The sequence below is a fragment of the Brevundimonas sp. 1080 genome, from assembly GCF_040545985.1.
GTDB lineage: Bacteria > Pseudomonadota > Alphaproteobacteria > Caulobacterales > Caulobacteraceae > Brevundimonas.
Genome location: NZ_JBEPMW010000003.1, coordinates 1 through 222,577 on the forward strand (window position 1 = coordinate 1; position 222,577 = coordinate 222,577).

Annotated in this window: 224 protein-coding genes, 2 tRNA genes and 1 other RNA gene (1 of these 227 cut by a window edge); 155 read left to right on the plus strand and 72 right to left on the minus strand. The window is 66.0% G+C overall.

Translation table 11 applies throughout. The features are described from left to right. Window positions 1-93 (plus strand): EF-Tu C-terminal domain-related protein (locus ABIC32_RS10440; protein ID WP_354038969.1); only part of this gene is annotated, 93 nt, incomplete at its 5' end. 179 nt (window positions 94-272) lie between these two features. Beyond that, window positions 273-1,868: a carboxylesterase/lipase family protein gene (locus tag ABIC32_RS10445; RefSeq protein ID WP_354074134.1), complete on the plus strand. Its 1,596-nt coding sequence runs from the start codon at window positions 273-275 to the stop codon at window positions 1,866-1,868. Here the strand turns inward: ABIC32_RS10445 and ABIC32_RS10450 are convergent. Together ABIC32_RS10450 and ABIC32_RS10455 are read right to left on the minus strand one after the other, a co-directional pair. Beyond that, window positions 1,865-2,932, minus strand: a complete 1,068-nt coding sequence (locus tag ABIC32_RS10450; protein WP_354074135.1) for a L,D-transpeptidase family protein — start codon at window positions 2,930-2,932, stop codon at window positions 1,865-1,867. The two genes, ABIC32_RS10445 and ABIC32_RS10450, sit on opposite strands and share 4 nt — an antisense overlap. A gap of 38 nt (window positions 2,933-2,970) precedes the next feature. Further along, the gene (locus ABIC32_RS10455; RefSeq protein ID WP_165117191.1) at window positions 2,971-3,132 is read right to left on the minus strand and encodes a hypothetical protein; all 162 of its coding nucleotides are present in this window, start codon (window positions 3,130-3,132) and stop codon (window positions 2,971-2,973) included. A gap of 149 nt (window positions 3,133-3,281) precedes the next feature. Here ABIC32_RS10455 and ABIC32_RS10460 point away from each other — a divergent pair, with 149 nt between their 5' ends. The 3 genes from ABIC32_RS10460 (at window position 3,282) to ABIC32_RS10470 (ending at window position 6,367) form a co-directional block, all read left to right on the plus strand. Then, a complete protein-coding gene (locus ABIC32_RS10460; RefSeq protein WP_354074136.1) occupies window positions 3,282-4,442 on the plus strand; it encodes a GNAT family N-acetyltransferase in 1,161 nt (386 codons plus the stop codon). Between the two features lie 10 nt (window positions 4,443-4,452). Next, window positions 4,453-5,367: a transcriptional regulator gene (locus ABIC32_RS10465; RefSeq protein ID WP_354074137.1), complete on the plus strand. Its 915-nt coding sequence runs from the start codon at window positions 4,453-4,455 to the stop codon at window positions 5,365-5,367. Between the two features lie 112 nt (window positions 5,368-5,479). After that, the gene (locus tag ABIC32_RS10470; protein ID WP_354074138.1) at window positions 5,480-6,367 is read left to right on the plus strand and encodes a GIN domain-containing protein; all 888 of its coding nucleotides are present in this window, start codon (window positions 5,480-5,482) and stop codon (window positions 6,365-6,367) included. A gap of 117 nt (window positions 6,368-6,484) precedes the next feature. On the opposite strand, the gene ABIC32_RS10475 is transcribed toward ABIC32_RS10470, so the two are convergent. Next, on the minus strand, window positions 6,485-7,237 hold the full coding sequence (locus ABIC32_RS10475) for a porin (protein WP_066551211.1): 753 nt from the start codon (window positions 7,235-7,237) through the stop codon (window positions 6,485-6,487). 589 nt (window positions 7,238-7,826) lie between these two features. Here ABIC32_RS10475 and rpsJ point away from each other — a divergent pair. The 29 genes from rpsJ to ABIC32_RS10620 all read left to right on the plus strand — a co-directional run bounded on the left by rpsJ (window position 7,827) and on the right by ABIC32_RS10620 (window position 23,415). Beyond that, window positions 7,827-8,132, plus strand: a complete 306-nt coding sequence (rpsJ, locus tag ABIC32_RS10480) for a 30S ribosomal protein S10 (protein ID WP_003164367.1) — start codon at window positions 7,827-7,829, stop codon at window positions 8,130-8,132. 21 nt (window positions 8,133-8,153) lie between these two features. Continuing rightward, window positions 8,154-8,903: a 50S ribosomal protein L3 gene (gene rplC, locus ABIC32_RS10485; RefSeq protein ID WP_055753390.1), complete on the plus strand. Its 750-nt coding sequence runs from the start codon at window positions 8,154-8,156 to the stop codon at window positions 8,901-8,903. Further along, window positions 8,903-9,541, plus strand: coding sequence for a 50S ribosomal protein L4 (gene rplD, locus ABIC32_RS10490; protein ID WP_017506058.1), 639 nt, complete (start codon window positions 8,903-8,905; stop codon window positions 9,539-9,541). Before rplC ends, rplD begins: the two co-directional genes overlap by 1 nt. Beyond that, window positions 9,541-9,843 carry a 50S ribosomal protein L23 gene (locus tag ABIC32_RS10495; protein WP_008260292.1) on the plus strand — a complete coding sequence of 101 codons (303 nt, stop codon included), beginning with the start codon at window positions 9,541-9,543 and terminating at the stop codon, window positions 9,841-9,843. The genes rplD and ABIC32_RS10495 overlap by 1 nt, the downstream gene beginning before the upstream one ends. Window positions 9,844-9,847: 4 nt before the next feature. Next, on the plus strand, window positions 9,848-10,684 hold the full coding sequence (gene rplB, locus ABIC32_RS10500) for a 50S ribosomal protein L2 (RefSeq protein WP_055753391.1): 837 nt from the start codon (window positions 9,848-9,850) through the stop codon (window positions 10,682-10,684). Between the two features lie 2 nt (window positions 10,685-10,686). Beyond that, complete coding sequence (rpsS, locus tag ABIC32_RS10505) at window positions 10,687-10,965, plus strand: 30S ribosomal protein S19 (protein WP_017506055.1); 279 nt, start codon at window positions 10,687-10,689, stop codon at window positions 10,963-10,965. Between the two features lie 3 nt (window positions 10,966-10,968). Continuing rightward, window positions 10,969-11,349 (plus strand): 50S ribosomal protein L22, encoded by a 381-nt coding sequence (rplV, locus tag ABIC32_RS10510; RefSeq protein WP_017506054.1) that lies wholly within the window; start codon window positions 10,969-10,971, stop codon window positions 11,347-11,349. Further along, window positions 11,349-12,104, plus strand: a complete 756-nt coding sequence (gene rpsC / locus ABIC32_RS10515; RefSeq protein WP_017506053.1) for a 30S ribosomal protein S3 — start codon at window positions 11,349-11,351, stop codon at window positions 12,102-12,104. Before rplV ends, rpsC begins: the two co-directional genes overlap by 1 nt. Before the next feature lie 3 nt (window positions 12,105-12,107). Then, window positions 12,108-12,548 (plus strand): 50S ribosomal protein L16, encoded by a 441-nt coding sequence (gene rplP / locus ABIC32_RS10520; RefSeq protein WP_017506052.1) that lies wholly within the window; start codon window positions 12,108-12,110, stop codon window positions 12,546-12,548. Continuing rightward, window positions 12,548-12,745: a 50S ribosomal protein L29 gene (gene rpmC / locus ABIC32_RS10525; protein ID WP_008263673.1), complete on the plus strand. Its 198-nt coding sequence runs from the start codon at window positions 12,548-12,550 to the stop codon at window positions 12,743-12,745. Before rplP ends, rpmC begins: the two co-directional genes overlap by 1 nt. A gap of 10 nt (window positions 12,746-12,755) precedes the next feature. Continuing rightward, on the plus strand, window positions 12,756-12,998 hold the full coding sequence (gene rpsQ / locus ABIC32_RS10530) for a 30S ribosomal protein S17 (protein WP_017506051.1): 243 nt from the start codon (window positions 12,756-12,758) through the stop codon (window positions 12,996-12,998). A gap of 18 nt (window positions 12,999-13,016) precedes the next feature. After that, entirely contained in the window at window positions 13,017-13,385 is a 369-nt protein-coding gene (gene rplN, locus ABIC32_RS10535; protein ID WP_003164378.1) for a 50S ribosomal protein L14, read from the plus strand. A 1-nt stretch (window position 13,386) separates the two neighbouring features. Beyond that, a complete protein-coding gene (gene rplX / locus ABIC32_RS10540) occupies window positions 13,387-13,695 on the plus strand; it encodes a 50S ribosomal protein L24 (RefSeq protein ID WP_354074139.1) in 309 nt (102 codons plus the stop codon). Next, the gene (rplE, locus tag ABIC32_RS10545) at window positions 13,695-14,255 is read left to right on the plus strand and encodes a 50S ribosomal protein L5 (protein WP_017506049.1); all 561 of its coding nucleotides are present in this window, start codon (window positions 13,695-13,697) and stop codon (window positions 14,253-14,255) included. Before rplX ends, rplE begins: the two co-directional genes overlap by 1 nt. Window positions 14,256-14,274: 19 nt before the next feature. Further along, complete coding sequence (gene rpsN / locus ABIC32_RS10550; protein WP_055753393.1) at window positions 14,275-14,580, plus strand: 30S ribosomal protein S14; 306 nt, start codon at window positions 14,275-14,277, stop codon at window positions 14,578-14,580. 15 nt (window positions 14,581-14,595) lie between these two features. After that, on the plus strand, window positions 14,596-14,994 hold the full coding sequence (gene rpsH, locus ABIC32_RS10555) for a 30S ribosomal protein S8 (RefSeq protein WP_008262310.1): 399 nt from the start codon (window positions 14,596-14,598) through the stop codon (window positions 14,992-14,994). A gap of 1 nt (window position 14,995) precedes the next feature. Next, window positions 14,996-15,529, plus strand: a complete 534-nt coding sequence (gene rplF, locus ABIC32_RS10560) for a 50S ribosomal protein L6 (protein WP_055753394.1) — start codon at window positions 14,996-14,998, stop codon at window positions 15,527-15,529. Window positions 15,530-15,532: 3 nt separating this feature from the next. Continuing rightward, complete coding sequence (rplR, locus tag ABIC32_RS10565) at window positions 15,533-15,889, plus strand: 50S ribosomal protein L18 (RefSeq protein WP_008259637.1); 357 nt, start codon at window positions 15,533-15,535, stop codon at window positions 15,887-15,889. A 12-nt stretch (window positions 15,890-15,901) separates the two neighbouring features. After that, window positions 15,902-16,510 (plus strand): 30S ribosomal protein S5, encoded by a 609-nt coding sequence (gene rpsE / locus ABIC32_RS10570; protein WP_055753395.1) that lies wholly within the window; start codon window positions 15,902-15,904, stop codon window positions 16,508-16,510. A gap of 3 nt (window positions 16,511-16,513) precedes the next feature. Then, on the plus strand, window positions 16,514-16,702 hold the full coding sequence (gene rpmD, locus ABIC32_RS10575) for a 50S ribosomal protein L30 (RefSeq protein ID WP_055753396.1): 189 nt from the start codon (window positions 16,514-16,516) through the stop codon (window positions 16,700-16,702). A gap of 142 nt (window positions 16,703-16,844) precedes the next feature. Continuing rightward, a complete protein-coding gene (gene rplO / locus ABIC32_RS10580; RefSeq protein WP_055804617.1) occupies window positions 16,845-17,438 on the plus strand; it encodes a 50S ribosomal protein L15 in 594 nt (197 codons plus the stop codon). Between the two features lie 128 nt (window positions 17,439-17,566). Next, window positions 17,567-18,946 (plus strand): preprotein translocase subunit SecY, encoded by a 1,380-nt coding sequence (secY, locus tag ABIC32_RS10585; protein ID WP_017506043.1) that lies wholly within the window; start codon window positions 17,567-17,569, stop codon window positions 18,944-18,946. Between the two features lie 37 nt (window positions 18,947-18,983). Beyond that, on the plus strand, window positions 18,984-19,544 hold the full coding sequence (locus ABIC32_RS10590) for an adenylate kinase (protein WP_017506042.1): 561 nt from the start codon (window positions 18,984-18,986) through the stop codon (window positions 19,542-19,544). 27 nt (window positions 19,545-19,571) lie between these two features. Next, a complete protein-coding gene (locus ABIC32_RS10595) occupies window positions 19,572-20,303 on the plus strand; it encodes an energy transducer TonB (RefSeq protein WP_354074140.1) in 732 nt (243 codons plus the stop codon). A gap of 138 nt (window positions 20,304-20,441) precedes the next feature. After that, window positions 20,442-20,810: a 30S ribosomal protein S13 gene (gene rpsM, locus ABIC32_RS10600; RefSeq protein ID WP_026108555.1), complete on the plus strand. Its 369-nt coding sequence runs from the start codon at window positions 20,442-20,444 to the stop codon at window positions 20,808-20,810. Window positions 20,811-20,819: 9 nt separating this feature from the next. Next, entirely contained in the window at window positions 20,820-21,209 is a 390-nt protein-coding gene (rpsK, locus tag ABIC32_RS10605) for a 30S ribosomal protein S11 (RefSeq protein WP_013268944.1), read from the plus strand. A 93-nt stretch (window positions 21,210-21,302) separates the two neighbouring features. Continuing rightward, a complete protein-coding gene (locus tag ABIC32_RS10610) occupies window positions 21,303-22,322 on the plus strand; it encodes a DNA-directed RNA polymerase subunit alpha (protein WP_039248576.1) in 1,020 nt (339 codons plus the stop codon). A 104-nt stretch (window positions 22,323-22,426) separates the two neighbouring features. Then, window positions 22,427-22,846, plus strand: a complete 420-nt coding sequence (gene rplQ / locus ABIC32_RS10615; RefSeq protein ID WP_354074141.1) for a 50S ribosomal protein L17 — start codon at window positions 22,427-22,429, stop codon at window positions 22,844-22,846. Window positions 22,847-22,935: 89 nt separating this feature from the next. Beyond that, window positions 22,936-23,415: a GNAT family N-acetyltransferase gene (locus ABIC32_RS10620; RefSeq protein ID WP_354074142.1), complete on the plus strand. Its 480-nt coding sequence runs from the start codon at window positions 22,936-22,938 to the stop codon at window positions 23,413-23,415. A 51-nt stretch (window positions 23,416-23,466) separates the two neighbouring features. On the opposite strand, the gene ABIC32_RS10625 is transcribed toward ABIC32_RS10620, so the two are convergent. Next, window positions 23,467-24,324: an ABC transporter permease subunit gene (locus ABIC32_RS10625; RefSeq protein WP_354074143.1), complete on the minus strand. Its 858-nt coding sequence runs from the start codon at window positions 24,322-24,324 to the stop codon at window positions 23,467-23,469. Next, window positions 24,314-25,225 carry an ABC transporter ATP-binding protein gene (locus tag ABIC32_RS10630; protein ID WP_354074144.1) on the minus strand — a complete coding sequence of 304 codons (912 nt, stop codon included), beginning with the start codon at window positions 25,223-25,225 and terminating at the stop codon, window positions 24,314-24,316. Before ABIC32_RS10630 ends, ABIC32_RS10625 begins: the two co-directional genes overlap by 11 nt. A gap of 99 nt (window positions 25,226-25,324) precedes the next feature. Here ABIC32_RS10630 and ABIC32_RS10635 point away from each other — a divergent pair, with 99 nt between their 5' ends. Together ABIC32_RS10635 and ABIC32_RS10640 are read left to right on the plus strand one after the other, a co-directional pair. Then, entirely contained in the window at window positions 25,325-26,569 is a 1,245-nt protein-coding gene (locus tag ABIC32_RS10635) for an alkaline phosphatase family protein (RefSeq protein WP_354074145.1), read from the plus strand. Window positions 26,570-26,631: 62 nt separating this feature from the next. Continuing rightward, entirely contained in the window at window positions 26,632-28,353 is a 1,722-nt protein-coding gene (locus ABIC32_RS10640) for a hypothetical protein (protein ID WP_354074146.1), read from the plus strand. A gap of 19 nt (window positions 28,354-28,372) precedes the next feature. On the opposite strand, the gene ABIC32_RS10645 is transcribed toward ABIC32_RS10640, so the two are convergent. The 3 genes from ABIC32_RS10645 to ABIC32_RS10655 are packed head-to-tail and all read right to left on the minus strand — an operon-like array spanning window position 28,373 to window position 33,352. Beyond that, a complete protein-coding gene (locus ABIC32_RS10645) occupies window positions 28,373-29,152 on the minus strand; it encodes a DsbA family protein (RefSeq protein WP_354074147.1) in 780 nt (259 codons plus the stop codon). Window positions 29,153-29,177: 25 nt separating this feature from the next. Further along, on the minus strand, window positions 29,178-30,578 hold the full coding sequence (locus ABIC32_RS10650) for a M48 family metalloprotease (protein ID WP_354074148.1): 1,401 nt from the start codon (window positions 30,576-30,578) through the stop codon (window positions 29,178-29,180). A gap of 59 nt (window positions 30,579-30,637) precedes the next feature. Further along, the gene (locus tag ABIC32_RS10655; protein WP_354074149.1) at window positions 30,638-33,352 is read right to left on the minus strand and encodes an Rne/Rng family ribonuclease; all 2,715 of its coding nucleotides are present in this window, start codon (window positions 33,350-33,352) and stop codon (window positions 30,638-30,640) included. A gap of 508 nt (window positions 33,353-33,860) precedes the next feature. Between ABIC32_RS10655 and ABIC32_RS10660 the strand changes: the two genes are divergently transcribed. Both ABIC32_RS10660 and ABIC32_RS10665 read left to right on the plus strand, forming a co-directional pair. Continuing rightward, window positions 33,861-35,036, plus strand: coding sequence for an N-acetylmuramoyl-L-alanine amidase family protein (locus tag ABIC32_RS10660; RefSeq protein ID WP_354074150.1), 1,176 nt, complete (start codon window positions 33,861-33,863; stop codon window positions 35,034-35,036). Between the two features lie 39 nt (window positions 35,037-35,075). Then, window positions 35,076-35,753, plus strand: a complete 678-nt coding sequence (locus ABIC32_RS10665) for an SDR family oxidoreductase (protein WP_354074151.1) — start codon at window positions 35,076-35,078, stop codon at window positions 35,751-35,753. Window positions 35,754-35,757: 4 nt separating this feature from the next. Here ABIC32_RS10665 and ABIC32_RS10670 read toward each other — a convergent pair whose 3' ends face one another. Beyond that, window positions 35,758-36,426, minus strand: a complete 669-nt coding sequence (locus ABIC32_RS10670; RefSeq protein ID WP_017506027.1) for a J domain-containing protein — start codon at window positions 36,424-36,426, stop codon at window positions 35,758-35,760. A 45-nt stretch (window positions 36,427-36,471) separates the two neighbouring features. On the opposite strand from ABIC32_RS10670, the gene ABIC32_RS10675 reads away from it, so the two are divergent. The 7 genes from ABIC32_RS10675 to ABIC32_RS10705 all read left to right on the plus strand — a co-directional run bounded on the left by ABIC32_RS10675 (window position 36,472) and on the right by ABIC32_RS10705 (window position 45,054). Beyond that, window positions 36,472-36,768 (plus strand): BolA family protein, encoded by a 297-nt coding sequence (locus ABIC32_RS10675; RefSeq protein ID WP_055753801.1) that lies wholly within the window; start codon window positions 36,472-36,474, stop codon window positions 36,766-36,768. Between the two features lie 80 nt (window positions 36,769-36,848). Continuing rightward, window positions 36,849-38,666 carry a response regulator gene (locus tag ABIC32_RS10680; protein ID WP_354074152.1) on the plus strand — a complete coding sequence of 606 codons (1,818 nt, stop codon included), beginning with the start codon at window positions 36,849-36,851 and terminating at the stop codon, window positions 38,664-38,666. Window positions 38,667-38,790: 124 nt separating this feature from the next. Continuing rightward, window positions 38,791-39,285, plus strand: a complete 495-nt coding sequence (locus tag ABIC32_RS10685) for an RcnB family protein (RefSeq protein ID WP_199061338.1) — start codon at window positions 38,791-38,793, stop codon at window positions 39,283-39,285. 98 nt (window positions 39,286-39,383) lie between these two features. Next, window positions 39,384-41,072 carry a cisplatin damage response ATP-dependent DNA ligase gene (locus ABIC32_RS10690; protein ID WP_199061330.1) on the plus strand — a complete coding sequence of 563 codons (1,689 nt, stop codon included), beginning with the start codon at window positions 39,384-39,386 and terminating at the stop codon, window positions 41,070-41,072. Window positions 41,073-41,123: 51 nt separating this feature from the next. Next, window positions 41,124-42,077, plus strand: a complete 954-nt coding sequence (locus ABIC32_RS10695; protein ID WP_199061328.1) for a mechanosensitive ion channel family protein — start codon at window positions 41,124-41,126, stop codon at window positions 42,075-42,077. Further along, window positions 42,077-43,093: a threonine aldolase family protein gene (locus ABIC32_RS10700; protein WP_354074153.1), complete on the plus strand. Its 1,017-nt coding sequence runs from the start codon at window positions 42,077-42,079 to the stop codon at window positions 43,091-43,093. The genes ABIC32_RS10695 and ABIC32_RS10700 overlap by 1 nt, the downstream gene beginning before the upstream one ends. 110 nt (window positions 43,094-43,203) lie before the next feature. Then, on the plus strand, window positions 43,204-45,054 hold the full coding sequence (locus ABIC32_RS10705; protein WP_354074578.1) for an ABCB family ABC transporter ATP-binding protein/permease: 1,851 nt from the start codon (window positions 43,204-43,206) through the stop codon (window positions 45,052-45,054). Here ABIC32_RS10705 and ABIC32_RS10710 read toward each other — a convergent pair. From ABIC32_RS10710 to ABIC32_RS10725, 4 genes are all read right to left on the minus strand, one after another. Then, a complete protein-coding gene (locus tag ABIC32_RS10710; protein WP_354074154.1) occupies window positions 45,039-45,518 on the minus strand; it encodes a chemotaxis protein CheE in 480 nt (159 codons plus the stop codon). The genes ABIC32_RS10705 and ABIC32_RS10710 overlap by 16 nt on opposite strands. After that, entirely contained in the window at window positions 45,515-46,066 is a 552-nt protein-coding gene (locus ABIC32_RS10715) for a response regulator (RefSeq protein WP_039247653.1), read from the minus strand. The genes ABIC32_RS10710 and ABIC32_RS10715 overlap by 4 nt, the downstream gene beginning before the upstream one ends. Before the next feature lie 135 nt (window positions 46,067-46,201). Further along, window positions 46,202-47,149 carry an acetyl-CoA carboxylase carboxyltransferase subunit alpha gene (locus ABIC32_RS10720; RefSeq protein ID WP_199061890.1) on the minus strand — a complete coding sequence of 316 codons (948 nt, stop codon included), beginning with the start codon at window positions 47,147-47,149 and terminating at the stop codon, window positions 46,202-46,204. A 90-nt stretch (window positions 47,150-47,239) separates the two neighbouring features. Continuing rightward, the gene (locus ABIC32_RS10725) at window positions 47,240-48,142 is read right to left on the minus strand and encodes a site-specific tyrosine recombinase XerD (protein WP_307511665.1); all 903 of its coding nucleotides are present in this window, start codon (window positions 48,140-48,142) and stop codon (window positions 47,240-47,242) included. Window positions 48,143-48,267: 125 nt separating this feature from the next. Between ABIC32_RS10725 and ABIC32_RS10730 the strand changes: the two genes are divergently transcribed. Genes ABIC32_RS10730 through ABIC32_RS10740 form a run of 3 tightly spaced genes read left to right on the plus strand, consistent with a single transcriptional unit; the run spans window position 48,268 to window position 50,524 of the window. After that, window positions 48,268-48,834 (plus strand): shikimate kinase, encoded by a 567-nt coding sequence (locus ABIC32_RS10730; protein ID WP_165117140.1) that lies wholly within the window; start codon window positions 48,268-48,270, stop codon window positions 48,832-48,834. After that, window positions 48,831-49,937 (plus strand): 3-dehydroquinate synthase, encoded by a 1,107-nt coding sequence (aroB, locus tag ABIC32_RS10735; protein ID WP_295195977.1) that lies wholly within the window; start codon window positions 48,831-48,833, stop codon window positions 49,935-49,937. The genes ABIC32_RS10730 and aroB overlap by 4 nt, the downstream gene beginning before the upstream one ends. Beyond that, window positions 49,937-50,524: a GNAT family N-acetyltransferase gene (locus ABIC32_RS10740; protein ID WP_295195984.1), complete on the plus strand. Its 588-nt coding sequence runs from the start codon at window positions 49,937-49,939 to the stop codon at window positions 50,522-50,524. The genes aroB and ABIC32_RS10740 overlap by 1 nt, the downstream gene beginning before the upstream one ends. On the opposite strand, the gene ABIC32_RS10745 is transcribed toward ABIC32_RS10740, so the two are convergent. Together ABIC32_RS10745 and tadA are read right to left on the minus strand one after the other, a co-directional pair. Beyond that, window positions 50,521-50,946, minus strand: coding sequence for an MliC family protein (locus ABIC32_RS10745; protein WP_082464998.1), 426 nt, complete (start codon window positions 50,944-50,946; stop codon window positions 50,521-50,523). The genes ABIC32_RS10740 and ABIC32_RS10745 overlap by 4 nt on opposite strands. Window positions 50,947-50,995: 49 nt before the next feature. Continuing rightward, entirely contained in the window at window positions 50,996-51,454 is a 459-nt protein-coding gene (tadA, locus tag ABIC32_RS10750) for a tRNA adenosine(34) deaminase TadA (RefSeq protein WP_199061619.1), read from the minus strand. A 12-nt stretch (window positions 51,455-51,466) separates the two neighbouring features. On the opposite strand from tadA, the gene ABIC32_RS10755 reads away from it, so the two are divergent. From ABIC32_RS10755 to rsmD, 4 genes are read left to right on the plus strand one after another with little or no spacing between them, the layout of a single operon-like run. Continuing rightward, complete coding sequence (locus ABIC32_RS10755) at window positions 51,467-53,023, plus strand: pseudouridine synthase (RefSeq protein ID WP_354074155.1); 1,557 nt, start codon at window positions 51,467-51,469, stop codon at window positions 53,021-53,023. Between the two features lie 23 nt (window positions 53,024-53,046). After that, window positions 53,047-53,457: a GFA family protein gene (locus tag ABIC32_RS10760; RefSeq protein WP_354074156.1), complete on the plus strand. Its 411-nt coding sequence runs from the start codon at window positions 53,047-53,049 to the stop codon at window positions 53,455-53,457. 29 nt (window positions 53,458-53,486) lie between these two features. Beyond that, window positions 53,487-54,128 carry a TMEM175 family protein gene (locus tag ABIC32_RS10765; protein ID WP_354074157.1) on the plus strand — a complete coding sequence of 214 codons (642 nt, stop codon included), beginning with the start codon at window positions 53,487-53,489 and terminating at the stop codon, window positions 54,126-54,128. Further along, on the plus strand, window positions 54,128-54,703 hold the full coding sequence (rsmD, locus tag ABIC32_RS10770; protein ID WP_354074158.1) for a 16S rRNA (guanine(966)-N(2))-methyltransferase RsmD: 576 nt from the start codon (window positions 54,128-54,130) through the stop codon (window positions 54,701-54,703). Before ABIC32_RS10765 ends, rsmD begins: the two co-directional genes overlap by 1 nt. A 37-nt stretch (window positions 54,704-54,740) precedes the next feature. Here the strand turns inward: rsmD and ABIC32_RS10775 are convergent, their stop codons facing one another. Further along, window positions 54,741-55,193, minus strand: a complete 453-nt coding sequence (locus tag ABIC32_RS10775; protein ID WP_354074159.1) for a low molecular weight protein-tyrosine-phosphatase — start codon at window positions 55,191-55,193, stop codon at window positions 54,741-54,743. Between the two features lie 83 nt (window positions 55,194-55,276). Here ABIC32_RS10775 and ABIC32_RS10780 point away from each other — a divergent pair, with 83 nt between their 5' ends. Beyond that, window positions 55,277-56,848, plus strand: coding sequence for a TIGR04141 family sporadically distributed protein (locus ABIC32_RS10780; RefSeq protein ID WP_354074160.1), 1,572 nt, complete (start codon window positions 55,277-55,279; stop codon window positions 56,846-56,848). Between the two features lie 18 nt (window positions 56,849-56,866). On the opposite strand, the gene mutL is transcribed toward ABIC32_RS10780, so the two are convergent. Continuing rightward, window positions 56,867-58,771 (minus strand): DNA mismatch repair endonuclease MutL, encoded by a 1,905-nt coding sequence (gene mutL / locus ABIC32_RS10785; protein ID WP_354074579.1) that lies wholly within the window; start codon window positions 58,769-58,771, stop codon window positions 56,867-56,869. Between the two features lie 84 nt (window positions 58,772-58,855). Continuing rightward, entirely contained in the window at window positions 58,856-61,480 is a 2,625-nt protein-coding gene (topA, locus tag ABIC32_RS10790; protein WP_354074161.1) for a type I DNA topoisomerase, read from the minus strand. A gap of 138 nt (window positions 61,481-61,618) precedes the next feature. On the opposite strand from topA, the gene ABIC32_RS10795 reads away from it, so the two are divergent. After that, window positions 61,619-61,813 carry a hypothetical protein gene (locus ABIC32_RS10795; RefSeq protein WP_313446990.1) on the plus strand — a complete coding sequence of 65 codons (195 nt, stop codon included), beginning with the start codon at window positions 61,619-61,621 and terminating at the stop codon, window positions 61,811-61,813. Here the strand turns inward: ABIC32_RS10795 and dprA are convergent. Further along, window positions 61,810-62,883: a DNA-processing protein DprA gene (dprA, locus tag ABIC32_RS10800; RefSeq protein ID WP_354074162.1), complete on the minus strand. Its 1,074-nt coding sequence runs from the start codon at window positions 62,881-62,883 to the stop codon at window positions 61,810-61,812. The genes ABIC32_RS10795 and dprA overlap by 4 nt on opposite strands. Continuing rightward, window positions 62,880-63,518 (minus strand): glycerol-3-phosphate 1-O-acyltransferase PlsY, encoded by a 639-nt coding sequence (gene plsY / locus ABIC32_RS10805; RefSeq protein ID WP_354074163.1) that lies wholly within the window; start codon window positions 63,516-63,518, stop codon window positions 62,880-62,882. Before plsY ends, dprA begins: the two co-directional genes overlap by 4 nt. 128 nt (window positions 63,519-63,646) lie before the next feature. Between plsY and ABIC32_RS10810 the strand changes: the two genes are divergently transcribed. Further along, on the plus strand, window positions 63,647-64,579 hold the full coding sequence (locus ABIC32_RS10810) for a glycerophosphodiester phosphodiesterase family protein (RefSeq protein WP_354074164.1): 933 nt from the start codon (window positions 63,647-63,649) through the stop codon (window positions 64,577-64,579). An 8-nt stretch (window positions 64,580-64,587) separates the two neighbouring features. Here the strand turns inward: ABIC32_RS10810 and pyrC are convergent, their stop codons facing one another. The 4 genes from pyrC to ruvX are packed head-to-tail and all read right to left on the minus strand — an operon-like array spanning window position 64,588 to window position 68,294. Further along, on the minus strand, window positions 64,588-65,862 hold the full coding sequence (pyrC, locus tag ABIC32_RS10815) for a dihydroorotase (RefSeq protein ID WP_354074165.1): 1,275 nt from the start codon (window positions 65,860-65,862) through the stop codon (window positions 64,588-64,590). Continuing rightward, window positions 65,859-66,842, minus strand: a complete 984-nt coding sequence (locus tag ABIC32_RS10820; RefSeq protein ID WP_295193010.1) for an aspartate carbamoyltransferase catalytic subunit — start codon at window positions 66,840-66,842, stop codon at window positions 65,859-65,861. Before ABIC32_RS10820 ends, pyrC begins: the two co-directional genes overlap by 4 nt. Window positions 66,843-66,894: 52 nt before the next feature. Beyond that, window positions 66,895-67,818 carry an AEC family transporter gene (locus ABIC32_RS10825; protein WP_354074166.1) on the minus strand — a complete coding sequence of 308 codons (924 nt, stop codon included), beginning with the start codon at window positions 67,816-67,818 and terminating at the stop codon, window positions 66,895-66,897. Next, window positions 67,815-68,294, minus strand: a complete 480-nt coding sequence (gene ruvX, locus ABIC32_RS10830; protein ID WP_295216840.1) for a Holliday junction resolvase RuvX — start codon at window positions 68,292-68,294, stop codon at window positions 67,815-67,817. Before ruvX ends, ABIC32_RS10825 begins: the two co-directional genes overlap by 4 nt. Before the next feature lie 73 nt (window positions 68,295-68,367). Here ruvX and ABIC32_RS10835 point away from each other — a divergent pair, with 73 nt between their 5' ends. From ABIC32_RS10835 to gatB, 4 genes are all read left to right on the plus strand, one after another. Next, window positions 68,368-68,913 (plus strand): hypothetical protein, encoded by a 546-nt coding sequence (locus ABIC32_RS10835; RefSeq protein WP_354074167.1) that lies wholly within the window; start codon window positions 68,368-68,370, stop codon window positions 68,911-68,913. A gap of 95 nt (window positions 68,914-69,008) precedes the next feature. Beyond that, window positions 69,009-69,296, plus strand: a complete 288-nt coding sequence (gatC, locus tag ABIC32_RS10840; RefSeq protein WP_039247681.1) for an Asp-tRNA(Asn)/Glu-tRNA(Gln) amidotransferase subunit GatC — start codon at window positions 69,009-69,011, stop codon at window positions 69,294-69,296. A gap of 2 nt (window positions 69,297-69,298) precedes the next feature. Then, the gene (gene gatA, locus ABIC32_RS10845; RefSeq protein WP_354074168.1) at window positions 69,299-70,777 is read left to right on the plus strand and encodes an Asp-tRNA(Asn)/Glu-tRNA(Gln) amidotransferase subunit GatA; all 1,479 of its coding nucleotides are present in this window, start codon (window positions 69,299-69,301) and stop codon (window positions 70,775-70,777) included. A gap of 2 nt (window positions 70,778-70,779) precedes the next feature. Further along, window positions 70,780-72,273, plus strand: a complete 1,494-nt coding sequence (gatB, locus tag ABIC32_RS10850) for an Asp-tRNA(Asn)/Glu-tRNA(Gln) amidotransferase subunit GatB (protein ID WP_354074169.1) — start codon at window positions 70,780-70,782, stop codon at window positions 72,271-72,273. A 67-nt stretch (window positions 72,274-72,340) separates the two neighbouring features. Here the strand turns inward: gatB and ABIC32_RS10855 are convergent, their stop codons facing one another. From ABIC32_RS10855 to ABIC32_RS10865, 3 genes are all read right to left on the minus strand, one after another. Then, window positions 72,341-72,664, minus strand: coding sequence for a hypothetical protein (locus ABIC32_RS10855; RefSeq protein WP_354074170.1), 324 nt, complete (start codon window positions 72,662-72,664; stop codon window positions 72,341-72,343). Between the two features lie 335 nt (window positions 72,665-72,999). Continuing rightward, the gene (locus ABIC32_RS10860) at window positions 73,000-74,094 is read right to left on the minus strand and encodes an RcnB family protein (protein ID WP_354074171.1); all 1,095 of its coding nucleotides are present in this window, start codon (window positions 74,092-74,094) and stop codon (window positions 73,000-73,002) included. Between the two features lie 162 nt (window positions 74,095-74,256). After that, the gene (locus ABIC32_RS10865; RefSeq protein WP_174084953.1) at window positions 74,257-74,841 is read right to left on the minus strand and encodes an RcnB family protein; all 585 of its coding nucleotides are present in this window, start codon (window positions 74,839-74,841) and stop codon (window positions 74,257-74,259) included. Between the two features lie 316 nt (window positions 74,842-75,157). Here ABIC32_RS10865 and ABIC32_RS10870 point away from each other — a divergent pair, with 316 nt between their 5' ends. Next, window positions 75,158-75,463: a sel1 repeat family protein gene (locus ABIC32_RS10870; RefSeq protein WP_354074172.1), complete on the plus strand. Its 306-nt coding sequence runs from the start codon at window positions 75,158-75,160 to the stop codon at window positions 75,461-75,463. A gap of 8 nt (window positions 75,464-75,471) precedes the next feature. On the opposite strand, the gene ABIC32_RS10875 is transcribed toward ABIC32_RS10870, so the two are convergent. After that, a complete protein-coding gene (locus ABIC32_RS10875) occupies window positions 75,472-76,221 on the minus strand; it encodes a polysaccharide biosynthesis/export family protein (RefSeq protein WP_354074173.1) in 750 nt (249 codons plus the stop codon). Between the two features lie 121 nt (window positions 76,222-76,342). On the opposite strand from ABIC32_RS10875, the gene ABIC32_RS10880 reads away from it, so the two are divergent. The 4 genes from ABIC32_RS10880 to ABIC32_RS10895 all read left to right on the plus strand — a co-directional run bounded on the left by ABIC32_RS10880 (window position 76,343) and on the right by ABIC32_RS10895 (window position 80,832). Continuing rightward, complete coding sequence (locus tag ABIC32_RS10880; RefSeq protein WP_354074174.1) at window positions 76,343-77,782, plus strand: GumC family protein; 1,440 nt, start codon at window positions 76,343-76,345, stop codon at window positions 77,780-77,782. Between the two features lie 47 nt (window positions 77,783-77,829). Continuing rightward, on the plus strand, window positions 77,830-78,531 hold the full coding sequence (locus tag ABIC32_RS10885) for a P-loop NTPase family protein (RefSeq protein WP_354074175.1): 702 nt from the start codon (window positions 77,830-77,832) through the stop codon (window positions 78,529-78,531). A gap of 121 nt (window positions 78,532-78,652) precedes the next feature. Further along, complete coding sequence (locus ABIC32_RS10890) at window positions 78,653-80,317, plus strand: FAD/NAD(P)-binding protein (RefSeq protein WP_354074176.1); 1,665 nt, start codon at window positions 78,653-78,655, stop codon at window positions 80,315-80,317. Window positions 80,318-80,328: 11 nt separating this feature from the next. Next, window positions 80,329-80,832, plus strand: a complete 504-nt coding sequence (locus ABIC32_RS10895) for a DUF1543 domain-containing protein (protein ID WP_307511624.1) — start codon at window positions 80,329-80,331, stop codon at window positions 80,830-80,832. Here ABIC32_RS10895 and ABIC32_RS10900 read toward each other — a convergent pair whose 3' ends face one another. The 4 genes from ABIC32_RS10900 to ABIC32_RS10915 are packed head-to-tail and all read right to left on the minus strand — an operon-like array spanning window position 80,833 to window position 85,638. Further along, entirely contained in the window at window positions 80,833-81,765 is a 933-nt protein-coding gene (locus ABIC32_RS10900; RefSeq protein ID WP_307511622.1) for a glycosyltransferase family 2 protein, read from the minus strand. A 2-nt stretch (window positions 81,766-81,767) separates the two neighbouring features. Beyond that, on the minus strand, window positions 81,768-82,700 hold the full coding sequence (locus ABIC32_RS10905; RefSeq protein WP_307511620.1) for a glycosyltransferase family 2 protein: 933 nt from the start codon (window positions 82,698-82,700) through the stop codon (window positions 81,768-81,770). After that, the gene (locus ABIC32_RS10910; protein WP_502909341.1) at window positions 82,697-84,142 is read right to left on the minus strand and encodes a lipopolysaccharide biosynthesis protein; all 1,446 of its coding nucleotides are present in this window, start codon (window positions 84,140-84,142) and stop codon (window positions 82,697-82,699) included. The genes ABIC32_RS10905 and ABIC32_RS10910 overlap by 4 nt, the downstream gene beginning before the upstream one ends. A gap of 11 nt (window positions 84,143-84,153) precedes the next feature. Further along, entirely contained in the window at window positions 84,154-85,638 is a 1,485-nt protein-coding gene (locus ABIC32_RS10915; protein ID WP_354074178.1) for an exopolysaccharide biosynthesis polyprenyl glycosylphosphotransferase, read from the minus strand. A gap of 138 nt (window positions 85,639-85,776) precedes the next feature. On the opposite strand from ABIC32_RS10915, the gene ABIC32_RS10920 reads away from it, so the two are divergent. Continuing rightward, window positions 85,777-85,868: transfer RNA gene (locus ABIC32_RS10920), tRNA-Ser, on the plus strand. Window positions 85,869-85,872: 4 nt separating this feature from the next. Here the strand turns inward: ABIC32_RS10920 and ABIC32_RS10925 are convergent. Then, entirely contained in the window at window positions 85,873-87,219 is a 1,347-nt protein-coding gene (locus tag ABIC32_RS10925; protein ID WP_354074179.1) for a sigma-54-dependent transcriptional regulator, read from the minus strand. Next, complete coding sequence (locus ABIC32_RS10930; protein ID WP_502909336.1) at window positions 87,219-88,877, minus strand: sensor histidine kinase; 1,659 nt, start codon at window positions 88,875-88,877, stop codon at window positions 87,219-87,221. Before ABIC32_RS10930 ends, ABIC32_RS10925 begins: the two co-directional genes overlap by 1 nt. A 414-nt stretch (window positions 88,878-89,291) precedes the next feature. Between ABIC32_RS10930 and ABIC32_RS10935 the strand changes: the two genes are divergently transcribed. The 3 genes from ABIC32_RS10935 to ABIC32_RS10945 all read left to right on the plus strand — a co-directional run bounded on the left by ABIC32_RS10935 (window position 89,292) and on the right by ABIC32_RS10945 (window position 95,145). Further along, a complete protein-coding gene (locus tag ABIC32_RS10935) occupies window positions 89,292-90,644 on the plus strand; it encodes a dicarboxylate/amino acid:cation symporter (protein WP_502909342.1) in 1,353 nt (450 codons plus the stop codon). A 62-nt stretch (window positions 90,645-90,706) separates the two neighbouring features. Continuing rightward, a complete protein-coding gene (locus ABIC32_RS10940; protein WP_354074181.1) occupies window positions 90,707-93,778 on the plus strand; it encodes a TonB-dependent receptor domain-containing protein in 3,072 nt (1,023 codons plus the stop codon). A gap of 14 nt (window positions 93,779-93,792) precedes the next feature. Further along, window positions 93,793-95,145: a hypothetical protein gene (locus ABIC32_RS10945; RefSeq protein WP_354074182.1), complete on the plus strand. Its 1,353-nt coding sequence runs from the start codon at window positions 93,793-93,795 to the stop codon at window positions 95,143-95,145. 92 nt (window positions 95,146-95,237) lie between these two features. Here the strand turns inward: ABIC32_RS10945 and ABIC32_RS10950 are convergent, their stop codons facing one another. Further along, a complete protein-coding gene (locus ABIC32_RS10950; protein WP_017504041.1) occupies window positions 95,238-96,590 on the minus strand; it encodes an MFS transporter in 1,353 nt (450 codons plus the stop codon). Window positions 96,591-96,800: 210 nt separating this feature from the next. Between ABIC32_RS10950 and cyoA the strand changes: the two genes are divergently transcribed. From cyoA to ABIC32_RS10985, 7 genes are all read left to right on the plus strand, one after another. Then, on the plus strand, window positions 96,801-98,030 hold the full coding sequence (gene cyoA, locus ABIC32_RS10955) for a ubiquinol oxidase subunit II (protein ID WP_354074183.1): 1,230 nt from the start codon (window positions 96,801-96,803) through the stop codon (window positions 98,028-98,030). A gap of 13 nt (window positions 98,031-98,043) precedes the next feature. Beyond that, window positions 98,044-100,047 (plus strand): cytochrome o ubiquinol oxidase subunit I, encoded by a 2,004-nt coding sequence (gene cyoB, locus ABIC32_RS10960; RefSeq protein WP_242076691.1) that lies wholly within the window; start codon window positions 98,044-98,046, stop codon window positions 100,045-100,047. Between the two features lie 2 nt (window positions 100,048-100,049). Then, window positions 100,050-100,673: a cytochrome o ubiquinol oxidase subunit III gene (gene cyoC / locus ABIC32_RS10965; RefSeq protein ID WP_039248366.1), complete on the plus strand. Its 624-nt coding sequence runs from the start codon at window positions 100,050-100,052 to the stop codon at window positions 100,671-100,673. Further along, on the plus strand, window positions 100,670-101,065 hold the full coding sequence (gene cyoD / locus ABIC32_RS10970) for a cytochrome o ubiquinol oxidase subunit IV (RefSeq protein ID WP_045811653.1): 396 nt from the start codon (window positions 100,670-100,672) through the stop codon (window positions 101,063-101,065). The genes cyoC and cyoD overlap by 4 nt, the downstream gene beginning before the upstream one ends. A 67-nt stretch (window positions 101,066-101,132) precedes the next feature. After that, window positions 101,133-101,831 carry an SURF1 family protein gene (locus ABIC32_RS10975; RefSeq protein ID WP_307511600.1) on the plus strand — a complete coding sequence of 233 codons (699 nt, stop codon included), beginning with the start codon at window positions 101,133-101,135 and terminating at the stop codon, window positions 101,829-101,831. Then, a complete protein-coding gene (locus tag ABIC32_RS10980) occupies window positions 101,828-103,159 on the plus strand; it encodes an ATP-binding protein (RefSeq protein ID WP_354074184.1) in 1,332 nt (443 codons plus the stop codon). The genes ABIC32_RS10975 and ABIC32_RS10980 overlap by 4 nt, the downstream gene beginning before the upstream one ends. Beyond that, complete coding sequence (locus ABIC32_RS10985; RefSeq protein WP_354074185.1) at window positions 103,149-103,685, plus strand: response regulator transcription factor; 537 nt, start codon at window positions 103,149-103,151, stop codon at window positions 103,683-103,685. Before ABIC32_RS10980 ends, ABIC32_RS10985 begins: the two co-directional genes overlap by 11 nt. Here ABIC32_RS10985 and ABIC32_RS10990 read toward each other — a convergent pair. Further along, entirely contained in the window at window positions 103,682-104,119 is a 438-nt protein-coding gene (locus tag ABIC32_RS10990; RefSeq protein ID WP_354074186.1) for an HIT family protein, read from the minus strand. The two genes, ABIC32_RS10985 and ABIC32_RS10990, sit on opposite strands and share 4 nt — an antisense overlap. A 108-nt stretch (window positions 104,120-104,227) precedes the next feature. Here ABIC32_RS10990 and ABIC32_RS10995 point away from each other — a divergent pair, with 108 nt between their 5' ends. Then, complete coding sequence (locus ABIC32_RS10995) at window positions 104,228-104,587, plus strand: phage holin family protein (protein WP_185224014.1); 360 nt, start codon at window positions 104,228-104,230, stop codon at window positions 104,585-104,587. A 617-nt stretch (window positions 104,588-105,204) separates the two neighbouring features. Here ABIC32_RS10995 and cobS read toward each other — a convergent pair. Further along, window positions 105,205-106,209, minus strand: a complete 1,005-nt coding sequence (gene cobS / locus ABIC32_RS11000) for a cobaltochelatase subunit CobS (RefSeq protein WP_017504030.1) — start codon at window positions 106,207-106,209, stop codon at window positions 105,205-105,207. Window positions 106,210-106,268: 59 nt separating this feature from the next. Next, entirely contained in the window at window positions 106,269-106,697 is a 429-nt protein-coding gene (locus tag ABIC32_RS11005) for an organic hydroperoxide resistance protein (protein ID WP_039247361.1), read from the minus strand. 136 nt (window positions 106,698-106,833) lie between these two features. Between ABIC32_RS11005 and ABIC32_RS11010 the strand changes: the two genes are divergently transcribed. Beyond that, window positions 106,834-109,248: a penicillin-binding protein 1A gene (locus ABIC32_RS11010; protein WP_165117043.1), complete on the plus strand. Its 2,415-nt coding sequence runs from the start codon at window positions 106,834-106,836 to the stop codon at window positions 109,246-109,248. A gap of 119 nt (window positions 109,249-109,367) precedes the next feature. Further along, a protein-coding gene (gene prfB, locus ABIC32_RS11015) for a peptide chain release factor 2 (protein ID WP_354074187.1) occupies window positions 109,368-110,490 on the plus strand; the annotation gives its coding sequence in 2 pieces (ribosomal slippage) (window positions 109,368-109,436 and window positions 109,438-110,490; 1,122 coding nt in all). Between the two features lie 86 nt (window positions 110,491-110,576). Here prfB and ABIC32_RS11020 read toward each other — a convergent pair. From ABIC32_RS11020 to tyrS, 3 genes are all read right to left on the minus strand, one after another. Next, window positions 110,577-111,122, minus strand: coding sequence for a bactofilin family protein (locus ABIC32_RS11020; RefSeq protein ID WP_354074188.1), 546 nt, complete (start codon window positions 111,120-111,122; stop codon window positions 110,577-110,579). A 114-nt stretch (window positions 111,123-111,236) separates the two neighbouring features. Continuing rightward, window positions 111,237-111,701 (minus strand): peroxiredoxin, encoded by a 465-nt coding sequence (locus tag ABIC32_RS11025; RefSeq protein ID WP_354074189.1) that lies wholly within the window; start codon window positions 111,699-111,701, stop codon window positions 111,237-111,239. Continuing rightward, window positions 111,701-112,954 (minus strand): tyrosine--tRNA ligase, encoded by a 1,254-nt coding sequence (tyrS, locus tag ABIC32_RS11030; protein ID WP_354074190.1) that lies wholly within the window; start codon window positions 112,952-112,954, stop codon window positions 111,701-111,703. The genes ABIC32_RS11025 and tyrS overlap by 1 nt, the downstream gene beginning before the upstream one ends. 946 nt (window positions 112,955-113,900) lie before the next feature. On the opposite strand from tyrS, the gene ABIC32_RS11035 reads away from it, so the two are divergent. The 4 genes from ABIC32_RS11035 (at window position 113,901) to ahpF (ending at window position 118,010) form a co-directional block, all read left to right on the plus strand. Next, a complete protein-coding gene (locus ABIC32_RS11035; RefSeq protein ID WP_354074191.1) occupies window positions 113,901-114,407 on the plus strand; it encodes a DOMON-like domain-containing protein in 507 nt (168 codons plus the stop codon). After that, the gene (locus tag ABIC32_RS11040; RefSeq protein ID WP_354074192.1) at window positions 114,404-115,606 is read left to right on the plus strand and encodes an exo-beta-N-acetylmuramidase NamZ family protein; all 1,203 of its coding nucleotides are present in this window, start codon (window positions 114,404-114,406) and stop codon (window positions 115,604-115,606) included. Before ABIC32_RS11035 ends, ABIC32_RS11040 begins: the two co-directional genes overlap by 4 nt. Before the next feature lie 108 nt (window positions 115,607-115,714). Further along, on the plus strand, window positions 115,715-116,278 hold the full coding sequence (gene ahpC / locus ABIC32_RS11045) for an alkyl hydroperoxide reductase subunit C (protein ID WP_017504020.1): 564 nt from the start codon (window positions 115,715-115,717) through the stop codon (window positions 116,276-116,278). 142 nt (window positions 116,279-116,420) lie between these two features. Next, on the plus strand, window positions 116,421-118,010 hold the full coding sequence (ahpF, locus tag ABIC32_RS11050; protein ID WP_354074193.1) for an alkyl hydroperoxide reductase subunit F: 1,590 nt from the start codon (window positions 116,421-116,423) through the stop codon (window positions 118,008-118,010). Between the two features lie 4 nt (window positions 118,011-118,014). On the opposite strand, the gene ABIC32_RS11055 is transcribed toward ahpF, so the two are convergent. The 3 genes from ABIC32_RS11055 to ABIC32_RS11065 all read right to left on the minus strand — a co-directional run bounded on the left by ABIC32_RS11055 (window position 118,015) and on the right by ABIC32_RS11065 (window position 119,865). Further along, on the minus strand, window positions 118,015-118,269 hold the full coding sequence (locus ABIC32_RS11055) for a YdeI/OmpD-associated family protein (RefSeq protein ID WP_354074194.1): 255 nt from the start codon (window positions 118,267-118,269) through the stop codon (window positions 118,015-118,017). Between the two features lie 41 nt (window positions 118,270-118,310). Continuing rightward, the gene (locus ABIC32_RS11060) at window positions 118,311-119,129 is read right to left on the minus strand and encodes a transporter (protein ID WP_354074195.1); all 819 of its coding nucleotides are present in this window, start codon (window positions 119,127-119,129) and stop codon (window positions 118,311-118,313) included. Window positions 119,130-119,214: 85 nt separating this feature from the next. Next, window positions 119,215-119,865 (minus strand): alpha/beta hydrolase, encoded by a 651-nt coding sequence (locus ABIC32_RS11065; RefSeq protein WP_017504016.1) that lies wholly within the window; start codon window positions 119,863-119,865, stop codon window positions 119,215-119,217. Between the two features lie 158 nt (window positions 119,866-120,023). Here ABIC32_RS11065 and ABIC32_RS11070 point away from each other — a divergent pair, with 158 nt between their 5' ends. Genes ABIC32_RS11070 through ABIC32_RS11105 form a run of 8 tightly spaced genes read left to right on the plus strand, consistent with a single transcriptional unit; the run spans window position 120,024 to window position 126,913 of the window. Then, window positions 120,024-120,503, plus strand: a complete 480-nt coding sequence (locus ABIC32_RS11070) for an Rrf2 family transcriptional regulator (RefSeq protein ID WP_055753471.1) — start codon at window positions 120,024-120,026, stop codon at window positions 120,501-120,503. After that, window positions 120,500-121,639: a cysteine desulfurase family protein gene (locus ABIC32_RS11075; RefSeq protein ID WP_354074196.1), complete on the plus strand. Its 1,140-nt coding sequence runs from the start codon at window positions 120,500-120,502 to the stop codon at window positions 121,637-121,639. The genes ABIC32_RS11070 and ABIC32_RS11075 overlap by 4 nt, the downstream gene beginning before the upstream one ends. Beyond that, on the plus strand, window positions 121,639-123,105 hold the full coding sequence (gene sufB / locus ABIC32_RS11080) for a Fe-S cluster assembly protein SufB (protein ID WP_354074197.1): 1,467 nt from the start codon (window positions 121,639-121,641) through the stop codon (window positions 123,103-123,105). Before ABIC32_RS11075 ends, sufB begins: the two co-directional genes overlap by 1 nt. A 13-nt stretch (window positions 123,106-123,118) precedes the next feature. Then, window positions 123,119-123,880 carry a Fe-S cluster assembly ATPase SufC gene (gene sufC / locus ABIC32_RS11085; protein WP_354074198.1) on the plus strand — a complete coding sequence of 254 codons (762 nt, stop codon included), beginning with the start codon at window positions 123,119-123,121 and terminating at the stop codon, window positions 123,878-123,880. Further along, window positions 123,877-124,899 carry a Fe-S cluster assembly protein SufD gene (gene sufD, locus ABIC32_RS11090; protein ID WP_165117019.1) on the plus strand — a complete coding sequence of 341 codons (1,023 nt, stop codon included), beginning with the start codon at window positions 123,877-123,879 and terminating at the stop codon, window positions 124,897-124,899. The genes sufC and sufD overlap by 4 nt, the downstream gene beginning before the upstream one ends. Next, window positions 124,878-126,116 carry an aminotransferase class V-fold PLP-dependent enzyme gene (locus ABIC32_RS11095; protein WP_354074199.1) on the plus strand — a complete coding sequence of 413 codons (1,239 nt, stop codon included), beginning with the start codon at window positions 124,878-124,880 and terminating at the stop codon, window positions 126,114-126,116. The genes sufD and ABIC32_RS11095 overlap by 22 nt, the downstream gene beginning before the upstream one ends. Window positions 126,117-126,120: 4 nt before the next feature. Beyond that, the gene (locus ABIC32_RS11100; RefSeq protein WP_017504008.1) at window positions 126,121-126,510 is read left to right on the plus strand and encodes an SUF system Fe-S cluster assembly protein; all 390 of its coding nucleotides are present in this window, start codon (window positions 126,121-126,123) and stop codon (window positions 126,508-126,510) included. 13 nt (window positions 126,511-126,523) lie between these two features. Beyond that, complete coding sequence (locus ABIC32_RS11105) at window positions 126,524-126,913, plus strand: HesB/IscA family protein (protein ID WP_165117015.1); 390 nt, start codon at window positions 126,524-126,526, stop codon at window positions 126,911-126,913. 122 nt (window positions 126,914-127,035) lie between these two features. Here ABIC32_RS11105 and ABIC32_RS11110 read toward each other — a convergent pair whose 3' ends face one another. From ABIC32_RS11110 to ABIC32_RS11120, 3 genes are all read right to left on the minus strand, one after another. Then, complete coding sequence (locus tag ABIC32_RS11110; RefSeq protein WP_354074200.1) at window positions 127,036-127,788, minus strand: lysophospholipid acyltransferase family protein; 753 nt, start codon at window positions 127,786-127,788, stop codon at window positions 127,036-127,038. Between the two features lie 37 nt (window positions 127,789-127,825). Continuing rightward, on the minus strand, window positions 127,826-128,875 hold the full coding sequence (locus ABIC32_RS11115) for a GGDEF domain-containing protein (protein ID WP_306003844.1): 1,050 nt from the start codon (window positions 128,873-128,875) through the stop codon (window positions 127,826-127,828). Window positions 128,876-128,985: 110 nt separating this feature from the next. Then, window positions 128,986-130,551 (minus strand): DEAD/DEAH box helicase, encoded by a 1,566-nt coding sequence (locus ABIC32_RS11120; RefSeq protein ID WP_354074201.1) that lies wholly within the window; start codon window positions 130,549-130,551, stop codon window positions 128,986-128,988. Between the two features lie 251 nt (window positions 130,552-130,802). Between ABIC32_RS11120 and ABIC32_RS11125 the strand changes: the two genes are divergently transcribed. Genes ABIC32_RS11125 through ABIC32_RS11135 form a run of 3 tightly spaced genes read left to right on the plus strand, consistent with a single transcriptional unit; the run spans window position 130,803 to window position 136,430 of the window. Further along, window positions 130,803-131,621 carry an ImuA family protein gene (locus tag ABIC32_RS11125; RefSeq protein ID WP_354074202.1) on the plus strand — a complete coding sequence of 273 codons (819 nt, stop codon included), beginning with the start codon at window positions 130,803-130,805 and terminating at the stop codon, window positions 131,619-131,621. Then, entirely contained in the window at window positions 131,512-133,077 is a 1,566-nt protein-coding gene (locus ABIC32_RS11130; RefSeq protein WP_354074203.1) for a Y-family DNA polymerase, read from the plus strand. The genes ABIC32_RS11125 and ABIC32_RS11130 overlap by 110 nt, the downstream gene beginning before the upstream one ends. Then, complete coding sequence (locus ABIC32_RS11135) at window positions 133,074-136,430, plus strand: error-prone DNA polymerase (RefSeq protein WP_354074204.1); 3,357 nt, start codon at window positions 133,074-133,076, stop codon at window positions 136,428-136,430. The genes ABIC32_RS11130 and ABIC32_RS11135 overlap by 4 nt, the downstream gene beginning before the upstream one ends. A gap of 70 nt (window positions 136,431-136,500) precedes the next feature. On the opposite strand, the gene ABIC32_RS11140 is transcribed toward ABIC32_RS11135, so the two are convergent. Beyond that, window positions 136,501-137,094 (minus strand): hypothetical protein, encoded by a 594-nt coding sequence (locus tag ABIC32_RS11140; RefSeq protein WP_354074205.1) that lies wholly within the window; start codon window positions 137,092-137,094, stop codon window positions 136,501-136,503. Window positions 137,095-137,278: 184 nt separating this feature from the next. Between ABIC32_RS11140 and ABIC32_RS11145 the strand changes: the two genes are divergently transcribed. Beyond that, on the plus strand, window positions 137,279-138,142 hold the full coding sequence (locus ABIC32_RS11145) for a 50S ribosomal protein L11 methyltransferase (protein WP_354074206.1): 864 nt from the start codon (window positions 137,279-137,281) through the stop codon (window positions 138,140-138,142). A gap of 9 nt (window positions 138,143-138,151) precedes the next feature. After that, on the plus strand, window positions 138,152-139,957 hold the full coding sequence (locus tag ABIC32_RS11150) for an aminopeptidase P family protein (protein ID WP_354074207.1): 1,806 nt from the start codon (window positions 138,152-138,154) through the stop codon (window positions 139,955-139,957). On the opposite strand, the gene ABIC32_RS11155 is transcribed toward ABIC32_RS11150, so the two are convergent. Next, window positions 139,954-141,705, minus strand: coding sequence for a patatin-like phospholipase family protein (locus tag ABIC32_RS11155; RefSeq protein ID WP_354074208.1), 1,752 nt, complete (start codon window positions 141,703-141,705; stop codon window positions 139,954-139,956). The genes ABIC32_RS11150 and ABIC32_RS11155 overlap by 4 nt on opposite strands. A 773-nt stretch (window positions 141,706-142,478) precedes the next feature. Between ABIC32_RS11155 and serS the strand changes: the two genes are divergently transcribed. The 9 genes from serS to ABIC32_RS11200 all read left to right on the plus strand — a co-directional run bounded on the left by serS (window position 142,479) and on the right by ABIC32_RS11200 (window position 150,324). Next, a complete protein-coding gene (serS, locus tag ABIC32_RS11160; RefSeq protein WP_354074209.1) occupies window positions 142,479-143,837 on the plus strand; it encodes a serine--tRNA ligase in 1,359 nt (452 codons plus the stop codon). Window positions 143,838-143,839: 2 nt separating this feature from the next. After that, window positions 143,840-144,232 (plus strand): hypothetical protein, encoded by a 393-nt coding sequence (locus ABIC32_RS11165; protein ID WP_199060474.1) that lies wholly within the window; start codon window positions 143,840-143,842, stop codon window positions 144,230-144,232. Window positions 144,233-144,234: 2 nt separating this feature from the next. Beyond that, window positions 144,235-145,029: a 5'/3'-nucleotidase SurE gene (gene surE, locus ABIC32_RS11170; RefSeq protein WP_354074210.1), complete on the plus strand. Its 795-nt coding sequence runs from the start codon at window positions 144,235-144,237 to the stop codon at window positions 145,027-145,029. Continuing rightward, window positions 145,026-145,670, plus strand: coding sequence for a protein-L-isoaspartate(D-aspartate) O-methyltransferase (locus ABIC32_RS11175; protein ID WP_045810751.1), 645 nt, complete (start codon window positions 145,026-145,028; stop codon window positions 145,668-145,670). Before surE ends, ABIC32_RS11175 begins: the two co-directional genes overlap by 4 nt. Before the next feature lie 181 nt (window positions 145,671-145,851). After that, window positions 145,852-146,928 carry a peptidoglycan DD-metalloendopeptidase family protein gene (locus tag ABIC32_RS11180; protein ID WP_354074581.1) on the plus strand — a complete coding sequence of 359 codons (1,077 nt, stop codon included), beginning with the start codon at window positions 145,852-145,854 and terminating at the stop codon, window positions 146,926-146,928. A 103-nt stretch (window positions 146,929-147,031) separates the two neighbouring features. Further along, window positions 147,032-147,343: a preprotein translocase subunit YajC gene (yajC, locus tag ABIC32_RS11185; protein WP_017504795.1), complete on the plus strand. Its 312-nt coding sequence runs from the start codon at window positions 147,032-147,034 to the stop codon at window positions 147,341-147,343. A 36-nt stretch (window positions 147,344-147,379) separates the two neighbouring features. Continuing rightward, window positions 147,380-148,972, plus strand: a complete 1,593-nt coding sequence (secD, locus tag ABIC32_RS11190; protein ID WP_055804957.1) for a protein translocase subunit SecD — start codon at window positions 147,380-147,382, stop codon at window positions 148,970-148,972. Then, window positions 148,972-149,961 carry a protein translocase subunit SecF gene (gene secF / locus ABIC32_RS11195; RefSeq protein ID WP_039243629.1) on the plus strand — a complete coding sequence of 330 codons (990 nt, stop codon included), beginning with the start codon at window positions 148,972-148,974 and terminating at the stop codon, window positions 149,959-149,961. Before secD ends, secF begins: the two co-directional genes overlap by 1 nt. A gap of 21 nt (window positions 149,962-149,982) precedes the next feature. Continuing rightward, window positions 149,983-150,324: a hypothetical protein gene (locus tag ABIC32_RS11200; RefSeq protein WP_354074211.1), complete on the plus strand. Its 342-nt coding sequence runs from the start codon at window positions 149,983-149,985 to the stop codon at window positions 150,322-150,324. A 43-nt stretch (window positions 150,325-150,367) separates the two neighbouring features. Here the strand turns inward: ABIC32_RS11200 and ABIC32_RS11205 are convergent, their stop codons facing one another. After that, window positions 150,368-151,573, minus strand: a complete 1,206-nt coding sequence (locus tag ABIC32_RS11205; protein WP_354074212.1) for a pyridoxal phosphate-dependent aminotransferase — start codon at window positions 151,571-151,573, stop codon at window positions 150,368-150,370. Between the two features lie 99 nt (window positions 151,574-151,672). Between ABIC32_RS11205 and ABIC32_RS11210 the strand changes: the two genes are divergently transcribed. From ABIC32_RS11210 to ABIC32_RS11255, 10 genes are all read left to right on the plus strand, one after another. Continuing rightward, window positions 151,673-152,707, plus strand: a complete 1,035-nt coding sequence (locus ABIC32_RS11210; RefSeq protein ID WP_354074213.1) for a hypothetical protein — start codon at window positions 151,673-151,675, stop codon at window positions 152,705-152,707. Window positions 152,708-152,711: 4 nt separating this feature from the next. Next, complete coding sequence (locus ABIC32_RS11215; RefSeq protein WP_354074214.1) at window positions 152,712-153,425, plus strand: TVP38/TMEM64 family protein; 714 nt, start codon at window positions 152,712-152,714, stop codon at window positions 153,423-153,425. 73 nt (window positions 153,426-153,498) lie between these two features. Then, complete coding sequence (locus tag ABIC32_RS11220) at window positions 153,499-153,954, plus strand: hemerythrin domain-containing protein (protein ID WP_354074215.1); 456 nt, start codon at window positions 153,499-153,501, stop codon at window positions 153,952-153,954. A gap of 220 nt (window positions 153,955-154,174) precedes the next feature. Beyond that, window positions 154,175-155,215 (plus strand): rod shape-determining protein, encoded by a 1,041-nt coding sequence (locus ABIC32_RS11225; RefSeq protein WP_017504801.1) that lies wholly within the window; start codon window positions 154,175-154,177, stop codon window positions 155,213-155,215. A 150-nt stretch (window positions 155,216-155,365) separates the two neighbouring features. After that, window positions 155,366-156,511, plus strand: a complete 1,146-nt coding sequence (gene mreC / locus ABIC32_RS11230) for a rod shape-determining protein MreC (RefSeq protein ID WP_354074216.1) — start codon at window positions 155,366-155,368, stop codon at window positions 156,509-156,511. Further along, complete coding sequence (locus ABIC32_RS11235; RefSeq protein ID WP_295205111.1) at window positions 156,508-157,026, plus strand: hypothetical protein; 519 nt, start codon at window positions 156,508-156,510, stop codon at window positions 157,024-157,026. The genes mreC and ABIC32_RS11235 overlap by 4 nt, the downstream gene beginning before the upstream one ends. After that, complete coding sequence (gene mrdA / locus ABIC32_RS11240; protein WP_354074217.1) at window positions 157,023-159,053, plus strand: penicillin-binding protein 2; 2,031 nt, start codon at window positions 157,023-157,025, stop codon at window positions 159,051-159,053. The genes ABIC32_RS11235 and mrdA overlap by 4 nt, the downstream gene beginning before the upstream one ends. Further along, window positions 159,050-160,204, plus strand: coding sequence for a rod shape-determining protein RodA (gene rodA, locus ABIC32_RS11245; RefSeq protein WP_066551392.1), 1,155 nt, complete (start codon window positions 159,050-159,052; stop codon window positions 160,202-160,204). The genes mrdA and rodA overlap by 4 nt, the downstream gene beginning before the upstream one ends. A 131-nt stretch (window positions 160,205-160,335) precedes the next feature. Continuing rightward, window positions 160,336-161,517, plus strand: coding sequence for an acyl-CoA dehydrogenase family protein (locus tag ABIC32_RS11250; RefSeq protein WP_354074218.1), 1,182 nt, complete (start codon window positions 160,336-160,338; stop codon window positions 161,515-161,517). Between the two features lie 4 nt (window positions 161,518-161,521). After that, a complete protein-coding gene (locus ABIC32_RS11255; RefSeq protein WP_354074219.1) occupies window positions 161,522-162,640 on the plus strand; it encodes an acyl-CoA dehydrogenase family protein in 1,119 nt (372 codons plus the stop codon). Between the two features lie 10 nt (window positions 162,641-162,650). Here ABIC32_RS11255 and ABIC32_RS11260 read toward each other — a convergent pair whose 3' ends face one another. After that, window positions 162,651-163,970 (minus strand): Hsp70 family protein, encoded by a 1,320-nt coding sequence (locus tag ABIC32_RS11260; protein WP_354074220.1) that lies wholly within the window; start codon window positions 163,968-163,970, stop codon window positions 162,651-162,653. A 171-nt stretch (window positions 163,971-164,141) separates the two neighbouring features. Between ABIC32_RS11260 and ABIC32_RS11265 the strand changes: the two genes are divergently transcribed. Continuing rightward, a complete protein-coding gene (locus ABIC32_RS11265; RefSeq protein WP_354074221.1) occupies window positions 164,142-164,693 on the plus strand; it encodes a DUF2939 domain-containing protein in 552 nt (183 codons plus the stop codon). Window positions 164,694-164,723: 30 nt separating this feature from the next. Continuing rightward, on the plus strand, window positions 164,724-165,302 hold the full coding sequence (locus ABIC32_RS11270) for a hypothetical protein (RefSeq protein ID WP_354074222.1): 579 nt from the start codon (window positions 164,724-164,726) through the stop codon (window positions 165,300-165,302). A 40-nt stretch (window positions 165,303-165,342) separates the two neighbouring features. Here the strand turns inward: ABIC32_RS11270 and ABIC32_RS11275 are convergent. Beyond that, window positions 165,343-165,432 (minus strand) — tRNA-Ser (locus ABIC32_RS11275). Window positions 165,433-165,537: 105 nt separating this feature from the next. Here ABIC32_RS11275 and ABIC32_RS11280 point away from each other — a divergent pair. The 5 genes from ABIC32_RS11280 to ABIC32_RS11300 are packed head-to-tail and all read left to right on the plus strand — an operon-like array spanning window position 165,538 to window position 169,627. Next, a complete protein-coding gene (locus tag ABIC32_RS11280; RefSeq protein WP_354074223.1) occupies window positions 165,538-166,386 on the plus strand; it encodes a septal ring lytic transglycosylase RlpA family protein in 849 nt (282 codons plus the stop codon). Between the two features lie 49 nt (window positions 166,387-166,435). Next, a complete protein-coding gene (gene tmk / locus ABIC32_RS11285) occupies window positions 166,436-167,068 on the plus strand; it encodes a dTMP kinase (RefSeq protein WP_112861909.1) in 633 nt (210 codons plus the stop codon). Further along, complete coding sequence (locus ABIC32_RS11290; protein WP_354074224.1) at window positions 167,065-168,054, plus strand: DNA polymerase III subunit delta'; 990 nt, start codon at window positions 167,065-167,067, stop codon at window positions 168,052-168,054. The genes tmk and ABIC32_RS11290 overlap by 4 nt, the downstream gene beginning before the upstream one ends. Next, window positions 168,054-168,836, plus strand: a complete 783-nt coding sequence (locus ABIC32_RS11295; protein ID WP_354074225.1) for a TatD family hydrolase — start codon at window positions 168,054-168,056, stop codon at window positions 168,834-168,836. Before ABIC32_RS11290 ends, ABIC32_RS11295 begins: the two co-directional genes overlap by 1 nt. Beyond that, entirely contained in the window at window positions 168,833-169,627 is a 795-nt protein-coding gene (locus tag ABIC32_RS11300) for an MBL fold metallo-hydrolase (RefSeq protein ID WP_354074226.1), read from the plus strand. The genes ABIC32_RS11295 and ABIC32_RS11300 overlap by 4 nt, the downstream gene beginning before the upstream one ends. Here the strand turns inward: ABIC32_RS11300 and recG are convergent. Then, window positions 169,624-171,711, minus strand: coding sequence for an ATP-dependent DNA helicase RecG (recG, locus tag ABIC32_RS11305; protein WP_354074227.1), 2,088 nt, complete (start codon window positions 171,709-171,711; stop codon window positions 169,624-169,626). The genes ABIC32_RS11300 and recG overlap by 4 nt on opposite strands. A 144-nt stretch (window positions 171,712-171,855) precedes the next feature. Between recG and ABIC32_RS11310 the strand changes: the two genes are divergently transcribed. Both ABIC32_RS11310 and mfd read left to right on the plus strand, forming a co-directional pair. Next, window positions 171,856-172,212, plus strand: coding sequence for a succinate dehydrogenase assembly factor 2 (locus tag ABIC32_RS11310; protein WP_354074228.1), 357 nt, complete (start codon window positions 171,856-171,858; stop codon window positions 172,210-172,212). Continuing rightward, window positions 172,212-175,661: a transcription-repair coupling factor gene (gene mfd, locus ABIC32_RS11315; protein ID WP_354074229.1), complete on the plus strand. Its 3,450-nt coding sequence runs from the start codon at window positions 172,212-172,214 to the stop codon at window positions 175,659-175,661. Before ABIC32_RS11310 ends, mfd begins: the two co-directional genes overlap by 1 nt. 6 nt (window positions 175,662-175,667) lie before the next feature. Here the strand turns inward: mfd and ABIC32_RS11320 are convergent, their stop codons facing one another. Further along, window positions 175,668-176,975 carry a diguanylate cyclase domain-containing protein gene (locus ABIC32_RS11320; protein WP_354074230.1) on the minus strand — a complete coding sequence of 436 codons (1,308 nt, stop codon included), beginning with the start codon at window positions 176,973-176,975 and terminating at the stop codon, window positions 175,668-175,670. 261 nt (window positions 176,976-177,236) lie between these two features. Between ABIC32_RS11320 and ABIC32_RS11325 the strand changes: the two genes are divergently transcribed. Beyond that, window positions 177,237-178,121: a YihY/virulence factor BrkB family protein gene (locus ABIC32_RS11325; RefSeq protein ID WP_354074231.1), complete on the plus strand. Its 885-nt coding sequence runs from the start codon at window positions 177,237-177,239 to the stop codon at window positions 178,119-178,121. On the opposite strand, the gene ABIC32_RS11330 is transcribed toward ABIC32_RS11325, so the two are convergent. Beyond that, window positions 178,078-178,329 (minus strand): sulfurtransferase TusA family protein, encoded by a 252-nt coding sequence (locus ABIC32_RS11330; protein ID WP_354074232.1) that lies wholly within the window; start codon window positions 178,327-178,329, stop codon window positions 178,078-178,080. The genes ABIC32_RS11325 and ABIC32_RS11330 overlap by 44 nt on opposite strands. Then, the gene (locus ABIC32_RS11335; protein WP_354074233.1) at window positions 178,326-178,814 is read right to left on the minus strand and encodes a CinA family protein; all 489 of its coding nucleotides are present in this window, start codon (window positions 178,812-178,814) and stop codon (window positions 178,326-178,328) included. The genes ABIC32_RS11330 and ABIC32_RS11335 overlap by 4 nt, the downstream gene beginning before the upstream one ends. Window positions 178,815-178,854: 40 nt before the next feature. Here ABIC32_RS11335 and ABIC32_RS11340 point away from each other — a divergent pair, with 40 nt between their 5' ends. Then, complete coding sequence (locus tag ABIC32_RS11340) at window positions 178,855-181,143, plus strand: spermidine synthase (RefSeq protein ID WP_354074234.1); 2,289 nt, start codon at window positions 178,855-178,857, stop codon at window positions 181,141-181,143. Here the strand turns inward: ABIC32_RS11340 and ABIC32_RS11345 are convergent. Beyond that, window positions 181,140-182,291 carry a bifunctional 2-C-methyl-D-erythritol 4-phosphate cytidylyltransferase/2-C-methyl-D-erythritol 2,4-cyclodiphosphate synthase gene (locus ABIC32_RS11345; RefSeq protein ID WP_354074235.1) on the minus strand — a complete coding sequence of 384 codons (1,152 nt, stop codon included), beginning with the start codon at window positions 182,289-182,291 and terminating at the stop codon, window positions 181,140-181,142. The genes ABIC32_RS11340 and ABIC32_RS11345 overlap by 4 nt on opposite strands. A 95-nt stretch (window positions 182,292-182,386) precedes the next feature. Between ABIC32_RS11345 and dusB the strand changes: the two genes are divergently transcribed. The 7 genes from dusB (at window position 182,387) to ABIC32_RS11380 (ending at window position 191,290) form a co-directional block, all read left to right on the plus strand. Further along, window positions 182,387-183,442, plus strand: a complete 1,056-nt coding sequence (gene dusB, locus ABIC32_RS11350; protein ID WP_354074582.1) for a tRNA dihydrouridine synthase DusB — start codon at window positions 182,387-182,389, stop codon at window positions 183,440-183,442. Continuing rightward, window positions 183,439-185,709: a sensor histidine kinase NtrY-like gene (locus ABIC32_RS11355; RefSeq protein ID WP_354074236.1), complete on the plus strand. Its 2,271-nt coding sequence runs from the start codon at window positions 183,439-183,441 to the stop codon at window positions 185,707-185,709. Before dusB ends, ABIC32_RS11355 begins: the two co-directional genes overlap by 4 nt. A gap of 9 nt (window positions 185,710-185,718) precedes the next feature. Next, complete coding sequence (ntrX, locus tag ABIC32_RS11360) at window positions 185,719-187,125, plus strand: nitrogen assimilation response regulator NtrX (RefSeq protein ID WP_284877410.1); 1,407 nt, start codon at window positions 185,719-185,721, stop codon at window positions 187,123-187,125. Then, window positions 187,125-187,985, plus strand: a complete 861-nt coding sequence (locus tag ABIC32_RS11365; protein WP_354074237.1) for a D-amino-acid transaminase — start codon at window positions 187,125-187,127, stop codon at window positions 187,983-187,985. Before ntrX ends, ABIC32_RS11365 begins: the two co-directional genes overlap by 1 nt. A gap of 101 nt (window positions 187,986-188,086) precedes the next feature. Further along, entirely contained in the window at window positions 188,087-188,332 is a 246-nt protein-coding gene (gene hfq / locus ABIC32_RS11370) for an RNA chaperone Hfq (RefSeq protein ID WP_003164861.1), read from the plus strand. After that, the gene (gene hflX / locus ABIC32_RS11375; RefSeq protein ID WP_354074238.1) at window positions 188,333-189,646 is read left to right on the plus strand and encodes a GTPase HflX; all 1,314 of its coding nucleotides are present in this window, start codon (window positions 188,333-188,335) and stop codon (window positions 189,644-189,646) included. It begins immediately after the preceding gene. Between the two features lie 6 nt (window positions 189,647-189,652). Continuing rightward, a complete protein-coding gene (locus ABIC32_RS11380; protein ID WP_354074239.1) occupies window positions 189,653-191,290 on the plus strand; it encodes a Na+/H+ antiporter in 1,638 nt (545 codons plus the stop codon). 3 nt (window positions 191,291-191,293) lie between these two features. Here ABIC32_RS11380 and ABIC32_RS11385 read toward each other — a convergent pair whose 3' ends face one another. Genes ABIC32_RS11385 through ABIC32_RS11395 form a run of 3 tightly spaced genes read right to left on the minus strand, consistent with a single transcriptional unit; the run spans window position 191,294 to window position 194,113 of the window. Then, entirely contained in the window at window positions 191,294-191,950 is a 657-nt protein-coding gene (locus ABIC32_RS11385) for an HAD family hydrolase (RefSeq protein WP_354074240.1), read from the minus strand. A 10-nt stretch (window positions 191,951-191,960) separates the two neighbouring features. After that, window positions 191,961-192,755, minus strand: coding sequence for a nucleoside triphosphate pyrophosphohydrolase (mazG, locus tag ABIC32_RS11390; RefSeq protein WP_292080237.1), 795 nt, complete (start codon window positions 192,753-192,755; stop codon window positions 191,961-191,963). Then, the gene (locus ABIC32_RS11395; protein ID WP_307511464.1) at window positions 192,752-194,113 is read right to left on the minus strand and encodes an MFS transporter; all 1,362 of its coding nucleotides are present in this window, start codon (window positions 194,111-194,113) and stop codon (window positions 192,752-192,754) included. Before ABIC32_RS11395 ends, mazG begins: the two co-directional genes overlap by 4 nt. A 105-nt stretch (window positions 194,114-194,218) precedes the next feature. On the opposite strand from ABIC32_RS11395, the gene ABIC32_RS11400 reads away from it, so the two are divergent. The 4 genes from ABIC32_RS11400 to ygiD all read left to right on the plus strand — a co-directional run bounded on the left by ABIC32_RS11400 (window position 194,219) and on the right by ygiD (window position 196,974). Continuing rightward, window positions 194,219-195,076, plus strand: a complete 858-nt coding sequence (locus ABIC32_RS11400) for a D-alanyl-D-alanine carboxypeptidase family protein (RefSeq protein WP_354074241.1) — start codon at window positions 194,219-194,221, stop codon at window positions 195,074-195,076. Then, entirely contained in the window at window positions 195,052-195,510 is a 459-nt protein-coding gene (locus ABIC32_RS11405) for a hypothetical protein (RefSeq protein WP_354074242.1), read from the plus strand. Before ABIC32_RS11400 ends, ABIC32_RS11405 begins: the two co-directional genes overlap by 25 nt. Before the next feature lie 98 nt (window positions 195,511-195,608). Beyond that, window positions 195,609-196,211, plus strand: coding sequence for an NAD(P)H:quinone oxidoreductase (gene wrbA, locus ABIC32_RS11410; RefSeq protein WP_055805062.1), 603 nt, complete (start codon window positions 195,609-195,611; stop codon window positions 196,209-196,211). 4 nt (window positions 196,212-196,215) lie between these two features. Further along, on the plus strand, window positions 196,216-196,974 hold the full coding sequence (ygiD, locus tag ABIC32_RS11415) for a 4,5-DOPA-extradiol-dioxygenase (protein ID WP_354074243.1): 759 nt from the start codon (window positions 196,216-196,218) through the stop codon (window positions 196,972-196,974). Here the strand turns inward: ygiD and ABIC32_RS11420 are convergent, their stop codons facing one another. Beyond that, on the minus strand, window positions 196,975-198,528 hold the full coding sequence (locus ABIC32_RS11420; protein WP_354074244.1) for an AMP-binding protein: 1,554 nt from the start codon (window positions 198,526-198,528) through the stop codon (window positions 196,975-196,977). A 183-nt stretch (window positions 198,529-198,711) separates the two neighbouring features. On the opposite strand from ABIC32_RS11420, the gene lipA reads away from it, so the two are divergent. The 13 genes from lipA to lpdA all read left to right on the plus strand — a co-directional run bounded on the left by lipA (window position 198,712) and on the right by lpdA (window position 210,378). Beyond that, the gene (gene lipA / locus ABIC32_RS11425) at window positions 198,712-199,674 is read left to right on the plus strand and encodes a lipoyl synthase (RefSeq protein WP_354074245.1); all 963 of its coding nucleotides are present in this window, start codon (window positions 198,712-198,714) and stop codon (window positions 199,672-199,674) included. 7 nt (window positions 199,675-199,681) lie between these two features. After that, entirely contained in the window at window positions 199,682-200,134 is a 453-nt protein-coding gene (locus ABIC32_RS11430; RefSeq protein ID WP_354074246.1) for a type II toxin-antitoxin system RatA family toxin, read from the plus strand. Further along, on the plus strand, window positions 200,131-201,246 hold the full coding sequence (locus ABIC32_RS11435) for an NAD(P)/FAD-dependent oxidoreductase (protein ID WP_354074247.1): 1,116 nt from the start codon (window positions 200,131-200,133) through the stop codon (window positions 201,244-201,246). Before ABIC32_RS11430 ends, ABIC32_RS11435 begins: the two co-directional genes overlap by 4 nt. Continuing rightward, window positions 201,243-201,794 carry a sugar O-acetyltransferase gene (locus tag ABIC32_RS11440; RefSeq protein WP_354074248.1) on the plus strand — a complete coding sequence of 184 codons (552 nt, stop codon included), beginning with the start codon at window positions 201,243-201,245 and terminating at the stop codon, window positions 201,792-201,794. The genes ABIC32_RS11435 and ABIC32_RS11440 overlap by 4 nt, the downstream gene beginning before the upstream one ends. Window positions 201,795-201,927: 133 nt before the next feature. Further along, window positions 201,928-202,110, plus strand: coding sequence for a 50S ribosomal protein L32 (rpmF, locus tag ABIC32_RS11445; protein WP_026108365.1), 183 nt, complete (start codon window positions 201,928-201,930; stop codon window positions 202,108-202,110). Between the two features lie 109 nt (window positions 202,111-202,219). Then, a complete protein-coding gene (locus tag ABIC32_RS11450) occupies window positions 202,220-202,840 on the plus strand; it encodes a hypothetical protein (protein ID WP_354074249.1) in 621 nt (206 codons plus the stop codon). 89 nt (window positions 202,841-202,929) lie between these two features. Continuing rightward, a complete protein-coding gene (gene eno, locus ABIC32_RS11455) occupies window positions 202,930-204,207 on the plus strand; it encodes a phosphopyruvate hydratase (RefSeq protein ID WP_199059742.1) in 1,278 nt (425 codons plus the stop codon). Window positions 204,208-204,345: 138 nt separating this feature from the next. Beyond that, window positions 204,346-204,645, plus strand: a complete 300-nt coding sequence (locus ABIC32_RS11460; protein ID WP_017504845.1) for an FtsB family cell division protein — start codon at window positions 204,346-204,348, stop codon at window positions 204,643-204,645. A gap of 134 nt (window positions 204,646-204,779) precedes the next feature. Continuing rightward, window positions 204,780-205,808, plus strand: a complete 1,029-nt coding sequence (gene pdhA / locus ABIC32_RS11465; protein WP_354074250.1) for a pyruvate dehydrogenase (acetyl-transferring) E1 component subunit alpha — start codon at window positions 204,780-204,782, stop codon at window positions 205,806-205,808. Between the two features lie 3 nt (window positions 205,809-205,811). Further along, complete coding sequence (locus ABIC32_RS11470; protein WP_354074251.1) at window positions 205,812-207,179, plus strand: pyruvate dehydrogenase complex E1 component subunit beta; 1,368 nt, start codon at window positions 205,812-205,814, stop codon at window positions 207,177-207,179. After that, window positions 207,176-208,477: a pyruvate dehydrogenase complex dihydrolipoamide acetyltransferase gene (locus ABIC32_RS11475; protein ID WP_354074253.1), complete on the plus strand. Its 1,302-nt coding sequence runs from the start codon at window positions 207,176-207,178 to the stop codon at window positions 208,475-208,477. Before ABIC32_RS11470 ends, ABIC32_RS11475 begins: the two co-directional genes overlap by 4 nt. A gap of 15 nt (window positions 208,478-208,492) precedes the next feature. After that, a complete protein-coding gene (locus ABIC32_RS11480; RefSeq protein ID WP_354074254.1) occupies window positions 208,493-208,972 on the plus strand; it encodes a glutathione peroxidase in 480 nt (159 codons plus the stop codon). Continuing rightward, window positions 208,972-210,378 carry a dihydrolipoyl dehydrogenase gene (gene lpdA / locus ABIC32_RS11485; RefSeq protein ID WP_354074255.1) on the plus strand — a complete coding sequence of 469 codons (1,407 nt, stop codon included), beginning with the start codon at window positions 208,972-208,974 and terminating at the stop codon, window positions 210,376-210,378. Before ABIC32_RS11480 ends, lpdA begins: the two co-directional genes overlap by 1 nt. A gap of 61 nt (window positions 210,379-210,439) precedes the next feature. On the opposite strand, the gene ABIC32_RS11490 is transcribed toward lpdA, so the two are convergent. Both ABIC32_RS11490 and ABIC32_RS11495 read right to left on the minus strand, forming a co-directional pair. Next, a complete protein-coding gene (locus ABIC32_RS11490; protein ID WP_055753752.1) occupies window positions 210,440-210,622 on the minus strand; it encodes a DUF3606 domain-containing protein in 183 nt (60 codons plus the stop codon). Window positions 210,623-210,656: 34 nt separating this feature from the next. Then, entirely contained in the window at window positions 210,657-213,011 is a 2,355-nt protein-coding gene (locus tag ABIC32_RS11495) for an ATP-dependent helicase (RefSeq protein WP_354074257.1), read from the minus strand. 125 nt (window positions 213,012-213,136) lie between these two features. On the opposite strand from ABIC32_RS11495, the gene ABIC32_RS11500 reads away from it, so the two are divergent. Next, a complete protein-coding gene (locus ABIC32_RS11500) occupies window positions 213,137-213,364 on the plus strand; it encodes a hypothetical protein (RefSeq protein ID WP_354074258.1) in 228 nt (75 codons plus the stop codon). On the opposite strand, the gene ABIC32_RS11505 is transcribed toward ABIC32_RS11500, so the two are convergent. The 3 genes from ABIC32_RS11505 to ABIC32_RS11515 are packed head-to-tail and all read right to left on the minus strand — an operon-like array spanning window position 213,345 to window position 214,717. Next, window positions 213,345-214,064 carry an SIMPL domain-containing protein gene (locus ABIC32_RS11505; protein ID WP_295186203.1) on the minus strand — a complete coding sequence of 240 codons (720 nt, stop codon included), beginning with the start codon at window positions 214,062-214,064 and terminating at the stop codon, window positions 213,345-213,347. The genes ABIC32_RS11500 and ABIC32_RS11505 overlap by 20 nt on opposite strands. Before the next feature lie 24 nt (window positions 214,065-214,088). Beyond that, a complete protein-coding gene (locus tag ABIC32_RS11510) occupies window positions 214,089-214,313 on the minus strand; it encodes a ribbon-helix-helix domain-containing protein (RefSeq protein ID WP_354074259.1) in 225 nt (74 codons plus the stop codon). Then, on the minus strand, window positions 214,310-214,717 hold the full coding sequence (locus ABIC32_RS11515; RefSeq protein WP_354074260.1) for a YbaY family lipoprotein: 408 nt from the start codon (window positions 214,715-214,717) through the stop codon (window positions 214,310-214,312). The genes ABIC32_RS11510 and ABIC32_RS11515 overlap by 4 nt, the downstream gene beginning before the upstream one ends. Window positions 214,718-214,823: 106 nt before the next feature. Between ABIC32_RS11515 and ABIC32_RS11520 the strand changes: the two genes are divergently transcribed. Next, window positions 214,824-215,708, plus strand: coding sequence for a DMT family transporter (locus ABIC32_RS11520; protein ID WP_354074261.1), 885 nt, complete (start codon window positions 214,824-214,826; stop codon window positions 215,706-215,708). Window positions 215,709-215,712: 4 nt separating this feature from the next. Here ABIC32_RS11520 and ABIC32_RS11525 read toward each other — a convergent pair whose 3' ends face one another. Next, a complete protein-coding gene (locus ABIC32_RS11525; protein ID WP_354074262.1) occupies window positions 215,713-215,901 on the minus strand; it encodes a DUF4169 family protein in 189 nt (62 codons plus the stop codon). 2 nt (window positions 215,902-215,903) lie between these two features. Then, window positions 215,904-217,163 (minus strand): patatin-like phospholipase family protein, encoded by a 1,260-nt coding sequence (locus ABIC32_RS11530; protein ID WP_354074263.1) that lies wholly within the window; start codon window positions 217,161-217,163, stop codon window positions 215,904-215,906. Window positions 217,164-217,313: 150 nt separating this feature from the next. Here ABIC32_RS11530 and ABIC32_RS11535 point away from each other — a divergent pair, with 150 nt between their 5' ends. After that, complete coding sequence (locus tag ABIC32_RS11535; protein WP_039243689.1) at window positions 217,314-217,553, plus strand: DUF2171 domain-containing protein; 240 nt, start codon at window positions 217,314-217,316, stop codon at window positions 217,551-217,553. 96 nt (window positions 217,554-217,649) lie between these two features. Next, window positions 217,650-218,036: a YccF domain-containing protein gene (locus tag ABIC32_RS11540; protein WP_307511418.1), complete on the plus strand. Its 387-nt coding sequence runs from the start codon at window positions 217,650-217,652 to the stop codon at window positions 218,034-218,036. A 62-nt stretch (window positions 218,037-218,098) separates the two neighbouring features. Here ABIC32_RS11540 and fumC read toward each other — a convergent pair whose 3' ends face one another. Continuing rightward, window positions 218,099-219,490, minus strand: coding sequence for a class II fumarate hydratase (gene fumC, locus ABIC32_RS11545; protein WP_354074264.1), 1,392 nt, complete (start codon window positions 219,488-219,490; stop codon window positions 218,099-218,101). Between the two features lie 61 nt (window positions 219,491-219,551). Between fumC and ABIC32_RS11550 the strand changes: the two genes are divergently transcribed. Continuing rightward, the gene (locus ABIC32_RS11550; RefSeq protein WP_354074265.1) at window positions 219,552-219,923 is read left to right on the plus strand and encodes a RusA family crossover junction endodeoxyribonuclease; all 372 of its coding nucleotides are present in this window, start codon (window positions 219,552-219,554) and stop codon (window positions 219,921-219,923) included. 6 nt (window positions 219,924-219,929) lie between these two features. Here ABIC32_RS11550 and ABIC32_RS11555 read toward each other — a convergent pair whose 3' ends face one another. From ABIC32_RS11555 to miaA, 3 genes are all read right to left on the minus strand, one after another. Further along, window positions 219,930-220,403 carry an SspB family protein gene (locus tag ABIC32_RS11555; RefSeq protein WP_295241906.1) on the minus strand — a complete coding sequence of 158 codons (474 nt, stop codon included), beginning with the start codon at window positions 220,401-220,403 and terminating at the stop codon, window positions 219,930-219,932. Window positions 220,404-220,514: 111 nt separating this feature from the next. Continuing rightward, window positions 220,515-220,883: a transfer-messenger RNA gene (ssrA, locus tag ABIC32_RS11560) on the minus strand. Between the two features lie 354 nt (window positions 220,884-221,237). Then, the gene (miaA, locus tag ABIC32_RS11565) at window positions 221,238-222,140 is read right to left on the minus strand and encodes a tRNA (adenosine(37)-N6)-dimethylallyltransferase MiaA (protein WP_354074266.1); all 903 of its coding nucleotides are present in this window, start codon (window positions 222,138-222,140) and stop codon (window positions 221,238-221,240) included. Between the two features lie 74 nt (window positions 222,141-222,214). Between miaA and ABIC32_RS11570 the strand changes: the two genes are divergently transcribed. Beyond that, window positions 222,215-222,577, plus strand: partial view of an Mrp/NBP35 family ATP-binding protein gene (locus tag ABIC32_RS11570; RefSeq protein ID WP_354074267.1) — the 5' end (the start) only. The gene runs 705 nt beyond the window's last position; the window shows 363 of its 1,068 coding nt (coding positions 1-363); the start codon lies at window positions 222,215-222,217; the stop codon falls past the right edge of the window.

The window sequence follows — 222,577 nt, forward strand, 5'->3', positions numbered from 1 at the left end:
ACCCCGATCGCGATGGACCAGGGCCTGCGCTTCGCCATCCGTGAAGGCGGCCGCACCGTCGGCGCCGGCGTCGTGGCCAAGATCATCGCCTAAGCTAAGCGGCCTCAAGCCGCGCGCCTCCGCGAGGCGCGCATAGGCCAAAGACAAAGTAGCGTAACAGAACGGCCTCCGGAGCAATCCGGGGGTCGTTTTGCTGTTTGGGCGACTGCCGGGTCCGCAACGGGCCGGACGCTCAGGCGTTGAGATCGTCTGCCCAACAGCCAAGGTTCACGATGCGTCTGATTTCGTTGCTTGCGTGCCTTGTCGCCCTGTCGGCCTGCGCCACGCATCCCGGCAAGGTCGATCAAGTCCGGTTCGCCAAGGACGCCGAGCCGATATTGGCGACGACTGAAGCCGGGATGGTGCGCGGCGTCGAGGGGACGGGGACGCGAGCGTTCCTAGGCGTGCCGTTCGCGGCGCCGCCCGTCGGCGAACGGCGCTGGCGCGCGCCGCAGCCGGTTCAGGCCTGGCAGGGCGTTCGGGATGCGACGCGGATTGGATCGGACTGCACCCAGGCGATCGGGCGACGCTCGATCCTGGGCGGGGGCGGCGGGATCGTCGTCGGGTCCGAGGATTGTCTGTATCTGAACATCTATGCGCCGGGCGGAGACGCGGCCAAGGCGCGGCCGGTGATGGTCTATATTCCGGGCGGCGCCTTCACCGTGGGGGCGGGCGCCAACTACGACCCGTCAAAACTGGCGCGCGAGCAGGGGCGGGTGGTCGTGACGATGAATTATCGGCTCGGCGCGCTGGGCTGGCTGGCGCATCCCGGATTTGAGGCGACCGGCGAAGGCTTCGGCGGCAACTTCGGACTGATGGATCAGCAGGCGGCGCTGAAGTGGGTGCATCGGAATATCGCGGCCTTCGGCGGCGACCCGGGCGACGTCACCCTGTTCGCCGAAAGCGCCGGGGCCTGGACGGCTTGTTACCTGATGGCGTCGCCGCAGTCGGAAGGGCTGTATCAGCGGGTTATCATGCAGAGCGGCGGATGTCTTGAGCCGTCGTCCCTGGTCAGGGCGCAGGACGCGGCCCAGTCGGGGCCGATGTTCGCCGAAAGGCTGGGCTGCACGGGCGAGGATCAGATCGCGTGCCTGAAGGCGCTTCCGGCTTGGCGGCTGTCGCGGGCAGCGTCATTGAGGGCGGGCATCAACGGGCCGGGGTCGTGGGGACCGGTGCACACGGACGCCACTGTGCCGGAAAGCCCGGCGGTCGCGATCCGGGAAGGGCGGTTCACGCGCGTGCCCGTCCTCGTCGGGACGAACCTCGATGAGGGGCGGCTGTTCGCCAACGAGGTGCAGGACATGGATCGCTATCAGAAGGAGACGATCTGGATGTACGGCGATCAGGGCGAGCGGGTGCTGGCGCGCTATCCGGTGGGTGAAGACGGCCCGGCCTACGCCATTGCGACCAACTTCACCGATCAAAGGTTCGCCTGTCCGTCACAGGCCTTGCGACGCCTTTTGGCTCAGCATGTGCCGGTGTGGGGCTATGAGTTCGCGGATCGCGGGGCGCCGTTCGTGCTGCCCGACTGGATCGTCGGTCTGGACCTGGGCGCCTATCACGCCAGCGAGCTGGCCTATGTGTTCGGAACGCGCTGGGTGTTCGCTGATCCCAAGCGGTTCACGCCGGAGCAGAAGGCGCTGTCTGAGAGGATGCAAAGGTTGTGGGCGACGTTCGGCCGTTCGGCCTTTGCCGCCGAATGGCCCCGCGTCGAGGGTGCGGGGCCGGTGCGGGTGTTCAAGCCACAAGGCGATGTCATGGATGACGCCTTCTTCGAGCGTCACCACTGCGACTTCTGGGATGGGACGCCGTTCGGTGCCGTTCACTAGATAAAGCGGACGGTGACGCCCGGCTTGACCTTGTCAGCCAGCAGCCAGGCGTCCCAGTTGGTCAGGCGCACACAGCCGTGCGAGGCCGTCTTTCCGACCAGATGCGGGTCCGGCGTGCCGTGGATTCCGTAGCTGGGCTTGTTCAGATCGATCCAGACGACGCCCACTGGGTTGTTCGGACCGGGTTTGACGACGACCTTCTTCTTGCCGTCGCCATAGCTGAGTTTCGACGGGTCGTAGGTGTAGTCCGGGTTCCGCGCCACGCCGTTGACCTTGACCGTGCCGGTCGGGGTGGGATTGTCGCCGCTGCCGATGGTGGCCGGGAAGTAGGCGATCAGCTTGCCGTCGGCGTCGAACGCCTTGACCGAGCCTTCGCTCTTGTCGACGTCGATGTGGTCCACGTCGGCGGGCAGGGGGGCGGTGTTGACGGCGGGGACAAGCAGGCCCTGGCCCACGCGATTGAAGTCGGCGCCGGGGTTCATGGCGCGCAGCAAGGCCTCGGTGACGTGGAAGCGCTCGGCCAAGGCCTCGACGATATTGGCGTAGCCCATGTGGGCCGCCTGACCCTGAGCTTCCAACTCCGTGGGAACGACGCCGAGGTAGGGTCCGGCGATGTCCTGCTGAGTGATGGTGTAGGTGGTGGTCACTGCGCCCGGTCCGGCGGCGGCGCGCAGTCTTCCCATCACGTCGGCGTTCAACTCGCCGTTCACCGTCATGCCGTTCGCTTCCTGAAACGCCGAGATCGCCTGGCGCATGTTCGACCCCGCCAGGCCGTCGATCGCGCCGGGCGAGAAGCGGGCGCGTTCCAGAAGAACCTGGGCGCGGATCAGGGCGGGCTGCGGCTGCTGCTGGGCGGCATTCGCGGCTGCCGGCTGCCCCTCTTGCGCGGCGGGCGGCGGCGCATAAGCGGTGTTTTCGATGGCGTCTCGAGAGAGCGGGCCGGTTTGGCCCACTTGCGCGGTCTCGGCCGTCTGCGCCGCTGGGGCGGATGTGTTCTCTTCCTTCGGCGAGCAGGCGCCCAGAGAGAGAACAGCGAGTGCGGCGAGGTAGGCAGGACGGTTCATAAGAGACTTTCGAGACGGTGAGTGCAGTCGGTCGGTGTTCAGTTGGGTTCGCCGGTCGCGGGGTCGGTTTCGGTTTCGCCGGAGTTGGACGAGTCCTTCGAACCCTTGGGCTCGGTCGCAGGGCGCGGCGGCTGGCCGTCGGCGTCCGGCCGCAGGTTCTCGTTCTCGACGGCTTTGCTGTCAGGGCGTTGATCGGTCATGGTCTTCTCCTTGGGTCACTCAAACGCGCCAGGGCGACCGCGGCTCCTTCAACGTGCATTCACCATGACGGTGAACCCTGATGAAACGCGCATAGGGCAGGATGCGATGTGGAATGGACCTTGCTGCACAGGGTCCTAAGAGGATGCGTATGGCCGGAATGCTGCAGGTCGAGATCATGGACGCGGCGGCGATGGATGCCGCCGCCGTCGCCCTGTGGCGTGCGTGGACGGCTGGCAATCCCGATCTGGCCAGCCCCTATTTCCGCTGGGATTATGCCGAGATCGCCTCGCGGGTCTGCCCCGGTGCGGCGATCGCCGTGTTCCGGCGAGATGACGAGATCGTCGGCTTCTTCCCGCATCAGCGACGCGGCGGAGCGGTGCAGCCGCTGGGTGCCCCCATGAACGACTATCACGGCGTGATCGCCCCGGCGGACGAGATGATCACGCTGGAAGACGTGGCACGGCTGTTGAAAGCCAAGCGGCTGAACGTGCCTGGGTGGATCGGCGCGGGCGAAACAGGCCAGGCGCGTGAGACGGTGCAGGTGGCCATGCCCGAGGCGGGCTATGACGACTGGTACGCCGAGCGTCGCAAGACCTTCGGCAAATACTTCAAGGACAAGGAGCGGGCGCGCCGCAGCCTGGAGGCCGAACTGGGGCCGATCCGGGTGGAGCGGGGTCTCAGAGATCCGGCGCTGCTGGATCATCTGATCGCGCTGAAGGCGGCGCAGTATCGGCGCTCGGGCCTGCATGACATCTTCGCCTGCGGATGGACGCGGGATCTGCTGCACGCTCTGATGAGCGAGGCGCGAGAAGGCTTCGGCGCTTCGATGGCGGCTATGCATGCAGGCGACAAGCTGGTGGCGATCGAGTTCTCGCTGCACGCCGGGCGGCATTACCATTTCTGGTTCCCGGCCTATGAGCCAACGCTTGCGCGGTGCTCGCCGGGCATCCTGCTGAGCATGGACACGATGCGGCTGGCGGCGGCCGAGGGCTTCCGGGTGTTCGACTTCGGCTTCGAGGGCGAGACCTACAAGAAGTATTTCGTCAACGCGCGCCAGACGGTGCGCGAAGCCGTGGTGATGCAGCCGGGCGTGACCCAGGCGCTGGGCGACATCACGGTCGCGGCGCTGAACAGGGCGGGCGGACGCGGCGAGGCGGTGCGGGCGTCCCTGCGTCGGCGCTGGGCCACCATCGAAGCCTGTGAGGCGACGCCCGTCGGGCGGCTGAGGGGCGCGGCGGTCGCCGCACGGTCGGCTGTCCAGAAGGCGGCCGCCAAGAAGAAGACGCCAGCGCGCGTCGCCCACGTTTGAGGACATCGACATGACCCAACGTCGCACCCGCTATCCAGGCCCGATCGCCGAGGCGAAGACCCACGCCCACACCCTGATCGAGCAAGGATTCGCCGAGGACGCGGCGCTGGCCGCCGTGCTGGATCGCTATCCGGCCGAGCTGTTCGACATCAACCTGTATGACTACGACGAGGAGGGGCAGGTGTCCTTGCGCACCGGCGCGCGCGGGCGGCTGTCAGGTGAGGAGCTGCTGGAGGCGATCAAACAGGGTCGGCTGTGGGTCAATCTGCGCGGGGTCGAAACGGGCTGGCCCGAACTGTGGGCGGCGGCGATGAAGGATTTCGCCGCGATCCAAGCGACCTATCCGGGGATGCGGGCGGTGCGAAACGCGGGGCAGCTGATCCTGTCGTCGCCCAAGGCGCGCGTGCCTTATCATTTCGACGCGGCGGGCGTGGTGCTGTTCCATCTTCGTGGGCGCAAGCGACTGTTCGTCTATCCCGGCGACGAGGGGCATCTGCCCGAGCGAAACATGGAACAGGTGGTCGCGCGCCAGACGACCGAAGAGCTGCCTTACACGCTGGCGTTCGAACAGGATGCGCAGGTCATGGATCTGGAGCCAGGCCGCGCCCTGACCTGGCCGCTGTATGCGCCGCACCGGGTGGAGAATCTGGACCGCTTCTGCGTCAGCCTGTCGATGGATTTCCAGACCTGGCCGTCGCGGTTCCGCAACGGCGCGCTGTTCACCAATGCGGTGATCCGCAGCCGGGGCGGGCGGCCGCGCTTCACCGACGGCATGACGACGCCGGAGCTGGCGGCGCGCTGGGCCGCGTCGCTGGTGCTGAAGAAGGCGGGCGCGATGAAAAGCAAGATCGCCAACTTCGAGCGCGACTTCGAGCCGGAGATCGGCGCGGCTGACGGCGCGGGCGCGCTGAACGCGACGTCATAAGCTTGGGGCGTTAATTCGAGTTCATGACCTCGAGTTAAAATGACTTGGGCGCGGGCGGCGCGCACCTTCTCTTCAGAACCGGGCTCCTCACATCCGGGAAGGGAAAACGCTCATGAAAACCGCACTGATCGCCGCCGCGGCCGTCGCCACCCTGACCGGGTTTGTCGTGGCGCCCGCTTCGGCCGCCGAGGTCGAGATCCGCAACGCCGTCGCCCGTGTGGTGGTCATCGTCGAGGATCGTCAGGATATCGGCGTCGAGGTCACGCAAGGCCAAACGCGTCTGCCGGCCATCCAGGTTCGCCGCGACGACAATGACGTGAAGATCGACGGCGGCCTGCGCCGCAACGGCATGTGGGGCGGCAGCAGCGCCATTCGCGGCTGCAACTCCGGCCGCAGCGATGCGGGCCAGCCGGGGCAGGGCGCGACCGTTGAGGTGCGCGACCTGGGGCGGATCCGCCTGGAAGACGCGCCGCTGATCGTCGTGCGCACGCCGCGCGCCGTTGACGTCAGCGCCAGCGGCGCGGTCTTCGGCTCGGTCGGACGCGGCGCGAGATCGGTCGAGTTGGACAACGGCGGCTGCGGCAACTGGAACGTGGCCAATGTGGACGGCGATCTGGAACTGGGACTCGGCGGCTCGGGCGCGATCCGCGCGGGCACGTCTCGATCGCTGAACGCCAGCGTCGGCGGGTCTGGCTCCATCTCGGCCGGAGCGACCGGAGCCCTGAAGGCGGCTGTCGGCGGATCGGGCAATGTCGAGGTGGCCAGCGCCGGCGGACGCAGTGAACTGTCCATCGGCGGCTCGGGCGGTGTGAATGTGCGGCAGGGCCGAATGGACAAGCTGTCGGTCGCCATCGGCGGCTCGGGCGATGTTCGCTACGGCGGCGCAACGCGCGACCTTGACGTGGCGATCGCCGGATCGGGCAGCGTCCGAGTCGCCTCAGCCACGGGATCGGTTTCTCGCTCCGTCGTCGGATCGGGAACCCTGCAGATCGGGCAGTAAGACCCGAGCGACGAGAAGGTCCCGGGTCGTGGAACCCCGGGGGCCTTTTCCGGCCAAACAAAAAGCCCCGGCGGATCGCTCCGCCGGGGCTCTTCGCATGGATCAGGTCCGAGACGCTTAGAAGACGTTCAGGACGCTGGAGATGGCCGAGACGCCCAGGTTGGCGCCGGCGCGGTCACGCGCTTGCAGACCGCCGCCGAACGAATAGCGCAGGCCGACCGACCAGGTGTCGACGTCCAGCGAATCGATGTCAGCGCGGGTGTAGGCGGCGCCCAGCGAGAACGGGGTGTTCTCGAACTCGTATTCGGCGCCCACGCCGTAGGTCCAGGCGTCGGTGTCGCCGCCCGAGAAGTCGACGTTGTTGTAGGCGACGCCGGCGTTCAGGCGCAGGTTCGGCATGACGTAGAAGGCGGCGTCGGCGCCGACGGTCCAGATGTCGGCGTCCACGTTGTCAGCGGTCGTGTAGGCGACTTGGCCGGTCAGGGTGGCGTTCGACAGATACTTCTGCGCTTCGGCGCCCACGGTCCAGATCGGCTCGTTGCCGCTGCCGATGCCGTTGGCGGCGACGAAGGCGCCGGCGCGCACGTCGGAGGACCACATCTTGGTCAGGTGAGCAGCGGCGGCGCCGGTGACGTCTTCTTCGCCAAAGGCTTTGGTGTAGTCGATCGCGCCGTTCAGGGTCACGGTCCAGTCCTGGGCCGGCAGGGCGACCGAGCCGTCAACGGTCCAGACGTCGGCGTCGACGTCGTCGCCGGCGACTTCGATCGACGGGTTGGAATAGGTCACGCCGACCGAACCGATGGCGTCTTGGGCGAAGGCCGGGGCGGCGAACAGGGCGGCGGCGGCCGTGGCGAGGAGGATCGTCTTCATTTTTCTTTTGTCCTTAGCAGTCTGCACCCGGATGGGGGTCCGGGGAGGGGCGCTGCTATCAGCCTAAGACCAAGCGGAGCAATAAACCGACGTTCGATTGGCTTCGAGTGGCAAGGTTGTTGCGCAACAGCCACGCGTTGCGGCGAGAATGTGTCACGACTTGGCGATCTGTGGGGCAAGTCGTTAAACGCGCGTCGCAGTCGCGCTCATGCACTATAAAGAGGGCGTCCAACGCGCCGACGTCGCCGCCGAATGTGTCGTCGCGCCGTGCGCAGCCCTCGGGGAAGACCCCGTCGAAATCCTGTGTCAGCCCGGGTTTGCGCGCTTGACGAAATCAGAATCGATAGGCATAAGCCACCACTCTTGTTGGACCGGCTGTGCAGTTCGCTGCAAACGCGGTTCGCAAGAACGACCTAAGTCACTGTTCTTTGCAGCTTCTTGGGATATCAACGGCCTTCGCGGGCGACTGCGTGGGCCGATCGTTTTTGCGGATTTGCGTTCCCTGAGGGCTTTTTGCCCGAAGGCCTTCGGTCTTTGAAATGGTTCACAGGGACGCGGTCCTCCGACCGCATTGGAAGTAAGCACCGATATGGATCAAAGCATCCGCATCAGGCTCAAGGCCTTTGATCACCGCGTCCTCGATTTTTCGACGCGCGAGATCGTTAATACCGCCAAGCGCACCGGCGCGACCGTTCGCGGTCCGATTCCGCTGCCGACCCTGATCGAGAAGTTCACCGTGAACCGCTCTCCGCACGTCGATAAGAAGTCGCGTGAGCAGTTTGAAATCCGCACGCACAAACGCGTGCTCGACATCGTCGACCCCACCCCGCAGACCGTGGACGCGCTCATGAAGCTCGACCTGTCCGCCGGCGTGGACGTCGAGATCAAGATTTAAAGTAGAAAGAGGCGGGATCCGATGCGCACGGGCGTGATCGCCAAGAAGCTGGGCATGACCCGCGTGTTCGCCGATGACGGCGCGCACGTACCGGTCACTGTGCTGCAGCTCGACGGCTGCCAAGTCGTCGGCCAACGTACCCAGGAGCGTGACGGCTACGTCGCTCTCCAGCTGGGCGCTGGCACGAAGAAGGCTAAGAACACCAACAAGGCTCAACGCGAGACCTTCGCCAAGGCGGAAGTCGAACCGAAAGCCTATGTGACCGAGTTCCGCGTCGATGCGGACGGTCTGCTGGACGTGGGCGCCGAACTGTCGGCCGAACACTTCCTGGTGGGCCAGAAGGTCGACATCCAGGGCGAGACCATCGGTAAGGGTTTCGCCGGCGCCATGAAGCGCTGGAACTTCGGCGGCCTTCGCGCCACCCACGGCGTTTCGGTCTCTCACCGTTCGCACGGTTCGACGGGTAACCGTCAGGACCCGGGTCGCACGTTCCCCGGCAAGAAGATGGCCGGCCACTACGGCACCGAGACCGTCACCACCCAGAACCTGACCGTCGTCCGCGTGGACGCCGAGCGTGGCCTGATCCTGATCAAGGGCGCTGTCCCCGGTCACGACGGCAGCTACGTCAAGGTTCGCGACGCCATCAAGAAGGCTCGCCCGGCCGACGCTCCGTTCCCCGGCGCGCTGAAGTCGAGCAAGTCTGCTGCTCAACCCGCCTCGACCCCGGCTGAAGAAGCCCCCGTCGAAGCGACCGAAGGCGGTGAAGCGTAATGAAACTCTCTGTCATCCAACTCGACGGCAAGGCTGCTGGCGACGTGGAACTGTCGGACGCCGTCTTCGGCATCTCCGACATCCGCGGCGACATCCTGGCCCGCACCGTCAACTGGCAACTGGCCAAGCGCCGCGCCGGTACGCACAAGGTTCAAACCCGCAACGAGAACTCTCGTACGGGTAAGAAGATGTACAAGCAAAAGGGCACCGGCGGCGCTCGTCACGGTTCGCGCCGTGCACCGCAGTTCGTCGGCGGTTCGCGCGCCTTCGGCCCGATCGTTCGCGATCACGGCTTCTCGCTGCCGAAGAAGATCCGCGCGCTGGCTCTGCGTCACGCCCTGTCCTCCAAGGCCAAGTCGGGCGACCTGATCGTGGTCGACACCGTCTCGGTCAAGGAAGCCAAGACCGCTTCGCTGCGCGAAACGCTCGGCAAGCTGGGCTGGACCAAGGCGCTCATCATCGCGGGTCCGGAAGTCGATACGAACTTCGGCCTGGCCGCACGCAACATCCCGCACATCGACGTGCTGCCGAACGCCGGCCTGAACGTCTATGACATCCTGCGGGCTGACAAGCTGGTGCTGACGAAGGCCGCCATCGAGGCCATCGAAGCCCGCTTCAGCGATAAGGAAGCCGCGTAATGGCCGCTCAACCTACCGCCAAGCACTACGACACCATCCTGGCCCCGGTGATCACCGAAAAGGCCACGATCCTGTCCGAGCAGAACAAGGTCGTCTTCCGCGTCGCTGACACGGCGACCAAGGACGAGATCGCCGCGGCGGTCGAAAGCCTGTTCAAAGTTAACGTCCTGAAGGTCAACACCCTGGTTCAAAAGGGCAAGACCAAGCGCTTCCGGGGTATCCTGGGTCGCCGGGTCGACATCAAAAAAGCGATCGTGACGCTGGCTGACGGCCAGTCGATCGACGTCACCACGGGGCTCTGATCAGATGGCCTTGAAACATTACAATCCGACCTCGCCGGGCCGTCGCGCCCTCGTGCTGGTTGACCGTTCGGAACTCCACAAGGGCCGTCCGGAAAAGTCGCTGACCGAAGGCCTGACCAAGTCGGGCGGACGCGGGCAGGGCGGTCGCATCGCGGTCCGCTTCCGTGGCGGCGGCGCCAAGACCCTGTACCGCAAGATCGACTTCAAGCGTCGCAAGTGGGACATGGTCGGCACGGTCGAGCGTCTGGAATACGATCCGAACCGCACGGCTTTCATCGCGCTCGTGACCTACGAGGACGGCGAGAAGACCTACATCATCGCGCCGCAACGCCTTAAGGCTGGCGACACGATCGTGGCGGGCGAAAAGACCGACGTGAAGCCGGGCAACGCCATGCCGCTTCGTTCGATGCCGGTGGGTACGATCATCCACAACATCGAAATGAAGCCGGGCAAGGGCGCCCAGCTGGCCCGTTCGGCCGGCGCCTACGCCCAGCTGGTCGGTCGCGATCAGGGCTACGCCCAGATCCGTCTCGGCTCGGGCGAACTGCGCATGGTTCTGGACGGCTGCATCGCCACGGTGGGCGCGGTTTCGAACCCCGACCACATGAACCAGAACCTGGGCAAGGCCGGTCGCAAGCGTCACATGGGCTGGCGTCCGCACGTTCGCGGCGTCGCCATGAACCCGATCGACCACCCGCATGGTGGTGGTGAAGGCCGGACCTCTGGTGGTCGTACCCCCGTCACGCCGTGGGGTAAGGACACCAAGGGCACTCGTACCCGCAAGAACAAGGCTACGGACAAGTACATCATCCGTACCCGCCACGTTAAGAAGGCTCGCTAAGAATGGCCCGCTCCTCCTGGAAAGGCCCGTTTGTCGACGGGTATCTGCTCAAGAAGGCCGACGCCGTTCAATCGTCGGGCCGCAAGGACGTGATCAAGACCTGGTCGCGCCGCTCCACCATCCTGCCGCAGTTCGTCGGTCTGACGTTCGGCGTCCATAACGGTCAGAAGCACGTGCCCGTGTCGGTCTCGGAAGAGATGGTCGGCATGAAGCTCGGCGAGTTCGCCCCGACCCGGAACTTCCCGGGTCACGCGGCGGACAAGAAGGCCAAAAGGAAGTAACCGATGGCCCAGACAAAAAACGAGCGTCGGGTCGCCCCGACCGAGGCCCGCGCCAAGCTGGTCAACGTGCGCATCAGCCCGCAAAAGCTGAACCTGGTCGCCGCTTCGATCCGCGGCATGCCGGTCCAGAAGGCGCTGAACGAGCTGGAATTCAGCCGTAAGCGCATCGCCGGCGACGTCCGCAAGGTCCTGTATTCGGCGATCTCGAACGCCGAGAACAACCACAACCTCGACATCGACAATCTGGTCGTCGCCGAGGCCTTCGTGGGCAAGAACCTGGTGATGAAGCGTTTCGCGAGCCGTGCTCGCGGTCGTTCGTCGCGCATCCTGAAACCGTTCAGCGAGATCACCATCGTGGTCCGTGAAGCCGGCGAGGCCGCCTGATGGGACAGAAAATCAATCCGGTCGGTCTGCGCCTCGGCGTGAACCGCACGTGGGACAGCCGCTGGTTCGCCGCCGGCGCCGACTACTCCCGCCTGCTGCACCAAGACCTGAAGCTGCGCGAGTGGCTGCGGGAACGCCTGGCCGCCGCCGGCGTGTCGCGCATCATCATCGAGCGCCCGCACAAGAAGTGCCGCATCACCATCTACGCCGCCCGTCCGGGCGTCGTGATCGGCAAGAAGGGCGCTGACATCGAGAAGCTCCGCAAGGACATCTCGGCGCGCACCGAGGGTGAAGTTCACCTGAACATCATCGAAGTCCGCAAGCCGGAAACCGATGCGCAGCTGATCGCCGAGAACATCGCGCAGCAGTTGGAGCGCCGCGTGGCCTTCCGTCGCGCCATGAAGCGTTCGATGCAGTCGGCCATGCGTTTGGGCGCCAAGGGCATTCGTATGAATGTCTCGGGTCGTCTGGGCGGCGCCGAAATCGCACGTATGGAATGGTACCGCGAAGGTCGCGTGCCGCTTCACACGCTGCGCGCCGACATCGACTATGGTTTCTACGAAGCCAAGACGACCTACGGCATCATCGGCGTGAAGGTCTGGGTCTTTAAGGGTGAAGTGCTGGAGCACGATCCCATGGCGCAGGACAAGCGTTGGGCCCAGGAAGCGTCGGGTCCGTCCTCGAACGAAGGCCGCGAACGCGGCGGCCCCCGTGGCGACCGCGGTCCGCGTCGCGACCGGGGACGTGAGAACTAAGTCATGTTGCAACCGAAGAAGACCAAATACCGCAAGGCCTTCAAGGGCCGGATCCATGGCTCGGCCAAGGGCGGTTTCTCGCTGAACTTCGGGTCGTATGGCCTGAAGACGCTGGAGCCGGAACGCATCACCGCGCGTCAGATCGAAGCGGCTCGCCGCGCGATCACTCGCCAGATGAAGCGTCAGGGCCGCGTCTGGATCCGCGTCTTCCCCGACCTACCCGTCACGGGCAAGCCGGCCGAAGTCCGGATGGGTAAGGGCAAGGGCGCCGTGGACCACTGGGCCGCGCGTTGCCACCCGGGCCGTATCCTGTTTGAAATCGACGGCGTGCCGGACGATGTCGCCCGCGAAGCACTCCGTCTCGGCGCCGCCAAGCTGCCGGTCCGCACCAAGGTCGTGACCCGTATCGACGCCGGCGTCGCGCATGTGGAGGCTGCCGCCTAATGACCAAGATCGCCGATCTGCGGTCGCAAACGACCGACCAACTGTCCGACGAGTTGCTGAAGCTCAAGAAGGAACAGTTCAACCTGCGCTTCCAGGCGGCCACCGGCCAAATGGAAAAGACTCACCGCGTTGGTGAAGTCCGCAAAGACATCGCTCGCATCTCGACGCTTCTGCGCGAGAAGCGTGCGGCCTCGTAAGGAAACGAATATGCCCAAGCGAATTCTTGAAGGCGTGGTCGTGTCCGACAAGGGCGAGAAGACTGTCGTTGTGAAGGTGGAGCGCACCCTGCTTCACCCGCTTCTGAAGAAGACCGTCCGGTCGTCCAAGAAGTACCATGCGCACGACGAAGCCAACGCGCTCAAGGTCGGCGACATCGCTCGCATCGTCGAGTGCGCCCCCAAGTCCAAACTGAAGCGCTGGGAAGTCCTTTCCAACGCCTCCGCCTCGTAATCAGAAGGATCTGATCTTATGATCCAGATGCAAACTAACCTGGAAGTGGCCGATAATTCGGGCGCCCGCCGGGTCATGTGCATCAAGGTGTTGGGCGGCTCCAAGCGCCGCTACGCCTCGATCGGCGACACAATCGTCGCCTCCGTGAAGGAAGCCATCCCGCGCGGGCGTGTGAAGAAGGGCGACGTCGTTCGCGCCATCGTCGTGCGCACCGCCAAGGACATCCAACGCAAGGACGGCTCGGTCATCCGCTTTGACAAGTCGGCCGCCGTCATCGTCAACAAGCAGAACGAGCCTGTCGGCACGCGGATCTTCGGCCCGGTTCCTCGCGAACTGCGCGCCAAGAACCACATGAAGATCATCTCGCTGGCTCCGGAGGTCCTGTAACATGGCCGCCAAGATCAAGAAGGGCGACCGAGTCGTCGTCCTCACCGGCAAGGACAAGGGCCGCACGGGTAACGTGCTGAAGGTCCTGCCCACCGAAAACCGCGTCCTTGTCGAAGGCGTCAACATGGTTCAGCGCCACACGCGCCCGAGCCAGGCTGACCCGCAGGGCGGCATCAAGAACAAGGAAGCCTCGCTTCACCTGTCGAACGTCGCGATCGCCGACGCCAACGGCAAGGCGACCCGCGTCGGCTTCAAGATCGATGGGGACAAGAAGATCCGCATCGCCAAGACGACGGGAGACGTCATCTGATGGCTACCGAAAAGTACACCCCGCGCCTCAAGGACGAGTATCACGCTCGGATCCGCCAGGTGATGAAAGAAAAGTTCGGCTACACGAACGAAATGCAGGTGCCCAAGCTGGACAAGATCGTCCTGAACATGGGTATCGGCGAAGCCGTCGCAGACTCCAAGAAGGCGAACACCGCCCTCAAGGATCTGACCGCCATCGCCGGTCAGAAGGCCGTCGCCACCAAGGCCCGTAACTCAATCGCCGGCTTCAAGCTGCGCGAAGGCATGGTCATCGGCGGCAAGGTCACCCTGCGTGGCGACCAGATGTACGAGTTCCTGGACCGGTTCATCACGATCGCGCTGCCGCGCGTGAAGGATTTCCGTGGTCTGAAGGGCACGTCCTTCGATGGTCGCGGCAACTACGCCACGGGTCTGAAGGAGCACATCGTGTTCCCGGAGATCAACTACGACCAGATCGATCAGATGTGGGGCATGGACATTGTCGTCTGCACCACGGCCAAGACCGATGAGGAAGCCAAGGCTCTCCTCACCGAGTTCAAGTTCCCGTTCGTGAAGAACTGAGCGGGAAGGGAAGAGCACAATGGCTAAGAAAAGCGCCGTAAACCGCAATGAAGCCGTCAAGGCCCTGGTTGCGAAGTATGCCGCGAAGCGGGCCGCCCTCAAGGCGACCGCCAACGACGAAAACCTGCCGCTGGAGGAGCGCTTCGACGCGCGCCTGAAGCTGGCCGAACTGCCGCGCAACTCCGCGCCGAGCCGCATTCGCAACCGCTGCGAAGTGACGGGTCGTCCGCGGGCGTTCTACCGCAAGCTCAAGATGAGCCGGATTGCGCTGCGTGAACTGGGCAACCTGGGCCAGATTCCCGGCCTGACGAAGTCCAGCTGGTAAGGGGAGCGAACAGACATGATGATCAACGATCCCCTGAGCGACATGATCGCTCGCATCAAGAACGCGGCGACCCGCAAGCGTTCCAAGGTGCTGACCCCGGCTTCCCGTCTGCGCCAGCGCGTCCTCGACGTGCTGCAGGACGAAGGCTACATCCGCGGCTACAACCTGGTTCAGAACCCGGGTGAGTTTCCGCAGTTCGAGATCGAGCTGAAGTACTTCGACGGTCAGCCCGTCATCGCCGAGATCGCGCGCGTGTCCAAGCCGGGCCGCCGCGTCTATTCGGCGATCGGCGATCTGAAGCCCGTCAAGAACGGCCTCGGCATCTCGATCCTCTCGACTTCGAAGGGCGTCATGTCCGACGCTTCCGCCCGCGACGCTAACGTCGGCGGCGAAGTCCTCTGCAGGGTCTACTGATATGTCCCGTATTGGCAAGAAAACCATCGCCGTGCCGAAGGGCGTGACTGTCACGCTCGACGGCCAGAACGTCACCGTCAAGGGACCCAAGGGCGAGAGCGCCTGGACCGTCGCCGACGAGATCGAAGTCAAGCAGGAAGGCGACGAACTGTCGCTGACGCCGCGTTCGGACACGCCTCGCGCTCGCGCGATGTGGGGTCTGTCGCGCACCTTGGTCGACAACATGGTCGTCGGCGTCACCACGGGCTTCGAAAAGTCGCTGGAGCTGGTCGGCGTGGGTTACCGCGCCGCGATGAAGGGCGACGCCCTTTCGCTGCAACTCGGCTTCTCGCACGAAGTCGATATCGCTCCGCCGGCCGGCGTCAGCTTCGCTGTGCCGAAGCAGACCGAGATCAAGATCTCGGGCGCTGACAAGCAAGCCGTCGGTCAGATCGCCTCGGTCATCCGCAAGCTGCGTCCGCCGGAGCCCTACAAGGGCAAGGGCGTCCGTTACGCGGGCGAGAAGGTCCGTCGCAAGGAAGGCAAGAAGAAGTAAGTCATGGCTCTTTCTCTTCGACAACAAGCCAAGCGTCGCTCGGAGCGCACGCGTCGCCGCCTGAAGGCTGTCGCCAACGGTCGTCTGCGTCTGTCGGTCTACCGTTCGGACAAGAACATCTCGGCCCAGATCATCGACGACGCCCAGGGCGTGACCGTCGTGGCTGCCTCGTCGCTGGAAGGCGGCAAGGGCAAGCGCGGTTCGGACACGGCTGCGGCCGCCGCGATCGGCAAGCTGATCGCCGAACGCGCCATCGAGAAGGGCGTCAAGGACGTCGTCTTCGACCGTGGCGAGTACATCTATCATGGACGGGTGAAGGCGCTGGCGGAAGCCGCGCGTGAAGCCGGCCTGAACTTCTAAGGGACGCGACAGATGGCGCAACAACCCCAACGCGGCGGCGGCGGCAACGATCGCAACCGTCGTGACAACCGCAACGGTCCCGCTGCTGATGGTCCGGATTCCGACATCGTCGAGAAGCTGGTGCACATCAACCGCGTCGCCGCCACCGTCAAAGGCGGCCGTCGCTTCAGCTTCGCAGCCCTGATGGTCGTCGGCGACGGCAAGGGTCGCGTCGGCTTCGGTCACGGCAAGGCGCGCGAAGTGCCGGAAGCCATCCGCAAGGCGACTGAAGAAGCCAAGAAGACGATGATCCGCGTTCCGCTGCGCGAGAACCGCACCCTGCACCACGACGGCAACGGCCGTTGGGGCGCCGGCAAGATCATGATGCGCGCCGCCCCTCCCGGGACCGGCGTCATCGCGGGCGGTCCGATGCGCGCCGTGCTCGAAACCCTCGGCGTCCAGGACGTCGTGGGCAAGTCGACCGGTTCGTCGAACCCCTACAACATGATCCGCGCGACGTTCGAAGCGCTGAAGGTCCAATCCTCGCCCCGTCAAGTCGCGTCCAAGCGCGGCAAGAAGGTCGCGGATCTGATGGGCCGCCGCAACGACGGCGCCTCGGCGCCCGAAGCCGTGGAGTCCTAAGTCATGGCTGAGAAGAAAACCCTCACCGTCAAGCAGACCGGTTCGCCGATCCGCCGCAAGAACGACCAGCGCGCCACGCTGGTGGGCCTGGGTCTGAACCGCCTGGGTCGTGAATCGACCTTGGAAGACACGCCTTCGGTTCGCGGGATGATCGCCAAGGTCGCCCACCTGACCGAGATCGTCGAAAAGTAAGCCGTTTCGCCCTCTCCCGCACCCGGGGGAGGGCGTTTCTGCACTTGCGAATACCCAGAGGGTCGCCTATCAGCGGCCCTTCATTTTTTCCAAGCCGAGTCCGGACGATGTCCGGGCGCTAGCACCCGAAAGGATCAGGCACATGAAACTGAACGAAATCCGCGACAACGAAGGCGCCCACAAGAAGCGCATGCGCGTCGGCCGTGGCCCCGGTTCGGGCAAGGGCAAGACCGCTGGCCGTGGCGTCAAGGGTCAGAAGTCGCGTTCGGGCGTCGCCATCGGCGGCTTCGAAGGCGGCCAAATGCCGCTGTACATGCGTATGCCCAAGCGCGGCTTCAACAACGCCAATGCTCTGAAGCTGGCTGAAGTGAACCTGTGGCGCCTGCAAGACGCCGTCGACGCCGGCAAGCTGGACGCCAAGTCCGAACTGAAGGGCGACGCCCTGGTCGCCGCCGGCGTGATCCGTCGCGTCAAGGACGGCGTGCGTCTGCTGGGCACCGGCGAGCTGAAGCAAGCGCTGAACCTGGTCGTCTGGTCGGCCACCGCCGGCGCCAAGAAGGCCATCGAGGCCGCTGGCGGCTCGGTCGTCGAGCAACGCATCGAAGCCGAAGCCAAGGCCGCCGCGCGCGTCGAGAAGCGCAACGCCGCCAAGGGCAAGGCTCCGGCTCCCAAGGCGCCGCGCGGCGACGAGAACAAGATCTCGGCCCGTACCAAGCGCACCGCCGCCAAAGCCTAAGTCACGCGTCGTCGCGGCGATTAGGTCGTGACCTGATTACATCTGCGACGACGAAAGAACGGAAGCGGCCCTCGCATGAGGGCCGCTTTCCGCCTATCTGACGACTCAATCAGTCGTGGGGACGCATAATGGCTTCGGCCGCAGAACAACTCGCCGCCAATATGAATATGGGCTCGTTCGCGAAAGCGACCGAGCTGCATAAACGCCTGCTGTTCACGCTGGGCGCGCTTCTGGTCTATCGCATCGGCACCTATGTGCCGATCCCGGGCATCAACTCGCAGGCCTTCCTGCAGTTCTTCCAGAACCCGGATGGTCAGCGCGGCATCCTGGACATGTTCAACATGTTCTCGGGCGGCGCGGTCGAGCGTATGGCCATCTTCGCCCTGAACGTGATGCCCTACATCTCGGCCTCGATCATCGTGCAGCTGATGGGCACGGTGTATCCGCCCTGGGAGAAGCTGAAGAAGGAAGGCGGCGAAAGCGGCCGCAAGCAGCTGAACCAATACACGCGTTATCTGACGGTGTTCCTGGCGCTGGCGCAGTCCTTCGGTATCGCGGCGGGTCTGAACAGCACGGCCGGCCTGGTCGACAACCCCGGCATCTTCTTCATCATTTCGACGGTCGTGACCCTGACCGGCGGCACCATGTTCCTAATGTGGCTGGGTGAGCAGGTGACCGCGCGCGGTGTCGGCAACGGCATCTCGCTGATCATCTTCGCCGGTATCGTGGCGGTCCTGCCGTCCACCATCGCCCGCCTGCTGGGCCTGGCCCAACAAGGCCAGATGTCGGCCTTCGCCCTGCTGTTCATCGCCATTCTGGCCGTGGCTACCGTGGTCTTCATCGTCTTCATGGAACGCGCCCAGCGCCGTCTTCTGATCCAGTATCCGAAGCGCCAGGAAGGCAACCGAATGGCCGGCGGCGAGCGTTCGTTCCTGCCGCTGAAGGTCAACACCGCAGGCGTTATCCCGCCGATCTTCGCCTCGTCACTGCTGATGCTGCCGACGACGGTCGCGACCATGACGGCTAACGCCGACCTGCCCAGCTGGATGAGCTGGCTCCCGCTGGTGACGGCTCAGCTGACGCACGGCCAGCCGCTGTTCATGGCGCTGTATGCCGCCCTCATCGTCTTCTTCTGTTTCTTCTACACCTCGATCACCTTCAATCCCGAAGACACGGCCGAGAACCTGCGTAAATACGGCGGCTTCCTGCCGGGCATTCGTCCCGGCAAGCGGACTGCGGAATATCTGGACTATGTCCTGACCCGCCTGACCGTGATCGGCGCCGCATACATCACCGCAGTCTGCCTGCTGCCCGAGTTCATCGTCAGCCAGTTCGGCAACAGCCTGTACTTTGGCGGAACGTCTATCTTGATCGTCGTCTCGGTCACCATGGACACTGTGGCCCAGATCCAGTCCCAACTGCTGGCGCACCAGTACGAAGGCCTGATCAAGAAGGCCAAGCTGCGTGGTCGTGGCGGTCGCGGCGCTCCCACGCCCGTCCGCCGCTAAGTCTTAGGTTGTCAGACGCCCAGGGGAGGGCTGAAGCATGAACTTGATCCTGTTCGGACCGCCGGCGGCGGGCAAGGGCACCCAGGCCAAGCGGCTGGTGGAAGAGAAGGGCATGGTCCAGCTCTCCACCGGCGACATGCTGCGCGCGGCCATCGCCTCGGGCTCGGAACTGGGGCTCAAGGTCAAGGATGTGCTGGCGCGCGGCGATCTGGTCACCGACGAGATCGTCATCGCCCTGATCGAAGATCGCCTGACGGAGGCCGAGGCCGCCGGCGGCGCGATCTTTGACGGCTTCCCTCGCACCGTGGCCCAAGCCGAGGCGCTGGACGAGATGCTGGCCAAGCGCGGTGTTCAGATCGACGCCGTCGTGCGCCTGAAGGTCGATGACGCCGCCCTGACCGAACGGATCGCGAAGCGCTTCGCCGAACAGGGCCGTCCAGACGACAATCCGGAATCCTTCAAGGTCCGGCTCGAGGCCTACAACCGCAACACCGCGCCTCTGCTTCCCTACTATGAAGCCCAAGGCAAGCTCACAGAGGCTGACGGCATGGGCTCGATCGAGTCCGTCGCCAAGGCGATCGACGAGGCCCTGGCCTGATTTGCGGTTTCGGGCGTTGATCGCCTGATGACCCAGTTGGACGATCCTAAACCCGAGAAGACCCGCCTGCGTCGCTGGCGTATGGCGGGCATATTCGTCGCCGTTGCTGTCGCGGAAATCGGCTTGTTCCTGTGGCTAGGACAGGTGAGGGGGCCGGCGCCGACGCCAGTGGTTGAGCCGCCGCCGTTCGAGGTCGTTCTCTACGACCCGCCGCCGCCGATTTCCGCCGAACCCCCGGCGCCCGAGACGGGCGGCGGCGCCCCCGCTGCGCCATCCGTCATTCACACGCCGCCGCCTCCGCCCAAGGAACGCCCCCGCGAAGTTCCCGCCCCGCCTGTCAAGGCGCCGGAGCCTGCGCCCGTCGTCGGGATCGCACCGTCGCCGTCGCCGCAACCCGGCTTCGGCCAGGGCGGGCAGGGGACAGGCAGCGGATCCGGCGTCGGCTCTGGGTCCGGCCCGGGCAGCGGCTCGACCGGACCGCGTCTGGTCACCGGCCCCACCATCGGCCAGATTCGCGCCAACCACCCGCCGGGCGCCCGCAGCCGTTACGGTCGGGTCGAACTGTCCTGCGTCATTCGTTTAGACAGCCGGCTGGACGGTTGCCGCGTCGTTCAAGAGACGCCTCCCGGCCTGGGCTTCGGCGCGGCCGGCTTGCAGGTGTCCGGCTATTTCCGCTTCCAGCCGCCGACCGAAGACGGTCGACCGGTCGAGGGCCAGCGGGTCACCGTCGGCGTCGATTTCGGCCGCCCGCCACGCTGAAGCGGCGCCGCGCGGGAGCGGATGTTGACGCCCGGTGAATCATCTGTATAAGGGCGCCTTCCCGCGAAGGGCGCCACGCTCCTGGTTTGTTAACCGGAGCGTTTGTTGCGTCTGACTAACGCGTATCTGGAGAATTTCGTGGCCCGTATTGCTGGCGTCAACATCCCGACCAACAAGCGCGTAGAGATCGCGCTTCAGTATATCCATGGCATCGGCCCGGCCGCCGCCAAGGACATCACCGAAAAGGTGGGCATCGAGCCCGCCCGCCGGGTGAACCAGCTGACGGACGCCGAAGTCCTGTCGATCCGCGAAACGATCGACAAGGATCACACCGTCGAGGGCGACCTGCGCCGCGAGACGTCGATGAACATCAAGCGTCTGATGGACCTAGCCTGCTATCGCGGCCTTCGTCACCGCAAGGGCCTGCCGGTCCGCGGCCAGCGCACCCACACAAACGCCCGCACCCGCAAGGGTCCCGCCAAGCCGATCGCCGGCAAGAAGAAGTAAGGCAGACACATGGCCAAGGAACCGGGTCGCGTAAAGAAGCGCGAGCGCAAGAACATCACCTCGGGCGTCGCCCACGTGAATGCTTCGTTCAACAACACCATGATCACGATCACCGATGCCCAAGGCAACGCGATCTCGTGGTCTTCGGCGGGTCACATGGGCTTCAAGGGTTCGCGTAAGTCGACGCCTTACGCCGCTCAGATGGCTGCGGAAGACGCTGGCAAGAAGGCCCAGGAACACGGCGTGAAGACGCTGGAAGTGAACGTTTCGGGTCCGGGCTCTGGCCGTGAATCGGCCCTGCGCGCGCTGCAGTCTGTCGGTCTGACGATCACGACCATCCGCGACGTCACTCCGATGCCGCACAACGGTTGCCGTCCGCCCAAGCGTCGTCGCGTCTAAGCGATAGCGTTCTAAGGCACCCCCAATCTCCGTCCGCTCCATCATGGCCTCGTCGACAAGGCCGGAGCAGGCGAAACCCGTTCGAGGGACAAAATGATCGAAAGAAACTGGCAAGAGCTGATCCGTCCCGAGAAGCCCCAGATCGAGACCGGTTCCGATGCCCAGCGCAAGGCGCGCCTGGTGGCCGAACCCCTCGAGCGTGGCTTCGGCGTGACGCTCGGCAACGCGCTCCGTCGCGTTCTGCTGTCCTCGCTGCAAGGCGCGGCCGTCACGGCCATCCAGATCGACGGCGTCGTTCATGAATTCTCGTCGCTGGAAGGCGTGCGCGAAGACGTGGTCGATATCGTCTTAAACATCAAGCAACTGGCGCTGCGCATGCACGCCGAAGGCCCCAAGCGCATGACCCTGCGCGCCACGGGCCCCGGCCCGGTGACGGCCGGCCAGATCGACGTGCCGGCGGACATCGAGGTTTTGAACCCCGACCACGTCATCTGCACGCTGGACGACGGCGCATCGGTGCGCATGGAACTGACCGTCCAGAACGGCAAGGGCTATGTCGCCGCCGAGCTGAACCGTCCGGAAGATGCGCCGATCGGCCTGATCGCCGTCGACGCCCTGTATTCGCCGGTCAAGAAGGTGGCTTACCGCGTCGAGCCGACCCGTCAGGGTCAGTCACTGGACTACGACAAGCTGTTGCTGGAAGTCGAAACCAACGGTGCGGTCACGCCGGTTGACGCCGTGGCCTACGCCGCGCGCATCCTGCAGGACCAGCTCCAGATCTTCATCACCTTCGAAGAGCCCAAGAAGGCTGTCGAGCAGTCGGACGGCAAGCCCGACCTGCCCTTCAACCCGGCGCTGCTGAAGAAGGTGGACGAGCTGGAACTGTCGGTTCGTTCGGCCAACTGCCTGAAGAACGACAACATCGTCTACATCGGCGACCTGATCCAGAAGACCGAGGGCGAAATGCTTCGCACCCCGAACTTTGGCCGCAAGTCGTTGAACGAGATCAAGGAAGTTCTCACGACGATGGGCCTCAGCCTCGGCATGGACGTGCCGAACTGGCCGCCCGAAAACATCGAAGATCTGGCCAAGAAGTTCGACGACCAGATCTAAGTTCAACCCTCCGCCCGTCTCCTTCGGGAGAATGTCGGGGCGGTTAGAAGATTACGGTTCCAGGTCCGCTTGAGGATACCGGTTCCGGAGTAGGAGAGACCCAGATGCGCCACGGCGCCGCCCATCGTAAACTCGGTCGCACGAGCAGCCACCGTACCGCCATGTTCGCCAACATGGCCGCCTCGCTGATCAAGCACGAGCAGATCACCACGACCCTGCCCAAGGCGAAGGAACTGCGTCCCTTCGTCGAGAAGCTGGTCACCCTCGCCAAGAAGGGCGACCTGCACGCGCGTCGTCAGGCCATCAGCCAAGTTCGCGACGTGCCGCAAGTTGGCAAGTTGTTCGAAACGCTTGGCCCGCGCTACAGCGAGCGTAACGGCGGCTATATCCGCATCATGAAGGCCGGCTTCCGCCACGGCGACAACGCCCCGATGGCCGTCATCGAGTTCGTCGACCGCGACGTCGAAGCCAAGGGCAAGGACTCCGGTCCGGTCCTGGCCTTCGAAGGCAACGAAGAAGACTGAGATTTGGTCGTTTGACCAAACGCCGGAAGGGCGGTCGGAGCGATCCGACCGCCCTTTTGCTTTGCGTGCAAACCGGTCATGACGGTTGAATGACCGTCGCCATCGTCGATTTCCGTCCCGATCACGCCGCCGCCTGGGCGCAGTTGAACACCACCTGGCTGATCGAGGGCGGGTTCGCCATCGAGGCCAAGGATCGGGTCGCGATCGATGATCCGCAGGGCGTGTTCCTGGACAAGGGCGGGCGCATCTTCATCGCTGAGAAGGATGGCGAGGCGGTGGGCTGCTGCGCCATGGTCCCGACCGATGACGGGGTGGAGGTCTGCAAGATGACGGTCACGCCCGCCGCGCGCGGCCTGGGTCTGGCGCGACGCCTGCTTGAGGCCTGCGAAGCGGCGGCTCGGCAAGCTGGCGCTGTCCGGCTCTATCTTGAAACCAACAGCGCCCTGAAACCCGCGATCGCTTTGTATGAAAGCGCCGGCTTCGTGCATCTGCCGCCACGGCCCACGCCCTACGAGCGCGCTGATGTCTTCATGGAGAAGCGGCTTCAGCCGTCCAGGACGCGGCTGTAGACGCCTTCCGCCACTGGCTGGTTGCGGAAGGCGCGCGTAGTCCGTCGCCGCCTATTCCTTGGACAAATCCTGGCGGTTGAACCAGGCGACGGCGGCGGCGAAGGGAACGCCGATCCAGAGGGCCAGGCTGAGGACGCCCTTGAGTACGGCGTGATCCGGCAGTTCGGTCGCCGCCATGCCGCCCTCGATGGTGGCCTTCAGCAGGTCGGTGGCCATGCCCGGCGACAGCAGGGGCAGAAGCCAGCCGTCTGGCGTCACGCCCATCGGTAGCAGCAGTTGGGGCAGGAAGAACTGGGCTACGCCGATCACCAACGGCGCGAACAGTGCCGCCAGCAATGAGCGCGTCACTACGGCCGCCAGAAGGCCGAGCATGGTGAACTGCAGAATGCGCGCCCAGGACGTCAGGGTCAGCAGGCCGAAGTCCGCCGCCCCTGCGCCAGTCATCGAGAAGGTGAGGGGGCGGCCGAACACCGCCGCCTGGATTACACTGGCGATCACGTCGGAGATCAGGGCGGCGATGGTCGCCAGCACGATCACCAGACCCACGACCGCGACCTTGCCGGTCAGCAGATTCGGTCGGGTGTTGCGCGCGCTGATCAGCCGCCAGGTCTCCCAGCGATAGTCGCCGGCATAGATGGTAGTTGCACCGATCAGGACGAACATCAGGATAGCCGGATTGGCGAAGTCGCCCGCGCTCTTGACCAGGGCCATCCCCAGATCGAGCGGGCCGCCCTTCATCATGTCGGGCGGCAGCTTGCCGGCCAGTTTCGCCTCATTGGCCTTGGCGACCACGAAGCCCAGGGTGGCCAGGATTACGCCCATGATCGGGATGAACAGCACGCTCCAGAACAGGGCGGTGCGGTTCTTGGACAGGCGGTAGGTTTCGGAACGGATCGCGTCAGCCAGCACGGTTTTGCTCCTGCACGCCGGTCCAGCCGGTTTCGCTCATGAAGACGTCTTCCAGGTCGGCGCCGATCCAGCGGGCTTCTTCGATATCGACTCCGCCCTCGACCAGAGCCTTGATGGCGGCGGCGGCTTCGGCGCGAGGCACGGCGGCCACCACCGCATCGCCCTCCAGCACCGCGCGGTCGCCCAGCAGCGACAGGGCCTTTGCCAAAGGCGTTACGGACAGGCGCAGACGCTCGCCCGAGGCGGTCAGATCGGAGACGCGGCCCTCGGTGATCACCTTGCCCTTGTTGAAGATGGCGACACGGTCGCAGACGCGCTGGACCTCCTGAAGCTGGTGGCTGGCCAGGATGACCGTCACGCCGTCGTGGTCGGCCAGGCTGCGGATCAGGGCGCGCATCTCCTGGATCCCGGGCGGATCCATGCCGCTTGTCGGTTCATCCAGGATGACCAGATCCGGCTTGGTCATCAGGGCGGCGGCGACGCCCAGGCGTTGCAGCATACCGACCGAAAAGCCCTTCACGCGCCGATTGGCCGCCTCGGTCAGTCCGACGCGTTGCAGCCAGTTGTCGATCTCGGCCGAGGACACGCCGCCATGGGCGCGGGCCAGCCATTCCAGCACTTGGCGGGCGGTCATGAACGGCGGAAAGCGCGGCGTCTCGATCATCGAGCCCATGCGCCGCGTCGAGGCCGGATCGCCGATCCGACCGCCCATCACCGTGGCCACGCCCTCGGTCGGACGAATCAGACCCAACAGGGTGCGAAACAGCGTCGATTTGCCCGCACCATTGGGCCCCAGAATGCCGTAAACCCCGCCGCGCGGGATCGACAAGGTCAGGCCGTCCAAGGCCTTCACCGTCCCGTAGGTCTTGGTCAGGCCGCGAATGTCGATGACGGTTTCCATACGCCAAGCTTGGCGAGTGAACGCCGGTCGCACAAGCCGTCGCGTGGCTGTCGTCCATTAAGTTTAGGCAATGGTTCAGTGTCGCCTTGGAGTAAGTTCATGTCTCGTTTCGTCGCCGCCAGCCTGGCCGTGGCCGCCGCCTTCGCCGTCGCGTCCTGCGCCGGGGCTCCGCAACCCGCCCTTACATCTCCGATTGTCGAGCAGGCCGCGCAGACGACCCGTCCCGATCTGGTCATCCTGGTGTCGATCGACGGCTTCTCGCCGGCCTATCTGGGCAAGGGGCAGACGCCGGTGCTGGATGGACTGGTCGCCGGCGGCGCGTTCGGGTCGATGCGGCCGTCGTTCCCCAGCGTGACCTTCCCCAACCACTATACGCTGGTGACGGGCCTGCACCCGGACCATCACGGCGTGGTCGGCAACCGGTTCAACGACGCGCAGCTGGGCGCCTTCACCATGGCCAGCAAGGAAAGCGGCTTTTGGGATCAGGGCGAGCCGATCTGGGTCACGGCCGAAAAGGCGGGCGTGCGCACCGGCACCATGTTCTGGCCGGGATCGGAGGTCGAGATCCACGGCGTACGGCCCAGCCAGTGGGCGCCGTTCGACCAGGGAATGCCGGGCGATGCGCGCGTGGATCGTCTGCTGTCGTGGCTGGACCTGCCGGTGGATCAGCGACCGAAGCTGGAGACGCTGTATTTCGACATCGTCGACACGGCCGGTCACCGCAACGGCCCCGATGCGCCCGAGACGCGCGCCGCCGCCGCATCGGTCGACGCCTCGATGGGACGGTTGATCGAGGGGCTGAAGGCGAGGGGGCTTTATGATCGCACGATGCTGGTCGTGGTGTCGGATCACGGCATGGCCGCGACCTCGCCGGACCGGGTCGTGTGGATCGACGACATCATCGATCCGGCTGCGCTGAAGATCGGCTATGGCGGAGCGGTCCTAACCGCCGATCCGGCGCCGGGCCGCGAGGCCGAGGTGCAACAGAAGCTGGTCGGGCGCCATCCGCATATGGAATGCTGGAACAAGGCCGATGTGCCGGCGCGGCTGGTCTATGGATCCAACCCGCGCGTGGCGCAGATCGTCTGTCTGGTCGAGACTGGCTGGTTGACGGCGACGCGGGATCGGCCGGTGACGCGGGCGGGCGGCGCCCACGGTTATGACAATCAGGCGCCGGAGATGGCGGCGATCTTCATCGCCCATGGGCCGGGCGTGGTCGCCGGGCGTCGGCTGACCGATCTGGACAGCGTCGATGTGCAGCCCTTCCTGGCGCGGATGCTTGGGATCGCGGCGCCGGCTGGCGACGGGCGGGCGCAAGACACCTTGCCCGTCACCATGCCCTGATGGGGTGATTGGCGAGCCGACGATTTGAGCGCACACTGGTCGCCAGAGGTAGAGGGGCGAAGATGCGCAAAAGTCTGTGGGTCGCGACGGTTTCGGTCGCCTGTCTGATTGCACCCGTGGCGGTCGCAGACGCCACTGCAACGGCGGCGACCCTGGCCCTGATCACCAATCCGCAGGTCTGCGGCCGGGTCGGCGCCGTCGGCGATGTCCAGCCGACACGCGACATGGTCATGGCCCCAGGCTTCGGCGACGAGGGTTTCGCGGTCGATACGCAGAACCCCGAGGCCCAGGCCTGGTTCGACCACGGCGTGCGACTGCGCTGGGCGTTCGAGCATTCGGAATCGGTGCGGGCGTTCAGGAAGGCGAGGCAGTTGGACCCGTCGTGCGGCATGTGCGCCTGGGGCGAGGCCTGGGCGATCGGGCCGAACCTGAATGGCGGCGGCGGCGATCCCGAATCGATCGCTACAGGCCTGCGCGTTGCACGTGACGCAAGGCGTCTGGCCCGAGACGCCAGGCCGATGCAGCGGCAGATGATCGACGCCCTGATCCAGCGCTATTCCGGCAAGGAGAAGACCCGCGCCCTGCGTTACGCCCGCGCCATGGACCGGATCGCAAAGCGTCATGCCGACGACGTATCGGTCGCCTCGATCACCGCCGACGCCTGGATGCTCCAGCCCGAGGGCGAATGGTGGGACAAGGACGGCAAGGCGACAGACCCCGCCGTCACCCGCGCCATGACGATCCTGGAGCACGCCCTGACGGTCAAGGCGAACGATCCGGGCGCCATTCACCTGTACATCCACCTGACCGAATGGTCGGACGATCCACACAGGGCGCTGGCCTATGGCGAGCGGCTGGCCCTGCTGGCGCCGGGCGCCAGCCATCTGGTGCATATGCCGTCGCACACCTTCTATCGTGTCGGGCGCTACAAGGACGCGATGATGTCCAACGTCAACGCCGTGGCGCTGGACAAGAGTTACGACCAACTGGTCGGCCCGCCCGGCGGCATTCGCGGGATGCGGCTGCATGCCCACAACATCCATTTCGGCATGGGCGGCGCCCTGATGGCGGGCGGAGCCGAGCGGGGGCTGGAGCTGGCCGACTGGTATATGGCGACCTATCCGCAGTTGGCGGGGCCGCCCGAGGCGGGCGAGGACGGCTATGTCGTCTATCGTCAGGTGATGGCGGCGGACGCCTATGCGCTTTACGGCCGGTTCGGATCGGACGCCCAGGTCGCGGCGCTGGTCGAGCCGGACGCGGGACGGCCGCTGATGCGGGTCGGCTGGCGCTATGCGCGGGGTGAGGCGGCGGCGCGGCGCGGTGATGCGGCTGCGGTTCGGGTCGAGGCCCAGGCCATCGCCGCCCTGCTGGCGGACAAGGCGTTCAAGGGCCCGATGGCGGATCGTCAGACCGGTTTCGCCGAACTGTTCCAGAAGGTGCTAGAGGGACGGGCGGCCATGATCGACCGCGATTATCCCGCCGCCATCGCCGCCTATGGCCGGGCGGCGGCGATCCAGGCCATGGCGCCCGAGGGCGGCGATCCGCCGATGATCTGGTATCCGACACGTCGCAGCCTGGCCGCCGCCATGCTGGCGTCCGGCGATGCGGCGGGCGCCAAGGCCAAGATCGGCGAAATGCTGAAGGATTGGCCGAACGATCCCTACAGCTACTACGTCCTCTACCGCGCCGAACAGGCGCTGGGCGACGAGACCGCGGCCAATGACGCCCTGCGCCACGCCGGCGTCGAATGGATCGGCGGACAGATGAGTTTGGCCGAGGCCTGACGCCTCGGCCGCAGGTTGGTCAGCGCTTCGCCGCTTCGATCAGTTTGCCGATCTCGGCCGGGTCGATGCCGGGGCTGGCCTTGCCGTTGACGAAGAAGGTCGGCGTGCCGCGCAGGCGCAGGGCGGCGGCCGTGGTGTGAATGTCGGCGATGTGGCGGGTGGTGTCGGGCGCGGCGATCGCGGCCTTGGCGCGGGCCATGTCCACGCCATGCGCCGCCAGGATGGCGTCGACCGCTTCGATCGAAAGCGCCCGCTCGGTCATCAGGGCGTCGTAGACCTCCAGATATTTGCCCTGCTGGTGCGCGGCCAGGGCGGCGCGGGCGGCGTATTGCGAGGTGATGTCGTCGCCGCGGTCCAGGATGGGCCAGTCCTTGAAGACGAAGCGGACCTCCGGATGGGCAGCCATCAGGGCGCGATAGTCGTGGGCCACGGCCTTGCAGCCCGGGCAGCGGAAGTCAAAGAATTCGATCACCGTGACCTTGGCGTTCGCTGGACCGAAGGCTGGATCGCGGGCGTCGGGCGCCAGGAGGCCAGCGTTGGCGGCGGCGGCCTGGTTCGTCTCCTCGACGGCGGCCTCGGCGTCCTTGGTCTGAAGCGCCATCTGCGCCTCCTGCAAGACCTCGGGATGCTCCAGCAGATACGCACGCACGTTCGATCCGCCGGTCAGATAGGGCGCCGCTGAAAAGCCCAGCGCGATGACCGATAGGCCCAGGGCCAGATAGCCGGCGCGGCCGCCGCTGAGCCATCCTGGCTTGGCGGTCTTGGGTTCGGGCGCAGGCGTGGGGGGGGCGTCGGTCATTTAGGCTCGCAGTCGGCGTAAGGGGTCAGTTGAGGGTCGCGGGCCGGCGCGCGGCGTCACGGCGGTCCAGGTCGTTGAGATCGTCGGGCGTGGCGCCCGAGGCCAGGACGATATCGACGGCGCGGCGCCATTCGATCGAACCGGGATTCAGCATGGAGCGGGCGCGCAGGGCGAACTGGGTGGCCTGCTTCTCATCCCCGCCGGCGAAATAGTATTCCGCCGAGGCCAGTCGCGCCTCGCCCTCCTTGCCCTGGGAGGCATAGGCCTGGGCCAGCAGTCGCCAGGCCATGGTGTTGTCCTTCTCGGCGACGACGGCGTGTTTCAGCTGATCGATGGCCTCGTCCAGATTGGCCTTGTCGTTGGTCTCAATCAGGGCGTGGGCCAGGTTGACGCGGAGCAGGGGGGCGTCGGGCTTCAGGCGGACCGCCTCGCGGTGGGCGGCGACGGCCTCGGACGGGCGGCCTTCCTCGAACAGGATCTGGCCCTTCAGTTCCTGGAAATACGGGTTGTTCACGTCGCCGGCGATCAGTGCGTCTACCGCCGTCAGCGCCTTGTCCGTCTGGCCGTCGCGATACCAGGCGATGGCCCGCGCATAGCGGCCGGGCAGGGACGCATCCGTCGACGGATAGTCGCGCAGGGTGGCGTTCGGCGGATCCATGAAGGCGTGAATCTTGGCCAGGATCAGCGCGTGCTGCGCCATACGTTCGGGACTGTCGCGATGGTCGTAGTGCGGCTGTTCCTGCACATAGCGGCGCAGGCTTTCGATCCGGTTCGATGACAGGGGGTGGCTGCGGAAATAGGGATAGCGGCGGGCGTCGGAGAAGACCTCCTGCGAGCGGAAGTTCTCGAAGAAGGACACCAGCCCGGCGCCCGATTCGCCGGCGGCCTCCAGCGCCCGCGCCCCCGAGATGTCGGCCTCGCCTTCCTGGCTCTGCATGTAATGCAGCGCGCCCAGAGCGCCGAAATACTGGCTGGAGCCGAGCAGGGCCACGCCTGCGTCCGGCGCACCGGCGGCGATGGCCAGGGCGCCCAGCGCCATGGTCATGAACATCGGCTGTTTGCCGGCGTTCTCGGCCCCGTCGCGCAGGGTGTGGCGGTTTTTAATGTGGCCCGCCTCGTGCGCCATCACGCCCAGCAGTTCGCCGGGCGTCTTGGTGCGCAAGATCAGGCCGGTGTTGACGCCCATGATCCGCCCACGGGTCGCAAAGGCGTTCAGGTCGTTGTCGTTGACCAGCAGGACTTCGATGTCGTTCGGGTTCAGCCCCATGGCCACGAAGACCGGGTCGGCCCATTCGCGCACGATGCCCTCGACCTCGGTGTCGCGGATCAGGCTTTGCGCGGAGGCCTGGCCGGCGACGGAAACAGCCATCAAGGCCGTCGCCGCCGCCGCCAGAACGCGGGATGCAGATCGGGGAAGCCATCTCATGGCTCTACTCCAACAACGACCGGCCCCCGCCTGTATCCAGACAGTCTAATCGTGACCGATCAGCGGCGCCACCACCCGCGCTTGGGCTTTTCGGGCGGTGCGACGATCTGGTTCGGGTCTTCGGCGATGATGGCCTGAACGTCGATCTCCGGCGTGGGAGCGACGAACGGCTCGGCCAGGACGGCCTCGGTCACTGGAACCGCCGTCGGCGCGGCGACTGGGGCGACCTCGGCCGGTTCGGCGGCCAGCGCCTCGTGCGGGGTCACGTCCAGCTCGGCCGGTGCGCCTTGGACCGTAGCCTCGTTCGGCTCGATGGCGGTGTCGGGATGCGGTTCGGTCGCGATCTCGACATTGGCGCTGGCCGACTTGCGGCGCACGCGACGACGCTGAGGCTCGGACGCGATGGCCGGCGCGGCTGGCTCGACGGCCTCGGTCGGCTCGACCATGACGGCCATCGGCGTCTCGGGCGAGCCGTCGGGCGGCATGCCTTCGTTGGTGGCGCGGTTCTCGACCTTGATCTCGTGGCTGACGGGACCGTCGCCACGACCGCGACCCCGACGACGGCGACGACGCGAACGGCCGCCTTCCTCGCCGGAGCCTTCGCCAGCCCCGTTATTGGCGACGACATCCAGGCCTTCGACTTCGGACTGAGCAACGGCGGGGCGTTCAGCTCGCTCGGGGCGCTCGCCGCGTTCCGGACGACCTTCCGAGCGGCCGGGGTTCAGCGGGTCGAACCAGACATAGGGGTCGTCCAGCGACGGCGTGCGGCCGCGAACCCAGGTGTAGACGTCGCGCTCGCCATCCTCGCGGACGCGGCGACCGCCACGGCGGCCACGGCGACGGCGGCGGCCGTTTTCGTCTTCCTCATCGTCCGAGGCGTCGTCGGCGCTGACCGTATCGACGGTCTCGACGTCGGAGGTTTCCTCGTCGCGACGACCGCCGCGACGGCGACGGTTGCGCCCACGACCGCGATCGCGACCGCCTTCATGACGTTCCGAACGTTCGCGCGGTTCGTCGTCGTCGCTGTCTTCGCGGTCCAGGGATTCGACGGTGTCGTCATCGTCGTCGGCGATGATCTCCTCGTCGTCGTCCTCATCTTCGTCTTCGTACAGCGAGGCGTCGAAGTCGTCGTCGAGGTTGGGCATCTCGATCTCAGGCGCGACGAAGTCCTCGTTCGTCTCGGTGCGCTCGATATTGTGTTCGCCCTGACCCAGGCTGTCGTCGATCTGGACGATGACGTTCAGGCCGCGACGTTCCAAGAGCGACTGCAGATAGGCGCGCTTGTGGTTCAGGATGTACAGGCCGACGGCGGTGCAAACCTTCAGCACCACGACGCCCGCGCCGTTCTTGCCGGCCTCGATGTCGACCGCGCGCAGGGTCATCAGGGCGGCGGATTCGGCCGAGCGGATGCGGCCCGTGCCCTGGCAGTGCGGGCAGGCTTCGGTGGCGCCCTCGATCACGCCCAGGCGGCGACGCTGACGGCTGATCTCCATCAGGCCGAAGGGCGAGATACGGCCCATCTGGATGCGGGCGCGGTCGGAGGACAGGGCCTCCTTCAGCACGCGCTCGACGGCGCGGTTGTTCTTGCCCTCATCCATGTCGATGAAGTCAATGACGACCAGGCCGGCGAGATCGCGCAGGCGCAGCTGGCGGGCGGCTTCCTCGGCCGCTTCCATATTGGTCTTGAACGCCGTCTGCTCGACGTTGCGTTCCTTGGTGGCGCGGCCCGAGTTGACGTCGATGGCCACCAGGGCCTCGGTCTGGTTGATCACCAGATAGCCGCCGGACTTCAGCGGCACGACCGGCTGATGGATCTGCGTCAGCAGTTCCTCAATGCCGTTGGCCGCGAACAGGGGGCGCGAGCCGCGATACAGGTGAACCTTCTTGGCCTGGGCCGGCATCAGCACGCGCATGAAGTCGCGCGCTTCCTTGAAGCCGTCGACGCCCTCGACCTGGATGCCGTCGAAATCCTTGTCGAACATGTCGCGCACGGCGCGGCGGACCAGGTTCTCTTCCTCGTAGATCACCGAGGGGGCGTGAGACGAGAGCGTGGTCTCGCGGATCGTCTCCCACAGGCGCATCAGATATTGATAGTCGCGCTTGATCTCGGCCTTGGTGCGCTTGGCGCCCGCCGTGCGGATGATCAGGCCCATACCCTTGGGCACTTCCAGGGCCGAGACAGCGCTCTTCAGGCGACGACGGTCCGAAGTGTTGGTGATCTTGCGCGAAATGCCGCCGCCCTTGCCGGTGTTGGGCATCAGCACGCAGTAGCGGCCGGCCAGCGACAGCCAGGTGGTCAGGGCCGCGCCCTTGGCGCCGCGCTCGTCCTTGACGACCTGGACCAGCAGGATCTGGCGGCGCTTGATGACGTCCTGGATCTTGTAGCGACGCATCAGGCGGCGCTTCAGCCGCTCTTCGTCGGCCAACGCCGATTCGGGGTCGACGTCATCGCCGGTCGATTCGCGGTCGAGATCGTCCTCGTCCTCGTCGTCGTGCGCCTCGGCCATGATGGCTTCGCGGTCGGCGACGGGGATCTGGTAGTAGTCGGGGTGGATTTCGTTGAAGGCGAGGAAGCCGTGGCGATTGCCGCCGTATTCAATGAAGGCGGCCTGCAGGCTGGGCTCTACGCGGGTGACCTTGGCGAGGTAGATGTTGCCGCGAAGCTGGCGCTTCGCACGGGATTCGAAATCGAATTCCTCAATCTTGCGCCCGTCCACGATGGCGACCCGGGTCTCCTCGGGATGCGCCGCATCGATCAGCATTGTCTTTGACATGGAAAGTCTCTCTCTGGCGCGCGCAGGCCGACCGTCCCGGATCTCCGGACAGGGTCATGGCGGCTCGCCGAATGAAGGTGAGGGCCGGCGCGCGCGACATCCCCTCGCCGAGAACGGCGAAGAAGGCTTGATCAAGCCGTTGGGGAACGCAGGCGGAAAGGCCCATTAAGTCGTCGGTCCTGAACCGGGCGCGCCAATCCCTTGGGAAGGCCGCGTCCCTGGTCCGCTCTTCGAACCATCGGCCAGGCCGGGGCGGTTCTAGGATTGGTGAAAGTCAACGCCGCGAGGAGGGCGCGCCAAGATTCGCAGAGGCGAAATCGGCGCGATCGGTTCGCGAGCGGTCACAGCATAGTCATGCAACGGGAGAATTAAAAGGCGCTCGCCTTAACCCCCTGAATACGAGCCTCTGTCATGATGGGGTTCAAGTAGGCTTAAACCGGGTTCGCCGACGCAGATGAGCGGTCGCGTTTTGACAGGTCTGATGCGCTGGGGCGCGAAGGAGTGGGCGATGACCGCCCTGGCCTTCGTGGTCATCTGCATGGTCGGTCTGTCCGCAACGCGCGGTTTCGCCTGGGGCGCGCAGGGCGATGTGCTGGCGGTGCGCTTCGGTGCCGACGGCGATCGGACCCGAGTCGTCATCGATCTGGACAAGACGGCGCAGGGTCGCGTCATCGACGCGGGCGGCGAAGGCCGGGTGGTGCTGGCCCTCAGCGGTGTTGCGCCAGGACGCGGGCTGAACGGCGGCGGTTCGGGTTTGGTGCGCTCTTATGAGGTCACGTCGTCCGGCGGTTCGTCACGTGTTCAGCTGGAACTGGCGCGCGGCAGCGAGATCGAACGGCGCTTCCTTCTGCCGCCCGGCGACGGCGTCAGCCATTATCGTTATGTCGTGGACCTGAAGGCGACGGGAGCCGCCGTGCGGGCCTCGACCACGCCGGCGCCGCGCGTCAGCGCGCCGCCGCGCCGCGCTGAACGCCCCCTGATTGTCATCGACGCCGGCCATGGCGGCAATGATCCGGGCGCCAGCGGCGCAAGCGCCCAGGAAAAGCAGGTCACGTTGGCCGCCGCCCTGGCGTTGAAGGCCGAGCTCGAGAAGAACGGTCGTTATCGCGTGCGCCTGACACGGACCGACGACCGCTATGTCGACCTTTATCGCCGTGTCTCCATCGCGCGTCAGGCCGACGCCGATCTGTTCATTTCCTTGCATGCCGACGCCGGCGCCGATCCGGCGCTGCGCGGGGCCAGCGTCTATACCTTGTCGGAGCAGGGCGCCGGACGGGCCGTGCGCGAGTTCACACGTGGCGACAACTGGCACCGCGAGCTGCATCTGCCGGGGCGCGATCCGTCGGTTGATCGCATCCTGCTCGACATGACCCAGCGCGCGACCCAGAACCGCTCGGCCCAGTTCGCGCGGGTCTTGCTGACCCATTTGGAGGGGTCGGACCATCCTCTGCTTCGCCGCAGCCATCGCGATGCGGGCCTGGCTGTCCTGTTGGCGCCCGACGTGCCGGCCGTGCTGCTGGAAATGGGCTTCATCACCAATCCCGAGGACGAGCGGCTTCTGACCGACGAGCGCGCGCGCCGTCGCCTGATGAAGTCGGTGGCGGACGGGATTGATCGCTATTTCCGCGAACCGTCGAGCCCGATGATGGCCGCCACGAACAGCCAGGCCGCTGGTCAGTCCTGATCCGGCGCAACCAAGCCGGCCGTCGCCGGTTTCCCGACCATGAAAAAAGCGATTGTCACGGGCGGATCAGGCCTGATCGGAACGGGCGTCTGTAAGGCCTTGCTGGCCAACGGATGGGAAGTCGCCTCCTTCGACCTGAAGTCGGGAGAGGGCGAAGCGCGTCATATCGACTGCGATTTGGGTGATGAGGACTCGGTCAAACAAGCGTTTGAGACGCTGGGCTGGTCGTCGCTGGAGCTGCTGGTCAACAACGGGGGCATCGCCGACCCGGTGAACGGCCCGCTGGCTAAGCTGTCGCTAGCGGACTGGCGCAAGACCATCGACAGCCATCTGACCGGCGCCTTTTTGATGAGCCGCGCCGCCATTCCGATGCTGAACGAGGGCGGCGCCATCGTGAACATGATCTCGACGCGCGCCTTCATGTCCGAGCCGCACACCGAGGCCTATGCGGCGTCCAAGGGTGCGCTGTTCGCCCTGACACACGCCCTGGCGATTAGCGAAGGCCCTCGAATCCGCGTGAATGCCATTGCGCCCGGCTGGATTTCGGATGGCGAGGATCTGCGTTCTGTCGATCACGAACAGCACCCGGTCGGCCGCGTCGGCCGCGCCGAGGATATCGCCGGTGCTGTGCTCTATCTCGCCGAAGCGAGTTTCGTGACGGGCCAGGTGCTGACCGTGGACGGCGGCCTGACACGCAAGATGATCTACGCCGACTAGGCCGTCAGGCCAGACCGGCCTTTTTCAGCGTCTTCCACGCCTTGATCACGCGTTGCAGCTTGGCCTCGGCGCTGCGGTCGCCGCTGTTGGTGTCGGGGTGAAACCGCTTCAGCAGCTCGTGATACTGAGCCTTGATCTTCGCCTTGTCGGCGCCCGGATCCAGATCGAGGTCGGCCAAGGCGGCGCGTTCCAGCTTGCCGATGCGGCGGTCCTCGGTCGCGGACTGCGGTGCCTGATCGCCCTTGCGACCGAAAAGGCCGAAGCTGTCGCGCCATGAGCCGGCGCCGGTGGTGTTCGAGGTGCCCATCTTGGCGGCGAAGGCGGCGGCCTCGCGCGTGAACTTGCCGGCCTGCATCTCCCAGGTCGGGCGCCCGCCAGTCATGGCCTCGTTTTCCTGGGCGGCGCGGATCTGGCCTTCGCTCATGCCGGCGTAGAAGTTCCAGCCTTTGTTGTACTCGCCGGCGTGCGGCTGGCAGAATTCGTAGAAGTCGTTCAGCCGCTCGCGCGACTTGGGCGCCTTGGCCGCAGCAGCCCGGCGACAGTCGGGCCACTGGCACGGCTTTTCGCCGGGCTTGAGGTGAAGGACGTCGGCTTTCGCCGCCTCTTCCTCTGGCTTGGGCGGCTTCACCCGAATGTCGGTGAAGCGCGGCTTGTATTGAAAGGAGGCGGACATCAGCCGAAGTGTAAGCCCGATTGGGACAGCATCAAGGAATCGATCATGTCTGAAGGCCCGGTGGCGACGATTATTCGTGCAAAACTGACGGCAGGGCTGTCGCCCGAGCGTCTGGAGGTCGAGGACGACAGCTGGCGCCACGCCGGACATCATCATGAAGGCGGAATGGATGCCGAGCCTGGCGGAGAAAGCCACTTCAATCTGGTGATCGTGTCCGCCGCTTTCCAGGGGCAATCGCGGCTGGCGCGACAGCGCGCGGTCAACGCGCTGTTGAAGGACGAGATGGCCGGACCGGTCCACGCCCTTTCGATCAAGGCGTTGACGCCGGAGGAGGCAGGCTGAGCGAAAGAACTGCGTTCACATCGTCTTAGAACCTTCGTCTTAGCGTCATCCGACCAAACAGAACGTGGGGATCTGGGCTTATGGTGGAATCAGACGGCGTCGTGAAGGCGCTCGAAGGCGAACAACGCGCCGGAGACGCGGCCCAAGCGCTGACCGCCATCCTGCAGACGCAGTATCTCCGCTACATGATCATCGCCTCGTGGGCCGTGGGTCTGCTGGGCACGGTGGGCTTGTGGCCGGCGCTTCTGTGGTTCGGCGGCACGCTGGCGGCCGGGTCGCTGCGGGGACTTGTCGAACATCGTCTGAGCCATCGCGTCGGCACCAACTGGGGCGTGATCTTCCCGATCGTGGCCACGGTGACGACCGGCGCCTGGGCCATTGCGCCTCTGATGGCCTGGTTCTCGCCCACCGAGTTCGGACGGCCCCTGGCCCTCGCCCTGCTGATTTCCGGCTATGTGCTGGTCTTCGCCCAGCTTCGCAGCTCGCCGCGTCAGGCCCTGATCATCTCTTCGCCCTACGGTGCGGCCGCGACGATCATTCTGTTCAGCCTGTGGGGCACCAACGCCTTCTGGTCGATGCTGGCTGTCCTGCCGTTCACGGCGGCGGGTCTATTCGTGCTGGTGACCATGACCTTGCTGCGCGAAGACCGCATCCGGGCCTTCCAGTCGCACCAAGCGCATCTGATCGAGGAACTGGAAGCGGCCCGCGACAAGGCCAATGCCGCCAATGACGCCAAGTCGAACTTCCTGGGCGTGATCTCGCACGAGCTGCGCACCCCGATGAACGGCGTGCTGGGCGCGGCCCAACTGCTCAGCGCGACGCGACTGGAGACGACGCAGCGCGAATATCTGTCGATCATCCGCAACTCCGGCGACAATCTGTTGTCGCTACTGAACGACATCCTCGACATGACCAAGATCGAGGCGGGCAAGATGAACTTCGAGGTCGTCGATATCGTCATCGACGGTTTGAACAAGCGCATCACCGGCCCGTTCGAGGCCCAGGCCGAAGCCAAGGGCCTGACGTTCGTCACGACCGTGGAGGGCGAGATTCCGACGGTGGTGCGCGGCGATCCGCTGCGCGTCTGCCAGGTGGTGCAGAACCTACTGTCCAATGCGGTCAAGTTCACCGAGGCCGGCGAGATCCACTATCTCGTGCGCGGACACCGTGTATCGGATCAGCGCGTACGGTTCGAATTCGTCGTCCAGGACAGCGGCGCAGGGATTGCGGCGGCCGATCTGGAGCGGTTGTTCATGCCCTTCACCCAGGTCGACACCTCGTCGACGCGGCGCTTTGGCGGGACGGGTCTCGGCCTGACCATCGCGCGGCGCATGGCCAACATCATGGGCGGCGACATCACCGTGACGTCCAAGCTCGCCGAGGGCTCGTGCTTCACCCTGGAAATCGAGGCCGAGGTCGTGGAATGGGCCAAGCCCGTTGCGGCGGCCGAGGTTCATGCCGAGATCGAAGGTGGCGAATCGCTGCGTGTCCTTGTGGTCGAGGACCACCCGGTGAACCGCATGATCCTGGAGGCCTGGATGAGCTCGGCCAGCCACGTCACCTCGACGGCCGAGAACGGTCAGGTCGCGGTCGATATCGCCAAGGATCAGCCGTTCGACCTGATCATCATGGATGTGAACATGCCGGTCATGGACGGACTGACCGCGACCCGCATGATCCGCCAGGGCGACCAGAACGCCGGCACTCCGATCGTGGTCCTGTCGGCCTCGGCGCGTCATGAGGATCACGAAGCCGGTCTTCAGGCGGGCGCCGACGCCTATCTGAACAAGCCGATCGATTTCGGCGCCTTGGCCGCCCTGATGGGTCGCGTGAGCGGCGGTCGCGACGCGGTCGCGCAGATGGCGCTGCCGTCGTCTGAGACCTCCGTCGCCGCCTGATTGCGGCAATCCTGTGTTCCCGACATGAACCTAGCCCGAGGACGTCGGTTCAGGCGCGCCTCAGTCGCCGTGCTCCATAACTGCACCCAAGCCGATAGTCTTCGGCGCAGATGGAGACACGATCATGAAAAAGATCCTGACCACCGCAATCGCTTCGGTCATGGCCGCCGGCGCGCTGGGCGCTGCGGGCGCAGCCTCGGCTCAGCCCGTACCGCCCCATGGTCCGCATGGTCCAGCTGCACGCCACGGTCCGGGTCCTGACCACTACGATCGTCGGGACTATCGCCAGGATCGCCGCGACTATCGCCGCGAGCTGCGCGAGGATCGTCGCGACTATCGCCAGCAGCAACGCGCCTATGAACGCTGGCAGCGTGCGGAACGTCGTTACAACGCCCCGCGCTATGTCCCGCCGCGCGGCTACGCGGTCCGGACTTGGAGCTATGGCCAGCGGATGCCGTCCTACTACCGCACCAACGCCTATGTGGTGAACGACTATAACCGCTATGGCCTGCGCGCGCCGCCCCGTGGCTACCAATATGTCCGCAGCGGCAATGACGTGGTGCTCGCCGCCGTCGCCGGCGGCCTGATCACCGCCGTGATCGCAGGACTGTTCAACTGATCCTTCAAGGATTTGAGATGCGCCCCGGAGGGAAACCTCCGGGGCGTTTTTCGTTCTGAAGAGGACGGCGACGCTTCCGGCGCCCAAGATGGATGACGATGCGCGCCTTCGCCGAGCTACTGGACCGCCTGTCCCTGACGGCTTCGCGCAATGCGAAGCTGGTGCTGGTGCGCGACTATCTGAGGGCGACGCCTGATCCCGACAGGGGATGGGCGCTGGCGGCCCTGACCGGCGATCTGACGTTCGACGCGGCCAAGCCGGCCATGATCCGAAAGGCGGTCGAGGGCCGGGTCGACAGCGTGCTGTTCGGCTGGTCCTACGACTATGTGGGCGATCTGGCGGAGACGGTGGCCCTGATCTGGCCCGTGACGCCGGACCATCGGCCGAACCGCGAGCCCGAGTTGGCCGAGGTCGTGGAGACGCTGCGGACGGCGACGCGGACCGAGGTGCGCGGCCTTCTGGAAGGCTGGCTGGATGCGTTGGAGCCGAAAGGGCGCTGGGCGCTGCTGAAGCTGATGACCGGGGCCTTGCGCGTGGGCCTGTCGGCGAGGCTGGCCAAGACGGCGGCGGCGATGATGCGCCCGGATGCGGTGATGGCGCCGCCTTCGCCGGACGGCGACGAGGCGCAGACGACGCTGGAGGCGTTGGATGCCGCTGCCATCGAGGAGGTCTGGCACGCGGTCGAGCCGCCCTACGCCGACCTGTTCGCCTGGCTAGAGGGCAGGGCGGAGCGGCCCAGCCCGGATGCGCCCGGCCGGTTCCGACCCGTCATGCTGGCCGTCGCCATCGATGAAGCGGTCGATCTGCCCAAACTGTCGCCGGCCGACTATGCGGCTGAATGGAAGTGGGACGGCATCCGGGTTCAGGCGGTGCTGGAGGGCGAGGTCCGCAAACTCTATTCCCGCACCGGCGACGAGATTTCGGGCTCCTTTCCCGATGTGATGGACGCCCTGGCGTTCGAAGGCGCGATCGATGGCGAGCTGATCGTGTGGCGCGACGGGGCGGTCGCGCCGTTCGGGGACCTTCAGCAGCGGCTGAATCGCAAGTCGGTGGACGCCAAAGCGATGCAGGCCTTTCCGGCGGCCGTGGTCGCCTATGACCTGCTGGCCCAGGACGGCGAGGACCTGCGCAGCCTGCCGCTGCGCGAGCGTCGGGCGCGCCTGGAGGCCCTGGTCAATGGTCATACCGGCGAGCGACTGCATCTGTCGCCGGTGGTCGATTATGCGGATTGGGATCAGTTGGCGCGGTTGCGAGCCGATCCACCGGTCGGGGCGGCGGCAGAGGGGCTGATGCTGAAACGCTGGGACAGCCCCTATCTGGCGGGGCGACCCAAGGGGCCGTGGTTCAAATGGAAGCGTGACCCGCACGTCATCGACGCCGTCCTGATGTACGCTCAGCGCGGGCACGGCAAACGCTCGAGCTTCTATTCCGATTACACCTTCGGCGTCTGGACGCCGGAAGGCGCGCTGACGCCGGTCGGCAAGGCCTATTTCGGCTTCACCGACGAAGAGTTGAAGCAGCTCGACAAGTTCGTGCGCGATCACACCATCGACCGGTTCGGGCCCGTGCGGTCGGTGCGGGCCGAGCGGGATTTCGGCTTGGTGCTGGAGATCGCCTTCGAGGGGCTGAATCGTTCGACCCGGCACAAGTCCGGCGTAGCCATGCGCTTCCCGCGCGTCAGCCGCATTCGCTGGGACAAGCCGGCGCGAGAGGCCAACACCATCGACGATGTGATGGACCTGCTGGACGCCATCGAAAGCGGCGGCGGGCGGATCGCAAAGGCCTGAATCGGGCTTTCGGGGGTTCCAATCGTCGCGTCAGGCGTTAGACCCGACCTCATGTCTCTGCCTCTTTCCAACGAAGTCGCCGACGCGGTGGCCGCGAGCCGTAAGGCCGTTTCGATTGACGCCGCCATGATCGCCAAGCTGACCGACATGGCGGGCGATTTCGCGATCAACCTGACCATCGCTATCCTGATCTTCGTCGCCACCGTGTTTATGGCGAAGTGGGCGGCGGGCGCAGCGCGCAGAACCCTGTCGCGGGTGCGCGGCTTCCGACATGACCCGACCGTCCTGAGTTTCGCGGTGCAGGTGGTGCGTGTTGTGGTGATCATCATCGGCATGATCGCCGTGCTGCAGCGGCTGGGCGTTCAAACGACCTCGATAATCGCGGTGCTGGGCGCCGCGTCCTTGGCGGTGGGCCTGGCGTTGCAGGGCACACTGTCGAACGTGGCGTCGGGGATCATGCTGCTGGTGCTGCGGCCCTACCGGGTCGGCGACGTCGTCGATGTCGGCGGGATGAGCGGCACGGTGCAGCGACTGGACCTGTTCACGACCCAACTTTCCAACGCCAACAACCACAAGATCGTCATTCCGAACTCAAAGGTCCTGAGCGACCCGCTGACCAATCTGACCGGCCAGCAGACGCGCCGGATCGAGATCAACTTCACGGTCGGCTATGGCGACGATCTGAACCAGGCGCGTTGCGTGCTGGCGGATATGGCCGCCGCGCACGACAAGGTGCTGCACGATCCCCATCCCTGGACCGGCGTGACGGGCCTGCTGGATAGCTCGGTTCAGGTGACGCTGCACGCCTGGGTCAAGGTCGGCGACTGGTGGCAGACCCAGGCCGATCTGATGCAGGGCGGCAAGGAGGCGCTGGACGCCGCCGGGATCGAGATTCCGTTCCCGCATCAGGTCGCCGTGCCCTATGGCGATGAGGATGTGGTGCCGGTCGTGCGCGTCCGCACGGTCGAAGACGATACGGCCGATCTGAAGGCGACGAACCGTTGATGCGTTACGATTTCGGCTCCGACAACACCGCCGGCATGGCGCTGAGCGCCCTCGAAGGCCTGGTGCGCGCCAACAAGGGATTCGCCCGCGCCTATGGCGCAGACGAGGTCACCGCCCGCGCCGCCGACCAGATTCGCCAGCGTCTGGATGCGGACGCCGACGTGCGTTTTGTATTCAGTGGGACGGCGGCCAACGCCATTGCCCTGTCGATGTTGGCCCAACCCTATGAGGCGGTGCTGGCTCACCATGCGGCGCATATCTGCACCGACGAGACGGGCGCGCCGGGCTTCTTCGGTCACGGCGTCGGCCTGATCGGGCTGCCGGGGTTCTCGGGCAAGATCGATCCATTGGCGCTGCAGGCGCAGTTGGGCGAACCCGAAGTCGGGCATCGTCAGCCGCCCGCCGCCCTCTCGCTGACACAGGCCACCGAATATGGCTCGGTCTATACCGAGGAAGAACTGCGTCATCTGATCGAACCGGCCAAGGCGCTGGGCTACGGCGTTCACATGGACGGCGCGCGCCTGACCAATGCGGTCGCCGCCGGTTTCGACCTGAAGGACATTCCGCGTCTGGGCGTGGACGTGCTGGTGTTCGGCGGGGCCAAGGCAGGCGCCAACTGCGCCGAGGCGATCGTGCTGTTCGATAAGAGCCTGGCGCGGCGACTGGACAACCGTCTGAAACAGGCGGGCCAGACATCGTCCAAGACGCGGCTACTGTCGGGTCCGATGCTGGGACTGCTGGAAAGCGGCGATTGGGAGTCGGGCGGCGCCCACGCCAATCTGATGGCGCAGCGCTTGGCGGCCGGCATCGCGGGGCGGTCGCCCTTCGTCCTGGCCCATCCGGTGGAGGCGAGCGCCGTCTTCGTGCGGATGCCGCCAGAGGCGCACGCCCGCCTGAACGAAATGGGCTGGGCCTGCTACGCCTTCGATGACGGTTCGGTACGCTTTGTCTGTTCGTGGGCGACGCAGGAAGCGGCCGTGGACGAGTTGATCGAGGCGGTCGCCGGTCTGGGCTGAGCGACGAATCCCCGCTCGCGCGCCAGCGTGGCCTTTCCCCGGTCGCATTGGCTTTCCATATGCGCATCATGGCGATGCGAGGCGAACGCTCCGGCGGCAGGCGTGACCCGATGGTCAAGGCGCAGCAGGCAGGGAGCCCACAGGACAAGACGGACGGACCCCCGACGCTGACGGCGCTGGGGGACCTTGCGCGGCTGGTGGCCCGATCGGGCGCGCCGCACCTGAAACTGCGGCTGATCTCGGCCATCCTGCTGACGCTGGCGGGCAAGGGGCTGGGCGTTCTGGCGCCGCTGGTGCTGGGCGCGGCGGTCAACCGTTTAGCGGCCGGGCAGGGTGCGGTGACCGCCGTCGGCCTGGGCTTTGCGGCCTTCGCCATCGGCTGGGCCCTCGTGCGGTTTCTATCGGCGGCCTCGCCCCTGGTGTCGGACGTGGTGTTCGCGCCGGTGCGCGCCGCCGCTCAGCGCGCGACGGCGGCCGAGGCCTTCGCCCATGCGCTGAGCCTGTCGCTGGACTTCCACCAGACCAAACGCTCCGGCGCCCTGTCGCGAACGATGGATCGGGGATCGCGCGCGGTGGACTTCCTGCTGCGCATCTTAGCCTTCAACCTGGTCCCGACCGGGGTGGAGCTGGTGCTGGCGGCCGGGGTGCTGGGCGCCAAATACGACTGGCGTTTCGCCGCCGTCGCGGTGGTCGTGGTCGTCATCTACACCGCCGCCACCTTCGCCATGTCCAACTGGCGGCTGGAGCATCGCCGGATCATGAATGCGGCCGATTCCGAGGCCGCCGGCGTCTCGGTCGACGCCCTGCTGAACTATGAGACGGTCAAGTCGTTCGGGGCCGAAACGCGCGCGGCCCAGACCTATGACCGGGCGCTGGGTGAATATGCCGAGGCGTCGCTGAAGGCCAACAGTTCGCTGAACATGCTGAACGGGATGCAGGCCCTGGTGATGAACCTGGGCCTGGGCGTGATGGCGGTGATGGCCGGGTTCGAGGCCGCGGCCGGAAGGATGGGGCCGGGCGACGTGACGGCCGCGGTGCTGATCATGATCTCGCTTTACGCGCCGCTGAACATCCTGGGCTTCGCCTATCGGGAAATCCGTCAGTCCTTCATCGACATGGAGGAGATGCTGAAGGTGACGCGACAGACGCCGCAGGTCGCCGATGCGCCGAACGCCGTCGCCCTGCCGCGGCCGGTCGATGCGCGCGGGGCGTCGGTGGCGTTCGAGGGCGTCGGCTTCCGCCACGACGCGCGGGCCAATGGGCTGGAGGACGTCAGCTTCTACGCCGCGCCGGGCACCACGACGGCGCTGGTCGGCCCCTCCGGCGCGGGCAAGTCTACCATCGTCAAACTGGCGCTGCGTCTGCTCGATCCACAGGAGGGGCGCGTGCTGATCGAGGGCCATGATGCGCGTGAGGTGACCCAGGCTTCGCTGCGGTCGGCGGTGGCGCTGGTGCCTCAGGATGTGGCGCTGTTCAACGACACCCTGGCCGCCAACATCGCCTTCGCCCGGCCCGAGGCGGATGAGGCGCAGGTGTGGGCGGCGGCCGAGGCGGCGGAACTGGCCGACTTCATTCGGGGCTTGCCGGACGGCATGCAGACCAAGGTCGGCGAACGGGGGCTGAAGCTGTCGGGCGGCGAACGTCAGCGGGTGGGCATCGCCCGCGCTCTGCTGGCCGATCCGTGCATCCTGATCCTGGACGAGGCCACCAGCGCCCTGGACAGCCGCACCGAGGCCGCGATCCAGAAAACCCTGCGCAAGGCCAGGAACGGCCGCACGACCTTGGTGGTCGCACACCGGCTGTCGACCGTGGCGGACGCGGATCAGATTCTGGTGCTGAAGGCCGGGCGGATCGTCGAACGCGGCGGTCACCACGAACTCGTGGCCCGACAAGGCGGGGAATATGCAGCGCTGTGGCGCAAACAGACGCGCGGCGGCAAGACGCCTCAGATGGTCGACTGATCGGCGGTCGGCAGCTTCTTTCTCAGAACCTCATGCAGGTTCGTCAGGATGGCAGTCCGCGCGGCCTGCTCTTGCGGCGGCAGCGCCAGCAACAGCTTCATCGCCTGGGCATGGACCGTGGCGATGCGCCAGTCGAACCCGCCCTGGCGCGGTGCGGCGTCCAGCAGGTCGCACAGGCCCTTGGCCGCCGTGCAAAGGTCGTCCATCTCGAAGGGGCTGGCCGCATCGATGATCTGGCTGGAGGCGGAATAGGCCAGATCCAGCCGCATCGGCTCGATCAGGTTCGGATCGGGCTTGGCCAGCAGAGCCGCGATATTATCGCCGATGATGGCGCGGGCCTGTTCCTGAAGTCCGTCCAGATTGGCGCGGGCCTGGGCTAGGGCGACACCGACGCTGACGCCGCCGGGGCGATCCAGCATCTCTGCCAGACGCGACTTGCGCTGAGTGTGGGTGATGACGGTCATAGGGCCAGACTCTCCATCCCCTTCGCCTTGCGAATCATGTCGGCGCGGCGTTCCACGCCTTCATAGCCGGTGTGTCGGAACCGGCGATCCGGGCCCAGATAGTCGCCGACCTCCAAGAAGGGCCGGCTGTCGCGCGCGACCCACAGGATGCGCTCAAGCAGAAGGGCGGGGCTGAAGGGCTTGGTGACGACGAAGTTGGCGCCGCAGTCCCGCGCCTCGGCGACGCGCCCGCGACGAATGTGGCTGGCGGTCATGATGACGGGGGTGAAGGCGTTCGGATTGGGGCCGGAGCGGCGCAGCCAGCGCACCAGTTCGAACCCGTCGATGTCGGGCATGTCGGTGTCGACGACCAGCAGATCGACGGGTTTATCGGTCAGCAGCTTCTTGGCTTCCATACCCGTGCCGCACGCGTAGGTCGGGCGGATGCCGAAACCGGTCAGGGCGTTGGACGTCAGGGTCAGCGAGAACGGCGAATCGTCGACGATCATCGTGATCGCGCCGGCCAGGTTGAAGACGGCGCTTTCACGCAGGGACTCGCCGCCGCTCATGGCGCAAAGGCCCCAGTCTGTGCCGCCGCTGAACTCATGGCCGGTCGCAAACCCCGATGCCTCTAAACGAAGCGCCGAGCTTGGCAGACGAGGATGGATGCTGCGTTAACGTTGGTCGGCCAAAGCGACCAAGCGTCAGAGGGCGCCGATGGCGTAGAAGCGATCTGCGCGGCGCTTCTTGATCTGCTGGGGCGTCAGGCCGTCGAAGCCCTTTAGCTCTTCGGCCAGAACGTCGCCGACATTGGCCATGGCCGCGTTGCGATCGGTATGGGCGCCGCCGACAGGCTCTTGGATCAGGCGGTCCACGATCTTCAGCTGCATCAGGTCCGGGCCGGTGATCTTCATCGCCATGGCCGCATCCTTGGCCCGCGCGCCGTCGCGCCACAGGATGCCGGCTGCGCCCTCGGGCGAGATGACCGAATAGATCGAGTGCTCCAGCATCAGCACGCGGCTGGCCGCTGCGATGGCGATGGCGCCGCCCGAGCCGCCTTCGCCCGTGATGGTGGCGATGGAGGGGACGCCCAGGGTCAGGCAGCGCTCGGTCGAGCGGGCGATGGCCTCGGCCTGGCCGCGCTCCTCGGCGCCCAGGCCCGGATAGGCGCCGGCGGTGTCGATGAAGCTGAGGACCGGCAGGCCGAACTGTTCGGCCATGTCCATCAGGCGCACCGCCTTGCGATAGCCCTCGGGCCGGGCCATGCCGAAGTTGTGGGTGATGCGGGTCGCAGTGTCGTGACCCTTTTCGTGGCCCATGATGACGACGGGCCGGCCGCGGAACCGGGCCAGGCCGCCCAGGATGGCCTGATCGTCGCCGAACTGACGGTCGCCGTGCAACTCGTTCCAGTCGGTGAACAGGCTCTGGACGTAATCGATGAAGTGCGGACGCTGCGGATGGCGCGCGACCTGGGTCTTCATCCAGGGGTCGAGGCCGGCGTAGGTCTTCTTGCGCAGCTGGTCGGCCTTTTTGCGCAGGCCCTCGATCTCATGGTCGATGTCGCCCGAGGTGTCGGCCAGCAGCGACAGCTCCTCGATCTTGGCTTCCAGATCGGCGATCGGCTTTTCGAAGTCGAGATAGTGCGTGGCCATCAAGGCGTCCGGGAACTGCAAACGGGCGAAAGCGCCCTTGGGGAAGGCGCGCGAACCTAGAGAGGTCAACGCCGCCGGGCAAGCGGGGGTTCAGTCGTCGCGCGCCAGGGGGTGGTTTTGTTGGACGACCTGGGCCAGGCGATCGGTGGCGACGTGGGTGTAGATCTGGGTCGTGGCGATATCGACGTGGCCCAGCAGGGTCTGGACGACGCGCAGGTCCGCGCCGCCTTCCAGCAGATGGGTGGCGAAGGCGTGGCGCAGGACGTGGGGGCTGACGCGGGCGGGGTCGATGCCGGCCGTGATCGCCGCCTCATCCAGCAGTTGGGCGAAACGGCGCGGGGTCAGATGGCCGGTGCGGCCGGAGGAGGGGAAGAGCCAGGGACTGTCGGGTGCCTCAGGCTTGCGTTTCGCGTCGCGCGCGACGAGCCAGGCCTTGATCGCTTGGCGGGCGGCGGCGTTGAGGGGGGCGAGCCGTTCCTTGCCGCCCTTGCCGCGCACTATCAGATAGGCGGGGTCGCGCCGAACGGCCTCGACTTTGAGCCCCAGCAGTTCGGACACGCGCAGGCCGGAGGCGTATGCCATCTCGACCAGGGCGACCAGGCGCAGGCCCGCCGCCGCGTCACGGGCGGCCGAGGCGGCCAGCAGGGCGTCGATCTCGGTGCGACTCAACACCTTGGGCAGGGACCGGCCCTGTTGGGGGGCGTCAAGGCGGCGCGAGGGGTCGTCGGTGCGCCATCCTTCGGCCAGGGCGAAGCGGTAGAACTGCCGCGCGGAGGAGCGGCGACGGGCGGCGGTGGCTGCGGACAGACCGCGCCGCGACAGATCCGCGAACCAGGCCTCGACTGCCTCGGCGTCGGCCTTCATCAATCCGCCGGCGTCCGAGAGCGCCATCTCCGCGTCCGCCAGATCGCGGCCATAGGCGGACAGCGTATGGGGCGAGGCGTCGCGTTCGACCGCCATCATCTCCAGAAAGGCCTCGATCTGGGGCGTCATGCGCCGATCCGCAGCCCGAACGACTGGCGCAAGGTCAGGCTTGGTGTAGAGGTTTTCTGGATCATGCCTGCCCGCGCCGCCGCCTTCGCCTTCCTCTCGACCGACCGTTCCGCCGGAGCCGCCGGATGAGGCGGCGCGCGAATCCGGGTCCGACCCGCACCATAGCCCTGGTCGGCCTGATGGGGGTGGGCAAATCGTCGGTCGGTCGTCGGCTGGCCAATCGGCTGCGATTGCCGTTTGCGGACGGGGATGTGGAGATTGAGGCGGCGGCCGGGATGACGGTGTCGGAAATCTTCGCCGCGCTGGGCGAGGCCGAGTTCCGCGCGGGCGAGGCGCGGGTGATCCGCCGCCTGCTGGAGGGCCCGCCCATCGTGCTGGCGACCGGCGGCGGGGCGATGATGAACCCGGAGACGCGGGCATTGCTGAAAGCCAAGGCCGACACGGTCTGGTTGAGGGCCGATCTGGCGGTCATCGCGGAACGGGTGGCGCGGCGCGACACGCGGCCCCTGCTGCGGGGCAAGGATCCGCTGGAGGTTCTGACGGGCCTGGCCGAGGCGCGCTATCCCATTTACGGCGAGGCCGATGTGACCGTGGACGTCGGGCAGGGCTCGCACGGCCAAGCGGTGGACGCCATTCACAAGAACCTGCGCCGACACTGGCGCCAGAGACGACGCACGGAGACCCCGCAATGACGATCATTCCGGTCAGCGGCGGGGCCTTTGCCGCCTATGACGTCGTGGTGGGACGCGGGCTGCTGGCGCAGGCCGGCGCACACATCGCGCCGCTGGCCAAGGGGCGGACGGTCATCGTCACCGACGAGACGGTTGCGGGTCTCCATGCCCAGACCCTGATCGCGTCGCTGACGGCGGCGGGCGTGACCAGCGAGATCGTGGCCGTGCCGGCAGGCGAGGGTTCCAAGTCCTTCGCCGAGCTGGAGCGCGTCTTGGACCGGCTGCTGGAGATAGGTCTGGATCGCAAGGATGTGGTGATCGCTTTGGGCGGCGGGGTCGTCGGCGATCTGGCCGGTTTGGCGGCGGCCCTGTTCATGCGCGGCATCGATTTCGTGCAGATTCCGACGACTTTGCTGGCCCAGGTCGACTCTTCCGTCGGCGGCAAGACGGCCATCGATACGCCGCGCGGGAAGAACTTGGTCGGCGCCTTCCATCAGCCGCGTTTGGTGCTGGCGGATATCGACGTGCTGGCCACGCTGCCGGAACGCCAGGTGAGGTCCGGCTGGGCCGAGGTGCTGAAGCACGGGCTGATCTGCGACGCGGCCTTCTTCGACTGGCTGTCAGGCGAGGGGGCTGCGGGCGCCAAGGGCGATTCGGCGGCGCTGGAACGGGCGGTGATCCGCTCGGTGGAGATCAAGAGCGCGGTGGTCGGCGAGGACGAGAAGGAGGCGGGGCGACGCGCCCTGCTGAACCTGGGTCACACCTTCGGCCATGCGATCGAGACCGAGGTCGGCTTCGACGAAGGCGCGCTGGCGCACGGCGAGGCGGTGGCGCTCGGCTGCTGCATGGCCTTCCGATATTCGGCGCGTGAGGGCTTGTGCTCTGCGGACGACGTGGCGCGGGTCGAGGCGGTGGTCGCGGGGGCGGGTCTGCCGACGCGGCTGGATCAGGCGGGATCGTTCGCGGCCGACCGTCTGCTGGCCTTGATGGCGGGAGACAAGAAGGCCGAGGGCGGGGCGCTGACCCTGATCCTGGCGCGCGGCGTCGGCCAGGCCTTCGTCGCCAAGGGCATGGATGCGGCCAAGGTGCGGGCCTTCCTGGTCGAGGAAGGCGCGATCGCGTGATGCAGATCGCCTCGGTCCCTCTGGAGGATCGCTTCGTGCGGCTGGAGCCGTTCGAGGAAGGACTGGAAGCCGAGGTCAAGGCCGCGCTGGATTGCGATCCCGAGGCCTGGGGCATCATGGTCGCGCCCGCCTATGGCGATCATTTCGACGCCTGGTGGAAGGCTGCGCTGGCGGCGATGCAGGCGCAGACGCGGATCGCTTATGCGGTGCGGCGGCGCTCGGACGGGGCGGTGGTCGGGACGACCAGCTTGTATGAGATCAACCCCGCCTATCGCCGCTGCGAGATCGGCTCGACCTTCTATCGGCCGGAGGCGCGGGGCGGGGCGATCAATCCGGCCTGCAAACGGCTGTTGCTGGGCCACGCCTTCGACGCCGGCGCAGTGCGGGTCGAGATCATCACAGACGCCGTCAACGCCCAGAGCCAGGCCGCCATCCTGAAACTAGGCGCCAAGGCCGAAGGCTTGCTGCGCAAGCACAAGATCACCTGGACCGGCCGGGCGCGCGACACCGCCATGTTCGCCGTCATCGACGACGGCTGGGCCGAGGTGCGCGCGAGACTGGACCAGCGACTGGCGGCGTTCGTTTAGTCGACCGCGCGGCATTCCGTCGGCTGGCGGCCTTCGACGGACCAGGTGGCGAGGACGCCCTTGCCGCGCAGTTCGACGTTGGAAGCGCGGTACCAGATGCCGTCGGCGGCGCGCTCCTGATACAGATCGATGGCCTCGCCGGACGAATTGCGGATGGTGGCCATCTGGCGCGGGTTGTCGAAATCGACCGACAGACGCTCGCCATTGTCGCAAAGATAAACGGTGTGGACGACGCGGTTCAGGGTGCGGTCCTGGATTTCGGCGCCGGTGCGCTGGCGGGCGGTCTGGGCCTGGATGGCGCGTTCCTTGACCTCGTCGCCGGTGCGCGGAGCCTTGTCGGGATCGGCGCCGCAGGCGGTGAGAAGGGCCAGGGCGGCCAAGCCGCTGAAGACGATCGACTGCGGCAGATCCGGCTTGAACAAGGTCTTTTCCCTCCACGGCCCCGCCCAACGGCGCCGCTTTCGCGGCGTTCTAACGTGCGCCGCCTGTCGCCGTTCCCCGTCGCAGGCGGAAGAACGACTTGAGCAGCGACGAAGCCTCGCCCGCCAGAAGGCCTGAGTCCGTGGTCGGGCGCCAGTGGCAGGTCGGCTGTTCGAACAGACGGGGGCCGTGGATGACGGCGCCGCCCTTGGGATCGTCGGCGGCCCAGACCACGCGGCCGATGCGGGCGTGGCTGATGGCCCCGGCGCACATGGCGCAGGGCTCCAGCGTCACATAGAGGGTCAGGCCGGTCAGGCGATAGTTGTCCAGCGCCGTCGCCGCGCGCCGCATGGCGACGATCTCGGCATGGGCGGTGGGGTCGCGAGCCGCAATCGGACCATTGGCGCCGGTCGAAATTACCTCACCTGAGGCAGGATCGACAAGAATTGCGCCCACGGGCACCTCTCCTGCGTCCGCCGCCGCTTGCGCTTGGTCCAGCGCCATGCGCATGAACCGCTCATCATGGTCCGCCATACAGACGACAACGACAAGAAGCCCCGCGCCCGTCAAGACGAACGGTCGCCCCGGCCCTTTAAATCCTCCGGTCCCCGCAAGAGCGGCGACGGGACGAGATCATTCGGCGACAAGCCGCGCGGCCCTCGCGAAGACGGCGCCAAGCGGTTCGGCGACAAGGCCGACCGCCACCGCAGCGACAAGCCCCGCAGCGACCGGCCCCGCACCGACAAGCCGCGCAGCGATGGGGGCGGCAAGGACGGCAAGTCCAAGACGACGGACACGCCTCTGCGCGCCGAGCGAATCGCCAAGACCATGGCCCGCGCCGGCATCGCCTCGCGCCGTGAGGTCGAGCGGCTGATCGGTCTGGGCAAGGTGGCGGTCAACGGCCGCATCCTGGACACGCCCGCGACCCTGGTGACGCGCGACGACGTGATCACCGTGGACGGCAAGCCCATCGGCTCGACCCAGGCCACGCGGGTCTGGCGCTATCACAAGCCGGCGGGCCTGTTGACCAGCCACAGCGATCCGACGGGACGACCGACGGTGTTCGACGCCCTGCCGGCCGGTCTGCCGCGCGTGATTTCGGTCGGGCGGCTGGACCTGGCGACCGAAGGCCTGCTGCTGCTGACCAACGACGGCGAACTGAGCCGGGCGCTGGAGCTGCCATCGACCTCGCTTGTGCGTCAGTACCGGGCGCGGGCGCGGGGCAAGATCACCCAGGAGCAGTTAGACGCGCTAAAGGACGGCGTGGTCGTGGACGGCGTCTCTTATGGTCCCATCGAGGCCAAGCTGGACAAGGCCAAGGAGTCCAAGTCCGAGGACGGCAAGGCGCCGGCGAACCTGTGGATCTCGGTGTCGATCACCGAGGGCAAGAACCGCGAAGTCAGGAAGGTGCTGGAGTCCGTCGGCCTGACGGTCAACCGGCTGATCCGCCTGGCCTACGGCCCGTTCCGCCTGGACGTGCTGCCGGTCGGATCGGTGGAAGAGGTCGGGCCGCGCGTGATCCGCGAGCTGCTGGCCGACTACATCCGGCCCGAGAACCTGCCGACCGGCAATACGGTCGAAACGCCCGCGCCCATCCCCGGCCGTCGGGTCTCGACGCCCATCGTCAAGGGCCGGTCGGGTTCGGCCATGTCGGACCCGTCGCGCAAGCCCAGCCGCGTCCGCGCCGCCGAGACGGCCCAGGCCGATGCGGTCGAGCGCCGCGAGCGTCCGCCCAAGAAGGAAGGCTGGGCCAAGGCCGCGCCTAGGTTCGAGCATTCCAAGAGCTTCAAGCCGCGCGAACGCACCGCGCCCGCCAGCGACCGCCCGGCGCGTGAGGATGGCGACCGGCCCAAGCGCGCCTTCAAGCCGCGCGACGACCAGTTCATCGACGATCGGCGCGGCAAGCCCGGCGCCAAACCGGCGGGACGCGCCGGCTCCGGCCCCCGCGCAGGCGGTCCCGGCGGAAAGCCGAGCGGCGGCCGCGACTTCAAGCCTCGCACGGGCGGCGCCGGCAAGCCGGCCGGTCCGTCTGGAACGAGCGGACGCGGGCCAGGCGGCAAGCCGCGCACGCCCCGCTGAGGATCGCCGCCGAGGACTGAGCGATGACGATCTCGACCGGGCGGTGCCTGTGCGGCGCCGTCACCTTCACCGCGACGCCGAACGGCGGGATGCACGCCTGCCACTGCCCGACCTGCCGGCGGCAGTCGGGCGGCATCCTGTTCAGCGTGGACTGCGGCGACAGCGTGGAGGTCACGGGCGAGGTGGCGACCTATGTGTCGTCCGACTGGGCGACGCGGCAGTTCTGCCCCGCCTGCGGGACCGGCCTGTTCTGGCGCTCGAACGACGGGGCCATCACCATGGTCTCGGCCCAGGCGTTCGACGATCCGTCGGTCTTCGCCCTTGAGGATGAGTTCTGCATCGAGAGCAAACCGGCGACCTATGCGCTGGCGGGCGAGCGGCCGCGCCTGACGACGGACGAGCTGTGGGCGCAGTTCGCGTCGCCGCAGGATTGACGAGAAGGGTTGCGACAGGGGGAATGGCGATGACGACGACAGCGGACCTGAGCCCGGCGAAGGGCGATCACAGCCTGGAACGGCTGCTGCTGTTCTCGGACGGGGTGTTCGCCATCGCCATCACCCTGCTGGCCATCGAACTGCATGTGCCCGAAGGCTGGAACGGACAGTGGGCCAGCCTGTGGGCCGAGCGGTGGCCGATGTTCACCGCCTTTGCGCTGAGCTTCGCCATCATCGGCGTCTTCTGGAACACGCACCGGCGGGTGTTCGCGCGCATGATCGGCTTCAGCAACGGGGTCATGATCTTCAATATGCTGGCCCTGGCCGGGGTGGTGTTGATGCCGTTCGCCACGACCCTGCTCTACGAACAGCCGCGTAACGGCGAGGGGGCCTGGATCTATCTGAGCCTGGTGGCCCTGGTCGGCGTGATGCACGCCGGCGCCTATGGCTGGGCCGCCTTCGTGACCGATGCGATCCGGCCGCGACCGCATTGGGCGGTGCGCGCCACGGTGGTCGTGACCCATGCCCTGATGCCAGGGCTCGCCTGCGCGCTGAGCTTCTTTCTGATGGCGCGGGGCGTGGGGCTGCTGGCGGCCGCGACGGCGCTGGCGCTGGGGCTGCTGATCGCCGGACGGGTGTGGGTCGGACGGCGCTTTGGCGGAGCCGCCTGATGCGGATCGTCGCCGGAAGCCTGAAGGGCCGGGCCATCGTCGCGCCGGAGGGGCAGGGCACACGCCCGACCTCGGACCGCGCGCGCCAGGCCGTATTCAACGTGCTGGAACACGCCGCCTGGGGCGAGAGCCTTCAAGCCTTGCGGGTCATCGACCTGTACGCCGGGTCGGGCGCCCTGGGGTTCGAGGCTGTCAGCCGGGGCGCGGGCTTCTGCCTGTTCGTCGAGACGGACGACGGGGCGCGCGGCGCGATCCGCGAGAACGCCGACGCCTATGGGCTGATGGGACGCACGCGGGTGCACCGCAGGAGCGCGACGGACCTGGGCGTGCGGCCCGGCCCGATCGCCGAGGCGTTCGACCTGGCGTTTCTGGACCCGCCCTATGGCAAGGGGCTGGGGGAGCAGACGCTGGCGCGGCTGATCGAGGGAAACTGGCTCAAGCCCGGCGCCCTTGTGGTGTTCGAGCGCGGGTCGGACGAGCCGGAGATCGACACCCCCGGCTATCAGCGGCTGGACGCGCGCGACTATGGCGCAGCCAGGGTGCTGTTCCTGAAGGTTTCGCCGACAGCAGAGTGAGGCGACGCTGCCCGTTTCCCAACGGGAGAGGGGAGGGTTACAGTTTGGCGACCAGGCCGCGCGCCGCGGCCGTCACCTCGGCCCAGGTGATTTCGAACCCGTCGTCGTCGCCGAAATAGGGGTCGGCGACGGCCTGACCCTCGCGGCCGGCGACGTGGTCGAGCAGCAGGCTGAGCTCAGCGGTCGCATCGTCGGGCCGCAGGCGACGCAGGCTTTTCAGGTTCTCATGGTCCAGGGCGATCACATGGGTGAAGCGGCGAAAGTCCGCCTGCGTCACCTGCCGCGCCTTCAACCCCGAAATCTCGACCCCATGCCGCCGCGCCGTCGCCTGCGCCCTCGGGTCCGGCGCCTCGCCCGCATGCCAGTCCCCGGTCCCGGCGGAATCGACGATCAGATCGAGGCGGAGCCGCTCAGCCTCGGCGCGCAGGGCGGCCTCGGCGAGGGGGGAGCGACAGATGTTGCCGAGGCAGACGAAAAGGATTGAGGGCATCGGGCTACTTCTCCCTATCAAAGCTTGGGTATTGCTATCTGTGGTTGCTGTGACGTAGCGTCCCGCGTGGGAGGGTTGACGCTATGGCAGAAAAAACAAATCGGCTGTCGATCTGTCTAATCAAAGACAGCTTCAAAGCACTCGAAGACATCGTGCCTGACATGGCTGGACACGTCATTGATGGTGTAGGCACCTTCTACGGTCAAAATTCCTTTGACCGTTCACCAGACTGGACCGCAGACTTTTTTGGCGGATCTTTGGACGACCACTTTAACTTTCGTACCGCGAGTTCGAAAGGCGTTCTGCTGGTAGAGGTCGAGCGCGAAGTCGAACCTCGTATTTTTGCGCTCGTTTTTGGTCACGGCCGTCATCTGATTGCAGACGGTGCAGTTGAAGAGCGATTTGGCCTGAAGGTTGTTCTGAACAGCGTTGAACGTAATAACTTAAGAAGTATCGACAAAACGGCGCTGGGAGCCGTTCCCAAACAGTCGCGCGAGCAGATGAGCCGAGAGGTTGATGCATCGAGCTTCGGGATTGACATAGAGCAGGACCTACTGAACTCCGTTACAGGACGGTCCAGCGATCCACGTCTAGGCAAAACGATCACTGGTCGTGATGCTCTGGCGCTTTCTGTTAAGGTCGATCTGACTGATGTAAAGCAATACCTCCCTGTCCTTCTCGACCTGTATGAGAGCGATGCCTACCGCGCGTCAGGCTTTGAGTGGATCGACCAAATCAAAGATGTTCGAGATAGTGGCAAGATAGCTGAACTGGATGATTGGCTTGTCGGTCGGATCGCTGCTGACGACATCGAAAAGATATGGATGGCACCCCCAAGCATCATTGATTGGGCCGATGTTGCTGGGTTTCGATATGGGGGTGCAAAGCGACCTGCTCTAAAGGCGGATCTCGAAACGTCCGAATTCTTGGAAATATTCGACGAGGCACCTTCGCTGGCAGACATTAAAGCCAAGCGGGTGCACGCAATTTCGGCAAAAGACGATAAGCCGACGGAATCTTGGAACGCATACCGGTGCCTCTACGCAGAAGCGCAACTGCCAGACGGCATGTTCATCCTGAACAACGGGAAATGGTATGAAATTGCCGCCGATTTCACTGAAGGAGTGTTGGCTGACTTTGACGGCATGGCGGAGAGCGATTTGATTTTGCCAGCGTTCGAGAGCGGGCGTGAAGGGGCATACAATGAGGCCGCTACTCTCACGCTCGATGGAGCCTGTTGCCTGGATGCCAATATGATTTCCCATGGCGGGGGGCACAGCAGTATTGAGTTCTGCGATATTTTCACGGCGGACAACCGGCTCGTTCACGTCAAGAAATACAGCGGTTCGGCCCAACTCAGCCACCTCTTCAACCAAGGCTTGGTATCCGGTGAGCTGTTTGTGTCTGCTCCAGATTTCCGAGATAAACTCAACGAGAAGTTGCCGCATAATCGCAAGCTAGCTGACACGAATGCACGGCCGTCAGCGAGCGATCATGAGGTTGTTTTTGCTATAATAATGCCACCGGGACGACCGCTAGAAATCCCGTTCTTCAGTAAAGTTAGCCTCCGCAACGCGCGTCGCCGCCTTGAAATGGGATTTGGCTTCAAAGTAACCAAGCTCAAGATAGAAAGTGTCCAGCCTGCCGCAGCTTGAGCTGTGCCCACTTTGCGTCTACCGCCTCCCGAACAGCTTCTCCAGATCGTGCAGCTTCAGCTCCACATAGGTGGGGCGGCCGTGGTTGCATTGGCCGGAGTGGGGGGTGGCTTCCATCTGGCGGAGAAGGGCGTTCATCTCCGGCGCCGAGAGGACGCGGCCGGAGCGGACGCTGCCGTGGCAGGCCATGGTGCCGCAGATGGCGGCGAGGCGTTCCTTGAGCGACAGGGCCTGGCCATGTTCGGACAGATCATCGGCGATGTCGCGGATCAGGCCCTGAACATCGGTGTCGCCCAGCATGGCGGGGGTCTCGCGCACCAGGACGGCGCCGGCGCCGAAGGCCTCGACGATCAGGCCCATCTCGGCCAGTTCCTCGGCCCGCCCGGCGACGCGTTCGGCCTCGGCGGGGTCCAGATCGACCACCTCGGGCGTCAGCAGGGCCTGGCGGGTCACGGCCCCCTCGGCCATCTGGGCCTTCATCCGCTCATAGATTAGCCGCTCGTGCGCCGCGTGCTGATCGACGATGACCAGACCATCTCGGGTCTGGGCGACGATATAGTTGGCGTGGAGCTGCCCCCGCGCGGCGCCCAGGGGGTAGTCGAGGGGGTCGGCGGGGGCGGGGTGAAGAGTGAGTCGTGAGTCGTGAGCGGATGGATCGCTCGCGGTCGGCTGCTGGGGCCATGACGGGCCGTCCCAGCCGGATTCGACGCGGGCGCTGCGTTCGTTGAGGCCGGGCAGAACCTGCGCGGCCGCAGCGGGCTGGGACCAGCCGGTCCAGCCGCTGAACCCTTGCGCCGACGGGGCGCTCGGGCTGTAGGCCGGGCCGGATGCGACGCCGGTGTGGGGCTGGAAACCCGCCTGAAAACTGGACAGGGCGTCGGCGGCGACGGTTGTTGAGGCGCGGTGGCCGGCGGCGTGGAGCGCGTGGCGCAGGGCGCCGACGATCAGGCCGCGCACCAGGGCCGGATCGCGGAACCGGACCTCGGCCTTGGCCGGGTGGACGTTGACGTCGACATAGAGCGGATCGATGTCGAGGAAGAGGACGGCGGCCGGGTGCCGGTCGCGCGCCAGGAAGTCGGCGTAGGCGCCGCGCAGGGCCCCTTGCAGCAGCCGGTCCTTCACCGGGCGGCCGTTGACGAACAGATACTGATGCGCCGCATTGCCGCGCGAATAGGTGGGCAGCCCGGCATAGCCGGACAGGCGCACGCCGTCGCGCTCTTGATCGATCAAGAGGGCGTTGGCCTCGAAGTCGCGGCCGAGCAGGGCGGACAGCCGCTTCAGACGGCCTTCGTCGCCCGGATGTTCGGCGGGTAGGCGCAGCGTGACCTTGCCGTCCAGCGACAGGGTGAAGGCGACGGCCTCGTGCGCCATGGCTTGGCGCTTGATCTCCTCGGAGATGGCCATGGCCTCGGACCGCTCGGACTTCATGAATTTTAGCCGGGCAGGGGTGGCGTAGAAGAGGTCGCGCACCTCGACCCGCGCGCCATGCGGCCCGGGGAAGGGGGCGGGGGCCAGGGGACGGGTCTCGCCGCCCTCGACCGTGATGGCCCAGGCGTCGGTCGCGTCACGCGAGCGGGTGGTGATGGACAGGCGGGCGACCGAGCCGATGGAGGGCAGGGCCTCGCCCCGGAAGCCCAGGGTGTGGATACGCAGCAGGTCCACGTCGCCGGCGTCGTCGGGCTCCAGCTTGGAGGTGGCGTGGCGTTCGATGGCCAGGGGCAGTTCTTCGCGCGGAATGCCCTTGCCGTCGTCGGCGATCAGGATGCGCGACAGGCCGCCGCCGTCGGCTTGGATCTCGATATTGCGCCCGCCGGCGTCCAGGGCGTTCTCGACCAGTTCCTTGATGGCGCTGGCCGGCCGCTCGACCACCTCGCCGGCGGCGATGCGATTGACGGTTTCGGGGGAAAGGCGGCGGATGGGCATGAGCAGGCGAAGATAGGGCGCGGCGGGGATTCGCGCCATGAGGCTTCGTCTCCTCCCGACGCTGCGGGGAGGAGACGTCGAGCGTCAGTCTTCGGTCTTGGACTTCGCGGCCTTCTTCGCCGGAGCCTTCTTGGCGGCCGGTTTCTTGGCGGCGGCCTTTTTCGGAGCGGCGGCCTTCTTGGCGGGCGCCTTCTTCTTGGGCGCGGCGCCGGCCTTGGCGGCCAGCAGTGGCAGGGCGTCTTCCAGGGTCAGGTCTTCGGGCGCCGTGCCCTTCGGCAGGGTGGCGTTGATCTTACCGGACTTGACGTAGGGCCCGAAGCGGCCGGCCATGACGTGGATCGGCTCGCCCGTTTCCGGGTGGGCGCCCAGGTCCTTGAGCGGGGCTGTCGCCGCGCCGCGACCGGGACGACCGGCGCGCTTCTCGGCCAGCAGGGCCACGGCGCGGTTCAGGCCGACCTCGAACACCTCGTCGATGTCCGACACATTGGCGTAGGTGCCGGCGTGCAGGACGAAGGGGCCGTAACGGCCCAGGCCCGCCGTGATCATCTTGCCGTCCTCGGGGTGCACCCCGACCTCGCGCGGCAAGGCTAGCAGGCGCAGCGCCTGGTCCAGCGTCAGCGAGGCCGGCGACCAGCCCTTGGGCACGGATGAGCGTTTGGGCTTGTCGCCCTCGGGCGGCGTGATTTCGACGTAGGGGCCGAAACGGCCGATCTTCAGCTGGACCGGCTGGCCCGTCTCCGGATCGACGCCCAGTTCGCGGTCGCCGCTCTCGGCCGAGCCGTCCTCAGCCGACGGGCTGGCGACGGGGCGAGTGTATTTGCACTCGGGATAGCGGTCGCAGCCGATGAAGGCGCCGAAGCGGCTGGTCTTCAGGCTGAGCTGGCCCTGGTGGCACAGGGGGCACTCGCGCGGATCGGTCCCGTCGCCCTTGTCCGGGAAGATGTGGGCGCCCAGGCTTTCGTTCAGGGCGTCCAAAATGGCGGTGGTGCGCAGTTCGCCGGCGGCTTGCGTCGCGGCGTGGAAGTCCTGCCAGAAGTTGCGCAGCAACACCTTCCAGTCCAGTTGACCGGCCGAGACCTCATCGAGCTGGGTCTCCAGCGCGGCGGTGAAGTCGTATTCGACCCACTTCCTGAAGAACTGCTCCAGGAAGGCCGTGACCAGCCGTCCCTTGTCCTCGGGATAGAAGCGGTTCTTGTCGACGCGGACGTATTCGCGGTCGCGCAGGGTCGACAGGGTCGAGGCGTAGGTCGAGGGGCGGCCGATGCCCAGCTCTTCCAGCTTCTTGACCAGGGTGGCTTCCGAATAGCGCGGGGGCGGTTCGGTGAAATGCTGATCGGTGCGGATGGCGTCGACCTTGGCCTTGGCGCCTTCCTTCAGGGCGGGCAGGCGGCTGGTGTCGTCGCTCTCGTCGTCTTCGGCGCCCTTCTGCTTTTCGTCGCGGCCTTCCTCATAGACGGCGAGGAAGCCGTCGAAGGTGACGACCTGGCCGGTGGCGCGCAGACCCGTCTGGCCGTCGGCGGTCTCGATGTCGACGGTGGTGCGGTCCATCCGGGCCGCCTCCATCTGCGAGGCGACCATCCGCTTCCAGATCAGCTCATAAAGGCGCTGAAGATCGGATTCGAGGCGCAGGCTGTCGGGATGGCGGGCGATGTTGGTCGGCCGGATCGCTTCGTGCGCTTCCTGAGCATTCTTGGCCTTGGTCTTGTAATAGCGCGGTTCTTGCGGGACGAAGGCCGGGCCGAACGCCTGGCTGATGACCTCGCGCGCCTGGGCGATGCCCTCGGGCGTGGTCTGGACGCCGTCGGTCCGCATATAGGTGATCAGGCCGCCGGTCTCGTCGACGCCCTCATACAGTTTCTGCGCCGCCTGCATGGTGCGCTGGGCCGAGAAGCCGAGCTTGCGCGCCGCCTCCTGTTGCAAGGTCGAGGTGGTGAAGGGCGGGGCCGGATTGCGGCGGACTGGCTTCTTCTCCACCGCATTGATTGTGAAATCGCCAGCGGCGATGGCCGCGCGGGCGGCGGAAGCCGTGGCCTCGTCCTTGATGTCCAGACGCTGGATGCGCTTGCCGGCGTGCTTGACCAGGCGGGCGGTGAAGGGCGGGCTGTCGGCGTTCAGGTCGGCCTCGATGGACCAGTATTCCTGAGCCTTGAACTTCTCGATCTCCATCTCGCGATCGACGACGATGCGCAGCGCCACGGATTGGACGCGGCCGGCCGAGCGGGCGCCCGGCAGCTTGCGCCACAGGACCGGCGAGAGGGTGAAGCCGACGAGGTAGTCCAGCGCGCGGCGGGCCAGATAGGCCTCGACCAGCTCCATGTCGATCTGACGCGGATTGGCCATGGCGTCGAGCACGGCGGACTTGGTGATGGCGTTGAAGGTGACGCGCTGGACCTCTGTGTCCTTCAGCGCCTTCTTCTTGTTCAGCACCTCCAGCACATGCCAGCTGATGGCTTCCCCTTCGCGGTCGGGGTCGGTCGCCAGGATGACGCGATCGGCGCGCTTGGCGGCCTCGGCGATCTCGGACAGGCGTTTGGCGCCCTTGGCGTCGGCCTCCCAATGCATGGAGAAGTCGTCGTCGGGCAGGACCGAGCCATCCTTGGACGGCAGATCGCGGACGTGGCCGTACGAGGCCAGGACCTCATAGTCCGAGCCCAGATACTTATTGATGGTCTTGGCCTTTGCGGGGCTCTCGACGATGACGAGGTTCATAACGGTCCGGTCTCGGGAAGGGGCGCGAACGTGGTTGGAGCGGAGCCGTGAGTCAATCGCACCTGACGTCTTACACCCTAGGGTAGTTGTTTTTTAGCGTGGCCCGGCTAGATTGTGGTCCTAGCAACGGAGACGATCATGGCGACGGCGCAACCTCAATCGGCCTGCGAAACGGATCGCCAGGCGAATATCGAAGCGGCGGCCTTTCCGACGCGGGAGTATATCGGCGCCATGGCGCTGGAAATGGCGCGGCTGGCGCGGGACGAGGGCGACGTGCGGCTGGCCAGCTTGCTGGAACAGGCGGCTGGCGTGGCGGGTCATCCGCCGATCTAAAGAGAAGCCAGACCGCCGGGCAGCAGATCGGCGCGGCAGGTCAGGCTGAGTTCCAGCAGGGCCGCGGCGACCTGAGACACCGGGGCGTTTAGGGCGCGGGCGATCTCGTCGCGCGGGGTGGGTGTCGGCGACAGCAGGGCGGCGACGCGGTCGAGGAAGGCGTCGTCGATGTCGCCGTCGAATCGCATCGGATCGGCAGGCGGCTCGCGCAGGGTGCGCAGGGTATTGAAGGCGCGGTCGATGTCCTCGACCCCCTCGCACAGGATGGCGCCCTGACGCAGCAGTTCATTGGGCCCGCGCGCGCGGGGATCCAGGGGCGATCCGGGCACGGCGAAGACATCGCGGCCCTGTTCGGCGGCGAGGCGGGCGGTGATCAGGGATCCGGACCGGACTTCCGCCTCGACCACCACGACGCCCCGCGACAGGCCGGAGATGATGCGGTTGCGGCGCGGGAAATCTCGGGCCTGAGCGCGGGCGCCGACCGGGCTCTCGGAGACGACGCAGCCTTGTTCCGTCAGGCGGGCGTAGAGGTCGGCGTGTTCGGACGGATAGATGTCGTTCACCCCGCCGCCCAGGACCGCGACAGTCCCGGTCGCCAAGGCGCCTTCGTGGGCGGCGGCGTCGATGCCGCGCGCCATGCCTGAGACGACGACATGACCGGCCTGACCGAGTTGCTGCGCCAGGCCGCGTGCGATTCGCTGACCGCCCGCCGAGGCGATGCGGGCGCCGACGATGGCGACCGAGGGCTGGTTCAGCAGATCGACGCGACCCCGCGTCCACAGGATCGGCGGCGGCGGGTCCAGCGCGGCGAGCATTTCGGGATAGTCGAGATCGCCCAGCACCAGCAGGCGTGCGCCGATGGCCTCGCCTGCGGCGATCTCGCGTTCGACCGCCTCGACGGGGGGTGGAATGGAGGCTGCGCCGGATTTGCGCACCAGATCGGGCAATGCGTCCAGCGCACTGAGGGCCGAGCCGTAGCGGCTGATCAGTTGGCTGAAGGCGACGGGGCCGATGCGGTCGGTGCGGGCGAGCCGCAGCCGGGCGAAGCGTTCGGCCGGGTCCAGGCTCACGCCTTCTTGGCCCCGATGCGCGGTTCCTCGCCCTTCAGCAGCCGGGCGATGTTCTGGTGATGTCGAACCCAGATCAGAACGGCGGCGAAGACGGTCAGGGCGAGGATTGGAAGGCTGACCGGCAGGCCGACGACGGCGAGCGGCAGAAGCGCCAGCAGCGGCGCGGTCGCCGATGAAATGAGCGCCGCCAGTGACGAATAGCGGAACAGGAAGGCGCAGAGCAGCCAGACCGCCCCCGCCATCAGGCCAAGCGGCCAGGCGGCGGCCAGCAACAGGCCATAAAAGGTGGCGACGCCCTTGCCGCCCTTGAAGCCCAGCCAGACGGGAAAGAGGTGGCCCAGGAAGGCCGCGCCGCCGGCGATGGCGCCGGCCAGTTCGCTGCCTAACAGATGACGGGCGATCAGCAGGGCGACCGCGCCCTTGCCGGCGTCCAGCAGCAAGGTGGCCAGGGCCAAATCCTTGCGGCCGGTGCGAAGGACATTTGTCGCGCCGATATTGCCCGAGCCGATGTTGCGCACGTCGCCGGCGCCGGCTGCACGCGTGAGCACCACGCCGAACGGAATCGAGCCGAGCAGATAGCCGCCCAGCGCCACCAGCGCCAAGGTCCCGAGAGCCGGGGCCACTAGATCCTGCACGTTGATTCGCTCCCCGCGTGTCGTTGCGGCAAAATGCGTCGCGGGGCGGCCGGGAGCAAGGGCGATCCGACCTCTTGACCCGATGATCGGCGCAGCGTTTGGTCGGCGAGTCTTTCCGGAGCCGATCCATGACCCGTATTTCCGCCGCCGCCGCCAGCCTGCTGTTGGTTTCGACGACAGGTTGCGTCGGGGCGCCGCCGGTGGCGCCAGCGCCGTCGTCGGGTCCGGCCATGGCGGCCTATTTTGACTGCGTGCGGGACGGCGGCGTGGCGATCTCGGCGCACAGGGCGGTCTCGGCGCTGGACCAGCCCGAGAACTCCATCGCCGCCATCGAGGCGACAGGCCGTTCGATCCCCAATGCGATCCTGGAGCTGGACGCCGTCCTGACCAAGGACCGGCATTTGGTTCTGATGCACGACGACACCATGGACCGGACGACCACGGGGCGCGGCCGGGTCGCGGACCTGACGTTGGCCCAGGTGAAACAGGCGCGGCTGAAGGCGTCGAACGGCGCCCTGACGCGCGCCGCGCCGCCGACGCTGGGCGAGGCGTTGGACGCCGCCGGACGCGTGGGGGCCATCGCCAGCATCGACCTGAAACCCTCGGACGGCGAGACCACGGTCGATCTGGCGCGGGCGGTGATCGATCAGGTGCGCAAGTCGCGGGCCGGTAACCGGGTGATCCTGATCACCTATAATGACGCCGATGCGCGGTCGGTGGCGGCCATGGCGCCGGAGATGATGATCTCAGCCGGGCTAAGCGGTGTGGAGGATCTGAGCGGGCTGAACCCGGCGCAGATCCTGGCCTGGACCGGCACGCGCGAGGAGCGTCCGGCGCTGTGGCGCGCCCTGCGCGAGGCCGGCGTCGAGGTTCAGTTCGGCACCCTGGGCGCCGAGGGCGTGCGCCGTGACGACCGCTACGCCGCCGACGGGGACGTTTCGGAATACCGCGATCTGGTGCGCCAGGGCGTCACGGTGATCGCCACCGACACGCCGCTGGCCGTCAAGTCGGTGCTGCGCGCCGAGGTAGCCAAGGCCGCGACGTGCGCGCGGCCGCGCTGAGTTGATCCTTAGAAGACCTTTCGGCCGCCCACCCAAGTTCCGATCAGCTTGCCCTGAAGTCGGCGGCCGTCGAACGGGGAGTTCTTGGACTTGGAGTGCAGGGCGTCGGCGTCGATGATGACGGGGGCACCGGCGTCGAACAGGATCAGGTCGGCGGGCGCGCCCTCGGCCAGCACGCCGGCGTCGAGGCCCAGCAGGGCTGCGGGGCCCTGAGTCAGGGGGCGCAGCACGTCGAGCAGGTCCAGACCATCTTCGTGATGCAGGGTCAGGGCGGCGGGCAGCAGGGTTTCCAGGCCGATCGCGCCGGGAGCGGCCTCGGCGAACGGGCGGCGCTTGTCCTCGGCCGGGGCGGGGGCGTGGGCGGAGGTGATGACGTCGATCAGGCCTTCGCGAACGGCTTCGATCAGGGCCTGGCGGTCGGCTTCGGAGCGCAGCGGCGGGTCCAGCCGGTAGAAGGTGCGATAATCGCCGATGTCGATCTCGTTGAAGCACAGGTGGTTGATCGAGACGCTGACAGCGACCTCCAGCCCCTTGGCGCGGGCGCGGGCCAGGGTGTCCAAGGCGCCCTCGGTCGAAATCTGATCGACGAGGAACCGCGCGCCGGTCTGTTCGACCAGGGCCAGGTCGCGCTCCAGGCCGATGCGTTCGGCGATGGCGGGGCTGCCGGACAGGCCGAGACGGGTGGCCAGTTCACCAGAGGCGGCGACCGCGCCTTCCGTCAGCCAGGGATCGGCCGGACGGCAGGCGATCAGGGCGTTGAAGGCGGCGGCGTAGCTCATCACCCGTTGCAGGGTGCGGCTGTTGACGATGACCTTGTCGCCGTCGGTGAAATACAGGGCGCCGGCCTCGTCCATCAGGCCGATCTCGGCCATGCGCTGACCGTCGAGGGCCTTGGTCGCGGCGCCTGCGGCGCGGACGTTGACGAGGTTCAGCGCCGCGCCGCGCCGCTGGATGAAGTCGATCATGGCCGGGTCGTCGACGGCGGGATCGCTGTCGGGTTGGACCACGATGGTCGTCACGCCCCCGGCGGCGGCGGCCAGGCTGGCGGACTTCAGCGTCTCCTTCGGCTCGGCGCCGGGTTCGCCGGTCTTGACCCGAATGTCAATCAGGCCGGGCGCGAGGCACAGACCGTCGGCGTCGATGATCTGGTCCGCCGCCAGATCCGGCGTCGGGCCGTGGATCACGCGCCTGATGCGACCGTCTTGCATAAGCAGGCCGCCGGGGCCGTCGTAGTCGGACGCGGGGTCCAGCAGACGGGCGTTGATGATGGCGACGGTGGTCATCGGGCGTCTCCCCAACGGGCGGAGAGGGAGGCCAGCACGGCCATGCGGGCGGCGACGCCCATCTCGACCTGGTCCTGGATCAGGGAAACGTCCAGGTCGTCGGCCACGTCGGAGTCGATCTCGACGCCGCGGTTCATCGGGCCCGGGTGCATGACCCGGGCGCCCGGATTGGCCCAGGCCAGCTTTTCGCGATCCAGGCCCCAGAAGCGGAAATATTCGCGGGTCGAGGGGACCAGGGCGCCGGCCATCCGCTCCAGCTGAAGCCGCAGCATCATGACCACGTCGCAGCCTTTCAGACCTTCGCGCATGTCATGGAAGACCTCGCACCCCCAGCGGTCGGCGTCGCCGGGCACCAGGGTCGGCGGGCCGATCAGGCGGACGCGCGCCCCCATCATCTGCAGCATGGCGACGTTCGAGCGGGCCACGCGGCTGTGGGTGATGTCGCCGCAGATGGCCACGGTCAGGCTGGTCACATCGCCAAAGGCGCGGCGCATGGACAGCAGATCCAGCAGGGCCTGGGTCGGGTGTTCGTGGCGGCCGTCACCGGCGTTGACGACGGCGCAGCCGACCTTCTGGCTCAGCAGCTCCGCCGCGCCCGAGGCCGAGTGACGGATGACGAGGATGTCGGGCTTCATGGCGTTCAGGGTGACCGCCGTGTCGATCAGGGTTTCGCCCTTCTTCACCGAGGATGAGGCGACCGGCATGGTGACGACGTCCGCGCCCAGCCGCTTGGCGGCGATCTCGAAAGACGAGCTGGTGCGGGTCGAGTTTTCGAAGAACAGGTTCACGACCGTGCGGCCGTGCAGCAGGTCCAAGGCTTTGGACGACTGGCGATTGAAGTCGACGAAGGCGTCGCCCAGGTCCAGCAACTGCGGCGTCACATACGGATCGAGGTCCGATGCGGCCAGGAAGTGCGGTTTGGGGAACGGAACCAGCCGGTCGCGGATGGTCTGATCGGTGACTTGAGCGGGCTGGGTCATCGAGACGCGGCTATATGCGGGAGTCGCTCCCATTGCCAGTATGCGGCGCCAGTCAGGTGAAGTGGAACAGGGCCAGCAGGATGGGAATGACCACGGCGCTGCCTACGGTGGTCAGGGCGATGACGCCGGCGATCAGGGGGGCGTCGCCGCCCATCTGGCGCGCCAGGATGTAGGAGGCGGCCGAGCCGGGCGCGGCGCCGCAGATCAGGGCGATGCCCTGCGCCAGGCTGTCGCCGCCCAGGGCCCAGGCGATGAACCACATCAGCGGCGGCATGATCCCGAGTTTGACCAGGCTGACAGCGGCGATGGTGGTGCGGCGGCGTTTGACTTCGGCGAAGGACAGACCCGCCCCGGCGACGATCAGGCCCAAGGGCAGGGCGGCGGCGCCCAGCAGGTCCATCGCATCCGACAGGCCAGGGATCAACGGCACGCGCAACAGATTCAGCGCCAGGCCGATCAGGCAGGCCAGCAGGATCGGATTGGCCAGCATCGACTTGGTCAGGCCGACGACCGACGGCTCGCGGCGCAGCGAACCCCATTTCGCCAGCACGGCGACGCAGGCGATGTTGGTGACGGGAATGATGAAGGCGATGGCGACGGCGGCCAGCGCCGTGCCTTCCGAGCCATAGACCGACTGGATCACCGGCACGAAGACGAAGCTGTTCCAGCGGATCACGCCCTGAAAGACGCTGGTGTAGGCCGGGCCGTCCAGGGTGATCAGGGGCTTGGACGCCAGGGTTGCCGCCGCCACGATTAGGGTCGCGCCCACCGCCGCTGCGCCTGCTACGGTCGCCCCGCCGCCGGCGAGGTCGGCGTGCCAGATCGCGGGGATCAGGAAGCTGGGATAGAAGATGTTGATCGACAGCTTCTCGATCGGCCGCCAAGCCTCGTCAGGCAGGAAACCGGACTTTCTGAGGCCGTAGCCCAGGGCGATCATCAGAAAGACCGGCAGGACGCCGGCGATCAGGGCCGTCAAACCCAGGTCGCCTGGTCCCGAACCCGATCCAGCGCCCCTTGCAGGATCCAGGCGGCGGCGGTGCGGTCCACGACCTGGGCGCGGCGTTTGCGGTTCAGGTCCAGATCCTCGATCAGGAAGCGCTCGACCGCGCTGGTGGACAGCCGCTCGTCCCAGAAGGCGATGTTGACGGGCCGCAGCCGCTCCAGATTGCGGGCGAAGGCGCGGCACGACTGGGCGCGCGGGCCTTCCGTGCCGTCCATGTTGGCGGGCAGGCCGATGACCAGGGCCGAAACCTTGCGATGCGCCATCAGCTTGAACAGGTGTTCCGCTTCCTGCGTGAACTTGGACTTGCGGACCAACTCCAGCGGCGAGGCGATCAGGCGCGTGGAATCCGACACGGCGACGCCGATGGTCTTCTCGCCCAGATCCAGCCCCATCCACGGCGTGTCGGGCGGGCAAGCGGCGGGCAGGTCGAGGAGGTCGAGGACGGGCACGGCCTGCGGTTAGGACTGGCGCGGGCCGAAGTCAAAGGCGATGGTGAAGACGATCGACAGGAAGGACGATGACATGCGCATGGCGACAGCGGCGATGACGGCTTTCGGGCTGGTGCTCAGTGGGTGCGGACAGTCCGACGCGCCGGCCGAGACCCCGGCCGCACAGGATACTCAGATCGCGGCAGCCGCGCCGACGCCGAGTGCGATCACGCGTGCGTCTCCGCCCCCGACCGCCAAGCCGGTCGGGCCTGCCGAACGGCGCACGGCCGCTGCACGCGAAGAGATCGGCACGGCGGCCGACGTCTCGCAGTTGCAGGCCCTGCCGGATCAGAACGCCAAGGTCTTCAGCCTGTCGGGCGGCGATCCGGCGGTGAATGGTCTGGTGACCTATTTCGCCCTGTTCGGCGGTTCGGCCGAGGGCTGGCGCGCCTATGCTCTGGGCGACTATGCCGAATGGAAGGTCGTGGAGGCGAAGGCCGGTCGCGTGGTCCTGGCGGTGCGTCAGGACACGGCGGGGCCGAACGGCGACATCCTGAAAGTGGAGCGCACCGTGCAGATCGACTTCCCGCCGAGCGGCGGGACGCCGCCGGATGCCGTGTCCGTAAGCACGTCGCAGTGAGATCACGCCTGACGACGGGCGGCTGATCCTTGTGAATCCCAGTGCGGGCGGCTAATCCGACCGCTTCGTTTTCATTTTGTGTGTTGGAGGGCCGCATGGCCATCGACGCTGCGACGGTGCGCAAGGTTGCGCATCTCGCCCGCATCAAGACCCCCGAGGACCGGCTGGAGCCGCTGGCGCAGGAGCTGAACGGCATCCTGGCCTGGATCGAGCAGTTGGATCAGGTGGATGTCGAAGGCGTGGAGCCGATGACCTCGAACGTCGCCCAGCCGCTGCGCCTGCGCGACGACGTCGTCACCGACGGCGCCAAGGTCGATGCGGTCTTGTCGAATGCGCCCAAGTCGGCGGACGGCTTCTTCGTCGTGCCCAAGGTGGTCGAATAGTCATGAGCGACCTGACGAAACTGACCCTGAAGGGCGCCGTCGACGGGCTGAAGGCCAAGGACTTCACCTCGGCCGAAATCACCCAGGCCTTCCTGACCAGTATCGAGGCCTCGAACCCGACGCTGAACGCCTATGTCGCGGTGACGGCGGACAAGGCCATGGACATGGCGCGCGCGTCCGACGCCCGCATCGCCGCCGGCCAGGGCGGGGCGCTGGAAGGCGCGCCGCTGGGGATCAAGGACCTGTTCTGCACCGAGGGCGTACAGACGACGGCCGGCTCCAACATGCTGCGCGGCTTCGTGCCGCCGTATGAATCGACCGTCACCGCAAATCTGTGGCGCGACGGGGCGGTCATGCTGGGCAAGCTGAACATGGACGAATTCGCCATGGGCTCGTCCAACGAGACCTCGGCCTTCGGGCCGGTCAAGAACCCCTGGAAGTCGACCGGCTCCAACGCCGATCTGACGCCGGGCGGTTCGTCGGGCGGTTCGGCCTCGGCCGTCGCGGCCGATCTGTGCCTGGCCGCCACCGCATCGGACACCGGCGGCTCGATCCGCCAGCCCGCCGCCTTTACCGGCACGGTTGGGATCAAGCCCACCTATGGCCGCGCCAGCCGCTTCGGCATGGTGGCCTTCGCCTCGTCGCTCGACCAGGCCGGTCCGATCACCAAGACGGTCGAGGACGCGGCCCTGCTGCTGCAATCCATGTGCTCGTTCGACGCCAAGGATTCGACCAGCCTGGACATCGCCACGCCCGACTGGACGCAATCGGTCAGCAAGTCGGTCAAGGGGCTGCGTATCGGCGTGCCGCGCGAATATGTCGTGGACGGGATGCCGGCCGAGATCCAGACCCTGTGGGACCAAGGCGTGGCCTGGCTGAAGGACGCCGGCTGCGAGATCGTGGAGATCAGCCTGCCGCACACCAAATACGCCCTGCCGACCTACTATATCGTGGCGCCGGCCGAGGCCTCGTCGAACCTGGCTCGCTACGACGGGATGCGGTTCGGGCATCGGGCGGAGGACTTCAAGTCGCTGGACGACCTGTACGCCACCTCGCGCGCCGAGGGCTTCGGCAAGGAGGTCCAGCGTCGCCTGACCATCGGCGCCTATGTGCTGTCGGCCGGCTTCTACGACGCCTACTACGTCAAGGCGCTGAAGGTGCGTCGCCGCATCGCCGAGGACTTCGACAACGTCTGGGGCCAGGTGGATGCCATCCTGACGCCATCGACGCCGTCGGCTGCGTTCGCGCTGGGCGACAAGCAGATCGACCCGCTGACCATGTATCTGAACGACGTCTTCACGGTGACGACCAACCTGGCCGGCCTGCCGGGCATTTCGGTGCCGGCAGGCGTGGACGCCGGCGGCCTGCCGCTGGGGCTTCAGGTCATCGGCAAGGCGCTGGACGAGGCGACGGTCTTCCAGGTCGGCGCCGCGCTGGAACGGGCGGCGGGCTTCACGGCCAAGCCGGGCAAGTGGTGGTGAGCATGAGCGACAATACCAAGACCATCAAAGGCCGCACCGGCGATTGGGAAATCGTCATGGGCCTGGAAATCCACGCCCAGGTGGCGTCGAAGGCCAAGCTGTTCTCCGGCGCCGCCGTCGGCTTCGGCGCGGGACCGAACGAGCAGGTGTCGCTGGTCGATGCGGGCTTTCCCGGCATGTTGCCGACGCTGAACAAACACTGCGTCGAACAGGCGGTGAAGACGGGCCTGGGCCTGCGCGCGCAGATCAACCGCCGCAGCCAGTTCGACCGCAAGAACTACTTCTATCCCGACCTGCCGACCGGCTATCAGATCAGCCAGCTCTATTACCCCATCGTGGGTGAAGGCGTGGTCGAGGTGGAGGCCGAGAACGGCAGCTTCTTCAACGTCGGCATCGAGCGGCTGCACCTGGAGCAGGATGCGGGCAAGCTGATCCACGACCTGTCGCCGACCGAAAGCTATGTCGACCTGAACCGGGCCGGCACGGCGCTGATGGAGATCGTATCGCGTCCCGACCTGCGCACGCCGGACGAGGCGGTGGCCTATGTGAAGAAGATCCGGACCATCCTGATCTATCTGGGCACCTGCGACGGCGACATGGAGAAGGGCAATCTGCGGGCCGACGTGAACGTGTCGGTTTGCCGGGCCGGCAACTACGACAAGTTCAAGGAGACGGGCGACTTCAGCTATCTGGGGACGCGCTGCGAGATCAAGAACGTCAACAGCTTCCGCTTCATTTCTCAGGCGATCCAGTATGAAGCGCGCCGCCAGATCGAGATCCTGGAGGACGGCGGTTCGATCATTCAGGAGACGCGCCTGTACGACCCGACGGCCGGCGAGACGCGTTCGATGCGGTCCAAGGAAGAGGCGCAGGACTATCGCTACTTCCCCGATCCCGACCTGCTGCCGCTGGATCTGGAAGAGGCCTGGATCGCAGAGATCAAGGCGTCGCTGCCCGAGCTGCCGGACGACAAGCGCAAGCGTCTGATGGCGGACTATGGCCTGTCGCAATACGACGCCATCGTACTGATCTCGGAACAGGCGAAGGCTGACTATTTCGAAGCCGCCGCCAAGGGTCGCGACGCCAAGCTGGTGTCGAACTGGGTCACCAACGAGGTTTCGGCGCGCCTGGCGGCCGAGGGCAAGGACTTCAGCCAGAACCCGCTGCCGGCGGCGCACGTTGCGCAGCTGGTGGAGTTGATCGAGACGAACGTCATCTCGTCCAAGATCGCAAAGGAAGTGTTCGATCACGTCTGGAACGGCGAAGGTTCGCCGGCCGAGGTGGTCGAGAAGCACGGCCTGAAACAGGTCACCGACACCGGCGCCATTGAAAAGGCCGTGGACGAGATCATAGCCGCCAATCCGGACAAGGCGGCGGCCGTGGCTGAAAAGCCCCAGGCCATCGGCTGGTTCGTCGGTCAGGTCATGAAGGCCACGGGCGGCAAGGCCAATCCGGCGGCGGTCAACGACATCCTGAAGGCCAAGCTGGGTTTGTAAGGCGAGGCGTCGAACGAAAAGCAAAGGCCCTGCGGAGCGATCCGCAGGGCCTTTTTCATTTCCGGGCTCAGGCCGACGGCGGGACGGGCGGCGCCGGCGGTGCGGGGGGAGCCGGCGGCGCAGGCGGGACGGGGGCGTCCGGGTCGGTTGGCGCTGGCGGAACGGGCGGTGCAGGCGGCGGGGGCGGCGCAGAGTCATCGACAGGAGGCGGCGCCGGGGGCGCGGGCGGCGCAGGCACGGCGGGATCGATCGGCGGCGGGGCCGGGTGATGCGGAATCTGATGATCGACCGGCGGGGGCGGCGGAGGCGGCGGCGCGCTGGGCGCTTGCTGGGCGGTTGCGGCGCCGGCCAGCAGCATCGAGGCGGCCAAGGCGGTCAGTGCGATCTTCATCAGGACATGTCCTTCGATTGAAACGGCATCCGGAAACGCGTCCGGACGTCATCGTGAGTGGCGACGAAGGGCAGCGTCGGAGCCCATCGCGGCCGATTTTCGTCCGGCGGGTCTCAAGTCGTTTCAAGCGATGATTGCTGAAGTTGATCTCGGCCAAGCGGCGTTTGTGGCATAGCGCAGGGCTTCGAATACCTTGCGATCGAGTGACGCCCTACAAGATGTCGCATCAGGCCAAGGTCACGTGAGGGTCACGATTGTAATCCTTCAGAGAAGCGGGGCAATAAAAAGCCCGACGGCGCGGGGCCGTCGGGCGGAAGTTCAAAAACGTCAGGCCGCTACCAGCGCCAGGCGTCGCGGATGACGTCGATAATATAGCCGTCGTATTCGTCGATCAGGTACAGGGTGTTGTCGACGGAGACCCAGCGCGTGCCCTCGGGCGGATAGCCCAGGCCATAGGTGCGCCAGTCGTTCAGCTGATAGCGCCAGAAGGCATCCGGCAGATACTGGCCGACCGACCACGACCGACCCCAGTAGGAGCGCGGCACGCTGTAGTAGCCCCAGCCCGGCGCGAAGTAGAAGCCGACGCGCACGCCGTTGTAACCCCTGAAGCGCCGATCATTGCGCCACCAGTCCGAGCGGTGGTTGCGATAGAAATCCCGCCGCCATTGATCGCCGTTGAAGCGCTGGCGGAACTCGCGGTGCTGACGGTCGCGGTCACGACCGTTGTTCCAGCCCGAGCCCGGACGGTCGGGACGGTTCCAGCCGTTTCCGGGACGGTCGGGGCGTTGACCGCCAGCATTTGGGCGGTCGGGCCGATCGGGTCGGTTCCAGCCGCCTTCGGGGCGGTCGGGACGCTGGCCGCCAGTGTTCGGACGATCAGGTCGGTTCCAGCCGCCTTCGGGGCGATCGGGACGCTGGCCGCTGGTGTTTGGGCGATCGGGACGGTTCCAGCCTCCTTCGGGCCGCTCGGGACGCTGGCCGCCGATGTTTGGGCGATCGGGACGGTTCCAGCCGCCTTCGGGACGATCCGGACGCTGGCTGCCGGTGTTCGGGCGATCAGGGCGGTTCCAGCCGCCTTCCGGTCGGTCGGGACGCTGGCCGGCCGTGTTGGGGCGGTCAGGCCGAGACCATCCGCCTTCGGGACGATCCGGACGTTGGCCGCCAGCATTGGGACGTTCGCCACCCGACGGGCGCTCGGCACGGGGCGTATCGTTTGCGGGTCGGCTGGGACGTTCTGAGCGAGGCTCGCGCGGTCCGTCCTCACGACCCATCTGCGGGCGCTCGGGCCGGTTCATGCCGCGGGCGCGCCCTTCGCGCTGCGGCCGTTCCTGCTGAGCCTGATCCTGTTCCTGGGCGAGGGCTTGCATCGGAGCTGCAAGCGGGCCGGCGACGGCGGCGATGGCGGTGAAAGCCATCAGGAGGCGTTTCATGGTCTTTGGTTCCTGCACGCCGGGTCTCCGGCGGCTTGAGGCGATCATCGATCCGTGGCGATGAACCCAGGCTGAACACTGTTCGCAATCAAGGGGCTGTCGGAAAAAGCAGAACCCCGCAGGCAAGACCTGCGGGGTTCGATCGTCCGGTTATGACGGGGCTTAATAGACGCCCGAGAGGACGCTGGCGATCAGACCGCTGGCCACAGCGATCAACAGGATGTCGTTGCCGGCGTGGACGTAACGATAGCCGCGCGGGGCTTCGCGAAGGCCGTAAACATAGGGGTCACGGACGTAGTAGCTGCGATACTGCGCCGGCAGATAGCCGCCGGTGCGCCAGCGATAGCCGTTGTAGCGCGGCTCGACCCGGTAGTAGCCGTAGCTGGGCGCATACCAGTAGCCCGAGCGCGGACCGTTGTAGCCACGGAAGTCCGAGCGGCCGCGCCACCAGTTGCTGTTGTTGCGGTCCCAGCGGTCGTTGCGCCAATCGCGACGGTCGTCCCGGCGTTCCGCCCAGTAGTCGCGGCGGTCGTCGCGGCGGTCACGACGATAGTCCTGGCGGCTGTCATAGCGACCGTCGCGCCAATCGCGGCGATCTTCACGGCGTTCCTGGCGGAAGTCGCGGCGGTCGTCACGGCGATCCTGACGATACTCGCGGCGGTCGCGGTCCTGGGCCTGAACGAGCATCGGCACGGCCGTGGTCGACAGGGCGAGGGCGACGACGGCGGCCTTGGTGAGGCGGTTCATCTTCGTGCTCCATTCTGGGCCGCCGACGGATGTGCCGATCCGACCCGTTGATGATGAGCAAGGTCGGATTTCGCGCCTGAATGCCCGCTGAACGATCGCGTCAGGTTTGCGTAGCGCGCGTGGGCCGCGCCGGCGAGGCGTATACGAGAGATTTATCAGAGATTTCCGAGGTCTGAATCCCGTTGGAAGTATTCATTTCTGCTTTACTGAAAAGTCCGGGCAAGGCCTTTCGCCGTTAACTTTAACTTCAAACCACCGGTATTTGATGGCGTCTCAGAGGCGGGCCCAGAATGGCGCCCGTTGAGGAGATACGGTGATGAACGCGCAAGAAATGGCGCACGACCTGCAGGCCAGCGACGACGGTCTGCCGCTGCCGACCCCGGACATGTCCGGCGACGACCTGTTCAAACTGGGCATGATGTATTCGGCCGGATCGGGCGGTTGCCCGATGGACCGGGTGTCGGCCCACATGATCTTCAACCTGGCGGCCATGAAGGGTTCGATCGAGGCGCGCGTCTATCGCCGCGAGATGAGCCTGGAGATGGAACGCGACGAGATCGCCGAGGCCCAGAAGGCCGCGCGTCGCTACATCGACCAGGGCGTCGTTCAGCTGGTCGCCTAAACGACCATCTAGAACTGGGCGTAGCCGTTGCCGTTCGATCCGTTGATCGAATAGCTGAAGCCGATGGGCAGGGCGGCGCGCACCTGGGTGAAGAAGGCCGCCAGTTCGCCCAGCGTCGAACGCGGCACGAAGACGATGTCGCCACGCCGCAAGGGCACGACCTCGCCGCGACGCGGACGCAGGTCCACCACACGCATCATGCGTGATCCGCCGGGACCGCGACGGATCAGGGCCACGCTGTCCTGACGCGACGTCGGGGCGAACCCGCCAGCCTGGATTACTGCCTGATAGGCGTCCAGATCGCCGATCATTTCGAAGACGCCAGGGTTGCGCACCTCGCCATCGACCCAAACGCGGATCGGGCCGGCCTGGCGTAGGGTGACCTCGACGACAGGGCGCACCAGCTGGGTCGCATAGGCCGCAGAGACGACCTGCTGAAGCTGGGGCAGGGTGCGATCCGCCGCCATGACCGATCCGATCAGGGGCAGGGCGATACGGCCGTCGGGACCGACCTTGAGCGTGCGCGTCAGCTCCGAGGCGGTCGGCGTCGCCACCTCGATCTCGTCGCCGGGATACAGCAAATATTCCGGCTCTTGGTCCGTCCAGAGGGCGAAGGGCAGGCCGGCGAGCGCGTCGTAGGGCGACCGGTCGGCGCGCCGGGGATCGGGAACGCCGCCGGCCCCGCCGCAGGCCGCCAGCGAGGCGGCGATGGAGGCTGAACCGAGGGTCAGCAGAAACAGGCGGCGATCGGTCAGCATGGGAATCGGTCGGCCTCGACGAGGGATATCAGGCAACGTCGCCGGTTATGGGTAATCATCGGTTAACGCCGGTGGGCGAAGGGTTAGGACTACACGCCTTTCAAGGGATTCGGCCCGCCCGATGCGCTCCACCGCACACGTCACCACAAGGCCGCGCTACGGCGTTCTGGACGTGATCGGCCTGTTGTTCCGCGAACTGCTGCTGATGATCGTCGTCTTCGTGGTGATCCTGGGGCTGGGGTTCGCCGCCGCCATGACGCTGAAGAAGAGCTACACCGCTACCGGCTCGGTGTTCGCGGGTGTGGGTCAGGAATACGTCTATCAGCCGCGCGTCGGCACGGCCGAGCGGGGCCAAGCGCCACAGGGCGACGAGGTCGCCAACTCCGAAGCCGCCATCCTGGGCTCCAGCGCGGTGCGTCAGAAGGTGGTCGAGGCTCTGGGCCCCGCCGCCATACTGGGCGAGCAGCCCAAGGGCAGTCCGCAGGCCGCGCGATCCGCCGCGCTGAAGGCCGTCGGCGGCGGCTTGGGCGTCGCCACGGCGCCGGGCAGCGCGGTCATCCATTTGACCTACAAGGCCGACGATCCCGAACGGGCGGCCCGGATCCTAAACACGATCATCGAGCAATATCTGATCTATCGCCGCGAGGTCTTCCAGGACAAGACGCCGGCCATCGCCAGCCAACGCATCGCCTTCGAGGATGAACTCGGTAATGCGGATAGGGCTTATGAGGCCTTCCTGGCCTCCAATGACATCGGCGACTTTACGGCGGCCAAGGCGACGCTGGCGGCGACCTATCAGACGGTCTTCACCGACCGGATGTCGACACAAAGCCAGTTGGACCAGACCGCCCAGCGGCTGAACACCCTAGTGGCGCAGCAGGCGGGAACGCCGGCGGAGGTGGCGCTGCAGCAGGATCTGAACATCTCGGCCCAGGACCAGGTGCTGCAACTGCGCACCGAACGCGAGCAGCTGTTGTCGCGTTATCAGCCCGACGCCCAGCCGGTGAAGGACATCGAGGCGCGGATCAATCAACTGCAAGCCTATGTCGCGACCGGCACGGCCGTCGGGGCCAAGGAGGTCCGCACCGGACCGAACCCCGTCTGGACCGAGCTGGAAACCACGCGGATCAACACCCGGGCTGAGCGCGACTCGCTGGCGGCGCGTCTGGCGGTTCTGGATCGGCAACTGGCCGACATCCGTTCGCGGCAGGCGCGGCTGACGGCACTGGAATCCGAGAACACGACCCTGGCCGGCAATCGCGAGGTGCTGAGCGCCTCCATCCGAGAGTTCCAGCAAAGAGAGACGCAGAGCCGCGCCGATAACGCCCTGGTCGCCGCCGGCGCCGACAACGTCACCGTCATTGAACGCGCCCAGCCGCCGGCGACGGGCAAGAGCCTGAAAATCCCACTGCTGGCGGCGGCCTTCCTGTTCGCGGGTTTCACCGCCCTGTGCGTCGGGCTGTTGCGCGTGTTCACGCGTCGCGGCTTCACGACCCCGGCCTCGGTCAGCCGCACGCTGGATATGCCGGTCCTGGCCGTCGCGCCGGCCAAGGCGGCCTAGCGAAACTCGTGCTAGGCTGAGGGCTTAGGGAGCGCCTTGGCGATTCGATGGTCGACCTGACTTCAGAAATGGCGGGCCTTTGGGCGGCGCTGGGACCGGCGCCGGCGCACCGCGCGCGCGTGATCCAGTTCGCCTCCGCTGCGACCGGCGAGGGCGTCTCGACTGTGGCGCGCGAATTCGCCCGGCTGGCGGCGGTGCGGGCGCGCAAGCCCGTCTGGCTTATCGACGGCGATCTGGCGCAACAGGGGCAGTTGGAAACGGTGTCGGCCGAGCCGGATCGGTTCGGTCAAGTCGGCAAGGCCGCGCAAGGATCGCCCGACGGCTCAAGCTTCTACGCCGTGACGCCGCGCGTGACCGGGCGCGACGGCAAGCCTGTGCCGCATTCGCGGCTGCTGACGGCGCGGTCCTGCCTGGGCGGCCGCCTGTGGGTGACGCATTTCCACATGGAGGCGCTGCGATCCGGTCACCGGGTCGAGGCGGTCGGAGAGCCCCGTTACTGGGAGGCCCTGCGGCCCCACGCCGACACCATCGTCATCGACGCGCCCGCCGCCGACCGCAACGACATGGCGATCATCTTGGCGCCCTTCGTGGACATGACGGTCTTGGTGATCGCGGCCGAAAGCACCGCCGCCCACGCGCCGGTCATCCTGCGTGACGAGATCGAAGCCGTCGGCGGCAAGATCGCCGGCGTGGTCATGAACCGCTCGACCTACAAGGCGCCGGGTTTCCTGCAGCGGCTGATGGGCTGAAGCCGCTTCTGAGGTGACGTTTCCGGCGTCCGATTCCGCACATTCGGCTGGAAAAGGAAGCGGTTGCGCTGAAATCGAGCGCGGAGGCGGCGCCTTTGCGTGCGTCGCGCATTGTGTGGCCATGACAAAGTCCGTCGCATTCGTCGGCGCGGGGCCGACGACGCTTTACGCCCTTCATGCCCTTCTGTCCCAAGGCGTCGTCTCGGCGCGGGTCACGGTGTTCGAGGCGCGCGAGACGGCTGGCTGCGGCAGCCCCTACAGCCCGGACTGGAACGACCCGGCGATGCTGTCCAACATCGCCAGCATCGAAATCCCGCCATTGCAGGACACGCTGGCCGACTGGCTGTCGACACGAACGCCCACCGAACTGGCAGAGCTGGACGTGGATGGGGCGTCTCTCGATGAGCGCACCTTTGTCCCGCGTGTCGCCTTGGGGCGGTATTTCGAAAGTCAGTTCGCCACCTTGGTTCAGCAGGCCCGCGCCAAGGGCGTTCTCATCGATGTGCGGACGGGATGTCGGGTCATCGACGCGGCGAACCGCAGGGATGGGATCGAACTGACCTTCACATCGCCGCCGTCGCAAAAGGTCGCCAGGGCTGTGTTCGACCATGTGGTTCTGGCGACGGGTCACCAGTGGCCGTCGCGGCCGGACGCGCAGCCCGGATATTTCCTCAGCCCATGGCCTGCATCCGACCTCGCGGATGTTCCGGCGACACGCATCGGCGTTCGGGGATCATCGTTGACGGCCATCGATGCGGCCGTGGCCTTGGCCACGTCCCATGGCGACTTCGTTCGGCGGGACGATCGGCTGATCTATCAGCCGGCGCCGGATACCGAAGATTTTCACGTCGGCATGATGTCGCGAAAGGGGCTGCTGCCCGAGGCGGACTTCTATTTTCCGCTGCCGCATGGCCCGCTGACCTATTGCACGCCCGAGGCTGTCGCTGCGGCTGTGGCGCGCGGCCCTGACGGGCTGTTGGACGCCGTGTTCGACCTGTTTCGAACCGAGCTGATCCATCTGGACCCTGACTATGCCGCGGAGACGGGACTGCATGACGCGACGCTGGAAACCTTCGCCGAGGCCTATTTCGCTCGCCGCGCGGCGGTCGATCCGTTTGTCTGGGCCGCCGCGAACCTGAAGGAGGCGCAGGCGAACCATGCCGCACAGGTGACCGTGGCCTGGCGCGACGGCATCCTTCGCATGCACGAGATCGTCGCCGTCATCGTGCCGCATCTGGGCAGCGCCGAGTTCGAGCGGTTCAGCCGCGCCTTCAAGCCGATCTTCGTCGATATCTACGCCGGCGTGCCGCACGAATCGATCGAGCGGATGCTGGCGCTGCACGCCGCCGGACGGCTGAACGTCATCGCCTTGGGCGATGATCACGACGTCGATACGCGTTGTCCCGAAGGCGGGGCTCGCGTCACGATCAACGGTGAAACGCGTCATTATCCGATCTTCATCGAGGCGACGGGTCAGGCGGCCCTGAGCGGCATCCAGTTTCCGTTCCTGTCGCTGCTGGAGCAGGGGATCGTTCGAGATCAGGTCGCCAACGATGCGCCCGACGTGGTCCGGGGGATTGCGGTCGATGACCTCTTCCGGCCGGTCGATGCGCCCCTGCCGATGGATCGGCTGTTCTGCCTCAGCCTGCCGTTCATCATGGGGCGGCATCCCTTTGCGCAAGGGATCACCAGTTCGCACGAAATGGGCGGGATCGTCGGTCGGCGACTGGCGTTGATCCTGAATACCGCAAAGCCTGCGGTCGATCACGCCGATACGGCGGCCTGACGCGAGGACGAATGAAGCTGTTTGCGATCTACATCGGCGGGGAACACCCCGGCGCGAATATCGAGGTCCACGATATGCGCTTCCTCGTCGCCCCCACGATCGAAGCGACGAAAGACGCCTTGCTGGCGCAGTGGTGGGGACGCGAAGGGACGTTGCACATCGATTGCTGGTCGGAGATTTCGCAGGCGGACGGCTACGACATCAGCCTGCTTCCCACACCGTTCGAGGGGAAGGAAAAGCTCTATTACGTGAACCTGGGCGGCTATGATGGGGTGGCGTTCGCCGAGCAGCACCGCAATGTTTTCGTCGTCGCCGATAGCCTGCCGGCGGCCAAAGCGCGCGCCATCAAACTGGCAAAGGGTTGGACGGACGCGCATCGCGACGAGATGTATGAGGCCGAACAGGCGTTTGCGCTGGACGACGTTGCAGGCGCTGAACGTCTGTACATCCACCTCAAGCCCAGCCTGATGAGCGGCGATCCAGACTTCACCTGCCGCTACATGCCGATCCGCTGATCAGGCCGTGGGGCGCTTCAGCATCGCCGCGCCATAGAGTTTCGGCTCGAAGCCCTTGGTCCAGAAGACTTTGCCGAGGCCACGCGCGCAGCGGTCGTAGGTGTGGGCGCGGTTCGAGCGGCGAAAGAGGGCGGCCAGCAGCGATGCGGCGCCCCAAATCCCGGTCTGGGCCAGCCCGACCACCATCCATTTGACAACGCCGGGCCAATCGCCGCGGTCTGCGGCCATTTGGGTCGGGCTCTGGCCATAGGCGAAGGCGCGGGTCAGGGCGTAGGTCAGCGTGGCGCGGTGGGGCGGGGCGAACTCATCCACCCAAGCCTCGGCGGCCCAGCCGAAGCGGCCGCCGCGCGCCGACAGGGCGGTGAACAGCCGATCGTCCTCTCCGCCCGTCTCGTTCATGGCGACGTCGAACGGGGCCTCGCCGGGCAGGGCGGTCGCGCGCACCATAAGACTGTTGCCGCAGCCGTGGATGTCGTCGGTCAGACCCGTGTCGTGCGGGCCGTCGCGACCAAAGAAGCGCTCCAGATACGCGGTCGTCCAGCCGGTGTTTTCCGGTACCCGCCCGCGAATGGGGCCGAAGACGACATCGGCGCCGGTCTGGACTTGGGCGTTCAGCAGGGCGGCGAGCCAGCCGGGAGAGGCGGCTTCGTCGTCGTCCAAGAAGGCGATCAGGGGCGCGTCGGTGGCGGCAAGGCCCACGTTCCGCGCCGTCGCCACGCCGGGGACGGGGGCGTGGGTGTAGGTCAGGGGCACGGGCGCCTCGGCGCGCAGCCGTTCGATCAGGGGGGCGGCCGATCCGTCGGCGTCGTTGTCGGCGACGACGATGGCGGCCACGCGGTGCAGCGATCCGCTCTGTGTGAAGACCGAGCGCATGGCACGCTTCAGGCTGTCGGGGCGGCGCAGGGTCGGGATGATGACGGCCACGTTGCGCATGATCAGACGGCGTCCGCATAGACGGCGGCGCGGTAGAGCCTGAGCGCGAAGGCGCGGGCCTTGACCGGCAGGGCCACCGTCAGGGCGGCCTGTTTCATCAGACGGCGCGCCAGGGGCAGGGCAGGCAGGCGTTTCAGGGCGCGCGCGGCCTTGTAGCTGGGATAGGTCTGGACGATGGCGGGGTGCAGGGCGACGACGCGGGCGAAGTTGCCGGCGCCCTGGTCGAATTTGCGCGCCAGATCCTCGACCGTGTCCAGGCCCATATGGGTGGCGGGATTATCGATGTGGACGACGGGAAATCGGCGCGAGACGCGCATGGCCCATTCCACGTCTTCCCAGCCCCAACCGCTGAAGCCGGGGTCGAAGGACTCGGCGGCGAACACGTCGCGGCGTACCAGCAGGTTGGAGGTATAGACGTATTTCTCGGGCGTTAGGGCGCGCTGTGACGCGGGCAGGCATTCCGAGGCGCCGGACAGGGCGCGGTGGACGGCGAACCGCGCGTCGGTCGGCGCCTGATCCAGCGAGAAGCCGCCGAAGGCCACGGCGGGCCCGCTGTCGCTTACCAGTCGCAGCCAGCTTTGCAGAAAGACCGACGTGTCGGGCCGCATGTCGCTGTCGAGGAACAGATAGGCCTCGCCGCGCGCGGCGGTTGTCAGCCGGTTGCGGCCCGTGGCGCGGCCCTCGTTGGCGGCCAGGGTGATGAGGCGGACGGGCAGATGCAGAGCGTCGTTGGTCGCCTGAAGCCGGGTCGTCAGATCAGCGTCGACGGTGCCGTCGTCCAGTAGGATCAGCTCGACCGCGCCGGACAGGGCCGGGGCCTCGGTGTTCAACTGACGCAGCAGTTCTTGCGGATCGTCGCGCAGGAAGGGGATCAGGACCGAGATCGTCGGCGTCGCCTGAGCCCAGGCGGCGTTGTCGTGAATCTGAGCGCTCATGCCGTCACGCTCCGGCGCGCGCGGATCAGGCGCAGCAACACGTCACGCACCCCGGCGGCGTTCAGCGTCAAGGCCACAACGGCATAGACAACGCCGCCCACGCTCGCGTCCAGCATAAGCTCCAAGAAACCGCCCAGCGGCGGCAGCAACCCGACGACCCCGGCCATGACGGCGGAGGCGATCCCGCAACGGATCAGCGCCTCCCACGGCATCGGCAGGGCGATGGCGCGGCGGCTGAGCAGGATGCAGGACAGAAGGCCGATGGCGAAGCTGGCGGCGGTCGAAACGGCCGCGCCGGTCACGCCCATGCGGGGGATCAGCACCAGGTTCAGCGCCACATTGCAAAGCGCCGGGATCGCCATCGTCACCAGCAGCAGCCCGGTCTTCTTGCCCAGCGTGAAGCCGAAGCCGAAGTAATAGGCGATCATGCCTGACAGGAAGGACGAGGCCGCGATCCACGGCGTCACCAGCGCAGCGGCGGCGCGCAGATCCTGGCCGATCATCAACTCCGCCAGCGGTCGCGCGACCAGCGACAGGCCCACGGCGGCAGGCAGGCCGATCAGGATCAGGGTCGAACCCTGCTCGATGGCCGTCTGACGCAGCGCCTCGCGCCCGCCGCGCTCCAGCGCCATGACCATGGCCGGCGCTCCGGCCGCCCCCAGCCAGATGAAGATGACGTCCAGCGTCCGGTTCGCCAGGCTGTAGCTGGCGTGATAGGCGCCGACCGCCGCCGCATCCATGAAGGCGGCCAGCAGAAACCGATCCGTCGAGGCCAGCACCAGCGCCAGCGTCAGCGATGCCGCGATCGGATAGCCGTAGAGGGCATAGGCCTTCAGCCGCGTGCGATCCACGGTCCCGCCCGTCGACTGACGCAACTCGCCCGGCAGGATGAAGGGCAGGGCGAACAGGGGCGCGATGGCCAGTCCCAACAGAGGCGATGCGGCGCCGGCGCCGGCCAGGGCGAACCCGGCCCCGACCAGGAACCCCAAGACGGCGACCCCGATGTCCACGGCGGCGGATTTCGACACCTCGCCCGCCGCGCGATACCGCTCCTGCGCCAGCTTGGCGAGATTGCGTACGGGCGCGCCGGCCAGGCCGAAGGCGACGGCGATCTTGAACGCCGTCGTCAGCGGCGCCAGCCACACGATCAGGGCCGCGATCGGGGTGAAGACGGCGATGATCGTGAACGAAGTGCGGTACAGACTGGCGAAATGGGTCGCCAATCCCTCGGGCGTGCGCTCGGCCGCCCAGAAGCGCGCCATCGACGCCTCCAGCCAGGTGAAGGTGACGGTGTGGGCCAGGGTCGTGACCGAAAACGCCAGGGCGTAATGGCCGAAGTCGTCGGCGCTGAGCAGGCGCGTAAAGACGAAGATCGTCAGAAAACCGACGACCCCCTGGACGATCTGGGCCGGCAGATAGCCCCAGACGCCGCGCCAGAACATGCGCTTCTCGCTCAACGTACGGCCGCCCGGTCGCCCAGCAGGACGGGGATTGTGACGGCGATGACCCACAGGTCCAGCCAGAAGGACTGGCGCTCGATATATTCGATGTCCAGCTGGACGCGCTCGCGCACCTGGGCCTCGGTGTCCACCGGTCCGCGCGAGCCCTTGATGGCGGCCCAGCCGGTCATGCCGGGCTTGATGCGGTGGCGATGGGCGTATTCGGCCACCAGCAGGGCGGATTCGGTCTCGCCGGTCTTCATGCCGATGGCGTGGGGGCGGGGGCCGACCAGAGACATCTCGCCCGACAGGACGTTGAAGATCTGAGGTAGTTCATCCAGGCTGGTGGCGCGGATGAAGCGGCCGACACGGGTCACGCGGTCGTCGTCGGCGCAGACCTGGCGGCTGGCGGTCGCATCGGCGGCGGCGTGGCGCATGGAGCGGAACTTCCACACGACAATAGTCTCGTGATTGAAGCCGTGACGGCGCTGGCGGAAGAAGACAGGGCCAGGGCTGTCCAGCTTTACCGCCAGGGCGACCAGGGCCATGATGGGTGCAGCGACGACCAGGGCGACGGCGCCGAGCACCAGATCCTGGATTCGCTTGTTGAAGGCGCGGCGGTCCGGGTCCGCAGGACCATCCAGAGACGCAAGCGGCGCATTCGCCAGCCTGTTCAGCAGCCCGTTGCGACCCAGTTCCGAACCGACCAAGACCGTCAGCGGATTGGGCAGGGCGTTCAAGGTCTGCGTCAGGTCGCGCACGCGCTGGCCCGCCTCCGGATCGATGGCCAGGACGATCCGGTCGACATAGGGCGTCAGCCGGTGGGTCAACAGGGCCTTGGCGGTCCCCAGCACCGGCACGCCGGCGACGCTGTCGGGCGATCGGGCCAGCCGGTCGTCGAACACGCCCAGCACATTCATGTCACGCCGCTCCAGCGCCTGTTCGATCAGACGTCGCGCGTGTCGGGTCGCGCCGACGATGACAATGTTGGGCGACAGCACGCCTAGCCGACGCCAGCGCGCAATGACGGCCAGCCACAGGCCGTGCAACAGCGCCACGGCGGCCGTCGTCGTCAGCGCCCAGGGCGCAATGACGTCCAGCGCCGGGCGGTCCAGCAGCCAACCCAGCAACAGCGCCACGCCGGCCGAGACGACTCCCACGCCCACAACGCCCGTCATGTGCAGAGGCCAGGGCGTGTCGCGTCCGAATCGATAAAGCTGAAGCGCGCGCATCAGCACGAGCACCAAAACGGCGCCCACGACCACGGGCGCGGCGTCGCCGACCGTAATCGAGGCCAAGCCCGTCGGCTGGATCGCCAGGACCGCGCTGAACGCCAATCCGCAGACCATCAGCACGTCGATCAGCCGAAAATAGTGCGCCGACAGCCGCACGGAAGATCGCTCGCGCGCATTCAGCCAAATCTCCGGGCGGAACGGCCCGCGCGACGGCCGGCTCTTCAGCGGCGTGTCGGTGGCGAGATTGGCGGGACGGTCGAGCAAAAGGCGATCCAGCAGCGATCCGGAGGGCGAATGATGGACGCGATACTGCCGCTTTGGCCTCTATGTCGCGTTAACGTGGACGCTTTCTCTCGAACCGGATTGCGCGACGCATCAGCCTCCGCTATCGACGCCCTCGCAGGAGACGTGGCCGAGTGGCTGAAGGCAACGGTTTGCTAAATCGTCGTACCCCGTAAGGGGTACCGAGGGTTCGAATCCCTCCGTCTCCGCCATTCTTTAAGTCGCCTTGTCGGACCTGAACGCCGCCGGCTTCAGCCCGTGCCGCTGCAGCTTGTCGTACAGCGTCTTCCTCGGAACCTGCATTTCGGCGAGCACTGCGGATATGTCCCCTCGATGGGACTGTAGCGCGTCGCGCAGCAATTCGCCTTCGAACCTGTTGACGCGGTCGGGAAGACTCAGGCCGTCATCGGGCGCGCGGGTATTGTCATCGAGTGATAAGGCGACGCGTTCGGCGAAATGCGCCAGTTCGCGGATATTGCCGGGCCAGTCGGCCTCGACCAGCAGGCGTCTTACGCTGTCGCTTATAGAGGGAATATCGACGCCGTGGCGGTCCGCCGCGCGACGCAGGAAGTGGGCGAACAGCAGGGGAATATCTTCTCGCCGTTCGCGCAGAGGCGGTACGCGGAGCCTCACCACGTTCAGACGGTAATAGAGGTCTTCGCGAAAAGCGCCCGCGCGCGCGGCTTCGCCCAGATCGATCTTTGACGACGCCAGGACACGCAAATCTAAGGCGCGGGGCTCGTTGGCTCCGATCGGATGGACTTCGCGTTCTTCCAGGACACGCAGAATCTTGACTTGAACGGCCAGAGGCATGCTCTCGACCTCGTCCAGAAACAGTGAGCCGTTGTGCGCCCGTTCGACGTGCCCGACCCTGCGGCGCAAAGCTCCGGCGAAGGCGCCGAGTTCGTGTCCAAACAGTTCGCTCTCGATCAGCCCATCAGGCAGGGCGCCGCAGTTGACGGCGACGAAAGGCGCCAATCGCCGCCGGCCGCCGTTGTGCAGGGCGCGCGCAACGGCCTCCTTTCCTGTCCCGGTTTCGCCTTCGATCAGCACGTCCATCCGGGCGTCGGCGATCTGAGCGATGGTGGCGCGGAGGGCGGTGATGGCGCGCGACGATCCCGCCAGGGGCAGTTCCTGTCCGCTCTCCGAAGCCATCGCCAGCAGGCGACGGTTTTCCAGCACCAGGCCGCGTTTTTCCAGCGCGCGGCTCAAGCTGTCCTGAAGGCGCTCAAACGGAAAAGGCTTGGCGACAAAGTCGTAGGCACCGTCCTTCATCGCTGCGACGGCGTCGGTGATATCGCCATGGCCAGTGATCATGATGATCGGCAGGGCCGCGTCCAAAGCCTGGAGGCGGCTGAGCAACTGGCGGCCATCAAGGCCGGGCATCCGCAGGTCGGTGATGACAACGCCCGGGAAATCGGCGTCAATCGCTCTCAATGCAGTTTCGGCCCCCGGAAAAGGGCGGACGTCGTAACCTTCCAAGGTCAGGCGCTCGACCAAGGCATGGCGAAAATCGGCGTCGTCCTCGATCAGAGCGACGGCAGTGGGGCGAGCAAATTCCATCACGCGATCCTCAGCGTGGCGACAAACGTCGCTCCGATGTCCTCGTCGACCAAGTCAAGCTCGCCGCCGAAACCGGCGATCAGATCTCGACAGATGACCAGGCCCAAGCCGAGGCCATTTGCGCGTGTAGTGACAAAGGGCGTGAACAGTTGGGCGCGCACAGCGGGCGGGACGCCGGGACCATTGTCGGAAATGCTCAATCGAACACGGTCCTTGGCGCGCGAGACCCTCAGCGTTAGTCGCGGCCGGTCGCAGCCTTCCAGCGCTTCTGAGGCGTTCTTGACCAGATTGACGATCACCTGTTCCAGGCGAAAGCGGTCGGCGCGCACTGTGACGTCTGCGTCGCCTTCGCGGATCAATTCGACGCCGCCCTCGTCCAATCGGCCGCGCGTCAGCAGCAAGGCGCCGTGGATCGCGTCCTCCAGACGGACGATGCCGATTTTGGGATCTGACTTTCTGGAAAAGACCCTCAGGCCTTCAGTGATGGCGCCGATTCGCTGGGTCAGATCGCTGATCCGCGCCAACGCGCCACGCGCCTTGGCGGGGTCGTCGCGGTCGAGCAGGACACCGGCGGTCTCTGCCTGGGTCTGGATGGCGGCGACGGGTTGATTGATCTCGTGCGCCACGCTGGCGACGATCTGCCCCAGGGCGGCGAGTTTGCTGGCTTGAACCAGCTCGTCACGCAGCAGTTCGCGTGCGGTCTCGGCTCGGCGGCGTTCCTCGATCTGACGATTGAGGGCGGCATTGGCGTCACGAAGCTCGTGGGTGCGTTCGTCAATCAGCCTCTCCAGTTCCAGCCGCGCCTCTTCCTCGGCACGAGCGCGGACAAGGGCCTGATGCCGACGACGCAGGAGCACGACGATGACGCCTGCCAGCAGGGTGACGATCAGGGCCGCAAGCGCCCGCGCGGTTGCGACGGCCGTCCCAATGGATCCGCGATCCGGCGACAGCAGGTGCAGAGTCCAGCCGGGCGTCTCCGTCGGGATCGCCGCATGCATCCAGCGCTGCTCGCGGCCATCGACTGGAGCCTGGATCAGACGCGGTCGATCATTGGGGGGCGTTACGAAGGGGAGGGGGCGCAACGCCTCGGGTTGAAGCGTCTGATCGGTCAATGTCAGCCGCCGTCGACGTTCGTCCAGCGCTTCTGTGGTGCGGAAACGCCATGCCGGCACGCTGGTGATCAGCACGACGCCGCCGGGATCGACAACATAGGCCGGCTCACCTGACGCGCGCCATTCGGCCTCGAGAGTGGCGAATTCGACCTTGACCACGACGACGCCCACGGCGGAGCCGCTCGACCCATCAACCCGCCGCGCCAGATAGAGCCCGGGTCGGCCGGACACGGTGCCCAAGGCGAAGAACTCTGCCTGGCCCTGGCGCATGGCGTTGATGAAATAAGGGCGAAACCCATAGTCGGCGCCGACGAAACTGGTCGGCAGGCGCCAGTTGCTGGCGGCGCGGGTCCGGCCGTTGGCGTCGATGATATAGATGGCGGCGGCCCGTGTCTGACGCGCCAAAGTCTCCAGTTTAAGGCTGACAGGATCGCCCTTGGCAGTCTGCGGGGCGCTCAGCAGGGCGGCGATGTCGGGATCGCTCGCCAACGCTAGGGGCAGGGAGCGGTGCTTTTCCAGTTCGCTGCGTAGCACGGCCGCGTGCAAGGCGGCGGCCGCCTCTGTCTGTCGAGCCAGTTCGATCTGAGCATCACGCCGAGCGACCTCGCCCGCCCCGAAAGCCGCCAGGACGGCGATCGTGAACCAAGCCCCCGCCGTTATCGGCCAACGGGAGCGCCAAGGTTTTCGAGCCGAGCCCATGACAGGTGAATGCTGCACGTTCCTAGTGTGCGGATAATCGCACGTAAGGACCAGTCGCCTGGGTGAAAAACCGCACAGATATCTCGATAAACGCTCCCGCTTTCATAGAAAGTGCTTGGTTATCATAAAGATGGAGACGTTCGATCAATCACTTTCGCGATGATGGTTCTCGTTGGAAGCTCTATCCAACGGAGCGTGGCGAAGATCGCGCCCATCGAGGAGACTGCGGGATCACCCCCCGCACATCAGGAGCCCTTCGTGATCTCAGTCCCGTCAGAGGCCGCGCCGGTCGTTCGCCGGCCGTTCTATCGCCACCTGTATTTCCAGGTGCTGATCGCCATCGCGCTCGGCGCCCTGATCGGTCACTTCTGGCCGACAATCGGCGAAAGCTTGAAGCCGCTGGGCGACGGATTTATCAAACTGGTGAAGATGGTGATCGCGCCGGTGATCTTCCTGACCATCGTGACCGGCATCGCCGGCATGCGTGATCTTGGAAGCGTCGGTCGCGTCGCCGCCAAGGCTTTCGCCTACTTCCTGGTCTTCTCGACCCTGGCTCTGATCGTCGGTTTGATCATCGCCAATCTGGTGCGTCCGGGCCATGGTCTGAACATCGACCCGGCGACATTGAACGCCGGCGCCGTCGAGCAGTATGCGGCGGCCGCGCACGAGAGCACGATCGTCGGCTTCCTGATGGGCGTCATTCCCGACACGCTGGTCAGCGCCTTCTCGACCGGCAACATCCTGCAGGTTCTGTTCGTGTCGATCCTGTTTGGCCTCGCCCTGGCGTTGGTGGGCGAACGGGCCCAGCCGGTGGTCGATCTGTTCGAGACCCTCAGCCTTGCCGTGTTCAAGTTGGTCGCCATCGTGATGAAGGCTGCGCCCATCGGCGCCTTCGGGGCCTTCGCTTTTACGATCGGCGCCTATGGCATCGCATCGATCGCCAATCTGGCCGCCTTGATCGTGACCTTCTACGTCACCGCGATCATCTTCGTCTTGGGCGTGCTGGGTCTGGTGGGCGTCGCCAACGGCTTCAACATTCTCAAGCTGATCCGTTACCTCAAGGAAGAGCTTCTGCTGGTGCTGGGCACTTCCAGTTCAGAGGCGGCTCTGCCCAGCCTGATCTCCAAGATGGAACGCGCGGGCGCCGCCAAGTCGGTCGTCGGCCTGGTCGTGCCGACCGGCTATTCGTTCAATCTGGACGGCACCAACATCTATATGACGATGGCGGCTCTGTTCATTGCTCAGGCGCTGAACATCGAACTCACCATCTGGCAGCAGATCACGCTTCTGCTGGTCGCCATGCTCAGCTCGAAAGGCGCAGCGGGCATCACGGGCGCGGGCTTCATCACCTTGGCGGCGACCCTGTCGGTCGTGCCGGATGTGCCAGTCGCAGGCATGGCGCTGATCCTGGGCATCGACCGCTTCATGAGCGAATGCCGGGCCCTGACCAACTTCATCGGCAACGCCGTGGCCACCATCGTCGTGGCCCGCTGGGAGAACGCGCTGGATCGCGACGCCCTTAAGGCCGCGCTGGACGGACATCCCTTGCCGGTGGCGGCGCTGCCTGACCCTGCGGCGGGGCCTGGAGACGATCTGGTTCTCGCCAAGGACTGACGGCGAGAACGACTTTTGAAGGACGGGACCGCCGACATAACGACGGCCCGGGAGGAGGAAACATGAAGATGCAATCCAAGTTCGCACTGATGGCGGGCGCGGCCTCGGCTGTCCTGCTGGTCTCGGCGGGAGCGGCTCTGGCTCAGGACGCCGCGCCTCAGTCCACGCCAGCGCAGGAGGGCGAGGCGGCTCAGGTCGAGGACATCGTCGTCGTCGGCTCTCAAATCCGCGGCGCCTCCACCACGGCGGCTCTACCGGTGACCGTCGTCACGCAGGAAGAAATCATCGCGACCGGCGCCGTCAGCGGCGATGATCTGCTGCGGTCCATTCCCCAGATGGGCGATGTGCTGTTCTCCAGCGCCAACAATCCTCAAACCTCGAACGCAGCGCGAGGCGACGTCAACTCGGTCAATCTGCGCTCGCTCGGGGTGGGCAACACCCTGGTGCTCTTGAACGGACGTCGGATCGTTCAGCACCCCACCAGCCAAGGGACGTCAGACACCGGCACGGTGCCCGTGCTCAGCTACAACTCCAACGCCATTCCGGTCTCTGGGTTGGAGCGGTTGGAGGTTCTGCTGGACGGCGCTGCCGCCATCTATGGCGCGGATGCGGTCGCGGGCGTCGTGAACACGGTGCTTCAGCAGGATTTCGATGGCTTGGAGATGAAGGCCCAGTACGGCGGCGCGGAGGGCACGCATCGCCGAGAGTTCACCTTCGGGATGTTTGCCGGCAAGGATTTCGAGCGGGGCAATCTGTCTGGCTTCCTCGACTACACCAACCGCACCGCCCAGCAGGCCAGCGACGAGCCCTATACCGCCTCGGACGACCGCCGCAGCCTGTTCGCCAACGTGCCGGGCTATGAGAATTCGACCGACACCGACGGGCGCTCTTCCTATACAGCCTGGGCCAACTTCCAGACGCCGTTCCAAGTCCGTCGGGGCACGACTGCCCTGACGACCGGCGCCGGCGCCTTCCACAATCAGCCTTCCAGCTTCGGCTGCACCGCGCCGGTTGGGGGTGATGTTTGCCTGGCCAGCGGCAATATCAGCTACAGCGGCGCCGGCCGCGAGTTGCGCTATGACGGGGCGCGGGGCACCACCCAATCGCCGGATATCGAACGGTTGAACCTGTTCGTGTCGGGTCACTACGATCTCGACAACGGCGTCACGGCCTTTGGCGAACTCGGCTATTACACGGCGTCGACCCAGAATATTCAGCCGCCCACCATCCTGCTGAACCCGCTCTGGATTCCAGCCAGCAACTACTGGAATCCGTTCGGTCCCGTCACCTTTGCCGACGGCACGCGCAATCCCAATCGTCTCGCTGGCCTGACAAACGTCCCGACAGCCGGAACGGCTGTTAAGCTGGTTCGGTATCGCTTCAACGATCTGGGCGCCCAGGTGGTGGATGTCGACAACTGGCAGTCCCGCTTCCTGGGCGGCCTGCGGGGCGAATGGCGCGGCTTCGATTGGGAAAGCGCGCTGCTGTATTCGGAAGCCGAGGCCACCGACAGCTCGAACGCCGTCAATCTGACCGCGCTTCAGGCCAATCTCGCCCTCTCGACGCCCGACGCCTACAATCCGTTCAGCGGCGGCTGTGTGAACGATACCAGCTTCGGCGATTGCACGCCCAGTTCTCAGGCCGCGATCGACGCCATTACGACCGACCTGACGCGGGTCTCCAAGACAACGCTGGCGCTGTGGGACTTCAAGCTCAGTCGTGCGGATGTCTTCGCGTTACCGGCCGGGCCTGTCGGTATGGCACTGGGCGTCGAGGCGCGTCGGGAAACTCAGCGTGACGACCGCGATGCCGATCTGGACGGCACCAACGTCTTCCGCGACAGCGTGTCGGGCGAGATCAGCCAGTCCAATATCGCTGCGGTCAGCTCAAACCCCGATACCTACGGCAAGCGCGAGGTCTACTCGGCCTATGTCGAGTTCGCTGTGCCTGTCGTTTCGCCCGAGATGAACATCCCGCTGGTTCGCAGTCTCGATTTCCAACTGGCCGGTCGATACGAGCACTATTCCGACTTCGGCGATGTGGCCAAGCCCAAGATCGCCATGGCTTGGGACCTGGTCGAAGGCGTGCGCGTCCGGGGCTCGTATTCCGAGGGCTTCCGCGCCCCAAACCTGGAACAGACCAACGCGGCGCAATACGGGCGTCTATCGACCAATAACGATTACATCCGCTGCGAGGCCGATCTGCGCCTGGGTCGGATCACCAACTTCAACCAATGTTCGCAACCCGCCAGCGCTTCGCTGCTGGTGTCGGGCAATCCCGAGCTTCAGCCCGAGGAAAGCACCAACCAGTCCATCGGCCTGGTGTTGCAGCCCTGGTTCATTCCCGAGCAGTTCGGCCGCTTCACCTTCACGCTGGACCGCTGGAAGATCGAGCAAGAGAAGATCGTTGGTCTGCTGGGCGCGCAGTCGAACGTCGTGCTGGACTACCTGAACATCCTGAACGGCACGCGGAACGACAACGTCAACCGGGCTGCGGTGACGGCCGACGACATCGCCTTCTTCCAGGGCAGCGGAATCACTCCTGTCGGACAGATCGTCTCGGTCGAAGACCAGTTCATAAACCTGCTGCCGCAGACGGTAGAGGGGCTCGACATCGGTCTTCAGTGGCGACTGCGCGGCACGCCCTGGGGCAACTTCCGCGCCAGCGTGAATGCGGCTCATCTGACGAAGTTCGACCGTTCTCCCGGCCCCTTGGTCGAGTCGCTCTTCGCAGCGCGTGAAGCCGGCCAGATCAATGCGAACACGCCGCTGCCGATCTCTCAGACCCTGTTGGCTCGCAACGGCCGGCCGGAATGGCGGGTGACGGGCTCGTTCACCTGGTCGCAAGGGCCATGGCAGGTGGGCGCATTCACCCAGTACAACAGCGCCGTCACCGAAACCGGCTTCCTCAGCGCCCAAGGCGACTCCTGGCAGGTCGATAGCCAGATCACTGGCAATCTGTATGGTCAGTATGAGTTCGGCGACAACGCCGGCTTTGCGTCCGGCACAACGGTTCGCCTGGGGGCTCGCAACATCACTGACGAGCAGCCGCCGTTGACTTCGTCTGGCTATCTGGGTGCGCTCTACAATCCCTACGGCCGCTACTGGTACGCCAACATCTCCAAGACGTTCTAAGAGGGAGAGGCGCGATGACCGACCGTCTCGTTCGATCTCTGGGGGCGCTGGTCGCAGCTTGGGCCGGCATCGCGCCGATGGCGCAGGCGCAGGAAACGGACACTGCCGTCGCGGCGGCTGTCGATCCTGCACCCGCGCCAGCCGATTGCCCGGACTTCGTGCCGCAGCAGACGCGGTGCTGGTCGGGCAGGGCGGTTAAAGGCGGCTATTATTGGATCGCCGTGCCTCAGGTCTGGAATGGCGCCCTGATCGTTCACGCACATGGCGGACCCCGCACCAGCACACCAGAACCAAACGATCCGCTGGAGGACATGGAGCGGTTCTCCATGACGGTGAAAGAAGGCTTCGCCTGGGCGGGCTCGACCTATCGCCGTGGCGGCTATGGCGTACGGATGGCGGCGGAAGATACGGACGATCTGCGCCAGATTTTCTGGAATGCCTTCGGCAAGCCACGTCGAACTCTGTTGCATGGCCAGTCCTGGGGCGGAAATGTCGCGGCCAAGACGGCTGAGCTCTACGCCCGCGATGCCGAGGGGCAGGTCATGTGGGACGGCGTCGTCCTGACCAACGGCGTAATCGGCGGCGGGACCCGCACCTACCGCTTTCGCGCCGATCTGAGAGCGGTGTATCAGTTCTACTGCAACAACCATCCGCTTCCCAACGAGCCCCAGTATCCGCTTTGGCAGGGGCTGCCGCTAGACAGCGATCTGAACCGGGCGCAGTTGGCGGAGCGGGTCAAAATCTGCACGGGCGTGGGCCTGCCGCTTGCTGAGAGGTCGGCTGAGCAGAAGCGCAATCTGGCGGATATCCTGGCCGTGACGGGCGTGAACGAGGAACAGTTGGTTCCGCATCTCGCCTGGGCGACCTTCCTGTTCCGCGACATGGTTTTGCGCCGTCTTGACGGGCTGAACCCCTTCGACAACAGCTATACGGTCTATCAGGGTTCGCACGACGACGAGGCGTTGAACGCTGGCGTTCAGCGTTTCGCGGCTGATCCGATGGGTGTGGCGCGCTTAGCCTACGACGCCGACCTCAGCGGTCTGATCGTGGCGCCGACGCTGACGATCCACGCCAAGAACGATGCGACAGCCTTCGTCTCCAACGACGCGCTTTACAGGGAGACGGTCGCCGCGGCGGGACGATCGGACCTATTGGTCCAGACGTTCACAGACGAGTCCGAACATAGCCGCCTATCGCCGCCAGAGTACGTCGGTCTTTTTCAGGCGATGATGCGCTGGCTGGACGAGGGCGTGAAGCCGACGCCCGCTGACGTTGCCACGCTGTGTCAGGTGGCGGCTCCGCGCTACGGGAGCGGCTGTCATTTCGACACCGCCTTCAAGCCGTCGACGGACAGCCGCGCCAATTGAAGCTGCCGCTGCGCTTCACTGCTATCTGTTCCAAACGCAAAACGGCCCGCAGGCGACTGCGGGCCGGGTCTGTTTGTGTGTGATCTGAAAGATCAGGCCGTCTTGGCGCGGTCCTTGTCGGAGGAGCTGCGGGCCAGTTCGCGGTTCAGCCAGAGTGCCAGCAGTGTGCAGATGGCGCCCGACAGCAGATAGGCGCCGGCGGCGATCAGGCCGAATTGGCTGGAGATCCACAGGGCCGCGAGGGGCGCAAAGCCCGCGCCGAACAGCCAGGCCAAGTCCGAAGTCAGGGCCGACGAGGTATAGCGGTTGGTCAGGCTGAAGCTGGACGCCACGGGGCCAGAGGCTTGCCCGAACGACAGGCCCAGCAGGATGAAGCCGGAGATCATGAAGGTCAGCTCGCCGACCGGGCCGCCGTTCAGCAGTTGCGGCGCAAAGCCGGAGAAGGCGGCGATACCGGCGGCGGTGATCGCCAGCAAGGTGCGGCGGCCGTAGCGGTCGGCCAGAATGCCCGAGGCCAGGATGGCCAAAAGGCCGAAGACCGCGCCCACCATCTCGATCAGCAGGAAGCGGACCGGCGTTTCCTTGGTGAACAGGAACACCCACGACAGCGGGAAGACGGTGACCATGTGGAACATGGCGAAGCTGGCCAGCGGAGCGAAAGCGCCGATGGCGATCTTCGGGCCTTCGTCGCGCAGGGCCTGGCTGATCGGCGTGGGCTGCAGTTCGCGCGTTTCGAACAGCTTCTGGAAAGCCGGCGTCACTACGATGCGCAGGCGCGCGAACAGGGCCACCACGTTGATGGCGAAGGCGACGAAGAACGGATAGCGCCAGCCCCAATCCAGGAAGTCAGGGGCCGACAGCGTGTTCAGGAAGAAGGCGAACAGGGCCGAGGCCACCAGCAGGCCGATGGGCGCGCCGAGTTGCGGGATCATGGCGTACCAGCCGCGCTTCTTCTCTGGCGCGTTCAGCGCCAGCAGCGAGGCCAGACCGTCCCAGGTGCCGCCCAGGGCCACGCCCTGACCGATGCGGGTCAGGGCTAGCAGCACCGGCGCCCACATGCCGATGCTCTCGTATCCGGGGATGAAGGCGACCGACACTGTCGAGGTGCCCAGCAGCAGCAGGGCGGTCGTCAGCTTGGCGCCGCGCCCGAACTTGCGGTCGATGGCGATGAACAGGACGGTCCCCAGCGGCCGAGCCAGGAAAGCCAGGGCGAAGACGGCGAAGGAGAGCAGGGTGCCGCCCACCGCTCCGGCATAGGGGAAGATCAACTGCGGGAAAACGACCACCGAAGCGATGGCGTAAACAAAGAAGTCGAAAAACTCGGAAGTTCGGCCGATAATGACGCCGATGGCGATCTCGCCGGCGTCAACCTTGCCATGGCCCGTGTGAAGGGCGGCGGCGTCGCGTTCCAGCGACTCTGACGAAGGGGTCGTCGAGGCGGACATGGGCTTGGTCGCTCCGTGTGAGACTGAATTATCGGCCGTACGGCAGGTCGCCGCATTATGACCGGGCGCCCTTTGCGATGAAAGCGGCCTCGTGAGGATAGGACATATTGCCCAATGTCGTTCCTGATTGAAGCTGAGTATCCCGCCGCCTACGAACGCCAACCGTCGCGGCGCCTCCCCCTCGCCCGACGCTTTTCGATTGGATCCGCCTTGCGCCGTCTGCGCCTTCTTTTGCTCGCGCCCATCGTGGCCCTGCTGTCGGCCTGCAACCTGGTCGTACTCAACCCTGCCGGCGACGTCGCGTCCCAGCAGGGCGATTTGCTGATGATCTCGACCCTGCTGATGCTGATCATCATCGTGCCAGTGATGGGTCTGATCGTCTTCTTCGCCTGGAAGTATCGGGCGTCGAACAAGGAGGCCGAGGCTGACTACCGTCCTGACTGGGACCACTCCACCTCGCTGGAACTGGTCATCTGGGCCGCGCCGCTGATGATCATCATCTGCCTGGGCGCCCTGACCTGGGCTGGCACGCACCTGCTGGACCCCTATCGTCCGATCGACCGGATCAAGCCGGGCCAGGCCGTCGAGGAAAGCGTCGAGCCGTTGCAGGTCAATGTCGTCGCGCTCGACTGGAAGTGGATGTTCATCTACCCGCAGTACGGCGTCGCCACCGTCAATGAACTGGCCGCGCCGGTTGACCGTCCGATCCGTTTCCACATCACCTCGTCCTCGGTGATGAACAGCTTCTACATTCCCGCCCTGGCCGGTCAGATCTACGCCATGCCGGGCATGGAAACGAAGCTGCACGCCGTCATCAACCGTCCGGGCGAATACGAAGGCTTCTCGGCCAACTATTCCGGCGACGGCTTCTCGCACATGCGCTTCGCCTTCCACGGCCTGGATCAGTCCGGGTTCGACCAATGGATCGCCGGCGTGCGCCAAGGCGCCCAGACGCTGGACCGCGATCGCTATCTGGAGCTGGAAAAGCCCAGCGAGAAGGTGCCGGTCATGCGCTTCGGCGCCGTGGACGGCGCGCTGTGGGACGCGATCCTCAACATGTGCGTCGAGCCGGGCAAGATGTGCATGGGCGAGATGATGGCCATCGACAAACAGGGCGGCCTGTCCATGGCGTCGGTGCGCAACACCATGCCGCTGGTCTATGACAAATACGCCGGTCGCGGAAAATCGCCCGCCTACTTCGGCTCCAACGACAGCTACGTCATGACGATCTGCACCCCGCTGCAGGCCGAGGCGGCGGCCGCCGACCGCATGCGCCGCGCCGAACTGGATACGGTCGCCGGACCGACCAGCCTGGAGCGCCTGACCGGGCAGGGGTTGTCGCCCGGTCAGACACCGATGGCCGCGCTGACGACGCTGGCCCGCAATCCCTTCGCCACGGGGCCGGTTCCGACCGACGTCCGTTCCGCCCCCAACGCCTGAGCGAACACAGTCGATGAACGCTGATCAACTCATTCCGCTAATCTTCGGGCGCCTCACGCTTGAGGCTCTGCCGTTGCACGAGCCGATCCTGGTCGTGACCATGTCGGTCGTGCTGCTGGGCGGCCTCGCCCTGTTCGGCGCCCTGACGTATTTCAAGCTGTGGGGCTATCTCTGGAAGGAATGGTTCACCACCGTGGACCACAAGAAGATTGGGATCATGTACATGATCCTGGGTCTGATCATGTTCGTGCGCGGCTTCGCCGACGCCATCATGATGCGCCTGCAACAGGCGATGGCCTTCGGCGGGTCCGAGGGTTACCTGAACGCGCACCACTATGACCAGATCTTCACCGCCCACGGCGTGATCATGATCTTCTTCGTGGCCATGCCGCTGGTGACGGGCATCATGAACTATGTCGTGCCGCTGCAGATCGGCGCGCGCGATGTGTCCTTCCCCTTCCTGAATAACTTCAGCTTCTGGATGACCACGGCCGGCGCCGTCATCGTCATGGCCTCGCTGTTCGTGGGCGAGTTCGCGCGCACTGGCTGGCTGGCCTATCCGCCGCTGTCGGGCATCGGCTACAGCCCCGGCGTCGGGGTCGACTACTACATATGGGCCTTGCAGATCGCGGGGGTCGGGACAACGCTGTCCGGCATCAACCTGATCGCGACGATCGTGAAGATGCGCGCGCCCGGCATGGGCATGATGAAGATGCCGGTCTTCACCTGGACCTCGCTGTGCACCAACGTGCTGATCGTGGCGTCCTTCCCGGTTCTGACCGCTGTCCTGGCCCTGCTGACGCTGGACCGTTACGTCGGCACCAACTTCTTCACGAACGACTTCGGCGGCAACCCGATGATGTACGTGAACCTGATCTGGATCTGGGGTCACCCCGAGGTCTACATCCTGATCCTGCCGCTGTTCGGCGTCTTCTCGGAGATCGCCTCGACCTTCTCGGGCAAGAAGCTGTTCGGCTACACCTCCATGGTCTATGCCACGGTCGTCATCACGATCCTGTCCTACCTGGTCTGGCTGCACCACTTCTTCACCATGGGCTCGGGCGCCTCGGTGAACAGCTTCTTCGGCATCACGACGATGATCATCTCGATCCCGACGGGTGCGAAGATCTTCAACTGGCTGTTCACGATGTACCGCGGGCGCATCCGGTTCGAGCTGCCGATGATGTGGCTGGTCGCCTTCATGCTGACCTTCGTGATCGGCGGGATGACGGGCGTGCTGCTGGCGGTGCCGCCGGCCGACTTCGTGCTACACAACTCGCTGTTCCTGGTGGCCCACTTCCACAACGTCATCATCGGCGGCGTGCTGTTCGGCCTGTTCGCGGCGATCAACTTCTGGTGGCCCAAAGCCTTCGGCTTCAAGCTGGACAAGAAGTGGGGCCTGATCAGCTTCTGGTGCTGGGTGCCCGGCTTCTGGCTGGCCTTCCTGCCGCTGTATGTGCTGGGTCTGATGGGCGTGACGCGCCGGATGCGAGTGTTCGACGATCCCTCGCTGCAGATATGGTTCGTCATCGCCGCCATCGGCGCCGGCGTCATCGCCCTGGGCATCGCGGCCATGTTCATCCAGTTCGCCGTGTCGATCATCAACCGCGACAAGCTGCGCGACACCACGGGCGACCCGTGGGGCGGCCGCACGCTGGAGTGGGCGACCTCGTCGCCGCCGCCGGCCTACAATTTCGCCGCCACGCCCTACGTCCATGACGCCGACGCCTGGTGGGACATGAAGAAGCAGGGCTATCAGCGTCCGCTGAACGGCTACAAGGCGATCCACATGCCCTCGAACACCGGGGCGGGGATCATCATCTCGGGCCTGTGCCTGGTGATGGGGCTGGCCTTGATCTGGTACATCTGGTGGCTGGCCGCCATCAGCTTCATCGGGGTGTTGGCCGTCTCGATCGGCCATACCTTCAACTACAAGCGCGACTACTACATCCCCGAGGATGAGGTCCGCGCGACAGAAGAGGCGCGCACCCGCGCCCTGGCCGGAACGGAGGCCTGATCATGAGCGCGACTGCGACCGAGATCGACCGGACCGTCTTCCACCTGGAAGAGGAGCCGCACCACGAGGAAGGCTCCAGCACCATGCTGGGCTTCTGGCTCTATCTGATGAGCGACTGCCTCATCTTTGCGATGCTGTTCGCCGTGTTCGGCGTGCTGGGCGGCAACTACGCCGCCGGGCCGGGGCCCAAGGAGCTGTTCGACCTGGAGTTGGTGGCGATCAACACCGCCATGCTGCTGTTCTCGTCGATCACCTATGGCTTCGCCATGCTGGCGATGGATCGGAACAACCAGCGTCAGACGCTGGTCTGGTTGGCGATCACCGGCCTGTTCGGCCTGGCTTTCCTGGGTATCGAGCTCTACGAGTTCGCGCACCTGATCCATGAGGGCGCGACGCCGCAACGCAGCGCCTTCCTGTCGGCCTTCTTCACCCTAGTGGGCACCCACGGCCTGCACGTCACCTTCGGCATCATCTGGCTGGTGACGCTGATGGTTCAGGTCAGCATGAAGGGCCTGATCCCCGCCAACAAACGCCGCCTGATGTGCCTGTCGATGTTCTGGCACTTCCTGGACGTCATCTGGATCGGCGTCTTCACCTTCGTCTATCTGCTGGGCATGCTGCGATGAGCGCCGACAAGAACGACCACAGCCCTGAGTCTCACGAGACCGACCACCTGGGTCACGAGGGGCACAATCACGGCTCCTTCAAGAGCTATATGATCGGCTTCGTGCTGTCGGTGATCTTGACGGCCATCCCGTTCGCCCTGGTCATGACCGGCGTCCTGCCAACCCAGGCGACGGCCCTGATCGTCATGGGCTTCGCCGTGGTGCAGATCGTGGTCCACATGATCTTCTTCCTGCACATGAACTCCAAGTCCGAGGGCGGCTGGATCATGCTTGCGCTGATCTTCACCATCATCGTGGTGGTCATCGCCCTTTCGGGTTCGCTGTGGGTCATGTACCACCTGAACACCAATATGATGCCCATGACGCACGACATGGCGCAGATGGGCGGCTGAGGTCGAGATCACGGATCCGTCCTCAGACCCGGCCGGCGGCAAGGCCAGACGTTCGCGATCGTTCCGCATGGCGGTCGTGGTCGCGGGCCTGGCGTTGTTCGTCGGCTTTCTAGCGCTGGGCGGGTGGCAGGTTCAGCGCCTGGCCTGGAAGACCAATCTGATCGCCCAGGTCGATGCTCGCGTTCATGCGGCCGCCGTTGCAGCGCCTGGCCCGACCCAATGGGCCGGCGTGACGCGCGACAAGGATCAGTACCGCCGCGTCACGGTTCGCGGTCGATTTCTGCACGACAAGGAAACCCTGGTTCAGGCGGTGACCGACGCCGGCGGCGGCTTCTGGGTCATGACGCCACTGGTTGACGACCGGGGCTTCACCGTCCTGATCAATCGCGGTTTCGTGCCGTCAGGCCGACGCGATCCGGCCGTCCGCGCCGATGGTCAGGTCGAGGGGCCGCAGACGGTGACGGGCCTGCTCCGGATCACCGAGCCAAAGGGCGGCTTCCTGCGCGCCAATGATCCCGCCGGTGATCGCTGGCGGTCTCGCGACGTCGCGGCGATCGCTGCGCGGCGCGACCTGACGAGCGTCGCGCCCTATTTCATTGACGCGGACGCCAGCCCGAACCCAGGCGGATGGCCGCGCGGAGGGCTGACGGTGATCCGGTTCGCCAACAGCCATCTGGTCTATGCCCTGACCTGGTTCGGCATGGCGCTGCTGACCCTGGTTGGTCTTTGGCTGTTCCTGCGCGACAGCAGGCGCAACAGGTCGTGACGACGACAACTTTGCAAAGACTGCTGGGCCTGGGGCTCAGAGGCGGGGTCGCGACCCACGGCGGCGCCAACCGCCGCAACATGCTGCTGCTGATCCAGTTGCGCTGGCTGGCGGTCGCCGGGCAGGTGGCGACGATCCTGCTGGTCCAGTACGTGATGCGGATCCCCCTGCCGGTGCTATGGCTGCTGGCGGCGCCGGCGGGTCTGGTGCTGGTCAATCTGGTCAGCGCGCCGTTGACCGTACGCCGGCAGGAGGTCGAGGATCAGGCGCTGATGATCGCCCTGTTGGCGGATGTGGCGGCCCTGACCTGGCTGCTGTTCCTGACCGGGGGCGCCGCCAATCCTTTCGTGGCGCTGTATCTGCTGCAAGTCGTCTTGGGGGCGGTGCTGCTGGCGCCGGTCTATGCCTGGGCGCTCATCGCCGTCACCAGCCTGTGTTTCGCCGGGCTGGGCCTGCATTCCCGCCCGCTGAACCTGCCGCCGGCGCGCGAGGACTCGCTGCTCAGCCTTTATCTTCAGGGCAGTCTGATCTGTTTCGTGCTGATGGCCGTGCTGCTGGTGCTGTTCGTCACCCGGATTAGCCAGAACCTGCGTGAGCGCGACGCCTCCATGGCCGCCCTGCGCCAGCAGACGGCAGAGCACGACCATATCGTCCGGATGGGCCTGTTGGCGTCGGGCGCGGCGCACGAGTTGGGAACGCCGCTGGCTTCGCTGTCGGTGATCCTCAGCGACTGGAAGCGGATGCCGGCCCTGACCCAGGACGCCGACCTGGCCCAGGACATGGCGGTGATGCGGGCCGAGGTCGAACGCTGCAAGGCCATCGTCACCGGCATCCTGATGTCGGCCGGCGAGGCGAGGGGACAGGCGCCCGAGCGCACGACCCTGCGGGCCTTCGTCGCCGATGTGGTGGCCAGCTGGAGCGGCGACGGCGTGGCGGTGCAGATCCGCGACGAGCTGGCCCAGAACCCGTCAATCATCGCCGACCCCGCCCTGCGTCAGGTGCTGGGCGTGCTATTCGACAATGCGGTCGAGGCCGGAGCGAGCCGCATCACCGTGACCACGACGCGCACGGACCAAGATTTCGGCATCGCGGTCCGCGACGACGGACCAGGCTTTCCGCCGGCGATCCTTCAGGCTTGGGGCAAGCCCTACAATTCCACCAAGCCCAGGCCCGGCGCGGGTCTCGGGCTCTTTCTGCTTATGAATGTGATCCGGTCGCTTGGCGGTCGGGTAGAAGCCTCCAATCCCCCGGCGGGCGGCGCAGAAGTGCGTCTGACCCTGCCGCTTTCGGCGTTGGCTCCGACGGACGAGATCGCGCATGACCGATGACGCCAGATTGCTGCTGATCGTCGAGGACGACGAATCGTTCTCGACCACCCTGCGACGCTCGTTCGAACGGCGTGGCTATACGGTCGTCAGCGCCGCCAGTCCCGACCAGATGATCGAGGTTCTGAAGACGCATCGACCCGGCTATGCGGTCGTCGATCTGAAGCTGGGCGGGCATTCCGGCCTGACCTGCGTCGAGGCCCTTCACGCCTTCGATCCCGAGATGAACATCGTCGTCCTGACCGGCTTCGCCAGCATCGCGACGGCGGTCGAGGCGATCAAGCTGGGCGCCCGGCACTATCTGGCCAAGCCCGCCAGCACCGATGACATCGAAACCGCGTTCGGCCGGGCGGACGGCGACGCCGAGACGCCGCTGGGCACGCGCCCCACTTCGATCAAGACGCTGGAATGGGAGCGGATCCACGAGACGCTGGTGGAGACTGACTTCAACATTTCAGAGGCGGCGCGGCGCCTGGGCATGCACCGCCGCACCCTGGCGCGGAAGCTGGAAAAGCGCCGCGTCACCTAGTCCAGTTCGGCCGCGATTCGGTCGGCCAGCGCCCGTAAGGTTGCCGTATCCGCCATCGGCGCATGACCGTGACCTTTCATCTCGCGATCGGCCCAGCGCGGCACGATGTGGAAATGCAGATGGAAGACCGTCTGGCCGCCCGCCTCGCCATTGAACTGCAGGATCGACAGGCCTTCGGGCTTCAGCGCTTTCTCGACCGCCTTGGCCGTGCGTTGCAGGGCGGCGGTCATTCGGGGCAGCACCTCGGGCTCGATCTCCAGCAGATTACGCGCCTGGGACTGTTTGGCGATGATCAGGACGTGGCCTTCCGACTGGGGAAACACGTCCATGAAGGCCAGGACGTGGTCGTCCTCCCACACCTTCACCGACGGAATATCGCCGCGCAGGATCTTGGCGAAGATGTTGTTGGTGTCATAGGCGCCGTGCAGGCTCATGGGCGGTCTCCGTGCGGTTCGGACCTTCGATAGCAAAGCGGGCGGCGAAGGAGGAGCCTTCGTCCACTTCGTGCATTATGGTCGCGCTTGAACGTCACGAGGGCCGTCATGATCCGTTTCATCATCCAGGCGCTGGTCACGATGGCGGGCCTGTGGTTGTCCGCCCGGATCGTGCCGGGCGTGGATTTCACCAGCACTGGCTCGCTGATCGCGGCCGCCATAATCCTGGGCTTGGTCAACGCCTTTGTGCGGCCGATCCTGGTCGTGCTGACCTTCCCGATTACCGTCGTGACCCTTGGACTTTTCCTGCTGGTCGTGAACGCCGCCATGATCGGGCTGACCTCAGTCTTCCTGGACGGCTTCCGGGTCGACGGCCTGTGGGCCGGCATCGGCGCCGCCATCGTGACCGGCGTCGTCAGCTGGATCGCCGGCGCCTTCATCGGCGGCGGCGAAGAGGCGCGGGGCTAACTTCTTCAAAAGCTCGTCGAGGTGATGCGAGCCCAAGTAGGTTCAACACCTTAGTTCGGCCGGTCTGCGCTCGCTTCCCGACGCCTGCGGAAAAGCATATCTGTCATCGCTCGGGCCCTTTGCTCGATAAGTCGCTGACGGTCGGGATCGGGGTGGGGCTCCTGCGTCGTCGCCCAGCGTGCTCCGGCCGGCGCCGCCAAATCACGGCATACGCTCAGCGCAAGGCCCCGCTGGTAGCGTTTGCATTGCGCTTTTGTCGGTCGGCTTCCCCAGTAACACTGGCCGTTTCGACGGGCGTGAACGTATTCGACTCCCATTGCGCTGGCGGGACCGGCACGGGGCGACCGTTCTCGATAATCCGGATGGAACTGGGCTCTTCCCAGAGAGCGTAGGCCGCGAATGGCTCGATCGTGTCCACATGCTGCACAAGACCACAAATAACCCGTCCGCCGTTTCGAACATCACGGGCAGTGTGCTCAAGGATGACTGCGGAAGGTCGCTTTTCGGAGACTGTCTGAAGGATGGCCTCGTCCGATGGTCGCGGCGGGCGAGCGGTATCCATAGCCGAAGCCTGGCCAGCCATGATCACGAAAGTCATCGCTGCCAGAAACATAGGCTTACCCCACCTTCACCCGCGTCGCCGCCTCGGGCAGGTCTTCGCCGAAGGCGCGCTGGTAGAACTCGGCGATGGTCGGGCGTTCCAGCTCGTCGCACTTGTTCAGGAAAGTCAGGCGGAAGCTGAGGCCCAGGTCGTCGTTGAAAATCTGGGCGTTCTGGGCCCAGGTGATGACGGTGCGGGGCGACATGACGGTCGAGATGTCGCCGTTCATGAAGGCGTTGCGGGTCATGTCGGCGACGCGGACCATCGCGGCGATGCGGCGGCGGCCCTCGGCGTCCTTCCACTCGGGCACCTTGGCGGCGACGATCTCGGCTTCCACGTCGTGATCCAGATAGTTCAGCGTGGTGACGATGTTCCAGCGGTCCAGCTGGGCCTGATTGATCTGCTGTGCGCCGTGATACAGGCCCGTGGTGTCGCCCAGGCCGATCGTGTTGGTCGTGGCGAACAGGCGGAAATAGCGGTTCGGGCGGATGACGCGGTTCTGATCCAGCAGGGTCAGGCGACCCTGGGCCTCCAGCACGCGCTGGATCACGAACATCACGTCGGGCCGGCCGGCGTCGTATTCGTCGAAGACCAGGGCGATGGGGCGTTGCAGCGACCAGGGCAGGATGCCCTCGCGGAACTCGGTGATCTGCTTGCTGTCCTTCAGGACGATGGCGTCCTTGCCGATCAGGTCGATCCGGCTGACGTGACTGTCCAGGTTCACGCGCACCAGCGGCCAGTTCAGCCGGGCGGCGACCTGTTCGATGTGGGTCGACTTGCCGGTGCCGTGATAGCCCTGGACCATGACGCGGCGGTCGAACGCGAAGCCGGCGCAGATGGCGATCGTCGTCTGGGGATCGAAGCGATAGGCCTCGTCGATCTCGGGCACATGGCTGTCGCGCTCGTCGAAGGCTGGCACGGTCATGTCGCTGTCCACGCCGAAGGCTTCGCGCAGGGTCACGCGGCGATGCGGTTCGAGCGTCAGCAGGGGATCGGGGGAAGCGTCGAGCGGGGAGGTCATGGACCTCATCTAGAGGCGCCGCGCGCGCGGCTCAACACGCGCGCGGCCCTTGGCGTCGGTTATTTCGCGCTCAGGCGAACATCGACGTTGTTGCGGGTGGCGTTGGAGTAGGGGCAGACCTGGTGCGCCTTCTCGATCAGGTCGTCGATGACGGCCTGGTCCAGGCCGTGGTCGGTCACGGTCAGATCGACATCCAGGTTGAAGCCTTCGCCCTTGGTGTTCTTGCCGAAGCCGACGCCGGCGGTGACCTTTGTGTCGGGGCTGACGGGCGTGCCGGCCTTGCCGCTGACCAGACGCAGCGCGCCGAGGTAGCAGGCGGCGTATCCGGTGGCGAACAACTGCTCGGGATTGGTGCCGTCGCCGCCCTTGCCGCCCATCTCGGTCGGCGTTGACAGTTTGACGTCGATCTTCCCGTCGTCGGTGGCGGATCGACCGTCCTCACGGCCTCCGCCCGATGCGGTCGATTGGGCGCGATACAGAACTTCCATGGCAGGCTCCTTGGGTTGGGATGCTTGAGATGGGAGCTTAACGGCGGACGGGAAGAGGGCGTTGCATCGCGGCTCTAGCCATCGGCGGGCGACGCGGGCTAAAGCACCCTTTCGGGGCGCGTCGTCGGAGTACGCAGTGAAGATTGCCGAACGCTGGTTCGTGTGGGCGGGCATGGTTCTGCTGGGCGGCATCGCCCTGGCGGGGTTGGTCGTCGCCGTCTATGCGGCGTGGCTGTTCCACGACCTGCCCGACGCGTCGGAGCTGGCGGACTATCGCCCGCCGACCGCGACGCGCGTCTATGCCGGCGACGGCACCCTGATCGGCGAGTTTTCGGACGAGCGCCGAATCTATGTCTCCTATGACCAGATCCCCCAGCCGGTAATCCACGCCTTCCTGGCGGCCGAAGATCGCAACTTCTTCCAGCATGGCGGCATCGATGTGGGCGGCATCGGCCGCGCGTCGCTGAAGAACGTCTTCAACCTGGCGTCGGGGCGCCGGTTGGAAGGCGGTTCGACCATCACCCAACAGGTGGCCAAGAACGTCCTGCTGACCAACGAATCCAGCCTGAACCGCAAGCTGAAGGAAGCCATCCTGGCCAATCGCCTGGAGGCGACCTTGTCCAAGGAACAGATCCTCGAGCTGTATCTGAACGAGATCTTCCTGGGCTATCGCTCGTTCGGCATCGCGTCGGCGGCCTACAACTATTTCGGCAAGTCGCTGGCGCAGCTGACGCCTGACGAAGCCGCCTTCCTGGCGTCCCTGCCCAAGGGGCCGAACAACTATCACCCCAAGCGTCACCCCGGGGCGGCCAAGGGCCGTCGTGACTGGGTGCTAGGCGAGATGGAGCAGAGCGGCTGGCTGACGCCTGAACAACTGGTCGAGGCGCGCGCCAAGCCTTTGGTGACGCGCGATGCGCCGCAACGGTCGGATTACAAGGACGCCGACTTCTTCGTCGAGGAGGCGCGCCGTCAGGCCGCCGCCAACCCCCAGTTCGGCGAGCAACTGCGCGCCGGCGGCTTCTATATGCGCACGACCCTGGACCCGACGCTGCAGACGGCGGCGCGTCGGGCCCTGATGCAGGGGCTCGAAAACTACGACCGTCGTCATGGCTGGCGCGGCGGGTGGGGCACGACCGACTTCGCAGACGGGTGGCAGGCGGTCGCGCTGAAGGAACAGGCGCCGCCCGAGCGCCGCAGCTGGCAGGCCGCCGCAATCGAAAGCGTCAGCGGCAACACGGTCCGTATCCGCACGGCCCGCGACGACAAGTCCGGCACGCTGCTGGCGTCGGACGCCGCCTGGGCCAACGCCAATCGTCAGCTGAAGCGCGGCGAACTGATCTTCGTGGAGCCGCAGGGGGGGCAGTTCGCCCTGAAGCAGGTGCCGCGCGTCAACGGGGCGCTGGTCGCCATCGAGCCGCAGTCCGGCCGCGTGCTGGCGATGGTCGGCGGCTATTCCTACGCACTGTCCAGCTTCAATCGGGCGACCCAGGCGCGCCGCCAACCGGGTTCGGCGTTCAAACCGTTCGTCTATGCGACGGCGCTCGAGGGTGACTTCACCCCCGCCTCGATCGTCCTGGATGCGCCGATCAGCTTCGCCGGCGGTCCCAACGGCACGCGCTGGACGCCCGAGAACTACAGCCGCCAATACTACGGCCCTCAGACGCTGCGTCGCGGGCTGGAGCTGTCGCGCAACGTCATGACGGTGCGGCTGGCCCAGTCGGTCGGCATGAAGAAGATCGTGGATCAGTCGGCCAAGATGGGTCTGCCGGGCATGACGCCGAACCTGTCGGTGTCGCTGGGCGCCGGCGAGGTCACGCCGCTTGAGATCACGGCCGCCTATTCCGCCTTCGCCAACGGCGGGCGGCGGGTGACGCCCTATCTGATCGACTATGTGCAGGACCGCGACGGCGAGACCATCTTCCGCGCCGACAATCGCAGCTGCCGCGAATGCGGCCGGGGCTTCTCGGGCCAGGAATCGCCGCGGCTGCAGCAACGTGGCACCCAGGTCATCGACCCGATCACCGCCTATCAGATGAGCTCCATGCTGGAGGGCGTGGTTCAGCGCGGCACCGCCGCCAGCGCGCGCGGCCTCGGCCCCTGGGTCGCGGGCAAGACCGGCACGACCAACGAATATCGCTCGGCCTGGTTTGTGGGCTTCACCACCGACATCGTGGTCGGCGTCTTCATCGGCTTCGACGACAACCGCTCGCTGGGATCCGGTGAAGCCGGCGCCTCGGCCGCCGTGCCGGTCTTCACGGAGTTCATGCAGACGGCGTTGAAGGAAAGGCCGGCTCGCCCGTTCGTGCGGCCCAAGAACGCCATCTTCCGCACCGTCAACGGGATCGAGGAGGCCTTCCGCCCCGGCACCGAACGCCAGGCCCCGCCGCCGCGCCCGACCGGCCCGGCCCAGCCCGTCGGACCGCAGAACTACTATGAGGTAATCCGCCGCGAGCAGGAGGCCGCCAGCGGCGCGCCCGCCTCGTCGCCGGCGCCCACCGCGCCGCCGCCCCCCAAGAAGGCGCCGGCGGAGGACTTGAGCGGATTGTACTGAGGCTTTAGGTAGGCCTTTCGAACGGCGCGTCCTCGTGGCGCGCCGTTTTCCATTAATCCTGCCCTGTCGCGCGGCCTGCGGGTCGTGCTGCTTGAGGGCGTTGTGTCGCGGAGATTGCGATGAGACCGGATGTCGAGGCCATGAAGGCCGACATCGAGCAGAGCGTCGCTCTGCTCAGGAGGCGTCTTTGACTGGGATGTCGCTCTAAGAAAGCTCGATGAGCTGAATGCGCGGGTCGAGGACCCGACGCTGTGGGACAAGCCCGACGAGGCCCAGGCCGTCAGCCGCGAACGCTCGCAGCTGGAAGGCAAGATCAACACCGTCAAGGCGATAGGGCAGGACCTCGAAGACGGGGTGATGCTGGCCGAGATGGCGGACGAGGAAGGCGACGAGGGCGCGCTGGAAGACGCTCGCGCGTCGCTGCGCGGCATCAAGGAACGCGCCGCCCGCGCCGAGCTGGAAGCCCTGTTGTCCGGCGAGGCTGACGGTAACGACGCCTATCTGGAAGTGAACTCCGGCGCCGGCGGCACCGAGTCGAACGACTGGGCCGGCATGCTGCTGCGCATGTACTCCCGCTGGGCCAAGGCGCACGGCTACGAGGTCACGATCGAGGCGCACGAAGAGGGCGAGCAGGCGGGGGTCAAGTCGGCCACCATCCTGATCGAAGGGCCCAACGCCTATGGCTGGCTGAAGTCGGAATCGGGCGTGCACCGCCTGGTCCGCATCAGCCCCTATGACGCGGCGGCCAAGCGCCACACCAGCTTCGCCTCCATCGGGGTGTCGCCGGTCGTGGACGACGCGATCGAGATCGACATCAACCCCTCGGACGTGCGCACCGACACCTATCGCGCCTCGGGCGCCGGCGGTCAGCACATCAACAAGACCGACTCAGCCGTGCGCCTGACGCACACCCCGACCAACACCGTCGTGGCCTGCCAGGCCGGCCGGTCGCAGCACCAGAACCGCGAGATGGCGTGGAAGATGCTGCGCGCGCGCCTGTACGAGCTGGAACTGCAAAAGCGTGAGGCGGCGGCTCAGGCGCTGGCCGACGCCAAGACGGACATCGGGTGGGGCCACCAGATCCGCTCCTATGTCCTGCAACCCTATCAGATGGTGAAAGACCTGCGGACCGAGGTTGAGACCTCGGACACCCAGGGGGTGTTGGACGGCGACTTGGACGCCTTCATGGGCGCGGCCCTGGCCCAGCGGGTCGGCGAGACCCGCGGATCGAGCGTGGACTGACGGAAAAGGGCGGCTCCGATGAGCCGCCCTTTGTGTTTGGGCTACCGGCCTTACGGACGACTTGAGCCCGTTCGCATTCGACGCGGTCAGGCGGCGGTCTTGTCGGCCTTGTCAGCCTTTGGCGCGGGGGCTTCCAGCATGGCGGCGCCGGGGGTGTCGCGCTTGGCCTGGTTGCAGCGGCCCTGGAACCAGGCGCCCTGGTCGATGGCGAGTTGCTCTTGCGTGATATCGCCCTCGACGCGAGCGGTGGCGTGCAGCTTGACCTGTTTGGCGACGATGGCGCCCGATACGCGGCCGCGCACATCAAGGACGTCGGCATGGACCGTGCCCTCGACCGAGCCGCCTTCGCCGATCACGACGCGCGAGACGCGGACGTCGCCCTTCAGCGAGCCATCGACCTGAAGCTCGCCGGCGCCGGAGATGTTGCCTTCGTATTTCACGCCGGCCGACAGGGTCGACAGATTGCTGGACCGGGCCGCCGGACGGGCCGGTTCAGGGGCGCACGGCGCTTGCGTCGTCGCCGGCAGGGACGGCGTGCTCGCAGCCGTCGGCGTGGGCGTGGTCGGTTCGGGCGCTGGGGGGATGCCCAGGCCGTTCGATCCGCTGTCGTAGGATTTGCTCTTGGTGAACATGGTGCGCTCCGCATCTGCCAGCCAAGGCCGGCCAAGCCCCTATTAGCCCCGACGCCCACTAGGCCGTGGAGGAGGGGCCAAGGTCAAGCATCGCTTCCGAACGGCGCTCGCCGATTACAGGGCCCTGGCGGCCTCCAGCACGGCCGCGGCGTGGTCGGCGACCTTCACAATGCGCCAGGCCTTGGCGACGCGGCCCTCGGCGTCGATCAGGAAGGTGGCCCGCTCGATGCCCATGTAATCGCGGCCATAAAGCTTTTTCTGCACCCAGACGCCCCAGGCCTCGCAGGCGGCGCCGTCCTCGTCGGAGGCGAGGGTGACGGCGAGATCGTATTTGGCCTTGAACCTGTCGTGCTTCTTCACCGTGTCCTTGGACACGCCTATGACCGGCACGCCCAGAGCGGCGAAGTCGGGCGCCAGGGCGGTGAAGTCCTGCGCCTCGCGCGTGCAGCCGGTCGTGTCGTCCTTGGGATAGAAATAGACGACGGCGAGTTTGCCCTTCAGGGCGGCGAGGGTGACGCGGCCGCCGCCGTCCGTGGGCAGGTCGAGGGCGGGCGCGGGTTGGCCTTCTGCGGCGGACATCAGACGGGCCTCACCAGAACGATCTTTTTCTTGCCGGCCGCCAGCTTGATGACGCCGTCCTTGAGGTCGGCTTCGGTCAGCAGTTGGGCGCCGTCGGACACGGCGGCGTCGTTGAGGCGCAGACCGCCGCCCTGGGCCAGGCGACGGGCCTCGCCGTTGGAGGCCGTCAGGCCAGCCTTGGTCACGACAGCGGCGATCATGGCGCCGTAGACCTCGGCCGACGGCAGTTCGACGGTCGGCAGGTCGGCGGACAGCTGGCCTTTTTCGAAGTTGCTTTCGGCGGCGGCGCGCGCCTTTGCAGCCTCGTCCGCGCCATGCAGCAGGGTGGTCGCCGCATCGGCGAGGGCCTTTTTGGCGTCGTTGATCGCCGCGCCTTCCAGCGCTTCGTATTGCGCGATCTGTTCCAGGCTCAGGTCGGTGAACAGGCGCATGAAGCGGCCGACGTCGGCGTCCTCGGCGTTACGCCAGAACTGCCAGTAGTCGTAGGGGCTGAGTTGTTCGGCGTTCAGCCAGATGGCGCCCTGAGCGGTCTTGCCCATCTTGCCGCCCGACGCCGTGGTCAGCAGCGGCGTGGTCAGGCCGAAGGCAGCCTTCTGATCCACGCGGCGAACCAGATCTACGCCCGAAGTGATGTTGCCCCACTGGTCCGAGCCGCCCATTTGCAGGGTGACATTATGGCTGCGGTTGAGCTCCAGGAAGTCCACCGACTGCATCAGCATGTAGTTGAACTCAAGGAAGGTCATCGGCTGTTCGCGCTCAAGGCGCAGCTTGACCGAGTCGAAGCTCAGCATCCGGTTGACGGTGAAGTGGGTGCCGAAATCCCTCAGGAACTGGATGTAGCCGTAGCCGGACAGCCAGTCGTCATTGTTGACCATGACCGCATCTGTCGGTCCGTCGCCGAACGTCAGGAACTTGGCGAAGACCGTCTTGATGGTGTCGATGTTCGACTGGATCGTCTCTTCGGTCAGTTGCGGACGCGACGTGTCCTTGCCGGTCGGGTCGCCGACCTTGGTCGTGCCGCCGCCCATCAGGACGATGGGCTTGCCACCTGCCTGCTGAAGCCGGCGCAGCATCATGATCTGGATCAGGCTGCCGACGTGCAATGACGGCGCAGTGGCGTCGAAGCCGATATAGCCCGGCACCACGCCCGCGGCGGCCGCCTCGTCCAATTCGACGGGGTGGGTGATCTGATGGATGTAGCCGCGCGCCTGAAGCGTGCGCAGGAAGTCGGATTTGAAGGCGTGTTCGGTCATGGTGAGGCTGGGTTAGCAGGGATGACGAGGGTCGTCTTCCCCTAGTCGAGGCGGCGTCGGCTGTTCAGACGGCGCGGATGAAAAACACCGTCTAAAGTGTCTAATTCGTCTAATCTCAATCGGCGCGAAATTGCACGGCAACGCGAAACCGCGTGCAAAATGCAAAGTGGTGCAGTTCCAGGTAGAGCGGCTTTGGGCATGGCGCGCCCATTTTAGCGCCGTTTCAGGCCGCGATAGGTACGACGACGCTGCTGCGTCTCATGCCGCTGTAAATGCAGTCGATATTGCCCGCAGGTGCGCTGGCTGACGACTCATCGCCGAGCTGTCCGCCTTCAAGGAATCACCCGATTGAGGACCAGCGCAAAGAGGGCGACGACTACGGTCCATGTCAGGAGACGGAAGACGGCTCGGACGATGTGCCGCTGACGACCAGGCAAGGCGTGAGCAGACCCACAAAGAGGTGGAGGCGATCGTTTAAAAATTTGCGCTTCTCAGGGAAGACCATCTGCGGACCGTAGGGGGAGCGCTTAGGCATGCTGCAATGCTTTCACACCGGTCAGAAGCAAGCAAGGGTTGATGAGGCGTCGGGCAAGTCGGTCGGGCGATGGTTTTCGACGCTGTTTGCAAAGCGAAACGCATTTGCACAATCGGGCCCAGGTGGAGGAAGTCGGAGGCCAGCTTTTGATCTAATGCGTGGGCTTGCGAAGCAGCTTTCGCTCGACCAGCCACCAGGTAACGTTTGCCAGAGACGCCCCGATGGCGCCGCAAAGCGCCACCGTCAGTATGTGCGGCAAAGGCGGGGGCGCGGCCTCGCTCAAGAGCAACAGCGCAAAGGTGTAGGCCAATGTCAGCGCAAAAAGGGCGAGAAACCTCATCTCCAGATTGTAGATGCGTTGGCTCGGTCGATGCAATCGACGAGTTGGCCGGCCTGCGATACGAAGGCGCCATGCGCCTGCCTCTGATCCCGCATCCGACATCCAACTCTGCGGGACTGACTCTGGAGGTCGAGGCGCGGCGCGCCGGGCGGGTTCTGAGCCTGGAGTATGTGCTGGCCGGACCGGTAAATGGGGTGTGGCGGCCAGAGGCGGCGGCGCGGGTGCGGACTGACGAGTTGTGGCGGACGACCTGTTTCGAGGCGTTCGTGCGGACGGCGGGCGGCTATGTCGAATACAATCTGTCGCCGTCGGGGGCGTGGGCGGCCTATCGGTTCGACGGCTATCGCGAGGGGATGCGGGAGCTGAAGATGCACGCTCCGTTCATCGTTACGCGGTCGGCACCTGCACAGTTCGTGCTGACGGCGGACGTGACCTTGCCGGAGGATGCAGTCGGGTCGTCGGGGTTGGCGGCGGTGATCCGGGGCGTGGACGGGGCGATCGGCTATTGGGCGCTGGCGCATCCTTCGGATAAGCCGGACTTTCATCATCCCGACTCGTTCGCGCTGGACCTGACATGAACTTCGGCCTCGACCGCCTTTTGTCCGACGACACCCTGAGGGCGCAGCTGAAGGGGCGCCGCCTGGCCTTGCTGGCGCATCCGGCGTCGGTGACGAAGGACTTGACCCACGCGGTCGACGCCCTGGCCGCGTGTCCCGAGATCCGGCCGACCGCCGCCTTTGGCCCGCAGCACGGGATGAAGGGCGATCTGCAGGACAATATGATGGAGAGCCCGGATTATCGCGATCCGGTGCACGGCTTCCCGGTCTTCAGCCTGTACGGCGAGGTGCGGCGCCCGCGCGACGAATGGATGGCCGAGTTCGACGTGCTTCTGGTCGATCTGCAGGACCTGGGCTGCCGCATCTACACCTATGTGACGACGCTTTTATACGTGCTGCAGGCGGCGGCGAAACACGGCAAGTCGGTCTGGGTGCTGGACCGGCCCAATCCGGCGGGACGGCCGGTCGAGGGGATGACGCTGAAGCCCGGCTGGGAAAGCTTCGTCGGGGCCGGGCCGATGCCAATGCGCCATGGCATGACGATGGGCGAACTGGGCCTGTGGTTCATCGACCAGTTCAAGCTGGATGTGGATTACCGGGTGGTGGAGATGCAGGGCTGGGCGCCGGAGGCGGGGCCGGGCTTCGGCTGGCCGCTGCTGGACCGGTCATGGGTCAATCCCAGCCCGAATGCGCCGAACCTGTCGATGGCGCGCGCCTATGCGGGCACGGTGATGCTGGAAGGCGCGACCCTGTCGGAAGGGCGGGGGACGACACGGCCGCTGGAGCTGTTCGGAGCGCCGGACATCGACGCCCGGGCGGTGATCGCGGAAATGCAAGCGCTGGCGCCGCAATGGCTGGGCGGCTGCATCTTGCGCGATATGTGGTTCGAGCCGACCTTCCACAAGCACGTTGGAAAGCTGTGCAGCGGGGTGCAGATCCACGTCGATCACCCCGGCTATGACCACGCGGCCTTCCAGCCGTGGCGGGTTCAGGCCTTGGGCTTCAAGGCGATCCGTCGGCTGTATCCCGACTACGATCTGTGGCGGGATTTTCCGTACGAGTATGCGTTCGGGAAACTGCCCATCGACGTGATCAACGGCGGACCGGGCCTGCGGGAATGGGTGGACGACGCGGCGGCGACGCCAGGCGATCTGGATGCCGCAACGCAGCCGGACGAGGCGGCGTGGGAAGAGGCGCGGCGGCCGTTCCTGCTGTATTGAATCGCCATAACCAAAATCTATTGCGCATCCGCAAATAAGTGATTGGGCTTATTTGGTGCGGTGCGGTAGGGAGACCGCCTCCCAACCACCTTGCATTGGATTTTGCGCATGGCCCTCATCAACACGACCATCAAACCTTTTACGGCCGAAGCCTATAAGGGCGGCAAATTCCTGACGGTCACGGACGCCGACGTCGCGGGCAAGTGGGCGATCTTCTTCTTCTATCCGGCTGACTTCACCTTCGTGTGCCCGACCGAACTGGAAGACCTGGCCGACCACTATGCCGAGTTCCAGAAGCTGGGCGTCGAGATCTATTCGGTGTCGACCGACACTCACTTCTCGCACAAGGCCTGGCACGACTCGTCGCCGGCGATCGGCAAGATCGAATACACGATGCTGGGCGACCCGTCGGGTCTGGTGACCAACAACTTCGACGCCATGCGTCCGGGCGTGGGCCTGGCCGACCGCGCGACCTTCCTGGTCGATCCGGACGGCGTGATCCAGTTCACCGAGACGACGTCGGAAGGCATCGGCCGCAACGCCGCTGAACTGCTGCGCAAGGTCAAGGCCGCCCAGTATGTGCGCTCGCACCCGGGTGAAGTCTGCCCGGCCAAGTGGGAAGAAGGCGAAGCCACCCTGGCCCCGTCGCTCGACCTCGTCGGCAAGATTTAAGACTGACTACGCCTATCGGGTCCGGCCTTCGGGTCGGACCCACCCGGCCGCCCCCCAAATGCGGGACGCGGACCTTATCGCGCAGGCCTCGCCGGGATCGGCTCGAAGGCGGCGCGTTACCCTGAAATTCGAGGAGCATCCGATGCTAGACGCCAATCTGAAATCCCAGCTCGAAGCCTACCTCAAGAACATCGTCCATCCCGTCGAACTGGTCGCCTCGCTGGGCGCAGGGCCCAAGTCGATCGAGCTGAAGACCCTGCTGGAGGAGATCGTCTCGGTCTCGCACGGCAAGGTGGAGATGGGCCGCGACTATGACGACGAACGCCAGCCCAGCTTCCTGATCCGGCGCAAGGGCACGGACATCGGCGTGCGGTTTGCGGGCATTCCGCTGGGCCACGAGTTCACCTCGCTGGTGCTGGCCCTGCTGCACGTCGGCGGCCATCCGTCCAAGGCGGCGCAGGAGGTGATCCAGCAGGTCAGGGACCTGGACGGCGACTATGTGTTCGAGACCTATTTCTCGCTGTCGTGCCAGAACTGCCCGGACGTGGTGCAGGCGCTGAACCTGATGAGCGTGATCAATCCGCGCATCAAACACGTCGCTATCGAGGGCGGCCTGTTCAAGGACGAGGTGGACGAGCGCAAGATCATGGCCGTGCCGACGGTCTTCCTGAACGGCGAACTGTTCGGTCAGGGCCGGATGGAGCTGGAGCAGATCGCCGCCAAGCTGGATTCCGGCGCCGAAGCCCGCGCGGCCGAGCGTCTGAAGTCCAAGGATCCGTTCGAGGTTCTGGTGGTCGGCGGCGGGCCGGCCGGGGCGGCGGCCGCCATCTATACGGCGCGCAAGGGTATTCGCACGGGCGTGGTCGCCGAACGCTTCGGCGGACAGGTGCTGGACACGATGGCGATCGAGAACTTCGTCTCGGTCCCTTACACCGAGGGGCCCAAGCTGGCGGCCCATCTGGAGCAACACGTCCGCGAGTATGAAGTGGACCTGATGAACCTGCAGAAGGCGGCCAAGCTGATACCGGCCAAGGTTACGGGCGGCCTGCACGAGGTGGTGCTGGAGAATGGCGCCAGTCTGAAATCACGGACCGTCATCCTGTCGACGGGCGCGCGCTGGCGCCAGATGAACGTGCCGGGCGAGGAGCAGTACAAGAACAAGGGCGTGGCCTATTGCCCGCACTGCGACGGGCCGCTGTTCAAGGGCAAGCGGGTGGCGGTGATCGGCGGCGGCAACTCAGGCGTCGAGGCGGCGATCGACTTGGCGGGCATCGTGGCCCATGTGACCCTGATCGAATATGACAGCGAACTGCGAGCCGATGCGGTGCTGCAGCGCAAGCTGGCGACCCTGCCGAACGTGCGGATCGTGACCTCGGCCCTGACGACCCAGGTGCATGGCGACGGCGAGAAGGTGACGGGACTGTCCTATAAGGACCGCAACTCCGACGCCCATCACGACGTCGATCTGGAAGGCATCTTTGTGCAGATCGGTCTGGTCCCGAACACCGAATGGCTGCACGGCGCGGTGGGCCTGACCCCGCGCGGCGAGATCGAGGTGGATCACCGCGGCGAGACCTCGCAGCCGGGCATCTTTGCGGCGGGCGACGCGACGACCGTACCCTACAAGCAGATCGTCATCGCCATGGGCGAAGGCTCTAAGGCGGGGCTGTCGGCATTCGACTACATGATCCGTACCGAACCGGCGAAAGAGGCGGTGGCCGAACCGGCGTGATCGCTTAACGGTGAGGGCAACCGGGCCAGCAGCAGGGGCGGCGTTTGCTGTCGGTCAAGCTCGCCCGGCCCCAATCCAGCCGTTTGCGCCGGGTTTCCGACTTCTTGGCGGTCTCGATCCAGCAGATCCATTCGTTGCGGGCCAGGGGCGTGATGTCGCGCCAGGTCGCCAAGGCGTCCGGCGCGGCGACCAACGACGCGCGCAGGTCGTCCGGCAAGTCATGAACCACGCCGCCGGGGATGTCGGTCGCATCTGCCATGCCCATTTGTCGCAGCGACAAGCCTTGTCAGCAACGGCGCGTTAGAACCGCCGTGCGAGACCGACACCGAACTCCACGTCCGGGCTGTCGTCGTTCAGGCCGAAGTTAAGACCGAAATCCAGCTGGGCGTCGGGCAGGGACGGCGGCGACCAGACGGCGGTCAGGTCGAAGGTGGACGGCGTGGTCGGCGCGACGGGATCATCGTCGCGGCTGATCCAGACCTCGGCGCCCAGGTCCCATTGGCCAAAGCCGCGCCCTACGCCTGCGACCATCGTATAGGCGCCGTGGCGGCCGTCGCCGTCCGCATCCGAAACCCAGTTCACCTCGGGCGACAGGCTCAGGCTCCAGTCGTCGTTCAGCGGGATGGAGACCGGCAGGATGACGCCGCCCTCGAACCCGTCGGCGCGAATGCCGCGCGCACCCGTCGGCGCGGTGATGAAGCCGGAAATCGCGAGGGACAGGCCCGAGCCGTCAGGGTTCTTCAGCGAGTGCCGCAGGCCGATACTGAGATCGCCGACGCCTTCGTTCACATCACGATCGCCGGTCGCGCGGTCGAGAATGCGTTCGTGGTTCCAGGTCGTGAGTCCGAGTTGAAGCTCAGTCAGGCCGGTCAGGCCATAGCGCACGAACAGGTCACCGGCGTCCCAGGTGTCGGTCCGTGTGGCGTCGTCCGTCTGACGCGCGCCGTCGAACAGGCCGAGTTCGACCTGCCAGCGGCCCTTGTCGAGGATGCAGGCAGGCGTGCCCTTGCCGGGGCGATCGGCGCAGAAATCGCGCTCTGATGCGGGAGTCGACTGAGCCGCAACGGCCGAGGGTAAGGCCAGAGAGGCGATCAGGGCGATCAGAAGGGGCGGACGCATGGCGGATCTCGCAGCGATGTCTCGCCCGATCATGCCGCCCGCGCCTTAATCAGCCGTGACGCCAAGCCGAATATCAGGCCGGATGTTAGGCCGGCTTTTCTTCCAGACGCTTGTCCAGATAGGCGCCGACGCGGGTTTCGACCGCGCTCATGTGGTCCTGCCAGAAGTGGCTGGCGCCCTCTTCCAGTTCGTAGTCGATGATGATGCCCTTTTGGGTGCGCAGCTTGTTGACGACACGCTCGACCTCGACCGGCGGGACGATGGTGTCGGCCGTGCCGTGCAGGAACAGGCCGGACGCCGGGCAGGGCGCCAGGAAGCTGAAGTCGTACATGTTCGACGGCGGCGAGACCGAGATGAAGCCGTCCGTCTCGGGGCGACGCATCAGAAGCTGCATGCCGATGTAGGCGCCGAACTGATAGCCGGCGACCCAGGTCTGGCTGGCGCCAGGGTTGTTGGCCTGGAGCCAATCGAGGGCGGTGGCCGCGTCGGCCAGCTCGCCGATGCCCGAATCGAACTCGCCCTGCGACTTGCCGACGCCGCGCGAGTTGTAGCGCAGGGTCGCAAAGCCACGCTGCTGGAACAGCTGGTGCAGGGTGACCGCGACCGGGTTGTTCATATGTCCGCCCGCCTTAGGGTGCGGATGCAGGATCAGCGCGATCGGGGCGTTCGGGCGCTTGCCCGGGGAATAGCGGCCTTCGATGCGACCGGAGGCGCCGGGCAGGATGACTTCAGGCATAGGGGCTCTGGAATCCGTTCAACTGTCATTTCGCGAGTGCGTAATACTTGACCGCGGAGGTGGGACTTTCTAAGTCCCTCCGCAAGCGCGCCGCCTTTGCGAAGGCGCGGGTTCTAGCACAGGAGCCCCGAAAAGCGCGCAATTTTTGAAGGTGCGAAATGCGTCTGTCGACCAAGGGACGATACGCCGTGATGGCGATGGCCGATCTGGCGAAGAACGGACGCGGCGAGAGCGGTGAAATCCGGGCGGTTTCGCTGGCCGAGATCGCCGCGCGCCAGGAGATTTCGCTGAGCTATCTGGAGCAGTTGTTCGCCCGTCTGAGGAAGAGCGAACTGGTCAAGAGCGTGCGCGGACCGGGCGGCGGATACCGTCTGGCCAAGGCGGCGCACGAGACGGTGGTCGCCGAGATCGTGCTGGCCGTCGATGAGCCGATCCGGGCGACGCGGTGTGTGGCGCATGGCTCGCCCAAGGGCTGTATGCTGGCCGGCGAACGCTGCATCACCCACAATCTTTGGGAAGACCTGGGCGACGAAATCCATCGCTATCTGGCCGGCGTGTCGCTGGAGGATGTGGTGATGAACCGGACGGGCCAGCGTCGGCGCAACGTCGAGCCCTCGGCCGTGGGGGTGGCGGCATGAGCGGCGTCTATCTGGACTACAACGCCTCGGGCCTGGTGCGGCCGGAAGTGCTGGACGTCATGGCGCGGGCGCTGGCCGACAACGGCAATCCGTCGGCGGTCCACGCCGCCGGGCGGCGGGCGCGGGCGAGGGTCGAGACGGCGCGGGCCCAGGTCGGCGAACTGGTCGGGGCCGATCCGACGGCGGTGGTGTTCAACTCGGGCGGCACTGAAGCCAATGCCCAAGGCATCGCCAGCGCGCTTGCGGCCGGTTGCGAGCGGCTGATCGTGTCGGCGACCGAGCATCCGTGTGTGGCTGAGACGGCTGCGAATGCGGGGGCGCCGGTCGAGGTGCTGCCGGTCGATGCGAACGGGGTGGTGGATCTGGACTGGCTGGCCGACGCGCTGCGCCGACCGGGCCGGGCCGTGGTCGCCATCCACCATGCGAACAACGAAAGCGGCGTCATCCAGCCGATCGCCGAGGCGGCGGCTCTGGTGCGGGCGGCGGGCGGCTGGCTGCATGTCGACGCCATTCAGTCGGCGGGCAAGGTCGCGGTCGATATGCGCGCGCTGGACGCCGACACCCTGACCCTGTCGGCGCATAAGCTGGGCGGGGCGCAGGGCGTCGGCGCCCTGATCTTCAAGGCAGGCCTGTCGGGCGTGCGCATCCTGCACGGCGCGGGGCAGGAGCGGGGGCTGCGCGCCGGGACCGAGAACGTGCCCGGCATCGCCGGCTTCGGCGTCGCGGCCGATTGCGCCGCGCGTGATCTGGAGACGATGGCCTCGCACGTCGTCTGGCGTGATGCGGCCGAAGCCAAGGTCAAGGCCGCAGGCGCGACCATCATCGGCGGCGACGCAGCGCGTCTGCCCAACACCCTGTTCATGGCCGTCGAGGGCTGGGACAGTCCGCAGCAGCTGATCACCCTGGACCTGACGGGCGTCATGGTGTCGGCCGGCTCGGCCTGTTCGTCGGGCAAGGTCAAGCCGTCCAAGACCATCAGCGCCATGGGCCTGAATTCGCTGGCGACCGGGGGCGTGCGCGTCTCCGGCGGCTGGGGCACGGTCGAGAGCGACTGGGCAAGGTTCGCCGACGCCTGGGTCGCCGCCTACAACAAGCACAAGACGCGCGCCGCCGAGCGCGTGAGAGAGGTCGCCTGATGGCCGCCGTCAAGGAAACCATCGACGCCGTCGCTGCACTGGAAAAGTACGAGCACGGCTTCACGTCCGACATCGAGACCGAATATGCGCCCAAGGGGCTGAGCGCCGAGATCGTGCGCTTCATTTCCGAAAAGAAGGGCGAGCCGGAATGGATGCTGGAATGGCGTCTGGCCGCCTATGAGCGCTGGCTCGCGATGGAAGAGCCGACCTGGGCGGCGGTGAAGTACGAACCCGTCGACTATCAGGACCTGTTCTACTATGCGGCGCCCAAGAAGAAGGACGGGCCCAAGTCGCTGGACGAGGTCGATCCCGAGATCCTGGAGATCTACAAGAAGCTGGGCATCCCGCTGAAGGAGCAGGAGGTGCTGGCCGGGGTGCAGGGCGCGCCCAAGGTCGCCGTGGACGCCGTCTTCGACAGCGTGTCGGTGGTCACGACCTTCAAGGAAGAACTGGCCAAGGTCGGCGTGATTTTCATGCCGATTTCCGAGGCCTTGCGCGAATATCCTGATCTGGTTCGGCAGTATCTGGGGTCGGTGGTTCCGGTCTCGGACAATTATTTCGCAGCGCTGAACAGTGCGGTCTTTTCGGACGGCTCGTTTGTCTACATCCCGCCGGGCGTCAAATGCCCGATGGAGCTGTCGACCTATTTCCGCATCAACGCCAGCCAGACCGGCCAGTTCGAGCGGACCCTGATCATCGCCGACAAGGGGGCCTACGTCTCCTACCTTGAGGGCTGCACCGCGCCGATGCGCGACGAGAACCAGCTGCACGCAGCCGTGGTCGAGATCGTGGCGCTGGACGACGCCGAGGTGAAATATTCGACGGTCCAGAACTGGTATCCGGGCGACGCCGAGGGCAAGGGCGGCATCTACAACTTCGTGACCAAGCGCGCCGACTGCCGTGGCGATCGGTCCAAGGTGTCGTGGACGCAGGTCGAGACCGGCTCGGCCGTGACTTGGAAATATCCGTCCTGCATCCTGAAGGGAGAGGAGAGCTCCGGCGAGTTCTATTCCATCGCCATCACCAACGGGCATCAGCAAGCCGACACCGGCACCAAGATGATCCACTTGGGCAAGAACTCGAAGTCGCGGATCATCGCCAAGGCGGTGTCGGCGGGCAAGTCGGACTCGACCTATCGAGGCCTGGTCTCGGTGCATACGAAGGCGACGGGCGTGCGCAACTTCACCCAGTGCGACAGCCTGCTGATCGGCAAGGAGTGCGGCTCGCACACCATCCCCTATATCGAGGCGCGCAACGGCTCGGCCCTACTGGAGCATGAGGCGACAACGACGCGCCTGTCGGACGACCAGCTGTTCTACGCCCAGCAGCGCGGGCTGTCGCAGGAGGAGGCCGTGGCCCTGCTGGTCAACGGCTTCGTCCGCGACGTGATGCAGAAACTGCCGATGGAGTTCGCCGTCGAGGCGCAGAAGCTGGTGGCGATCAGCCTTGAAGGCTCGGTTGGATAATCAAGAAGAAACAATGCTTAATATTAACAACCTCCACGTCTCTGTCGGCGAAAAGCCGATCCTGAAGGGCCTGACGCTCAACGTTCCAGCGGGCGAGGTGCACGCCATCATGGGGCCGAACGGCGCGGGCAAGTCGACGCTGGGTTACGCCCTGTCGGGACGGCCGGGCTATGAGGCGACGGAAGGGTCTGTCGAATGGGCGGGCGAGGACCTGCTGGCGCTGGATCCGGCCGAACGGGCGGCCAAGGGGGTGTTTCTGTCGTTCCAGTATCCGATCGAGATCCCCGGCGTGCCGGCCCTGACCTTCGTGCGGACGGCGCTGAATGCGCAAAAGCGCGCGCGAGGCGAGGAGGAGGTGGCGGTGCCCGCCTTCCTGAAGCTGGTCCGCGAGGCGTCCAAGGCGCTGAAGATGGACTTCGACATGCTGAAGCGGCCGCTGAACGTCGGCTTCTCCGGTGGCGAGAAGAAACGGATGGAGATCCTGCAGATGGCCCTGCTGGAGCCGTCGCTGCTGATCTTGGACGAGACCGATTCCGGCCTCGATATCGACGCCCTGCGCATCGTGTCGGAAGGGGTGAATGCACTGCGTCGTCCTGACCGCGCCATGCTGGTCATCACCCACTATCAGCGCCTGCTCGACTACATCAAACCGGATCGGGTGCATGTGCTGGCAAGCGGTCGGATCGTGGCCTCGGGCGGGCCGGAGCTGGCTCTGGAGCTGGAGGCGGAAGGGTACGATAAATATCTGCCGCCCGTCCTAGAGGGGGCGGCATGAGCGCGGCCTTCGCCATCGACCTGACCGACGCCGAGACCTATCCGTCGCGACGGACGGAAGCGTGGAAATACAGCGACCTGAAGCGCTATCTTCGCGCCGCGCCGGAGCCGTCAGGCACGGCTGAGGTCGGGCCGCCGGGACCGTTTTATGATCTGGGCGGGGAGGCGATCGTCTTCGCCAACGGACGCGCCGTCGGCGTGACCGACTTCATCGCCTCGGGCGAGCGGACCCTGAGGCTGCGCTATGTGTCGGACGCCGTAGGCACGGGCCACACGGCCAGCGCGCGGGTTTCGGCGCGCGCCGGCGCCAAGCTGCTGCTTCTGGAGACGCACGAGGGCGCGGGTTCGGCCTATGTGGCGCACAATACGCTGGAACTGGACGTGGCGGCCGGCGCCGAGGTGACGCGCGTCGTCCTGGTCGAGGAGCCGGAGGACGCGATTTCCGTGTCCGAAGCCCATGTGAAGGTCGAGGCGGGCGGCGTCTATCGCCAGACCATCGTCACGACCGGCGCCAAGCTGCAGCGGATCGAGACGCGCATCACCCACTATGCCCAGGGTGCGCAGGTTCAGGCCGACGGCCTGTATCTACTGAACGGATCGCGTCATGCGGACCTGACCAGCGTGGTGCGTCACGTGGAACACGACGGCGCGACCTCGCAACTGATCAAGGGCGTGGCCCGCGATACGGCGCGCGGCGTCTTCCAGGGCAAGATCGTGGTCGAGCGCGGCGCCGACGGCACCGATGCGCGCATGGGCCACCACGCCCTGATCGCCAGCGAGCGGGCCGAGATCGACGCCAAGCCGGAACTGATCATCTATGCCGACGACGTGCAGTGCGCGCACGGCAACACCGTTGGGACGCTGGACGAGAGCGCCCTGTTCTACATGCAGCAGCGCGGCATTCCGGCCGATGAGGCCCGCGCCCTGCTGACCCAGGCCTTCCTGATCGAGGTCATCGACCGGATTGAGCATGATGGCGCGAGAGAGGTGGCGCGGGAATGGCTGACGGCGCGGTTGTGAACACCTTCGATCCCTATGCCGTGCGGGCGCAGTTCCCGATCCTGTCGCGACAGGTGAACGGCAAGCCGCTGGTCTATCTGGACAATGCGGCCTCTGCGCAGAAGCCGCGCGCGGTGATCGACGCCCTGGTGGCGACGATGGAGGGCGGCTACGCCAACGTCCACCGGGGCCTGCACACCCTGTCGAACGAGGCGACCGAAGCCTTCGAAAAGGCGCGCGAGATCGTCGCCCGTTTTCTGAATGCCGAGAGCGCCGAACAGGTGGTCTGGACGAAGGGCGGGACCGAGGCGATCAATCTGGTGGCCAATGGGCTGGGGCTGTCGATCCAGCCGGGCGACGAAATCGTCGTCTCGGAGATGGAGCATCACTCCAACATCGTGCCGTGGCATCTGCTGCGCGAACGGCGCGGGGCGGTGATCAAGTGGATTCCGGTCAAGGACGACGGGTCGCTGGACATGGCGGCCTATGCCGCCCTGTTGGGGCCCAGGACGCGGATGGTGGCGGTCACCCATATGTCGAACGTGCTGGGGACGATCAATCCGGTCGCTGAGATCACGCGACTGGCCCAAGCGGCGGGCGCTCAGGTGCTGATCGACGGGTGCCAGGGGGCGGTCCATGCGACGCCGGACGTGCAGGCCATCGGCTGCGACTTCTATGTGCTGACCGGGCACAAGCTGTTTGCGCCCACCGGCATCGGCGCCCTGTACGGCAAGGCCGAGGCGCTGGAGGCGCTGCCGCCCTATCAGGGCGGGGGCGAGATGATCGAGACGGTCGAGCAGGACCGCGTGACCTATGCCCGGCCGCCTCACCGCTTCGAGGCAGGGACGCCCCCGATCCTGGAGGCCATCGGCCTGGGCGTGGCGTTGGAATGGCTGGCGCAATACGACCGGGCGGCCGTGCAAGCGCATGAGCATGCCCTTTATCAGCACGCTGTTGACCGACTTCAGGGTCAGAACTGGCTGCGGATTCTGGGGCAGGCGGAAGGCAAGGGCGCGATCCTGACCTTCGCCGTCGAGGGTGCGCATGCCCATGACGTCGCCCAGATCATGGACCGTTACGGGGTCGCGGTGCGCGCAGGTCTGCACTGCGCCGAGCCGCTGGCGAAAAGAATGGGGGTGACGTCGAGCACCCGCGCCTCCTTCGCCCTATATAACACCGTGGAGGATGCCGACGCCTTCGTGGATGCGCTGATCAAGGCGCGGAACTTCTTCGTGTAAGCCGATGACAGATCAACCGATTCAAGACAGCGACGCCTTCAAGGACGCCTGGGACGAACCTCAGAAGAGCGCCCTGTCGCAGGCCGAGCTGGACACCCTCACCGATCAACTGATCGAGGCGCTGAAGTCGGTCTATGATCCGGAAATCCCGGTCGACATCTATGAGCTGGGCCTGATCTACCGCGTGGACGTCAACGACGATCGCGATGTGGTGGTGGACATGACGCTGACGGCGCCGGGCTGTCCCGTCGCCGGCGAAATGCCGGGCTGGGTCGAGACGGCGGTGGAGAAGGTCGAAGGCGTGCGCAGCGCCAAGGCCAATCTGGTGTTCGATCCGCCGTGGGACGCCTCCAAGATGAGCGACGAGGCCAAGCTGGCCCTGAACATGTTCTGATGGATATGTTCTGATGAGCGAACTTCAAGCCACATCCCGGCCGCGTCGCCCGCGCCCCAAGGCCGTCACCCTGACGGACGCCGCCGCCGAGCGCGTGCGCGAAATCCTGGACAATGCCGAGAACGATCACATCGGTTTGAGGATCGGGGTCAAGAATGGCGGTTGCGCCGGGCAGGAATACACCTTCGCCTATGCCGACGAGATCGGGCCGATGGACGAGGTGGTCGAGGACAAGGGTGTCACCATTCTGATCGAACCTCGGGCCGTGCTGTTCCTGATCGGCACCGAGATCGACTATGAGATGACGCGTCTGGCGTCCAAGTTCGTGTTCAACAATCCGAACCAGACCGACGCCTGCGGCTGCGGCGAGAGCGTGACCATCGTGCCGGTCGCCGCCGACTGAGGTAGGTCCTGATCTGATGGGCTACTGAGACACTAACCGACGCGGCCCTTGACGATCCCGACGAAGCCGTCGCCTGGACGCGGCGGTCGTTGGCGTGGCGGTGGGGAAGACGCCGAAGCGCGCTACTTCGTCGGCGCCTCGATCAGCACGGCCGGCGTCACGGGTTGACCCGTGGCCTGGGCGACGAGTTCGGCGGTGCGGGTCTCGGTGACGGCTTCGAGGCGAGCCAGGAACTCGTCCTTGGAAAGGCCGACGGGGATCGGGTCGAGGAACTCCAGCGTCGCCGTGCCGGGGTGCTTTTCGTACTTTTCCTCGGGCCAGAAGAGGCCGAGGTTGGTGGCGAGCGGCACGACCGGCACGTCGAAGTCGCGGTACATGTGCCAGACGCCGGAGCGATATTTGAACTTCTTGCCGACGGGCGCGAGGTGCCCCTCGGGATAGATCAGGATCTTGCGGTTCTCGGCGCGGGCCTCGGCGGCGCGCATGGCCAGGGCCTTGCGGGCTTCGTGGCCGCCGCAGGAGTTGACGACGATGGCGCCCAGTTTCTTCAGTACGCCGCCCAGCAGAGGAAACTTTTCCAGGTGATCGCCGGTGACGAAGGCGATGTCGTCAAACTGATCATAGGTCGCAAAGCCGTCGCCCCAGCTTTGATGCTTTGAGGCGATGATGAAGGTGCCCTCGGGCAAGCGGTCCTTGCCGCGAACGTTCAGCTTGATGCCGGCGAAGATCGCCATGGCCTGGACCATGCGTTTCACATAGCGGCGGATGACCCAACTGGCCGGGCCGCGCCCGGGCGCCAACGCGGCGAAGGCGGCGGTCAGCCCGTAGCCGATCGACAGGATCCAGTAGGCGACATTGAAGGCGAAGCTGCGCATGGGACGACTATGGCAGAAAGCTTGGCCTTGTTAGACCCTAAGCCGCCTTTTCGAGCGATGATGCCGGCGTGACGCAGTTTCGGCCCGCACGCTTGGATTCGTACAAGGCGGCGTCGGCGCGTTCCAGCAGGCTGGCGGCGGTTTCGCCCTTTTGGCGCTGGGCGAAGCCGGCGGAGACAGTCACCGAGCCCAGGTCGTCATTGGTCGAACGACGGCGCAGCGCGCGTGACGCCACGTCGTTGCGGATGCTCTCCAACGCGGCCATGACCACGCCGGCGCCTTCACCCGGGAAGATGATCGCGAACTCCTCGCCGCCGAACCGGGCGGCGAATCGGGTCTTGCCGCAGATGTTGGACAGGACGGTGGAGACATAGCGCAGCACCTGATCGCCGGTCTGGTGGCCCCAGGTGTCGTTGAACCGTTTGAAATGGTCGATGTCGAGGATGGCCAGGCTGAGCGGCGCGCCGTCGTCCTCGGCGCAGGCGGCCTCAAGCCGTTCATCGAAGGCCTTGCGGTTAGCCAGATTGGTCAGGGCGTCGGTCATGGCGTCGCGGCGCACCTGTTCCAGGTTTTCGCGCAGGCGGATGACTTCCTTGTTGGACTTTTCCAGACGCTTTTCCAGGATCGCTGTTTCCCGACGCACGCGGTTGGTCGCGGTCGACAGGTCGCCGACCAGATCCTTCAGTGAGGACGGATCATCGACGGTTTCCATGCACTGGGAGGCGTCGGCGAGGGTCTCGCCATAGTCGTGCTGGGTCTTGTGCGCCATGGCGATGGCGCTGGCGACGCTGGCCAATTCGCGGTCCAGCACGGCGCCGACGTCGCGGATCTGATCCGGCAGCCGACCGCGCGGCAGGAACTCGGCGGCCAGCATTTCGGACGTCTTGTCAGTGATGACGGCGGACTGCGCCAGCAGACGGCGGATTTCCTGGGCCAGGGGGCCGTCGGGGTCGCTGATGTAATGCAGCCAAAGCTCGAAGTTCAGCGGCGTGGGCCACACGCCGGCCTTTTCCATTTCGCCGATGACGTTGCGCGCCAAAGCATAGGCTTGAGGAGCTCTTAGCGCCGTCTCGACCTTTTTCGACATTCTTGTTCCCCTGGGCCCCTGTTCTGGAGCTGTGTCGGGGCGCACACTACGGGATGTTCCGTAATGCAGGGTAAACGGCGCGGCGTTTCACCGCGCCGTTGTGTACGAATTCAGGCGCGAATGACGACGGGACGGCGCAGGAAGGCGGGGATGTCGTCGCCGAAGCCACGCACGCCCTGGCGCTGAGTATCGCTCTTGTCGGCCTTGCGGTCACCGCGGCGATCGGATTGCAGCAGGTGCGGCTCCCGGTCTGCGCGCTCGGTACGCGGGGCGCGGGCCGTTTCGACGGGTTCGACGGCCGCCTCCGCCTCGACTGCGGCGGCGACGGGAGCCGCAACTTCAACCGGCGCCTCGGGGCGGGCCTTGCGGCGGCTGCGGCTGCGGGGCGCTTCGGCCTCCTGAGACGAAGGCGCAGCGTTGACGGGAGCAATCTCGGCAGGCTCGGCGGACGGGGTGGGCGCGCTGCTGGTGCGCGACCGGCCGCGACCGCGTTCGCCCGAGCGTTTGTCGTCGCGGCGCGGGCCGTCTTTAATGGCGGCGAAGTCGATGCCTTCAAGAACCAGCTCTTCCGGATCCTTCTTGATCAGCTTCAGCACCTTATCCAGCGACTTGTCGTCGGCCGGGGTCACGATCATGAAGGCCTGGCCCAGCTTGCCGGCGCGGCCGGTGCGGCCGATGCGGTGCACGTAGTCGTCGGCGTGGTGCGAGACGTCATAGTTGAAGACGTGGCTGACGTCGGGGATATCCAGGCCGCGCGCGGCGACATCCGAGGCGACCAGAATCTTCAGCGCGCCCGAGCGGAAGTCCGCCAGGGTCTTCATCCGGTGCGACTGATCCAGGTCGCCGTGGATCGGGGCAGCGTCGAAGCCGTGGGTCTTCAGCGACTTGGCGACGATATCGACTTCGGATTTGCGATTGCAGAAGACGATGCCGTTGCGCACGTCCTCCCGACCGACCAGGGCGCGCAGAGCGGTCCGCTTGGCCTTGGGGTCCGAGGTCGGGATGCGGACGATGTACTGGGTGATGGTGTCGGCGGTCATCGCCGGACGCGAGGCCTCGATCCGGGTCGGATCCTTGAGGAAGGCGGTCGTCAGGCGCGTGATCTCCGGCGGCATGGTCGCCGAGAAGAACAGGGTCTGGCGGCGCGGCGGCGTCAGTTTGAAAATGCGCTCGATGTCGGGGATGAAGCCCATGTCCAGCATCCGGTCGGCCTCGTCGACGACCATGATCTCGACGCCAGTCAGCAGCATCTTGCCGCGTTCGAACAGGTCGAGCAGGCGGCCGGGCGTGGCGATCAGGACGTCGACGCCCTTGTTCAGCGCCGCAACCTGGTCGCCCATGGAGACGCCGCCGATCAGCAGGACCCAGCTGAGCTTGGTGCCCTTGGCGTATTTGGCGAAGCTCTCGGCGACCTGGTCGGCCAGTTCGCGGGTCGGGGCCAAGACGATGGCGCGCGGCATGCGGGCGCGGGCGCGGCCGGTGGACAGGCGATCGACCAGGGGCAGGGTGAAGGCGGCGGTCTTGCCGGTGCCGGTCTGGGCGATGCCCAGGACGTCGCGGCCGGCGAGGGCGACGGGGATCGCCTGTTCCTGAATGGGCGTGGCGGTCGTGTAGCCGGTGTCGGCGACGGCCTGAAGGGTCGTGGGCGAAAGGCCCAGTTGGGAAAACTCGGTCATGAATCCTTGGGAGAGAAAGCGTCTGCGTGCATAGCAGCGACGGAACCGCCCCTCTTTGGGCGAGCGGGCGGCGCGTATCGCAGACCTGTCCCGAGGCTGGGGGGCATATAGAAGCCCCTGCGCAAAAGTCAAGTATTCCACAATTTTCCGCCGCCAGAGCGCGCCGGAATAAATTCCCATGGCCAAGGTTACATGCGCTTGACTCCGGGGGTGGGGCTAGCGGCATATAGGAGAACAAAAGGAGAACTGCTGTGCGGTCCAGCCGCGGTATCGAGGCTTTGCGTCAGTGCCTGAAGGCCATGGAAACGGACGGTCATCCGACTGACGCCGCCCGCTTTGATTTGGGCCACGCACAAGCGGACCGGCACATAGGCGGGCTTTCCAGCCATGGTCTGCACGAAATCTATGCGGCGACAGCGCCGGATGCGACGGCCGCCTTGGGGTTTGCCTTGGCTCTGGTTCACCGGGCCGCGAAGGATCGACCATTGGTTTGGGGCATCCAGGCCATGGCCGGGCTGGAGACCGGTCAGATTTACGGACCCGGATTGCGCGAACTGGGTTTGGATCCCAGCCGAGTGATCTTGGTGAGCGTCAAGGAAGCCAAGGACCTGCTGGCAGCGGGTGAGGAGGCTCTATCATGCGGCGCAGCAGGTGCGGTGCTGCTTACGACTTGGGGCGAAAGCCACCTCCTAAGCCTGACGGCGACGCGGCGTCTGTCCATGGCGGCGGGGCAGGGGCGGGCGACAGCGATCCTGACCCGATTGGCGGCTCACCCCCAGCCCAGCGCAGCTGATACCCGCTGGCGCGTTCGCGCAGCCTTGTCCCATGCTTTGGAGGCGGATGCTCCCGGCCGTCCGAACTATGGGGTCGAGTTGTTGCGGCATCGGTCCGGCGCGCCGCCGAAGGCCTGGACCATGGAGTGGGATCGTGAGCGCGGAGTTTTCGAACAGGGTGGGCGCAATGCCGGACATCAACACGCGCAACGACCGGCGCTACCTGTCGGTCTGGTTTCCTCTGTTATCGACAGATCGGCTGCGGCGCGAGGAGGGGCGATCCGACGCTTCGGCTGAGCCGGCGACAGTGCTGGTCGAGAAGGTGAAGGGCGCGCTGCGACTGGCAGCCTCAAATCGGCAGGCGTTGGAGATAGGACTGTCTCCGGGAATGACGCTGGCGGACGCGCGGGCCAGGGCGCCGGATATTCGCGTGGTCGTGCATCGTCCGGAAGCGGATGCGGCGCTGTTGAAGCGCGTTCTGCTGGACTTCGGCCGGTTCACGCCGATGGCGGCGACGGACGGTCTGGATGGCATGGCGCTTGATGTGACCGGTTGCGCCCACTTGTTCGGAGGCGAGATGGGAATGATGCAAGCTGTCGAGGCGCGGTCGCGTCGCGTCGGTCTGTCGGTGCGACTGGCCATGGCCGGCACGCCGGAAGCGGCGCGCGCCTTGGCGAGATTTGGAAGCGGTGGGATTTACGAGGGGGCGAACCAGCGTCAGGCCCTGCGTCGTCTTCCCGTCGCGGCCCTAGAGCTTTCGGACAAGGAAACGCAGGCCCTGTCGCGCGCCGGGCTGAAGACCCTGGCGCATCTGGACGATCGCCCTACAGCCCCCATCGCGGCCCGCTTTGGCGCAGTGGCGGCGACCCGGCTGAACCGCGTCCTCGGGCGTGAGGATACGCGAATAAGACCCGAACGGCCGGTCATGATGATCGCTGTGAGCCGGATCCTTGTCGAACCGATCACGGAAATGATCGATGTCGAAGCCGTCATCGGCGATCTGCTCCTCGAGGTGATGGATCAGTTGGATTTGCGCGGTCAGGGCGGGCGCGCCTTTCGGGCCAGCTTCTTTCGTGTCGATGGGGAGGTGCGCCATATCACCGTCCGAACGGGGCGGCCGAGCCGGGACGCTTCCGGTGTTCTGCGCCTGTTTCGGGAAAGATTGGCGGCGTTGGCGAAGCCGCTGGATCCAGGGTTCGGGTTTGATCAGTTGCGCCTGTCGGCGCCTGTCACCGATCGACTGGCTTCGCGTCAGGGCGGTTTCGAGCGCATCCCGCCGGGTGCCGAGGATCTGGGACGTCTCGTGGATCGCTTGACGGCGCGCCTGGGGCCCGAGTCTGTCAGACGGTTCGAACTTGTGGAGTCTCACTGGCCCGAGCGCGCGGTTCGACTGACACCTGCGGCCCTGCCATCCGGCGAACAGGTCGACTGGCCAGAACCTGATCCTGTGGACCCGCCGCTGCGCCCCTTGCAAATGTTCGACCCACCCCAACCAATCCTGGCCACGGCGGAGGTGCCCGACCATCCGCCGAACCGCTTCATCTGGCGTCGCGTGGATCATCGTCTGGTTCGCGTTGAAGGTCCCGAACGGATCGCGCCCGAATGGTGGCGCAGATTGCGCGGGCCGCTGGAGGCCACGCGGGATTATTATCGGGTCGAGGACCAGGAGGGGCGACGCTTCTGGTTGTTCCGTTCTGGTTTTTACGGCGAGGAGCCGGCGCCGCGCTGGTTCCTGCATGGCGTTTTCGCATGACCGCCTATGCCGAGTTGGCGACGCGTAGCAACTTCTCCTTCCTGGAAGGGGCGTCGCATCCGAAGCATCTGGTGCTGAGCGCGATCCTGCGTGGACATACAGGCATGGGGTTGGCCGACCGCAATACCCTGGCCGGGGTGGTGCGGGCATGGAGTGCGTTGAAGACCCTGCGCCAAGACGGCTGGTCGCCGCCGGACAAGGTGCGTCAGGGCGGCGGTCCCGGCGAGACGATACTCGTGGAGGACAAGTTCCCGGTCGATCTCGACCCAGAGACAATCAAGGCGCGAGCCGAGGCCTTCAAGCTGATCCTGGGTGCGCGCCTGCGCTTTAACGACGGGACGCCGGACATCCTGGCCTATCCCGAAGATCGGCAGGGTTGGGGCCGTCTGTGTCGCCTGTTGACGCTTGGCAATCGCCGGGCAAAGAAAGGGCAGTGCGAACTCGGTCTAGGCGATCTGTTGCGAGCGCCTGAAGGCTTGCTGCTGATCGTTATGCCGCTGCGTCGGACGCAGGGATTGGAATCCTTGCTCCGTCAGGTGAACGAGGCCGCTTCAGGTGCTGTCTGGCTGGGCGCCACGATGCACCGAATGGGCGACGACCGCCGAAGGCTGGCGAGGCTGAAGGCGCTTGGCGCAGAGACCGGCACGCCCCTGCTGGCGGTCAATGATGTCCTCTACCACGACGTGGAACAGCGAGACTTGCAGGATGTCGTGAGCTGTATCCGTGAGGGCGTGACCTTGGAGGCGGCAGGTCGCCGTCTGGATCAGAACGCAGAACGCTACCTGAAACCGCCCGCGGAAATGAGCCGCTTGTTCGCCGAAGCGCCCGAGGCGGTAGCCGAGACACAGGACTTCCTGGCGCGGGTGAGGTTCGATCTTGGCCAACTCACCTACAACTATCCGGAAGAGCCAGTACCACCCGGCATGACGGCGCAGGATCGTCTGGTTTCGCTGGTGGCGACCTATGAAACCCTGAAATATCCGGATGGCGTGCCGGTCAAGGTGCGAGACCTTCTGAAAAAGGAGCTGGCCTTCATCTCAAAGGAAAGGCTGGCCCATTATTTCCTGACAATCCACGACATCGTCAGATTTGCGGATGACCAGGGCATCCTGTGTCAGGGACGAGGTTCGGCGGCGAACTCGGCCGTCTGTTACGTTCTTGGGATCACCTCGGTCGATCCCAGTGTGCACAATGTGTTGTTCGAACGCTTCCTGTCGTCGGACCGCAATGAGCCGCCCGACATCGATGTCGATTTCGAACATGAACGGCGTGAAGAGGTCATCCAGCACATCTATTCGAGATATGGTCGCCACCGCGCCGGTATAGCCGCAACCGTGATCCGCTATCGCCCGCGCAGCGCCATTCGCGAAGTCGGAAAGGTGATGGGGTTGACCGAAGACGTCACGGCGCGGCTGGCGGGAAGCCAGTGGGGCAGTTTCGGATCGGATATCCCGGATCGTCATGTGGAGCAGGCCGGGCTTGAGATCGGCAATCCGACCTTAACGCGCGCTATCGCCATGACCCGGCGGCTGCTGGAGTTTCCTCGGCATTTGTCTCAGCACGTCGGCGGCTTTGTCCTGACCCAAGATCGACTGGATGAACTGGTCCCCATTGGCAATGCGGCCATGCCGGATCGGACCTTTATCGAATGGGACAAGGACGACATCGACGCGCTGCGCTTGATGAAGGTCGATGTCCTAGCGCTGGGAATGCTGACCTGTATCCGCAAGGCGTTCGATCTGCTGCTTGAACACAATAGGCAGGAATTAAAGCTAAACACGGTCCCAGACGCCGACGAGCCGACCTACAAGATGTTGCAGGAGGGGCGGTCCATCGGCGTCTTTCAGGTGGAGAGCCGGGCGCAGATCAACATGCTGCCAAGGCTGAAGCCGGAGCGGTTCTATGACCTTGCCATTCAGGTGGCGATCGTTCGGCCGGGACCGATCCAGGGCAATATGGTCCACCCCTATTTGAGACGACGACAAGGGCTGGAAACCGTCGACTATCCATCGCCTGGCGCAGGACATGGCCATCCCGATGAGTTGAAAGACGTGCTGAAGGTGACATTGGGCGTGCCGCTTTTTCAGGAGCAGGCGATGAAGGTCGCCATGGTCGCGGCCGGCTTTAACGACAAACAGGCCAACGGCATGCGCAAGGCCATGGGGACCTTCAGAGGCGACGGAAACCTGAACTATTTCGGGCAACTCATGGTCAAGGGCATGGTCGCGCGCGGCTATGATCCGGCCTTTGCGGAGCGGTGCTACGAACAGATCAAGGGGTTTGGCTCCTACGGCTTTCCCGAGAGCCACGCCATTTCGTTCGCCCGGCTGGTCTACATCTCGTCCTGGATCAAATGCCACCATCCGGCGGTGTTCGCCTGTGCGCTGCTGAACAGCCAGCCGATGGGATTCTATGCGCCGGCGCAATTGGTGAGGGATGCACAGGATAGTCCCCAGAAGGTCGAGGTGCGGCCGATCGATGTAAATCACAGCGTCTGGGACAATACGCTTGAGCAGGGCGAGCGCGGTATGGCTCTGCGCTTGGGGATGCGCCAGATCGACGGGTTCAATCAGGCCTGGGCGAACCGGATCGTCGCGGCGCGCGATACGCCCTTCATGGACGTGGAGGAGATGGCGCGACGGACAGGTGTAGAATCCGCAGCGATACGTAAGCTGGCGGATGCGGACGCGTTTCGGTCGATGGGACTGGATCGACGCGAGGGGCTGTGGGCAGTCAGGCGATTGCCCGACGATGAGCCGCTGCCGTTGTTTCAGGCGGCGCGGGCGAGAGAACTGGGAGAAGAGGCGGCGGCGAACCTGCCGATGATGCCGCTCAAGGAGCATATCGCCACCGACTATCAGACGACGCGTTTGTCGCTGAAGGGGCATCCAATGCAGATCTTGCGTCCGATGTTCCGCGCCGAGCGCGTACTCAGCGCCGCCGAAGTCATGGCCCAAAAGCATGGTCGTCTGGTGCGTGCGGCAGGGGTCGTGCTGGTTCGACAAAGACCGGGCACGGGCAACGCCATTTTCGTGACGATGGAGGATGAAACAGGGTTGGTGAATGCGCTGATCTGGGCACGACTGTTCGAGACATTCCGGCGCGAGGTGATGGCCGCGCGACTGATGGAGGTGGAGGGCACGGTTGAGAAAAGCGCCGAGGGTGTGCTGCACATCATGGTGCGAAAAGTCGTGGACCGCTCGGCCGAGTTGCGCCGGCTATCTGATGACTATGATCTACAGGTCGAACTGTCGCGGGCGGATGCGGTGAAATACCCGCAAGCGCCGCGCAGCCCGACCGGTCGACATCCGCGCGATGTCCGTATCCTGCCTGGATCGCGCGACTTTCACTGAGACGATCACAACGAAAATCGCCGGACGGGCGTGCCGTCCGGCGATCTGCTGGATTAGAGAAAAAGTGCGATCAGCGCTTGCCGAAGATTATGTCGCCCAACTTGGCGAAGAAGCCCTTTTCCTCGGGCTTGGCGGCGGGAGCCGGCACCGGCGCCGGCTTGGGGGCTTCGACCGGCTTGGGAGCAGGAGCCGGCGTAGGCGCGGACGCCGCCGCGGGTGCAGGGGTGGCGGCAGGCTTGGGCGCGGCGACGGGTTCAGCAGGCTTGGGCGCCGCTGTGGCCGGCTTGGCGACAGGCGCAGCCTTCGAGGCGGCGGCGGGTTTCGAAGCGGCGGCCTTGGGCGCAGCAGTTTTGGTCGCTGCGGGCTTGGTCGCCATCGCCTTGGGCGCGGCCGCTTTCGGAGCCGCGGCCTTCACTGCCGCCTTGACGGCGGCCGGTTTGGGTGCAGCAGCCTTGGGGGCAGGGGCGGGTTTCGGCTTGGCTGCGGCCTTGGCCACCGGCTTGGCTGCGGCCTTGGCCACCGGCTTAGCGGCGGCTTTGGGGGCGGCGGTTTTGGGCGCCGCGGCCTTGGGCGCGACTGCCTTGGCGGCGGCGGCCTTCGGCGCAGCGGCTGCCGGCTTTGCCGCAGCCTTGGGCGCAGCGGTTTTCTCGGCGGCGGTCTTCACGGCGCTCGACTTCGGCGCGGCTTTAGGCTTGGAAGCGGCGGTCGCCGGCTTTGGCGACGCTGGTTTAGACGTAGACGGTGACTTGGCCATGTATTCCCCGACCCCTCGGTTTGATAAAAACGCGGCGGCGACGGGCGTTCAGCACCGGATCGCTACGATTCGCCATATTACCGGTGTTTGAAAAATGTCCGAGTCCGCACTTCAGATAATCGCACGTGGCCCGCGCGCCGCCGCAGAGGCCGCCGCAGAGGCCGTCGACGCCGATCCGCGGCTGGAAGGCGCGACCTATTCGATCCTGGAAGAGGACGAGGACAACGACGTCTGGCGCATCGACGCCTTTCCCACGACCGATGACGAGGTCGAGGGGCTGAAGGCGGTGCTGGCGGGCTATCCGGTGACGGTGCTGGTGGAGAAGCTGGCGGACGCCGACTGGCTGGCCATGTCGCTGTCGGGTCTGCCGCCGGTCGAGGCCGGACGGTTCTTCGTCTATGGCGCGCACGATCAGGGCAAGGTGCCCGAGGGCCGCGTCACGCTGAAGATCGACGCCGGCGCCGCATTCGGCACGGGCCACCATGGCACCACGGTCGGCTGCCTGGAGGCGTTCGACAAGCTGCTGGAGACCGAAAGCTTTGAGAAGGTGCTGGACGTCGGTTGCGGTACGGGCGCGCTGGCGATCGCGGCGGCCAAGACGGGCACGCCTATCGCCGTCGGCACCGACATCGACGAGCCCTCGGCCCGGATCGCCAATGAGAACGCTGAGATCAACGAGGCCAAGTGCGATTTCTACTTCGCCGATGGGCTCAGCGATCCGCGCATCGCCCAGCATCAGCCGTATGATCTGGTGTTCGCCAACATCCTGGCCGCGCCGCTGGTGCATCTGGCGCCCGAGATCGGGGCGGCGCTGAAGAGCGGCGGGGTCGCGATCCTGTCGGGCCTGCTGCGCACGCAGGAGGAGCGGGTGCTGGAGGCCTATCTGCCGCTGGGCTTCACGGTTGAACAGACCATCCATCACGACGCCTGGAGCGCCCTGCAACTGCGCAAGGGCTGAGGATCGATCATGCGCCAGACTTTCGACGAGACGACCGACCCGTCCTTCGGGGCCAAGCACCTGCCGCTGCTGCGCGCCGAAATGGCCAAGCAGGGGCTGGATGGGTTCCTGATCCCGCATGAGGACGAGCATCAGAACGAGTATCTGCCGGACGCCAATGAGCGCCTGGCCTGGGCGACCGGTTTCACCGGCTCGGCCGGGGCGGCGGTAGTGTTCCAAGATCGGGCCAGCATGTTCACCGACGGTCGTTACACCGTTCAGGTGAAGGCCCAGACCGATCCGGCCCTGTTCGAGCGGCGCGACCTCAACGACGTGGCGGCCTATCTGGAGACGGCGGCGAAGGGGGCGGTGATCGGATACGATCCACGTCTGCACAGCCCGGATGCTCTCGTCGGCCTGAAGGCGGCGGCGCAGAAGGCGGGGGCCACGCTGAAGCCCGTGGACGCCAATCCGCTGGATCTGGCCTGGGGCGCCGATCGTCCGGCCCAGCCGACGGCGCCTGTCGTGCCGCATGAGGACGTCCATTCCGGCGAGAGTCATGCGTCCAAGCGGGCGCGAATCGGCAAGGCCGTGGCGGACGCCGGCGCAGACGCGGTGGTGCTGACGGCGCCGATGTCGATCGCCTGGCTGTTCAATGTGCGCGGCGGGGACGTGATCCGTTCGCCTCTGCCGATCGGTCAGGCCATTCTGGCGGCGGACGGACAGGCGCGGCTGTTCCTGGACCCGGCCAAGGTCACGAATGCGCTGCCGGGCTGGCTGGGCGACGATGTTCGCATTGAGGCGACCGAGCAGCTGCCGGCGGCGCTGGACGGGCTGTCGGGCCACAAGGTCATGATCGATCCGTCGCTGTCTTCGGCCTGGTATTTCGACCGGCTGGACGCGGCAGGCGCGACGGTGGTGCGGGCGATGGATCCCTGCGCCATTCCCCGGGCGGCCAAGAATGCGGTGGAGATCGAGGGCAGCCGCCAGGCGCATATCCGCGACGGGGCGGCGCTGAGCCGGTTCCTGCACTGGGTCGATACGGTGGTGCAGGAGACCCTGCCGGACGAGCGCGAGGTGGTCGAGGCGCTGGAGCGATTCCGCGAGGAGACCGGGGCGCTGAAGGACCTGAGTTTCGACACCATCGCCGGGGCCGGGCCGAACGGGGCCTTGCCGCATTACAAGCCGGTGGGCGCCAGCATTCGCAAGGTGGAGAAGGGCTCGCTGCTGCTGGTGGACGGCGGCGGTCAGTATCTGGACGGCACGACCGATGTGACCCGCACCATGGCGGTGGGCGAGCCGAGCGAGGATCAGCGCCACAAGTTCACGCTGGTGCTGAAGGCGCACATCGCCATGGCGACGATCCGCTTCCCGGCGGGAACCAGCGGCATGGCGCTGGACGCCATCGCCAGGGCGCCGATGTGGGCGGCGGGGCTGGATTACGATCACGGCACCGGCCACGGCGTCGGCAGCTATTTGGGGGTCCACGAGGGGCCGCAGCGGATCGCGAAATGGGGCACGTCCCAGCCGCTGCTGGAAGGGATGATCCTGTCCAACGAGCCCGGCTATTACCGTGAAGGCCACTGGGGCATCCGTATCGAGACCCTGCAGGTCGTGACGCCCGCTGAGGTTCCAGAGGGCGGCGAGCGGCCGATGCACGGGTTCGAACAGCTGACGTTCGCACCGATCGACCGCAAGCTGATCGCGGTCGAGATGCTGACGCCGGACGAGCGAGCCTATGTCGACGCCTATCACGCCGAAACGCTGGCCAAGGTCGGGCCGTTGATGGATGGCGAGGCGCTGGATTGGCTGAAGCGGGCCTGCGCGCCGCTTTAAGGGGCGGGTGAGGGCGCCGGGGGCGCGCTGGGGCAGTGGCGCATCTGGGTGACAGGGCAGGCAAGGTCGGCGAGCGCCGCCTTCGTCGCCTCGTAGCCGATGGCGACGGGGCCGTCGTAGGTCTTCCAGTCGCGAATGTCGCTGCCGGCGACCTGGGGCAGGATCAGGACGTCGGCGTCGGCGCGCGACTGGGTCATCTCGGCGTCGGTAGTGATGGTCGCCGAGCGCATCAGGATCGAGACGATGGGCGGGCCGGCCTTCCAGGCTCCGGACAGGACCCATTTCCACCAGGATGGCGGATTCTCCAGCGCTTGGGGATCGACGCCGCGCGTCTGGGACATGTCCACGCCGATGATGGGGCCGCTGTTCAGTTGGCGCATCACGCTGGTGGGAAAGTTCTTCAGCACGGCGCCGTCCACCAGCACCTGACCGTCCATGACGACCGGCGGCAGAACGCCGGGAATGGCGATGGAGGCGCGCATGGCCCGTCGCATCAGGCCCGTGCGATGCGCCTCGATCCGGCCCGAGGTCAGGTTCGAGGAGACGGCGAAGAAGGGCAGGGCCAGGTCCGCCAGATCGATGTCGCCGTAAGCCTGTTCCAGCAGTCGGGCGACCTTGCGAGCGCGGGACATGGCGATGATCGGTACGGCGAGGTCCGACAGCGGGTCGGACTCGACGAAGGCGCGCCGAATCTCGAAATCCAGCCGTTCGAAGGACCAGCCCAGGGCCGGGCCGGCGGCGACAACCGCGCCCATGGAGGCGCCGCCCGCGAAGTCGATAGGGACCTTGGCCTCTTCCAGGGCCCTGATCGCGCCGATGTGGCAATACGCCCGCGCGCCCCCGCCGGACAGGACCAGTCCGACCGCCGTGCCGGTGACGACACGGGCGATGCGCTCGGCGTCTGTGGCCAGGCCTTCGACGCAATGGAACCAGCGATCGGGCTGTAACGCATCCAGCCACACGCGCGTGTTGGCCGGGTGATGCATGCGCGGATCGCGCAGCAGGATCAGGTCGGTCAGGCGGCGGCCGTCGCCGAAGCCCTGGCGGCGCGGCACGGCGGACGGCGGCGCCAGAAGGCCGCTGCCGACGATGAACATCCGGTCCACCTGACGCGCGCACAGGCTGGCCCAGGCGGGCTGATCCTGTTCGGCGACATAGAGGACATAGTCGTGGTCGCCCTCCACCCGGCTGAACCATTCGGACGCCGAGGCCAGGGCCGACTGGTCGATGACCTGACAGGTGAAGCCCATGGCCTGGATGGCGGCGGCGATGCGTTCGACAAAGGCGCGGATGGGGCGGGGACGGGCCGAGACGAAGCCGAAGACGCTGGGCTCGGACGCGCCCGCCGTGCGTTCGCGGGCGCGGTGGATCATCAGCCTCGACAGTTCGACCATCAGATCCGGTTCGGTGCGGGCGGCCTCGAAGAAGGCTTCGCGCGGCAGGGCCAGGATCTCGCTGTCCCTCAGGGCGACGACGGTGGCGGTGTGCGGCGTGCCGGCCAGCATGGCCATCTCGCCCACCGGCTCGCCCGCCTTGACCACGCCCAGCATGTGCGGCGGCTGATCCGCCTCCATTCGAAACACGCCCAGTCGGCCGGAGCGAACCAGATAAAGGGTGTCGGCCGGATCGCCTTCGGTGAACAGCGGCTCGCCGCCGGTCAGCGCAAACCAGCTGGCCCGGTCGACCATGCGACCTTCGAAAATTCGCGCGAGCGAGGTCGCCAGCGTGTCGGGGCGAAGCGTGGCCATGATCCGTTTGTAGGCGCGATTCTCAAGCGGGTGAATTGGGATGTTTGGACGTGCGACGGCGCCTTCGCGCGATCGCAGCGAAGTTCGGAGGGCTGGGCGGAGCGTCGGGCCTTCGCCCGGAGTGTGATTAGAGATTACCGTTTCGACGAAGGGTGTGACGCTCCGCGCGGGGGGTTGGCCTGCAAGCTCGGGGCGCCGAGCGGTGGCGGTCTTATCGCCTAACCCCATAAGCCTGCGACGGGCGGGTCGGAGCAGCGATCCCCGATCCCCGGTTCGGCCGAGTATCCCCCTCGACCCTGCGACGCGACTGCGGACGCCGGGGCGATTCCCCGGCCGATCAGCCCCGGCGCCGCGATGGGATTTCACCATCGCCCCCTTTCCCTCCGCTCTCGCCGCCGCAAGGTCGCAGGCCAGGCGAGCCCTCCAAGCGGCGAGACGGATGCATTATGAGGCCGTTTGACCCCGTGGATGGGAGACGGGGGGACATAAATCGGCAAGCGGTTGAAATCGCTGCGGATGGACCAGCGGCATTGCGATGGCTGAGCATCGTCTTCTGCCCATGTCATGGGGAGGTGGCTCGAAGCGTAGCGGAGAGACGGAGGGGCTCTTCGCGCATCGCAGGCGTCTGTGGGAGTTCAAGAGCCCCTCCACCGCTTCGCGGTCCCCCTCCCCACAAGTGGGGAGGAGACGGTGGTGCGAGCTTCTCGCGTTGCCCGAGTCCGCGTGGGCGGGTAGAGCGTTCGGCTTCTCCCGCCTAGCCGAAGTTTCAGACCATGCACGACATCAGAGCCATTCGCGAGAACCCCCAGGTTTACGTGGCGGGCTGGTCGTCGCGCGGGGTGGACGAGGCCGACGGGCTGGTGGCGGACATCCTGCGGCTGGACGGCGAACTGCGTCATGCCCAGACGACGGGGCAAGACGCCCTGGCCAAGCGCAATGCGGCCTCCAAGCTGATCGGCGCCGCCATGGGACGCAAGGACATGGCCGAGGCGGATCGGCTGAAGGCCGAGGTCGAGGCGCTGAAGGGCGATATCGCGGCGGCGGCCGAGGTCGAGGCACGTGTCGGCAAGGAGCTGCGCGATCTGCTGGCGGGGCTGAAGAACCTTGCGGCCGAGGACGTGCCGGACGGCGAGGACGAGGCGGGTAATGTCGAGGTCTCGACCTGGGGCGAGCCGCGTCGGACGGGTCCGGCCAAGGACCACGCCGACCTGGGCGAGGCCCTGGGGATGCTGGACTTTGAGGCGGCGGCGAAGATGTCGGGCGCGCGGTTCGCGGTGCTGAAAGGGCAGTTGGCGCGGCTGGAACGGGCCGTGGGCCAGTTCATGCTGGATATGCAGACGGACCAGCACGGTTATCTGGAAGTGAACCCGCCGCTGCTGGTTCGGGACGACGCGATGTTCGGGACCGGGCAGTTGCCGAAATTTGCAAATGACCTGTTTGTTTCGCTTCCAGGCTTGGACTTAGACTACGCTAAGAACTATCCCGAGATTGCTGAAATCTTGGGGCTTTTAGATGATCGCCGTTGGCTCATCCCCACCGCCGAAGTCTCCCTGACCAACCTCGTGCGTGAGACCATCTTGGCCGAGGACGAATTGGCGACGCCGATGCGGATGACGGCGTTGACGCCTTGCTTCCGGGCTGAGGCGGGGTCGGCGGGACGTGATACGCGCGGGCTGATCCGCCAGCACCAGTTCTCAAAGGTCGAGATGGTGTCGATCGCGCGGCCGGAGGACTCAGACGCCGAGCACGAGCGGATGACGGCCTGTGCGGAGGCGGTGCTGAAGGCGCTGGAGCTGCCGTTCCGGCGGATGCTGCTGTGCAAGGGCGACATGGGTTTTTCGGCGCAGAAGACCTTCGACCTGGAGGTCTGGCTGCCCAGCCAGGGAACCTATCGCGAGATCAGCAGCTGTTCGAACTGCGGGGACTTCCAGGCGCGGCGCATGGATGCGCGGTTCAAGCGGGCCGGCGAGAAGAAGACCGAGTTCGTCCATACGCTGAACGGTTCGGGCCTGGCGGTCGGCCGGACCCTGGTGGCGATCATGGAAAACTATCAGCAAGACGACGGGCGGATCGCCGTGCCGAAGGTGTTGCAGCCCTACATGGGCGGTGTGATCCACATCGGAGGAGTTTGATCATGAAGACTTTGAGCCTGATCGTCGTCGCAGCAGCCGCAGCCCTGTCGGCCTGCGCCTCGACCACGACCCTGACCAATCCCAACTTGGATACGAACGCTTCGGAGTTCACAGGCTGGGTGCGGGTGGCGAATGGAGAATTCCAGCTTTATCAGGCGCAGCGCGATCTGCGCATGCCGCCGTCCGCCCTTCGGTGCGTCAGCGGCGCGCTGCCGTTCAATCAGCAGAACGCGGCGCAAGACCTGGGAGGCTCCAAAGTGGTCTTCACAGGCCGGGCCGTGCCCTGGAGCGAAAGTGACGGCGTTCAGACCATGCGTCATGAGGGCGCGCGGATCACCAACCAGTGCCGTGGCGACTATGTCATCAAGGCCCAGTCGGTTCGGGTGCTGCGCTAGGTATGCGGATTCTCCTGACCAACGACGACGGCATCGAGGCCGAGGGCCTGGCCTGTCTTGAGCGGATCGCGCGGACCCTGAGCGACGACGTGTGGGTGTGCGCGCCTGCGGTCGAGCAGTCGGGTAAGGGGCGCGGGATCACCCTGACCGAACCGCTGCGGGTGCTGAACTTGGGCGAGAAGCGGTTCGCGGTGACCGGCACGCCGACCGACTGCGTCGTGCTGGCGGTCAACGACCTGATGCCGGAGAAGCCCGATCTGGTGCTGTCGGGCGTCAATCGCGGGCACAATATCGGCGAAGACGTCAGCTATTCCGGGACGGTGGCGGGCGCCTTGCAGGGGATGGCGTTCGGCATCCGCTCCATCGCCCTGAGCCAGAGCCTGGAGCGGTTCCACGACGAGGTGGTCGCGCACTGGGAGACGGCAGAAGCCTTCGCGCCTGCGATCATCGGCCGGCTGCTGGACCAGAAATGGGCGAACGGGGTGGTGATGAACCTGAACTTCCCCAACCGGCCGCCCGAAGCGGTCGATCAGGTCGAGGTGACGACCCAGGGCTTCCGCAACGTCGGCGAGATGCACGCGGTGCGGCGCACGGACCTGCGCGGACGGGACTATTACTGGATGAGCTTCCGGGGTGAAAAGCAGGAGCATGCCGAGGGCACGGACCTGCGGGCCATCGAGGAGGGGCGGATCTCGGTCACACCGCTGCATATCGACCTGACGCACATGACCAGCGTGCATGACCTGAAGAAGGTGCTGGGCGGGGCGCCGCCGAAGAGCGTGGCGACCGCCGCATGAATCTGCACGACGACCGGGCCGGGCGGCTGATCCTGTCGCTGCGGCAGCAGGGGGTCACGGACCCGCGCGTGCTGAAGGCGATGGAGAGCATCGACCGCGCGGTCTTCGTGCACGAGAAGTTCCTGGATCAGGCGTGGGAGGATCAGGCCCTGCCGATCGACTGCGCCCAGACGATCAGCCAACCCTATATCGTCGGCCTGATGACCCAGGCGCTGGAAGTGCAGGCGCGTCATCGGGTTTTGGAGATCGGCACGGGCAGCGGATACCAGTGCGCGGTGCTGAGCCGGCTGGCGCGCTATGTCTATTCGGTGGAGCGGTATCGCAGTCTGCTGGTCGAGGCCGAAGCGCGACTGCGGGTGCTGAAGATCGAGAACGTCATCACCAAGCACGGCGACGGCGGCCTGGGCTGGGCCGAACAGGCGCCGTTCGACCGGATCATGGTCACAGCCGCCTCGCCGACCGAGCCGACCGAACTGCTGAAACAGCTGAAGCCGAACGGGGTGCTGGTCGCGCCTGTGGGACGCACGTCGGTGCAGATGCTGCATCGCTACGTCGGGCAGGGCGACGGGTCGTTCCACCGCGAAAGCCTGACGGAAGTGCGTTTCGTGCCCTTGGTCGAGGGGACGGCGAAGGAAGGCTAGGGGCGTGAAGGGTGACGCGTGAGTCGTGATTCCGGGTGTGCGAACGCCATTCACGATTCACGAGTCACTCCTCACGACCTCACTCGCCCCAATTCCGTGCGGTTTGCGGGGTTGGCTTATGGGGCGCGAGCGGGCACACCGGGCGGGCGAGTTTAACCACGAATGGGAGCAGCCGGTGGCGATGATTTCGGGCTGGATGAGAGCGGTTCTGGTCGCGGGGGCAGCGTTGAGCACGGCGGCCTGCATCAGCTATCCTTCTGAGCCGCGCTATTCGACGCATGCGAATCCGGCGCCGGCCTATGGTCCGGGGCAGGGCGCCTATCCGCAGCAGCCGGCCTATCCGAACGCCGGTCAGAATTCGAACCAGCCGTATCGGCCGGCCCCCTATGAATCGCCGCCCCCCGCGACCGCGCCGATCGGGCAGGTGGACGGCGGAGCCTTGCCGCCGACGGTCAACGTCGGTCCGAGCCAACCGACCTATCTGCCTCCGGCGTCGCAGCCGCCCGCCTACACGCCGTCCTATCCGTCGTCGTCGGCCCCGGTGCGTCCGGGCGCGGCCTATGTGATCCAACCGGGCGACACGATCTCGGGCGTGGGACGCAGGTTCCAGACGCCGGTGCAGACACTGATCGATCTGAACGGCCTGGGGCCACGCGGGGCGATCACGACGGGCCAGCGAATCATACTGCCTGAAGCGGCGGTGGATACCGGCCGCGATCCTTACGCGACTGGCGCCTCGCCCGTCGGCGTGCTGGTGCCCAACAACGGCGCCGTGCCGCCGCCCCCGCCGCCGCCCTCGGGCAATGCGGCCCTGCCGGTCCAGACGCGGCCTGTCGAACAGACCAACGCCGCCGGCGCCGCTGCCGGTCAGCCGAACCTGCTGTGGCCTGTGCGCGGCGACATCGTGCGGCGTTTCGGCCCGGTCGGCATGGGCGAGCGCAACAACGGCATCAACATCGGCGCCTCGGCCGGCGCGACGGTCAGCGCCTCTGCGGCCGGGCGCGTTGCCTATGTCGGCAGCGATCTGGTGGGGCAGGGGCTGACGGTGCTGATCGTGCACGCCAACGGCTGGCGCACGGTCTACGGCCATCTGGGTTCGGCGACGGTCAAGGATGGCGACGACGTTCGCGCGGGCCAGCAGATCGGCACCGTGGGTCTGACGGCCGGCGACGGACGCCCCTCGATCCACTTCGAGACCCGTCAGATGCGCGGCGACGATCCGGTCGCCGTCGATCCTTTGACAGTGTTGCCCAGGTAGCGCTTTCGCCGCGTTGCAATCTGCGAGGCGCGGCCCTAGGTTCCGCGCCTCGTTTTAATGGGGGCTCCGACGAGGGCTACCCTTCTATGTTCGGAGACGACCCATGGGCGCTGAAGGCGGCTTGACGGCGCAGTTGATCGGGTTTGCGCCCATCATCGGTATTTTCATCCTGTTCTACTTCCTGCTGATCCGTCCGCAGCAGAAGCGCGCCAAGGAACACGCGACCGCCATCGCCGCCGTCAAGCGTGGCGACACGGTCGTCCTGGGCAGCGGCATGATCGGCAAGGTCACCCGCGTCGAAGAGGCCGAGGTCAACGTCGAGATCGCGCCCAGCGTCAATGTGCGCGTGGTCAAGGCCATGATCGCCGAGGTGCGCAACCGCACCGCCATCGCCGCCAACGATTCCAAGGCCTGATACGCTCGCGTATCCGCCGATACCTGGACCGCCCTCATGATTCAGCTGTCGCGCTGGAAAGTCATTCTCGTCGTCGTCGCGGCCGTTCTCGGCTGTCTGCTGGCGTTCCCTAACCTGTTGTCGGATCAGCAACGCGAGGCGCTGCCCGGCTTCATGCCCAAGAACAAGCTGAACCTGGGGCTGGACCTTCAGGGCGGTTCGTATCTGTTGCTGGAAGTCGATGTGCCGGCGATGCGCGAAAAGCGCGTCACCAACCTGATCGAAGACGTTCGGGTCACCCTGAACGGCGCGGGCGTCGCCACCAACGGCTTCCAGCGTGAAGCGGGCGGCGTGGTCGTCACCCTGGCCAATCCGGCCCAGGGCGATGCCGCGTTCAAGGCCTTGCAACAGCTGGGTGGTCAGGTCGGACCGGGCGGCCAGGCGGAACGCACCGCGACGCGCCTGGGCGATAACCGCATCCGCTTCGCCTATACCGACGCCGCGCTGAACGGCATGGGCGCGACGGCCGTGGACCAGTCGATCGAGGTGGTGCGCCGCCGGATCGACAGCCTGGGCACGCGTGAACCCTCCATCACCCGGCAGGGCGCCGACCGGATCGTGGTCCAGGCGCCGGGCGAGAGCGATCCGAGCAAGCTGGAAGAAGTCATCGGCCAGACGGCGCAGCTGACCTTCCAGATGGTCGATGTCGAGAACTCGGTTCAGGACGCCCTGGCCGGCCGTGTGCCGCCTGATTCCGAACTGCTGCAAGGCGAGGACGGCACGCCCTATCTAGTCAAGAAGCGCGTGCTGGTGTCGGGCGAGAACCTGACCCGCGCCGGCGTCGGTTCGGACCAGAGCGGCCGCCCGGCCATCGACTTCCGCTTCGACGGCGCCGGCGCGCGGCGCTTCGGCGAAGCCACCGCCGCCAATCTGCAGAAGCCCTTCGCCATCATCCTGGACGGCAAGGTCATTTCGGCCCCGACGATCCAGAGCGCGATCACCTCGGGCTCGGGTCAGATCACAGGCAACTTCTCGATCCAAGAAGCGGCGACGCTGGTGAACCTGCTGAACGGGGGCGCCCTGCCGGCGCCGCTGAACGTCGAGGAGCGCCGCACCGTGACGGCTGAACTGGGTGCGGACGCGGTCGCCGCAGGCGCCCTGTCGACCGCCGTCGGCTTCGCCATCATCGTGCTGTTCATGATCCTGGCCTACGGTCTGCTTTTCGGTGGCGTGTCGGTGGTCGGCCTGGTGCTGAACGGCGTGCTGATCGTGGCGGCCATGTCGTTGACCCAGGCGACGCTGACCTTGCCAGGCATCGCCGGTCTGATCCTGACCTTCGCGGTCGCGGTGGACGCCAACGTGCTGATCTATGAGCGTATGCGTGACGAGGCCCGGGCGGGCCGCAGCGTCATCGCCTCTATGGACGCCGGCTTCAACAAGGCCATGGGCACCATCATCGACGCCAACCTGACCACCCTGGTCGCGGCGGGCATCATGTTCGTGTTCGGCGAAGGCCCTGTTCGCGGGTTCGCCTGGACCCTGACCATCGGTGTGTTCACCTCGGTCTTCTCGTCGGTCCTGGTCGCCCAGGTCCTGCTCGGCTACTGGCTCAAGACGGCCAAGCCCAAAAAACTGCCGATCGCGGAGTGATGGCGATGCGTGGATGGCCCCTCATCAAACTGCTGCCGCAGAAGACGAACTTCCACTTCGTCAAATATGCGCGGTTCGCCGGCGTTCTGTCGGTGATCCTGTGCGTCGCGGCGATCGTGTCTTGCTTCTATCCCGGCCTGAACATGGGCATCGACTTCCGGGGCGGCGCCTCGATGGAAGTGTCCAAGCCGGCGGGTCAGACGATCGAGCTGGATCGGGTCCGCGAGGCCGTGAATGGCCTGAACCTAGGCGACGTCCAGGTTCAGGGCATCGCGCGCCGCGACACCAATGTCGATGACGGCTCTACCGCCATTCTTCGCTTCCAGGTGCCGGAAGGCCGCGATCAGACCCAGGTGGTCAACCAGGTCGAGGGCGCCATCAGCGGCGCAGTCGGTCAGGTCAACTATTCGGGCGTCAGCGTCGTTGGCTCCAAGGTGTCGGGCGAGCTGTTCACCTCGGGCCTGTTGGCTCTGGGCGTCGCGATCGGCCTGATGTTCCTCTATATCTGGTTCCGGTTCGAACCGCAGTTCGGGTTCGGCGCCGTGGTCGGCCTGCTGCACGACGTGATCCTGACGTTCGGGCTGATCGTGCTGTTCAAGCTGGAGTTCAGCCTGAACATGGTCGCCGCCGTCCTGACCGTCATCGGCTATTCGATGAACGACACCGTCGTGGTGTTCGACCGCCTTCGCGAGAACCTGCGCAAGTACAAGACCATGCCGCTGCGCGACGTGATCGACCTGTCGCTGAACGAGACCCTGTCGCGGACCATCATCACCGGCGTGACCGCCGTCATGGTGCTGGCGGCCCTGGCCATCTTCGGCGGCGAGGCTCTGTTCGGCTTCTCCATCGCCCTGATGTTCGGCATCATCATCGGCACCTATTCGTCGATCTATGTCGGCGCGCCGATCATCCTGCTTTGGGGCGTCAAGCGCGGCGCCCTGGCCGACGACGCCAAGCCGGTGAAGCTGGGCATGGCCAGCCGGCCGTAGGTCGAGCGCCATCGTCGAAAGTTGGGCCGTCCCGGCATCGCCGGGGCGGCCCTTTTCCTTGGACGGCGTCCGTGCAAGGCTGAGCCTAGGAAAGCGCTCGTCTATACCGCCGTTGCCCTCGCCCTGACCGGCGGACTGACCGCCTGCACCGACAGCAAGCGGGCGCGCAACGACGCCACCTGGGGCGACAAGCCGGCGGACATCACGTGCTGGACCTATGGAGTGGAGAACTTCAAGGGACGCTCGACCGGCAAGGTCGAATATGACGACGGCGGCCGGATCTCGTTCGTCGACGCGTCGAACAACCGCTACACCACGATCGATGGCGATTGCCGCGTGGTTTATATGCAGCCCAGCAAATAGGGCCGGATGGCGGGCGGAGGCCTGAACCTCCGCCCTGCGTCGATCAGCGCAGCGAGGCCGTGAAGCGCTGGATGCGGGTGCAGGCTTCTTCCAGCACGGCGTCCGAGGTGGCGTAGCTGATGCGGAAATAGGGGCTCAGGCCGAAAGCCTCGCCCTGGACCACGGCGACGCCCTCGGCGTTCAGCAGTTCCGCGGCGAAGGTGGAATCGCCATCGATGGCGACACCCGTCTCGGTCGTCTTGCCGATCAGTCCGGCGATGGACGGATAGACGTAGAAGGCGCCCTCGGGCGTCGCGCATGTGATGCCAGCCGCCTGGTTGAGCATCGAGACAACTAGGTCACGGCGCTTTTCGAAAGCGGCCTTGCGCTCAGGGATGAAGTCCTGCGGGCCGTTCAGCGCCTCGACGGCCGCCCACTGGCTGATGCTGGACGGGTTGGACGTGGTCTGGCTGGCCACCTTGCGCATCAGGTCGATCAGAGGCTTGGGGCCGCCGGCGTAGCCGATGCGCCAGCCGGTCATGGCATAGGCCTTGGACACGCCGTTGACCGTCAGGGTGCGGTCGATCAGCTCCGGCGCCACCTGGGCGATGGTGGTGTATTCGAAGTCGCCATAGACGAGGTGCTCGTACATGTCGTCTGTCAGCACCCAGACGTGCGGATGGCGACGCAGGACCTCGGCCAAGGCTTCAAGCTCGGCGCGGGTGTAGGCGGCGCCGGTGGGGTTGGACGGGCTGTTCAGGATCAGCCACTTGGTGCGGGGCGTGATCGCGGCTTCCAGCACAGCGGGCAGCAACTTGAAGCCGTCCTTCTCCTCGCCGATCACGGTGACAGGCTCGCCGCCGGCCAGCAGCACCATATCAGGATAGCTGACCCAGTAGGGCGCAGGCACGATGACTTCGTCGCCGGGGTTCAGCGTCGCGACCAGGGCGTTGAAGATGACGGGCTTGCCGCCCGGCGCGACGTGGATGTTGGCGGCCGTGTAGTCGAGATCGTTCTCGCGCTTGAACTTGGCGACGATGGCCGCCTTCAGCTCGGGCATGCCGTCCGCGTCGGTGTATTTGGTCTCGCCGCGGTTGATCGCGTCGATGGCGGCCTGTTTGATGTTTTCGGGCGTATCAAAGTCCGGCTCGCCGGCGCCCAGGCCGATCACGTCGCGGCCTTCGGCTTTAAGCTTCCGGGCCTGCGCGGTGACGGCGATGGTGGCCGAGGGCTTGACGCGGGCGAGGGCGGAAGATTGCAGGCTGGACATGAACTATCCCGTGGTTTTGGAAGTTTTTGCCGGGGAGGCGGGGTTGTTTACGTGCGCAGAACGGCATGCGCAAATGATCCGACGTGTCGGAGATGAAGAATGCTGATCGCGACTTTTCTTGCCGCCTTGTTTACGAGCCAGGCCGAGCCGCCTCGGGACTGTCGTGACGACAACTGGCGTGACCGTTGCGCGGCGGAGGATCGGACTCGGGTCGAGAACCTGCTGAGCATAGCTTCGATAGAAGAGGAGGCGCGAAGCGAGTCGGAGGTCTATCGCGCTCGTTATGTTGACGGATACGGGCGCGATATGCCTGTGATCGCTTTTGTGAGACGGCCAGGACAGGATCCAACGGTTGAGGTTTCCGGCACGAACGGCCGCAAGCTGACGGCGCCCGTCGGTCCTGAAAGCTGGAACGCGATCGTCGCAGGGTCTCGCTTCGCGGATCGTGTTTTGGCGCCATTGCCGTCAGAGCCAAATGCTGCAGGTTCGCCGCCGTCCATGCCGAGCATTTGTCTGCATGCCTGGGTCGTTTCGGTCGAAATGGCCAACAGCCAGATCGCGCGCCACAAGACCGAGTCGGTTCGAAGGGCGACACGAAGCGGTTGTGACGGCGAACTGACCGTGGATTATGCCTTTGATCTGGCGAAGCGGGCAGTTGAAGCCTTGGCGCCTTGCCAACTGCTCGATGAGAAAAAGCAGCGAAACAGCGTAACCATTCTGGAGACTTGCCTCGGACTAGAAGGGGATCGCTTCGCGGCGGCCACACTCTGGAACCGGCAATCCGAGGGGCGACCGCGCTATGGGCTCGATCCCAAAGACCCCGGCGTGTGGCGCGCCTATCTGGGTACCAACGGATCGCCGACGCTGGACTGGCAGGGCGAGGTGACGACGACGGATCGGGGACGCGACAACCGCGTGGCTGAGGCGATTGTTGCGCGACTGGATCAAACACCGATGTCGTTCCGGCCGACAAAATTCCGCGGGCTCAGTCGAACACGAGCGGAGATCGAGGGCGCAGTGGAAGCGGAAGGCGGTCGTATTGCGCCCTATCGCCAGACCTGGGTCTGGGATCCCAATTTGTCGGAATGGATGTTGGAACGCTGGACCGTGGCGCCGTTCTCCGTCACGGACTGACTTCATGAGTCGGCTTTTCGATTTTCTGTCGAACATGGAGGCGCGTCGCTGGCGCGCCGTGCTGGCGACGGCCTTGCTGCTGGGCGCGATGATCGCCCTGTTCGCTGTGGGCAAGAGCCAGCTGGGGCTGGAGGCCGAGGGGCGGCTGGAAGACTGGCTGGGCGGGTTCCGTCAGGGGCCTTGGGGGCTGATAGCCGCCATCGTGGTGTTTACGGTTTCGGCCTTCTTCGGCGCGCCGCAGTTCATCCTGATCGCCGCCTGTGTCGTGGCGTTCGGGCCGTGGTTCGGCTTCCTCTACAGCTGGATCGCGACGGTCGTGTCGGCGGGCGTGACCTACTGGCTGGGACGCGGACCCACGGCGCGGCTGCTGGCGCGGCACGGCGGCAAGACGGTCGGACGGCTGACGCGGTTCGTCGGCAAGAACGCCTTCTACGCCAGCTTCATGATCCGCAACGTGCCGTCGGCGCCGTTCATCGTCGTGAACATGGCGTTCGGGGCGGCGAGGGCGTCGTTCCCGGGCTTTCTGGCGGGGTGCGCGCTGGGCGTATTGCCGAAGACCGCGCTGGTCGCCTTCTTCGGTGGATCCTTCATGACGGCGGTCAGCGGCGACGGGATCTGGACCTCGGCCATACTGGCTGGCGTGGCGCTGGCCTGGCTGGCGCTGATGCTGGTGGTGCGTGAACTGGTGAAGCGGCGCGAGATCGCGCGCGGCGACTGAGGGAATTTGCTTAGCCTGCTATTTAGATTGCGTTCACCCAGAGGTTGCATGGTGTTGCTTTGGAGGCGTCGCCATGGATGTCCGTATTCTGAAGACGCAGCACGGCCGGATCATTCGACTGGCCAGCGCCCTGGGCGGGACCTCCGCCATTATGAAAACGTCGGACGATGCGATCCGCGCCCGTGAGCTAATGCGTGCGCTGAATACGGCTCTGACCGAGCATCTGGCGATTGAGGACGGCGAACTTTATCCCGTCCTGATGCGGTCCCAAGATCATTCGGTTCGCGACCTCGCGCAGCACTATGTTGAGGACATGGGGGCGCTGAGCGGCGTTTGGGCGCACTATTTCGAAGAGTGGTCACAGGCCCGCATTCTGAGGGATCGGGAGCGTTTCGCCGCTGTAACCAAAGGGTTGATCGGCGCCTTGGCGCATCGGGTCGCCCGAGAAGAGGACACGCTGTATCCCACGATGGAGGCGGCGGACGCCCTGGCCGTCGTTCCGAAGCGCGACGGCAGGCCGACATCCTGAAGCCGGTGTCCACAGGCGTCGTGCCTCGATAGCCCTCTCCATATGACGACACTGTCATCGGGGCTTGTATTCCCGGTTTCATACGGGCAAACCCGCCGCTAGTAGGCGTGGCGAAGACGATCAGGAACTGTCCGGCGTGGGGATGTCAGGGCAGTTGGGGCGTCGCCAGGTCGACTGAGACATCTAGACGCCCTGCCAGCTAACAACGGTATCGATTCCCATGAGCTTCTCCCTTTTCGGCGCGATCTCCAACGACATCGCGATGGACCTGGGCACCGCCAACACCCTGATCTACATGAAGGGCAAGGGCATCGTCCTGAACGAGCCGTCGGTCGTGGCGCTGAGAAACGTCGGGGGGCGCAAGGTCGTCCACGCCGTGGGGATTGAAGCCAAGCAGATGCTGGGCCGCACGCCGGGCCACATGGAGGCGATCCGCCCCATGCGCGACGGCGTCATCGCCGACTTCGAAGTCGCCGAAGAGATGATCAAGCACTTCATCCGCAAGGTGCATAACCGCAAGGGCTTCGTGAACCCCAAGATCATCGTCTGCGTGCCCTCGGGCGCCACGGCGGTCGAGCGTCGCGCGATCAACGACAGCTGCCTGAACGCGTCGGCGCGCCGCGTGGGCCTGATCGACGAGCCCATGGCCGCAGCGATCGGCGCCGGCCTGCCCATCCACGAGCCGACCGGCTCGATGGTCGTCGACATCGGCGGCGGTACGACCGAAGTCGCCGTCTTGTCGCTGTCGGGCATCGTCTATTCGCGTTCGGTCCGCGTCGGCGGCGACAAGATGGACGACAGCATCATCAGCTACATGCGCCGCAACCATAACCTGCTGATCGGCGAAACGACCGCCGAACGCATCAAGAAAGACATCGGCACCGCCCGCATCCCGGCCGACGGCGAAGGCCTGTCGATAGAGGTCAAGGGTCGCGACCTGATGCAAGGCGTGCCGCGCGAAGTGCGCATTTCGGAGCGTCAGGCGGCGGAAGCCCTGGCCGAGCCGGTCACCCAGATCATCGAGGCCGTGAAGGTCGCGCTGGAAGCCACGCCGCCGGAACTGGCCGCCGACATCGCCGACAAGGGCATCATGCTGACGGGCGGCGGCGCCCTGTTGCGCGGTCTGGACGTCGAGATCCGCGATCACACCGGCCTGCCGGTTTCCGTCGCCGACGATCCGCTGTCCTGCGTGGCCATCGGCTGCGGCCGCGTGCTGGAGCACCCGCGCTGGATGAAGGGCGTGCTCGACTCCGCGCTCTGATCCGTCCGTTGCGGCCAGGTGAAAGCTTGGCTGCAAATCCTTGTGTCGCCTGCGTGATCACGGTTCCATTCCGGCCTTGATTTTGCGATAGGCAGGCTCAGCGGCAGGGGGCGTCCTGCCGATTCCAACCCTTTGAGTGGAAGGTCGCCCGTGGCGTTTCGCGACGGCCCTTTTGAAAACATCAAGGTGCCGCTGGCGTGGACCGCTGCGGTCGTCGTCGTCGTGGCTGTCATCGGCGCGATCGTCCTGTTGCTGGGCGACCGGACGACGTCCGAGGGCGGCTCGACCATGGGCGCGGCGCGTGGCGGATTCGAAGCGGCGGCCGGGCCTGTCGGCGGGGTCTTCGCCGCGCCGGTGCGTTGGGCTGGGGCCGCGCGCGACTATGTCGGCGGCTATTTCTTCGCCATCGGCGAGAACCGCCGCCTGAAGGCCGAGATCGCGGAACTGCGCGGCTGGCGCGACGAAGCGATCGCACAAAAGAACATCAACGGCCGCTACGAGGCTCTGTTGGGTCTGCGCACCGAGCCGCCGGTGCCCATGGCCACGGGGCGGGCGATTTCGGAGTCGCGCGGTCCCTTCTCCAACGCCAAGCTGATCGATGTCGGTTCGGCCAAGGGCGTGCGAATCGGCAACCCGGTCGTGACAGAACATGGACTGGTCGGGCGGATAACCGGCGTGACGGGCAGCGTCAGCCGCGTCGTGCTGCTGACGGATGTGGCGTCGCGCACCCCTGTGATGATCGAGCGCACCGATGCGCGCGCCATGCTGACCGGCGACGGCGGCGACAGCCCGCGTCTGGAGTTCATTCGCGGATCCGGTTCCATCAAGGCGGGCGACCGTATTCTGAGTTCGGGCGACGGTGGCGGTCTGCCGCGTGGTCTGCCGATCGGGGTCGCCGCCAAGGGCGTGGACGGCGCCTGGCGGGTCAAGCTGTTCAGCGATCACGGCGCGATCGACTATGTCCGCGTGCTGTTGTTCCAGAGCTTTGGACAGCTGGTCAGCCCGAACGCCTTGAACGCGCCGCCGCTCGCAGGCCTGACGACGGCGCCGGAGCCGAGCGCGGCCGAGGTCGGAGCGATCCGTGACGCCGCCGCCCGTCGCGCGGCGGCGCAACAGGCCCAGGCCGAACGGGCGCGTGCTGCGACCGCGACGGCGGCGCCAACGCCTGCGCCCGTCGCTGCGCCGACGGCGGCCCGTCCGGCCGTGACGTCTGCGAGGCCTGCGGCTTCGACCCCGTCGCCTGCACCGACTGCGCCCAGCCCTGCGCCGACGCCCGCTCCGGGAGGCGCGGCGTGAGACGGCCCGTTGCGGTTCGCGTTGTCGGACCTCTTCAGTGGATCGCCTATCCGGCCCTGCTCGTCCTCGCCGCGACGGTCGTCCTGGGCACACCGCTCCAGCTGTTCGGTCTGCATCTGCCCGAGCCGGTCATTCCGATGATCCTGGCCTTCGCCTGGCCCTTGATCCGGCCGTCGATGCTGGCGCCGGCGGTCTTGTTTCTAATCGGCCTGTTCCTTGATCTGTTCTGGAATACGCCGCTGGGGCTGTGGGCGCTGTGTCTGATGGGCGTCTATGGGACGGTGCTGCTGTCACGCAATCTGCTGGCGGGGCATGAGGGAATGATCCGCTTTGGAGCTTATGCCGCCTGTACGCTGGGCGCCTTCTTTCTGGCCTATCTGGTGGTGACCATGCGGGCGACGAACGCGCCGGCGATCCTGCCGCTGGTCGGACAGGTCGTGCCGACGCTGCTGCTGTTTCCGATCGCCAACTGGATGCTTGAGCGATTCGACGACGGAGATATTCGGTTCCGATGAGCGGCGAGCCCTCCATCTTCTTTGCCGATGTGAATGAGCGTCAGGGGTCCTTCCTGCGGCGCACCTTCGTGCTGGGCGGTGCGACGGCGCTGGGGATCACCGCGCTGATCGGACGGCTGGGCCAACTGCAGGTCGTGCAGGCTCAGGAATATGCGACCCTGTCGTCGCAGAACCAGTTCAACTTTCGCATGGTCCCGCCGCCGCGCGGCCTGATCAAGGACCGCAATGGCGTCGTCATCGCCGGCAACCGACCCAGCTTCCGGGTGCTGGTGGTGCGTGACGAGACCAAGGATCTGGACCAGACGCTGGACCTGTTGGGACGGTTGTTGCCCGACACGCTGGAGCGTCGTCGCGCCATCATCCGCGATGTCAATGCGGCGTCCAAGTTCAACCCTGTGCCGGTCAAGAGCGACCTGACCTGGGAGGAGTTCGCCAAAGTCAATCAGTACGCCAACGAACTGCCCGGCGTGATGGTCGATATGAACGAGGCGCGGTACTATCCGTTCGGCGGATCGTTCGCCCACGTCATCGGCTATGTGGCCAAGGTGTCGGATCGGGACGTCAAGGCCATCCGGGACAAGGGCGAGCAGCCGCCGGCCCTGCTGTTCAACCCCAGCTTCCGCATCGGCCGCCAGGGCGTCGAAAAGGCGCTGGATACGCCGCTGCGCGGCGAGCCGGGCGGCAACCGGGTCGAGGTGGATGCGCGCGGTCGCGTGGTGGCCGAGGATATCGGCGGCTCGCGGCCGGCCGTGCCGGGCAAGGAAGTCGTCCTGACGCTGGACGCAGACGTCCAGAACCGGGCGCTGGAGGTTTTCGGCGACGAGTCGGGCGCCTGCGTGGTTATGGACGTGCGCAACGGCGACATTCTGTGCATGGTCTCGGCGCCGTCGTTCGATCCGAACCTGTTCGTCGGCGGGGTGCCCACCAAGACCTATCGCGCGCTGGCCGACTATGAGCGCAAGCCGTTGCTGGACAAGACGCTGAACGGCACCTTCCCGCCGGGATCGACCTTCAAGCCGACGACGGCCCTGGCCCTGCTGGAAGCGGGCGTCGATCCCAACATCAGCGTCTTCTGCAGCGGCGCCTATCGCACCGGCAACCGGGTGCAGCGATGCTGGGGCCGGCATGGCACCCAGAATATGCACGACGCGATCAAGAACTCTTGCGACGTCTATTTCTACGCCATGTGCAATCGCGCGGGCGTGGACAATATCCGCAAGGCCGGGCTGGCGCTGGGCTTCGAGCACGAGTTCGACATCGGTGTCGGCAACCAGCGCAAGGGCCTGTTGCCGTCCACGGAGTGGAAGGCGCGGACCTTCCCGCGCGATCCGGTCTGGCATCCGGGGGAGACGACCTCTGTCGCGATCGGGCAGGGGGCGATCACGGTGAACGCCCTGCAGTTGGCGGTGATGACCTCGCGCTTGGCGAACGGGAAGAAGCAGCTTCAGCCGCGCCTGATCAAGTCCATCGGCGGCGTTGAACAGCCCAGCGGGGCCGAGGCGCCGGATCTGCCGTTTGATCCGGCCCATGTCGAATATGTGCGCCAGGGCATGATCGCCGTGGCCAACGATCGATCCGGCACCGCCTATCGCCAGAGCCAGTTGGGCCTGGGCGACATCCAGATGGCCGGCAAGACCGGCACGGCCCAGGTCCGGAACTACGGCTCCGGCTCGCGCAAGAGCAATATCTGGGCGCTGAAGGACCATAACCTGTTCGTCGCCTTCGCGCCGGTGGATGCGCCGCGATACGCGGTCGCTGTCATCGTCGAACACGGGGGCAAGGGCGGGGCGACCGCCGGCGCGCCGCGCGCGCGCGAGGTGATGCGCACCGTGCTGCTCAAGGATCCGGACATGCGCGCCCGCATCGAACGGCCGCTGCCGCCCGAACCGACCGGCGACGCGATCGTCGAGGACGGGGTGGTCGGCGCCGCGCCCGAGCCCGATGTGGTGGCCCCGCCGCAACCGAGCCGCCCTACGCCGTCTGCGACCAGCGGTCCGCGTCCCTATCTGTCGGAACCCGGCCGTTGACCGCCTCGGCCCTGTCACGTCCCGGCGAGCGCGAACGCGTCTCGACCAAGCTGGGCCAGATCGACTGGCGGCTGACGGCTTTGCTGTGCGTGGTGTCCGGCACCGGCGCCCTGATGCTGTATTCGGTGGCGGGCGGATCCTGGTCGCCGTGGGCGATGAAGCACCTGATCCGGTTCGGCATGTGTCTGGCGCTGATGCTGATGCTGTCGCTTATCAGCATCCGATATTGGTTCGCCCTGGCCTATCCCATCTACGGGATGGCGCTGTTCATGTTGGCGCTGGTGGAGACGCCGCTGGGCTATACAGCGCTGGGGGCCACGCGATGGCTGGACCTGGGCTTCACCCGCATCCAGCCGTCCGAGATCATGAAGATCGGCGTCGTGCTGGCCTTGGCGCGCTGGTATCACGGCGCCTCGGCCAAGGAGGCGAGCTTCCATTGGAAGCTGATCTTCCCGGTCGGGATCATCGGCCTGCCGTTCCTGCTGGTCGCGCACCAGCCGGACCTGGGGTCGGCCATGCTGATCGGTTTGACGGGGGCGGCGATCATGTTCGTCGCCGGGCTGAGCTGGCGGATCATCCTGCCGCTGATCATCGCCGCCGCCGTGCTGGTGCCGCCCTATGTGATGTTCGGCATGCATGACTATCAGCGTCACAGGGTGCTGACCTTCCTGAACCCCGAGGCCGACATGTCGGACAAGGGCTATCAGATCGTGCAGTCCAAGATCGCCATGGGGTCGGGCGGGCCGCTGGGACGCGGGTTCGGCCTGGGCAGCCAGAGCCAGCTGGAGTTCCTGCCCGAACGCCAGACCGACTTCATCTTCGCCGCCTTCGCCGAGGAGTTCGGCTTTGTGGGCACCTTCACGCTTCTGGCCTCCTATGCCGCCATCATTCTGATCTCCCTGAGGATCGCCTCGCTGTCGCACAGTCACTTCGGGCGATTGGCGGCGTCGGGCGTGACGGCGACATTCGCGCTCTATGTGCTGATCAACGGGGCGATGGTGATGGGTCTGGCGCCGGTCGTTGGCGTGCCGATGCCGCTCTTGTCCTATGGCGGCACGGTGATGCTGACCGTCATGATCGGCTTTGGCCTGGTGATGGCGACGCGGGTTCACCGATACGCCGAACTGCCCAAAGGCCACGGCCTGATTTGACGCTACGTCAGCTAAGTGATCGGCATTCAGGTTTCGCTTTCTAAGGCGGGGATTTCCTGGATAAGGTCAGTCCCAACGATGTCTCGCATCGGTTTCGGCCGGTCAGCGACGCACGCTATGGGAGACGAGGAATGACCGATCTGGAGCAATTCCGCGCCGAGACGCGCGCCTGGCTGGAGGCGAACTGCCCGGCCGAGTGTCGCGGTCCGATGGCCGACGACGAGATGATCTGGGGCGGGCGAAACCCCACCTTCAAGACCCCGGCGCACAAGCTGTGGCTGGAGCGGATGGGCGCGCGGGGCTGGACGGCGCCGGAATGGCCCCAGGAATACGGCGGGGGCGGCCTCAGCCGCGAGGAGGCCAAGGTGCTGGCCTCCGAACTGCGCCGCATCAAGGCCCAACCGGCCCTGGCCAGTTTCGGCGTCTGGATGCTGGGCCCGGCGCTGCTGGCCTTTGGGACCGAAGAGCAGAAAAAGCGCTTCCTGCCAGAGATCGTGCGCGGCGAGATTCGCTGGTGCCAGGGCTATTCCGAGCCGGGCGCGGGGTCGGATCTGGCGTCCATCCAGACGCGGGCCGAGGATCGTGGCGACCACTGGATCGTCAACGGCCAGAAGATCTGGACCTCCTACGCCGACAAGGCCGACTGGATCTTCTGCCTGGTGCGCACGGACCCCGAGGCGCCCAAACATCTGGGCATCAGCTTCGTGCTGTTCGACATGAAGACGCCGGGCGTGACGACGCGGCCGATCACCCTGATTTCAGGCAAGTCGCCTTTCTGCGAGACCTTCTTCGACGATGTCAGGGTGGAAAAGGAAAACCTGGTCGGGACGCTGAACCGGGGCTGGGACGTGGCCAAATACCTGCTGGCGCACGAGCGGACCATGATCGGCGCGATGGGCGAGGTCGGCGGCGGGCGGCCGGTGGGGCAAGTGGCGATGGACGCCATCGGCGCCGACGCGGCCGGACGACTGGACGAGCCGATGCTGCGCGCCCGGATCGCGGACCTGGAGATCGACGCCGCCGCCTTCCGCCTGGCGATGGAGAGGGTGGGCGATCAGGTGAAGGCCAAACAGGCGCATCCAGCCATCGCCTCCATGCTGAAATACTATGGCTCCGAGCTGAACAAGCGACGGCATGAGCTGCTGATGGCGGCGGGCGGGGCCGATGCGCTGGAATGGGAGGGCGAGCGGTCGCAGGACGGCAAGGCGGCGCGCGACTGGCTGCGGACCAAGGCCAACTCCATCGAGGGCGGCACCAGCGAGGTTCAGCTGAACATCATCGCCAAACACCTGCTGCAACTGCCGGGAGCGTGAGACGATGCCGCTGATCCTGACCGAAGAACAGACGATGTTGCAGGACGCCGCCGACGGCTTCCTGAACGAACGGGCGCCGATCGCCCATCTGAGGAAGCTGCGGGACGACCGGGACGCCGACGGGGTGTCGCGCGCCCTGTGGCGGGCCTTTGGCGAGATGGGTTTCGCCGGCGTCATCATCCCCGAGGCGCTGGGCGGCATGGGGCTGGGCGCGGTCGAGGCCGGCGTGATCGCCGAAAGCCTGGGCCGCACCCTGACGCCGTCGCCGTATCTAGAATCATCAATCCTGTCGGCCAAGGTGCTGATCGACGGCGGATCACAGGCGCAGCAATCGTGGCTGCCCAGGATCGCGGGGGGCGAGGCGATCCTGTCGCTGGCGGTGGATGAGGGCGCAAAACACGCGCCGTCGCGGCTCACGACGCGGGCCGAGCGGGCAGGCAACGGCTTCAAGCTGAACGGGGCCAAGACCTTTGTGCTGGATGGCCATGTGGCCGACGCCCTGATCGTCGTCGCGACGGCTGAAGAGGGCGTGACGCTGTTCCTGGTTGATCCGGCGACGGCGGGCGTCGCGGTCGAGCGCACGGTGATGGTGGACGCGCACAATGCGGCGCGGATCACGCTGACGGATGTGGCGGTCGACGCCGATGCTGTGATCGGCGCGGTCGGGGGCGGGGAGACGCTGCTGGACGGCGCGCTGAACCTGGGGCGGGCCTGCGCGGCCTCCAGCCTGACGGGCGCGGGCGATCAGGCGTTCAAGACGACGATGGATTATCTGCGGACCCGCAAACAGTTCGGCAAGCTGATCGGCGAGTTCCAGGCGCTGCAACACAGGGCCGCGCATCTGTTCTCGGAACTGGAGCTGGCGCGTGCGGCGACGATCGGCGCCCAGATCGCGATCGACGAGGGGCGCGAGGACGCGCCGCTGGCGGCGTCCATCGCCAAGGCCAAGGCGGGGCGGGTCGCCGAACTGGCGGTGCAGGAGGCGGTTCAGATGCACGGCGGCGTCGGCATGACCGATGAATTCGACGTCGGCCTGTTCATGAAGCGAGTGCGGGTGCTGAACGAACTGCTGGGCGACGCCGGTTTCCACGCCGAACGGGTGGCGCGGGCGCAAGGGTTCTAGGGTCGGGATTCTAGACCGCCTTTTCGCTCCACAAATCCAGATCCGCTTCGCGCCCGATCAGGGCCAGGCCGGCGGCGATGGATTCAAACTCGCCGCCTGTCTCAATCCGATCGGCGCCGAAGCGGTTCTGGAAAAGCGCCCGCACGGCCGGCACGAAGGAGGTGCCTCCGGTCAGGAAGACGCGGTCGATGGCGTCCGGCGCCAGGCCGCTGCGGGCCATCGCCTGATCCACCGCCCCTTCGATGGCGGTAAGTTCCGGCGCGATCCAGCGTTCGAAATCGGCGCGGGCGACCGGCTTTTCGATATGGACGCCCCCGGCCTGGAACAGGAAGGTCGCCTGGTCGTCAGCTGATAAGGCCATCTTCAGCGTGGAGACGGCGCGGTACAGGTCATGGCCGTGGTTGTCGTCCAGCACCTCGATCAGGCGCTCGACCTTCTCCGGCTCCAGTGCGGTGCGGGCCAGGGCGCGGATGTCGCGCATGTCGCGCGAGGCGCGTAGCAGGGCCAGCTGATCCCAGCGGGCGAAGGCGGAATAATACCGCTGGGGAATCGGCAGTTGCTTGCCGACCGAACTGTAGAGACCGCCCTTGCCGAGTTCGGGCGAGACCAGTTGGTCGATGATCCGGTAGTCGAAGGCGTCGCCCGCCACGCCCACCCCCGAGCGGGCCAGCGGCGTCGACCGCAGGCCGTCGGGCGTATGTTCGAACCGGATGATGGAGAAGTCGCTGGTGCCGCCGCCGAAGTCGGCGACCAGGACCGTGGCGTCCGCCTTCAGCTGGCGCGCGAAATAGAAGGCGGCGCCGACCGGCTCGTGCGCATAGCGGATGTCGGTGAAGCCCAGCCGCTCGAACGCCGTCTGATAGCGCGACAGGGCCAGGGTCTCGTCCGGATTGCCGCCCGCAAAGGTGACGGGACGGCCGACGATGACGGCGGGCGGCGCAGCAGCCAGTGCGTCGCCGGCGTGGTAGCGAAGGCGCAGCAGGAAGGCGGCCAGCAGATCCTCGAAGGCGTAGCGTTTGTTGTCGATCCGGGTTTCGGTGAAGGCGGCGCTGGCGGCGAAGGTCTTGAACGACTGGATGAAGCGGGTCTCCAGCGGATCCTCGACATAGGCGGCGATGGCCCAGGGCCCGGCCTCGACCACGCGCTCGGGCGGCTGGCCGTCGACGCCGGGATGGGTCTGGAAACTGAGCGCCGAGCGGAAGGTGGTCGTCTGGCCCTCGACCGCGTCGAAGGTCACGAGATGGGCGAGGCCGTCCGCATCGGTCAGGGCCACGACCGTATTGGTCGTGCCGAAATCGATCCCGATCGTCATCGGTTTCGTCGCCGTCATGGCAGGGCTCCAGGCAGGGGAGCCGGGTTCCTAACGGCAGACGAGGCAATAGCAAGGGCTAATGCGAGGCTAGAGCAGCAGCTTGCATGCCGGACCAAGGACTCCTGGGGCGTCGTTGTTGACTCGCATTTCTCGCGTAGGTCGCGCATCTTCGCGTCTGGGAGGCGCTTTATGAAACGCAAATACATCATCGCCGGCGCCGTCGTGGTCGCCGTCGGCTTCTTGGCGCTTTACGCCGCTTCACCCGTCTTGGCATTCCAAGGCCTTCGCTCGGCGGCAGAAAAGGGTGATCGCGATAAGCTGGAGAGGCTGGTGGATTTCCCGTCCGTTCGGGACAGCCTGAAGAGCCAGCTTACCGTAGCCATGAACAAGCGTATGTCGGCTGATCCGGAAATGCAGAGCAATCCTTTCGCCGGGATCGCCTTGATGATGATCCCCGCGATGGTGAATACCGCGATCGACGCCTACGTCACCCCAGATGGTATGGCGAACATCGTGAAGGGACAGAAGCCAAAGGCCGCTACGGACCCCGCACCGCCTCCGCCGCCCGCTGAAAAGCCAAAGATGAGCTATGGCTACACGGACCTCGATACGTTCAAGGTCACGATCGACTCCGCCGATAGTGACCCCATGGATCTGGTCATGCGCCGGCAGGGCTTCTTCACCTGGCAGATGAAGCGCATCGACCTTCCGGCCGATCTTTTGGACGGCGACCCGAAGTGAGCGATAGCCTCATAGAAACTTAGAGCCCCAATGGCATCGCAGCAGACGCTAGAATTCCTCGAGTTTCTAGACATTACAGACGTTCATGCTCTGGCGGCCTACGCGAAACGGGTCGTTATTCGTAGCGACGACCTTTCAGGTCTAATCTTGGCAAGCGATGTTGGGGCTATCCCGATTGGCCATATCGCAGTCCATCGGCACTACCACCCGCCGCATCTTGAGCTTACCCCGGAAAATCTCAGAGCGCTGTCGACTAACGGTGTGGGGCCACTGTCAAAAGACGCGAAGACTACGGTGAAAAAGGTGATGGCGACGTTCAAGGAACGTAGGCTGTTCAACGGGCACTTCTTCTGGCTCAGGGAATACACCCACGAATGGCACCTGATCTATTTCGATCAGCGCGATACGTCAGGCGAGCATTGGGTGGCGGGCCCCCATATCCACCTCATCAACTACGTGACACACCCTCGGCTGAGCGGCGAAGCCTTGCTGAGCGCACTCTATGAAGGGGTCAAACCGCCGCGCCTAAAGCGCAGCCTGCACCTAAGATACGATAGAGAAGGCCGATCATACGCCAGAAATCGCAATAGTGGGCCGATTGATGGGTAGCCCCGACTTGGGGATATTTCCTAAGCTAATCAATAGGGAATGGCGGAAGCGGTGGGATTCGAACCCACGGACGGCTCTCACCGTCGCTGGTTTTCAAGACCAGTGCCTTAAACCACTCGGCCACACTTCCTTGCCGCCGGAGCGGAGGCGGACGCCATAGCAGGCGAACGGGTCATTAACCAAAGCGGAAATGTCTTCGGTCATCCTGTTTTCGTATTTTTTGCGAGGCGGGTCGATGACGTTTGGACAGGGAGTGCGCGGCGCGCTGATCCTGGGGCTGTTTTCGCTGCTGGCCGCCTGTTCCACTGTCGGCGGAGCGGGCGTGCGCGGGTCGGTCGCCGGGCGCGTCGAGAACCAACCGCCGGTCGTAAAGGACCCCGCGCCGATCGTGTCGGGGACGATGCGGCCCTATCAGGTGCGCGGTCGTTGGTACACGCCAAAGGAACAGCCGGATTACGAGGAGGTGGGGATGGCGTCCTGGTACGGCGACGCCTTCAACGGGCGGCCGACCTCGACCGGCGAGCGGTTCGACATGCATGCCCTGACGGCGGCGCACAAGACCCTGCCTCTGCCCGGTCTGGTCGAGGTGACGAACCTGGAGAACGGGCGGCGGCTGGTGGTGCGGATCAATGACCGCGGGCCGTTCGTGGACAGCCGGATCATCGACCTGTCGCGCGAGGCGGCGAGCGAACTGGGGATGCTGTCGCAGGGCGTGGGGCGGGTGCGGGTGCGCTACCTCGGCCGGGCGCCGCAGCAGGGCGGGGGCACGCTGTTGCGGGCCTCGGCGCCGACGCCGCGAGGCGCGGTCCCGGCCAGCCCGCCCGTCAGCACGCCCGTCATCGCCCCCACGCCGGTCGTGGTTGCGGAGGTGACGACCTTCTGGGTCCAGGCGGGCAGTTTCTCGGACCAGGTCGAGGCCGGGCGAATCGCCGACAGCCTGAGCGGCTGGGTGCGCGCTGATCGGGGCGCGGGGCGGTTCAATGTGCTAGTGGGGCCGTGGGACAGCGCCAATGCCGCCGAGGCGGCGCGTCAGTCGGTCGTGGCGCGGGGTTATGCAGGCGCTCTGTTGATATCCGGCAGCTGATCGCGCGGGCGGGCTTGCGCCGGGCGGCGTCGGCGCGCCATGAAGGCGCGTGACCCGTGGACAATTCATAAGCTTCGAAGGCGGCGAGGGCGCCGGCAAATCGACCCAGGTCGGGCGGCTGGTCGCGCGGCTGCAGACGGTGCTGGGCGAGCGCAAGGTCGTGCGCACGCGCGAACCGGGCGGGTCCAAAGGCGCGGAGGTGATCCGCAATCTGGTGGTGGCCACGGACGCGGAGCCGTGGTCGGCCATGACCGAGACCCTGCTGATGTACGCCTCGCGCTCGGACCATCTGGAGCGGACCATCCGCCCGGCGCTGGCGGCCGGCGACTGGGTGGTGTGCGACCGGTTCGCCGATTCGAGCCGGGCCTACCAGGGCGCTGGCGGCGGCGTGGCGCAAAGCTTCATCGAACAGATCGACGCGGGCGTGGTCGGGGACGACCAGCCGGACCTGACCCTGGTGTTCGACCTGCCGGTCGAGGTCGGGCTGGAGCGGGCGTTCGGGCGCGGCCTGTTCGAGACGCGGTTCGAATCCAAGGGTCTGGAATTCCATCAGCGGCTGCGCGAGGGCTTTCTGCGCATCGTCGAGGCCAATCCGCAGCGTTGCGTGCTGATCGATGCCGTCGGATCGCTGGACGAGGTCGAGGCGCGAGTCTGGCAGGCGGTTCAGGACCGGCTGCTGTGAGCGATCACCCGCGTGACCGGTTCGACCTGATCCCTGATGCCGCGGCGGAGACGGCGTTTCTGGACGCCTGGGAACGGGGGCGGCTGCACCACGCCTGGCTGTTGTGCGGGGTCGAGGGGACGGGCAAGGCGACCTTCGCCTATCGCGCGGCGCGGCGGTTGTTGGGCGCGGCGGCCGATCCGGCGTCCGGGCCGCTGGGCGCCCGACGCGATGATCCGGTTAGCCGGCTGATCTCGGCCCAGTCGCATCCGGACCTGCTGGTGCTGGAACGGCTGGTCGAGGGGGGTAAGACCAAGAAGTCGATCTCGGTCGATCAGTCGCGCGAACTGCCGGAGTTCTTTTCCAAGAGCCCGTCTCAGGCCCAGTTCCGGGTGGCGATCATCGACGCGGCCGACGACCTGAACCTGAATGCCGCCAATGCCTTGCTGAAGGTTCTTGAGGAGCCGCCCGAGCGCGGCGTGCTGTTTCTGGTGACCCATGCGCCGGGACGGTTGCTCGCGACGATCCGGTCACGGTGCCGGCGGCTGACCTTCCCAATCTGGACGCCGGAACGGCTGGAAACTTTGGTGCGCAACCGGACGGGCGCGGAGCGTGAGGACGCCGAACACGCGGCGACCATGGCGGGCGGATCGCCGGGCGCAGCCCTGGCCTTGGCGTCAGGCGCGACGTTCGAGATGGACCAGCTGGCGCGGCGCTGGGTCGAGGGCGATGTGGACCGGGCCGAAGCCCTGGCCATCGCCGACCGGTTCCGCGGCGCCGAGGGGCAGGAGCGGTTCGAGACCCTGATGGACCGGCTGATCGCGGCGGTGCGCATGCGCGCCTTGCAGAGCGCCCCCGGCGCCGGCAATCGATGGGCTGAACTATGGGAGCGGCTGCAGCCGCTGCCGGAACGGGCGGCGGGGCTGAACTTGGACAAGGCCGATGTGCTGGCCGGCGCGCTGGCGGACCTGAAGCGGGTTCAAGCCCAGCAGGAGCGGATGGGCTGATGCTGATCGACAGTCACGTGAACCTGCACGCGCCGCAGTTCGATGAGGACCGGGACGCCGTGATCGCGCGCGCGAGAGAGGCGGGCGTCGGGCTGATGGTGGAGATTTCCGACAAGCTGACGACCTTCGAGGCGACCCACGGGATCGCTATGGCCAATGAGGACATCTGGTGCACGGTCGGGGTCCATCCGCACGAGGCCAAGGATGCGGCGGACCTGACGGCGGCGACCCTGATCGAACTGGCCCAGCGGCCCAAGGTGGTCGGGATCGGCGAATGCGGTCTGGATTTCCACTACGACTTCAGCCCGCGCGAGCTGCAGGCGGCGGTGTTCCGGCAGCATGTGGCGGCGGCGCGCGAAACCGATCTGCCGCTGGTGATCCATACGCGTGAGGCGGACGACGTAATGGCGTCGATCCTGCGCGAGGAATATGCCGCAGGGCCGTTCAAGATGTTGATGCACTGCTATACGAGTGGTGCGGAACTGGCGAAAGTAGCTGCTGAAATGGGCGCTTGGTTTTCGGTGTCCGGCATCGCGACGTTCAAGGCGGCCGAGGACGTGCGGGCGGTGATCCGCGACATGCCGGGCGACCGGATCATCGTCGAGACCGACTGCCCCTATCTGGCGCCTATTCCGCATCGCGGACGGCGCAACGAGCCGGCCTACATCGGTCATGTATTGCAAAAGCTGGGCGAAATCCGAGGCTGGAGCGCCGAGGAGGCGGACCGCATCACGACCGAGGCCTTCTTCGGCCTCTTTGACCGGATACCCAGGCCCGCATGAGTTTCGAAGTCGTCATTCTGGGCAGCGGATCGTCGGGCGGGGTGCCGCGCGGGGACGGCGACTGGGGCGCCTGCGACCCGACCGAGCCCAAGAACCGGCGAACGCGCTGTTCGATGCTGGCGAGGAAGACCGGGCCGGAGGGGGTGACCACTGTCCTGATCGACACTTCGCCGGACCTGCGCGAACAGATGCTGGCCAGCGGCACGAAACATGTGGATGCGGTTCTTTATACCCACGACCACGCTGACCAGACCCATGGGATCGACGACCTGCGCACCTTCGCCGCGCGGGCCAGGAAGCGGATACCGGCGTGGATGGATGAAGCGACGCACGGCTCGCTGACGCATCGGTTCGACTACATTTTCGAGAGCAAGTTCGGTTATCCGCCGTTGCTGGACGGACGGATCATTCCGCAGCACGGCGTAGCCTGGTCCGTCGAGGGCGCAGGCGGCGCGATACCGGTGACGACTTTCGACCAGGCGCACGGGCCGATCCGCTCGGTCGGCTATCGGTTAGGCGATGTCGCCTATTCCAGCGATGTGTCCGATCTGGACGAGGCGGCCTTGGCGGCGGTGGCTGGCTGTAAGCTCTGGATCGTGGATGCACTGCGTTACGCGCCGCACCCAACCCACGCCCATCTGGACCAGGCCCTGGCGTGGATCGCCGCCGCAGACGTGGAGCGCGCGGTGCTGACGAATCTGCACATCGACATGGATTACAAGGCGTTGTCGGCGCTTGTTCCCGAAAACGTCGAGGTCGGATTCGATGGCTGGAGCCGAGTGATCGGCTAGCTTGCGCCGCCCTTGTGATTTTTCCAGTCGAATAGCTCTTCCAGCACCCGCACCGCCTGGCCGCGTTCCGACGTCAGATCAGGATCGCGGTTCATGATCAGCCGGGCATCATCGGCGGCGGCCAGCATCAGGCTGCGGTGGCGGATCGGGTCGGCGAAGCGGTAGGCGGGAAAGCCGCTCTGTTTCAGGCCCAGGGGATCGCCGCCGCCGCGCAGGCGGAAGTCTTCCTCGGCAATGACGAATCCGTCCTCGGTGCGACGCAGGGTTTCGAGCCGCTCTTTCGCCGTCTCGCCGAGGGAGCCGTCCTGACCGCCATACAGCAGGATGCAGGAACTGGCCTTGGCGCCGCGACCGACGCGGCCGCGCAACTGGTGCAACTGGGCCAGACCGAAGCGGTCGGCGTGTTCAATCACCATGATCGAGGCGTTGGGCACGTCCACGCCGACTTCGACCACCGTGGTGGCGACGAGAACCGGCAGGCGGCCGTCGGCGAAGTCGGCCATGACCGCTTCGCGCTCGGCGCCCGGCATCTGACCATGGGCCAGGCCGACCTCCGCGCCCAGCAGGCGTCGCAGATCGTCGGCGCGATCGACGGCGGCCGCCAGGTCGATGGCTTCGGATTCCTCGACGAGCGGACAGATCCAATAGGCTTGGGCGCCGCTCTCAACAGCGGTCTTCAGGCGGGCGGCGACCTCGCCGATGCGGGCCAAAGGCAGGACGGCGGTTGTGACGGGGGTGCGGCCGGGCGGTTTCTCCATCAGGCGACTGACCTCCAGCTCGCCGTACTGCGTCAGCTCAAGCGTGCGGGGAATGGGGGTGGCCGACATGGTCAGCAGATGCACGGCGCCCAGGCGCGGGTCGCCCTTGGCTTGCAGCCGCTGGCGCTCGTTCACGCCGAACCGGTGCTGTTCGTCAATGACGGCCAGAGCCAGGCGGTCGAAGCGAACGGCGTCCTGGAACAGAGCATGGGTCCCGATGGCGACTTGGACGTGACCCGAGGCCAGTGCAGCCAGTTTCTCGCGCCGTTGAGCCGGGGTGTCGCGGCCGGTGAGCAGGACCGCAGCGACGCCGGCCGCGTCCAGCATGGGGCCGAGTTTTTCGTAATGCTGGCGCGCCAGGATTTCGGTCGGGGCCATGAGCGCGGACTGGAAGCCGCTCGAAGCGGCGTCGGCCAGAGCGACGGCGGCGACGGCGGTCTTGCCTGAGCCGACATCGCCTTGCAGCAATCGGCCCGTCTGCTGGCCCGACGCCAGATCACGACGGATTTCGGCGACGGCCTGGGCCTGGGCGTTGGTCAGCTGGAAGGGCAGGGCCTGGAGCAGGTGTTCGGACGCTGCACCGGGGACGATGACGGGGGCGGGCCTGATCTCGCGAGCGCGGCGACGACGGGCCAGAGCCAACTGATGGGCCAGGAACTCATCATAGGCCAGACGTTGGCGGGCGGGGGCGTCGGGCGACAGGTCCATCTCGGCTGTAGGGGCATGCAGGGCGTCCAGAGCGGCGCGCCAACCCAGCCAGTTCTGCTTCTTTAGCCAGGCGGGATCCTGCCACTCCGGCAGGTCGGGCGCGGCGGGCAGGGCGCCCTGAACCAGTTTACGCAACTGGCGAGAACTGAGCCCCTGCGTCGCCGGATAGACGGGTTCAGACGCCGGAATGTCGGCGGCCTTTTCGAGCGTCACGATGTCCGGATGGACGATCTGAACCTCGCCATTGAACCTTTCGACCTTGCCCGCGACCAACCGCGTCTCGCCGCGCGGCAACAGTCGGTCGATGTGCTGGGGCGAACCGCCGAACCAGACAAGATGCACGAAGCCGGTCGGATCGCTGGCCCGGACCTTCAGCGGCGCGCCGGGGCGGCTGGGCGTGAAGAGGCGATCGATGGTCACGGTGAAGACGCCGACCTCGCCATCGATGGCGCTGGCGGCCTCAGCAGGGCGGCGCACGATGACGCCGGACGGGCTGAGGAACAGCAGATCGCGAACCAGCGGGCCCGCCACCTTTTGCACCAAAGGCAGGACGCGAGGGCCCACTCCCTTAAGGGTCGAGACCTCGGCGAACAGGGGGAAGAGAATCTGCGGACGCATCGCCGTGAACATAGCGTGACCATGACGGGTGGCGAAGTGCGTTCAGGAACGCTATCTGCGCTTCTTCCATTTGAAGACGCTAACGCTCTCCACGCGGTGGCTCGCTGCTTGAGCGTCTTCCCACTTTGCCGGGCAAGGATTCTTGTGGCCGAAATCGACGCGCGTTCCGAAAGCGAAATGACCCCTGAGCAGATGACCCCTGAGCAGATGACGCCTGAGCGCAGGCAGCGGCTGGGACGCATTCAGTTCCGCGCCTGGCGGCGGGGCTTTCGCGAGGCCGACATGGTTCTGGGTCCGTTTTCCGATCAGGTTGCGCCGACCTTCACAGATGCGGAACTGGACCAGTTCGAGCGGCTGATCGACGAGGAAGATCAGTGGCTTTACGGCTGGATCATCGAGCGTGATCCGACGCCGCCCGAGTTCGAGACGCCGGTGATGGCCAAGGTGCGCGCCTTCATGCGCGCCCACGTCGCGGCCGAAGTCGGCAAGGGAATCGGCTGATGGACGCCAAGGTCGAATACCGAACCGACGCCGACTTGGGTGGCGCGCCCGAGGGGTTGGACGCGCTGATCGTCGCCGAACGGATCAAGGCCGGCGGCGGCGTCGGCCTGTTCGTCGCACGCGACTTTCAGAGGTCGGGCAGCTTCGTTCAGGCGTTTCAGTTCTTCTCGAAAGATATTGAAGTCCTGGATTATCCTGCGTGGGACTGTCTGCCCTATGACCGACTGAGCCCCACGGCGGGAATCGCCGCGCAGCGGATGGCGACGCTGACGCGGCTGGCGATGCGCAAGCCTGGCGATGCGCCTGTTCTGGTCGTGACGACGGTGTCGGCGGCCATGCAGCGCACGCCGCCCAAGTCGGTCACGACACAGGCCGGGTTCGAAACCAAGGTCGGACGCGATCTCGATATCCAGGCGCTGGAGCGATATTTCGCCGCCAACGGCTATGTTCGGGCCTCGACCGTGTCGGAGCGCGGCGAGTTCGCGGTGCGCGGCGGGGTCGTCGATGTCTATCCGCCCGGCTTCGAGGAGCCGGTCCGGCTGGACATGTTCGGATCCGAGCTGGAATCGATCCGCACCTTCGATCCCGAAACGCAGCGGTCGACCGGCCAGATGACGTTCGTCTCCCTCGCGCCGGTGTCGGAAGCGCTGCTGGATGCAGCCGCCATCTCGCGCTTTCGCACGGGCTATCTGAACCTGTTCGGCGCGCCGGGCGACGACCCGCTGTATGCGATGATCAGCGAGGGCGCGCGGCGTCAGGGCATGGAACAGTGGCTGCCGCTGTTTTATGAGACCTTGGACAGCCTGTTCGACTATCTGCCGGACGACGCGGCGATCTTCCTCGATAACCAAGTCGAGACGGCCCGCGCCGAGCGATGGGATCTGGTCGCGGACGCCTACGACGCGCGCGCCGAAGCGGCCAAGGCCAAAGGGCAGGCCAGCGCCAATCGCGCCTTGCCGCCCAAGCGGCTCTATCTGGACGCCGGAGACTGGAACCAGGCGCTGGCGGGTCGCGCCGTGCGTCGTTTCACGCCCTTCTCCACGGGAGGCGAGGATGCCGGCGGACGTTTGGGCCGGACCTTCGCCGCCGAGCGGGCGCAGGACAGCGTCAATCTGTTCGAGGCGGTGGCGGCCCATGCGGCGGCGCTGAAGGCCGACGGCAAGCGGGTGCTGTTCGCCTCCTGGACCGAAGGGTCGTCGGAGCGGCTGGCGACCATGCTGGCCGACCACGGGCTGGATCACATCGTCGCCGTGCGCGACTGGGCCGACGTTCAGGCGGCCCCGAAAGACCTGTATCTGCGCGGCGTCCTGCCGGTCGAGCATGGCTTTGTCACCGACGAGGTGGCGGTCATTTCCGAGACCGACATCCTGGGCGACCGTCTGGCGCGGCCGCGCAAGAAGCGCCGCGCCTCGAACTTCCTGGCGGAGGCGTCGGCCCTGACGACGGGCGATCTGGTCGTTCACCTGGATCACGGTATCGGTCGGTATGAAGGGCTCAAGACGCTGGAAATCCAGCAGGCGCCGCACGACTGTCTGGAACTGTTCTACGCCGGTGAGAGCAAACTTTATCTGCCGGTTGAAAACATTGACCTTCTGACCCGATACGGTTCGGACTCCGAGGGCGTTCAGCTAGACAAGCTAGGCGGCGCAGGCTGGCAGGCCAGAAAGGCCAAGGCCAAGGAACGTCTGCGCGCCATGGCCGAGGGGCTGATCGCTCTGGCCGCCAAACGGGCGCTGCGCGAGACCGATGCGGTCACGCCGCCGCCGGGTCTGTTCGCCGAGTTCTGCGCGCGCTTCCCTTACGAGGAAACCGACGATCAGCTGAACGCCATCGGTGATGTGCTTGAGGATTTGGGCAAGGGCACGCCGATGGATCGCCTGATCTGCGGCGACGTCGGCTTCGGCAAGACCGAGGTGGCGCTGAGGGCCGCCTTCGTCGTGGCCATGACGGGGCAGCAGGTGGCGATCGTTGCGCCGACGACCCTGCTGGCGCGCCAGCACTACAAGACCTTCACCGAACGCTTCGCCGGCTGGCCGGTTAAGGTGCGTCAGTTGTCGCGGATGGTGGGGTCCAAGGAGGCGGCGGAGACGCGCGCTGGGCTGAAGGACGGCTCGGTCGAGATCGTCGTCGGCACCCATGCGGTGCTGAGCGAACAGGTCGGCTTCCGCGACCTGGGCCTGGTCATCGTCGATGAGGAACAGCACTTCGGCGTCAAGCACAAGGAGAAGCTGAAGACGCTGCGCGCCGACGTGCATCTCTTGACCCTGACCGCCACGCCAATCCCGCGCACGCTTCAGATGGCGCTGTCGGGCATCCGCGAGATGTCGATCATCGCTACCCCGCCGGTCGATCGTCTGGCGGTGCGGACCTACGCCACGCCGTGGGATCCGGTGCTGGTGCGCGAGGCCCTGCTGCGCGAGAAATATCGCGGGGGTCAGGCCTACTACGTCGCGCCGCGCCTGAAGGACCTGCCAGCCATCGAGAAGTTCCTGCGCGAACAGGTTCCCGAGGTGAAGTTCGTCGTCGGTCATGGCCAGATGAGCGCGACCCAGTTGGAAGAGGTGATGAGCGCCTTCTACGACGGGGAATATGACGTCCTGGTCTCCACCACGATCGTTGAGAGCGGGCTAGATATCCCGACGGCCAATACCCTGATCGTGCACCGCGCCGACATGTTCGGCCTGGCGCAACTGTATCAGATCCGGGGTCGGGTCGGCCGGTCCAAGGCCCGCGCCTTCGCCTATCTGACCACCGATGCAGTCAAGCCGATGACCCTGTCGGCCGAGCGGCGGTTGCAGGTTCTGCAGTCGCTCGACAATCTGGGCGCCGGCTTCCAGCTGGCCAGCCACGATCTGGACCAGCGCGGCGGCGGCAATCTGCTGGGCGACGAACAGTCGGGCCACATCCGCGAGGTCGGCGTCGAACTGTACCAGCAGATGCTGGAAGACGCCGTGGCGGAGTTGCGCGAGAAGGGCGAGGGACAGCCGGTAGATCGCGGTTGGTCGCCGTCGATCAACGTCGGCGCTTCTGTCTTAATTCCAGAAGATTACGTGCCAGACCTGAACGTGCGTCTCAGCCTCTATCGTCGTCTTTCCGACGCCGAACAGGCCGAGGATCGCGAAGCCCTGGCCGCCGAACTGATCGACCGTTTCGGGCCCTTGCCGGATGAGGCGCAGCAGTTGCTGAAGATCGTCGGCATCAAGTCGAACTGCCGTAAGGCCTGCATCGAGAAGATCGACATCGGGCCGCGCGGCGCGGTGCTGACGTTGCGCGACAACAGCTTCCCCAATCCGGCGGGACTGGTCGGGCTGATCCAGAAGAACCACGCCTTCTGGAAGATTCGACCGGATCAGAAGATCGTCGTTTCAGGCGATTGGCCGACGGCGGAAGAGCGATTGAAGGTGGCCGAACGGATCACCGCCGATCTGGCGCGGGTGGCGGGGGCGTAAAGCCCCTCAGCGCGTCTTTTCGAACAGGTCGGCCGAAGCGCGTTCCAAAAGGGCGGCGGCGCTTTCGTCGGGACGCATCTCGGCGGTGCCGACGTCGAACTCGGCGACGAACGGCGACCGGTCCGGGCCGGCGTCGAAGGCGGTGCAGCCGATCACGGCGGCGATTCGTTCTGCGGCCAGACGCGCCGGTTCAGCGTGGGTCGCGGGCAGGGCGAGGGCGAAGACCTCCTTGGCCAAGCGGGCAGGGGTGTCCTCGACACGGACCAGGCGCGAAACCATGGCCCCGATCTGCGGCATGGCGCGATCCAGCCAACCGCCCTGACGCGCCCAGGTGACGGATTCGGTTTCGCGCACCCGCAGGACGCAGACGGAAAGCGGGCGCTTTCGCCCGCGCGAAGCCTCGGCGACACGACCTAGGTGGCTGGCGAAAAGTTCGGGCGTGAACAGGCCTGTTTCTGGGTCCATCACGTCCAGGCTGCGCACCGAGTCCAACGTCTTGCGAATGCCCAGATGAATGCGGTGCGCGCCGGCCAGGGCTAGGATCCGCTCGGCCGTTTCGCCCTCGGGCGTGTCGGCGGAGGCGACGTCTGCGAAGCCGCGGTTGAACAGTTCAGCCAGGCTAATCTCGTTCCTGCCGCGCAGATAAAGCATCAGCGGAATATGATACAGGCGTGTGTTGCGCTTCATGCCCGCCGCGATCGACAGGGCCGGCGCATGGTCTTCGGCGCCCCACAGAACGGCGGCGTCAAACGGGCTTTCGTGCAGATAGTCGAAGGCGGTGTAGGGCGTCGGCGCCGCGACCACCTCGACACCGGCCGCAGTCAGGGCGTTCGACAGGGCGAGAAAGCGGCGGTCCGCGACGCCGGCGGCCAGCACGCGCAAGGGACCATCGTCGTCGGCCCTTTTGTCCAAGCCGACCCCGCGCGTGGCGAAGGTGGTGACGCGCAGCCGATATTCCTCCTCGGCGATGGCGGCCCGGCCCAACTGCTCCAGACGCAAGGCGGCCTGGGCCGGATGCGGCGGCGTGGACATGGTCAGATCCGCACCCTTCACCGAATCAGGGCGGGCGCCGATGACCACGATGGGCAGGCGGCGCGGCTCGGCGGCGGCGCGAAGGCGAGACGCCACGTCGGCGTCGAAGGTGTTGATGTCGATGACGGCGGCTTCGAGCGGAAAGTCCTGAAGCGTCATCTCAGCGGAGACGACGTCACGGGCGGTCACCGTCGTCCAGCCCAGCGCATCCAGACCCGCAGCGAGCGGCCCGATTCGGCCATCGTCAGCCGCCAGGATCAATACGCGCGCGTCGAAAGCCAAGCCGATCGTCTCCAAAAGTCGCCGCGCCACTAGCCGGCCGGAAACGCGCGGACCATAGCGACGAGGGTGTTAAGGATGCAATGTCGGCCGGCCAAAGCGATGCGGCCGGATCGCGAATGATCGTCCTCACGCGGATGAGACTTTCGCCGCATACGAATTCCGCTAGGTTCCGCCGCTTGTGCAACGGTTGTGGGGACCGATTTGAGTGAGCAACTGACACGGTCGGTCCTGAAAGCGCCCGGATTCTGGGGGGGGCTGGCCGTGCGAGCGTTCACCCGCAGCTGGGGGCGTGACGTCATGCTCTATACGGGCGGCGTGTCCTTCTTCGCCCTGCTGGCCGTGTTTCCGGCGATCGCCATCCTGATCGGCTTCTACAAGTTGGGTCTGTCGATCACCGAAGTCAGCGCCCAGGCGACCGCCCTATCGGACCTGTTGCCCAAGGCGGCGCAGACCATTTTTCAGGGCGAGATCACGCGTTTGAGCAATGCGTCGGCGCGGACAGTGTCCGCTCAGAGCGCCTTCGCCCTGTTCGTCGGCGCCTATGCCGCGCACCGAGGTTTCAAGGCCTTGTTGGCGGGATTGAACCTGATCCATGACGAGACCGAGCCGCACGGCTTCTTCAAGTTCAATCTGCTGGCCTTCTTTGTGGCCATCTTCGCCTTTGCGCTGTTCACGGTCGTGTCGGGGGCGGTCGTGACCGTGCGCATTATGGCGCATGCCTCGTCGTCGGCCGCCGGCCTGCCCGGGCGAAGCGGCATGGCGCCGCTGGACGCCTTCCTGCCCGCCATCGGCTTGGTGATCGGGCTGACGCTGCTTTACCGCTACGCCATGAGCCACAGGACGCCCGTCGCTTGGCTGCCGGCGACGGCGGGCGGTCTGGTGGCGACGCTGATGTCGGTCGTGTCGTCGTGGCTGTGCGCCATCTATGTCGAGCAGATCGCGCCGCTGGGGGCCACCTATGGGTCGGTCGGCGCCGTGGTGGTGCTGCTGATCTGGCTGTCGTGGAACGTCAACGCCATCTTCTACGGCGGCGCCTTCGCCACCGAGATGGAACTGGCGGCCAAGGCGCGCGCGATCGCCGACACGCCGCCGGCCGATATCGTCAATCTGTCGGAGCGTCGGGCCGGGCGCCGGTCTCGATCGTAAAGCGAAGAAGGCCGTCGCCGTCCTCGACTTCGATCACGCGGCCGCCTTTCTGTGACATCAGAAACGGCACATCGATCCGGGCCATCGGATCGGTGGCCAGCAGCACGATCCGCGCGCCGGGCGGGGCTGTTTCCAACGCCTTCATCAGCTTCAGGCTGGGAACAGGGCAGCGGTGGCCCTTGGCGTCGATGACGACTGGGTCGCTCACGCGAGCCGATCCGCCAGCATTGCCAACGCCACGCGAACGCTGGCTTGGCGAATCCCGTCGCGGCCGAGATCGCCGAATCGCTCGACGCGGTGAACGACGCCCTTTGGTCCGGATGCCGCGAAGTGGACCAGACCCACAGGTTTATCCGCCGACCCGCCACCCGGTCCAGCCACCCCTGTTACGGATACCGACACAGAAGCGCGAGAGTGCGCCACGGCGCCCTCAGCCATCGCGACTGCGACGGCTTGCGACACGGCGCCATGGGCGGACAGGCTTTCCAGCGACACGCCCAGCATCTGGGCCTTGGCCTCGTTGCTGTAGGTGACGAAGCCGCGATCCAGGACCACTGACGATCCGGGGATGGCCGTGATCGCAGCGGATACCAAACCGCCCGTGCAGCTTTCGGCCGTCGCCAGCATCAGGCCGCGCTCGCTGGCCGTTGCGACAATCTGTTGCGCCAGGTGCGCGATATCTTGGGAAAACATGGTCTTTCCATAGGCCGCGAACCCCGCTCTAACCAGAGCCATGACCGAGGCTGTCGATCCGTTACGCCCCGCCGCCGCGAGATCGGATCGCATCGCGCCGATCCTGTTCGCTGTCGCCATCTTCACATCGGCCTGTCTGGTCTTCGTCGTTCAGCCGATGGCGGCCAAGCTGCTGTTGCCGACGCTGGGCGGATCGCCTTCGGTGTGGAACGCGTCGATGGTGTTCTTCCAGACCGCGCTGCTCGCCGGATATGGCTATGCGCACCTGCTGCAACGTCTGGCGACGATGCGGGCGCAGGTCGGGGTTCACCTGGGCCTGCTGATCGTGGCGGCGTTTTTCCTGCCCCTGCAGATCAGCGGCCTGTTGGGGGATCCCGATCCGTCCCAACCGGCGATGTGGCTGCTGGCGACGCTGGCGGTGTCGATCGGCGCGCCGTTCGCAGTTCTGTCCGCGACCGCGCCGCTGCTTCAGGCCTGGTACGCGCGCGTGCGGGCCGGACATGCAGACGGCCAGAACCCCTATGTTCTTTACGCCGCCTCGAACCTGGGCAGCTTCCTGGCCCTGCTGGCCTATCCGGTCGTGATCGAGCCGCTGGCCAGCCTGTCGGATCAGCGTTTGGGCTGGAGCGTCGGCTATGGGCTGTTCGTGGTGATGGTCGTGGGGCTGGGCGTTCAGGTCTGGCGACGACGCGAGATCGGGACGGCGGAGCCCGCGCCGCTTGAGGCCAGCCCGCCGATCGCCTGGCGCGAAAAGGGCATGCTGGTTCTGCTGGCCGCAGCACCGTCCAGTCTGATGCTGGGGGTGACGGCGCATCTGACGACGGATGTCGCCTCGGCGCCCTTTTTATGGGTCATACCGCTCGCGCTCTATCTGCTGACGTTCGTAATCGCGTTCCAGACCCGGCCGGCTGTTTCGCCGGCCATCGGCCTTGGTTTGCAGGCGGCTGCGGCAGCGGCCTGCGCCGCCCTGATTGCGTTCCGGACAGGCGAATGGCTGCTGGTGTTCACCATCAATCTGGCGGCCTTCTTCTTTACCGCGCTGATGTGTCACCAAAGGCTGGCGGCGCGACGGCCGGCGCCGGATCGGCTGACCGAATTCTATCTGTTGCTGTCGCTGGGCGGCGTAGTCGGCGGACTGTTCAATGGCCTGATCGCGCCGGCCGTTTTCGACATGGTGTGGGAATATCCGCTGGTGCTGGTGGCGGCCGGATTGCTGCGGCCGTGGAGCCGTCGCGAGATCAGGCCGTGGGAGATCATCTGCTGCGTCGCCGGCGTGGTGATCGCCCTGATGGGGCCGCTGTCGATGGAGGCCGTCCGGTACGCACCGAACATTCGCGCGGCCATCCCTGACGCTGAACTGGTGCGGATCGCGCAAGCCATCCTGGGGATCGCGACCCTGTTCGCCTTTTTGGTGCGCGATCGGGCGGTGATGTTCACGATCGTTTTGGCCGCCATCGTATGGTCCGGCTATCATCTGGCGCGCGGATATGACTGGGCCCTGTCGGAACGCAGCTTCTTTGGCGTGATGCGGGTAGCCAAGATCGACGATCCGCTGATGGGCGGGCCGGTCCATGTGCTAATGCACGGCACGACTTTGCATGGCGCCCAGGCCCAGGCGCCGTCGAACCGCTGTCAGCCCACGCTCTACTATGCGACCTCGACGCCGCTGGGGCAGGCGATGCTGCAGATGCAGGCGCGTCGGCTGGACGGCGCGCTCGTCGGCGTTGTGGGGCAGGGCTCGGGCGCCATGGCCGCCTACAAGCGCGCTCAGGACCAGCTGACCTTCTTCGAGATCGATCCGATGGTGGATCGGCTGTCGCGCGACCCGCAATGGTTCAGCTTCATCAACGGCTGCGCCGACGGGCCGGTGCGGACGGTTCTGGGGGATGCGCGCCTAACGATGGATCGCGAGCCGGCAAGATCTTACGACCTGCTGGTCATCGACGCCTTCTCGTCCGACGCCGTGCCGACGCATCTGCTGACGATCGAGGCGATCCGCGGCTATCTGCGGATGCTGGCGCCCGACGGCGTCGTGGTGCTTCATCTGTCGAACCGGAACCTGGAGATCACCCTGCCGGCCGAGGCGGCGGCGCAGGCGCTGAAGGTCCCGCACCTGCACCAGGTCTATATCGAGCAGTCGGGCCAGGGCGACATGGCCGAAGCCTCCACCGAAGCCCTGCTGATCGGCAAGACCCCGGCGGCGCTGGAAGGTTTCAGGGACGATGCGCGTTGGCGCAAGCTGTCGCCGACGACGGTGCGTCCGTGGACGGACGACTATGTCAATCTATTCGGATCGCTGGTGCGTCAGTTGAAGATGGCGGCGCGCTAGGGCGTGGGCGTTTCAACGGTCGCCACGGCCTGGGCGGCCAGACCCTCGCCGCGTCCGGTGAAACCAAGCCCTTCGGTCGTGGTCGCCTTGACGCTGACGGCGTCGAGCGGAAGGCCCAGCAGCCCGGCAATCCGGTCGCGCATGGCCTGGCGGTGCGGCTTCACCTTGGGTCGTTCGCAGATCAGGGTGACGTCGACATTGACGATGCGGCCGCCCCGCGCCGCGACCAGTTCGGCGGCATGGATCAGGAACTGGTCAGAGGAGGCGCCTTTCCATTTCGGATCCGTTGGCGGGAAATGGTCGCCGATGTCGCCCGCCGCGATGGCGCCCAGGATGGCGTCGGTCAGGGCGTGGAGACCGGCGTCCGCGTCGGAGTGGCCAATCAGCGTTTGATCGTGCGGCACCTCGATCCCGCAAAGCCAGACGGACCCGCCGGGCCCCCAGCGATGCACGTCATAGCCGGAGCCGATGCGGGTCTGATAACGCTGCGCTTGGGGCAGCAGAGCTTCGGCCATGGCGAAATCCTCGGGATAGGTCAATTTCATCAGACGCGCATCGCCCTGAACCAGGGCCACCGCACCGCCGCTGCGCTGGACGACGACGGCTTCGTCGGTCGGAACCTCGGCGTCCGACCAGGCGTCATAGGCGGTCTCGATCACGCCCCGGCGGAAGGCTTGAGGCGTCTGGGCGCGCCAAAGACCGTCACGCTCGACCACGTCGGTCATGATGTCCGCCTCTCCGCGTCGCAGGCTATCGGCGACGGGCAGGACGGGCAGGGCGCCGTCCGAAGTTTCAAGGGCCGACACCAGACGATCGACGACGGCGCGATCCAGCAGGGGGCGGGCGGCGTCATGGATCAACACCGGCTGATCCGCCGGACAGGTCAGGGCCGAAAGCCCGGCGCGGACCGAATCGGCGCGGGCGGCTCCACCCGCGACGGCTTTCCAACGCGGCAGATCGGACAGCACGTCCGCCACCCGCTCAACGGCGTCAGGCGCGATCACGACGATCAGTTCGTCGGCGCCGGCGTTCAGCATGGCCTCGGCTGACCAACGCAGCACGGGCTTTCCACCTAGGTCTCGCCACTGTTTGTCGCCGCCGGCGCGCGAGCCGGAACCGGCCGCGACGATGATGCCCGAGAATGTCATGGCGGCCTTGATAGTGCGCGCGGCGACGGGGCGAAACCATCAAAGCGCCGCGGTCATGCTTGACGAGGGCGGCTGCGATGCGGCGAAAGACGGAAATGCCCAAGACCCTGCAAATCGGCGATGTGACCGTGCCCGGCCAGGTGCTGATGGCGCCGATGACCGGCGTGACCGACCTGCCGTTCCGTGTGCTGGCCTCCAAGCTGGGCGCCGCTTATGTCGCAACGGAGATGGTGGCGGCCAAGGAACTGGCGCGGGCGCGGCCGGACGTGGTGCGGCGCGCCGCCGTGGGGGCCGGTCTGCCGCTGACCGTCATCCAGCTTGTCGGGCGTGATCCCGAGCAGATGGGCGAGGGGGCGCGGATGGCGGAAAAGGCTGGGGCGGACATCGTGGATCTGAACTTCGGCTGTCCGGCCAAGGAGGTGACAGGCTCGGCCGCCGGTTCGGCTCTGATGCGGACGCCCGATCTGGCCTGCCGGATCATGGAGGCGGCTGTGAAGGCGACCGATCGGCCTGTGACGGTCAAGATGCGGCTGGGCTGGGACGACGAGAGCCGAAACGCCGCGGAACTGGCCCGCCGCGCGGAAGCGATCGGCGTCAAGGCCGTCACGGTGCATGGCCGCACGCGAAAGCAGTTCTACACCGGGCAAGCGGATTGGGACGCGGTCGGGACGGTGAAGGCGGCGGTCGGCATTCCCGTCATCGTCAATGGCGACATCATCACCGCCGAGGAAGCGCGCCAGGCCTTGGCGCAGTCCGGCGCGGACGGATTGATGCTGGGACGCGGCGTTTACGGCCGGCCATGGCTGGCGGCGCACCTTGAACGGGCGCTGATCGACGGCGTGGCGCTGGAGGAACCCGGACCGGAAGAGCGTCTGGCGATCGTGATCGAGCACCTGCGGGCGTCGGCCGAGTTTTACGGCCTGCCGCTGGGTTTGAAGATGTTCCGCAAACATCTGGGCTGGTACATCGAACAGGCGCCGTGGCCGGCCGATCCGCAACACCGTCGTGAGGCGAAGGCAAGAATTTGCCGCCTGGACGATCCGATGGCCGTCGAAGACGCGATGCACGAACTGTGGCGGCCGGATTTGCCTCGGTTAGGTAAGTCTGCTGTTGAAAATGGGCCACAGGTGTTGGAGACTGCTGTGGCATGACGGATACGCCCTCAGCACGCACCGCTTCACCCGACCTCGCGTCGGACGACGGGTCGTTCTGGGGGTGGGTCGATAGCGAACGGGCGCGGACCGGCTTCGGACTGGCGTTCTTTCTGGCTGTCGCGATCACGGCGGCGGCCATCTGGCTGGTGGCGGTCGCGCCGGGGGCCACATCAGGGTCGGCGCGCGGATCGAGCAGCCAGATCGCCCTGATCGTGCTGGCCGCCAATCTGCTCCTGATTTCCGGCTTGGCCATCATCGTCGGCCGGCGCGTGCTGACCCTCGTTCGCAGCACCGATGAAGCCGGATCGCGCCTTCACCTGAGGTTCGTCGCCCTGTTCTCGATGGTGGCCTTGGTCCCGTCGGTGCTGATCGCCCTGGTGTTCGGCGTTCTGGTCAATCGAGGCGTAGACCAATGGTTCAGCCAGAACGTCCAAGCCTCGGTCGAGAACGGAGCGATCGTGGGCCGCGCCTATATCCAGGACGTTTCGGCCGCAATGGATGCTGACCTGGTCACCATTTCGGATCAGTTGGGAAGCGCGAGAAGCCTGTTTGCTGATCGCATTCAGTTTAACGACGCCCTAGGCCAAGTTGGGGACATCTTCGGCTATCCCGCCATCTATATTCTCGATGGCAAGGGCGAGGTGCTGGCTCGCGCTGAAAGGACAGGCGCGCCTCCCTATCTTGCGCCGCCGCGCGATGAACTCGCGGCCGCAGCTGACGGCGGGCAGCCTCCGCAAACCGTCACGCAGCATCCAGACGCCGTCCGGTCGATCATCGCCCTGCCAGCCTATGGCGACGCCTATCTTTATCTGGTGCGCCCGCTTCAGGATGGCCTTGTGGCGCGAATGAACACGTCGGTTCAGTCAATCCAGGCTTATCGAGAGGCTCAGGAAAGCCGCGCGCGGATTCAGTCCGCCTTCATCCTCAGCTATCTGGAGACGGCGTTGCTGGTGCTGGTGGGGGCGGTGTGGCTGGGGATGTCGGCGGCCAGCAGCATCTCCGCGCCGATCGGTCGGTTGGTGAAGGCGGCAGGACAGGTCGCGGGCGGCGACTTCACCGCACGGGTCGACAGCGACGGCGCTCCGGCCGAGATCGCCACCCTGTCGGACGCCTTCAACCGCATGACCGGCGATCTGCAGGCTCAGCAGGCCGCGCTGAAGGCCGCGAGCGACGAGGCGCACGATCGCAGCCGCTTCATCGAGACGGTGCTGTCGGGCGTCAGCGCCGGGGTCATCGGCCTGGACAAGCGCGGGCGGGTGTCGGCCATCAACGACAGCGCCGTACAACTGCTTCACATCGAGAATGCTGAGGTTCTTGGCCATGAACTCGCGGCCCTGTCGCCAGAGCTGAGCGATCTGGTGCGGCGCGCTGAGGCCCATATCGAGGAAGACATCGACGTCAGCCGGGGCGGGGACACGCGGCGGCTGCGTGTTCGGATCGAGGGTGGTCTGGGCGGCGAGATGGTCCTGACCTTTGATGATATCACCCGCCTGGTGACGGCCCAGCGAAACGCCGCGTGGCGTGACGTGGCCCGTCGCATCGCGCATGAGATCAAGAACCCGCTGACGCCGATCCAGTTGTCGGCAGAGCGACTGAAACGGAAATATCGCGCGCGGATCGGCGAGGATGTCGAAATCTTCGACCGGTGCACCGACACCATCATCCGCCAGGTCGGAGACATCGGCCGTATGGTCGACGAGTTCTCGTCCTTCGCGCGCATGCCGGCGCCGCGGTTCGCGCGTGAGAACCCGGCCGAAATGCTGCGCGAGGCGGTGTTCGCTCAGCGGGTCGCCGCGCCGGACATCGTCGTCGACATCACCGAGCCTCTGCCTAAGGCGACAATGCAGGCCGACGGCCGCATGGTGGGGCAGGCGCTGATCAACATCCTCAAGAACGCGGGCGAGTCGGTTGCAGCGCATAGGCTTGCGGCAGGCGAGGCGTCAGCGTCGGACCGTGCGGGCGTGATCGCGTCGCTGACGATCGACGACGGCGTCGCGACCTTCGTGATCGAAGACGACGGCGTGGGTCTGCCGACGCGCGACCGGGACCGCCTGACCGAACCCTATGTGACCACGCGCGAGAAGGGCACGGGCCTGGGCCTGGCCATCGTCAAACGCATTTGCGAGGACCACGGCGGCGAGCTGAAGCTGGCCGACGCCCAGACCCTGCGCGGCGCACGCGTGTGCATGATCTTCCCCCTGAAACCCCACGGCAAAGGCGGCGAGGGCGCGGAGCGCAAGCTCCAGACCCTGGCCGCTGAATAGCGAGGCAAGATGCGACCAACCGGTTCCGACATTCTCGTTGTCGACGACGAGGCCGACATCCGCGACTTGGTGTCCGGCCTGCTGGAGGACGAGGGCCATGCCGTGCGCGTCGCCGCCAACTCCGACGAGGCCCTGGCCGCGATCCGGGCGAGGAAGCCGTCGCTGGCGATCCTGGATATTTGGATGCAGGGCGGGGGGCTGGACGGGCTGGAGCTGCTGGAGGTCGTCAAGGAACTGGACCCTGACCTGCCGGTGGTGATGATTTCCGGTCACGGCAACATCGAGACGGCGGTGACGGCGCTGAAGCGCGGCGCCTATGACTTCATCGAAAAGCCGTTCAAGTCGGATCGGCTGGTTGTCGTGGTCGAACGCGCCATTGAGGCTGCGACGCTGAGGCGCGAGAACCGCCGCCTGCGCGCGGCGACCATGACGCCGTCGGGTCTGATCGGTCGATCACAGGCTGCGCAGGCCTTGCGCAGCACCATCGCCAAGGTGGCCCAGGCCAACAGTCGGGTCTTGATCGCCGGACCGGCCGGCTCCGGCAAGGAACTGGTGGCGCGTCAGATCCACGAAGCCAGCCCGCGCGCACGCGCCGAGTTCGTCGCGATTTCGGCCGCCGGCATGACGCCGGAACGTCTGGATGTCGAACTGTTCGGCGAGGAGGGCCAGGACGGCCGTCCGCGCAAGATCGGCGTGTTCGAACGCGCCCACAACGGCACGCTGTACCTGGACGAAATCAGCGACATGCCGCGGGAGAGCCAGAGCCGCATCCTGCGCGTTCTGGTGGACCAGCGGTTCCGACGTGTCGGCGGAGAGCAGGACGTTCAGGTCGATGTCCGCGTGGTGACCTCGACCTCGCGCGATCTGAAGGCCGAGATCGCAGAGGGACGTTTCCGCGAAGACCTGTTCCACCGTCTGAACGTGGTGCCGATCCGTGTCCCGCCGCTGTCGGAACGGCGCGAGGACATCGCCGAACTGGTCGAATATTTCGTCGACACGATTAGCGCTTCGCAAGGTCTGCCCAAACGCATCGTCGGGGACGATGCGGTGGCGGTGCTGCAAGTCCATCCTTGGCCCGGCAACATCCGCCAGCTGCGCAACAATATCGAGCGGCTGCTGATCCTGGCGACCGGCGATCCGGCCGAAACGATCACCGCCGACATGCTGCCGCAGGAGGTGGCGACCTCGAACGGCGGGACGGCGAACCTGGGCGGCGAGCGCACCATCGCCCTGCCGCTGCGGGAGGCGCGCGAGGTCTTCGAGCGGGAGTATCTGGCGGCGCAGATCATGCGGTTCGGCGGCAATATCTCGCGCACCGCGGCTTTCATCGGCATGGAGCGATCGGCCCTGCACAGGAAGCTGAAGTCGCTGGGCGTCTCGCCTGCGCGCGGCGGCGAAGAGGACGAGCCGGCCTGATGTCACGCGTCGCCTATGTGAATGGCGCATATGCCGCGCATGGCCAGGCCGTGGTCCATATCGAGGATCGCGGTTTCCAGTTCGCGGACGGCGTCTACGAAGTCTGGTCGGTCTTCGACGGGCGGCTGGCCGATTTCGAAGGCCATATGAGCCGCCTTCACCGCAGTCTGAGCGAACTGAAGATCGACGTTCCGATGAGCGCCGGTGCCTTGGGCGTTGTTTTGCGCGAGACCGTGCGGCGCAATCGCGTACGACACGGCATGGTCTATCTGCAGGTCACACGCGGCACGGCGCCGCGCGATCATGGCTTTCCGATCGATATCGCGCCCAGCGTTGTCGTGACCGCCAAGTCGATCGATCCGGCGCGAAATCAGCGTCTGGCGCAGAACGGCGCGGCCGGCGTCACCCAACCCGATATTCGCTGGGGGCGTTGCGACATCAAGACGGTCGGCCTGCTGCCGAATGTGCTGGCCAAACAGGCGGCGCGCGAGCGCGGCGCCTATGAGTGCCTAATGTACGACGACATGGGGCTGATCACCGAAGGCGCATCGACCAATGCGTGGATCGTGGATGAGCACGGCAGGCTGAGAACGCGGGACATCCAGGCCAATATCCTGCGGGGCGTCACGCGAGCAGCCGTCCTCGAGCTCGCCGCCGCCGAGGGTGTCGAACTGGAAGAACGCGCCTTCTCGGTCGACGAAGCGAAACGGGCGCGCGAGGTGTTCGTCACCGCCGCCAGCGCCTTCGTCATGCCGCTGGTTTCGCTGGACGGCGTGAAGATCGGCGACGGCCAGCCTGGCCCGGTCGCGACCCGCCTGCGAGAACTCTATCTTGAACAGGCGCGTCGAGGGGCCATTTAGGGCGTTGCCCGAGCGGCCGGGCGGCGGTTAAGGTCGCGGTTGGCTGCATCGGCCCCGCCGCTCCCACGGCGACAAACAACGAAGAACAGGAAAAACCTGCCATGTCGCAAGACAAACGTCAGAACCTTCAGGACACCTTCCTCAACTCGGTCCGCAAGACCAAGACGCCGCTGACCATCTTCCTGGTCAATGGGGTCAAGTTGCAGGGCATCGTGACCTGGTTCGACAACTTCTGTGTCCTGCTGCGCCGCGATGGCCAGTCCCAGCTGGTGTACAAGCACGCCATCTCAACCATCATGCCGTCCGCGCCCGTGCAGCTGTACGAGCCCGACGCCGAAGAAGACTGATTGACCCAAAAACTGATCGACCACACCGTCCCGCTGATCCGGGCGGTCGTCATTCACCCCGACCGACGCTCGGACAGTCCCCGGCTGGCGAGCGAACGGCTTGAGGAGGCGGCGGGCCTTGCCCGCGCGCTGGACCTCGACGTGCGCGCCGAAGAGATCGTGCGGCTGCGCAGCACCACGCCAGCGACCCTGTTCGGCACGGGCAAGGTCGAGGAGTTGGCCGCGCTCGTACGCGCCGCACACGCCGAGGCTGTCATCATCGACGACGCCCTGACGCCGGTGCAGCAGCGCAATCTCGAAAAGGCGTGGGAGGTGAAGGTCATAGACCGCACCGGCCTTATCCTGGAAATCTTCGGCCGTCGCGCGCGGACCAAGGAGGGCCGGCTTCAGGTCGAGCTGGCGCGGCTGGATTATGAGCGGTCGCGTCTGGTACGGACCTGGACCCACCTTGAGCGGCAACGTGGCGGCACTGGTTCGACCGGCGGGCCCGGCGAAACCCAGATCGAGCTGGACCGGCGTCTGATCGCCGACCGGATCGTCAGGCTGAAGTCTGAGTTGGAAGAGGTGCGACGCACGCGCGGCCTGCACCGCAAGCAGCGTCAGAAGGCGCCGTTCCCGACGATTGCATTGGTCGGCTACACCAACGCCGGCAAGTCAACGCTGTTCAACCGGCTGACGGGGTCGGAGGTCTTCGCCAAGGACCTGCTGTTCGCCACCCTGGACACCACCCAGCGCACAATTCGGCTGCCGCAAGGACGACCGGCCATCGTGGCGGATACGGTCGGCTTCATCTCCGACCTGCCGCATGAACTGGTCGAGAGCTTCCGCGCCACGCTGGAGGAGGTCGGCGAGGCCGATCTGATCCTGCACGTCCGCGACATCGCCTCGCCCGACAGCGCCGCTCAGGCCAAGGACGTCGAGGCCGTGCTGAAACAGATCGAGACGCCAGAGGGCAAGACGCGCCGGGTGCTGGAAGTCTGGAACAAGATCGATCTGCTGGACGACGAGGCGCGCGAGACTGTGCTGGGTCAGGCCGAACGGTTGGCGAAGGACGGTGAGGCGGTCGCCGTCTCAGCCTGGACGGGCGAAGGTATCGAGCCTCTGCGCCAGATCATCGCCGGTCTCATCGATGATGATCCCGAGACCCAGCTGACGCTGGAGCCGCATCAGGGCGACGCCCTGGCGTGGCTGTACGAACATGGTCGGGTCACGGCGCGCGATGCGGACGAGCTTGGCCGTACTCACGTCACGGTGCGGCTGCATCCTGCGGCGCTCGGGCGATTCGAGCGCCTGTATCCTGACCTGACCGACTGAGTTTTTATGCATCTGATCGAAACCGTCCTGCTTCTGCTGTTGGCCGTGGTGGTGTCGGGTTCGATCGCGCGGATCACGCGCATCGCCTTGCCGCTGGTTCAGATCGGGCTGGGCGCCGCCATCGTGCTGATCACGGGCAAGACGGTCGATCTTGAGCCGGACATCTTCTTTCTGCTGTTCCTGCCGCCGCTGCTGTTTCTGGATGGCTGGCGAATTCCCAAGGAAGACCTGTTTCGCGACCGCGCGGTCATCCTCGAGCTGGCGCTGGGGCTGGTGCTGTTCACCGTCGTCGGTCTGGGTTTCCTTATCTGGTGGATGATCCCGGAGATGCCGCTGCCGGTAGCCTTCGCCCTGGCCGCCATCCTGTCGCCGACCGATCCCATCGCGGTTCAGGCGATCGCGGCGCGGGCGCCCATCCCCAAGCGCCTGATGCACATTCTGGAAGGCGAGTCGCTGTTGAACGATGCGACGGGCCTGACCTGCATGCGGATCGCGGTCGCCGCCGCGACGACGGGAGCGTTTTCGATCGGACATGCGGTCGGGACGTTCGCCTGGCTAGCCCTGGTCGGGGTCGCCGTCGGCGTTCTGGTCACCATGGCCATCAGCTACGCCAAGAGCTTCGTCAGCCGACGCTGGGGCGAGGACGTGGGCGCGCAAATCTTGGTCAGCCTGCTGATCCCGTTTGCGGCCTATCTGGTCGCGGAAGAACTGCACGCGTCCGGTATTTTGGCGGCGGTGGCGGCCGGGGTGACGATGAGCTTCACCGAACGCGGCGGCATTGCCGGGCAGTCGATGGCGATGACGCGGATCCGGCGCAGCGTCGTGTGGGACACGGTTCAGTTTGTCGCCAACGGCATCATCTTCGTGATCCTGGGCGAACAAATGCCCTCGATCATGTCGCGCGCGGCCGAGGTGGTGGCGGGCACCAGCCGGCCCGAGGTCTGGTGGCTGCCGGTCTATGTACTCGGCATCGTCGCCACCCTGGCGGCGCTGAGGTTCGTCTGGGTGTGGACCTCGCTGAAGCTGACCCTGTTTCGCCGCCGCCATCGTGGGCCGCCGGCCAAGGTCGGTCTGCGGCTGACCATGGTGATGTCTCTGGCGGGCGTGCGGGGCGCGATCACTCTGGCGGGTATTCTGACCCTGCCGTTCGCCTTGGGCGACGGGTCGCCGATGCCGTCCCGGAACCTGGCGATCTTCCTGGCGGCGGGTGTGATCGTGGTGTCGCTGGTGCTGGCGACCTTCGCCTTGCCCCGGTTGCTGAAGAACGTCGAACTGCCGCCGGAGCCGTCGCATGAGCAGGAAGAGGATCGCGGCCGAGTCGCGGCCGCTTCGGCCGCCCTGCGCGCCATCGAGGACGCCTCGCACGCCATGGCGGAGGGCAAGCCTAATCCCGACCTCTATTCCGACATCGCCGGCCGGATCATGGAGACCTATCGCCAGCGGATTGAGACCCACACCCGCACGGACGAGGAAGACGCCGCCCTCACGCGAAAGATGGACGAAATCGAGCGGCGTCTGTGGCTGGCCGGCTTGGCCGCCGAGCGCGAGGAACTGCGTCGATTGATGAGGGCGCGTCAGCTGGACGAGGTGACGGCCAAGAAGCTGTTCCGTGACGTCGATCTACAGGAACTGCGCTACCTCTGAAGCTCAGCGATCCATAAAGGCGGAGACGGCTGCATAGCTGTCGGCGATAAAGTGGGCGCCGCGCGCCGTCAGGCGCTCGGCATGGCCGTCGCGGACATGCCCGCCCGCCGTCAGCCCCACGACCGTCATACCGGCCGCGACCCCTGCGGTGACGCCCGCCTCGCTGTCTTCGATCACCAGGACGCGCGTCGGATCGGCGCCCATGGTGCCGGCGGCGTGCAGGAAGATGTCGGGGTGGGGCTTGCCGCGTTCGACCACCAAGCCGGTGAAGACCGCGCCGTCGAAATGATCCGTCAGGCCGAACAGGTCGAGGCCGACGCCGATCCAGTCGGGGCCGCTGGACGAGGCGATGCAGCGGGGCTCGGGGCGGGCGGCGACGAAGTCCAGCAGACCGGGCACGGGCTCAAGCTGCTGCGGCGCGCGCCGGCGACAGGTCGCAAACCATGTGGTGTGGAAATCGTCGGGGCAGGCACGACCCAAGGCCGCCTCGACGACCGGCCGATTGTCGCGCCAGCGCTTGCCCGTATAGGCGGCCAAGACGTCGTCGAGCGAGGTCGGCAGACCGATGGCGGTCAGTTGCTCGGCCATGACGGTGCTGTTCAGCACCTCGCTGTCGGCGACCACGCCGTCGTAGTCGAAAATGATCAGGTCGTAGGTCACGCGCGGTCGCTCAGGCTTCAGGCGCGGCCTTTTCGGCGACCTTTGCGGCGTCCCAGAGGCGGTCCATCTCGGCCAGGTCCGATTGGTCGGGCGTACGGCCGTCCTTCGCCAGCTCGGCCTCGATGAAGCCGAAGCGACGCACGAACTTCGCGTTGGCCGCGCGCAGGGCGTCTTCGGGTTCGACGTCCAGCTTGCGCGCCAGGTTGGCGACGACGAACAGAAGATCGCCCAGCTCTTCGCGCGCCTTGGCCTTGTCGCCGGCGGCGATCTCGACACGCAATTCCTCCACCTCTTCGGCCAGCTTGTCGAACACCTCGTCGGTGGAAGGCCAGTCAAAGCCGACGCGACCGGCGCGCTTGGTGAGCTTGGCGGCGCGGGTCAGGGCGGGCAGGCCGACCGGAACATCGTCCAGGACGCCCGGCTTCTTGCGGTCCTTGCGCTCGGCGGCCTTGATGGTTTCCCAGGCAACGGTCTGCTCCTTCGAGGAGCGCTGCGCCTCGTCGCCGAAAACGTGCGGGTGGCGGCGCTTCAGCTTGTCGGCGATGGCCGTGACCACGTCGTCGAAAGCGAACAGCCCTTGTTCCTCAGCCATGCGGGCGTGGAAGACGACCTGGAACAGCAGGTCCCCCAGCTCGCCCTTCAACTCACACAGATCGTTGCGCTCGATGGCGTCGGCGACCTCATAGGCCTCCTCGATCGTATATGGGGCAATGGTGGCGAAGGTCTGCTCCACGTCCCAGGGGCAGCCGCCGTCGGGATCGCGCAACCGCTCCATGACGCCGAGCAGGCGGTCGATCGGTCTCAACGGCGGGCTCCGTCACGAGCTTCCAGGGCGAGGCGGATTTCATCGTGCCGCCTCGGCGTCAGGGGATAGCCCTTCAGCACCCAGGCGGCGGCGGCCAGCAGCAAACCGGGCACCAGGATGAAGAGGATCTGGAGCGTCAGCAGGGAAAAGTCGCTGTTGCCCATCGGTCCTGGCACGGCCTTGAAGCCCACACCTTGCAGGATCAGGTACGGAATCAGCGCGACCACATGGCCGATCTTGGTCGTCGCGGACAGGATGGAGAACATCAGTCCGGTGCGGTCCACACCGGTCTCCAGTCTCACTTCGTCGCCGGCGTCCGCCATCATGGCGCGCAACAGGAACAGGCCGGCCGCATAGGGCAGGCCGGCGATGAACATGGCGCCTGCCGTCAGCATGAAGTTGCCGCCGGGAACCAGGGTGGCGGCGATATAGAGGGCCGCGAAAATCAGGCTGGCGACGGCCAGGGCCTTGTCCTTGCCGATGCGCGTGGCCAGCCAGGCCCAGATGGGCGCGCCGCACAGACCGGCGACGAAATAGAACAGCATAAACAGGCCGGCCTGGCTGTGGTCATAGCCCTTGATCTGTCCGAAGAAGAAGAACAGCAGCGAACCTGTGATGCCTGGCGCGACCCCCAGCAGCAGGTCGGCGACCAAGAGCTTCCGGACCGTGGGCATCTTCAGCAGGGCCAGATAGGCGCCGGCGCCCCCGTGCGGCTGGTCGCCCGCGTTGACGGGCTCCGGCACGGCGACCATGGCCAGGCCGATGGTGACGGGCAGGGCGATCAGTATGGCCCATCCCATGATCCGCACGCCGTCGGCATAGTTCCCGATGCCGGTCTGGACCACCACGGTCGGCAGCACCAGGATCAGGATCACGCCGATGATGTTGAACACCTGCCACCAGCCATAGACCCGGCTGCGCTGGTCATACTGCGGCGCAAGCACGGCGGCCCAGCCGAGTTGGCCCAGGGTGCCGATCGAGAAGCCGAGATAGAGGACCAGCAGCCAACCAAACAGATAGGCCGGTCCGGCGCCCGGTTGGACCACGACGAACATCATAAAGGCCGACAGCATCAGGATCGGCGTCGAAATCGCCATCCACGGGCGATAGCGGCCGAACCGCGTCCTGGTCTTGTCCATGCCCCAGCCGATGAAGGGGTCGAAGACGATGTCGATCAGGCGCACGGCCATAAAGACGGCCGCCACGACTCCCAGTTCCAAGCCCACATGGGTGGCGTAGAACTCGGGCAGGGTGACGGGCAGGGCGACGCCAAAGGCCGCCAGCGGCAGGCACGGGCCGGAAAAGGCCGCGAGCACGGCGTTGGAACGGCGGGGCGCGGTCGGCGCGGCGGTGGACATGCGTCGGTCCGAAAGGCGCGGCGCGAGTCGGCCGCGCGCCACCATGCCAGCGATCGGTGACGCATGCACTTGTGAGATCGACCAGCTTGGGGCTTCCTGTGCGACATGTGGCGAAGCCTTCTTGCGTTCCTGTCCGTTTGCTTCGTTCTGACGTTTGCCGGCGGCGCGCGTGCGGCCGGACCCTGCCACACCAACGCCGACGGTTGGCAGGCGCAGGGGCTGGCGAACGCGGCGTCGGCCTACGGCATGGAATGGGTGCCGTTCGGGGCGGCGGAGTGGGGGTGGCAGGCCTATCTGCCGCTGATCCAGCGCGACCTGCATACGGCCTGCGGGCCCGGCACGCCGATCTTCGCATCGCAACTGGCGGGGTTTCAGCAGACGCACGGCCTGGCGCCGACCGGCCTGTTCGATGCGGCGACATTCCAGGTGTTTCGCGGCCTTTGGCAGGAGCGGCGGCCGTTCGTCATGGCACGCGTCGGGGGAGCCTGTCCCGAGCCGCCGCCGATCAATCAACTGGGCTATCTGGTCGCGTCCGAGGAGCATGCAGACCGTCTGACACGTCTGCTGCGCCGCGACGTGCTTGACGCCTATCGCCGGCTGGTCGCGGCCGCGCGGGCTGAAGTTCCGGAGGTGGGGGGCGATCCCGAACTGCTGCAGATCTTCTCCGGCTTCCGCGATCCCGAGGCGGACGCGGCGCGCTGTGCGCAGCAGGGCAACTGCGACGGCCTGCGCCGCGCCGTCTGTTCGCCTCATCGGACCGGCACGGCGGTCGATCTTTACGTCGGCCAAGCGCCGGGTCTGGGTGTCGATTCCACCACCCCTGCCAGCCGCGAATATATGGCGCGGTCGGCGACCTATCGCTGGCTGGTGACGAACGCTGGGCGTTTCGGCTTTGTGCCCTATGTCTATGAACCGTGGCACTGGGAGTATGTGAAACCTTGGGATCCTTCGTTCGCGCCCTGACCGATGCTGAAAAGGGCCTAGCGCGAGAGGCGTTCGGGGCCGCAATCGATCTCGAACCCGTCCGTTTGATCGGTTGGCCGTTCCGCCGCCCGTTTGTGGCTGGACGCTGGTTCGGGCGAGACTGGATTGTCTGGCCCCAAGCGCAGCTCGTCTCAGACTTCGCGGCCGCGCCGGATCGTATGCAGGGCGTTCTGATTCATGAGCTGACGCACGTCTGGCAGGCCCAGCAGGGCGTCAATCTGCTGTTCGCAAAGCTGAAGGCTGGGGACACCCCCGCCTCCTATGCCTACCGCGTGGAACCGACCTGCCGGTGGGACGCGTTGAACATCGAGCAGCAGGCGATGGTGATGGAGCATTGTTTCCATTGTCGCCGCGGTCGCCCCACGCCGGGCGACAGGATCTTTTACGACACCGTCTGTCCCTTCGAGACGTGATTTGATGTCGGGGACTTGCGGAAGGGCAAGCAGCGCGCCAAGTTAGCAACGGTCGTTGTTGCGAATGACGACCCTTGTCATTCAACGGAGCCTCCTCGATGCCGAAAGTCCTCGTCCTCTATCATTCGACCTATGGTCACCTGGAAACCATGGCCGAGGCGGTCGCCGAAGGCGCGCGCGAGGTCGAAGGCGCCGTCGTGGACATCAAGCGCGTGCCGGAAACCGTGCCGGAAGAGCTGGCCAAGGCCTCGCACTACAAGCTGGATCAAAAGGCGCCGATCGCCAAGATCGACGATCTGAAGGACTATGACGCCATCATCATCGGCGCCGGCACCCGGTTTGGTTCGGCCGCGTCGCAGATGCGCGCCTTCCTGGATCAGGCCGGCGGCCTTTGGTTCTCGGGCGCCCTGATCGGCAAGGTAGGCGGGGCCTTTACCGCCACCGCGACCCAGCACGGCGGCCAGGAGACGACGTTCCAGGGGCTGCACAACTTCTTCATGCACCACGGCATGCCGGTCGTGGGGCTGCCCTATTCCTTCCAGGGACAGATGACGCTGGACGCCATCCACGGCGGTTCGCCGTATGGCGCATCGACGATCACGGGCGGCGACGGCTCGCGTCAGCCCAGCGACGTCGAGCTGGACGGCGCCCGGTTCCAGGGCAAGCATATCGCCGAGTTGGCCAAGAAGCTGCACGGCTGACCTGATGCGCCAGCCCGCCGTCTTCTTCGGCCACGGTTCGCCCATGAATGCGCTTGGCGGTCCCTATGGGGCCGCCTGGCGTGCGCTGGGCGAAGCGATCGGCAAGCCCATGGGGGTGGTGATGATCTCCGCCCACTGGGAGACGCGCGGGCTGGGCGTCACCGCGCAGGAGAATCCCGAAACCATCCATGACTTCGGCAATTTCCCGCGCGAACTTCATCAGATGCAGTATCCGGCGCCCGGGTCGCCTACGCTGGCGGCGCGGGTGTCGGCGCTGACCGGCGCAGTTCAGACGCAAGGGTGGGGCCTGGATCACGGGACCTGGTCGGTGCTGTGCCATGTTTGGCCAGAGGCAGACGTGCCCGTGGTTCAGTTATCGCTGAATCGCGAGCTGACGGCGCGCCAGCATTACGAACTGGCCAAGGCGCTGAAACCGCTGCGCGACGAGGGAATCGTCATCGCCGGCTCGGGCGACTTCGTCCACAATCTGCGGACCTGGAAGCGCGAGGACGGCGCAGAGCCCTACGCCTGGGCGACCGGCTTCAACGAGGCGGTCAAGACGGCGTTCGAACGGGGCGACCATGAAGCGCTGATCGACTGGGTGGGTCTGGCCGAGGACGCGCAACTGAGCGTGCCGACCGACGAACATTTCCTGCCGGTGCTTTACATCGCCGCCCAGCAGGAGCCGGGCGAGGCGGTCAGCTTCTTCAACGACCGTATCGACGGCGGCTCGATCTCGATGACGGGCGTCCGGATCGGCTGATCAGGCCGCCTTCTCGGCCTCGACCATCTTCTGGATCGACACATAGTCGGTCTTGCCGGTGCCCAGGACGGGGACCTCGGCGACCTTGACGATCTTTTTCGGCACGATCAGTTCGGGCGCGCCGTTGGTTCGCGCCCATTCGGCCAGGGGCGCGACCTCAGCGTCTGCGTGGTCAGTGACGAGCACCAGCTTCTCGCCCTTGCGGCTGTCCGGAATCGACACCACGGCGTGGCGCTGATCCGGCCAGACGGCGCCGGCGATCCCTTCGACGGCGGTTAGTGAGACCATCTCGCCGCCGATCTTGGCGAAGCGCTTGGCGCGGCCGCGGATGGTGACATAGCCGTCGTCGGTCACATCGACGATGTCGCCGGTGTCCAGCCAGTCGTCGCCAATCGGATCCCACTGCAAGGGCTCGGCCGAGGTGACATAGCCGCTCATGACATTGGGCCCGCGCAGCATTAGGCGACCGCCTGCTTCGATGCCCTCAACGGGCTCCAGCTTCCAGTCGATGCCGGGCAGCACCTGACCGACCGTGCCGGGCGCGTTTCGGTCAGGATGGTTGACGGCGATCACGGGCGAGGCCTCGGTTGCGCCGTAGCCTTCCAGTAGTTCGACGCCGCCGAACTTGGTGTTGAACAGGGTGCGGGTTTCCTCGCGCACCTTTTCGGCCCCGGCGACGACGAACTTCAGCGTCGAGAAGTCGTTCGGCTCGGCGACGCGGCCGTACTGGTTCAGGAAGGTGTCGGTCGCGAACAGGATCGATGCGTTCACCTGGGGCAGCAGGTCGGTGATCTGTTTGGCGTGCAGCGGCGACGGATACTGGAAGGCCTTCAACCCTTGCAGCAGCGGCAGGATGACCCCGCCGGTCAGGCCGAAACAGTGGAAGGTCGGCAGGGGATTGAACATCACCCATTCGGGCAGCAGGTCGATGTGGGCCGCCACCTGACGCGCATTGGCGACGAGGTTCTTCTGGCTCAGCACGACGCCCTTTGGCGTGCCGAAGCTGCCGGAGGTGAACAGGACGACGCCCGGCGCATCGGGATCCGTCTTCACGCGGAACCGCTTGGGCGCCGCGCCGGCGGCGAGGCCGTAGAGCTTGTCGGCCAGACCGATGGTCTTGCGCACGTCGTCCAGCCAGACGACCTCGGCCACCGTCTTCAGTTCGACGATCAGGTCGTCCAGCTTGGCCTGGTCGATGAAGCGTTTGGCGGTCAGCACCTTCTTGACGCCCGAGGCCTTGATCGCCGCTTTCAGATTGGCTTCGCCGGCGGTGAAGTTCAGCATTACCGGCACACGACCGTGGGCGTGCAGACCGAAGAAGGTGACGACGACGCCCATGGACGACGGCAGCAGGATAGCGACCCGCTCGCCCTTGTCGGTCATATTGGCGATCTTGCGGCCCAGCACGAACGCGGCGCGGATCAGGCCGGTGTAGGTCAGCGGATGCCGGTCCTGATCCTCCAGGATTTCCTTGTCGCCGAACCGCGACCGCGCATCGATCAGGGCGTCGATCAGGGTCGAGTCGTAAAGCGAGGGATCCAGGGCCTGGCGCAAGCGCGTCTCCTACGGAGGACGCGGGCGGCCCTCTCTGTTGTTCGGGCGACTGTCATTAATGACGCCGCGTCATCTTGAAAAGATGCGTAACGTCGCGTGAGTTCCGATGCGCGATCACGCCTGCGGCAAGTCTGTTACCCGGTGTGCCTTGCCTAAACGGCCTCAAAGTCCGAAATACCGGCCATGGTCACCCTGATCGACACCCTTCAGCGCAAGCCGTCCGAGCTGCGTCACCCCGAAAAGCAGAACCGGCCCGAGTCGGTCGTTCTGAAAAAGCCCGACTGGCTGCGGGTCAAGGCGCCGGGCTCTGGTCAATACAACGCCACCAAGGAGATCGTTCGCTCCAAGGGGCTGGTGACGGTCTGTGAAGAGGCGGCCTGCCCGAACATCGGCGAGTGCTGGAGCCAGAAGCACGCCACCCTGATGATCATGGGCGACACCTGCACGCGGGCCTGCGCCTTCTGCAACGTCAAGACCGGCTTGCCCCAGCCGCTGGATCCGGAAGAGCCGGGCAAGGTGGGCCTGGCCGTGCAGCAGATGGGTCTGAGCCATGTCGTCATCACCTCGGTCGATCGCGACGATGTGGCCGACGGCGGCGCGGCCCACTTCGCCGAAGTGGTGCGCCAGATCCGCATCCAGGCGCCGGACACCACCATCGAAATCCTGACGCCCGACTTCCTGCGAAAGGACGGGGCGGCCGCCGTGATGATCGACGCCAGGCCCGACGTCTTCAATCACAACCTGGAGACCGTGCCGCGCCTGTATCTGAAGATCCGGCCGGGCGCGCGCTACTTCCACAGCCTGCGCCTGTTGCAGATGGTCAAGGAGCGGGACCCGAACCAGTTCACCAAGTCCGGCATCATGGTCGGCCTAGGCGAGACCAAGGAAGAGGTCATGCAGGTGATGGACGACATGCGGTCCGCCGGCGTCGACTTCATCACCATCGGCCAGTACCTGCAGCCGACGCGCAAACACGCCGCCATCGACCGCTTCGTCACGCCGGAAGAGTTCAAGGCCTATGAGGCGATCGCCCGGGCCAAGGGCTTCCTGATGGTGTCGTCCAGCCCGCTGACGCGTTCGTCGCACCACGCCGGCGACGACTTCGCCCGGCTGAAGGCGGCGCGCGAGGCGCAGCTGCGCCGCTAAGTCCCGCATGGCCGTCCATCGCGTCACGCGCATTCTTCCTTATGCGCCCGAACAGCTTGCCGATCTGGTCGCCGACGTGCGCGCCTATCCCGACTTCGTGCCGTGGGTGACGTCGATGCGCGTCTGGAACGCGCGCGAGGAAGGCGAGGGCGTCGGCGTGCAGGACGCGGAGGCCAGCGTCGGCTTTTCCTTCCTGAAGGAGCGGTTCTCCACCTGGGTCCGGCATGATCGCAGTGCGCCCAAGGTCGAGGTCGGCTTGCTGCGCGGACCCTTCAAGCACCTGAAGAACCGTTGGGAGTTCTTTCCCCATCCGGACGGCACGCGGCTGGAGTTCATGATCGACTTCGCCTTCAAATCACGGATGCTGGACATGATGCTGTCGGCGAACTTCGACCGTGCGGTGGAAAAGCTGATCGGCTGTTTCGAGGCCGAGGCGAAGCGGAGATACGGCGTCCGATGAGTTTCGATTTCGACGCGACCGTCGTGGGCGCCGGGGCTGTGGGCCTAGCCTGCGGTCGGGCGCTGTCGAAACGGGGCCTGACGGTGCTGGTGCTGGAGAAGGAAGGCCACATCGGCCAGGGCATCTCCTCGCGTAACTCCGAGGTTATTCACGGCGGCCTCTATTACCCGACCGGATCGCTGAAGGCCCGCTTCTGCGTCGAGGGACGCCGTGCGCTTTACGACTTCCTGGCCAGCCGCAAGATCGACCACTGGAAATGCGGCAAGCTGGTCGTGGCGACGCAGGAATTAGAGGTCGATCGGATCGAGACCATCTTCGAAAAGGCGACGGCGAACGGCGTCGAGGGGCTGGCGCATCTGACCGGTGCCCAGGCGCGGGCGCTGGAGCCGGAGCTGAACGCTCACGCCGCTATCCTGTCGCCCGAGAGCGGCCTGTTCGACAGCCACGGCTATATGCTGGCCCTGCAGGGCGAGATCGAGGATGCGGGCGGATCGGTCGTGGTGTCGGCGCCGTTCGAAGGCGCAGAGCCGCTGGCGGGCGGCGGGTTCACGATCCGTGTCGGCGGGGAGGGGGCGATGCAGGTCACCAGCCGCCTTTTGGTCACCGCGCCCGGACTGTCGGCCCAAGCGGTGGCGGCGTCGATTGAAGGCTATCCGCCCGGCGACATTCCCGCCGGACATTTCGGCAAGGGCGTCTATTTCCGGCTGACGGGCAATGCGCCGTTCGACCGCCTGATCTATCCGCCGCCCATCCCTGGCGCGCTGGGCACCCACTATCGCAAGGATCTGGGCGGTCAGGCCGTGTTCGGGCCGGACCTAGCCTATGTCGAAATCGAGGACTACTCGGTCGATCCCGCCAAGGCCGAAGAGTTCGCCACCTACATCCGGCGTTTCTGGCCGGGTCTGCCCGACGGCGCCCTGACGCCGGACTACGCCGGCATTCGACCCAAACTGCATGGGCCGGGCGAGCCGCAACCGGACTTCCAGCTTCATGGCCGCGAACATCACGGCATCGATGGCCTGATGGCCCTGTTCGGCATCGAAAGCCCGGGCCTGACCAGTTCGCTGGCCATCGGCGAAGCGGTGGCTGACGCTCTGACGGAGGACGCGTGACCGAACGCGAGAAGATGCTGGCGGGCTTGCCCTATAATCCGGGCGATCCCGATCTGCGCGATGGTCGCGCCCGCGCGGTGGCCCTGACCGTCGCCATCAACGCCGAGCCGGATCGCGACCGGCGCGGCGCACTGGTCAACGAACTGGTCAATGCGGCCGACGGCAGGGCGATCATCATGCCGGGCTTCTTCTGCGACTACGGCGTCAACATCCACCTTGGCGCGCGGGCCTTTGCGAACGCCAACTGCGTGTTCTTGGACTGCGCCGAGATCCGTATCGGCGACAACTTCCAGGCCGGGCCAGGCGTACAACTGCTGACGCCGGAACATCCGTTGGACGCGGTCGCCCGCCGGGGCGAGGAGACGGCGCGGCCGATCGTCATCGGGGACGACGTGTGGATTGGCGGCGGCGCTATCGTTTTGGCGGGCGTCACCATCGGCGATCGTTCGGTGATCGGCGCGGGATCGGTCGTGACGAAGGACGTGCCGTCCGACGTGGTGGTGGTCGGCAATCCTGGGAAGATCGTCCGGCGTCTGACGCCTGCTTAAACGCCTTGAAATCGTCGCGCGGTTCATGCATAAGCCGCGCCTCGCGTGGCGGTCCTGAGGGCCGCCGCTATTGTTTTCGCGCTAGACGGAGCTCGGCTCTGGGCGGCGCCCGACTTAGAAGATTGAGACGGACATGGCCGTTCCGAAGCGCAAAGTATCTCCCTCGCGTCGCAACATGCGCCGCGCCCACGACGCCCTGACCTCGAACGTCTACGTTGAGGACAAGGACACCGGCGAGCTGAAGCGCCCGCACCACATCGACCTGAAGACCGGCACCTATCGCGGTCGTCAGGTCATCACGCCGAAGGAAGACTAGTCTTTCAGGCGCCCCCGACTTCGGTCGGATGACGATTTCGACGGCGCGCGGTGACCCGCGCGCCGTTTTCGTGCGTTCAATGCGGTGAAGCTTCCATTGGAGACGCCGCATGATGATTCGTTTCACCGCCATCAGCGCCTGCGCGCTGCTGACCCTCGCCGCCTGTAATCGCGCAGAGGAGCGCGTCTCGGAGCCCGCCGCTGCGCCGGTCGTATCCGCGAACGAGACGCCCGCAACGCCAGCCGCCGATCCGAATGCGTTGACAGCCGAAGGTCTGGGGCCGGTGCGAATCGGCATGACGCGCGCCGAACTGGTGAAGGTTTGGGGCGAGGACTCCCAACCGAACGCCGTCGGCGGCGCCGAGCCTGAAGTCTGTGACCAGTTCCATCCCGCGAAGGCGCCCGCCGATGTGCAAGTGATGATCCAGAACGGCGTGCTGACGCGAATGACCCTGGCGCGCGGTGCGACGACGAAGACCGATCGTGGATTCGGGGTGGGCGATACGGCCATGGCGATCAAGCAGGCCTATGGCGGCGCGGTCTTCGCCCAGCCGCACAAATACCAGGAGGCGCCGGCCGAGGATCTGTTCGTCTGGTCGAAGGGCGGATCGACGACCTATGTCACCGATCCGTCGGCGCGTGGCGTTCGATATGAGATCGGCAGCGACGGCAAGGTGATGATGGTCCATGCGGGCGATCCTTCGATCCAACTGGTCGAAGGCTGTTCCTGACGTCCGGCGACGATGTCGGCATTGGCGTTTGGCGGGGAGGCGGCTAAACCGTCTGACCTCCCTTGCCCCTTGAGCCAAAGAGCCGAGCCATGACCGACATCGCCGACATCGTCGCCCGCCAGATCCTCGACAGCCGGGGCAATCCGACGGTCGAGGTCGATGTCACGCTGGAAGACGGTTCTTTCGGCCGCGCCGCCGTACCGTCCGGCGCGTCTACGGGCGCGCACGAAGCGGTCGAGCTGCGTGATGGCGAAAAGGACATGTGGGGCGGCAAGGGCGTCCAGAAGGCGGTCGACGCCGTCAACGGCGAGATCTTCGACGCCCTGTCCGGCATGGACGCCGAGCAGCAGCGCCGGATCGACGAGGCGATGATCGAACTGGACGGCACGCCCAACAAGGGCCGTCTGGGCGCCAATGCGATCTTGGGCGTGTCTCTGGCGGTCGCCAAGGCCAGCGCCCTGTCGGCCAATCAGGAACTGTATCGCTATCTGGGCGGCGTTTCGGCCCGCGTCCTGCCGACCCCGATGATGAACATCATCAACGGCGGCGCCCACGCCGACAATCCGATCGACATCCAGGAGTTCATGATCCTGCCCACGGGCGCCGAGACGTTTTCGGACGCCGTGCGCATGGGCGCCGAAATCTTCCACGCCCTGAAGAAGCAACTGAAGGACGCCGGGCACAACACCAACGTCGGCGACGAGGGCGGCTTTGCGCCGAATCTGGCGTCGGCCGATGAGGCGCTGAGCTTCATCACCAAGGCGGGCCAGGCGGCGGGCTACCTCGCGGGCGAGGACTTCCACCTGGGCCTCGACGTCGCCTCGACCGAGTTCTTCAAGGACGGCAAATACGTCATGGCCGGCGAGGGCAAGACCGTCGATTCCGAAGGCATGGCCGCCTACTTGGTCGATCTATGCGAACGCTTCCCGATCGTGTCGATCGAGGACGGCATGGCCGAGGATGACTTCGACGGCTGGCGCCTGCTGACCGAGCGTCTGGGCGATCGGGTCCAACTGGTCGGCGACGATCTGTTCGTGACCAATCCGGCGCGTCTGGCTGCGGGCATCGGCGAGGGCCTGGCCAACTCGATCCTGATCAAGGTCAACCAGATCGGCACCCTGTCGGAAACCTTGGACGCCGTCGATATGGCCCACCGCGCGGGCTATACCGCCGTGATGAGCCACCGGTCGGGCGAGACCGAGGACTACACCATCGCCGACCTGGCCGTGGCGACCAACTGCGGGCAGATCAAGACCGGCTCGCTGGCCCGCTCCGACCGGGTGGCGAAGTACAACCAGTTGCTCCGCATCGAGGAAATGCTGGGCGATCAGGGCGTCTATTTCGGCGACGGCATGCTGCTGAAATAGAAAATGGAATTGTCGGCGGAGAATCAGCGTTTTCCGCCGACAATCTTACGGTCAAGCTACATTTCGTTAGGCATTTTCGGGCACGGTTTCTGAACTGTGTTTTCGCGCTCAGAAGGAGCGTCTCAAGTGCCCGAACGGATGAAACCTTACCGCCTGTCCCTCGCCCTGTTGCTGCTTCTGGCCTATCTCGGGGTGCAGGCGCTGACGGGCGAGCGCGGACTGTTGAGCGGCTCGTCTCGCGACGCCCTGCTGGGGCAACGCGAGGACCAGTTGGCGCATCTGACCGAGCAACGCCGCGATCTTGAGACTCGAGTTCGCTATCTGCGCACCGACAGCCTGTCTCGCGATCTTCTGGAAGAGCGCGCGCGCGCCGTCCTGGGGTTCTCCGACCCGCGCGACTATGTGATCCGCGTCTCGGCCCCGGCCGCCCAAGGCTGAGCGACCTTCACCACTTGAACTATTGTTACAGGGCGACCCGCACCCCTTTGCGTTACCGGAAGGAAGGCTGCTAAAGCCCCTTTCCGTAACGATAAGAAGGCGTCGGTTCTCGGCGCCTAGCCGGGAGATACCGGATGGCGAAAGCCCCAGCCAAATCCGCTCAGACGACCACGCCTGACAAACTGCCCAACACGCCGACGGCGTCCAAGGAAGACCTTCTGCGCTTCTATCGCGAGATGGTTCTGATCCGCCGTTTCGAGGAGCGTGCGGGCCAGCTCTACGGCATGGGTCTGATCGGCGGCTTCTGCCACCTTTACATCGGCCAGGAGGCCGTGGCGGTCGGCGTTCAGGAGAGCGTCAAACAAGGCCACGACAAGATCATCACCGGCTATCGCGACCACGGCCATATGCTGGCCGCCGGCATGGATCCCAAGGAAGTCATGGCCGAACTGACCGGCCGCAGCGGCGGTTCGTCCAAGGGTAAAGGCGGATCGATGCACATGTTCGACGTGCCGACCGGCTTCTACGGCGGTCATGGCATCGTCGGCGCCCAGGTGGCGCTGGGCACTGGCCTGGCCTTCGCCGGCAAGTATCGCGGCGACGACTCGGTGGCCTTCGTCTATTTCGGCGACGGCGCCTCGAACCAGGGGCAGGTGTACGAAAGCTTCAACATGGCGCAGTTGTGGAAGCTTCCGGCCATCTACATCATCGAGAACAACCAGTACGCCATGGGCACGAGCATCGAGCGCTCGTCCTCGACGACCGAACTGTATCAGCGCGGCGCCAGCTTCGGCATTCCGGGCGAGCAGGTCGACGGCATGGACGTGCTGGCCGTGCGCGACGCGGCGGCCCGTGCGGTCAAGCGCGCCCGCGAAGGCGGCGGTCCCTTCATCCTGGAAGTGAAGACCTATCGCTATCGGGGTCACTCGATGTCCGACCCGGCCAAGTACCGGACCAAGGAAGAGGTCGATGAGGTTAAGAAGACCCGCGACCCGATCGATCACCTGAAGACGCTGCTGTCGGCCGCCAATGCGACCGAGGACGAGCTCAAGGCCATCGACAACGAGATCAAGGCGATCGTCGCCGAAGCTGTTCAATTCGCCCAAGAGAGCCCGGAACCCGATCCGTCCGAGCTCTACACCGACGTCTACGTGGAGGCCTGATCCGTGACCGACATTCTGATGCCGGCGCTGTCCCCCACGATGGAAGAGGGCACGCTGACCAAGTGGCACATCAAAGCGGGCGACGCCGTGTCGGCCGGCCAGGTGATCGCCGAGATCGAAACCGACAAGGCGACGATGGAAGTCGAGGCCGTGGATGAGGGCGAAGTGCTGGAAATCCTGGTCGCCGAAGGCTCCGAGAACGTGAAGGTCAACACGCCGATCGCGCGTCTGGCCGGCGAAGACGGCGCAGCGACGCCTGCGCCCAAAGCCGCTGAAGCCGAGACGCCCAAGGCGACGGCAGAAGGCAAGACCGGCGATCCCGAAAAGGCCCCGGCTCAGGCTGCGGCGCCCAAGGTCGAACTGCGCGACCCAGAAATCCCGGCCGACGCCAAACTGGTCAAGACGACCGTGCGCGACGCCCTTCGTGACGCCATGGCCGAAGAGATGCGCCGCGACGATCGCGTCTTCCTGATCGGCGAGGAAGTCGCCCAGTATCAGGGCGCCTACAAGGTCAGCCGCGACCTGCTGCAGGAGTTCGGCGATCAGCGCGTCGTCGATACCCCGATCACCGAGCACGGCTTCGCCGGTCTGGGCGTCGGCGCCGCCATGTCGGGCCTGAAGCCGATCGTCGAGTTCATGACGTTCAACTTCGCCATGCAGGCGATCGACCACATCATCAACTCGGCCGCCAAGACGCTCTATATGTCGGGCGGCCAGATCCGCGCGCCTATCGTGTTCCGCGGTCCGAACGGCGCCGCCTCGCGCGTCGGCGCCCAGCACAGCCAGGACTATTCGGCCTGGTATGCTCAGGTGCCTGGTCTGAAGGTCATCGCACCCTATGACGCGGCCGACGCCAAGGGCCTGCTGAAGGCCGCCATCCGTGACCCGAACCCGGTCGTCTTCCTCGAACACGAGATGATGTACGGCCTGGAGTTCGATGTGCCGGAGGTCGAGGATTATGTCCTGCCAATCGGCAAGGCCAAGGTCCGCCGCGAAGGCAAGGACGTCACCATCACCGCCCACAGCCGGATGGTCGGCTTCGCCCTGCAGGCCGCCGAGAAGCTGGCCGAGGAGGGTATCGAGGCCGAGGTGATCGACCTGCGCACTCTGCGCCCCCTGGATCACGAGACCATCGTCGAGAGCGTCAAGAAGACGAACCGCCTGGTCTCTGCCGAAGAGGGCTGGGGTCCGATGGGCGTCGGCGCCGAGGTCGTGGCCCGCGTCATCGAGCACGCCTTCGATTATCTGGACGCCCCGCCGCTGCGCGTGCACCAGGAAGACGTGCCGCTGCCCTACGCCGCCAATCTGGAAGTGCTGTCGCTGCCAGGCGTGGACAAGATCATTGCGGCCGTGAAGCAGGTGATGGCATGACCGATATCCTGATGCCGGCCCTGTCTCCGACCATGGAGGAGGGCGTTCTGGCCAAGTGGCACGTCAAGGTCGGAGACGTTGTCTCCGCCGGCGACGTGATCGCCGAGATCGAAACCGACAAGGCCACGATGGAAGTCGAGGCCGTGGACGAGGGCGAAGTCACCGACATCCTGGTCGCTGAAGGCACGGAAGGCGTGAAGGTCAATACGCCCATCGCCCGCCTGAAGGACGAGAGCGGCGCGGCCGCGCCCAAGCCGGCTGAAAAAACCGCCGCCAAGACGGAGGAGGCGTCCAAGGCCGAGGCCGCTCCGGCTGCTGCCGAGGCGCCCAAGGTCACCACGCCTGCCGCTCCGGCGCCCGCCGCGCCGAAGTCGGACAGCGGAGATCGCATCTTCTCGTCGCCGCTCGCTCGACGTATCGCCGCGCAGAACGGCGTCGATCTGAAGTCGATCAAGGGCACCGGTCCCCACGGCCGCATCGTCAAACGCGACGTCGAGGCCGCCGGCAAGGCGTCGGCTCAGCCTGCGACCGCATCGTCGGCGTCGCCCGCCGCGACCGCAGCCGAGCCGCGCAAGGCGCAGTCGCTGGCGCAAATGGGCATTCCGGACGGCAGCTATGACCTGATCCCGCTGGACGGCATGAAGAAGGCGGTTGCGCGTCGCATGGTCGACAGCGTCCAGAACGTGCCTCACTTCCCGCTGTTCATCGATTGCGAAATCGACCAGCTGATGGCCGTGCGCGCCAAGGTCAACAAGATGCTGGAGCCGCAAGGGATCAAGGTTTCGGTAAACGACTTCGTCATCAAGGCCGCCGCCCTGGCCCTGAAGATGGTGCCGGAGGCCAACGCCTCCTACACGCCCGAAGGCATCGCCATGCACCACAACGCCGATGTCTCCATGGCGGTGGCGATCGACGGCGGCCTGATCACCCCGATCATCAAGAAGGCCGAAACCAAGGGTCTGGCGCAGATCGCGACCGAGTCCAAGGACCTGGCCAAGCGCGCCCGCGACCGCAAGCTGAAGCCCGAAGAGTTCCAGGGCGGCACCTTCTCGGTGTCCAATCTGGGCATGTTCGGCATCAAACAGTTTACCTCGATCATCAATGAGCCGCAGGGCTGCATCATGAGCGTGGGCGCGGGCGAGCAACGCGCGGTCGTCAAGAACGGCCAGGTCGTGCCGGCCACGGTCATGACCGTAACCCTGACCTGCGATCACCGCGTGGTGGACGGCGCGACCGGCGCCCGCTTCCTGCAGGCGTTCAAGCCGCTGATCGAAGATCCCGTCGCGATGCTGGCCTAAGGGGAGGGTGAGGTCATGACCTCGGTCTATGACTTCTCCGCCCGCGCCATCGACGGCACGGACGTTTCGCTCGATCGCTTTCGCGGTCAGGCGTTGTTGATCGTCAATACGGCGTCCAAGTGCGGCTTTACGGGGCAGTACGACGGCCTCGAAAAGCTGCACCGCGCGTTCGCCGATCAGCCGTTTGAGGTGTTGGGCTTTCCCTGCAACCAGTTCGGCGAGCAGGAGCCGGGCAAGGCGGCGGAAATCGCCGCCTTCTGCGCCACCAGTTTCGATGTGACCTTCCCCTTGTTCGACAAGGTGGAGGTCAACGGACCGAACCGACATCCGCTTTACGCCTGGTTGACCGAACAGAAGCGCGGCTTCCTGGGCTCCAAAGCCATTAAGTGGAACTTCACCAAGTTCCTGACCGACCGCGAGGGCAGGGTGATCGCCCGATACGCCCCGCAGACTGAACCTGAGGCCATCAAGGCCGACATCGAGAAGTTGATCTAATGGCTGCTGAATTCGATCTCGTCGTCATTGGCTCGGGCCCCGGCGGTTACGTCGCGGCCATTCGCGCCAGCCAGTTGGGCCTGAAGGTCGCCATCGTCGAGCGCGAGAATTTGGGCGGCGTTTGCCTGAACTGGGGCTGCATCCCGACCAAGGCCCTGCTGAAGTCGGGCGAGAAGTTCGAGAGCCTGAGCCATCTGAAGGAGTACGGCCTGTCGGCGTCGGGCGCGTCGTTCGATTTCGACGCCATCATCCAGCGCTCGCGCGGCGTGGCCAAACAGCTGAATCAGGGCGTCGGCTTCCTGATGAAGAAAAACAAGATCGAGGTGATCGAGGGGTCAGCCAAGCTGGAGAAGGGCGCCGCCGCGCCACAGGTCGTGGTCGCTCTGAAAGCAGGCGGTTCGCGCGTTTTGGAAGCTAAGTCCGTCATGCTGGCTGTCGGCGCCCGCGCTCGCGCCCTGCCGCAGATCGGGCTGGAAGCCGACGGTGATCGCATCTGGGCCTATCGCGAGGCCATGGCGCCGAAATTCATGCCCAAGTCGATTGTCGTGATCGGTTCGGGAGCCATCGGGATCGAGTTCGGCAGCTTCTATCGCGCCCTAGGCTGTGACGTGACCGTGGTCGAAGCCGTGGATCGCATCATGCCGGTCGAGGACGAAGAGGTCTCCAAGGCGGCTCAGAAGTCGTTCGAAAAGCGCGGCATGAAGTTCAAGCTGGGCGCCAAGGTCACCAAGGTCAGCAAGGACGCCAAGGGCGTGAAGGTCGCCGTGGAGATCGGCGGCAAGGCCGAGACCTTGGAGGCCGAGGTCTGCATCTCCGCCGTGGGCATCACCGCGAACACCGACGGCATCGGCCTGGAAGAACTGGGTCTGGAAATGGACCGCGGCCACGTCAAGATCGACGGCCACTGCCAGACCAACGTCAAGGGCCTGTACGCCATCGGCGACTGCGCCGGCGCGCCCTGGCTGGCGCACAAGGCGTCGCACGAAGGCATCCACGCCGCCGAACACATCGCCGGCTACAAGACCCCTAACGTCCATTCGCCCATCGCCGGCTGCACCTATGCCCAGCCGCAGGTCGCCTCGGTCGGCGTCACCGAACAGGCCGCGCGCGCCGAGAAGCGCGAAGTGAAAATCGGCCGCTTCCCGTTCCTCGTGAACGGCAAGGCGATCGCCTCGGGCGACACCGACGGCTTCGTCAAGGTGATCTTCGACGCCAAGACCGGCGCCCTGATCGGCGCCCACATGATCGGCCACGAGGTGACCGAGATGATCCAGGGCTATGTCACCGCCATCACCATGGAGGCGACGGAGGAAGACATCCACGGGATCGTCTATCCGCACCCGACGATGTCGGAGGCCATGCACGAAGCGGCGCTGGACGCCTATGGGCGTGTGATCCACATCTAAGGCAGAGACCGAAACGGCCCCGGAGTGCTCCGGGGCCGTTTCTCGTTTCAGGCAGGCGGAGTCAGCGCTTCTTGCCCAATTCCGCCGCGATATCCTTGGTCATGCGCCCAACCTTCCGGTGGGCGGCGGTGATCTGGTCCTTGGTTACGCCCCAGCGTTTCATCCAGTATTCGACCGACTGACGTTCCGACAGATCAATGCGATCCTTGTCGATGAAGCCGCGCTTGTCCTTGAGGCCCGCCATCTTTGGCTCCCATTCATTGCGTTAGAGCGCCGGGTTAGGCCTTCTCGACAAAGCTGTCGATGACGCGCTTCTCCCCGGCCTTTTCGAACTCGACCAGCAGTTTGTTGCCTTCGATGACACGCACGTTTCCGTAGCCGAACTTCTGGTGGAAGACGCGTTCGCCCTTTTTCCAGCCTGAGCCGGATTTGGGGTCGGCGGTGGCGATCAGGCGGCCGTCGCCGTCGATGACGGCCTTGCGCGCCGGGATCTTGGCCGGCGTCTGAGCGGCGGTGAAGGATTGGGCGCGTTTCCAGCCGGGGGAGGAATAACCGCTGCCAAAGGATGGCGCGTCGTCCCAGCGGCTCTTGGCCTCCTTCATGCCGGACGAAGCGCCGTAATAGCCTGTGTCGGATTGGGGATCGACGTGGGCGATAGGCAGTTCGTCGACGAAGCGGCTGGGCAGTTGCGAGGTCCAACGGCCATAGACCAGACGGTTGGCGGCGAAGCTGATCCGCGCGTCTTGCTTGGCGCGGGTGACGCCGACATAGGCCAGGCGGCGTTCCTCCTCGAGGCCCTTTTCGCCCTTTTCGTCGATGCTGCGCTGGCTGGGGAAGACGCCTTCCTCCCAGCCGGGCAGGAAGACCAGCGGGAACTCCAGCCCCTTGGCGCCGTGCAGGGTCATGATCTGCACCGCCCCGTCGCCGTTCGGATCGTCGCTGGTCGCGCGCTCCAGATCCATGACCAGGGAGACGTGCTCCAGATAGGCTTGCAGCGTCTCGAACTGCTGCATCGATTGGGTCAGTTCCTTCAGGTTCTCCAGGCGGGTCTGGCCGCTGGTGCGGTCGGCCTTCTGCATGTCGGTATAGCCGCTCTCCTCCAGCACCGTCTCCATGACCTGCCAGTGGGGCGTGGTCTCGGACAGTTGGCGCCAGCGGTCGATGTCGCGCACGAAGTTGGACAGGGCGGTGCGGGTGCGGGCCTGAAGCTCATCGGTATTGATCAGGCCCCGCACGGCGGTCAGGGCCGACAGGTCGTGTTGGCGGGCCAGTTGCAGGATTTTCTGCACGCTGGTGTCGCCGATGCCGCGTTTGGGCACATTGACGATCCTTTCGAAGGCGAGGTCGTCGTCTTCCGACAGGATCAGGCGCAGATAGGCGTGGGCGTCGCGGATCTCGGCGCGCTCGAAGAAGCGCGGCCCGCCGATGACGGTGTAAGGGATGGCCAGCATGACCAGCCGTTCCTCGAAGGCGCGCATCTGGAACGAGGCGCGGACCAGAATGGCCATGTCCTTGTATTTCAGGCCGGGTTCGCCGGCGTGGGGACGCCGCGCGGTCTCGATCTCGTCGGCGATCAGCCGGGCCTCGGCCTCGCCGTCCCAGACGCCGCGTACGCGCACCTTGTCGCCGCTGTCGTCCTCGGTCCACAGGGTCTTGCCCAGCCGGTCTCGGTTGGCGGCGATGAGGCCGGACGCCGCCCCCAGGATATGACTGGTCGAGCGATAGTTCCGCTCCAGCTTGACGATCTTGGCGCCAGGGAAGTCGCGCTCGAAGCGCAGGATGTTGTCCACCTCGGCCCCGCGCCAGCCGTAGATCGACTGATCGTCGTCGCCGACGCAGCAGACGTTGCCTGTCGAGGCCGTCAGCAGCCGCAGCCACAGATACTGGGCGACGTTGGTGTCCTGGTATTCGTCCACCAGGATGTAGCGGAACCGACGGCGATATTCCTCAGCCAGGTCCGCATGCTGCGACAGGATGGTGATGTTGTGCAGCAGCAGATCGCCAAAGTCGCAAGCGTTCAGGCTGCGCAAGCGCGCCTGATAGGCGGCGTACAGACCCTGACCCTTGCCGTTGGCGAAGTCCTCGCCGGACGGCAGCTTGTCCGGCGTCCAGCCGCGGTTCTTCCAGTGATCGATCAGGCCGGACAGCGACTTGGGCGTCCAGCGTTTGGTGTCGATATTAGCCGCTTCCAGCAGCTGTTTCAGCACTCGTTCCTGGTCGTCGGTGTCCAGGATGGTGAAGCTGGATTTCAGACCAACCAGTTCGGCGTGGCGACGCAGGATCTGGGCGGCGATGGAGTGGAAGGTGCCCAGCCAGCGCAACCCTTCGGCGGAGGGGCCGATCAGATGCGTGATCCGTTCGCGCATTTCGCGCGCGGCCTTGTTGGTGAAGGTGACGGCCAGCAGCTCCCACGGCTTCGCCCGGCCTGTCGCCAGAATGTGCGCCAGCCGTGTCGTCAGGACGCGAGTCTTGCCCGTTCCCGCGCCCGCCAGAACCAGAACCGGCCCCTCGGTCGTCTGGACCGCCTCGCGCTGCTCCGGGTTCAGCCCTCTCAGATAGTCATTCGACGCCTCGCCCTCGGGCGCGCGGGCTCGCGCCAGGTCGGAAATACGGGGGGCGGGAAGATCAGTCACAGGCGCAGAAACATCCGTCAGTCAGATTCGAAACCGGAACATAAGGGGACCGAGCGGCAATGTCAGGGCCGCCGCCACAATGAAATCTCGGAACCCGGCGGATCGACGGCCGGTTCCTAGGTGCGATGCAGCAGAACACTGACAAAGGAGACGCGGCGTCACACCGCAAACCACGCGGCAAGAAGGCCGGGTGGTGGGCCTTCGTTTTGGGCATGGTCGGAATGTTCGTGATCCTGGCGGTCTGGGTCGTGTTGGTCGAGATGGGTCAAGATCCGCAGGCCGACGTCAATTTCATCGGGCAAGCGCAATCCTCCGACGCCGGACCGCCCGAGACTACTTCAGACTATAGGTGATGGTCGTAACGACCCGGATCTTCTTGTCGATGGAGGCGGCTTCGTCGCCGGCTGCGCCATCGCGCGGCAGGATTTCGAACGAGCCCTGGGTGGCCTGACGGATCGGGCCCAAGGGCGTTCCGCTGTCCTTGGCGAACTGTTCCGCCCCGGTGCGCGCCGCCGCTGTACCCTCGGCGATCATTTGCGGGCGCACGTCGTTCAACTTGGTGAAGATATAGGACGGACCTTGGAAGTCCTGCAGCACCACGTCCTGACGCACCAGATCGTTGAGCAGTCGCGTCGTTGCCTGAACTCGGGCGACATCGCTGGTCCGCACGATCACCGTCTGAGCCAGGATGAAGCGTGGACCGCCGTTCTGGGCGGCGTATTCTCGCGACCGGGTGTCGGCCACCTCCAACCGGCCCAATTCGATGGCCTGGGCAGGGTAGCCCTGGGCGGTGAGGAAGCGGCGGACCAGCGCCAGATCGCCGTCGATCTTGGTTTGAACTTCCGAAAGGACATCGCCCGAGGCCGTGAAGCGTAGCGGCAGGACGGCAAGGTCCGCTTTTACATTGCGTTCGGACAGGCCGCGCACCGTTACGGTGCGGTCGCCGGCGCGCGCGTGAATGACGCCCTGACCGATCAGGGCGCCGGCGCCGATGAAGCCGACAGCCAGAAGACCGCCGACCACGGCGGCTGGAAGCAGACGATTGTCGAACATGGTCAGGTCTCCGTTGGATCGAAGCTACGCCGGTCTTCCATGATCCGCCACCCAGTCCAGCGCCAGCAGGCGACAGGCGGAGGCGAGGGGGCGTCGGCCGCGACTGGCGTCGATTTCAGCCAGGAGCTGGGCCTTGCTGAGGCTGCGGGCAGCCGCGATCCGGTCCAGCACGGCCCAGAATTCGGGCTCCAGCGCCACCGAGGTGGCATGGCCGGCCAGGGCGACCGAACGTTTGCTGAGGCTGCTCAACGCGCCGACTTCAGCACGATCTCGGCCGAGGCCGGCGCGCCGTTCGTCAGGATCGCGTGGCGGGTGTCCGTAACGAAGACCAGAGCGCCGGCCGCGTCTCGGATCTCGGCGCGCGCGGCATAGGTGTGGCGCGGATCGATCTGAGACGTGGGAAAGCCAAGGGTGACGCGATAGGGCGGGGCGCCGTTCAGCGGCTCGCTGGTCTCGGCGAGAACCTTGGCGGGAGCGTCGGCCAGACTGACATCCTCAACCCTGACGGTCAGGACATGGCCGGGCGGCAGCATGATCCGTTCGCGATAGGTGGCGGTCACATTTACGACCGTCGTTCCGGTCGTCATGTCCGGCGTGGCGGCGCAGGCAGCCAGGACCAGGGCTGCGGGCAGGATCAGAGGGGCGTTTCGCATGGCGATCTCCTTCGAGGCGCCCAGTGTGTCACACTCAGGCGCAAGACGTGAGGGCGCGTGGCGTTAGGGCGTGTTATGCGGGCCGTCCACCGCCGGAGATCAACCCTTGAGCCGTCCCTTTGCGATCGTCGCGATCGCCATCTGCGCCCTGATCTGGGGCACGACCTGGTACGCGATCACCCTGCAGTTGGGGCCGGTTGATTCTATCGTCTCCATCGTCTGGCGGTTTGGTCTGGCGTCGGCGGTGCTGTTCGCATTCTGCGCCGTGACGCGACGGCCGCTGCGTCTGACGCGCAGCCAGCATCTGGCCGCCATCGGCCAGGGCGCCTTCGTCTTCGCGGTCAGCTATGGCTTCGTCTATGCCGCAGAAGGGCAGGTGGCGTCGGCTGTGGTCGCGGTGATCTTCGCCGCCCTGGCCTTTGTGAACCTGATCCTGTTTCGGCTGCTGGGTGGACAGAAGGCGGCGCCAGCGGCGTGGATCGGCGCAGTACTGGGCGTCATGGGCGTCGGGGTCTTGTCCTACGGCCAGATCACCGCGGCCGGCGCTGGGCTCAATCCGGGGCTGGGCGTCCTCTTCGCGCTAACCGCTGTACTGGCTTCGGCGCTCGGCAACTGGTTCGCCTGGAAGGGACAGCAGGCGGGCGCGCCCGTTATGGCCGCCACCTCCTGGGCGATGGCTTATGGCACAGCCATGTTGGCGCTGTACGGCATGGCGACCGGCGTGACGTGGCGGATCGAGCCGACGCCGGACTATGTCCTGTCGCTGCTTTATCTCTCGCTGTTCGGGTCGGTGATCGCGTTCGGCTTGTACTTCACCATCGCGCGCCAACGCGGCTATGCCCTGGCCAGCTACATCTCGGCTTTGACGCCGCCCATCGCCATGCTGGTGTCGGTACTGTTCGAGGGCGCGCGGTTCGGCTGGAGCGCCCTGATCGGCCTGGCTCTTGTGCTGGCGGGGCAGGTCATGCTGATCCGCGCGCCCAAGGCCTGAGCCGTCAGTCGTCGGATTTCGGCTCCAGCTTCTGACCGTCCAGCTGCTTCTGGGCGCGTTGACGCTCAAGAGCGGACAGGGTCTTCTCGGCCTTGGAGCGTCCGTGCGCCACGCGGTTGGCGGCGGCCAGGGCCTTGTCTTCCGCCTTGGCGCGGGCCTTTCGCGCCCGGTTCAGATTGATGATTTCGCCCATGACTACGCCTTGGGCTTTTCCGCGGGGGGCGCATCGGACGACGGTTTCGCCGAGGGCTCGGGCGTCAGCACAGCCGGCACCTGAGACTCCGAAATCGTCGTCTGGGGGATGAAGGGCTGGTCCGCCGGGCGCTCGCCCAGCCGGGTCCAGGCATCGGCGCCGCGCCCGCGCTGACGCCCCAGTTCGAACATGGCCGTCATGGTCTCCTGATCGAACTTCAGGCTGGACGCGGCGACATTGTCTGGAATGGCCGACAGCGCCATGTCCAGCCCATTGCGCCGCGCAAACGCCGCCGTCACCGCCAGATGGATGCGCAGCGACGACTTGCTCATGCTGTCATAGGTCCGCGCCAGGATACCCGACAGGCGGCCGGGCGTGACCCCGTCGTTGCGGCCGACCTGACCGTTGACGATCACATAGAGGGCGCCGACACGCCCTTCGTCCTTTGGGCGGGTCCAAAGCATCAGGTCTTCAGGAATGGCCAGAAACGGCGTGTTGACGCCGCCGTCGACGTGCATTTCCAGAACCACCTTGTCGTCGTCCTGAAGCCCGGCGATCAGCACAGGAGGAAAGACGCCGGGAATGCTGGCTGAGGCGACCAGCACCTCCTTGAACAGTTCGCGGGCGTTCTCGTCGCCCTGGGTCGCCAAGAGACCCATGTCCCAGATGACGGTTTCCTCGCTGTCCAGATCGGTCGTCGCCACCAGCAGGCGTCGGCCCTTGGCGTGCTCGCGCGCGACGGCCTGCATCAGTTCAGGGGTGACGTTCTCGTCCACCAGATTGCGCAGGACCTGCGATGAGAACAGGCTCGGGTTCAGGAAGGCGGCGAAACTGCGCCAGCTCAGCAAATTGCTGGCGGCGCCGCTGGTGTAGGCGTGCTGAAGTTCGTCGTCCCAATCCGATCCAAGAAAGGCGAACGGAGCGGCAAGCGCCCCCGTGCTGACGCCGGTGACGACATCGAACGCGGGTCGATCGCCCTGTTCGGTCCAACCGACTAGAAGCCCGGCGCCGTAGGCCCCGTTTGCGCCGCCGCCAGACAGCGCCAGGATCGACGTCGGTTTGTCGGGCCGAAGTCGCTGACCGATTTCCTGGGTGAAGGCCTGCAGGCGCGCGCTGTCGCTGGCGCGGATGCGAGGGTCTTCCGCCTTGACAAGCGTGCCGTCAGTGATGCGGAGGGGGCCGGTCGGGCGATCCAGCGTTCCGCACGCCGACAAGGCCAAGGCCATGAGGACGCCGAACAGGCCTGATCCAATCCGCCGCATATCTTGAGTTCCGGTTCCGTGTGAACGCCGGCTTCTACCGCGTCCTTGCCAATCCTGTCATCAAGGCGATGAACAAGCGTCGCCGTTTGAAACCGTCGCAGGCCGGGTGTGTTCTCATCGGCAGGACAAACCAAACGCGTGGAGATACACATGGTTGACGTTTCGCTCATCAAGGAACACCTCGAAGTCGTAGGCTCGGACGGCGGTCACGTGGGCCGGGTCGATCACGTCCTGGGCGACCAGATTGAACTGGCGAAGCTGGATTTCGCCGGCGGCTTCAAGCACCACATGATCCCGGTCAGCTGGGTCGAACGGGTCGATGACAAGCACGTCCATCTGAGCCTGACCCAAGACGACGCCAAGGCGCGCTGGACCGAGAAGCCTCACTAAGGCCGATCTGACGCCGATTTAATGAATGCCCCGCTGCACAAGCGGGGCCTTTTGCTTATCTGCGATATGTCGCATTGGGCGACAGTGGAGCCTGTCTTGATGCGCCTGATCCTGAATATCCTCTGGCTCATCTTCGGCGGCTGGATTTCCGGCCTTCTATGGTTGCTGGGCGGCGCGATCCTGGCGCTGACCGTTGTCGGCCTGCCGTGGACGTTCGCAGCGTGGCGCATCGCCAGCTATTCGTTCTGGCCCTTCGGCCGCGAGATCGTGTGGCAGGACACGCATCCTGTCGCTGGCTGTGTCGGCGTCGTGTTGAACATCGTCTGGTTCGTCGTGGCCGGCTGGTACATCGCCCTGACGCATTTGATCATCGCCGTGGCGGAGTTCGTCTCCATTATCGGCATTCCGTTCGCGCTGAAGGATCTCGAATTGGCCAAGCTGGCGCTGGCGCCGGTCGGACGCACCATCCGCGACAAGGCCTGACCCAAAAGAAAACGCCGACGTCAGACGACGTCGGCGCTGCAAAATTTTGTCCCTGGATGGGATCAGCCCGGCGAGATCATCTTTTCCGGCCGCACGGCTTCATCGAACTCCGCGTCCGTCAGATAGCCGCCGCCGACAGCCTCTTCGCGCAACGTGGTGCCGTTCTTGTGCGCGGTCTTGGCGATCTTGGCGCACAGGTCATAGCCCAGCTTGCCGTTGAGGGCGGTGACCAGCATCAGCGAGTTGTTCAGGCCGCGCGCAATATTGTCCTCGCGCGCTTCGATGCCGACGACGCAGTTGTCGGTGAAGCTGATGGCCGCGTCGGCGACCAGGCGCACCGACTGCAGGAAATTGTAGGCCATCACGGGGTTGTAGACGTTCAGCTCGAAATGGCCTTGCGACCCGGCGAAGGTCAGGGCGGCGTTGTTACCGAACACTTGGACGCAGACTTGTGTCAGGGCCTCGCATTGCGTCGGATTGACCTTGCCCGGCATGATCGACGAGCCCGGCTCGTTTTCCGGCAGCGCCAGTTCGCCCAGACCCGAACGCGGGCCGGAACCCAGGAAGCGGATGTCGTTGGCGATCTTGAACAGGCTGGCGGCGACTGTGTTGATGGCGCCGTGGCTGAAGACCATGGCGTCGTGGGCGGCCAGGGCCTCGAACTTGTTCGGGGCCGTGGTGAAGGGCAGGCCGGTGATCTCGGCGATCTGGGCCGCAACCTTCTCGGCGAAGCCGATGGGCGCGTTCAGGCCCGTGCCGACGGCGGTGCCGCCCTGCGCCAGTTCCATTAGGGCCGGCAGCGTCTGTTCGATGCGCTTGATGCCGTTCTCGACCTGTTGCGCATAGCCGCCGAACTCTTGGCCCAGCGTCAGAGGCGTGGCGTCCTGGGTATGGGTGCGGCCGATCTTAATGATGTGGCCCCAGGCCTTGGCCTTGGCGTCCAGCGCGGCGTGCAGATGCTTCAGCGCCGGGATCAGGTCTTTGACCACCTGCTCGGCGCAGGCGACGTGCATGGCCGTGGGATAGGTGTCGTTGGACGACTGGCTCATATTGACGTGGTCGTTGGGATGGACCGGCTTCTTGGAGCCCATCTCGCCACCCAGAATCTCGATCGCGCGATTCGAGATCACCTCATTGGCGTTCATGTTCGACTGGGTGCCCGAACCCGTCTGCCAGACCACCAGCGGGAAGTGGTCGTTCAGCTTGCCTTCGATGACCTCATTGGCGGCCTTGATGATGGCGTCGGCCAGGGCCGGATCCAGCTTGCCCAAGTCACGATTGGTCTCGGCGGCCGCACGCTTGACGATGCCCAGGGCGCGCACGACCGGCAGGGGCTGCTTTTCCCAACCGATCTTGAAGTTGCCCAGCGACCGCTGCGCCTGGGCGCCCCAGTAGCGATCGGCGGCGACTTCGATCGGGCCGAAGGTGTCGGTCTCTGTGCGGACGTTGCTCATGCGCGTAAATCTCGTCTCTCAGGCGTGGCGATGGGTTGCGCGGCGGTGTAGCACGAGAGCCATGCAGGGCAAGACGAAGGCGGATTGGATCGGGACCGGCAAGGTCCGGGCGCGTGAAGACGGCGACGCGGTCGAGATCGTCATCGATGGCCTGACGACCCAGGCCAAATACTATAAGCCGCTGGTCTATGAATTCATGCGCAAGGAATGGCGCGGAGCCAGACCATCATGGGGCGACCATGTCGTAGAAATCCGCATGGAGCATGTCGGCGAGCCGCCGTGGATGGACCTCGACAACCTGGCCAAGGCCTTGCTCGACTCCATCAAAGGCTATCTGTTCCACGACGACGCCCAAGTCGCGCGGCTGCTGGTCGAAAGACGCGAAGGCGAAAGAGAGCGGATCCTGATCCGCTCCTATCCACGCAAGGACTGACGGCGGCTATTTCTTGCGGAACTGGTCCAGCGAAACGACCTTGGGGCCATCCGAAATCGGCGGCATGTCCTGGGGAGGGGTCGGCTCGTCTTCGATCTCGTCCAGAAGCTGCGGGTCTTCGAACTGCAGCAGGAATTGGACGCTGGGATCGTAGAAGCGCGTGATCGCGGAATAGGGGATGACCAGGCTCTTGGGCATGCCGCCGAAGCGCAGCTTGACCGAGAAACGCTCAGGCTCGACGCGCAGATCGTCATACTGGTGCTGCAGAACGACCGTCATCTCTTCCGGATATTTCGCCAGAATGTCGGGGGCCACGCTGACGCCAACGGCGCGCGTCTTGAAGGTAATGTAGAAGTGGTGGGCGCCGGGCAGGCCCTCGGCCAGCACGCGTTCCAGCGCGGCACGCATAACGCCGCGCAGGGCTTCCTGCGCGAGCTGTTCGTACCGCATCTCATCGACCGGAGGGGCCTGGTCGCTCATCGTCACCTCACATCAGAGCGCGACTGATAGCGGCGCAGGGCCGTAGGCGAAAGGTGTCATGAAGGTAAAGCGCCGGGATTCTGGCGCCAGGCTCCCGATCATTTTTTGGAAAGTGCCGGGGGTTCTGTTGCCAGGCCCCCCGACGGGCCCCGCCCAGGGATCTGAACCCCTAGGACTTAAGATTCGAAATCACTCGAACCGCATTACGCGGCGAGAGCGACTTCTCCAGCGAAGTTATCGTTCGCAGTTAGAAAATGGCCCGATACGGTGGGCCAGGACGAGCGAAAGCAATCCTCTTTACACGTCCGTCGATGCTAGTCGGCCCCATGCTGCCTCCGCCGATAACGCGGGGAGAAAGTTGGTGGAGCCGCCGGGAATCGCACCCGGGTCCGGTCCGCTTATTACAAGCGCATTTATCGCCATAGTCCGGCCGAGACCGGACATGGCGAATATAGGCGGTTTTCGCAGGATTAAAAGGCGGCGGCGTCAGCCGGCCCGGTTGCTTGGCAATTCCTCGCCGCGGCCTGGGCTCGTCCGGTCCATCATCTGGCGCGAGTTATCGCGCTGTTCTTGCCACTGCTGACGCGTCAGGCAAACCTTCTGAGGGCGGTTGGAGCCCACGACCCGCTCGCGTCGGCATACCATGCGGTTGTCCTCGTTTGCGGGCTCGGAGACGCTCGGCGCGGGTGCGGCGGGTGCCGGGGCCGTCTGCTGCGCTGACGAGAGCGACAATATAAATCCAAACACGATCACACGACGTCTCCAACATGGTTCGCATTACGGCGTAGTGGTTTTTCCTCGCCGCCGCAAACCAGCGCAACTTCGTTGTCGGGATCAGCCGGCGCCTGATGTGGAATGGTCAGTTGTAGTGCGCAACCAACGCGGCGTCTGCTGTCGGAACCAGGTCAACTGACGTTTGGCATAATTTCTCGTCGCCTGTTTTAGAGCCGCGACGGCGTCGGTCCGCGTCATCTCGCCAGACAGCAGGGCGGCCAGTTCACGCACGCCTACCGCCTTGATGGCGGGCAGATTGTCGGGCAACCGGCGGGCGGTCAGGGTCTGCACTTCGTCCAGTGCGCCGTGTTCGAGCATCAGATCCACGCGGGCGTCGCAGTTGCGATAGAGGTGATGTCGGTCCGGTTCGATCACCATCCCTGTCCATGAGTCTGGCGCGAGCAGAGGGCGGGTGTCGGCCTGCCAGTCGCTGAGCGACCGGCCGCTGGCGACGAAGACGCTCATGGCGCGCACCAGCCGTTGCCGGTCGCCCTGTTCGATGGCAAGGGCCGCACGGGTGTCGGTCTCGGCCAGGCGGGCGCGAAAAGCTGTCTCGCCTAGGGCGGCAAACTCGGCTTCGACCGCGTCTCGGGTTGCGAGCGGGACAGGGGGAATGTCCGCCAATCCCCGCGTCAGCGACATGAAATACAGCCCGGTGCCGCCGACTAGGATCGCAGGACGATTTTCCGCGCGCAGTTCACCAAGGATATCCAACGCCGCGCGGCTCCAGCGTCCGACGGACCAGGCGTCCGCCGCGTCTGCGACGCCATAAAGTCGATGATCGGCCTGGGCTTCATCTTCAACCGACGGGCGGGCCGTCAGGATGCGCAGGTCGGCGTAGAGCTGCTGGCTGTCGGCGTTGATGATCACCGCGCCCGTTTCGCGCGCCATCTTCAGCGCCAGCGCCGACTTGCCCGAGGCGGTCGGGCCGGCGATCAGGGTGATTGGGGGCGGCTTGGACAAATCGTGGCTCGCGGGACGGGTTCGAGGGCGATAGAACGCGCGCATCATCGCCTGCAAGTCCCTTGGAGACCGCCTTGGTCGAACGCTCCGCCGTCATCGCCGCCCTCGACGCCATCATCGATCCGGTTTCCGGCCAGGGGTTGGTCGCCGCCGGTCTGGTTCAGGGTCTGGTCGTGGCCGAGGATCGCGCGGGGTTTGCCATGGAAGTCGATCACACCCAAGCGGCCGCCTACGCGCCGGTTCGTAACAAAGCGGAGGCTGCGCTGAAGGCCATTCCCGGCATGGCGCGCGTCTCGGTCATTCTGACCGCCGAGACCCAGCCTACTGCTGCGCCGCGCACGGCGGGCCTTTCCAAGGCGGCGGTTGATCAGGGCCGCGCCAAGGCGCCGGTCCCCACAGATCGTCCCCCCCATGTCCGCCGCGTCCTGGCCGTCGCC

Excerpts from the sequence above, each read along its gene's own strand:
- ABIC32_RS10445 (WP_354074134.1), top strand. The coding sequence starts at position 273 with ATGCGTCTGATTTCGTTGCTTGCGTGCCTTGTCGCCCTGTCGGCCTGC.
- ABIC32_RS10450 (WP_354074135.1), bottom strand. The coding sequence starts at position 2,932 with ATGAACCGTCCTGCCTACCTCGCCGCACTCGCTGTTCTCTCTCTGGGC.
- ABIC32_RS10455 (WP_165117191.1), bottom strand. The coding sequence starts at position 3,132 with ATGACCGATCAACGCCCTGACAGCAAAGCCGTCGAGAACGAGAACCTG.
- ABIC32_RS10460 (WP_354074136.1), top strand. The coding sequence starts at position 3,282 with ATGGCCGGAATGCTGCAGGTCGAGATCATGGACGCGGCGGCGATGGAT.
- ABIC32_RS10465 (WP_354074137.1), top strand. The coding sequence starts at position 4,453 with ATGACCCAACGTCGCACCCGCTATCCAGGCCCGATCGCCGAGGCGAAG.
- ABIC32_RS10470 (WP_354074138.1), top strand. The coding sequence starts at position 5,480 with ATGAAAACCGCACTGATCGCCGCCGCGGCCGTCGCCACCCTGACCGGG.
- ABIC32_RS10475 (WP_066551211.1), bottom strand. The coding sequence starts at position 7,237 with ATGAAGACGATCCTCCTCGCCACGGCCGCCGCCGCCCTGTTCGCCGCC.
- rpsJ (WP_003164367.1), top strand. The coding sequence starts at position 7,827 with ATGGATCAAAGCATCCGCATCAGGCTCAAGGCCTTTGATCACCGCGTC.
- rplC (WP_055753390.1), top strand. The coding sequence starts at position 8,154 with ATGCGCACGGGCGTGATCGCCAAGAAGCTGGGCATGACCCGCGTGTTC.
- rplD (WP_017506058.1), top strand. The coding sequence starts at position 8,903 with ATGAAACTCTCTGTCATCCAACTCGACGGCAAGGCTGCTGGCGACGTG.
- ABIC32_RS10495 (WP_008260292.1), top strand. The coding sequence starts at position 9,541 with ATGGCCGCTCAACCTACCGCCAAGCACTACGACACCATCCTGGCCCCG.
- rplB (WP_055753391.1), top strand. The coding sequence starts at position 9,848 with ATGGCCTTGAAACATTACAATCCGACCTCGCCGGGCCGTCGCGCCCTC.
- rpsS (WP_017506055.1), top strand. The coding sequence starts at position 10,687 with ATGGCCCGCTCCTCCTGGAAAGGCCCGTTTGTCGACGGGTATCTGCTC.
- rplV (WP_017506054.1), top strand. The coding sequence starts at position 10,969 with ATGGCCCAGACAAAAAACGAGCGTCGGGTCGCCCCGACCGAGGCCCGC.
- rpsC (WP_017506053.1), top strand. The coding sequence starts at position 11,349 with ATGGGACAGAAAATCAATCCGGTCGGTCTGCGCCTCGGCGTGAACCGC.
- rplP (WP_017506052.1), top strand. The coding sequence starts at position 12,108 with ATGTTGCAACCGAAGAAGACCAAATACCGCAAGGCCTTCAAGGGCCGG.
- rpmC (WP_008263673.1), top strand. The coding sequence starts at position 12,548 with ATGACCAAGATCGCCGATCTGCGGTCGCAAACGACCGACCAACTGTCC.
- rpsQ (WP_017506051.1), top strand. The coding sequence starts at position 12,756 with ATGCCCAAGCGAATTCTTGAAGGCGTGGTCGTGTCCGACAAGGGCGAG.
- rplN (WP_003164378.1), top strand. The coding sequence starts at position 13,017 with ATGATCCAGATGCAAACTAACCTGGAAGTGGCCGATAATTCGGGCGCC.
- rplX (WP_354074139.1), top strand. The coding sequence starts at position 13,387 with ATGGCCGCCAAGATCAAGAAGGGCGACCGAGTCGTCGTCCTCACCGGC.
- rplE (WP_017506049.1), top strand. The coding sequence starts at position 13,695 with ATGGCTACCGAAAAGTACACCCCGCGCCTCAAGGACGAGTATCACGCT.
- rpsN (WP_055753393.1), top strand. The coding sequence starts at position 14,275 with ATGGCTAAGAAAAGCGCCGTAAACCGCAATGAAGCCGTCAAGGCCCTG.
- rpsH (WP_008262310.1), top strand. The coding sequence starts at position 14,596 with ATGATGATCAACGATCCCCTGAGCGACATGATCGCTCGCATCAAGAAC.
- rplF (WP_055753394.1), top strand. The coding sequence starts at position 14,996 with ATGTCCCGTATTGGCAAGAAAACCATCGCCGTGCCGAAGGGCGTGACT.
- rplR (WP_008259637.1), top strand. The coding sequence starts at position 15,533 with ATGGCTCTTTCTCTTCGACAACAAGCCAAGCGTCGCTCGGAGCGCACG.
- rpsE (WP_055753395.1), top strand. The coding sequence starts at position 15,902 with ATGGCGCAACAACCCCAACGCGGCGGCGGCGGCAACGATCGCAACCGT.
- rpmD (WP_055753396.1), top strand. The coding sequence starts at position 16,514 with ATGGCTGAGAAGAAAACCCTCACCGTCAAGCAGACCGGTTCGCCGATC.
- rplO (WP_055804617.1), top strand. The coding sequence starts at position 16,845 with ATGAAACTGAACGAAATCCGCGACAACGAAGGCGCCCACAAGAAGCGC.
- secY (WP_017506043.1), top strand. The coding sequence starts at position 17,567 with ATGGCTTCGGCCGCAGAACAACTCGCCGCCAATATGAATATGGGCTCG.
- ABIC32_RS10590 (WP_017506042.1), top strand. The coding sequence starts at position 18,984 with ATGAACTTGATCCTGTTCGGACCGCCGGCGGCGGGCAAGGGCACCCAG.
- ABIC32_RS10595 (WP_354074140.1), top strand. The coding sequence starts at position 19,572 with ATGACCCAGTTGGACGATCCTAAACCCGAGAAGACCCGCCTGCGTCGC.
- rpsK (WP_013268944.1), top strand. The coding sequence starts at position 20,820 with ATGGCCAAGGAACCGGGTCGCGTAAAGAAGCGCGAGCGCAAGAACATC.
- ABIC32_RS10610 (WP_039248576.1), top strand. The coding sequence starts at position 21,303 with ATGATCGAAAGAAACTGGCAAGAGCTGATCCGTCCCGAGAAGCCCCAG.
- rplQ (WP_354074141.1), top strand. The coding sequence starts at position 22,427 with ATGCGCCACGGCGCCGCCCATCGTAAACTCGGTCGCACGAGCAGCCAC.
- ABIC32_RS10620 (WP_354074142.1), top strand. The coding sequence starts at position 22,936 with ATGACCGTCGCCATCGTCGATTTCCGTCCCGATCACGCCGCCGCCTGG.
- ABIC32_RS10630 (WP_354074144.1), bottom strand. The coding sequence starts at position 25,225 with ATGGAAACCGTCATCGACATTCGCGGCCTGACCAAGACCTACGGGACG.
- ABIC32_RS10635 (WP_354074145.1), top strand. The coding sequence starts at position 25,325 with ATGTCTCGTTTCGTCGCCGCCAGCCTGGCCGTGGCCGCCGCCTTCGCC.
- ABIC32_RS10640 (WP_354074146.1), top strand. The coding sequence starts at position 26,632 with ATGCGCAAAAGTCTGTGGGTCGCGACGGTTTCGGTCGCCTGTCTGATT.
- ABIC32_RS10645 (WP_354074147.1), bottom strand. The coding sequence starts at position 29,152 with ATGACCGACGCCCCCCCCACGCCTGCGCCCGAACCCAAGACCGCCAAG.
- ABIC32_RS10650 (WP_354074148.1), bottom strand. The coding sequence starts at position 30,578 with ATGAGATGGCTTCCCCGATCTGCATCCCGCGTTCTGGCGGCGGCGGCG.
- ABIC32_RS10655 (WP_354074149.1), bottom strand. The coding sequence starts at position 33,352 with ATGTCAAAGACAATGCTGATCGATGCGGCGCATCCCGAGGAGACCCGG.
- ABIC32_RS10660 (WP_354074150.1), top strand. The coding sequence starts at position 33,861 with ATGACCGCCCTGGCCTTCGTGGTCATCTGCATGGTCGGTCTGTCCGCA.
- ABIC32_RS10665 (WP_354074151.1), top strand. The coding sequence starts at position 35,076 with ATGAAAAAAGCGATTGTCACGGGCGGATCAGGCCTGATCGGAACGGGC.
- ABIC32_RS10670 (WP_017506027.1), bottom strand. The coding sequence starts at position 36,426 with ATGTCCGCCTCCTTTCAATACAAGCCGCGCTTCACCGACATTCGGGTG.
- ABIC32_RS10675 (WP_055753801.1), top strand. The coding sequence starts at position 36,472 with ATGTCTGAAGGCCCGGTGGCGACGATTATTCGTGCAAAACTGACGGCA.
- ABIC32_RS10680 (WP_354074152.1), top strand. The coding sequence starts at position 36,849 with ATGGTGGAATCAGACGGCGTCGTGAAGGCGCTCGAAGGCGAACAACGC.
- ABIC32_RS10685 (WP_199061338.1), top strand. The coding sequence starts at position 38,791 with ATGAAAAAGATCCTGACCACCGCAATCGCTTCGGTCATGGCCGCCGGC.
- ABIC32_RS10690 (WP_199061330.1), top strand. The coding sequence starts at position 39,384 with ATGCGCGCCTTCGCCGAGCTACTGGACCGCCTGTCCCTGACGGCTTCG.
- ABIC32_RS10695 (WP_199061328.1), top strand. The coding sequence starts at position 41,124 with ATGTCTCTGCCTCTTTCCAACGAAGTCGCCGACGCGGTGGCCGCGAGC.
- ABIC32_RS10700 (WP_354074153.1), top strand. The coding sequence starts at position 42,077 with ATGCGTTACGATTTCGGCTCCGACAACACCGCCGGCATGGCGCTGAGC.
- ABIC32_RS10705 (WP_354074578.1), top strand. The coding sequence starts at position 43,204 with ATGGTCAAGGCGCAGCAGGCAGGGAGCCCACAGGACAAGACGGACGGA.
- ABIC32_RS10710 (WP_354074154.1), bottom strand. The coding sequence starts at position 45,518 with ATGACCGTCATCACCCACACTCAGCGCAAGTCGCGTCTGGCAGAGATG.
- ABIC32_RS10715 (WP_039247653.1), bottom strand. The coding sequence starts at position 46,066 with ATGAGCGGCGGCGAGTCCCTGCGTGAAAGCGCCGTCTTCAACCTGGCC.
- ABIC32_RS10720 (WP_199061890.1), bottom strand. The coding sequence starts at position 47,149 with ATGGCCACGCACTATCTCGACTTCGAAAAGCCGATCGCCGATCTGGAA.
- ABIC32_RS10725 (WP_307511665.1), bottom strand. The coding sequence starts at position 48,142 with ATGACGCCCCAGATCGAGGCCTTTCTGGAGATGATGGCGGTCGAACGC.
- ABIC32_RS10730 (WP_165117140.1), top strand. The coding sequence starts at position 48,268 with ATGAGGCGGCGCGCGAATCCGGGTCCGACCCGCACCATAGCCCTGGTC.
- aroB (WP_295195977.1), top strand. The coding sequence starts at position 48,831 with ATGACGATCATTCCGGTCAGCGGCGGGGCCTTTGCCGCCTATGACGTC.
- ABIC32_RS10740 (WP_295195984.1), top strand. The coding sequence starts at position 49,937 with ATGCAGATCGCCTCGGTCCCTCTGGAGGATCGCTTCGTGCGGCTGGAG.
- tadA (WP_199061619.1), bottom strand. The coding sequence starts at position 51,454 with ATGCGCATGGCGCTGGACCAAGCGCAAGCGGCGGCGGACGCAGGAGAG.
- ABIC32_RS10755 (WP_354074155.1), top strand. The coding sequence starts at position 51,467 with ATGGTCCGCCATACAGACGACAACGACAAGAAGCCCCGCGCCCGTCAA.
- ABIC32_RS10760 (WP_354074156.1), top strand. The coding sequence starts at position 53,047 with ATGACGATCTCGACCGGGCGGTGCCTGTGCGGCGCCGTCACCTTCACC.
- ABIC32_RS10765 (WP_354074157.1), top strand. The coding sequence starts at position 53,487 with ATGACGACGACAGCGGACCTGAGCCCGGCGAAGGGCGATCACAGCCTG.
- rsmD (WP_354074158.1), top strand. The coding sequence starts at position 54,128 with ATGCGGATCGTCGCCGGAAGCCTGAAGGGCCGGGCCATCGTCGCGCCG.
- ABIC32_RS10775 (WP_354074159.1), bottom strand. The coding sequence starts at position 55,193 with ATGCCCTCAATCCTTTTCGTCTGCCTCGGCAACATCTGTCGCTCCCCC.
- ABIC32_RS10780 (WP_354074160.1), top strand. The coding sequence starts at position 55,277 with ATGGCAGAAAAAACAAATCGGCTGTCGATCTGTCTAATCAAAGACAGC.
- mutL (WP_354074579.1), bottom strand. The coding sequence starts at position 58,771 with ATGCCCATCCGCCGCCTTTCCCCCGAAACCGTCAATCGCATCGCCGCC.
- topA (WP_354074161.1), bottom strand. The coding sequence starts at position 61,480 with ATGAACCTCGTCATCGTCGAGAGCCCCGCAAAGGCCAAGACCATCAAT.
- ABIC32_RS10795 (WP_313446990.1), top strand. The coding sequence starts at position 61,619 with ATGGCGACGGCGCAACCTCAATCGGCCTGCGAAACGGATCGCCAGGCG.
- ABIC32_RS10810 (WP_354074164.1), top strand. The coding sequence starts at position 63,647 with ATGACCCGTATTTCCGCCGCCGCCGCCAGCCTGCTGTTGGTTTCGACG.
- pyrC (WP_354074165.1), bottom strand. The coding sequence starts at position 65,862 with ATGACCACCGTCGCCATCATCAACGCCCGTCTGCTGGACCCCGCGTCC.
- ABIC32_RS10820 (WP_295193010.1), bottom strand. The coding sequence starts at position 66,842 with ATGACCCAGCCCGCTCAAGTCACCGATCAGACCATCCGCGACCGGCTG.
- ABIC32_RS10835 (WP_354074167.1), top strand. The coding sequence starts at position 68,368 with ATGCGCATGGCGACAGCGGCGATGACGGCTTTCGGGCTGGTGCTCAGT.
- gatC (WP_039247681.1), top strand. The coding sequence starts at position 69,009 with ATGGCCATCGACGCTGCGACGGTGCGCAAGGTTGCGCATCTCGCCCGC.
- gatA (WP_354074168.1), top strand. The coding sequence starts at position 69,299 with ATGAGCGACCTGACGAAACTGACCCTGAAGGGCGCCGTCGACGGGCTG.
- gatB (WP_354074169.1), top strand. The coding sequence starts at position 70,780 with ATGAGCGACAATACCAAGACCATCAAAGGCCGCACCGGCGATTGGGAA.
- ABIC32_RS10855 (WP_354074170.1), bottom strand. The coding sequence starts at position 72,664 with ATGAAGATCGCACTGACCGCCTTGGCCGCCTCGATGCTGCTGGCCGGC.
- ABIC32_RS10860 (WP_354074171.1), bottom strand. The coding sequence starts at position 74,094 with ATGAAACGCCTCCTGATGGCTTTCACCGCCATCGCCGCCGTCGCCGGC.
- ABIC32_RS10865 (WP_174084953.1), bottom strand. The coding sequence starts at position 74,841 with ATGAACCGCCTCACCAAGGCCGCCGTCGTCGCCCTCGCCCTGTCGACC.
- ABIC32_RS10870 (WP_354074172.1), top strand. The coding sequence starts at position 75,158 with ATGAACGCGCAAGAAATGGCGCACGACCTGCAGGCCAGCGACGACGGT.
- ABIC32_RS10875 (WP_354074173.1), bottom strand. The coding sequence starts at position 76,221 with ATGCTGACCGATCGCCGCCTGTTTCTGCTGACCCTCGGTTCAGCCTCC.
- ABIC32_RS10880 (WP_354074174.1), top strand. The coding sequence starts at position 76,343 with ATGCGCTCCACCGCACACGTCACCACAAGGCCGCGCTACGGCGTTCTG.
- ABIC32_RS10885 (WP_354074175.1), top strand. The coding sequence starts at position 77,830 with ATGGTCGACCTGACTTCAGAAATGGCGGGCCTTTGGGCGGCGCTGGGA.
- ABIC32_RS10890 (WP_354074176.1), top strand. The coding sequence starts at position 78,653 with ATGACAAAGTCCGTCGCATTCGTCGGCGCGGGGCCGACGACGCTTTAC.
- ABIC32_RS10895 (WP_307511624.1), top strand. The coding sequence starts at position 80,329 with ATGAAGCTGTTTGCGATCTACATCGGCGGGGAACACCCCGGCGCGAAT.
- ABIC32_RS10900 (WP_307511622.1), bottom strand. The coding sequence starts at position 81,765 with ATGCGCAACGTGGCCGTCATCATCCCGACCCTGCGCCGCCCCGACAGC.
- ABIC32_RS10905 (WP_307511620.1), bottom strand. The coding sequence starts at position 82,700 with ATGAGCGCTCAGATTCACGACAACGCCGCCTGGGCTCAGGCGACGCCG.
- ABIC32_RS10910 (WP_502909341.1), bottom strand. The coding sequence starts at position 84,142 with ATGTTCTGGCGCGGCGTCTGGGGCTATCTGCCGGCCCAGATCGTCCAG.
- ABIC32_RS10925 (WP_354074179.1), bottom strand. The coding sequence starts at position 87,219 with ATGGAATTTGCTCGCCCCACTGCCGTCGCTCTGATCGAGGACGACGCC.
- ABIC32_RS10940 (WP_354074181.1), top strand. The coding sequence starts at position 90,707 with ATGAAGATGCAATCCAAGTTCGCACTGATGGCGGGCGCGGCCTCGGCT.
- ABIC32_RS10945 (WP_354074182.1), top strand. The coding sequence starts at position 93,793 with ATGACCGACCGTCTCGTTCGATCTCTGGGGGCGCTGGTCGCAGCTTGG.
- ABIC32_RS10950 (WP_017504041.1), bottom strand. The coding sequence starts at position 96,590 with ATGTCCGCCTCGACGACCCCTTCGTCAGAGTCGCTGGAACGCGACGCC.
- cyoB (WP_242076691.1), top strand. The coding sequence starts at position 98,044 with ATGAACGCTGATCAACTCATTCCGCTAATCTTCGGGCGCCTCACGCTT.
- cyoC (WP_039248366.1), top strand. The coding sequence starts at position 100,050 with ATGAGCGCGACTGCGACCGAGATCGACCGGACCGTCTTCCACCTGGAA.
- cyoD (WP_045811653.1), top strand. The coding sequence starts at position 100,670 with ATGAGCGCCGACAAGAACGACCACAGCCCTGAGTCTCACGAGACCGAC.
- ABIC32_RS10975 (WP_307511600.1), top strand. The coding sequence starts at position 101,133 with ATGGCGGTCGTGGTCGCGGGCCTGGCGTTGTTCGTCGGCTTTCTAGCG.
- ABIC32_RS10985 (WP_354074185.1), top strand. The coding sequence starts at position 103,149 with ATGACCGATGACGCCAGATTGCTGCTGATCGTCGAGGACGACGAATCG.
- ABIC32_RS10990 (WP_354074186.1), bottom strand. The coding sequence starts at position 104,119 with ATGAGCCTGCACGGCGCCTATGACACCAACAACATCTTCGCCAAGATC.
- ABIC32_RS10995 (WP_185224014.1), top strand. The coding sequence starts at position 104,228 with ATGATCCGTTTCATCATCCAGGCGCTGGTCACGATGGCGGGCCTGTGG.
- cobS (WP_017504030.1), bottom strand. The coding sequence starts at position 106,209 with ATGACCTCCCCGCTCGACGCTTCCCCCGATCCCCTGCTGACGCTCGAA.
- ABIC32_RS11005 (WP_039247361.1), bottom strand. The coding sequence starts at position 106,697 with ATGGAAGTTCTGTATCGCGCCCAATCGACCGCATCGGGCGGAGGCCGT.
- ABIC32_RS11020 (WP_354074188.1), bottom strand. The coding sequence starts at position 111,122 with ATGTTCACCAAGAGCAAATCCTACGACAGCGGATCGAACGGCCTGGGC.
- ABIC32_RS11025 (WP_354074189.1), bottom strand. The coding sequence starts at position 111,701 with ATGTCCGCCGCAGAAGGCCAACCCGCGCCCGCCCTCGACCTGCCCACG.
- tyrS (WP_354074190.1), bottom strand. The coding sequence starts at position 112,954 with ATGACCGAACACGCCTTCAAATCCGACTTCCTGCGCACGCTTCAGGCG.
- ABIC32_RS11035 (WP_354074191.1), top strand. The coding sequence starts at position 113,901 with ATGCGCCTGCCTCTGATCCCGCATCCGACATCCAACTCTGCGGGACTG.
- ABIC32_RS11040 (WP_354074192.1), top strand. The coding sequence starts at position 114,404 with ATGAACTTCGGCCTCGACCGCCTTTTGTCCGACGACACCCTGAGGGCG.
- ahpC (WP_017504020.1), top strand. The coding sequence starts at position 115,715 with ATGGCCCTCATCAACACGACCATCAAACCTTTTACGGCCGAAGCCTAT.
- ahpF (WP_354074193.1), top strand. The coding sequence starts at position 116,421 with ATGCTAGACGCCAATCTGAAATCCCAGCTCGAAGCCTACCTCAAGAAC.
- ABIC32_RS11055 (WP_354074194.1), bottom strand. The coding sequence starts at position 118,269 with ATGGCAGATGCGACCGACATCCCCGGCGGCGTGGTTCATGACTTGCCG.
- ABIC32_RS11060 (WP_354074195.1), bottom strand. The coding sequence starts at position 119,129 with ATGCGTCCGCCCCTTCTGATCGCCCTGATCGCCTCTCTGGCCTTACCC.
- ABIC32_RS11065 (WP_017504016.1), bottom strand. The coding sequence starts at position 119,865 with ATGCCTGAAGTCATCCTGCCCGGCGCCTCCGGTCGCATCGAAGGCCGC.
- ABIC32_RS11070 (WP_055753471.1), top strand. The coding sequence starts at position 120,024 with ATGCGTCTGTCGACCAAGGGACGATACGCCGTGATGGCGATGGCCGAT.
- ABIC32_RS11075 (WP_354074196.1), top strand. The coding sequence starts at position 120,500 with ATGAGCGGCGTCTATCTGGACTACAACGCCTCGGGCCTGGTGCGGCCG.
- sufB (WP_354074197.1), top strand. The coding sequence starts at position 121,639 with ATGGCCGCCGTCAAGGAAACCATCGACGCCGTCGCTGCACTGGAAAAG.
- sufC (WP_354074198.1), top strand. The coding sequence starts at position 123,119 with ATGCTTAATATTAACAACCTCCACGTCTCTGTCGGCGAAAAGCCGATC.
- sufD (WP_165117019.1), top strand. The coding sequence starts at position 123,877 with ATGAGCGCGGCCTTCGCCATCGACCTGACCGACGCCGAGACCTATCCG.
- ABIC32_RS11095 (WP_354074199.1), top strand. The coding sequence starts at position 124,878 with ATGGCTGACGGCGCGGTTGTGAACACCTTCGATCCCTATGCCGTGCGG.
- ABIC32_RS11100 (WP_017504008.1), top strand. The coding sequence starts at position 126,121 with ATGACAGATCAACCGATTCAAGACAGCGACGCCTTCAAGGACGCCTGG.
- ABIC32_RS11105 (WP_165117015.1), top strand. The coding sequence starts at position 126,524 with ATGAGCGAACTTCAAGCCACATCCCGGCCGCGTCGCCCGCGCCCCAAG.
- ABIC32_RS11110 (WP_354074200.1), bottom strand. The coding sequence starts at position 127,788 with ATGCGCAGCTTCGCCTTCAATGTCGCCTACTGGATCCTGTCGATCGGC.
- ABIC32_RS11115 (WP_306003844.1), bottom strand. The coding sequence starts at position 128,875 with ATGTCGAAAAAGGTCGAGACGGCGCTAAGAGCTCCTCAAGCCTATGCT.
- ABIC32_RS11120 (WP_354074201.1), bottom strand. The coding sequence starts at position 130,551 with ATGACCGAGTTTTCCCAACTGGGCCTTTCGCCCACGACCCTTCAGGCC.
- ABIC32_RS11130 (WP_354074203.1), top strand. The coding sequence starts at position 131,512 with ATGCCGGACATCAACACGCGCAACGACCGGCGCTACCTGTCGGTCTGG.
- ABIC32_RS11135 (WP_354074204.1), top strand. The coding sequence starts at position 133,074 with ATGACCGCCTATGCCGAGTTGGCGACGCGTAGCAACTTCTCCTTCCTG.
- ABIC32_RS11145 (WP_354074206.1), top strand. The coding sequence starts at position 137,279 with ATGTCCGAGTCCGCACTTCAGATAATCGCACGTGGCCCGCGCGCCGCC.
- ABIC32_RS11150 (WP_354074207.1), top strand. The coding sequence starts at position 138,152 with ATGCGCCAGACTTTCGACGAGACGACCGACCCGTCCTTCGGGGCCAAG.
- ABIC32_RS11155 (WP_354074208.1), bottom strand. The coding sequence starts at position 141,705 with ATGGCCACGCTTCGCCCCGACACGCTGGCGACCTCGCTCGCGCGAATT.
- serS (WP_354074209.1), top strand. The coding sequence starts at position 142,479 with ATGCACGACATCAGAGCCATTCGCGAGAACCCCCAGGTTTACGTGGCG.
- ABIC32_RS11165 (WP_199060474.1), top strand. The coding sequence starts at position 143,840 with ATGAAGACTTTGAGCCTGATCGTCGTCGCAGCAGCCGCAGCCCTGTCG.
- surE (WP_354074210.1), top strand. The coding sequence starts at position 144,235 with ATGCGGATTCTCCTGACCAACGACGACGGCATCGAGGCCGAGGGCCTG.
- ABIC32_RS11175 (WP_045810751.1), top strand. The coding sequence starts at position 145,026 with ATGAATCTGCACGACGACCGGGCCGGGCGGCTGATCCTGTCGCTGCGG.
- ABIC32_RS11180 (WP_354074581.1), top strand. The coding sequence starts at position 145,852 with ATGATTTCGGGCTGGATGAGAGCGGTTCTGGTCGCGGGGGCAGCGTTG.
- yajC (WP_017504795.1), top strand. The coding sequence starts at position 147,032 with ATGGGCGCTGAAGGCGGCTTGACGGCGCAGTTGATCGGGTTTGCGCCC.
- secD (WP_055804957.1), top strand. The coding sequence starts at position 147,380 with ATGATTCAGCTGTCGCGCTGGAAAGTCATTCTCGTCGTCGTCGCGGCC.
- secF (WP_039243629.1), top strand. The coding sequence starts at position 148,972 with ATGGCGATGCGTGGATGGCCCCTCATCAAACTGCTGCCGCAGAAGACG.
- ABIC32_RS11205 (WP_354074212.1), bottom strand. The coding sequence starts at position 151,573 with ATGTCCAGCCTGCAATCTTCCGCCCTCGCCCGCGTCAAGCCCTCGGCC.
- ABIC32_RS11210 (WP_354074213.1), top strand. The coding sequence starts at position 151,673 with ATGCTGATCGCGACTTTTCTTGCCGCCTTGTTTACGAGCCAGGCCGAG.
- ABIC32_RS11215 (WP_354074214.1), top strand. The coding sequence starts at position 152,712 with ATGAGTCGGCTTTTCGATTTTCTGTCGAACATGGAGGCGCGTCGCTGG.
- ABIC32_RS11220 (WP_354074215.1), top strand. The coding sequence starts at position 153,499 with ATGGATGTCCGTATTCTGAAGACGCAGCACGGCCGGATCATTCGACTG.
- ABIC32_RS11225 (WP_017504801.1), top strand. The coding sequence starts at position 154,175 with ATGAGCTTCTCCCTTTTCGGCGCGATCTCCAACGACATCGCGATGGAC.
- mrdA (WP_354074217.1), top strand. The coding sequence starts at position 157,023 with ATGAGCGGCGAGCCCTCCATCTTCTTTGCCGATGTGAATGAGCGTCAG.
- ABIC32_RS11250 (WP_354074218.1), top strand. The coding sequence starts at position 160,336 with ATGACCGATCTGGAGCAATTCCGCGCCGAGACGCGCGCCTGGCTGGAG.
- ABIC32_RS11255 (WP_354074219.1), top strand. The coding sequence starts at position 161,522 with ATGCCGCTGATCCTGACCGAAGAACAGACGATGTTGCAGGACGCCGCC.
- ABIC32_RS11260 (WP_354074220.1), bottom strand. The coding sequence starts at position 163,970 with ATGACGGCGACGAAACCGATGACGATCGGGATCGATTTCGGCACGACC.
- ABIC32_RS11265 (WP_354074221.1), top strand. The coding sequence starts at position 164,142 with ATGAAACGCAAATACATCATCGCCGGCGCCGTCGTGGTCGCCGTCGGC.
- ABIC32_RS11270 (WP_354074222.1), top strand. The coding sequence starts at position 164,724 with ATGGCATCGCAGCAGACGCTAGAATTCCTCGAGTTTCTAGACATTACA.
- ABIC32_RS11280 (WP_354074223.1), top strand. The coding sequence starts at position 165,538 with ATGACGTTTGGACAGGGAGTGCGCGGCGCGCTGATCCTGGGGCTGTTT.
- ABIC32_RS11295 (WP_354074225.1), top strand. The coding sequence starts at position 168,054 with ATGCTGATCGACAGTCACGTGAACCTGCACGCGCCGCAGTTCGATGAG.
- ABIC32_RS11300 (WP_354074226.1), top strand. The coding sequence starts at position 168,833 with ATGAGTTTCGAAGTCGTCATTCTGGGCAGCGGATCGTCGGGCGGGGTG.
- recG (WP_354074227.1), bottom strand. The coding sequence starts at position 171,711 with ATGCGTCCGCAGATTCTCTTCCCCCTGTTCGCCGAGGTCTCGACCCTT.
- mfd (WP_354074229.1), top strand. The coding sequence starts at position 172,212 with ATGGACGCCAAGGTCGAATACCGAACCGACGCCGACTTGGGTGGCGCG.
- ABIC32_RS11335 (WP_354074233.1), bottom strand. The coding sequence starts at position 178,814 with ATGTTTTCCCAAGATATCGCGCACCTGGCGCAACAGATTGTCGCAACG.
- ABIC32_RS11340 (WP_354074234.1), top strand. The coding sequence starts at position 178,855 with ATGACCGAGGCTGTCGATCCGTTACGCCCCGCCGCCGCGAGATCGGAT.
- ABIC32_RS11345 (WP_354074235.1), bottom strand. The coding sequence starts at position 182,291 with ATGACATTCTCGGGCATCATCGTCGCGGCCGGTTCCGGCTCGCGCGCC.
- dusB (WP_354074582.1), top strand. The coding sequence starts at position 182,387 with ATGCCCAAGACCCTGCAAATCGGCGATGTGACCGTGCCCGGCCAGGTG.
- ABIC32_RS11355 (WP_354074236.1), top strand. The coding sequence starts at position 183,439 with ATGACGGATACGCCCTCAGCACGCACCGCTTCACCCGACCTCGCGTCG.
- ntrX (WP_284877410.1), top strand. The coding sequence starts at position 185,719 with ATGCGACCAACCGGTTCCGACATTCTCGTTGTCGACGACGAGGCCGAC.
- ABIC32_RS11365 (WP_354074237.1), top strand. The coding sequence starts at position 187,125 with ATGTCACGCGTCGCCTATGTGAATGGCGCATATGCCGCGCATGGCCAG.
- hfq (WP_003164861.1), top strand. The coding sequence starts at position 188,087 with ATGTCGCAAGACAAACGTCAGAACCTTCAGGACACCTTCCTCAACTCG.
- ABIC32_RS11380 (WP_354074239.1), top strand. The coding sequence starts at position 189,653 with ATGCATCTGATCGAAACCGTCCTGCTTCTGCTGTTGGCCGTGGTGGTG.
- ABIC32_RS11395 (WP_307511464.1), bottom strand. The coding sequence starts at position 194,113 with ATGTCCACCGCCGCGCCGACCGCGCCCCGCCGTTCCAACGCCGTGCTC.
- ABIC32_RS11400 (WP_354074241.1), top strand. The coding sequence starts at position 194,219 with ATGTGGCGAAGCCTTCTTGCGTTCCTGTCCGTTTGCTTCGTTCTGACG.
- wrbA (WP_055805062.1), top strand. The coding sequence starts at position 195,609 with ATGCCGAAAGTCCTCGTCCTCTATCATTCGACCTATGGTCACCTGGAA.
- ygiD (WP_354074243.1), top strand. The coding sequence starts at position 196,216 with ATGCGCCAGCCCGCCGTCTTCTTCGGCCACGGTTCGCCCATGAATGCG.
- lipA (WP_354074245.1), top strand. The coding sequence starts at position 198,712 with ATGGTCACCCTGATCGACACCCTTCAGCGCAAGCCGTCCGAGCTGCGT.
- ABIC32_RS11430 (WP_354074246.1), top strand. The coding sequence starts at position 199,682 with ATGGCCGTCCATCGCGTCACGCGCATTCTTCCTTATGCGCCCGAACAG.
- ABIC32_RS11435 (WP_354074247.1), top strand. The coding sequence starts at position 200,131 with ATGAGTTTCGATTTCGACGCGACCGTCGTGGGCGCCGGGGCTGTGGGC.
- rpmF (WP_026108365.1), top strand. The coding sequence starts at position 201,928 with ATGGCCGTTCCGAAGCGCAAAGTATCTCCCTCGCGTCGCAACATGCGC.
- ABIC32_RS11450 (WP_354074249.1), top strand. The coding sequence starts at position 202,220 with ATGATGATTCGTTTCACCGCCATCAGCGCCTGCGCGCTGCTGACCCTC.
- eno (WP_199059742.1), top strand. The coding sequence starts at position 202,930 with ATGACCGACATCGCCGACATCGTCGCCCGCCAGATCCTCGACAGCCGG.
- ABIC32_RS11460 (WP_017504845.1), top strand. The coding sequence starts at position 204,346 with ATGAAACCTTACCGCCTGTCCCTCGCCCTGTTGCTGCTTCTGGCCTAT.
- pdhA (WP_354074250.1), top strand. The coding sequence starts at position 204,780 with ATGGCGAAAGCCCCAGCCAAATCCGCTCAGACGACCACGCCTGACAAA.
- ABIC32_RS11475 (WP_354074253.1), top strand. The coding sequence starts at position 207,176 with ATGACCGATATCCTGATGCCGGCCCTGTCTCCGACCATGGAGGAGGGC.
- ABIC32_RS11480 (WP_354074254.1), top strand. The coding sequence starts at position 208,493 with ATGACCTCGGTCTATGACTTCTCCGCCCGCGCCATCGACGGCACGGAC.
- lpdA (WP_354074255.1), top strand. The coding sequence starts at position 208,972 with ATGGCTGCTGAATTCGATCTCGTCGTCATTGGCTCGGGCCCCGGCGGT.
- ABIC32_RS11490 (WP_055753752.1), bottom strand. The coding sequence starts at position 210,622 with ATGGCGGGCCTCAAGGACAAGCGCGGCTTCATCGACAAGGATCGCATT.
- ABIC32_RS11500 (WP_354074258.1), top strand. The coding sequence starts at position 213,137 with ATGCAGCAGAACACTGACAAAGGAGACGCGGCGTCACACCGCAAACCA.
- ABIC32_RS11505 (WP_295186203.1), bottom strand. The coding sequence starts at position 214,064 with ATGTTCGACAATCGTCTGCTTCCAGCCGCCGTGGTCGGCGGTCTTCTG.
- ABIC32_RS11515 (WP_354074260.1), bottom strand. The coding sequence starts at position 214,717 with ATGCGAAACGCCCCTCTGATCCTGCCCGCAGCCCTGGTCCTGGCTGCC.
- ABIC32_RS11525 (WP_354074262.1), bottom strand. The coding sequence starts at position 215,901 with ATGGGCGAAATCATCAATCTGAACCGGGCGCGAAAGGCCCGCGCCAAG.
- ABIC32_RS11530 (WP_354074263.1), bottom strand. The coding sequence starts at position 217,163 with ATGCGGCGGATTGGATCAGGCCTGTTCGGCGTCCTCATGGCCTTGGCC.
- ABIC32_RS11535 (WP_039243689.1), top strand. The coding sequence starts at position 217,314 with ATGGTTGACGTTTCGCTCATCAAGGAACACCTCGAAGTCGTAGGCTCG.
- fumC (WP_354074264.1), bottom strand. The coding sequence starts at position 219,490 with ATGAGCAACGTCCGCACAGAGACCGACACCTTCGGCCCGATCGAAGTC.
- ABIC32_RS11550 (WP_354074265.1), top strand. The coding sequence starts at position 219,552 with ATGCAGGGCAAGACGAAGGCGGATTGGATCGGGACCGGCAAGGTCCGG.
- ABIC32_RS11555 (WP_295241906.1), bottom strand. The coding sequence starts at position 220,403 with ATGAGCGACCAGGCCCCTCCGGTCGATGAGATGCGGTACGAACAGCTC.